At 55.6% G+C, this 230,686-nt stretch carries 209 protein-coding genes, 3 tRNA genes, 1 pseudogene and 1 riboswitch (1 of these 214 cut by a window edge); of the genes and pseudogenes, 84 read left to right on the top strand and 129 right to left on the bottom strand.

Annotation, left to right across the window (positions count from 1 at the left end; translation table 11 throughout):
• Positions 1 to 62: 62 nt before the first annotated feature.
• From ACXAF0_RS00005 to uraH, 9 genes are all read right to left on the bottom strand, one after another.
• Complete coding sequence (locus ACXAF0_RS00005; protein WP_475342641.1) at positions 63 to 1,145, bottom strand: BMP family ABC transporter substrate-binding protein; 1,083 nt, start codon at positions 1,143 to 1,145, stop codon at positions 63 to 65.
• A 209-nt stretch (positions 1,146 to 1,354) separates the two neighbouring features.
• Positions 1,355 to 2,275, bottom strand: coding sequence for an ABC transporter permease (locus tag ACXAF0_RS00010; RefSeq protein ID WP_475342644.1), 921 nt, complete (start codon positions 2,273 to 2,275; stop codon positions 1,355 to 1,357).
• Positions 2,275 to 3,354, bottom strand: a complete 1,080-nt coding sequence (locus tag ACXAF0_RS00015; protein ID WP_475342647.1) for an ABC transporter permease — start codon at positions 3,352 to 3,354, stop codon at positions 2,275 to 2,277. Before ACXAF0_RS00015 ends, ACXAF0_RS00010 begins: the two co-directional genes overlap by 1 nt.
• On the bottom strand, positions 3,341 to 4,972 hold the full coding sequence (locus ACXAF0_RS00020) for an ABC transporter ATP-binding protein (RefSeq protein WP_475342651.1): 1,632 nt from the start codon (positions 4,970 to 4,972) through the stop codon (positions 3,341 to 3,343). Before ACXAF0_RS00020 ends, ACXAF0_RS00015 begins: the two co-directional genes overlap by 14 nt.
• A 63-nt stretch (positions 4,973 to 5,035) precedes the next feature.
• A complete protein-coding gene (locus ACXAF0_RS00025; RefSeq protein WP_475342655.1) occupies positions 5,036 to 5,509 on the bottom strand; it encodes a nucleoside deaminase in 474 nt (157 codons plus the stop codon).
• 374 nt (positions 5,510 to 5,883) lie between these two features.
• Positions 5,884 to 6,918: a xanthine dehydrogenase accessory protein XdhC gene (gene xdhC / locus ACXAF0_RS00030; protein WP_475342658.1), complete on the bottom strand. Its 1,035-nt coding sequence runs from the start codon at positions 6,916 to 6,918 to the stop codon at positions 5,884 to 5,886.
• A gap of 3 nt (positions 6,919 to 6,921) precedes the next feature.
• A complete protein-coding gene (xdhB, locus tag ACXAF0_RS00035; protein ID WP_475342663.1) occupies positions 6,922 to 9,318 on the bottom strand; it encodes a xanthine dehydrogenase molybdopterin binding subunit in 2,397 nt (798 codons plus the stop codon).
• The gene (gene xdhA, locus ACXAF0_RS00040) at positions 9,311 to 10,807 is read right to left on the bottom strand and encodes a xanthine dehydrogenase small subunit (protein WP_475342667.1); all 1,497 of its coding nucleotides are present in this window, start codon (positions 10,805 to 10,807) and stop codon (positions 9,311 to 9,313) included. Before xdhA ends, xdhB begins: the two co-directional genes overlap by 8 nt.
• An 8-nt stretch (positions 10,808 to 10,815) precedes the next feature.
• Positions 10,816 to 11,169, bottom strand: a complete 354-nt coding sequence (uraH, locus tag ACXAF0_RS00045) for a hydroxyisourate hydrolase (RefSeq protein WP_287444072.1) — start codon at positions 11,167 to 11,169, stop codon at positions 10,816 to 10,818.
• A gap of 433 nt (positions 11,170 to 11,602) precedes the next feature.
• Here uraH and puuE point away from each other — a divergent pair, with 433 nt between their 5' ends.
• From puuE to ACXAF0_RS00065, 4 genes are all read left to right on the top strand, one after another.
• On the top strand, positions 11,603 to 12,517 hold the full coding sequence (gene puuE, locus ACXAF0_RS00050; RefSeq protein ID WP_475342672.1) for an allantoinase PuuE: 915 nt from the start codon (positions 11,603 to 11,605) through the stop codon (positions 12,515 to 12,517).
• A gap of 21 nt (positions 12,518 to 12,538) precedes the next feature.
• On the top strand, positions 12,539 to 13,066 hold the full coding sequence (gene uraD / locus ACXAF0_RS00055) for a 2-oxo-4-hydroxy-4-carboxy-5-ureidoimidazoline decarboxylase (RefSeq protein WP_475342675.1): 528 nt from the start codon (positions 12,539 to 12,541) through the stop codon (positions 13,064 to 13,066).
• A 76-nt stretch (positions 13,067 to 13,142) separates the two neighbouring features.
• Positions 13,143 to 14,159, top strand: coding sequence for an allantoicase (gene alc / locus ACXAF0_RS00060; RefSeq protein ID WP_475342678.1), 1,017 nt, complete (start codon positions 13,143 to 13,145; stop codon positions 14,157 to 14,159).
• A 12-nt stretch (positions 14,160 to 14,171) separates the two neighbouring features.
• On the top strand, positions 14,172 to 14,678 hold the full coding sequence (locus ACXAF0_RS00065) for an ureidoglycolate lyase (protein WP_475342680.1): 507 nt from the start codon (positions 14,172 to 14,174) through the stop codon (positions 14,676 to 14,678).
• A 6-nt stretch (positions 14,679 to 14,684) separates the two neighbouring features.
• Here the strand turns inward: ACXAF0_RS00065 and ACXAF0_RS00070 are convergent, their stop codons facing one another.
• Positions 14,685 to 15,359: an HAD family hydrolase gene (locus ACXAF0_RS00070; protein ID WP_475342683.1), complete on the bottom strand. Its 675-nt coding sequence runs from the start codon at positions 15,357 to 15,359 to the stop codon at positions 14,685 to 14,687.
• A 6-nt stretch (positions 15,360 to 15,365) separates the two neighbouring features.
• Complete coding sequence (locus ACXAF0_RS00075) at positions 15,366 to 16,160, bottom strand: tetratricopeptide repeat protein (protein ID WP_475342685.1); 795 nt, start codon at positions 16,158 to 16,160, stop codon at positions 15,366 to 15,368.
• A gap of 146 nt (positions 16,161 to 16,306) precedes the next feature.
• On the opposite strand from ACXAF0_RS00075, the gene ACXAF0_RS00080 reads away from it, so the two are divergent.
• Positions 16,307 to 16,576 (top strand): ribbon-helix-helix domain-containing protein, encoded by a 270-nt coding sequence (locus tag ACXAF0_RS00080; protein WP_475342687.1) that lies wholly within the window; start codon positions 16,307 to 16,309, stop codon positions 16,574 to 16,576.
• On the top strand, positions 16,566 to 16,910 hold the full coding sequence (locus tag ACXAF0_RS00085) for a type II toxin-antitoxin system RelE/ParE family toxin (protein ID WP_475342689.1): 345 nt from the start codon (positions 16,566 to 16,568) through the stop codon (positions 16,908 to 16,910). Before ACXAF0_RS00080 ends, ACXAF0_RS00085 begins: the two co-directional genes overlap by 11 nt.
• A 111-nt stretch (positions 16,911 to 17,021) precedes the next feature.
• On the opposite strand, the gene ACXAF0_RS00090 is transcribed toward ACXAF0_RS00085, so the two are convergent.
• The 6 genes from ACXAF0_RS00090 to ACXAF0_RS00115 all read right to left on the bottom strand — a co-directional run bounded on the left by ACXAF0_RS00090 (position 17,022) and on the right by ACXAF0_RS00115 (position 22,874).
• Entirely contained in the window at positions 17,022 to 17,804 is a 783-nt protein-coding gene (locus ACXAF0_RS00090) for a succinate dehydrogenase iron-sulfur subunit (protein WP_008888450.1), read from the bottom strand.
• Between the two features lie 25 nt (positions 17,805 to 17,829).
• Complete coding sequence (gene sdhA / locus ACXAF0_RS00095) at positions 17,830 to 19,626, bottom strand: succinate dehydrogenase flavoprotein subunit (protein ID WP_475342692.1); 1,797 nt, start codon at positions 19,624 to 19,626, stop codon at positions 17,830 to 17,832.
• A 4-nt stretch (positions 19,627 to 19,630) separates the two neighbouring features.
• Positions 19,631 to 20,014, bottom strand: a complete 384-nt coding sequence (gene sdhD, locus ACXAF0_RS00100) for a succinate dehydrogenase, hydrophobic membrane anchor protein (protein ID WP_475342694.1) — start codon at positions 20,012 to 20,014, stop codon at positions 19,631 to 19,633.
• Positions 20,015 to 20,040: 26 nt separating this feature from the next.
• Positions 20,041 to 20,421 carry a succinate dehydrogenase, cytochrome b556 subunit gene (sdhC, locus tag ACXAF0_RS00105; RefSeq protein WP_475342696.1) on the bottom strand — a complete coding sequence of 127 codons (381 nt, stop codon included), beginning with the start codon at positions 20,419 to 20,421 and terminating at the stop codon, positions 20,041 to 20,043.
• 404 nt (positions 20,422 to 20,825) lie between these two features.
• Positions 20,826 to 21,875 (bottom strand): MaoC family dehydratase, encoded by a 1,050-nt coding sequence (locus ACXAF0_RS00110; protein ID WP_475342698.1) that lies wholly within the window; start codon positions 21,873 to 21,875, stop codon positions 20,826 to 20,828.
• 120 nt (positions 21,876 to 21,995) lie between these two features.
• Positions 21,996 to 22,874: an HpcH/HpaI aldolase/citrate lyase family protein gene (locus ACXAF0_RS00115; protein ID WP_475342699.1), complete on the bottom strand. Its 879-nt coding sequence runs from the start codon at positions 22,872 to 22,874 to the stop codon at positions 21,996 to 21,998.
• 219 nt (positions 22,875 to 23,093) lie between these two features.
• Between ACXAF0_RS00115 and ACXAF0_RS00120 the strand changes: the two genes are divergently transcribed.
• The 3 genes from ACXAF0_RS00120 to ACXAF0_RS00130 all read left to right on the top strand — a co-directional run bounded on the left by ACXAF0_RS00120 (position 23,094) and on the right by ACXAF0_RS00130 (position 27,061).
• The gene (locus ACXAF0_RS00120; protein WP_475342701.1) at positions 23,094 to 24,644 is read left to right on the top strand and encodes an OmpA family protein; all 1,551 of its coding nucleotides are present in this window, start codon (positions 23,094 to 23,096) and stop codon (positions 24,642 to 24,644) included.
• 340 nt (positions 24,645 to 24,984) lie between these two features.
• On the top strand, positions 24,985 to 26,190 hold the full coding sequence (locus ACXAF0_RS00125; protein ID WP_475342704.1) for a hypothetical protein: 1,206 nt from the start codon (positions 24,985 to 24,987) through the stop codon (positions 26,188 to 26,190).
• A complete protein-coding gene (locus ACXAF0_RS00130) occupies positions 26,183 to 27,061 on the top strand; it encodes a hypothetical protein (protein WP_475342708.1) in 879 nt (292 codons plus the stop codon). Before ACXAF0_RS00125 ends, ACXAF0_RS00130 begins: the two co-directional genes overlap by 8 nt.
• A 5-nt stretch (positions 27,062 to 27,066) precedes the next feature.
• Here ACXAF0_RS00130 and ACXAF0_RS00135 read toward each other — a convergent pair whose 3' ends face one another.
• The 5 genes from ACXAF0_RS00135 to ACXAF0_RS00155 all read right to left on the bottom strand — a co-directional run bounded on the left by ACXAF0_RS00135 (position 27,067) and on the right by ACXAF0_RS00155 (position 31,720).
• Entirely contained in the window at positions 27,067 to 28,167 is a 1,101-nt protein-coding gene (locus ACXAF0_RS00135) for a serine hydrolase domain-containing protein (protein WP_475342711.1), read from the bottom strand.
• Between the two features lie 104 nt (positions 28,168 to 28,271).
• The gene (locus ACXAF0_RS00140; protein ID WP_475342714.1) at positions 28,272 to 28,604 is read right to left on the bottom strand and encodes a hypothetical protein; all 333 of its coding nucleotides are present in this window, start codon (positions 28,602 to 28,604) and stop codon (positions 28,272 to 28,274) included.
• Positions 28,605 to 28,643: 39 nt separating this feature from the next.
• Positions 28,644 to 29,216: an EndoU domain-containing protein gene (locus tag ACXAF0_RS00145; RefSeq protein ID WP_475342718.1), complete on the bottom strand. Its 573-nt coding sequence runs from the start codon at positions 29,214 to 29,216 to the stop codon at positions 28,644 to 28,646.
• A 72-nt stretch (positions 29,217 to 29,288) separates the two neighbouring features.
• Positions 29,289 to 30,665, bottom strand: a complete 1,377-nt coding sequence (locus ACXAF0_RS00150) for an ATP-binding protein (RefSeq protein ID WP_475342722.1) — start codon at positions 30,663 to 30,665, stop codon at positions 29,289 to 29,291.
• Positions 30,666 to 30,865: 200 nt separating this feature from the next.
• Positions 30,866 to 31,720 (bottom strand): alpha/beta fold hydrolase, encoded by an 855-nt coding sequence (locus tag ACXAF0_RS00155; protein WP_475342726.1) that lies wholly within the window; start codon positions 31,718 to 31,720, stop codon positions 30,866 to 30,868.
• Positions 31,721 to 31,853: 133 nt separating this feature from the next.
• Here ACXAF0_RS00155 and ACXAF0_RS00160 point away from each other — a divergent pair, with 133 nt between their 5' ends.
• Positions 31,854 to 32,735: a LysR family transcriptional regulator gene (locus tag ACXAF0_RS00160; RefSeq protein WP_475342729.1), complete on the top strand. Its 882-nt coding sequence runs from the start codon at positions 31,854 to 31,856 to the stop codon at positions 32,733 to 32,735.
• A 150-nt stretch (positions 32,736 to 32,885) separates the two neighbouring features.
• Here ACXAF0_RS00160 and ACXAF0_RS00165 read toward each other — a convergent pair whose 3' ends face one another.
• The 3 genes from ACXAF0_RS00165 to pspA are packed head-to-tail and all read right to left on the bottom strand — an operon-like array spanning position 32,886 to position 34,438.
• On the bottom strand, positions 32,886 to 33,458 hold the full coding sequence (locus ACXAF0_RS00165; RefSeq protein ID WP_475342731.1) for a hypothetical protein: 573 nt from the start codon (positions 33,456 to 33,458) through the stop codon (positions 32,886 to 32,888).
• Positions 33,455 to 33,712, bottom strand: coding sequence for an envelope stress response membrane protein PspB (gene pspB, locus ACXAF0_RS00170; protein WP_475342733.1), 258 nt, complete (start codon positions 33,710 to 33,712; stop codon positions 33,455 to 33,457). The genes ACXAF0_RS00165 and pspB overlap by 4 nt, the downstream gene beginning before the upstream one ends.
• Before the next feature lie 48 nt (positions 33,713 to 33,760).
• On the bottom strand, positions 33,761 to 34,438 hold the full coding sequence (gene pspA / locus ACXAF0_RS00175) for a phage shock protein PspA (protein WP_475342735.1): 678 nt from the start codon (positions 34,436 to 34,438) through the stop codon (positions 33,761 to 33,763).
• Between the two features lie 432 nt (positions 34,439 to 34,870).
• On the opposite strand from pspA, the gene pspF reads away from it, so the two are divergent.
• From pspF to ACXAF0_RS00190, 3 genes are all read left to right on the top strand, one after another.
• The gene (gene pspF, locus ACXAF0_RS00180; protein ID WP_475342737.1) at positions 34,871 to 35,872 is read left to right on the top strand and encodes a phage shock protein operon transcriptional activator; all 1,002 of its coding nucleotides are present in this window, start codon (positions 34,871 to 34,873) and stop codon (positions 35,870 to 35,872) included.
• A gap of 132 nt (positions 35,873 to 36,004) precedes the next feature.
• Positions 36,005 to 36,256: a helix-turn-helix domain-containing protein gene (locus tag ACXAF0_RS00185; protein ID WP_475342739.1), complete on the top strand. Its 252-nt coding sequence runs from the start codon at positions 36,005 to 36,007 to the stop codon at positions 36,254 to 36,256.
• Complete coding sequence (locus ACXAF0_RS00190; protein WP_475342741.1) at positions 36,256 to 37,575, top strand: type II toxin-antitoxin system HipA family toxin; 1,320 nt, start codon at positions 36,256 to 36,258, stop codon at positions 37,573 to 37,575. Before ACXAF0_RS00185 ends, ACXAF0_RS00190 begins: the two co-directional genes overlap by 1 nt.
• Position 37,576: 1 nt before the next feature.
• On the opposite strand, the pseudogene ACXAF0_RS00195 reads toward ACXAF0_RS00190, so the two are convergent.
• A pseudogene (locus tag ACXAF0_RS00195) lies at positions 37,577 to 37,813 on the bottom strand (acyl-CoA dehydrogenase family protein); the annotation flags it as partial.
• Between ACXAF0_RS00195 and ACXAF0_RS00200 the strand changes: the two are divergent.
• Both ACXAF0_RS00200 and ACXAF0_RS00205 read left to right on the top strand, forming a co-directional pair.
• Positions 37,703 to 38,032 carry an outer membrane protein gene (locus ACXAF0_RS00200; RefSeq protein WP_475342743.1) on the top strand — a complete coding sequence of 110 codons (330 nt, stop codon included), beginning with the start codon at positions 37,703 to 37,705 and terminating at the stop codon, positions 38,030 to 38,032. The pseudogene ACXAF0_RS00195 and the gene ACXAF0_RS00200 overlap by 111 nt on opposite strands.
• Positions 38,033 to 38,044: 12 nt before the next feature.
• Positions 38,045 to 38,974, top strand: a complete 930-nt coding sequence (locus ACXAF0_RS00205) for an outer membrane protein (protein WP_475342746.1) — start codon at positions 38,045 to 38,047, stop codon at positions 38,972 to 38,974.
• 64 nt (positions 38,975 to 39,038) lie between these two features.
• On the opposite strand, the gene ACXAF0_RS00210 is transcribed toward ACXAF0_RS00205, so the two are convergent.
• The 9 genes from ACXAF0_RS00210 to ACXAF0_RS00250 form a co-directional block, all read right to left on the bottom strand.
• Positions 39,039 to 40,172 carry an acyl-CoA dehydrogenase gene (locus ACXAF0_RS00210; protein WP_475342750.1) on the bottom strand — a complete coding sequence of 378 codons (1,134 nt, stop codon included), beginning with the start codon at positions 40,170 to 40,172 and terminating at the stop codon, positions 39,039 to 39,041.
• 70 nt (positions 40,173 to 40,242) lie between these two features.
• A complete protein-coding gene (locus ACXAF0_RS00215) occupies positions 40,243 to 40,863 on the bottom strand; it encodes a carbonic anhydrase (protein WP_475342752.1) in 621 nt (206 codons plus the stop codon).
• A gap of 141 nt (positions 40,864 to 41,004) precedes the next feature.
• Positions 41,005 to 41,316: a P-II family nitrogen regulator gene (locus tag ACXAF0_RS00220; protein WP_475342755.1), complete on the bottom strand. Its 312-nt coding sequence runs from the start codon at positions 41,314 to 41,316 to the stop codon at positions 41,005 to 41,007.
• A gap of 4 nt (positions 41,317 to 41,320) precedes the next feature.
• Positions 41,321 to 42,295 (bottom strand): sodium-dependent bicarbonate transport family permease, encoded by a 975-nt coding sequence (locus ACXAF0_RS00225; RefSeq protein ID WP_475342757.1) that lies wholly within the window; start codon positions 42,293 to 42,295, stop codon positions 41,321 to 41,323.
• A 157-nt stretch (positions 42,296 to 42,452) separates the two neighbouring features.
• On the bottom strand, positions 42,453 to 43,640 hold the full coding sequence (locus ACXAF0_RS00230; RefSeq protein ID WP_475342759.1) for an acetyl-CoA C-acyltransferase: 1,188 nt from the start codon (positions 43,638 to 43,640) through the stop codon (positions 42,453 to 42,455).
• 54 nt (positions 43,641 to 43,694) lie between these two features.
• The gene (locus tag ACXAF0_RS00235; RefSeq protein ID WP_475342762.1) at positions 43,695 to 44,867 is read right to left on the bottom strand and encodes an isovaleryl-CoA dehydrogenase; all 1,173 of its coding nucleotides are present in this window, start codon (positions 44,865 to 44,867) and stop codon (positions 43,695 to 43,697) included.
• A gap of 104 nt (positions 44,868 to 44,971) precedes the next feature.
• Positions 44,972 to 45,436 carry a PaaI family thioesterase gene (locus ACXAF0_RS00240; protein WP_475342764.1) on the bottom strand — a complete coding sequence of 155 codons (465 nt, stop codon included), beginning with the start codon at positions 45,434 to 45,436 and terminating at the stop codon, positions 44,972 to 44,974.
• Between the two features lie 679 nt (positions 45,437 to 46,115).
• Positions 46,116 to 46,949: a substrate-binding periplasmic protein gene (locus tag ACXAF0_RS00245; protein ID WP_475342766.1), complete on the bottom strand. Its 834-nt coding sequence runs from the start codon at positions 46,947 to 46,949 to the stop codon at positions 46,116 to 46,118.
• Between the two features lie 288 nt (positions 46,950 to 47,237).
• A complete protein-coding gene (locus ACXAF0_RS00250; protein WP_475342768.1) occupies positions 47,238 to 48,974 on the bottom strand; it encodes a DEAD/DEAH box helicase in 1,737 nt (578 codons plus the stop codon).
• Between the two features lie 408 nt (positions 48,975 to 49,382).
• Between ACXAF0_RS00250 and ACXAF0_RS00255 the strand changes: the two genes are divergently transcribed.
• The gene (locus tag ACXAF0_RS00255; RefSeq protein ID WP_475342770.1) at positions 49,383 to 51,053 is read left to right on the top strand and encodes a methyl-accepting chemotaxis protein; all 1,671 of its coding nucleotides are present in this window, start codon (positions 49,383 to 49,385) and stop codon (positions 51,051 to 51,053) included.
• Between the two features lie 74 nt (positions 51,054 to 51,127).
• Here ACXAF0_RS00255 and ACXAF0_RS00260 read toward each other — a convergent pair whose 3' ends face one another.
• From ACXAF0_RS00260 to ACXAF0_RS00270, 3 genes are all read right to left on the bottom strand, one after another.
• Positions 51,128 to 51,697: a hypothetical protein gene (locus ACXAF0_RS00260; protein ID WP_475342771.1), complete on the bottom strand. Its 570-nt coding sequence runs from the start codon at positions 51,695 to 51,697 to the stop codon at positions 51,128 to 51,130.
• Positions 51,694 to 52,554 (bottom strand): prephenate dehydratase, encoded by an 861-nt coding sequence (locus ACXAF0_RS00265; RefSeq protein ID WP_475342773.1) that lies wholly within the window; start codon positions 52,552 to 52,554, stop codon positions 51,694 to 51,696. The genes ACXAF0_RS00260 and ACXAF0_RS00265 overlap by 4 nt, the downstream gene beginning before the upstream one ends.
• Positions 52,555 to 52,632: 78 nt before the next feature.
• On the bottom strand, positions 52,633 to 53,373 hold the full coding sequence (locus ACXAF0_RS00270; RefSeq protein WP_475342775.1) for a 3-deoxy-manno-octulosonate cytidylyltransferase: 741 nt from the start codon (positions 53,371 to 53,373) through the stop codon (positions 52,633 to 52,635).
• A 364-nt stretch (positions 53,374 to 53,737) separates the two neighbouring features.
• Between ACXAF0_RS00270 and ACXAF0_RS00275 the strand changes: the two genes are divergently transcribed.
• The 4 genes from ACXAF0_RS00275 to ACXAF0_RS00290 all read left to right on the top strand — a co-directional run bounded on the left by ACXAF0_RS00275 (position 53,738) and on the right by ACXAF0_RS00290 (position 57,523).
• On the top strand, positions 53,738 to 54,421 hold the full coding sequence (locus ACXAF0_RS00275) for a c-type cytochrome (protein ID WP_475342777.1): 684 nt from the start codon (positions 53,738 to 53,740) through the stop codon (positions 54,419 to 54,421).
• 171 nt (positions 54,422 to 54,592) lie between these two features.
• Positions 54,593 to 55,375, top strand: coding sequence for a histidinol-phosphatase (gene hisN, locus ACXAF0_RS00280; RefSeq protein ID WP_475342780.1), 783 nt, complete (start codon positions 54,593 to 54,595; stop codon positions 55,373 to 55,375).
• 60 nt (positions 55,376 to 55,435) lie between these two features.
• Positions 55,436 to 56,221 carry an inositol monophosphatase family protein gene (locus tag ACXAF0_RS00285; protein ID WP_475342782.1) on the top strand — a complete coding sequence of 262 codons (786 nt, stop codon included), beginning with the start codon at positions 55,436 to 55,438 and terminating at the stop codon, positions 56,219 to 56,221.
• Between the two features lie 84 nt (positions 56,222 to 56,305).
• A complete protein-coding gene (locus tag ACXAF0_RS00290) occupies positions 56,306 to 57,523 on the top strand; it encodes a cation:proton antiporter (RefSeq protein ID WP_475342785.1) in 1,218 nt (405 codons plus the stop codon).
• A gap of 61 nt (positions 57,524 to 57,584) precedes the next feature.
• Here the strand turns inward: ACXAF0_RS00290 and ACXAF0_RS00295 are convergent, their stop codons facing one another.
• The 4 genes from ACXAF0_RS00295 to ACXAF0_RS00310 form a co-directional block, all read right to left on the bottom strand.
• Positions 57,585 to 58,244: a LysE family translocator gene (locus ACXAF0_RS00295; RefSeq protein ID WP_475342788.1), complete on the bottom strand. Its 660-nt coding sequence runs from the start codon at positions 58,242 to 58,244 to the stop codon at positions 57,585 to 57,587.
• On the bottom strand, positions 58,241 to 58,741 hold the full coding sequence (locus tag ACXAF0_RS00300) for a DinB family protein (RefSeq protein WP_475342790.1): 501 nt from the start codon (positions 58,739 to 58,741) through the stop codon (positions 58,241 to 58,243). The genes ACXAF0_RS00295 and ACXAF0_RS00300 overlap by 4 nt, the downstream gene beginning before the upstream one ends.
• A 134-nt stretch (positions 58,742 to 58,875) precedes the next feature.
• Positions 58,876 to 60,840, bottom strand: coding sequence for a potassium/proton antiporter (locus ACXAF0_RS00305; RefSeq protein ID WP_475342792.1), 1,965 nt, complete (start codon positions 60,838 to 60,840; stop codon positions 58,876 to 58,878).
• 153 nt (positions 60,841 to 60,993) lie between these two features.
• Positions 60,994 to 61,455, bottom strand: a complete 462-nt coding sequence (locus tag ACXAF0_RS00310) for an Lrp/AsnC family transcriptional regulator (RefSeq protein ID WP_475342794.1) — start codon at positions 61,453 to 61,455, stop codon at positions 60,994 to 60,996.
• Between the two features lie 465 nt (positions 61,456 to 61,920).
• Between ACXAF0_RS00310 and ACXAF0_RS00315 the strand changes: the two genes are divergently transcribed.
• The 4 genes from ACXAF0_RS00315 to ACXAF0_RS00330 all read left to right on the top strand — a co-directional run bounded on the left by ACXAF0_RS00315 (position 61,921) and on the right by ACXAF0_RS00330 (position 65,829).
• Entirely contained in the window at positions 61,921 to 62,868 is a 948-nt protein-coding gene (locus ACXAF0_RS00315; RefSeq protein WP_475342795.1) for a DMT family transporter, read from the top strand.
• On the top strand, positions 62,861 to 63,805 hold the full coding sequence (locus ACXAF0_RS00320) for a DMT family transporter (RefSeq protein ID WP_475342796.1): 945 nt from the start codon (positions 62,861 to 62,863) through the stop codon (positions 63,803 to 63,805). The genes ACXAF0_RS00315 and ACXAF0_RS00320 overlap by 8 nt, the downstream gene beginning before the upstream one ends.
• A 100-nt stretch (positions 63,806 to 63,905) precedes the next feature.
• Positions 63,906 to 64,667: an SDR family NAD(P)-dependent oxidoreductase gene (locus ACXAF0_RS00325; RefSeq protein WP_475342797.1), complete on the top strand. Its 762-nt coding sequence runs from the start codon at positions 63,906 to 63,908 to the stop codon at positions 64,665 to 64,667.
• A 235-nt stretch (positions 64,668 to 64,902) separates the two neighbouring features.
• Positions 64,903 to 65,829: a hypothetical protein gene (locus tag ACXAF0_RS00330; protein WP_475342798.1), complete on the top strand. Its 927-nt coding sequence runs from the start codon at positions 64,903 to 64,905 to the stop codon at positions 65,827 to 65,829.
• Positions 65,830 to 65,864: 35 nt separating this feature from the next.
• Here the strand turns inward: ACXAF0_RS00330 and ACXAF0_RS00335 are convergent, their stop codons facing one another.
• The 3 genes from ACXAF0_RS00335 to ACXAF0_RS00345 form a co-directional block, all read right to left on the bottom strand.
• Positions 65,865 to 66,152 (bottom strand): 4a-hydroxytetrahydrobiopterin dehydratase, encoded by a 288-nt coding sequence (locus tag ACXAF0_RS00335; RefSeq protein ID WP_475342799.1) that lies wholly within the window; start codon positions 66,150 to 66,152, stop codon positions 65,865 to 65,867.
• 68 nt (positions 66,153 to 66,220) lie between these two features.
• Entirely contained in the window at positions 66,221 to 66,856 is a 636-nt protein-coding gene (locus tag ACXAF0_RS00340; RefSeq protein ID WP_475342800.1) for a uracil-DNA glycosylase family protein, read from the bottom strand.
• Positions 66,857 to 66,859: 3 nt separating this feature from the next.
• Entirely contained in the window at positions 66,860 to 67,519 is a 660-nt protein-coding gene (locus ACXAF0_RS00345) for a glutathione S-transferase family protein (protein WP_475342801.1), read from the bottom strand.
• A gap of 248 nt (positions 67,520 to 67,767) precedes the next feature.
• Here ACXAF0_RS00345 and ACXAF0_RS00350 point away from each other — a divergent pair, with 248 nt between their 5' ends.
• Positions 67,768 to 69,168 carry a leucyl aminopeptidase family protein gene (locus tag ACXAF0_RS00350; RefSeq protein WP_475342802.1) on the top strand — a complete coding sequence of 467 codons (1,401 nt, stop codon included), beginning with the start codon at positions 67,768 to 67,770 and terminating at the stop codon, positions 69,166 to 69,168.
• A 367-nt stretch (positions 69,169 to 69,535) separates the two neighbouring features.
• A complete protein-coding gene (locus ACXAF0_RS00355; RefSeq protein ID WP_475342803.1) occupies positions 69,536 to 69,883 on the top strand; it encodes a MarR family transcriptional regulator in 348 nt (115 codons plus the stop codon).
• A 272-nt stretch (positions 69,884 to 70,155) separates the two neighbouring features.
• Here ACXAF0_RS00355 and ACXAF0_RS00360 read toward each other — a convergent pair whose 3' ends face one another.
• The 7 genes from ACXAF0_RS00360 to gcvA (ACXAF0_RS00390) all read right to left on the bottom strand — a co-directional run bounded on the left by ACXAF0_RS00360 (position 70,156) and on the right by gcvA (ACXAF0_RS00390) (position 78,912).
• Positions 70,156 to 70,863, bottom strand: coding sequence for a LysE family translocator (locus ACXAF0_RS00360; protein WP_475342804.1), 708 nt, complete (start codon positions 70,861 to 70,863; stop codon positions 70,156 to 70,158).
• Positions 70,864 to 71,276: 413 nt separating this feature from the next.
• Positions 71,277 to 71,951 (bottom strand): hypothetical protein, encoded by a 675-nt coding sequence (locus tag ACXAF0_RS00365; RefSeq protein WP_475342805.1) that lies wholly within the window; start codon positions 71,949 to 71,951, stop codon positions 71,277 to 71,279.
• Between the two features lie 99 nt (positions 71,952 to 72,050).
• Complete coding sequence (locus tag ACXAF0_RS00370; protein WP_475342806.1) at positions 72,051 to 73,685, bottom strand: ABC transporter ATP-binding protein; 1,635 nt, start codon at positions 73,683 to 73,685, stop codon at positions 72,051 to 72,053.
• A 9-nt stretch (positions 73,686 to 73,694) separates the two neighbouring features.
• Positions 73,695 to 74,717: an ABC transporter permease gene (locus tag ACXAF0_RS00375; RefSeq protein WP_475342807.1), complete on the bottom strand. Its 1,023-nt coding sequence runs from the start codon at positions 74,715 to 74,717 to the stop codon at positions 73,695 to 73,697.
• Between the two features lie 2 nt (positions 74,718 to 74,719).
• On the bottom strand, positions 74,720 to 75,847 hold the full coding sequence (locus ACXAF0_RS00380; RefSeq protein WP_475342808.1) for a microcin C ABC transporter permease YejB: 1,128 nt from the start codon (positions 75,845 to 75,847) through the stop codon (positions 74,720 to 74,722).
• 3 nt (positions 75,848 to 75,850) lie between these two features.
• Positions 75,851 to 77,803, bottom strand: a complete 1,953-nt coding sequence (locus tag ACXAF0_RS00385; protein ID WP_475342809.1) for an extracellular solute-binding protein — start codon at positions 77,801 to 77,803, stop codon at positions 75,851 to 75,853.
• A 173-nt stretch (positions 77,804 to 77,976) separates the two neighbouring features.
• Entirely contained in the window at positions 77,977 to 78,912 is a 936-nt protein-coding gene (gene gcvA / locus ACXAF0_RS00390) for a transcriptional regulator GcvA (protein ID WP_475342810.1), read from the bottom strand.
• A 168-nt stretch (positions 78,913 to 79,080) separates the two neighbouring features.
• On the opposite strand from gcvA (ACXAF0_RS00390), the gene ACXAF0_RS00395 reads away from it, so the two are divergent.
• Entirely contained in the window at positions 79,081 to 79,290 is a 210-nt protein-coding gene (locus ACXAF0_RS00395) for a DUF1127 domain-containing protein (protein WP_475342811.1), read from the top strand.
• Between the two features lie 247 nt (positions 79,291 to 79,537).
• Here the strand turns inward: ACXAF0_RS00395 and ACXAF0_RS00400 are convergent, their stop codons facing one another.
• From ACXAF0_RS00400 to ACXAF0_RS00410, 3 genes are all read right to left on the bottom strand, one after another.
• Positions 79,538 to 80,815 carry a class I SAM-dependent methyltransferase gene (locus ACXAF0_RS00400; RefSeq protein ID WP_475342812.1) on the bottom strand — a complete coding sequence of 426 codons (1,278 nt, stop codon included), beginning with the start codon at positions 80,813 to 80,815 and terminating at the stop codon, positions 79,538 to 79,540.
• 77 nt (positions 80,816 to 80,892) lie between these two features.
• On the bottom strand, positions 80,893 to 81,885 hold the full coding sequence (locus tag ACXAF0_RS00405; RefSeq protein WP_475342813.1) for an NADPH:quinone oxidoreductase family protein: 993 nt from the start codon (positions 81,883 to 81,885) through the stop codon (positions 80,893 to 80,895).
• A 129-nt stretch (positions 81,886 to 82,014) separates the two neighbouring features.
• A complete protein-coding gene (locus ACXAF0_RS00410; RefSeq protein WP_475342814.1) occupies positions 82,015 to 82,320 on the bottom strand; it encodes a hypothetical protein in 306 nt (101 codons plus the stop codon).
• A gap of 350 nt (positions 82,321 to 82,670) precedes the next feature.
• On the opposite strand from ACXAF0_RS00410, the gene ACXAF0_RS00415 reads away from it, so the two are divergent.
• From ACXAF0_RS00415 to ACXAF0_RS00425, 3 genes are all read left to right on the top strand, one after another.
• A tRNA-Ser gene (locus ACXAF0_RS00415) sits at positions 82,671 to 82,760 on the top strand.
• 211 nt (positions 82,761 to 82,971) lie between these two features.
• Positions 82,972 to 83,337 carry a hypothetical protein gene (locus ACXAF0_RS00420; RefSeq protein WP_475342815.1) on the top strand — a complete coding sequence of 122 codons (366 nt, stop codon included), beginning with the start codon at positions 82,972 to 82,974 and terminating at the stop codon, positions 83,335 to 83,337.
• An 863-nt stretch (positions 83,338 to 84,200) separates the two neighbouring features.
• The gene (locus tag ACXAF0_RS00425) at positions 84,201 to 84,770 is read left to right on the top strand and encodes a recombinase family protein (protein ID WP_475342816.1); all 570 of its coding nucleotides are present in this window, start codon (positions 84,201 to 84,203) and stop codon (positions 84,768 to 84,770) included.
• A gap of 86 nt (positions 84,771 to 84,856) precedes the next feature.
• On the opposite strand, the gene ACXAF0_RS00430 is transcribed toward ACXAF0_RS00425, so the two are convergent.
• Positions 84,857 to 85,474, bottom strand: a complete 618-nt coding sequence (locus ACXAF0_RS00430) for a hypothetical protein (RefSeq protein WP_475342817.1) — start codon at positions 85,472 to 85,474, stop codon at positions 84,857 to 84,859.
• 362 nt (positions 85,475 to 85,836) lie between these two features.
• Between ACXAF0_RS00430 and ACXAF0_RS00435 the strand changes: the two genes are divergently transcribed.
• Positions 85,837 to 86,883, top strand: coding sequence for a hypothetical protein (locus ACXAF0_RS00435; protein WP_475342818.1), 1,047 nt, complete (start codon positions 85,837 to 85,839; stop codon positions 86,881 to 86,883).
• On the opposite strand, the gene ACXAF0_RS00440 is transcribed toward ACXAF0_RS00435, so the two are convergent.
• The 6 genes from ACXAF0_RS00440 to ACXAF0_RS00465 all read right to left on the bottom strand — a co-directional run bounded on the left by ACXAF0_RS00440 (position 86,856) and on the right by ACXAF0_RS00465 (position 94,277).
• Positions 86,856 to 88,175 carry a DUF6538 domain-containing protein gene (locus ACXAF0_RS00440; protein ID WP_475342819.1) on the bottom strand — a complete coding sequence of 440 codons (1,320 nt, stop codon included), beginning with the start codon at positions 88,173 to 88,175 and terminating at the stop codon, positions 86,856 to 86,858. The two genes, ACXAF0_RS00435 and ACXAF0_RS00440, sit on opposite strands and share 28 nt — an antisense overlap.
• A gap of 271 nt (positions 88,176 to 88,446) precedes the next feature.
• Positions 88,447 to 89,268 carry an HvfC/BufC family peptide modification chaperone gene (locus tag ACXAF0_RS00445; RefSeq protein ID WP_475342820.1) on the bottom strand — a complete coding sequence of 274 codons (822 nt, stop codon included), beginning with the start codon at positions 89,266 to 89,268 and terminating at the stop codon, positions 88,447 to 88,449.
• Complete coding sequence (bufB, locus tag ACXAF0_RS00450; protein WP_475342821.1) at positions 89,265 to 90,236, bottom strand: MNIO family bufferin maturase; 972 nt, start codon at positions 90,234 to 90,236, stop codon at positions 89,265 to 89,267. Before bufB ends, ACXAF0_RS00445 begins: the two co-directional genes overlap by 4 nt.
• Positions 90,236 to 92,260: a ferritin-like domain-containing protein gene (locus ACXAF0_RS00455; protein WP_475342822.1), complete on the bottom strand. Its 2,025-nt coding sequence runs from the start codon at positions 92,258 to 92,260 to the stop codon at positions 90,236 to 90,238. Before ACXAF0_RS00455 ends, bufB begins: the two co-directional genes overlap by 1 nt.
• A gap of 101 nt (positions 92,261 to 92,361) precedes the next feature.
• On the bottom strand, positions 92,362 to 93,366 hold the full coding sequence (locus tag ACXAF0_RS00460) for a heme-binding protein (RefSeq protein ID WP_475342823.1): 1,005 nt from the start codon (positions 93,364 to 93,366) through the stop codon (positions 92,362 to 92,364).
• A gap of 407 nt (positions 93,367 to 93,773) precedes the next feature.
• Positions 93,774 to 94,277: a MarR family winged helix-turn-helix transcriptional regulator gene (locus ACXAF0_RS00465; RefSeq protein WP_475342824.1), complete on the bottom strand. Its 504-nt coding sequence runs from the start codon at positions 94,275 to 94,277 to the stop codon at positions 93,774 to 93,776.
• Positions 94,278 to 94,358: 81 nt separating this feature from the next.
• On the opposite strand from ACXAF0_RS00465, the gene ACXAF0_RS00470 reads away from it, so the two are divergent.
• Together ACXAF0_RS00470 and ACXAF0_RS00475 are read left to right on the top strand one after the other, a co-directional pair.
• The gene (locus tag ACXAF0_RS00470) at positions 94,359 to 95,258 is read left to right on the top strand and encodes an EamA family transporter (protein WP_475342825.1); all 900 of its coding nucleotides are present in this window, start codon (positions 94,359 to 94,361) and stop codon (positions 95,256 to 95,258) included.
• Positions 95,259 to 95,292: 34 nt separating this feature from the next.
• Positions 95,293 to 95,955, top strand: coding sequence for an NAD(P)-dependent oxidoreductase (locus tag ACXAF0_RS00475; RefSeq protein WP_475342826.1), 663 nt, complete (start codon positions 95,293 to 95,295; stop codon positions 95,953 to 95,955).
• 84 nt (positions 95,956 to 96,039) lie between these two features.
• On the opposite strand, the gene ACXAF0_RS00480 is transcribed toward ACXAF0_RS00475, so the two are convergent.
• From ACXAF0_RS00480 to ACXAF0_RS00510, 7 genes are all read right to left on the bottom strand, one after another.
• Positions 96,040 to 96,813: a pyrroline-5-carboxylate reductase gene (locus ACXAF0_RS00480; RefSeq protein ID WP_475342827.1), complete on the bottom strand. Its 774-nt coding sequence runs from the start codon at positions 96,811 to 96,813 to the stop codon at positions 96,040 to 96,042.
• On the bottom strand, positions 96,810 to 97,406 hold the full coding sequence (thpR, locus tag ACXAF0_RS00485) for an RNA 2',3'-cyclic phosphodiesterase (RefSeq protein WP_475342828.1): 597 nt from the start codon (positions 97,404 to 97,406) through the stop codon (positions 96,810 to 96,812). The genes ACXAF0_RS00480 and thpR overlap by 4 nt, the downstream gene beginning before the upstream one ends.
• Positions 97,407 to 97,467: 61 nt before the next feature.
• Positions 97,468 to 98,334 carry a pirin family protein gene (locus ACXAF0_RS00490; RefSeq protein WP_475342829.1) on the bottom strand — a complete coding sequence of 289 codons (867 nt, stop codon included), beginning with the start codon at positions 98,332 to 98,334 and terminating at the stop codon, positions 97,468 to 97,470.
• Positions 98,335 to 98,437: 103 nt separating this feature from the next.
• The gene (locus ACXAF0_RS00495) at positions 98,438 to 99,478 is read right to left on the bottom strand and encodes an NADP(H)-dependent aldo-keto reductase (protein ID WP_475342830.1); all 1,041 of its coding nucleotides are present in this window, start codon (positions 99,476 to 99,478) and stop codon (positions 98,438 to 98,440) included.
• A gap of 150 nt (positions 99,479 to 99,628) precedes the next feature.
• Positions 99,629 to 100,747 carry an FIST signal transduction protein gene (locus ACXAF0_RS00500; RefSeq protein WP_475342831.1) on the bottom strand — a complete coding sequence of 373 codons (1,119 nt, stop codon included), beginning with the start codon at positions 100,745 to 100,747 and terminating at the stop codon, positions 99,629 to 99,631.
• A 145-nt stretch (positions 100,748 to 100,892) separates the two neighbouring features.
• Complete coding sequence (locus tag ACXAF0_RS00505; RefSeq protein WP_475342832.1) at positions 100,893 to 101,597, bottom strand: J domain-containing protein; 705 nt, start codon at positions 101,595 to 101,597, stop codon at positions 100,893 to 100,895.
• A 999-nt stretch (positions 101,598 to 102,596) separates the two neighbouring features.
• Positions 102,597 to 103,322, bottom strand: coding sequence for an arylesterase (locus ACXAF0_RS00510; protein WP_475342833.1), 726 nt, complete (start codon positions 103,320 to 103,322; stop codon positions 102,597 to 102,599).
• A gap of 179 nt (positions 103,323 to 103,501) precedes the next feature.
• Between ACXAF0_RS00510 and ACXAF0_RS00515 the strand changes: the two genes are divergently transcribed.
• Positions 103,502 to 104,248, top strand: a complete 747-nt coding sequence (locus ACXAF0_RS00515) for an ABC transporter ATP-binding protein (protein WP_475342834.1) — start codon at positions 103,502 to 103,504, stop codon at positions 104,246 to 104,248.
• Positions 104,245 to 106,803, top strand: a complete 2,559-nt coding sequence (locus tag ACXAF0_RS00520; RefSeq protein WP_475342835.1) for an ABC transporter permease — start codon at positions 104,245 to 104,247, stop codon at positions 106,801 to 106,803. Before ACXAF0_RS00515 ends, ACXAF0_RS00520 begins: the two co-directional genes overlap by 4 nt.
• 108 nt (positions 106,804 to 106,911) lie before the next feature.
• On the opposite strand, the gene ACXAF0_RS00525 is transcribed toward ACXAF0_RS00520, so the two are convergent.
• Both ACXAF0_RS00525 and ACXAF0_RS00530 read right to left on the bottom strand, forming a co-directional pair.
• On the bottom strand, positions 106,912 to 108,528 hold the full coding sequence (locus tag ACXAF0_RS00525) for an acyl-CoA synthetase (protein WP_475342836.1): 1,617 nt from the start codon (positions 108,526 to 108,528) through the stop codon (positions 106,912 to 106,914).
• A 109-nt stretch (positions 108,529 to 108,637) separates the two neighbouring features.
• The gene (locus tag ACXAF0_RS00530; RefSeq protein ID WP_475342837.1) at positions 108,638 to 110,143 is read right to left on the bottom strand and encodes a hypothetical protein; all 1,506 of its coding nucleotides are present in this window, start codon (positions 110,141 to 110,143) and stop codon (positions 108,638 to 108,640) included.
• A gap of 257 nt (positions 110,144 to 110,400) precedes the next feature.
• Here ACXAF0_RS00530 and ACXAF0_RS00535 point away from each other — a divergent pair, with 257 nt between their 5' ends.
• Complete coding sequence (locus ACXAF0_RS00535; protein WP_064787759.1) at positions 110,401 to 111,120, top strand: Bax inhibitor-1/YccA family protein; 720 nt, start codon at positions 110,401 to 110,403, stop codon at positions 111,118 to 111,120.
• A gap of 87 nt (positions 111,121 to 111,207) precedes the next feature.
• Here ACXAF0_RS00535 and ACXAF0_RS00540 read toward each other — a convergent pair whose 3' ends face one another.
• From ACXAF0_RS00540 to ACXAF0_RS00550, 3 genes are all read right to left on the bottom strand, one after another.
• The gene (locus tag ACXAF0_RS00540; RefSeq protein WP_475342838.1) at positions 111,208 to 112,821 is read right to left on the bottom strand and encodes a hypothetical protein; all 1,614 of its coding nucleotides are present in this window, start codon (positions 112,819 to 112,821) and stop codon (positions 111,208 to 111,210) included.
• 195 nt (positions 112,822 to 113,016) lie between these two features.
• The gene (htpX, locus tag ACXAF0_RS00545; protein ID WP_475342839.1) at positions 113,017 to 114,030 is read right to left on the bottom strand and encodes a zinc metalloprotease HtpX; all 1,014 of its coding nucleotides are present in this window, start codon (positions 114,028 to 114,030) and stop codon (positions 113,017 to 113,019) included.
• Positions 114,031 to 114,275: 245 nt separating this feature from the next.
• Complete coding sequence (locus ACXAF0_RS00550; RefSeq protein WP_475342840.1) at positions 114,276 to 119,111, bottom strand: NAD-glutamate dehydrogenase; 4,836 nt, start codon at positions 119,109 to 119,111, stop codon at positions 114,276 to 114,278.
• A gap of 366 nt (positions 119,112 to 119,477) precedes the next feature.
• On the opposite strand from ACXAF0_RS00550, the gene fabI reads away from it, so the two are divergent.
• Positions 119,478 to 120,236, top strand: a complete 759-nt coding sequence (gene fabI / locus ACXAF0_RS00555; RefSeq protein WP_475342841.1) for an enoyl-ACP reductase FabI — start codon at positions 119,478 to 119,480, stop codon at positions 120,234 to 120,236.
• 12 nt (positions 120,237 to 120,248) lie between these two features.
• On the opposite strand, the gene ACXAF0_RS00560 is transcribed toward fabI, so the two are convergent.
• The 3 genes from ACXAF0_RS00560 to ACXAF0_RS00570 all read right to left on the bottom strand — a co-directional run bounded on the left by ACXAF0_RS00560 (position 120,249) and on the right by ACXAF0_RS00570 (position 121,187).
• On the bottom strand, positions 120,249 to 120,848 hold the full coding sequence (locus ACXAF0_RS00560; RefSeq protein WP_475342842.1) for a DUF488 domain-containing protein: 600 nt from the start codon (positions 120,846 to 120,848) through the stop codon (positions 120,249 to 120,251).
• Positions 120,849 to 121,000: 152 nt separating this feature from the next.
• Positions 121,001 to 121,075: transfer RNA gene (locus ACXAF0_RS00565), tRNA-Gly, on the bottom strand.
• A 37-nt stretch (positions 121,076 to 121,112) separates the two neighbouring features.
• Positions 121,113 to 121,187, bottom strand: a tRNA-Gly gene (locus tag ACXAF0_RS00570).
• Positions 121,188 to 121,405: 218 nt separating this feature from the next.
• Between ACXAF0_RS00570 and ACXAF0_RS00575 the strand changes: the two genes are divergently transcribed.
• From ACXAF0_RS00575 to ACXAF0_RS00595, 5 genes are all read left to right on the top strand, one after another.
• Entirely contained in the window at positions 121,406 to 121,924 is a 519-nt protein-coding gene (locus ACXAF0_RS00575; protein WP_475342843.1) for a prolyl-tRNA synthetase associated domain-containing protein, read from the top strand.
• Positions 121,925 to 122,057: 133 nt separating this feature from the next.
• Positions 122,058 to 122,990, top strand: a complete 933-nt coding sequence (gene trxA / locus ACXAF0_RS00580) for a thioredoxin (protein ID WP_475342844.1) — start codon at positions 122,058 to 122,060, stop codon at positions 122,988 to 122,990.
• Complete coding sequence (locus ACXAF0_RS00585) at positions 122,987 to 123,676, top strand: LON peptidase substrate-binding domain-containing protein (RefSeq protein WP_475342845.1); 690 nt, start codon at positions 122,987 to 122,989, stop codon at positions 123,674 to 123,676. Before trxA (ACXAF0_RS00580) ends, ACXAF0_RS00585 begins: the two co-directional genes overlap by 4 nt.
• Before the next feature lie 47 nt (positions 123,677 to 123,723).
• On the top strand, positions 123,724 to 123,912 hold the full coding sequence (locus ACXAF0_RS00590; RefSeq protein WP_062956884.1) for a Trm112 family protein: 189 nt from the start codon (positions 123,724 to 123,726) through the stop codon (positions 123,910 to 123,912).
• A gap of 18 nt (positions 123,913 to 123,930) precedes the next feature.
• Complete coding sequence (locus ACXAF0_RS00595) at positions 123,931 to 124,317, top strand: gamma-butyrobetaine hydroxylase family protein (protein ID WP_475342846.1); 387 nt, start codon at positions 123,931 to 123,933, stop codon at positions 124,315 to 124,317.
• Positions 124,318 to 124,434: 117 nt separating this feature from the next.
• Here the strand turns inward: ACXAF0_RS00595 and ACXAF0_RS00600 are convergent, their stop codons facing one another.
• On the bottom strand, positions 124,435 to 125,091 hold the full coding sequence (locus ACXAF0_RS00600) for an OmpW/AlkL family protein (RefSeq protein WP_475342847.1): 657 nt from the start codon (positions 125,089 to 125,091) through the stop codon (positions 124,435 to 124,437).
• A 200-nt stretch (positions 125,092 to 125,291) separates the two neighbouring features.
• Positions 125,292 to 126,515, bottom strand: coding sequence for a 2-octaprenyl-6-methoxyphenyl hydroxylase (gene ubiH, locus ACXAF0_RS00605; RefSeq protein ID WP_475342848.1), 1,224 nt, complete (start codon positions 126,513 to 126,515; stop codon positions 125,292 to 125,294).
• 563 nt (positions 126,516 to 127,078) lie between these two features.
• Here ubiH and ACXAF0_RS00610 point away from each other — a divergent pair.
• From ACXAF0_RS00610 to ACXAF0_RS00630, 5 genes are all read left to right on the top strand, one after another.
• Positions 127,079 to 127,417 (top strand): P-II family nitrogen regulator, encoded by a 339-nt coding sequence (locus ACXAF0_RS00610; protein ID WP_007088725.1) that lies wholly within the window; start codon positions 127,079 to 127,081, stop codon positions 127,415 to 127,417.
• Positions 127,418 to 127,440: 23 nt separating this feature from the next.
• Positions 127,441 to 128,769 carry an ammonium transporter gene (amt, locus tag ACXAF0_RS00615; RefSeq protein WP_475342849.1) on the top strand — a complete coding sequence of 443 codons (1,329 nt, stop codon included), beginning with the start codon at positions 127,441 to 127,443 and terminating at the stop codon, positions 128,767 to 128,769.
• 297 nt (positions 128,770 to 129,066) lie between these two features.
• A complete protein-coding gene (locus ACXAF0_RS00620; RefSeq protein WP_475342850.1) occupies positions 129,067 to 130,008 on the top strand; it encodes an IS110 family RNA-guided transposase in 942 nt (313 codons plus the stop codon).
• 194 nt (positions 130,009 to 130,202) lie between these two features.
• The gene (locus tag ACXAF0_RS00625; RefSeq protein WP_475342851.1) at positions 130,203 to 131,405 is read left to right on the top strand and encodes an aminotransferase class I/II-fold pyridoxal phosphate-dependent enzyme; all 1,203 of its coding nucleotides are present in this window, start codon (positions 130,203 to 130,205) and stop codon (positions 131,403 to 131,405) included.
• A gap of 54 nt (positions 131,406 to 131,459) precedes the next feature.
• Positions 131,460 to 133,910, top strand: coding sequence for a DNA translocase FtsK (locus ACXAF0_RS00630; RefSeq protein ID WP_475342852.1), 2,451 nt, complete (start codon positions 131,460 to 131,462; stop codon positions 133,908 to 133,910).
• An 82-nt stretch (positions 133,911 to 133,992) separates the two neighbouring features.
• On the opposite strand, the gene trxA (ACXAF0_RS00635) is transcribed toward ACXAF0_RS00630, so the two are convergent.
• The 6 genes from trxA (ACXAF0_RS00635) to tsaE form a co-directional block, all read right to left on the bottom strand.
• Positions 133,993 to 134,313 (bottom strand): thioredoxin TrxA, encoded by a 321-nt coding sequence (gene trxA / locus ACXAF0_RS00635; RefSeq protein ID WP_008888557.1) that lies wholly within the window; start codon positions 134,311 to 134,313, stop codon positions 133,993 to 133,995.
• Between the two features lie 163 nt (positions 134,314 to 134,476).
• On the bottom strand, positions 134,477 to 137,941 hold the full coding sequence (addA, locus tag ACXAF0_RS00640) for a double-strand break repair helicase AddA (protein ID WP_475342853.1): 3,465 nt from the start codon (positions 137,939 to 137,941) through the stop codon (positions 134,477 to 134,479).
• A complete protein-coding gene (gene addB / locus ACXAF0_RS00645) occupies positions 137,938 to 141,090 on the bottom strand; it encodes a double-strand break repair protein AddB (protein ID WP_475342854.1) in 3,153 nt (1,050 codons plus the stop codon). Before addB ends, addA begins: the two co-directional genes overlap by 4 nt.
• Entirely contained in the window at positions 141,090 to 141,851 is a 762-nt protein-coding gene (locus ACXAF0_RS00650) for a nucleotidyltransferase family protein (protein ID WP_475342855.1), read from the bottom strand. The genes addB and ACXAF0_RS00650 overlap by 1 nt, the downstream gene beginning before the upstream one ends.
• The gene (locus ACXAF0_RS00655; RefSeq protein ID WP_475342856.1) at positions 141,848 to 142,972 is read right to left on the bottom strand and encodes an aminoglycoside phosphotransferase family protein; all 1,125 of its coding nucleotides are present in this window, start codon (positions 142,970 to 142,972) and stop codon (positions 141,848 to 141,850) included. The genes ACXAF0_RS00650 and ACXAF0_RS00655 overlap by 4 nt, the downstream gene beginning before the upstream one ends.
• Complete coding sequence (gene tsaE, locus ACXAF0_RS00660; protein ID WP_475342857.1) at positions 142,969 to 143,445, bottom strand: tRNA (adenosine(37)-N6)-threonylcarbamoyltransferase complex ATPase subunit type 1 TsaE; 477 nt, start codon at positions 143,443 to 143,445, stop codon at positions 142,969 to 142,971. Before tsaE ends, ACXAF0_RS00655 begins: the two co-directional genes overlap by 4 nt.
• Before the next feature lie 230 nt (positions 143,446 to 143,675).
• On the opposite strand from tsaE, the gene ACXAF0_RS00665 reads away from it, so the two are divergent.
• Positions 143,676 to 144,698: an NAD(P)/FAD-dependent oxidoreductase gene (locus ACXAF0_RS00665; protein WP_475342858.1), complete on the top strand. Its 1,023-nt coding sequence runs from the start codon at positions 143,676 to 143,678 to the stop codon at positions 144,696 to 144,698.
• Between the two features lie 17 nt (positions 144,699 to 144,715).
• Positions 144,716 to 145,114 carry a GFA family protein gene (locus ACXAF0_RS00670; protein WP_475342859.1) on the top strand — a complete coding sequence of 133 codons (399 nt, stop codon included), beginning with the start codon at positions 144,716 to 144,718 and terminating at the stop codon, positions 145,112 to 145,114.
• Here ACXAF0_RS00670 and ACXAF0_RS00675 read toward each other — a convergent pair whose 3' ends face one another.
• The 3 genes from ACXAF0_RS00675 to lepA all read right to left on the bottom strand — a co-directional run bounded on the left by ACXAF0_RS00675 (position 145,115) and on the right by lepA (position 148,004).
• Entirely contained in the window at positions 145,115 to 145,588 is a 474-nt protein-coding gene (locus tag ACXAF0_RS00675) for a GNAT family N-acetyltransferase (protein ID WP_475342860.1), read from the bottom strand. It abuts the gene before it with no gap.
• A 19-nt stretch (positions 145,589 to 145,607) separates the two neighbouring features.
• Positions 145,608 to 146,066 carry a heme-degrading domain-containing protein gene (locus tag ACXAF0_RS00680; RefSeq protein WP_475342861.1) on the bottom strand — a complete coding sequence of 153 codons (459 nt, stop codon included), beginning with the start codon at positions 146,064 to 146,066 and terminating at the stop codon, positions 145,608 to 145,610.
• 132 nt (positions 146,067 to 146,198) lie between these two features.
• Positions 146,199 to 148,004, bottom strand: coding sequence for a translation elongation factor 4 (gene lepA, locus ACXAF0_RS00685; RefSeq protein WP_475342862.1), 1,806 nt, complete (start codon positions 148,002 to 148,004; stop codon positions 146,199 to 146,201).
• 541 nt (positions 148,005 to 148,545) lie between these two features.
• Between lepA and ACXAF0_RS00690 the strand changes: the two genes are divergently transcribed.
• Together ACXAF0_RS00690 and ACXAF0_RS00695 are read left to right on the top strand one after the other, a co-directional pair.
• Positions 148,546 to 150,609, top strand: a complete 2,064-nt coding sequence (locus tag ACXAF0_RS00690) for a sensor histidine kinase (protein ID WP_475342863.1) — start codon at positions 148,546 to 148,548, stop codon at positions 150,607 to 150,609.
• Between the two features lie 110 nt (positions 150,610 to 150,719).
• The gene (locus ACXAF0_RS00695; protein ID WP_475342864.1) at positions 150,720 to 151,193 is read left to right on the top strand and encodes a hypothetical protein; all 474 of its coding nucleotides are present in this window, start codon (positions 150,720 to 150,722) and stop codon (positions 151,191 to 151,193) included.
• A gap of 78 nt (positions 151,194 to 151,271) precedes the next feature.
• On the opposite strand, the gene pheT is transcribed toward ACXAF0_RS00695, so the two are convergent.
• From pheT to rpmI, 4 genes are all read right to left on the bottom strand, one after another.
• Positions 151,272 to 153,680 (bottom strand): phenylalanine--tRNA ligase subunit beta, encoded by a 2,409-nt coding sequence (pheT, locus tag ACXAF0_RS00700; RefSeq protein WP_475342865.1) that lies wholly within the window; start codon positions 153,678 to 153,680, stop codon positions 151,272 to 151,274.
• 4 nt (positions 153,681 to 153,684) lie between these two features.
• Entirely contained in the window at positions 153,685 to 154,755 is a 1,071-nt protein-coding gene (gene pheS / locus ACXAF0_RS00705) for a phenylalanine--tRNA ligase subunit alpha (protein WP_475342866.1), read from the bottom strand.
• 114 nt (positions 154,756 to 154,869) lie between these two features.
• Complete coding sequence (gene rplT, locus ACXAF0_RS00710; protein ID WP_008888574.1) at positions 154,870 to 155,226, bottom strand: 50S ribosomal protein L20; 357 nt, start codon at positions 155,224 to 155,226, stop codon at positions 154,870 to 154,872.
• A 17-nt stretch (positions 155,227 to 155,243) separates the two neighbouring features.
• Entirely contained in the window at positions 155,244 to 155,441 is a 198-nt protein-coding gene (rpmI, locus tag ACXAF0_RS00715) for a 50S ribosomal protein L35 (protein WP_008888575.1), read from the bottom strand.
• Between the two features lie 253 nt (positions 155,442 to 155,694).
• Here rpmI and ACXAF0_RS00720 point away from each other — a divergent pair, with 253 nt between their 5' ends.
• Both ACXAF0_RS00720 and ACXAF0_RS00725 read left to right on the top strand, forming a co-directional pair.
• Positions 155,695 to 156,159 (top strand): AEC family transporter, encoded by a 465-nt coding sequence (locus ACXAF0_RS00720; RefSeq protein ID WP_475342867.1) that lies wholly within the window; start codon positions 155,695 to 155,697, stop codon positions 156,157 to 156,159.
• 283 nt (positions 156,160 to 156,442) lie between these two features.
• Complete coding sequence (locus tag ACXAF0_RS00725) at positions 156,443 to 156,910, top strand: AEC family transporter (RefSeq protein ID WP_475346208.1); 468 nt, start codon at positions 156,443 to 156,445, stop codon at positions 156,908 to 156,910.
• 63 nt (positions 156,911 to 156,973) lie between these two features.
• On the opposite strand, the gene ACXAF0_RS00730 is transcribed toward ACXAF0_RS00725, so the two are convergent.
• The 4 genes from ACXAF0_RS00730 to ACXAF0_RS00745 form a co-directional block, all read right to left on the bottom strand.
• Positions 156,974 to 157,378 carry a response regulator gene (locus ACXAF0_RS00730; protein WP_475342868.1) on the bottom strand — a complete coding sequence of 135 codons (405 nt, stop codon included), beginning with the start codon at positions 157,376 to 157,378 and terminating at the stop codon, positions 156,974 to 156,976.
• Positions 157,379 to 157,430: 52 nt separating this feature from the next.
• Positions 157,431 to 157,946 carry a translation initiation factor IF-3 gene (gene infC, locus ACXAF0_RS00735; protein ID WP_062956905.1) on the bottom strand — a complete coding sequence of 172 codons (516 nt, stop codon included), beginning with the start codon at positions 157,944 to 157,946 and terminating at the stop codon, positions 157,431 to 157,433.
• Positions 157,947 to 158,175: 229 nt separating this feature from the next.
• On the bottom strand, positions 158,176 to 159,174 hold the full coding sequence (locus tag ACXAF0_RS00740) for a glycosyltransferase family 9 protein (protein WP_475342869.1): 999 nt from the start codon (positions 159,172 to 159,174) through the stop codon (positions 158,176 to 158,178).
• Complete coding sequence (locus ACXAF0_RS00745) at positions 159,171 to 160,385, bottom strand: glycosyltransferase family 4 protein (protein WP_475342870.1); 1,215 nt, start codon at positions 160,383 to 160,385, stop codon at positions 159,171 to 159,173. Before ACXAF0_RS00745 ends, ACXAF0_RS00740 begins: the two co-directional genes overlap by 4 nt.
• Before the next feature lie 71 nt (positions 160,386 to 160,456).
• Between ACXAF0_RS00745 and ACXAF0_RS00750 the strand changes: the two genes are divergently transcribed.
• Positions 160,457 to 161,266, top strand: coding sequence for an alpha/beta hydrolase (locus ACXAF0_RS00750; protein ID WP_475342871.1), 810 nt, complete (start codon positions 160,457 to 160,459; stop codon positions 161,264 to 161,266).
• 38 nt (positions 161,267 to 161,304) lie between these two features.
• On the opposite strand, the gene ACXAF0_RS00755 is transcribed toward ACXAF0_RS00750, so the two are convergent.
• The 5 genes from ACXAF0_RS00755 to tsaD all read right to left on the bottom strand — a co-directional run bounded on the left by ACXAF0_RS00755 (position 161,305) and on the right by tsaD (position 164,549).
• A complete protein-coding gene (locus ACXAF0_RS00755; protein WP_475342872.1) occupies positions 161,305 to 161,640 on the bottom strand; it encodes a Rieske (2Fe-2S) protein in 336 nt (111 codons plus the stop codon).
• Positions 161,637 to 162,050 (bottom strand): EVE domain-containing protein, encoded by a 414-nt coding sequence (locus ACXAF0_RS00760; protein ID WP_475342873.1) that lies wholly within the window; start codon positions 162,048 to 162,050, stop codon positions 161,637 to 161,639. Before ACXAF0_RS00760 ends, ACXAF0_RS00755 begins: the two co-directional genes overlap by 4 nt.
• Positions 162,051 to 162,053: 3 nt before the next feature.
• Positions 162,054 to 162,332, bottom strand: coding sequence for a YciI family protein (locus ACXAF0_RS00765; protein WP_008888584.1), 279 nt, complete (start codon positions 162,330 to 162,332; stop codon positions 162,054 to 162,056).
• 102 nt (positions 162,333 to 162,434) lie between these two features.
• Complete coding sequence (locus tag ACXAF0_RS00770) at positions 162,435 to 163,439, bottom strand: NAD(P)H-dependent glycerol-3-phosphate dehydrogenase (protein ID WP_475342874.1); 1,005 nt, start codon at positions 163,437 to 163,439, stop codon at positions 162,435 to 162,437.
• A 51-nt stretch (positions 163,440 to 163,490) separates the two neighbouring features.
• Entirely contained in the window at positions 163,491 to 164,549 is a 1,059-nt protein-coding gene (gene tsaD / locus ACXAF0_RS00775; protein WP_475342875.1) for a tRNA (adenosine(37)-N6)-threonylcarbamoyltransferase complex transferase subunit TsaD, read from the bottom strand.
• A gap of 289 nt (positions 164,550 to 164,838) precedes the next feature.
• Here tsaD and hemC point away from each other — a divergent pair, with 289 nt between their 5' ends.
• From hemC to ACXAF0_RS00795, 4 genes are read left to right on the top strand one after another with little or no spacing between them, the layout of a single operon-like run.
• The gene (gene hemC / locus ACXAF0_RS00780) at positions 164,839 to 165,783 is read left to right on the top strand and encodes a hydroxymethylbilane synthase (RefSeq protein ID WP_475342876.1); all 945 of its coding nucleotides are present in this window, start codon (positions 164,839 to 164,841) and stop codon (positions 165,781 to 165,783) included.
• 36 nt (positions 165,784 to 165,819) lie between these two features.
• Positions 165,820 to 166,539, top strand: a complete 720-nt coding sequence (locus ACXAF0_RS00785) for a uroporphyrinogen-III synthase (protein ID WP_475342877.1) — start codon at positions 165,820 to 165,822, stop codon at positions 166,537 to 166,539.
• Positions 166,540 to 166,596: 57 nt separating this feature from the next.
• The gene (locus ACXAF0_RS00790; protein ID WP_475342878.1) at positions 166,597 to 168,120 is read left to right on the top strand and encodes a COG4223 family protein; all 1,524 of its coding nucleotides are present in this window, start codon (positions 166,597 to 166,599) and stop codon (positions 168,118 to 168,120) included.
• A complete protein-coding gene (locus ACXAF0_RS00795) occupies positions 168,117 to 169,568 on the top strand; it encodes a heme biosynthesis HemY N-terminal domain-containing protein (protein WP_475342879.1) in 1,452 nt (483 codons plus the stop codon). The genes ACXAF0_RS00790 and ACXAF0_RS00795 overlap by 4 nt, the downstream gene beginning before the upstream one ends.
• Before the next feature lie 77 nt (positions 169,569 to 169,645).
• On the opposite strand, the gene purH is transcribed toward ACXAF0_RS00795, so the two are convergent.
• The 4 genes from purH to ACXAF0_RS00815 form a co-directional block, all read right to left on the bottom strand.
• Positions 169,646 to 171,223 (bottom strand): bifunctional phosphoribosylaminoimidazolecarboxamide formyltransferase/IMP cyclohydrolase, encoded by a 1,578-nt coding sequence (purH, locus tag ACXAF0_RS00800; protein ID WP_475342880.1) that lies wholly within the window; start codon positions 171,221 to 171,223, stop codon positions 169,646 to 169,648.
• Between the two features lie 342 nt (positions 171,224 to 171,565).
• Entirely contained in the window at positions 171,566 to 172,978 is a 1,413-nt protein-coding gene (gene hglS / locus ACXAF0_RS00805) for a 2-oxoadipate dioxygenase/decarboxylase HglS (protein ID WP_475342881.1), read from the bottom strand.
• Positions 172,979 to 173,201: 223 nt separating this feature from the next.
• Positions 173,202 to 175,151: a polysaccharide biosynthesis protein gene (locus ACXAF0_RS00810; protein ID WP_475342882.1), complete on the bottom strand. Its 1,950-nt coding sequence runs from the start codon at positions 175,149 to 175,151 to the stop codon at positions 173,202 to 173,204.
• Positions 175,152 to 175,278: 127 nt separating this feature from the next.
• Positions 175,279 to 176,289 (bottom strand): MraY family glycosyltransferase, encoded by a 1,011-nt coding sequence (locus ACXAF0_RS00815; protein WP_475342883.1) that lies wholly within the window; start codon positions 176,287 to 176,289, stop codon positions 175,279 to 175,281.
• A gap of 205 nt (positions 176,290 to 176,494) precedes the next feature.
• Here ACXAF0_RS00815 and ACXAF0_RS00820 point away from each other — a divergent pair, with 205 nt between their 5' ends.
• The 4 genes from ACXAF0_RS00820 to ACXAF0_RS00835 all read left to right on the top strand — a co-directional run bounded on the left by ACXAF0_RS00820 (position 176,495) and on the right by ACXAF0_RS00835 (position 181,422).
• Entirely contained in the window at positions 176,495 to 177,841 is a 1,347-nt protein-coding gene (locus tag ACXAF0_RS00820; protein WP_475342884.1) for an RsmB/NOP family class I SAM-dependent RNA methyltransferase, read from the top strand.
• Positions 177,842 to 177,973: 132 nt separating this feature from the next.
• Positions 177,974 to 178,639, top strand: a complete 666-nt coding sequence (gene rpe, locus ACXAF0_RS00825; RefSeq protein WP_475342885.1) for a ribulose-phosphate 3-epimerase — start codon at positions 177,974 to 177,976, stop codon at positions 178,637 to 178,639.
• 177 nt (positions 178,640 to 178,816) lie between these two features.
• Positions 178,817 to 181,129: an FdhF/YdeP family oxidoreductase gene (locus ACXAF0_RS00830; protein ID WP_475342886.1), complete on the top strand. Its 2,313-nt coding sequence runs from the start codon at positions 178,817 to 178,819 to the stop codon at positions 181,127 to 181,129.
• Positions 181,126 to 181,422 carry a hypothetical protein gene (locus ACXAF0_RS00835; protein WP_475342887.1) on the top strand — a complete coding sequence of 99 codons (297 nt, stop codon included), beginning with the start codon at positions 181,126 to 181,128 and terminating at the stop codon, positions 181,420 to 181,422. The genes ACXAF0_RS00830 and ACXAF0_RS00835 overlap by 4 nt, the downstream gene beginning before the upstream one ends.
• A 57-nt stretch (positions 181,423 to 181,479) precedes the next feature.
• Here the strand turns inward: ACXAF0_RS00835 and ACXAF0_RS00840 are convergent, their stop codons facing one another.
• Positions 181,480 to 181,743 (bottom strand): DUF1674 domain-containing protein, encoded by a 264-nt coding sequence (locus tag ACXAF0_RS00840; RefSeq protein ID WP_475342888.1) that lies wholly within the window; start codon positions 181,741 to 181,743, stop codon positions 181,480 to 181,482.
• A 246-nt stretch (positions 181,744 to 181,989) separates the two neighbouring features.
• Between ACXAF0_RS00840 and ACXAF0_RS00845 the strand changes: the two genes are divergently transcribed.
• From ACXAF0_RS00845 to ACXAF0_RS00865, 5 genes are all read left to right on the top strand, one after another.
• Positions 181,990 to 184,359: a Tex family protein gene (locus tag ACXAF0_RS00845; protein WP_475342889.1), complete on the top strand. Its 2,370-nt coding sequence runs from the start codon at positions 181,990 to 181,992 to the stop codon at positions 184,357 to 184,359.
• A 123-nt stretch (positions 184,360 to 184,482) separates the two neighbouring features.
• Positions 184,483 to 184,588: riboswitch (TPP riboswitch) on the top strand.
• A gap of 70 nt (positions 184,589 to 184,658) precedes the next feature.
• Positions 184,659 to 185,468 carry a hydroxyethylthiazole kinase gene (gene thiM / locus ACXAF0_RS00850; RefSeq protein WP_475342890.1) on the top strand — a complete coding sequence of 270 codons (810 nt, stop codon included), beginning with the start codon at positions 184,659 to 184,661 and terminating at the stop codon, positions 185,466 to 185,468.
• The gene (thiE, locus tag ACXAF0_RS00855; protein WP_475342891.1) at positions 185,465 to 186,109 is read left to right on the top strand and encodes a thiamine phosphate synthase; all 645 of its coding nucleotides are present in this window, start codon (positions 185,465 to 185,467) and stop codon (positions 186,107 to 186,109) included. Before thiM ends, thiE begins: the two co-directional genes overlap by 4 nt.
• 118 nt (positions 186,110 to 186,227) lie before the next feature.
• Complete coding sequence (locus tag ACXAF0_RS00860; protein WP_235285123.1) at positions 186,228 to 186,566, top strand: hypothetical protein; 339 nt, start codon at positions 186,228 to 186,230, stop codon at positions 186,564 to 186,566.
• Between the two features lie 296 nt (positions 186,567 to 186,862).
• Positions 186,863 to 187,468: a superoxide dismutase gene (locus ACXAF0_RS00865; protein ID WP_297018639.1), complete on the top strand. Its 606-nt coding sequence runs from the start codon at positions 186,863 to 186,865 to the stop codon at positions 187,466 to 187,468.
• A 63-nt stretch (positions 187,469 to 187,531) separates the two neighbouring features.
• Here ACXAF0_RS00865 and ACXAF0_RS00870 read toward each other — a convergent pair whose 3' ends face one another.
• The 5 genes from ACXAF0_RS00870 to ACXAF0_RS00890 form a co-directional block, all read right to left on the bottom strand.
• Entirely contained in the window at positions 187,532 to 187,816 is a 285-nt protein-coding gene (locus ACXAF0_RS00870; RefSeq protein ID WP_475342892.1) for a type II toxin-antitoxin system RelE/ParE family toxin, read from the bottom strand.
• On the bottom strand, positions 187,813 to 188,070 hold the full coding sequence (locus ACXAF0_RS00875; RefSeq protein WP_475342893.1) for a CopG family ribbon-helix-helix protein: 258 nt from the start codon (positions 188,068 to 188,070) through the stop codon (positions 187,813 to 187,815). Before ACXAF0_RS00875 ends, ACXAF0_RS00870 begins: the two co-directional genes overlap by 4 nt.
• Positions 188,071 to 188,193: 123 nt before the next feature.
• Positions 188,194 to 189,693 (bottom strand): L-piperidine-6-carboxylate dehydrogenase, encoded by a 1,500-nt coding sequence (gene amaB / locus ACXAF0_RS00880; RefSeq protein ID WP_475342894.1) that lies wholly within the window; start codon positions 189,691 to 189,693, stop codon positions 188,194 to 188,196.
• A 60-nt stretch (positions 189,694 to 189,753) separates the two neighbouring features.
• Positions 189,754 to 191,070 (bottom strand): aspartate aminotransferase family protein, encoded by a 1,317-nt coding sequence (locus ACXAF0_RS00885; RefSeq protein WP_475342895.1) that lies wholly within the window; start codon positions 191,068 to 191,070, stop codon positions 189,754 to 189,756.
• Positions 191,071 to 191,107: 37 nt separating this feature from the next.
• Positions 191,108 to 192,295: an NAD(P)/FAD-dependent oxidoreductase gene (locus tag ACXAF0_RS00890; RefSeq protein ID WP_475342896.1), complete on the bottom strand. Its 1,188-nt coding sequence runs from the start codon at positions 192,293 to 192,295 to the stop codon at positions 191,108 to 191,110.
• 278 nt (positions 192,296 to 192,573) lie between these two features.
• Here ACXAF0_RS00890 and gcvA (ACXAF0_RS00895) point away from each other — a divergent pair, with 278 nt between their 5' ends.
• On the top strand, positions 192,574 to 193,506 hold the full coding sequence (gene gcvA / locus ACXAF0_RS00895) for a transcriptional regulator GcvA (RefSeq protein ID WP_475342897.1): 933 nt from the start codon (positions 192,574 to 192,576) through the stop codon (positions 193,504 to 193,506).
• A gap of 13 nt (positions 193,507 to 193,519) precedes the next feature.
• Here the strand turns inward: gcvA (ACXAF0_RS00895) and ACXAF0_RS00900 are convergent, their stop codons facing one another.
• The 8 genes from ACXAF0_RS00900 to ACXAF0_RS00935 form a co-directional block, all read right to left on the bottom strand.
• Positions 193,520 to 194,347 (bottom strand): heme ABC transporter ATP-binding protein, encoded by an 828-nt coding sequence (locus ACXAF0_RS00900; RefSeq protein ID WP_475342898.1) that lies wholly within the window; start codon positions 194,345 to 194,347, stop codon positions 193,520 to 193,522.
• Positions 194,344 to 195,420, bottom strand: a complete 1,077-nt coding sequence (locus tag ACXAF0_RS00905) for a FecCD family ABC transporter permease (protein WP_475342899.1) — start codon at positions 195,418 to 195,420, stop codon at positions 194,344 to 194,346. Before ACXAF0_RS00905 ends, ACXAF0_RS00900 begins: the two co-directional genes overlap by 4 nt.
• Positions 195,421 to 195,425: 5 nt before the next feature.
• Entirely contained in the window at positions 195,426 to 196,283 is an 858-nt protein-coding gene (locus ACXAF0_RS00910) for a heme/hemin ABC transporter substrate-binding protein (protein WP_475342900.1), read from the bottom strand.
• Positions 196,284 to 196,290: 7 nt separating this feature from the next.
• The gene (locus tag ACXAF0_RS00915; RefSeq protein ID WP_475342901.1) at positions 196,291 to 197,364 is read right to left on the bottom strand and encodes a hemin-degrading factor; all 1,074 of its coding nucleotides are present in this window, start codon (positions 197,362 to 197,364) and stop codon (positions 196,291 to 196,293) included.
• Between the two features lie 60 nt (positions 197,365 to 197,424).
• Positions 197,425 to 199,485 (bottom strand): TonB-dependent hemoglobin/transferrin/lactoferrin family receptor, encoded by a 2,061-nt coding sequence (locus ACXAF0_RS00920; RefSeq protein WP_475342902.1) that lies wholly within the window; start codon positions 199,483 to 199,485, stop codon positions 197,425 to 197,427.
• Positions 199,486 to 199,606: 121 nt separating this feature from the next.
• A complete protein-coding gene (gene hemP / locus ACXAF0_RS00925) occupies positions 199,607 to 199,774 on the bottom strand; it encodes a hemin uptake protein HemP (RefSeq protein ID WP_475342903.1) in 168 nt (55 codons plus the stop codon).
• 194 nt (positions 199,775 to 199,968) lie between these two features.
• Complete coding sequence (locus ACXAF0_RS00930) at positions 199,969 to 201,225, bottom strand: CynX/NimT family MFS transporter (RefSeq protein ID WP_475342904.1); 1,257 nt, start codon at positions 201,223 to 201,225, stop codon at positions 199,969 to 199,971.
• Between the two features lie 79 nt (positions 201,226 to 201,304).
• Complete coding sequence (locus tag ACXAF0_RS00935) at positions 201,305 to 201,940, bottom strand: LysE family translocator (RefSeq protein ID WP_475342905.1); 636 nt, start codon at positions 201,938 to 201,940, stop codon at positions 201,305 to 201,307.
• A gap of 160 nt (positions 201,941 to 202,100) precedes the next feature.
• Between ACXAF0_RS00935 and iadA the strand changes: the two genes are divergently transcribed.
• The 13 genes from iadA (at position 202,101) to ACXAF0_RS01000 (ending at position 216,444) form a co-directional block, all read left to right on the top strand.
• Entirely contained in the window at positions 202,101 to 203,270 is a 1,170-nt protein-coding gene (iadA, locus tag ACXAF0_RS00940) for a beta-aspartyl-peptidase (protein WP_475342906.1), read from the top strand.
• A 204-nt stretch (positions 203,271 to 203,474) separates the two neighbouring features.
• Positions 203,475 to 203,708, top strand: coding sequence for a hypothetical protein (locus tag ACXAF0_RS00945; protein ID WP_475342907.1), 234 nt, complete (start codon positions 203,475 to 203,477; stop codon positions 203,706 to 203,708).
• A 380-nt stretch (positions 203,709 to 204,088) separates the two neighbouring features.
• Entirely contained in the window at positions 204,089 to 204,385 is a 297-nt protein-coding gene (locus tag ACXAF0_RS00950) for an SCP2 sterol-binding domain-containing protein (RefSeq protein WP_475342908.1), read from the top strand.
• A 33-nt stretch (positions 204,386 to 204,418) separates the two neighbouring features.
• Positions 204,419 to 205,087, top strand: a complete 669-nt coding sequence (locus tag ACXAF0_RS00955; RefSeq protein ID WP_475342909.1) for a DUF6134 family protein — start codon at positions 204,419 to 204,421, stop codon at positions 205,085 to 205,087.
• A gap of 55 nt (positions 205,088 to 205,142) precedes the next feature.
• Positions 205,143 to 206,453: an OmpP1/FadL family transporter gene (locus ACXAF0_RS00960; RefSeq protein ID WP_475342910.1), complete on the top strand. Its 1,311-nt coding sequence runs from the start codon at positions 205,143 to 205,145 to the stop codon at positions 206,451 to 206,453.
• Positions 206,454 to 206,549: 96 nt separating this feature from the next.
• On the top strand, positions 206,550 to 208,241 hold the full coding sequence (locus ACXAF0_RS00965; RefSeq protein ID WP_475342911.1) for a long-chain-fatty-acid--CoA ligase: 1,692 nt from the start codon (positions 206,550 to 206,552) through the stop codon (positions 208,239 to 208,241).
• Positions 208,242 to 208,345: 104 nt separating this feature from the next.
• Positions 208,346 to 208,750, top strand: coding sequence for a MerR family transcriptional regulator (locus tag ACXAF0_RS00970; protein ID WP_475342912.1), 405 nt, complete (start codon positions 208,346 to 208,348; stop codon positions 208,748 to 208,750).
• A 45-nt stretch (positions 208,751 to 208,795) separates the two neighbouring features.
• The gene (locus ACXAF0_RS00975) at positions 208,796 to 209,932 is read left to right on the top strand and encodes a thiolase family protein (RefSeq protein WP_475342913.1); all 1,137 of its coding nucleotides are present in this window, start codon (positions 208,796 to 208,798) and stop codon (positions 209,930 to 209,932) included.
• Positions 209,932 to 212,268, top strand: a complete 2,337-nt coding sequence (locus ACXAF0_RS00980; RefSeq protein ID WP_475342914.1) for a 3-hydroxyacyl-CoA dehydrogenase/enoyl-CoA hydratase family protein — start codon at positions 209,932 to 209,934, stop codon at positions 212,266 to 212,268. Before ACXAF0_RS00975 ends, ACXAF0_RS00980 begins: the two co-directional genes overlap by 1 nt.
• 22 nt (positions 212,269 to 212,290) lie before the next feature.
• The gene (locus tag ACXAF0_RS00985; protein ID WP_475342915.1) at positions 212,291 to 214,075 is read left to right on the top strand and encodes an acyl-CoA dehydrogenase C-terminal domain-containing protein; all 1,785 of its coding nucleotides are present in this window, start codon (positions 212,291 to 212,293) and stop codon (positions 214,073 to 214,075) included.
• A 55-nt stretch (positions 214,076 to 214,130) separates the two neighbouring features.
• Positions 214,131 to 214,661 (top strand): thioesterase family protein, encoded by a 531-nt coding sequence (locus tag ACXAF0_RS00990; RefSeq protein WP_475342916.1) that lies wholly within the window; start codon positions 214,131 to 214,133, stop codon positions 214,659 to 214,661.
• A 60-nt stretch (positions 214,662 to 214,721) separates the two neighbouring features.
• Positions 214,722 to 215,528 (top strand): enoyl-CoA hydratase/isomerase family protein, encoded by an 807-nt coding sequence (locus ACXAF0_RS00995; RefSeq protein ID WP_475342917.1) that lies wholly within the window; start codon positions 214,722 to 214,724, stop codon positions 215,526 to 215,528.
• Positions 215,529 to 215,550: 22 nt separating this feature from the next.
• Positions 215,551 to 216,444, top strand: coding sequence for an SDR family oxidoreductase (locus ACXAF0_RS01000; protein ID WP_475342918.1), 894 nt, complete (start codon positions 215,551 to 215,553; stop codon positions 216,442 to 216,444).
• Between the two features lie 286 nt (positions 216,445 to 216,730).
• Here the strand turns inward: ACXAF0_RS01000 and ACXAF0_RS01005 are convergent, their stop codons facing one another.
• From ACXAF0_RS01005 to ACXAF0_RS01020, 4 genes are all read right to left on the bottom strand, one after another.
• The gene (locus tag ACXAF0_RS01005) at positions 216,731 to 217,210 is read right to left on the bottom strand and encodes a hypothetical protein (RefSeq protein WP_475342919.1); all 480 of its coding nucleotides are present in this window, start codon (positions 217,208 to 217,210) and stop codon (positions 216,731 to 216,733) included.
• A 137-nt stretch (positions 217,211 to 217,347) separates the two neighbouring features.
• A complete protein-coding gene (mdoH, locus tag ACXAF0_RS01010; protein ID WP_475342920.1) occupies positions 217,348 to 219,465 on the bottom strand; it encodes a glucans biosynthesis glucosyltransferase MdoH in 2,118 nt (705 codons plus the stop codon).
• Between the two features lie 56 nt (positions 219,466 to 219,521).
• Positions 219,522 to 221,282 (bottom strand): OpgD/OpgG family glucan biosynthesis protein, encoded by a 1,761-nt coding sequence (locus ACXAF0_RS01015; protein ID WP_475342921.1) that lies wholly within the window; start codon positions 221,280 to 221,282, stop codon positions 219,522 to 219,524.
• 236 nt (positions 221,283 to 221,518) lie between these two features.
• On the bottom strand, positions 221,519 to 222,412 hold the full coding sequence (locus ACXAF0_RS01020) for a cupin domain-containing protein (RefSeq protein WP_475342922.1): 894 nt from the start codon (positions 222,410 to 222,412) through the stop codon (positions 221,519 to 221,521).
• Between the two features lie 118 nt (positions 222,413 to 222,530).
• Here ACXAF0_RS01020 and ACXAF0_RS01025 point away from each other — a divergent pair, with 118 nt between their 5' ends.
• Entirely contained in the window at positions 222,531 to 223,070 is a 540-nt protein-coding gene (locus tag ACXAF0_RS01025; protein ID WP_475342923.1) for a YHS domain-containing (seleno)protein, read from the top strand.
• A 135-nt stretch (positions 223,071 to 223,205) separates the two neighbouring features.
• Here the strand turns inward: ACXAF0_RS01025 and ACXAF0_RS01030 are convergent, their stop codons facing one another.
• The 4 genes from ACXAF0_RS01030 to ACXAF0_RS01045 are packed head-to-tail and all read right to left on the bottom strand — an operon-like array spanning position 223,206 to position 227,851.
• The gene (locus tag ACXAF0_RS01030; protein WP_475342924.1) at positions 223,206 to 224,804 is read right to left on the bottom strand and encodes a gamma-glutamyltransferase family protein; all 1,599 of its coding nucleotides are present in this window, start codon (positions 224,802 to 224,804) and stop codon (positions 223,206 to 223,208) included.
• 15 nt (positions 224,805 to 224,819) lie between these two features.
• Positions 224,820 to 226,343, bottom strand: coding sequence for a tripartite tricarboxylate transporter permease (locus ACXAF0_RS01035; RefSeq protein ID WP_475342925.1), 1,524 nt, complete (start codon positions 226,341 to 226,343; stop codon positions 224,820 to 224,822).
• A gap of 15 nt (positions 226,344 to 226,358) precedes the next feature.
• Positions 226,359 to 226,910, bottom strand: coding sequence for a tripartite tricarboxylate transporter TctB family protein (locus ACXAF0_RS01040; RefSeq protein WP_475342926.1), 552 nt, complete (start codon positions 226,908 to 226,910; stop codon positions 226,359 to 226,361).
• The gene (locus ACXAF0_RS01045; RefSeq protein ID WP_475342927.1) at positions 226,907 to 227,851 is read right to left on the bottom strand and encodes a tripartite tricarboxylate transporter substrate binding protein; all 945 of its coding nucleotides are present in this window, start codon (positions 227,849 to 227,851) and stop codon (positions 226,907 to 226,909) included. Before ACXAF0_RS01045 ends, ACXAF0_RS01040 begins: the two co-directional genes overlap by 4 nt.
• 231 nt (positions 227,852 to 228,082) lie before the next feature.
• Between ACXAF0_RS01045 and ACXAF0_RS01050 the strand changes: the two genes are divergently transcribed.
• Positions 228,083 to 228,895, top strand: a complete 813-nt coding sequence (locus ACXAF0_RS01050) for a sulfite exporter TauE/SafE family protein (protein WP_475342928.1) — start codon at positions 228,083 to 228,085, stop codon at positions 228,893 to 228,895.
• 147 nt (positions 228,896 to 229,042) lie between these two features.
• Positions 229,043 to 229,714, top strand: a complete 672-nt coding sequence (locus ACXAF0_RS01055; protein WP_475342929.1) for a FadR/GntR family transcriptional regulator — start codon at positions 229,043 to 229,045, stop codon at positions 229,712 to 229,714.
• 43 nt (positions 229,715 to 229,757) lie between these two features.
• On the opposite strand, the gene ACXAF0_RS01060 is transcribed toward ACXAF0_RS01055, so the two are convergent.
• Together ACXAF0_RS01060 and ACXAF0_RS01065 are read right to left on the bottom strand one after the other, a co-directional pair.
• A complete protein-coding gene (locus ACXAF0_RS01060; protein ID WP_475342930.1) occupies positions 229,758 to 230,516 on the bottom strand; it encodes an aspartate/glutamate racemase family protein in 759 nt (252 codons plus the stop codon).
• Positions 230,513 to 230,686, bottom strand: partial view of an ABC transporter permease gene (locus tag ACXAF0_RS01065; RefSeq protein ID WP_475342931.1) — the 3' portion only. It continues 663 nt past the right edge of the window; the window shows 174 of its 837 coding nt (coding positions 664–837); the start codon falls outside the window, past its right edge — the gene reads right to left on this strand; it ends in the stop codon at positions 230,513 to 230,515. Before ACXAF0_RS01065 ends, ACXAF0_RS01060 begins: the two co-directional genes overlap by 4 nt.

Consider the following 230,686-nt stretch of genomic DNA (forward strand, 5'->3'; position numbering starts at 1 on the left):
CGCGCACCTTAAATGCACGGGGCTTCGTCATTTCACCGATCCGGATGGACCGGAAACCTGACTTATTTCGGCAGTTCTGCGTCGATGCCCTGGATGTACCAGTCCATGCCCAGCAGCATGCCGTCATCAGCAACTTCGCCTTCTGCGATGCGCAGTTCGCCAGCCTGGTCATAGATCGGGCCGGTGAACGGGTGGAATTCACCCGAAGCAATCTTGGCAGCGGTTTCTTCTGCCAGTGCTTTCACGTCGTCAGGCATGTTGGTGTACGGTGCCATTTCGACCATACCGGTGTTGATGCCACCCCAGGTGTCTTGGGATTCCCAGGTACCATCTGCAACCGCCTTGGCACGGGCAACATAGTAGCTGTCCCAGTTATCAACGATCGCGGTCAGCTGTGCTTTCGGTGCGAACTTGATCATGTCAGATGCCTGACCGAAACCAAGAACTCCACGGTTTTCAGCAACCTGAAGCGGTGCCGGGCTGTCGGTGTGCTGAACCATGATGTCTGCACCCTGGTCAATCAGCGCCTTGGCCGCATCGCCTTCCTTGCCCGGATCGTACCAGGTGTTGGCCCAAACGACTTTGACTTCAACGTCCGGGTTCACCGACCATGCGCCCATCATGAAGGAGTTGATGCCACGGACAACTTCCGGGATCGGGAACGAACCGACATAGCCAACAACGTTCGACTTGGTCATTTTACCGGCGATCACACCAGCAACATAACGGCCTTCATAGAAACGTGCGGCATAGGTCGACAGGTTGTCGGCACGCTTGTAACCGGTTGCATGTTCGAATTTCACATCCGGGAACTGCTTGGCGACTTTTTCGGTCGGGTTCATGTAACCGAACGAGGTGGTGAAGATCAGGTTGTGGCCGGTTTGGGCCATCTGACGGATCACACGCTCGGCATCGGCACCTTCCGGCACGCTTTCGACATAGCTGGTGGTCGCAGCATCGCCGAGTTCGGCTTCAATCGCCTGACGGCCGATGTCATGACGATAGGACCAACCATGGTCACCAATCGGGCCGACATAGACAAAACCGACTTTAACGTCTTCGGCCTGGGCTGCACCCATGCCGGTTGCGAGGGCACCAACAGCCGCAACGGCGGCAAGTGTGCGCTTCACGAGGCTTGCATTCATAATTTCAGTCTCCCTGTTAGACACTCAATCAGGATTTATACGTAATTCCTGATCGCAATCAATGACGCGTTCCTGCACAAACCAAAACTCAGACAAACCGAACAAGCCGTGGCCCGGCTTGTGTGAGGTTTGGCAAGTACAGTCTTCCTCCCGTCGGGCCGAAACATCATTTGACGTGTTTCGGTCCCGCACACAAAGCCGCCGAAACCCTATTGGGCGGCTCTGAACGCCTGCCCGATACAGGCCGGCGCATTCAGTCTGATTTTCGCACGGTCGCTTGAAATAATCACCAGCACGATCACGGTCGCCAGATACGGCAGCATCGACATGAACTGGCTGGGCACGTGAATGCCAGCCCCCTGTGCATGAAGCTGCATCACCGAAATCAGGCCAAACATATAGGCCCCGGCAACCAGACGCCCCGGACGCCAAGTGGCAAACACCACCAGCGCCAACGCAATCCAGCCACGACCGGCGGTCATGTTTTCTGCCCACATCGGGGTATAGGACAGCGACAGATACGCACCACCAAGGCCCGCCATCGCGCCGCCAAACATGGTCGCCAGATAGCGGATCTTGATCACGGAATAGCCAATCGCATGGGCCGAATGATGGGAATCCCCAACCGCCTTAAGCACAAGACCCGCCCGCGATTTCGCAAGGAACAACGCCACCCCGATCACAACCGCAATCGACAGGTAAACGAGGAAATCCTGCCCAAACAGGATCGGACCGATAATCGGAATGGCGCTGATGCCCGGGATGGCAAGGGCTGGCAGCGGCTCAATCGCAAAGCCGACAAAGCCCGATCCGACCAGGGCCGAGAAACCAACGCCGAAAATCGTCAGTGCCAAGCCCGTCGCCACCTGATTGGCCATCAGCGTCAGGGTCAAAAACGCAAAGATCAACGAGATCAAGGTCCCCGCCGCAACCGCGGCCAGAATACCAAGGATCGCTGACCCGGTTGAGGCCGTCACCGCAAAACCGGCAATCGCGCCGACCAGCATCATGCCTTCAACACCAAGGTTGAGAACGCCGGACTTCTCGGTAACCAGCTCACCGGTTGCCGCCAGCAAAAGCGGGGTGGATGCGGTAATCACCGTCAGGATAAAGGGAACAATCCATTCCATTATGCGGTTCTCCCTTTTGCCGCGATGGAGCCGAAACGAATGCGGTATTTGGTCAAAACATCACAGGCCAGCAGGAAGAACAGCAAGATCCCCTGGAACAGCCCGGTCACGGCATTGGGCAGACCCAATGTAATCTGCGCCAGTTCGCCCCCCAAATAGGTCAGCGCCATGATCAGACCGCCAAACAGAATGCCCACCGGATGCAACCGGCCAAGGAACGCCACGATAATCGCAGTAAAGCCATAACCCGGCGAGATGGATGGTTGAAGCTGCCCGATCGGACCGGCAACTTCAAACAAACCGGCCAAGCCTGCCAGTGCCCCGCCCAGAAGCAGGGTAAACCACACCATGCGTTTCTGACGGAACCCGACATGGCGGGCGGCCTGTGGGGCCTTGCCGACAACACGCAACTGGAAACCGATGACGGATTTTGACAGCAACAGCCAACCGGCAATCACCACCAGCACCGCAACCGCAGTCCCAAGATGCACGCGCGATCCTTCAAAGATGATCGGCAGCAACCCCGCATCCGGGAACGGACGGGATTCCGGGAAGTTGAACCCTTCGGGGTTCCGCCACGGCCCATGTACGAGGAAGCTCAGGAAAAGCGTCGCGACATAGGTCAGCATCAGGCTGGTCAGAATTTCGTTGGCGTTAAATTTTGTCCGCAACAACGCCGGGATCGCCCCCCAAAGGGCACCGCCCAGCGCGCCCAGCACAAACATGGCCGGCATCAGAAGGACGCTTTCGCTGTCATGGAAATACAGCGCCAAGCCACCGCCGAAAATCGCCCCCATGGTCAGCTGGCCTTCGGCCCCGATGTTCCAGACATTGGCCCGAAAGCCCATGGCAAGACCAACCGCAATGATGACAAGCGGGGTTGCCTTCACGAACAGCTCGGAGATGCCATAGCTGTTATTGATCGGCAAAATGAAGAACGTATAAAGCGCATCAAACGGGTTCTTGCCCAGAAAGGCAAAGATGATCCCGCCGACGACAAGCGTCATAAGGATTGCCAGAACCGGCGACAGATAAACCATCGCCTGGGAATGCTGGCGACGGGGTTCAAGCCTGACCAACGCGACCTCCCTCTACTTGCGTGTTGTTCGCCGGGGTCACGTCGCCTTCAAGATCATGAAGCCCCCCCATCAACAGACCAATTTCCTCGATGCTGACATCGGCCATCGGACGCGGTTTGGACATCTTGCCCTCCGCCATCACGACCACTGAGTCACAAATGGCATAAATCTCATCCAGGTCCTGCGAAATCACCAGAACCGCCGTGCCCTTGGCAGCCAGATCCAGCAACGCCTGATGAATGGCACTCGCCGCCCCGGCATCCACACCCCAGGTCGGCTGGGAAATCACCAGAACCCCCGGGTCCTGCAAAATCTCGCGCCCGACAATAAATTTCTGAAGGTTGCCGCCTGAAAGCGACCCGGCCTCTGCCCCCGAACCGGTGGTGCGGACATCAAATGTCTTGATGATGTTATCGGCAAATGACTTGGTCGGCACTTCGCGGATCAGACCTTTTGCGGCCAGCGCCATGCGGCGAAACGCGGTCAAAAACCCGTTTTCCGACAGGCTCATATCGGGCACCGCCCCATGGCCGTTACGTTCTTCGGGAACGAATGTCGCCCCCAGACGACGACGACGGCGCGGGCCGAAATGGGCGACTGACGTGCCATCAATCTTGATGCTGTCAGGGGCCGCTTCCTGTTCGGTTTCACCGGCAAGGGCGCGGAACAATTCGTTCTGACCATTACCGGCAACCCCGGCAACGCCCATGATTTCCCCACCGCGCACCTCAAGATTAATGCCCTTAAGGTCGGTACCGAACTGCTCATCGCTTTCAAGCGACAGGTTGGAAACCGCAAGGCGCACATCCCCAAACTGGCGGGCTTCGCCGCGATCCGGTGCGGTCAGTTTCTGGCCGATCATCATTTCGGCCATGGATTTTGCGGTTTCTTCACGCGGATCACAGCCACCGACAACCTTGCCACCGCGCAGCACGGTCGCCTTCTGGCACAGCGCCTTTACCTCGTGCAGCTTGTGGCTGATATACAGGATCGCGCAGCCTTCATCGGCCAGACGACGCAGCGTCTCAAACAGCTTTTCGACTTCCTGCGGGGTCAGGACCGAGGTCGGCTCATCAAGGATCAGAAGTTTCGGGTTCTGCAGCAAACAACGCACGATCTCGATGCGCTGACGTTCGCCGACCGAAAGCGTGTAAACATGACGGTCGGGATCAAGCGGCAGACCATAGGTCTTTTCAACTTCCTCGACCTGCTTGCGCAGCGCATCCATATCGCGCACGTCATTCATCGCCAGTGCAATGTTTTCAAGCACCGTCATGGTTTCAAACAGCGAGAAATGCTGGAACACCAGACCGATCCCCATTTCGCGCGCATCATGCGGGCTTGCGATCGTGACCGGCTTGCCTTCCCAGATCAGCTCGCCCTCATCGGCCTGCAAGACGCCATAGATGATTTTGACAAGCGTACTTTTGCCTGCACCGTTTTCGCCCAACAGCGCATGGATTTCACCAGGCTCGATACGGAAACTGATATCGTCATTGGCCAGACAGCCCGGAAAGGCTTTGGTCACGCCGCGCACTTCAAGCTGCGCAGGCCCTGCCCCCTTCACGGTATTTGTCCCGGCTTCACCGGTCGTTGACGTCACTGTTGCCACCCCCATTTAGCGATATGTCTTGCACCCAACACGCGGTTTTACCCCATAACGCACTGCAATCAAACGGTCTCAATAAGCAATCTTGTCGGTTTTGAGATCCCAGGCGGTAAACACTTCGCGCGCCTCGGGCAAATCGACATGAATAGTCGGCAAGGAACGATCTTCGATCGGCTTTGCCACCTCATCATAAAGGAACTGATCATCAAAACCGATGGCAGCGGCATCTTCGCGGCCATTGGCATAATAAATCTTGTCCAGACGGGCCCAATAGATCGCCGCAAGGCACATCGGGCAAGGTTCGCAACTGGTATAGATTTCACACCCGGACAGATCGAACGTGCCCAACTTTGCGCAGGCCGCGCGAATGGCGCTGACCTCGGCATGGGCGGTCGGGTCGTTCTGGGATGTGACGTTGTTCCATCCTTCAGCAATCACCTCGCCTTTGCGCACAATGATTGCCCCGAACGGACCACCGCATCCCTCATCCATCTTTTGCCGCGACAAATCCACGGCATGGCGCATATGGCCCTTGGCGTCACACACAGCCAAACTCTCCTCTACGAAACCTCCGGCCCGGTTTCCCGAACCGCCTGATCAGGCCGTCATTGCGCGGCCCTTTATCATTAATGTCGCCCTCAAAGAAGGCTTTAGGGTCAGGACCTACTAATTTGGTTCGAATGGTCGCTCAGATTTGTGCGGATACGCGAAGCAAGACCGCCGGAAGATATTTATCTTTCAAGGTTTTGCGACAAAGTAGGCCGTGCAAATCTGAGTGATCCGAAGGACAGAGCTTATATTTGCGAACTCCTGCGTCAAATCCCTTAAGCGGGATACCAACCCGCTTGGCGGTATCTTCCTTGTATTTCACAAGTATAAGCTCTGCCATTCCAATCAAATTAGTAGGTCCTGACCCTAGCTCAGCCCACCCCGTCTGATGCGGATTTGGGGGTTTGCTTATTCGCCATCTGTGCTTCGCGCACGGACAACAGCTGTGCAGCAACCGATGCTGCAATCACCACCGGCTGTTTGCCGCTAATACCTTGAATTCCAATCGGAGTTGTCAGACGACCGATTTCAACCGCACTCAACCCCCGATCAGAAAGACGTCGGATGAAGCGTGCACGCTTGGTTTGGCTGCCGATCATGCCAACAAAACCAAGGTCACTGCGCACCAAAGCCGCCCGGCAGATCTCGAAATCAAGCGCATGGTTATGCGTTAAGATCAAAACATGCGCCCCGGCCGGGATATCAGCGACCTCGGCTTCGGGCTTATCACTTTGACAAACACGAACATTTTCGCCCTCAACACCCGCCAGAAAGTCATCGCGCGAATCGATCAGATGAATATCAAACGGCAGTGGCACCAAGGCCTGCACGACTGCCTTGCCAACATGACCGGCGCCAAAAATCCAGATCGGCGTGCGGGCATCATCAAGGCGCAAACAAAGCGTTTCCACCCCGTTCAGCGATACAATCCCGCCGCGCACCGCCGCGAAACTGCCCGACAACATCTTGGCATGCGTACCACTGACCCGCATGATCTCGCTGCAATCGGTCGGCAGGGTCACCCAGTGGCCATCGCCACAAATCGGTGCCGTCTCGATTTCTTGCAACACGGTGCGCAGCGTTTCTTTCGCCACCCCGCGCAACAGGTGAAAGCCAACCTCGACCGATCCGCCGCAACATTGCCCAAGTCCCGGGCCCAGTGGGAAACGCACGATTTCGGCAAGGGGAAGGTTATCGGCCCCCGCATCCAGTCCGTCGCGCACCCGGCGTGTGACCTGATGTTCAAGATTGCCACCGCCAATCGTGCCCGAAATTGCATCCGGCGTAATCAGCATGAAGGCCCCCACTTCGCGCGGTGTCGATCCGCGAATGGCCGCAACACTGACCAGCATCACTGGCCCCGGTTGGGACAAAAGCCTGATATGATCGCGGCGCGACAGGGTCATGACCTATTCCCCCGCCATTGATTGCGTGGATTGAACCCGTTCAATCATGCGCTTGGCACAATCGGCGACCGCATGCAAAACCGCCTCGGGCGTTGCCGGGGTATCCAAAGCCGGGACGATCTTGTGATCGGTCACCGAGGCCACCGCATCGGCAATCGCGCGATGCACCGAAATCGCCAGCATCAACGGCGGCTCACCAACCGCCTTTGAACGATGAACGGTTTTTTCCACGTTTCGTCCGGATGACCAAAGCTCAAGCCTGAAATCTTCCGGCCGATCCGAACATGCCGGGATTTTATAGGTCGACGGCGCATGGGTGCGCAGGCTGCCTTTGTCATCCCACCACAGTTCTTCGGACGTCAGCCACCCCATGCCCTGAATGAAGCCGCCTTCAATCTGACCAAGGTCAATCGCCGGGTTCAACGACCGTCCGACATCATGAATGATATCAACGCGTGTGACCTTGTACTCCCCGGTCAGGGTATCAATCAGAACCTCGGAACACGCCATGCCATAGGCAAAGTAATAGAACGGTCGGCCTGATGCGCTTTCGCGGTCATAATGGATTTTCGGCGTCGCGTAATAGCCGGTCGCCGACAATGACACGCGCGCCAGATAGGCCTGCTTGATCAGATCGGCAAAGGCCAACTCTTCCTTGTCACCGACAATGACCTTGCCCGGCACAAAGCGAACAACACTTTCGGCAACACCGTATTTTTCGGCAGCAAAGGCAACCAGGCGGTTCTTGATCGTCATCGCCGCATCGCGCGCGGCCATGCCGTTCATATCCGCCCCGCTTGAGGCCGCGGTTGCCGATGTATTTGGTACCTTGCCGGTATTGGTCGGCGTGATCTTGATTTGATCAAGATCGATCTGGAATTCCTCGGCCACGACCTGGGCGACCTTGATAAACAGGCCCTGACCCATTTCCGTCCCGCCATGGTTCAGATGCACCGACCCGTCCTGATACACATGGATCAGCGCACCCGCCTGGTTCAGGAACGTCGTGGTGAAGGAAATCCCGAACTTCACCGGCGTCAGGGACAGGCCCTTTTTCAAGACCGGGCTTTCGGCATTGAACGCGGTAATCTCTTCGCGGCGCTTGCGATAATCGCTGGCTTTCAGGATATCGTCGGTCAGCTCCGAAAGAACATTATCCTCAACCACCATATGGTACGGCGTCGTATCGCGCCCCTTGCCGCCGTAATAATTGGCAATGCGCACATCCATCGGATCGCGCCCAACCGTCATCGCGATTTCATCAATGATGCGCTCAATCGCGACCATCCCCTGTGGCCCGCCAAAGCCCCGGAAGGCCGTATTGGACACAAGGTTGGTCTTGCAGCGATAGGACCGGATTTCAACATCGCCAAGGTAATAGGCATTATCCGTATGGAACATCGCACGATCGGCAATCGCGGCAGACAAATCGGCCGAGAACCCGCAATTGGCCGCATACTGGATATCGAGCCCGCAAATCCGCCCGTCATCATCAAAGCCGACATCATAATCAACAATGAAGTCATGGCGCTTGCCGGTCATGACCATGTCGTCATCACGATCCAGTCGGAACTTGGCCGGACGCCCGGTTTTGGTTGCAACGATGGCCGCCAGGGCCGCCCATTGCATCGCCTGGGTTTCCTTGCCGCCAAAGCCGCCCCCCATGCGGCGCACCTCGACCGTGACCGCATTGGCCGGACGGCCCAGCACATTGGCAATATTGTGCTGCACTTCCGATGGATGCTGGGTGGAGCAATGCAGCAACACATCGCCATCCTCGCCCGGCATGGCAAAGCTGATATGGCCTTCCAGGTAAAAATGATCCTGCCCGCCAATATCCATCCGACCAGTTTGGCGATGCTTGGCGCGCGCCAGGGCCGATTTGGCATCGCCCTGCTTCATGACATGTGGCGGCGCGACAAAAAGCTGCTTTTCCAGTGCCTCGGCAACATCAAGAACCGCGGGCAGTTCTTCATATTCGATCTCGGCCGACTGGGCGGCCGCACGGGCCTGCGCGCGGGTTTCGGCTGCCACGCAAAAGACCGGCTGACCATAAAACTGCACGATGCCATCGGGCAGGACCGGCTCATCATCGGTATGCGCGGGCGAAACATCATTCACGCCGGGAATGTCATCGGCAGTCAGAACACACACCACACCCGGGGCAGAACGGACCTTCGAAAGGTCCATCTTGGTAATTTTGCCATGCGCAATGTTCGACGCCCCCGGTGCCAGATGCAGCGTTCCAAACGGCTCATTGATGTCATCAATATAGACCGCTTCCCCCGCAACATGTTTCGGGCCACTGTCATGTTTGGAGCTTGATCTGACACCACCGCTTAACCCGGCGGTCGGTGCAATCACCTCGTCCTTATCGGCTTTCATGGCTTGATTAGACATGCGCCGCCTCCTTGCCAACAAGGCGGGTGGCAATGTCAGGCGCACTGGTTTCGATAAACAGTTTGGTCAAAAGGTTTTGCGCCACCAGCATGCGATATTCCTTCGATGCCCGCATATCACTCATCGGCGCGAACTCGGTCGCCAGCGCCATCTGCGCGGCATTCAGGTTCACCTCATCCCAATCCTTGCCGATCAGGGCCGCTTCGCATTTCTTGGCGCGCATCGGCGTTCCGGCCATACCGCCAAAGGCCGCCCGGAATTCCGAAACCTTGCCGTTATCATCCACCTTGATGGCAAAGGCCCCAAGAACGGCGGTAATATCCTGATCAAAACGTTTGGAGATTTTGTAGGCCTTGAACACCAATCCAGTTTTTGGTTTGGGCACAATCACGCTTTCGACAAACTCGCCCGGATGGCGGTCCTGCTTGCCATAGGTGATAAAGAATTCTTCCAACGGTACTTCACGCCGGACATCGCCCATGCGGAGCACGACCTTCGCCCCGAGTGCAATCAAGGCCGGCGGCGTATCGCCAATCGGTGATCCGTTGGCAATATTGCCACCCACCGTGCCGGCATTGCGGATTTGCCGCGATCCGATCCGGCGCACCAGCTCACCGACATCACTTGCCACCCGGCCCAGCGCATCATGCGCCCGGCTATAGGTCACACCCGCCCCGATCACCAAGGCATCATCGGTCTCGGTAACCGACTTCAGATCGGCAACATCTCCGATGTAGATGATCGGATCCAGACGCTTTAGCATCTTGGTCACCCAAAGCCCGACATCCGTACCCCCGGCCAGAACCGTGGCATCCGGGTGCGCCACCAAAAGCGCTGCCAATTCATCAGACGTGCGCGGTGCAAAATACTGCCCGGCAGGGTGTTCAAGCGCAAGCGTGCCCTCGCCCTCAACCATCGCGCTCAATCTGGCGGCAATATCGGCCCGGCGTTTTTGTTCGCTACTGTCATTGGCGGCAACACCACCTGCCTTGCGTGCGGCTTCGATAATCGGGCCATAGCCGGTGCAACGGCACAGGTTACCGGCCAGCGCATCATTGATCGCGCCCCGGTCCTCCTCGCCGCCATCCAGCCACAGCTGATACAGGCTCATGACAAAGCCCGGCGTGCAGAAACCGCATTGCGATCCGTGGGTATCGACCATCGCCTGCTGCACCGGATGCAGGCTGCCATCGGTGGATTTAAGATGCTCGACGGTCAGGAGCTGCTTGCCATCAAGGGCCGGGACAAACTGGATGCAGGCATTGACCGTGCGATAGGCCATGCCACCTTTGCCGTCGGGTTCGCCCAGCACCACCGTGCAGGCGCCACAATCGCCCTCGGCACAGCCTTCCTTCGTTCCCGCCTTGCGCTCAGTCAGGCGCAGATACTCAAGAACCGTCATCTGCGGATCGACATCGCGCAGGCTGCGTTCCTCGTCGCCAAGCAGAAAACGGATATCAGAACGGAAGGATCCGGTCGCACTTGCCATGTCTGACCTCAGCTGCCGCGATAGGTGGAATAGCCGAACGGCGACAGCAACAGCGGCACATGATAATGCGCCTGCCCGTCGGAAATGCCGAAGCGGATCACGACCTGATCCAGGAACTTCGGATCCGGGAGTTCGGTACCGCTGGCATCAAAATAATCGCCAGCATGGAAAACAAGCTGATACTGACCCGGTTTGAAAGAGGCACCTTCCAGCATCGGCCCGTCGGTGCGGCCATCGGCATTGGTCACGGCTTCGGCAACCATGTCATCATGGCCATTGCCAAAGCGATGCAGCTCAATGCGGATTCCGGCAGCCGGGCAGCCTTTCGCCGTATCCAGTACATGGGTGGTCAGTCGTCCCATGCCGGGCCTCCTCTCTCGTTCTATTATTTTATGAGCGGTCGCTTCTCCCCGTGGTCGGCATTCTGTTTGTGTTTTTGTGCCGAACCAATTTTTAAGCGATTTAAAATCGTCGCATTACACCCCGTCCGGGGGAAAGAGGCGATAAAGTGAAACTATATCAACAATTCTTTGAAAAACGAAAACAACAGTTTCAGGCACTATGAACGCAAACACAGGCGAAACGCCCTGAAAGACCGCGAAAAACGTGGCCCTTGTTTGATCCCGTCCAGGAACATTATCAAAACAGCCTTGATAGTGCGACACGTCGTTGGCCCGCCATGCACAGGTTTCTTTCTTGCTGCGTTGCGGCCAATGGTTAATGCTACACCAAACAGGCCCGACAACAAAGCCGGGCGTACGGGATCAATCCCACAGAATTCAGGAGAAGGTTCGCATGAACGACCAGACATATGCGCGTGATTTGATTGGTTACGGTGAAAACCCGCCCAAGGCCAACTGGCCGAACAAGGCGCGCGTCGCTGTTCAGTTCGTGTTGAATTACGAAGAAGGCGGCGAAAACTGCATCCTGCATGGTGACCGCGCGTCTGAAGCCTTCCTCTCGGAAATGATCGGTGCCGACATGCGCGAAGGCGTCCGCCATATGAGCATGGAGTCGATCTATGAATATGGCTCGCGTGTTGGTGTCTGGCGGATCCTGAACCTGTTTCGCGAACGTCAGATCCCCATCACCATTTTTGCCGTCGCCATGGCGCTGGCCCGCCATCCGCGCGTCGGTGAAGTCGCCATAAAGGACGGTCACGAGATCTGCTCGCACGGTTATCGCTGGATTGATTACCAATACATGCCAGAAGATCAGGAACGCGAACATCTTCACAAGGCGATCGAGATCATCAAGGACGTCACCGGCGAACGCCCGCTGGGCTGGTATACCGGGCGCACCAGCCCCAATACCCGCCGTCTGGTGGCGGAGGAAGGCGGATTCTTGTATGACGCGGATGATTACAGTGACGAACTGCCGTTCTGGAGCACCCAGACCGACACCCCGCACCTGATCGTGCCCTATACCCTTGATGCCAATGACATGCGCTTTGCCGCCATGCAGGGCTTCAATTCCGGTGAACAGTATTTCCAGTATCTCAAGGACAGCTTCGACACGCTTTATGAAGAAGGCAGCGAAACCCCACGCATGATGTCGATTGGTTTGCATTGCCGTCTCGTCGGACGTCCGGGCCGTTTTGCCGCACTCAAACGCTTTGTCGATTATGTCCAAAGCCACGACAATGTCTGGTTTGCCCGCCGGATTGATATTGCGCGCCACTGGCGCGAACATCACCCCTTTGGCGGCTAATTAAAACAACCCAAGGTCCCAATGACAGAAACCACCCAATCCCTGTTTGAAACCCGCCCGCCAAGCACCTTGGCCGAAAGCGCCTTTGTCTCGCTTTATGGCTGGGTTTATGAACATTCGCCGTGGGTTGCCCATCAGCTCTATGAGCGCGGCATCACCACCGAGCTTGATAACCCTGCATCCCTTGCCGATGCCATGGCGGCCATCGTCAATGGTGCGGTTGATGATGACAAACTCTCGCTTCTGCGCGCCCATCCCGATCTTGCAGGCAAGCTTGCGCTGGCGGATTTGACCAAATCATCTCAAAGCGAGCAAAAGGGTGCCGGGCTTGATCAATGCACACCCGATGAACTTGCCCGCTTTACCGAGCTCAATGACCTCTATAAACAGAAGTTCGGTTTTCCGTTCATCTTTGCGGTCAAGGGGTTCCATCGCACCGATATTCTCGATGCGTTTGAACGCCGCGTGAAGAATGATACCGAAACCGAATTCAACGAGGCGATCGCACAGGTTCACCGCATTGCCAAATTGCGGCTCGAAGCGCTGTAGGATGACCCGCAGCACCCGATCCGGTGACCAATAACGACTGCCAAATAATAAACGACTATTTCAGGATAATACGACCATGAGCCATCAGGAAAACACCGACGCTCCGGAATTTGCACGGCGCTTTGTCAATCTGGCCGACGAACGTCTGGGCGCAGAAGCAATCTTTGCGACCGACGATTTCTTCGCCGACAAGCAGCGCATGCTGCAAACTGCTGATGCGGTGTTTTATCCCGATCGCTATGACGATCACGGCAAATGGATGGATGGCTGGGAAAGCCGCCGCAAACGTGTCGAAGGCCATGATTACTGTGTGGTGCGTTTGGCGACCTCGGGCCGTATTTACGGGGTCGATATCGATACCAGCCACTTCACCGGCAACTTCCCGCCGGCCGCATCCCTTGAAGGCTGCTACTGCCCCGATGGCGACCCGGCCGATGATGCGACTTGGGATGAAATCGTTACCCCCATGGGTCTTGGCGCCAGTGCGCATCACTACGCCGATGTGAGCTCAGATGCGATCTATACCCATGTTCGCCTGCACATTTATCCCGATGGTGGGGTGGCGCGTCTGCGCGTTTATGGTCGCCCGAACCGCGACTGGACAGAAATGGCCGCCAAGGGCGAGCAGGTCGATCTCGCTGCCATGATCAATGGCGGTGTGGTTGTCGACTGGTCCGATGCCCATTACGGCAACCCGAACGCCATTCTGGCACCCGGACGCGGGGTCAATATGGGCGATGGTTGGGAAACTCGCCGTCGTCGTGAACCGGGCAATGAATGGCTGATTGTCGAACTGGGCAATCCCGGCGAGATCGCAAAAATCATCGTCGATACCTGCCACTTCAAGGGCAACTACCCGGACCGCGTTTCCATTCAAGGAGCCTTTGTCGATGGTGAAAAGGACAAATCACTGCGCGCACGTTCGATGTTCTGGTCAACCATCCTGCCGGAAAGCAAGATGCAGGCAGATCACATTCATGAATTTGATGCCTCCGCGCTTAACGTCAATGGCCCGGTCACCCATCTGCGCGTCAATTCGATCCCCGACGGCGGCATCAGCCGTTTGCGCATCCTTGGCAAACCAACCAAGTAACGGGGCCAAGTCATGCAGCTTCCCATCGAACATCTGACGCCAGAGGCCTTCGCGCCCTTTGGCGAGGTCATCTCGACCGCGACCGCGCGCGATAGCTACAAGATCAATCAGGGCACCACGACCCGGTTCCATGATATCTCGCGCGTTGATGTCGCGGACGAAGGCGGTACCCCGATCATTAGCATCTTTCGCGGCACGCCCCGGCCCAAGCCGATTGAAATCAAAATGATGGAACGCCACCCGTTGGGCTCACAGGCCTTCATCCCGCTCGCGGGACAGAAGTTCCTGATTGTGGTGGCCACGGGCACCGATACACCCAAGCCCGAAGACCTGCGCGCGTTTCTTTCGGACGGCACCCAGGGCGTGACCTACGCCAAAAACGTCTGGCACCACCCGTTGCTCGTCCTTGAAGAAGACAGCGACTTTCTGATCGTCGATCGCTCTGGCCCGGGCAATAACCTCAATGAGGTCGACCTGCCATTGGTCGATGGCGAAGTCATCACCCTTGATTGGGCGTGACCCGATCTAGCCCGAAATCAGTCCAAGCTCTTGCAGGTAACCGTGCAGCTCTGCGCTGTTACCTGCAACATACCCTGCCCCGGCATCACGCAGGATCGCTGCATCCGCCTTACTACGATGCGCCCCACCCAGAAAACCAACTGATTGCATGCCGGCTGCCTTGGCAGCATGAATGCCTGATGGGCTGTCTTCGATTACCAGACAATGTTCTGGCATCCAGCCGCATGACGATGCCGCCAACAGAAATACATCCGGTGCAGGCTTGCCACGCGAGACTTGTTCGGCGGAAAACACCCGGCCTTCGAAAAAGCCTGCAAGATCGGTCAGACGCAAACATTGATCGAGCCTGGCCAGATCACTGCCCGATGCCAAGGCGACCGGACCGGGGATATTACGCAAAAGATCAGGAATACCGGCAATCGACCGCAATTCACTTTCAAAGGTCCGGGCCAGTTCAGCCTCGCAGCGCGCCTGATAGGAAACGGCTTCAATCTCCGCTCCGAACCGGGCATTGAGTGCTGCGATCATTTCACCGTATGTCACACCACCAAAATCGCGCGCCAGCTCGCCCGCCGTAATCGTGACGCCATAGTCGGGCAGCAGCTTCTCATCAACAGCGAAAGACAAAATCTCGCTATCAATCAGAACCCCATCACAATCAAAGATGATGTGTTCGATCATAAATGCTTATTGCGCCGGGGCCGCCGCCCCGCCATTAAGGTCCAACGCCAGCAACCGTTTCTGAATGGTCTGCGAAAGCACCGGACCGGCACCGGCCTGAAGGGCACGCTGATAAGCCGCCCGTGCCATTTCGGTTTTCCCCATCGCCAACGCATTGTCGGCGAAATGCGCGATATGCTCGGCCGTTGGCATCGCCTTGTTCACCCGAATGAATACGTCCTCGGCTTCCGGGTAGCGACCCTGCCGATACAGGATCAAGCCATAGGTATCAAGCGCACCGGGGTCATCGGGGACAACCTGCAGGGCCTGCTTTGACAGACGCTCGGCTTCCTGCAAATTCTCGCCGCGCACGGCATAATGGTACGCCAGCCAATTAGCCGCCCCCATATTGCCCTGACCTGCCGCCTGATAGGCTTCGGCCGTCATGGTATCGCGGTAAGACGAAATCACGCTTTCAATCGATGGCTGATCAAGGCCATCAACCCAGGTTAACCCGACTCTTACGGCCTTGCAGCCTTGCGCATTGGCCTGCTGGCACATGGCAACCGCTTCCTCAACAGCACCCATCACCGTCGCATTTGGTCCGGCGGCATATTCCTTGCCCGCCGCGTCGCGTGCCAAGGCCTTGAAATCAATCATCGCCCGATAGCGATCATCGACCTTTTGCTCGGTGGGTGCCGCAAACATATCCTGCGCTTCCCACTTCGAACCGGTTTCCCCGCAGGCAGCCAGGCCCAACAGCAAACCCAGACCAACAAACGGGGCAAAAGCACGAACAGATGAAATACGGCGATGGGGCAAGATGAACGTTCCCTGCTTGATGAAAACCCGACCAGCACTTTAGCGGTTTTACGTAAGACAGATATTAACAAAGCGCGACAAAATCACAGCCCGAACTTGACTTTGGTGCTACTGGGTCACACCATTAAAAAACGAAGGAGGTCGCCATGACTGTAAAATCCTCTATCTCTTTAACAGATGACCAGAACGCGTATGCACGGGAGCTTGTTGCACAAGGCAAATATCCCAGTGTCAGCGCCGTGCTTCAGCAAGGTCTTGAGTTGCTGCGCCATAAATCCGAAACCGAGTCTTTAGAAACCGAAGCACTGCGCCAAATCATCACGGCGCGGCGCGAGGGTGAGTTTATCGCCAGCACTGCGATGAAAGATCGGCTTTCAGTCATCGCCACAAAGAAGCGCGCATCGCATGACCTATGAGGTCATCTATTCGGCAGATGCCGAACGTGACTTTGAACTGATTTTCAACTTTCTATTCGAAAGCTATGTCGGGTTTGGGGAAGCCGCCGACAGTGCGATCTCGCACGCACATCAACGCTTGATGGATATTCACGGCGATATCGAAAAACTGGGCACTGCGCCTTATTGCGGCACCTTGCATGACGCCATCGCACCCGGACTTCGTCACGTGACACTTGGCCGCGCCATCGTTTGGTTTGACATCCTTGAGGACGCCAAAAACGTCCGCATCCTCGCCATCTTCTTTGGCGGTCAGGATCATGTCCGCCACATGCTGGCCAGGCTGCTTCAATAGGTATCCACGATCCGTTCGGCAAAGAAAAAGCCGCCGGGATCATTGGATCCTCGGCGGCTTTAACATGCTGGCGTTAAACGCCAATATCAGGGCAACACTGCCTAGCCTTCATCAGGCGCGGCGTTCTGCGATCATTTTTTTGATTTCGGTGATCGCAAGGGCCGGGTTCAGACCTTTCGGGCAGGTGTTGGTGCAGTTCATGATCGTGTGGCAACGATACAGGCGGAACGGATCTTCGAGTGCATCGAGACGCTCACCGGTATATTCGTCACGCGAGTCAGCCAACCAACGATACGCCTGCAGCAGAACCGCCGGGCCGAGGTAACGGTCGGAGTTCCACCAGTAGGACGGGCACGCGGTCGAGCAGGAGAAGCACAGAATGCATTCCCACAGACCATCAAGCTTGGCGCGCTCTTCACGCGACTGCAGACGTTCGCCGTCCGGCGGGGTCGGGCTGTCAGCCTTGAGCCACGGCTCGATCGATGCAAGCTGAGCGTAAGGCTGGGACAGATCCGGCACCAGATCCTTGACCACCGGCATATGCGGCAGCGGATAGATCTTCACCTCGCCCTTGATGTCTTCGATCGGCTTCAGACACGCAAGCGTGTTACGGCCATCAATGTTCATCGCACACGAACCGCAAATGCCTTCACGGCAGGAACGGCGGAAGGTGAGCGTCGCGTCGATCTCGTTCTTGATCTTGATCAGCGCGTCGAGAACCATCGGCCCGCACTTGTCGAGGTCGATGTCATAGGTGTCGGTACGCGGGTTGTCGCCACTGTCCGGATCAAAACGGTAAATCTTGAACGCACGGACATTCTTCGCGTCAGCCGGCGCAGAGAACGTTTTGCCCTCTTTGACGACCGAATTGGCGGGAAGATTGAATTCTACCATCTCTCAAATCCTCTCTTGCCGCGCCTTAATAGACGCGCTCTTTCGGCTCGATATACGACACTTCATCGGTGAGGGTGAAGGTATTGACCGGACGATAGGTCAGATCAACGCCATAGCCCTTGTCGGTGTCGACAGTCGCAATCGTGTGCTTCATCCAGGTTTCGTCATCACGCTTCGGGAAATCTTCGTGGGCATGTGCACCACGCGATTCATGACGCGCTTCTGCCGAATTCATGGTTGCTGCGGCACAGGTCATCAGGTTCTCAAGCTCGAGAGTCTCGACCAGGTCCGAGTTCCAGATGAGGGAGCGATCCGAAACACCGACGTCGGGAAGCGTCTTGGCGGTTTCAGAAAGCTTGTCCTTGCCCTCTTTAAGGATTTCCGAGGTCCGGAACACACCGCAGTTGCCCTGCATGACACGCTGCATTTCAAGACGGATGTCGGCCGTCGGACGCGAACCCTTAGCCCAGCGCAGACGATCAAAGCGTGCGATCGCCTCGTCGCCATCGGTGGTTTTGAGTTCCTTGAAGGATGCCTTGCCATCAACGACTTCGGCTGCATGTAGACCGCATGCACGACCAAACACAACAAGATCGAGCAGCGAGTTCGTACCCAGACGGTTTGCACCATGGACCGAAACGCAGGCTGCTTCACCCGCTGCCATCAGGCCCGGAACGATTGCGTTCGGGTCTTTGGCAGTCGGACGCAGAACTTCGCCCTTATAGTTGGTCGGGATACCGCCCATGTTGTAATGGACCGTCGGCAGGACCGGGATCGGTTCCTTGGTCGCATCAACACCGGCAAAGATTTTCGCGGTTTCGGTAATGCCCGGCAGACGTTCCCACAGCACTTCCGAACCAAGATGTTCGAGGTGCAAGTGGATGTATTCGCCGTGCTCGCCAACACCACGACCATCACGGATTTCCTGTGCCATACCACGCGACACAACGTCACGCGATGCAAGGTCCTTAACGGTCGGCGCATAACGTTCCATGAAACGTTCGCCTTCGGAGTTGGTCAGGTAGCCACCTTCACCACGGGCACCCTCGGTGATCAGGCAGCCTGAACCGTAAATGCCGGTCGGGTGGAACTGAACAAATTCCATATCCTGCAGGCCAAGACCTGCACGGGCCACCATGCCATGACCGTCACCGGTACAGGTATGGGCCGAGGTGCAGCTGAAGAACGCACGGCCATAACCACCAGATGCCAGAATGACCATTTTGGCGTTAAAGCGGTGCAGTTCACCGGAATCAAGATCCCAGGCCACCAGACCTTTGCACGAACCGTCTTCGTCCATGATCAGATCAAGGGCGATATATTCGACAAAGAACTCGGCTTTGTTTTTCAGGCACTGCTGATAAAGGGTATGCAGCATGGCGTGACCGGTACGGTCAGCCGCAGCACAAGCACGTTCAACCGGCGCCTTGCCGTGATCACGGGTGTGACCACCGAACGGACGCTGATAGATTTTGCCATCTTCAGTACGCGAGAACGGCATGCCGTAATGTTCAAGTTCATGAACCGCCGGAACGGCGTTACGGCACATATATTCGATCGCGTCCTGGTCACCGAGCCAGTCGGAACCCTTGACGGTGTCATACATATGCCACTGCCAGTGATCCTCGGACATGTTGCCAAGCGATGCACCGATACCGCCCTGGGCAGCAACGGTGTGCGAACGGGTCGGGAAGACCTTGGTGATACATGCGGTTTTGAGCCCGGCTTCAACCGTACCCAGTGTCGCGCGCAGACCCGCGCCCCCCGCACCCATAACAACGACGTCGTAGTTATGGTCGATAATTTTATAAGATTCACTCATTGGCTCAGGCTCCGGCAAAAACGATACGCAGGACTGAAATGATCGCGGCGACAGACAGGAAGGCTGCCACAGCCTTGATCAGCATCAGCGAGATCATTTCTGCTTTACGGTTGTGCACATAATCTTCGATCACGACCTGCAGACCGTGCGTGAAATGCACGGCAACACTGATGATCATCAGGATCATCATGGTCGAATGGAAGTACGAGCCCAGCCAAGCCTGGACGGCGTCGTAATCTGCCGTATGCCCGGCAAGAATCGAAACAATGAACCAGATGCCGAGCGGAAGGTTGGCCGCAGCCGTTACGCGCTGGGTCCACCAGTGCGAAGAGCCGCTTTTGGCAGAACCGAGACCGCGGACACGGCCCAGATCGGATTGCATCTTCATGACAAGTTGTCCCCTCTTGCCCGGCCTTAGGCCAGACCGATGATCCAGGTGAGAATGGTCAGCACGATTGCCGCGCCAAAGACGATCGGGTTGCCTTTTGCAGCACCCTCATTCGTCAGGCCGCGACCAGTATCCCAGATAAGGTGACGGATACCGTTGCAAGCGTGGTAATAAAACGCCGCCGTCCATCCGAACAGCAGCAGCAGACCAAACCACGAGGTGAAAAATCCGTGATAGCCGTCAAAGGCATCACGACCAGCGCCGGCACCAATCAGCCAGGACGCCAAAAATACGAAACCAATGGCAAGGCCGACACCCATCGCACGGAAGGAGATGGACATCTTTGCCGTCATCGGAAGCCGGTACACCTGCAAATGCGGAGACAGCGGCCGATTGGCTTTGCTCATAACGGAATTGCCTCTTCTCAAAGTAGCTGGCGGGAAAGCAGGGTTTATTTACCCATGCAGCGGGTTTGAGTCAATCTGAACCCCTTTTTAAACCAAAGATTTCAGTGACAAAAACGCCTCAACTGCCTCCGTTGAACTACGTAGGTTGACCTCTCAGACACCGTAAACACCCTGCGGGATGGGCGCTGCAAAAGACACGGGTCTTTCACATACGGCGTAACGTGCTTTTAGCAATCGCACAATTAGACCTTCTTACGCAAGGAAACTGCCTTCGGATCGGGTCTAATTTGTTGCTAACACTTATGAACGCGCGGCCTTTCGATCAAGATCAGGCCACCGCGCGCACTTAAAATAGCGCGCTCTAGCCAAACGAACCATTAAGCAGCCCACCGTTTTCCGGCGAGTCAGCGCGGAATCAACACCGTATAATCAAAATCAAGCAACACGTCAGACGCATATTTGCCATCCGCACCTTTAAGCGGGAAGTCACTGGACTGACGATCACGCACCGCAACAAGGCGCAGGCGCAAAGCACCAAGGTCACGCCGACCGGGCACTTCAAATTTACCCAGAACCTCCGACCAGGCAAAGATCGTATCCCCGGCAAAGGCCGGATTGGCGTGTGTCCCGGCATTGATCGCGGCAATCCGGAAAGCATTGCCAAGCCCGTTAAATGACAGCGCCCGGCACAGCGATATGATGTGCCCGCCATAAATAAGCCGCTTGCCAAACCGCCCGCCATTGGCCGCGACCTGATCGAAATGGACCTTGGCGGTGTTTTGATACAGCCGGGTTGCAATCTGATGTTCGGCTTCTTCAAGGGTCATGCCATCGACATGATCGATCTTCTCGCCGACATAGTAATCATCCCAGCAATGCGGTGATCCCGCCAGTTGAGTTGAATAGGCCGATGCATCGAGCCCGACCGGGATCTGGAACGCTTCGGGTGCGACCACACCTGGCAATTCCGGCAGGACCGTTTTCGGGGCCGGCGCATTTTCATCGCGTTTGCGCACCATGACCCAGCGATTGTAATCCAGCACCATCTCGCCGCGCTGATTGCGCCCGACGGAATTGACGTAAACCACACCGGTCTTGCCGTTGGAGTTTTCCTTGATCCCGGTCACGGTCGAAACCGAACTGACCGTATCGCCCGGATAAACCGGCACCCCAAACACCCCCCCGGCATAGCCGAGATTGGCCACCGCATTCAGCGACACATCAGGCACCGTCTTGCCAAACACCATGTGAAAGGCCAGCAAATCATCCACGGGAGCCGCCTTAAAGCCGATGCTTTGGGCAAACTCATCCGATGACTGCACGGCAAAGCGCGGGCCATACAACCCGGTATAAAGCGCCACATCACCGCTGGTGATTGTGCGTGGGGTCGCATGGCGGATTTCCTGTCCGATCTGGAAATCCTCAAAATAATTGCCCGGATTGGTCTTTGACATTCAATTGCCTCCCTGAAAGGCCGGATTTTCTATGAGATCCCGATGCGCGCGGCTTTGGCTGTCTTGAATGCAGCCATTCTTTATTCGGCGCGCACCGTTTGCATGCTGGTGAGTTGGCGCTTATGCCCCGTCCATTTCCGCGATCAAATCTGCCATCGCGACCAGCTTCTTGGCCGACACCACATGCAGATTTTCAATCAGCTTGCCATCCACCACGACAACGCCCTTGCCTGCAGCACTGGCCTCTTCATGGGCAGCAATGATTTTGCGTGCCCAGTCGATCTCGGCCTCTGCCGGGGCAAAGGCCGCATTGGCAGCCGCAATGGTTTTGGGATGAATAAGCGTCTTGCCATCAAAGCCGAACTCGCGCCCCTGCTTGCAGGACGCCTCAAACCCGGCATCATCCGACAGATCAAGATGCACACCATCAAGGATCGCCAGCCCATAGGCCCGTGCCGCCAGCAGGCACAGACCAAGGCTGGTCACCATCGGCAAACGGTCCGGGGTATGGGCACAGTTCAGATCCTTGGCAAGGTCCGACGTTCCCATGACAAACCCGCCCAAACGCGGATGGGCGCCTGCAATTTCCTTGGCATTAAGCATCGCAAGCGGGGTTTCCATCATGCACCAGATGGTCATGCCTTCATGCGCGCCTTCGGCCTCCATGATCGTGGCGACCTGACGGACGGTATCGGCACTTTCGACCTTGGGCAGCAGGATGGCATCCGCCGATGTTTTGGACGCCGCCACGATATCGGCATAGCCCCATGGGGTATTCAGTCCATTGGTGCGGATCTGGATTTCACGTTTGCCATAACCGCCCTCAGCCAAAGCGCTGACAATCTGATCACGTGCGGTATCCTTGGCATCAGGGGCCACCGCATCCTCAACATCCAGAATAAGCCCATCGGCGGGAAGGGTGCGGCCCTTTTCAAGGGCACGCGCATTCGAGCCCGGCATATACAGAACAGAACGGCGCGGACGTGGGGCAGCAGCCATCAGGAATCTCCCGCTTGATAATATTCGTACAATATTTGAATTTAATTTTTACGAAAATTACCCAAACTTGTTTTCCCCTGCAACCCAATTTTTGCGGTGCGGCATTCGGTTCCGCTACCAGTTAATCGGTATTGAAACAATGCTTGCTGATCTTGTCAGTATAGCATTAAGAGTATTAGTGGGAACAGATGCATATACTGATTGAATTTGGGGATTCACATGAAAATCAAGCCTGCAAAGGCCCTGATCGCAACCTTGTGTGCCACCAGCCTATTAAGTGGTTGTGTAACCAATGGTTCCGGCACGAATTTCCTTAGCACCACACCGGGTGCAAACGGAGAATGTGAATACAACGAAGCAGCCTATGTCATTGGTGGCGCCATTATCGGCATCGGCATCGGATTGCTTGCTGGCGGAGACAACCGCGGCCTTGCAACTGTGGCAGGCGGCGCAGCAGGTGGCCTCGCAGGCAAGGGACTTCAGTCTTACTTGCAAAGCAGGTGCAAAGAAATCGCTGCCGCTCAAAAACGCATGAAAGAGAGTGAGCTGAACGTTCAGGCAGTCTCCGCCCCTGCACCCAGTAGCTGGGTGAACCCCGATAAAAAACCTGACGAAGCAGAACAAGGTGTCGTTGTGACTGTCTCGAATGCGGCAATGTTCCCAACGGGCTCGCATATTCCTACGAAGTCCGCTGCCGAAGACCTAAAGCAGCTTGCGATAACTTATGCCGGCAAAAATCGTAAAGTTCTGATCGTCGGACACACCGACTCAACCGGCCCGGACCAACTCAACAGAGATCTTTCGGAAAAACGCGCCAGAGAAGTCGCCAAAATCTTTGAAAGTAGCGGTGTGGACATTGCCGACCTTTATTATAAGGGAGCAGGCGCGGACCGACCGATTGCAAGTAATCTCTTACCAGACGGTCGCGCAGCTAACCGTCGCGTAGAAGTTGTTGAACTCGGCTCTGAGCAAGGCATCATTGCTTACGATAACTTTGTCGAGAGCAGCCCAACACTTCCAGCGCGGGTTGCACAATCATTGGAAGTACCTGACGCACCACAACCCCCACAAAAATCGAAATCAACCAGCCAGAGTCAAACAAAGTCAGAGCAGGCTCCGACAGCTAAAAGTATGATCGCCGCACTAAAAACAGGCAGATCCATCGACTTTGGCGGATTGCCTATTAACGAGTTTGACCAAAATCTGGCCACCAACATCGAAAAAGCCGAGGAAGAAAAGTCTCTTCTCTCCTCCTTGTGGCCGGTATCCGAGGCGCAAGCATCCGATGGCGACGACATCATGCTTGGCACCACGTGTATAAATGACAGCTATCGCCCGGTCGGAAACATCATCTCCCTTGATGGTGACAAACCGGTTCATCGAACATCAGATTATATTTCAGGGCTTTACTCAACCACATGGCACGACAGCGTCAACGACCATCTGGTTGGCCTTACCAAAGTTGCCGTTCTGGAAGACAGCGGGCTTGTTGACAAATCACCGGGCTTGTTTGTCTTCGAAAACTACAAGCCCGGTGATCAGGATGCGACGCTCAGCGCGGAAGGATTTGCGCGATCCTATGTCGGTGAAAATGGTGTTGTGTATCGCGTTTTCTTTGAAGAGGACGCTTGGCCTGTCAGATGCGTTGATGCCGTATTCCCGCTTGATGCCGCGAAGCAAAAATCGGCAAAAGCGCGGATTTATTACGACAAAGACAACAAAGTATTTGCAAACGATATGACGCTTGAAATCGCCAAAGGTACGGAATAATAAAATGGATGAACTTTACGCATTTCTGCTCGCCTATCGCGCCATAATCGGCGCAGCCGTCCTGACAGCGATCTTCGTTATTCTCGTCATTGCGTGGTGGGATGAAGTAAAACTGTTTTTCAAAAGTGTTCTTTATAGCTTGCCATTGATCGGCAAAACACGGCGCTTGGCCAAGGACATCTCGGTCCGCAAAGATGGATGGTTTGCTTCCGAACGTACCCTTTGCGATGACTTTGCAGGCGACATCCGTCGTATCGCTGCAGACCCTGAAATGTATGACCGATCCAAAAGCTATTTGGGCAAAGTTCAGGAACTGGGTCGTAATGAACTTGGCATCCTGATGCGCATTCTTTTGATTGCGATGGTGTTCGTCGAAGCGCTCGGCTTTGCATACGTTCTTGCAGGCTACACCCTGCCTGGCGCAAGCGAACAATTACAGGTTCAAGGCTCTTTCTTTATCGCGTTTCTGATTTCTTGCGTGTTGGTATTTTTGACCCACCAGTCCGGCCAGGAACTTCACAAGCGCGGTTTGATCACCAAAATCCGCACCTGGTGGATGCATGATACATCCGAAAACCGTGAAGATCTGGTAGGACGTAGCAACAAGGTTACCCTCGAAAACGATCAGGTTGACGATGGTCATCCGGCATATCTGCAAATTCTTCACCGCGTCGATACCAATGCCCATGTGAAGCCTGGCGCACCGATATGGACGATCATTGCGACGATTGCCATCATTGGAGTCGCAATTGGTGCAACCTATGTCCGCTACGAGACATATCAACAGGAAAAAACCGCAGAGACCATTGGTACAACACCACCATCCAGCAATTCGCTGTTTTCGCTTGAAGGTCTGCAGTCAGACAGCCTCCCTGATGTGCTTATTCAACCACAAGCGGACGCCGAGAATCAGGCGAAAAACGAACAGGAAGGCGCACGTGACGCCGCCAACCTCACGACATATGCCATTCTTGCAACCTTGTTCATCCTGATCCAGATCATGGGTATTGGCATTGGTTACAAAACCGGATTTGCGGGCAAGGAAAGCTCTACGGCGCGGCGCATTATCCGCAACTTCCCGAGCAGAACATCTTACGAAGCGTGGTACGAACGTAAACGCGATGCCATCGCCCGGGTTGCGCAAAAGCACCTATCGAACCTGCAAGCCCGCCTCACGGAAAACGCTGCAAGCAATGGTGTAGACAAAACCCATCGCGAAGTTTTGCAACATTCGGCGGATCGCACATTTTTTGACCATTACGAGCAAAGCGAACTCAAGGCAGAACAGTCTCGTCAGAATAGCGAAGCACGCAAACGTTCCCGCGACGCTGAAAACGGTCAAACTGCGCCAGCTTCCTTAGAACACGCAACCGAACCCACTTCGCAAAAGCCGGAACAAGCACCAACCCAGGCTGAAACCCCTGAAGAAATGGAAGCGCGTATTCGCCAAGAGCTTCTGGCTGAGAAAGAAGCCAAGGCAAAACCTGTCGAGACCGAGGAAGAAATGCGCGAACGCATGCGTAAGGAGCTCGGACTCAATGATTAGGCACCGATTTGAAAAGACGGATAAAAAACTAACTCATTTCGGTGCGGCAGTGCTCTTTGCAGCTGGGATATTTCTGGCGCACGGCCACCAAACCGCGAAGGCCGCGACCGCCACAATCGGAAGCTGCTATGATCTGGTCAAGCTGGGGGATATTGATACTCCGGTCCCGACACGCGACCTCTATATCCTGATTGATCAAACCATGGAGCTTTCCAAAAAGCTTCAGGAAGAGACCTACCAAAACATCATCACCTTCCTGCACCCCGGTGATACGGTGCACGTCATCGGATTTTCAGCCAATGCTGCTGGCTATTACACAGAGGTCATCCTCAAAGGCGTGATTGACATGCGCCTGTCAGAAGATGATCGGTACGCCATATCCAAGAAGGTCCTGCGCCAGCTTGATCAATGCTATCAGGCGCAGGATAGCCAAGTCCGCCAATATGCAGGACGCGCCCTGATACATGCATTTTCCAACGCGACGACGGGTCTTCCTAAAACAGAAATTGTCTCAAACCTTTCTGTTGTCGCAAAAGACATCATGGGTAAATCAGAAACCCCTGAAAAATATGTGCTGATTGTTTCAGACATGATGGAAAATTCTGATCTTCTTTCCCTCTATGGCAGCGGAAAACTCGAAAAACTTGATGCCGATCTGGAAGTAAAAAAACTTGGCAACAAGATCGCGTTTGAAGACATGGATGAGGCCCAAATATATGTCATCGGCGGCGGATATATTACCGATGGCAAATACAGATCATCACTGGCGCTAAAAGGGCTTGAGAAATTTTGGGCAAGATACTTCGAACATTCCAATGCTGTACTCAAACAGTTTGGGACGCCCTCGCTGCTCGGTGGCATTGGAAACTAGTTCAGTTATTCCGGCGTGCCGAACAAACCGGTCATCAGCATGCTGGTGACACTTGGCACCTCATTCAGCGCCCGGCCATTGGCAAGAAATACCACCACCGTGTCCTGCTCCGGGAACCATGAAAACTCGGCCGAATAACCAAAATAGATCCCGTCATGCCCCCAGACCGGGCCCCAGTCACTCGCCCCGATCATCAGCCCATAACCGTATGATCCATCCCCGGCAAAGGCAGTATCGGTCGTTGCGCGCTCAAGCGCATTCGGGCCCAGCAAAACCCCGTTCACAAACAGCGCACGGGCAAATTTGACCATATCCTCGGCGGTCGAAATCACCCCGCCATCGGCCAGTTGATCACCGACATCATATTCGGTGACGTCTTCAAGCTGCCCGTCGCCATTGGCATCATCAAAACCGCGCGCAAGCGATGCTGGCCTTGGAAAACTGCCAAAGGATGTGTCGGTCATCTCGGCCGGGGTAAAGATCCGGCGGCTGAACACGGCACTGATATGCGCGCCCTCGACCGCCTCGATCATCACGCCGAGCAGGATGAAATTGCTATTGGACGGCGCATAATTCGTGCCCGGGGTAAAATAGGCTTCGCGATCGGCAATAAGTGACAGCAGTTCAACATTGCGCCAGCCATGTTGCGGGTCGCGCCCGACCAGCTCGAAAAAGAACTCGCCATCCAGATAATCGGGAATGCCCGAACTGTTGCGCAGCAAATCGCGAATGCTGGCGCGATCAGAATTGGCAATGCGGTCACGAAATTCCTCGGGCAGGTATTTGCCAATCGGATCGGCCAGATCAATCCGCTGTTCGGAGGCCAGCTGCAAGGTGACCACAGCCGTCATCATCTTGGTCAGCGATCCGATATAAAACTGCCGATCGCGTGTCATGCCGGTATCGGGCCGAACACTGGCATAGCCCGTGGCGGCATAGCGCACATTGCCTTCGCCATAGCCAATCGCCACCACGCCACCCGGCAGACCGGCATGCTCGACATATTGATGCAGGAATTTTTCCAGCGGATCAGACGGCGCATCCTTGGAACTCTCATCTTGCGCAAATGCAGGAGCGCCCGGCGACATGACAAATGCCACCGCCATGATCACTATCGCACATGCGGGAATACGCCAGAATGCTGCGTTCAAATCGCTCTACTCATGTTGCCCAACCATGCCCACCTTCGGGCAAATTGCTTTCCGCCCGGTTAATCCGGGCTTTCTGACAGCTTTGATATCCAGGTGCGCAACGCCACCTCAAGATCGGCGGTCCGCACCGTCACCGGGCTTTCACCCGCCTCATCAAAAACCGGCGATATATCCGTTGTTTCCGGCCCAATATTCAAGATGTAGGCATTCATCGACATTTCCCAAGAGGCATTAAGACTTTGACGCACCCGATCTACATGCGACAGCACCTCACCCGCCCATTGGTTTGCACGCCCGATATCCATCGCAAGGACGGCCGCAATGCGATCATGCCCGGCGTCACCTGCTACCTTTCCCGGCCAATCGGGAACCGGAAAATTACTGCCTGCCATCACATCACTCTCTGATCACGCACAGCTCGCATCACCCCATCAATAAAGCGGAAAGGCGGTATTGATATTGCCCGCATTCGCCCCGTGGCTCAGCGTTGCAAAGGCGATGTAAAACCGCACCTCTTCTGATGGGCCAACGCAATATCCTGCCGCCGATCCGCCCTCGGGCCGGTTAAAGCCGCAAGATGCCCAATGCGGCGCACCGCTTGGGCAGGCCTGCTGGTTGTCGTAGGCATGCAGAATGGACTTTTCGACTTCCGCCCGACTGCAATGATCGGGATAGATGGTCGAGAATTTTGACGGGTTGGTGCCATCGGGGTTCACCAGCGTGATGGTCGCGCCATAGACGCCACTGGCATTGGGTTCTTGCGTGATTTTCACATCCGCAACGCTTGCCGGATTGATGCCATGCGGGCGGGAATGAAATCCCTTGGCCCGATTGCCATCGACCTCACCGCAAAAGACGTGCTCGATATTGATCGGCGGTGTGGTGTCGCTCCAATGCGGCTGGGCCGGGCACGCGACCTGCGCCTGTGCACTCCCCAACACACCAGCCCAAAGCATCACTGCCCCGGCCACAAACATAAAGCAAACCCGAGAAAGCCTGGTCATGACGGACCTCCCTTGCCCTGCGCCGCCCCATCAAAACGCAACCCGGCGCGATGGCCAGTTTAGCACAACCGATCAAAGCTGCGAAAATTCAAGCCCGATCCGAAGGGCCAGCACACTGGCCGGTTCAAAGCGCATCGGCACCCCACCAAGCTTGCCGCCATGCCACTGGGCCTTGGTCAGGACAAAGGCGCCAAGCGGCAAGGCGTGACTGCCCCGGAAATTGACAAGCGCACGGATTTCCTTGGGCTTGCGGATCGCTTCATCGCGCCACAGGCAATGATAGGCAAACAAGGGCGTGCCGGACCGACGATCAAGGAAAACAAACGGCACTTCATATTGCCCCCAGCGGGCGTAATAGAGGCTTTCCATGCCCACGCTTGATGTCAGAAACTGCGTCTGGATCGCGGTTTCGGCCAATCGCGTGATGGTGGCACTGTCCGATGCCCGCCCGCCAATCAAACCGGTGCGAAGTCCCGGGTGGATCAGATGTACCTTGAACGCCACGGCGCGCTGAAACGGTTTGGCATCCTGATCAACACGCTCAAGCCGGCGCACCAGCCAGGCACTTTCAAGATATTCCAGATACCGCCTAAGCGTGTTCTTGGCGATATCAAGCTCACGCGCCAGCGTTTCAATCGAAAACTCCGACCCGGTATTATAGGCCAAAAGCGCAAACAACCGATGCAGGTCCGACGGGCTTGAAATGCCATGCAGACCCGGCAAATCGGAATGAAGCGATCGGTGAATGGCGCCTGCCTCACCATTGGCGGCGTGAAAACCGCCTTCGTTGATGTAATCCTCAAACAGGTCGTTGAGTTCAATCAACCCGTCTGGCACATCGGCGGTATAGCGCCCGACATTGGGCGTTTCGGGCAAAACGTCACTCGGCGCGATGCCCTTTTGCTCCAGATACTCGGCAAAGCTGAACGGTGGTAAAAACAGGCTTTGAATATATTCAACATTATCGCCCGCAGGGGCCAGCGCACTGACCGCCACCACGCGCAACATCGGATCGGACGCCAGCAATTTGACCAGGCTCGCCTCCCAGTCGCGCTGATAGGACACCTCGTCAATAAACAGCCAAAGCGGATGATCGGCCGAGATCCCGCGCATGGAGCGCAACAGCTTCGGCAAGCGCGGCAGATCTATTTCCAGAAACAGCGGATGTTCCAGCGACACATAACAAACATGACGCCTGGGCGTGTCATTATTCAAAAGCTCCGCCACGGCCTGGCGCATCATCACGGTCTTGCCGACACCCCGCGGCCCGGTCAGGACCAGCGCCTTCTGGCCGTCATTCTTTTCAATCGCGCCCCAGAACCGCTTGAAAAAGGCACGCTGCGGCAGGCCCTGTACCTGATCATCGGTAACACCATCCCACCACGGGTTATCAAGCATCAAACGATGCAGAAAATCCTGTTCCCCGGGATGTTCGATCATGGTCGCCATATGATGTTCCCCAAAACGCTGTCTGCCCTATAGCTGGATATATGGGCAATTTTCCCGACTTTGCCGGGAAAACCTTTAAATTAGGTATAGTGATAAACGCTATTTGGGGATTTTGCCGCAAATAATTGCAAACAAAAAGAAAAACCGGACTTCACCCCGTTGGCGAAGTCCGGCTCTGTAGTTGTCTCACCGCTATCGGCTCAGGCATCGCGATGCCTGTCGAGGAAATCAAGGATCAGTGCGTTGATCTCATCTGGTTTGTCTTCAAGCGCGAAATGCGCGGCTCCCTCCACAAGGCTCAGCTCCGATCCCGGAATATCGCCATGCAAGCGTTTCGCCCAATCGGGCGTCTGCCAGACATCCTGCGCGCCCCAGATCAGCTTGACCGGCTTGGCACCAAGCTCGCCCAGACGATCAGCCACCTTCATGGTATGGATCGGATCATATTGGCGGATTTGGTGTTGAAACAGGCTGGCCTGCCCAATCGGGCCGGAGATGTAATCGACATAGGTTTCAAGGACGGTGTCCTCAAACCGCGCCTGATCAACCACGGCTGATTTTACCCAGTCGCGGAAATGCTCCCGGTGTTCCGCGTCCGGCGCCTTGGCCAGAACATCAAGCCCGGCCTCCATCTGCTGGCGTGTGCGTTTGGAGGGATAACTGTCATAACTGACCGCATCAATAAGCGTGATGGTGCGTGCCAGATCCGGGCGAAACACCCCAACCTGCTGGGCAATAGCGCCGCCAAAATCATGGCCGACGATGTGGGCCGATGTCAGCCCCCAGTGATCCATCAACCCTTCAAGGATCGGTAGCTGCCCACTGATGGATGTATCGATTTCCGGGTCCCACGGCCGTTCCGACAGCCCGTATCCCAGCAAATCAAACACATGCACCTTGTATCCCGCAGTCACCAGCGGCTCGATGCTATAGCGCCAGATCAGCGATGATGACGGCGTGCCATGCAGTAAAATGACAGGCACCCCATCGCCATACACCCCGTGGGCAATGCGCGTGTTGTTTATCAGGACATGATCATTTGCGACCGGCTTCATCGGGTTCTCCTTACATCGGGAAATCTGTTGATGCCCCGATGATGGGCCGCAGCTTGCCATGACACAAATGAATATATATCATTATACCATCGTAAATTGTCATGCAGCACACGCCGTCAGGAAAGAACCCACCATGCCCCGTCTCGATATCGCAAGCCTGGAAGCGCTATGCGCCATTGCCGATCACGGTGGCATTACCCGCGCGGCCGATCACCTGGCCCTGTCGCAATCAGCAATCTCGCACAAAATCAAACGGCTTGAGGACGGGCTGGGCTATGCCATTCTCGATCGTCGCGCCGGCGGGGCGAAATTCACCCGCGAAGGTCAGCAATTACTCGCCTATGGCCGGCGTATTCTTGCCATCCATGAAGAAGCCCTGATCAGCCTCGCACGCAAACCGCTGAAAGGACGTCTGCGCCTTGGCATGACCGAGGACATGGCCAATAACGGCCTGCCCGGCATTCTTGGTCATTTCAAAAAGCTCTATCCCGACGTCGCGGTCAGCACCACCACCGCCCAAAGCCTGCATATCGCGCAGCAGCTTGAAGACCGCGAGATTGATCTTGGCGTCTTTGATCTGTTTGAGCATCTCAAGCGCCCAACCGATATCACCCTGCGCCAGACCCCGCTGCACTGGGTCAAGGCCCCTGATTTCGAACTCGACGGGTCAAAACCGATCCCGTTTCTGGCTTTTGATCCGGATTGTTTTTATCAGAAATGGGCCATGGAAACCGGCCTGACACACGCGTCAGGATTTGAAACCATCCTGACCTGTGCCAGCAGCAACGCCATTGTCTCCGCCGTCGCATCGGGGCTTGGCGTCGCGCTGATCGGGGATCACTGCCTGACAGCTGAGCTTGAGGTCATTCGTGATGTCTTCCCCGCCCCGCCCTCGGTCACGACCGTGATCCGGACATCCCGTCAGGCCCACGGCGAACCCACAACCGCGCTTAAAAACGTCATCCACGATGCCTTTGCCCCGGTCACCAATACGGCACAAAAACGCACCGCCTGACCCCGAGCCCAAGTTCCAGACAAAAGAAAACCGGACCTTCGAAAAGGTCCGGTTCATATGTTTGACGACGATCCCACATTGCTAACGCGAGGGGGGATTGGGGAAAGCTGAAACCGTCGTCAATCTCGTAAAAATCTGTATGGCAAAGGCTTATGCCTTCGGTGCGTCCGGCTTGTCATCCGCATCATCGGCACTGTTGGCCGCGTCTTCGTCCTTCATCTTTTTGAATTCGGATGCCGTGCGATAATCGCCCGATGCCACGAACCCTTCCATTGAGCCGGTGCGCCGTTCCAGATCGTCAAACTGCTCGCGCAGGTCTTCCATCCAGCTTTCTTCATAATCGACGCCCACCGTCGAACGCTCGTCTGCGGCTTCTGCTTCTGCGGCACTTTGGTTCTGGCGTGCCGCACGTCCGGCCGATGTGCTTTGCCCCGCACCACGCACCTTGCCGCGCAGGCCATCGAACCAGTCCGGGTGATGGACATAGGCCCAAGCCAGACCAAACAGCATCACACCAACCGGGAAGCTGAAGATCAGAACCAGAATAAAGGCAATCAGCACCCCTTTGCGCGGAATGCCAAAGGCTTCTGAAATGCCGCGCGTGGTCCGTCCGATCACACCATGACATTGCTTTCCGTCACGGTTGGCGTGCGATGAACGGCATCCGCGCCTTTTGTGACCGCGCTGAAAACCATTTCCTGCAGCAGCTTGCTGGGCCGTCATATCCTGTTCCTCCATTCGGCAACCTCGGCATCTAACAGGCGTTCAAGTGTTTCGACACGGGTTTCGAGTCGCTTCGCCCGCTGTTTCAGATCAGCCACGATTTCCTTTTCGCGCGCTGTCTGTTCCGGGCTTTGCGGGCGTTGCTCTGCCTTCATGCGCTTCCAGACCGTGATGTAATGAAACACCACCCAAACCGGGCCAACCACGGCGATTAAAACGATCAAGGGTACGGCAATCGCCCACATATTCGACATCTCGTTCTTTCAAACAGACCTGTGCTTCAAAACACATGAGCCCGTTACTTACTTGTCTTTCTTCGTGTCTTTTTTCACACGCGCTTTGAGTTCCTTGAGATCATCCTCGATACCGAGCTCCGCCTCAAGGTCTTCAAACTGCTCTTCAAGGCTCTGACCCCGGCCAAGCTCCCAGGAGTCCGCATCGGCTTCAAGCTCATCGATCCGGCGCTCCATCTGCTCATAACGCAGAAGCGCATCATCAATCTGCCCCGAATGCAGCTTTTCTTTCATTTTGACACGCTTTTCAGCGGTCTGCATGCGGATTTCGACCGCGCGCTGCTTGCCCTTGGCTTCATTGAGCTTGTTCTGAAGCTTGTTGAGGTCCTCGTCATACTTGCCAAGGGTTTCCTCAATCACTTCAAGTTCGCGTTCCAGCACAAGGCTCTGATCGGCCAGACGGCGGCGCGCCATCAGCGCCCCCTTGGCCAGATCATCGCGGCCCTTGGAAACGGCAAACTCCGCCTTGGTATCCCATTCGACCTGACCGTCATGAAGTTTTTTAAGCTTGCGCTCGACTTCCTTCTTGTCGGCAATCGCCTTGACGGCAGCGGACCGGACCTCAACCAGGGTGTCTTCCATTTCCTGGATCATCAACCGCACCATTTTTTCCGGATCTTCGGCACGATCCAGCAGCGAGTTGATGTTGGCATTTACGATATCGGACAAACGCGAAAACACGCCCATTGTCTGATCTCCTTGTTCATTCGGGGGACGTAAAAATTCTGATCTAGGGTCTGAACTCACTAAGATGTTTGTAATGGTTGCTCTGATTTGTGCGGATACGCGGAGCAAGGCAGCAAGAAGATCTATATCTTTCAATGCCTTTCGACAAAGTAGCCCGTGCAAATCAGAGCAATCCGAAGGACAACGACCAGATAAGCGAACTCCTACGTCAAACCCCTTGACCGGGATGCCGACCCGCTCTGCGGGCCTTTCCTTGTATTTCGCTTATCTGGTTGTTGCCATTGCAGACATCTTAGTGAGTTCAGACCCTACATTTCAAATTCCGTGCCAGTTTTGAAATTCATTAAAATCAATGACTTAATAAATCATCAGACTTTTTAAATAACTTTTATCGCGACAATATTGTCGTTTTACGATAACGTTTTTCGCGAAATGGACAGTTTGCAACCGATATTGGGCGAAGACCCCGTATTTCTCGCCGCCCTTGAACATGTTTCACGTCTGGCGCCAATTGAACGCCCCTGTCTGGTGATTGGCGAACGCGGCTCGGGCAAGGAACTGATTGCCGCCCGCCTGCATTATCTTTCGCGCCGCTGGGGCGGCCCACTGGTCAAGGTCAATTGCGCCGCCCTGACGGAAAGCCTGCTTGATACCGAACTATTTGGCCACGAAGCCGGCGCCTTCACAGGCGCCACCAAACGCCATATCGGGCGGTTTGAACGCGCTCATGGCGGCACCATCATCCTCGATGAAATCGCCACCGCCAGCCCGGTCGTGCAGGAAAAGCTTCTGCGTGTGGTTGAATATGGCGAGATCGAGCGTGTTGGTGGCTCGGAGGTCATCGAAGTCGACACGCGGGTCATTGGTGTGACAAATGAAAATCTCCGCGAACTGGCCAAAACCGACAAGTTCCGCGCCGATCTGCTTGATCGCCTTGCCTTTGACGTGATTGCCGTGCCACCGCTCCGCCAACGGTCTGATGATATCCTTTTACTCGCCGAACAATTCGCGCTCGATATGACCAAACGTCTGGGCCGCAGTGTTTTTCCGGGCTTCTCCAGCTGCGCCGCCGAACAATTGCTCCGCCACAGCTGGCCGGGCAATATCCGCGAGTTGCGCAACGCGGTTGAACGCAGCATCTACCTTGCTGAGGACGACGAAACCCCGCTGGCCCACATCACCCTTGATCCGTTCGAGGGTATCTGGTCCGAGACAGACCGTAACAAGCCGACACCTGCGCCAGAGGTCGACACTGCGGAACCAGACACAAATATCGACTTCAAATCACAGGTCGCCAATTTCGAAATCAAGTTGCTTGAACAGGCCCTGCGCCAAAACGCCAACAACCAGACCGAAACTGCCAAGGCGCTTAACCTGAACTATCACCAGTTTCGCAGGTTACTGGAAAAGCACAAACTGCTTCCAAGCAAATAACAGCCATCATAGCTGATCTGATAATTATGCGGCAAATCCGATAATTAAAAATTATTGCTCAGTTCCGATAAACATAAATTATGCTCTAAACACGATATTGCTTAATTATGAGAAATGGCGCATAATTTTGGTATGAACGACTTAGCACGTACACCAAAACAGATCGGCAACACCATCCGTCGTGCGCGTAAAACCCGCGGCTGGAGCCAAACTGTACTTGGCCAGAAATCGAACCTAAGGCAGGAAACGATTTCTCTCATTGAGACTGGCAATCCCTCAGCACGCATGGATACTATTATGACCGTCCTTGCAGCACTTGAACTCGAACTTAGAATTCATGCCCGATCTCAGAGCTCCTCATCGGATATCGAGGACATATTCTAGTGCCACGGAAAGCAAAACATGCTCCACTAAACGTCTATCTAAATAACCGCTTGGTCGGGGCGCTAAGCAAACAGCCAAGTGGGGCTATCAAATTCGTATATGATGAAACCTGGCTGAACTGGGAACATACTTTTCCTATATCGCTGTCCCTGCCACTTCGGGAGGATGCCTATCGCGGTGAAGCCGTCGTCGCCGTATTCGACAACCTGCTGCCTGATTCAGACCTTCTACGCAAACGCGTTGCTGAGAAAGTTGGGGCACGCGGTATTGATGCTTACAGCCTACTTAAAACCATTGGGCGCGATTGCGTCGGTGCACTTCAATTTATGCCCGATGAAGCCCCACCAAGCACAGACAGCACCACAATTGATGGAGAACCCGTTTCCGAACAGGAAATTGAAAGAATTCTCAACAATCTGACTCAAGCCCCACTAGGACTTCAACCCGACGATGATTTCCGAATTTCCGTAGCTGGAGCGCAGGAAAAGACCGCTTTGCTTCACCACGAGGGAAGATGGTTAAAACCAAAGGGCACAACCCCAACAACACATCTTTTCAAAACTCAAATCGGACATCTACCAGAACGCATTGACCTAACGAACAGCGTTGAAAACGAGTTTTATTGTCTCCAGCTTTTCAAAGCATTTGGCCTTCCGGTTAACAATGCAGAAATCAAGATCTTTGGCAAAACCAAAGCCCTTGTAATCGAAAGGTTTGATAGACGCTGGACAAAAGACGGGCGTCTAATTCGCTTGCCCCAAGAAGACTGCTGCCAAAGCCTCTCAATTCCGCCCTCAATGAAATATCAAAATCAGGGCGGCCCCGGGATCGTTGACATTCTTGTTTTCCTTAAAGGAAGCGACAAACCAATCAGCGATCAAATACACTTCCTTAAGGCGCAGATCCTTTTCTGGCTAATCGGCGCAACCGATGGTCACGCCAAAAATTTCAGTGTTTTCTTGGGGCCCGGTGGCGGTTATTCACTTACACCGTTCTATGACATACTCACGACACAACCATGCCTGGACGCAAACCAAATAACGCGACGCCAGATGAAACCGGCGATGTCTGTTGGCAATAGTCGCCATAACCGAATTGACCAAATTTACGCGCGTCACTTTATTCAAACATCAGACTTGGCAGGATTGCCGCGACACATCATTCAAGAAATAATTGAACAACTCATAGAAACCGCACCCAAAGCCATTTCAGAACTTGAAAATACGCTGCCTGACGACTTCCCGGACGAAATTCACACTTCTATTCACAGGGCAATGAGTCGGCGATTAGACAGCCTCAAACTACCAACCGGGATGTAACTCAATCCGCCAGCGCCCGCGCAATCACCATCCGCTGGATATCCGACGTGCCTTCGTAAATCTGGCACACCCGGACATCGCGATAGATCCGCTCGACCGGGAAGTCTTTGAGATAGCCGTACCCGCCATGGATTTGAATGGCGGCGGAGCAAACCTCCTCGGCAATTTCAGACGCGTACATTTTCGCCATGCAGGCTTCGGTCAGACAGGGTTTGTGATCATCGCGCAGTTCTGCGGCGCAACCCACAATGACGTTGCTTGGCAGATCGGGGCTGGCTTGAATTATGCGCTTAGCGATCAGTGGAAAATTGATTTCTCTTATCGCTTCCTTGATATGGGTCAGGCACGCAGCAGCAAAAACGCCATAAGCGGCGTTACCCCAACCAAGCTCCGGCACGAAACACGTTTTGATCTACAAGCCCATGAAGTCTTGCTCGGCCTGCAATATCAATTCTGATTTCGGCAAGATTTGATTCCGACAAAGAGCACGACTTACAGTGACCAGCCATACAACAAAGCAACCCTGACCAATCCTGACATTCCGGACATTGTTGTTGCATTGCCCCTGCCTGATGGATATCTAGGACGCGCAGATTTTCTTGGGTTTAAGGTCTACACAATGCATTTACATTTTTCTCTACCAGCAAAATCATCCCGTCTCTGCCAAGCAGCGATTAAAGGCTCCATTGCGCTTTTAAGCATTGCCGGGGTAAGCCCCCCCGCACATGCAGATGACGGGTGGCTTTTTGCGCCGTATCTGCGTACAGATCTGGGATATTCCAGCACTGTTGACGATAATGCAGACCTGCTTGACGCTACCCCGGAACGCGATGTTATTGCGAACTCATCGCAAAATAGTGCCCGCTATCAGATCGGCGCAGGCCTGAAACTCAACAGCTTTTTGCGAACGGATTTGACACTGTCCTATCGCGATGGCCTGACCGAGGCAGAAAGCTACACCGACGCAGACGGCATTGCCAACAAAGCGGCAAACCGTTTGAGCGCAAACACTTTCGAAACATCGAACTGGTCGACAATGCTGAACGTTTATGTCGACCCGATGGCAGCAGCCGGGATCAAGACGGGGGCATTTTCCCCGTATTTGCAGGGCGGCATCGGCTGGGCACGCAACAAAACCAAAGATCTTGAATTCGCAAATGGTGAAACGCATTTTGGCGCAACCCATAATGATCTCGCATGGCAAGTCGGGGCAGGCCTGAACTACGCCATCACAGATCGCTGGAAAATCGACCTTTCCTACCGCTTTATCGACATGGGCGAAGCACGTGCGAGCAAAAACTTTGTGACCGGTGCCGGTACAGCAAATACCTTCGAGCGAGAAGCACGTTTTGACTTGCAGGCCCATGAAATCTTGCTCGGCCTGCAATATCAATTCTGATTGCGATACTGTTTGAAGATGAAGAGGGGCACGTTTTGCGTGCCCCTTTATTATTGGTTTACCATCAATCAGCAAGCGACCTTGCAATCACCATGCGCTGAATATCAGATGTGCCTTCGTAAATCTGGCAGACCCGCACATCACGGTAAATGCGCTCCACCGGGAAGTCCTTAAGATAGCCATAGCCGCCATGAATCTGGATCGCGGCCGAGCAGACTTCTTCGGCAATTTCAGACGCGAACATTTTCGCCATGCAAGCCTCTGTCAGGCAGGGCTTGTGATCATCGCGCAAGGTGGCGGCGCGCTGTACCAGCAACCGGGCGGCATCAATCTTGGTGGCCATATCCGCCAAACGAAACGCCACCGCCTGATGATCAATGATCTTCTTACCAAACGTTTCGCGTTCATTGGCATAGTCCTTGGCGGCCTCGAACGCCGCACGCGCCATGCCGACCGACTGGGCGGCAATGCCGATGCGCCCGCCTTCAAGATTGGCCAGCGCGATCTTGTAGCCCTGGCCTTCCTCGCCCAGCATATTTTCCGCCGGAACGCGGCATTCAACAAAGGTGATCTGGCAGGTGTCCGAGGCATTCTGACCAAGCTTTTCCTCAACCCGGGAAACGACATAGCCTGGCGTATCGGTCGGCACGATAAAGGCGGAAATGCCGCGCTTGCCCGCGTCCGGATCGGTCACGGCAAAGACGATGGCAACATCGCCTTCGGACCCCGATGTGATGAATTGCTTCGCACCATTCAGGATCCAGTGATCGCCATCGCGGACCGCGCGGGTGCGGAGTGCACTGGCATCCGATCCAGCCTGCGGTTCGGTCAGGCAAAAGGCCCCGATCTTTTCCCCGCGCGCCATCGGCACGAGAAATTCCTGTTTCTGTGCCTCTGTCCCGAATTTCAGGATCGGCATGCAGCCGACAGAGTTATGCACCGACATGATGGTCGAGGTTGCGCCGTCACCAGCGGCAATTTCTTCAAGCGCCAAGGCATAGGCGACATGATCCATGCCCGCCCCGCCATATTCCTCAGGCACCAGCATGCCCAAAAAGCCGAGCTCGCCCAGCCCGGCGATGGCTTCCGCCGGGAAGGTATGGTGGGTGTCCCATTTTGCGGCATTGGGTTTGAGTTCGTTTTCGGCAAACTCACGCGCGGTATCGCGCACCATGATCTGATGTTCTTCCAACCGCATGACGGCCATCCTCCCACTTAAAGGCGATGTCCGGCCCTGCGATCAGAAAACTGGTTTGATCAGACCGGGCTTATTCTTCGCCCTGAACAAATTTGTCCTGCGCGTCATCAAAGCGCCACAGGATCCCTTCTTTCATGCCGTACCACCAGCCATGCAGCTTGAGGTCACCGGCCTCGACCCGTTCCTTGATGAACGGGAATGTCATCAGGTTTTGCAGCGAGTTGCGCACCGAATGGCGCGATACCTTGTCGGCATCCGGGCCATGTTCGAGGCAGCATTTCGCAATGCTGACCCACTCGCCGATAAAGTCACGATCCGGCACCTTGCCGGTTTCGCCATGCTCGACCAGGGCCTGCATGCCCCCGCATGCCGAATGGCCGAGAATGACGATGTCCTTGACCTTGAGATCGCGCACCGCAAATTCGATTGCCGAAGACGTCCCGTGATAGTTTTCATCGGGCTCATAGGGCGGAACAAGGTTGGCCACGTTACGAATGACAAACATCTCGCCCGGTTCGGCATTGGTCAGAATGGCGGGATCAACGCGGGAATCAGAACAGGCAATCAGAAGTACTTCCGGTCGCTGGCCCATATTGACCAGGTCTTCGACGCGCTCCGGGCGCTGATCATAATACATCGCCTTGAAGCTCTTGAACCCGGCAAGCATCCGATCAACGGTTGGCTTTGGCATCTCGCGAAGTCCCCTATTCTGTATGACGCTGTCGCCAAAATAGGACCAATTCGCCCAAGTTGATAGCCCTCATTCACACCTTTTGAATCGTTTTAAACGTGCGATCTCCTTTGTTTTGATCCCAACAAAACCCTGACGTTTCTAGAAACGATCGGCGCGCAGCACCTGACAATCACTGATTGTGACAACGCCGATATGGCGGTCGACCACCTCGAATGCCGCCTCCAGCATCCGATCGAGTTTCTCAGGCCGGATGATGCAGATCACCTGAACCATGCCGCCGCCGCGCGACACGGTATCATCGCGGCTCCAATTGCCCGACCGCCCCGACCCGCCAAGCACGGGCAGAACGGAAAAGCCGGTCACACCCGCCCCCTCAAGCGCCTGGCGCAGGCGGCTTTCCATGATGGCTTCGATAATGATCGCCACGCGTTTGGCATCATGCTTTTCCATGGGATTAACCTCCGTGAACGGCGCTGGCGATGGCAAGATACAGCGGAATGCCAAGCGTCAGATTGAAGGGGAACGTCACACCAAGTGACAGCGTAAGATAGACCGACGGATTGGCTTCGGGCAGGGCAACACGCATCGCGGCGGGCACCGCGATATAACTTGCCGAGGCGCCCAGCACCATCAGCAGCACCGCCCCACCAAGCGACAAACCAATAATCAGCGCAAAGACCAGACCCAGGCACGATCCAATGATCGGCATCAACACCCCGAAGGCCAGCGGCCCCGGGCGCAACACCGCGCGCCCCTGTTTAAGACCACGTCCGGCAACCAGCCCCATATCAAGCAGGAACAGGCACAGAACCCCCTGGAAGGGCGAGACAATCAGCGCCTCGATCTTGGCCATGCCATCCGCACCGGTGATCCAGCCGATAAAGAAACTGCCGACCAGCAAAACGATTGAGCCATTCAGCAGGATTTCACGGATAAGCGCGCCATCCAAACGACCCTTGCCCCCAGATGAAACCAACAACAGGGCCGAGAATATGGCCGGTGCTTCCATCGCGGCGGCAACGGCGACCATATAACCCTCTGCCGCGATGCCCGAGCTTTGCAGGACCGAGGTTGCCGCGACAAAGGTAACAATCGAGATGGAACCATAATGCCCGGCGACTGCGGCCGCATCCGTGCGGCTCAGTTGTGATATCCAGCGCAGCAGGGCAAAGGCAATGAAGGGCAGAACAAAGGACAGGATCAAACCCGCCGCCAAGCTCATGCCCAATGTCAGGTCTATGCCGTTATTGGAAACGGCAACCCCGCCTTTGAAACCGATGGCAAACAGCAGATACAACGAGATCCCCTTGGCCACGGCTTCAGGGATCGTCAGATCCGATCGCGCTAGGGCGGCACCCACCCCCAGAACAAAGAATAGAACGATGGGCGACAGAAGATTTTGCGCCGCCAGGCTCAACACATCTTGCATGGCTGTCCCTTGACTGTGATTCCGCTGTGTCGCGCAGATAGCCTCGCCCCTGCGCCAAAAACGTCAATCCGATAGCAGGATCACGGTTTTCTGTCACCAGAAAGCCATCGGCTCTCGTCGCTGGGGCGTAACTTGGTTCACATAATTCTGGCGGGAGTTACAGGAGTTCGATTGCAACCGCAGTTGCTTCGCCACCCCCAATGCAAAGCGAGGCCACACCCTTTTTCCCGCCACGGGTCTTAAGCGCATGGATCAGGGTGACCAGCAAACGCGCACCGGTCGCACCAATCGGATGGCCGAGCGCACAGGCGCCGCCATGGACATTGACCTTGTCGTGGTCAAGTTCCAGATCCCGCATGGCCGCCATCGCCACCACCGCAAAGGCTTCGTTGATTTCCCAAAGATCGACATCGTCCTTGCTCCAACCAGCCTTACCCAGAACCTTCTTGATCGAGTCAATCGGGGCCGTCGTGAACCAGCACGGCTCCTGCGCATGGGTGGCCTGACCGGTGATTCTCGCCAGCGGCTTAAGCCCGCGCTTTTCGGCCTCGGACGCGCGCATCATGACAAGCGCAGCGGCCCCGTCGGAAATCGATGCAGAATGGGCGGCTGTCACCGTGCCATCCTTGGCAAAGGCCGGGCGCAGGGTCGGGATTTTCTCAGGTTTGGCTTTTGGCGGCTGTTCGTCGGCATCAATGGTGACCTCGCCCTTGCGGGTGGCGTAACTCACCGGGGCGATTTCATCACTGAAATGACCGGATTGCGCAGCCTCCTGCGCACGCTTGAGCGAGGTGATGGCATAGTCATCCTGTGCCTCGCGGCTAAAGCCGTATTTCTCGGCTGTTGCCTCGGCAAAGGTACCCATGGAGCGGCCCTTGTCATAGGCATCCTCCAGACCATCCAGCGCCATATGGTCATAAACCATGTCATGACCGTATTTATGACCCGACCGCATTTTTGGCAGCAGGAACGGCGCATTGGTCATGCTTTCCATGCCACCTACCACCATGACATCGGCACCACCGGCAACCAGCGTATCATGGGCAAACATCACGGCCTTCATGCCCGATCCGCACATCTTGTTGATCGTCGTCGCCCCCGCAGCCCGCGGGATACCGGCGCTCCAGGCGGCTTGACGGGCAGGTGCCTGCCCCTGACCGGCGGGCAGGACATTGCCCATGATGACTTCATCAATATCATCGGCTGACACACCACCGCGCGCGAGTGCGGCCTTGATGGCAACACCGCCCAGTTCGGATGCGGTCACAGTGGCAAAATCACCCTGCAGGCCACCCATCGGGGTACGTGCGCAGGAAACAATGACGATCGGGTCAGAAGTGCTCATGGTCAGGGTCCGTTTTGTGTTCGTGGGACGAGGGTTTTGGATAAAGCTCAGAACTCAGGCGGTTTCGCCAAACAGTTCACGGCCAATCAGCATACGGCGGATTTCGCTGGTGCCGGCACCGATTTCATAGAGCTTGGCATCGCGCAGCAAACGGCCTGTCGGATATTCATTGATATAGCCATTGCCGCCCAGCGTCTGAATGGCTTCCAGCGCCATCCAGGTCGCCTTTTCTGCGGCATAAAGGATCACACCCGCCGCATCCTTGCGCGAGGTTTCATCACGGTCGCACGCCTTGGCGACCTCATAGACATAGGCGCGGCACGCATTCATCGTAGTGTACATATCGGCAATCTTGCCCTGCATCAGCTGGAACTCACCAATCGCCTTACCGAACTGCTTGCGCTCATGGATATAGGGGACAACAACATCCATACAGGCGCGCATGATGCCCGTGGGGCCTGCGGCCAGAACCGCACGTTCATAATCAAGGCCGCTCATCAGAACGCGCACCCCGCCATTGAGCTGGCCGAGAATGTTTTCTTCGGGCACTTCGCAATCCTGGAACACCAATTCGCAAGTGTTTGACCCACGCATCCCCAGCTTGTCGAGCTTTTGCGCCGTCGAGAAGCCTTTGAACGTCTTTTCAATGATAAAGGCGGTAATGCCCTTGGCCCCGGCATCCGGGTCAGTTTTGGCGTAAACCACCAGGGTATCGGCATCCGGGCCGTTGGTGATCCACATCTTGTTGCCATTGAGGATATAGCGATCCCCCTTTTTCTCGGCCTTGAGCTTCATCGACACAACGTCCGATCCAGCACCCGGCTCGCTCATGGCAAGGGCGCCGATATGCTCGCCGCTCATCAGTTTGGGCAGGTATTTCGCCTTCTGTTCGGCTGTGGCGTTTCGTTTGAGCTGATTGACGCACAGGTTGGAATGCGCGCCATAAGAAAGGGCAACCGAGGCCGAAGCACGGCTGATTTCTTCCATTGCAATGACATGCTCAAGGTAACCAAGACCAGTCCCACCGTCTTCTTCGGACACCGTCATGCCGAGCAAGCCAAGATCACCGAACTTGCGCCACAGATCATTGGGGAACTGGTTGGTTTCATCAATCTCGGCCGCGCGCGGGGCGATTTCGGCCTCGGCAAAGGACGAGACGGTTTCGCGGATCGCTTCTGCGGTTTCGCCAAGATCGAACTTCAATCCGGGAAAGTCGAAAAATGCCATGATGGTGTTCCTGCCCTAGATGTTTTCTCGGTATTTTCTAACTGTTTCACGCGTGTTTCACGCTGGCGGTCTTATTTTTCGATAAAAGTGAATAATCGCTGCGATTATGCAACGTCATCCAATAATTCCGGCGGCAGCTTCATCACCTTGAGCGTCTGAAGCGATGTCGCACACAGAACCGGTTCATCATTCCTCATACCAAAGACATCGATGCGGGTGACAATGATTGAACGACCGCGTGAAACAACCTCGCCGACCGCACGGAGCTGATCGCCCAGACCGGGGGCAACGATGTTGAGTTTATATTCAATCGTCAGCATCCCTTGATCGGCCTCAACCAGGCTCCAGCCGGCAAACCCACCGGCGATGTCGGCCAAACCGGCGATCAGACCGCCATGGAAATAGCCGTTATGCTGAATAAGATCGGCGCGCGTTGGCACAATCACCTCAACCCGGCCCGGCTGCACATCAGCAACCTCCGCCCCGATCGACAGATTGTAGGGCTGCTGGGCAAAACGCTTGCGCACTTCGGCAGCGTAATCGGGGTTTTGCGGTTCAAACGAAGCCATGTCGCGATCCTGTGGTGAAGCCGACACGGTTATTAGGGACCGTACCGGGATATGACGCGACTCTGTTGTAGTTAACGTTAACGTTAACGTCAAATCAAATCGGCATAGCTATACCAATTTATGTCGAAAACCCGATTGAGGCACGGTATCCGGCGGCTTTTCCACGGGTTGGCGGGGTGTCCTGAGGCGAGAGGCTCTGGGCGGTTGGGGGCTCTGTGGCTAAAGGTTTTGGTCGATTGAGGGTTTCGGTCGATTGGGGACATTGGGCGGCTGGAGGCTTTGTGCCGCTGGGGGTTTCGGGTGGCCGGGGCTTTACTCGCACTGGGGCTTAGGGAGGTCCTCCGGCTGGCCGACTGGGGCAGCCGGCTGATTGGAGCGGTCAGGCGGCTTGAGCCAGAGCATCACGGCGGGCCGTGGGCAACGCAGGCGTGCTCCCTTAGGGAGTCGATGAAACGGGCGGCAGGGATGTTTGGGGCAGCATAACGCCCCGTCGCGTGTTCAGGCGCGTTGCATTGGCGGCGCGTTGCCTCGGTGGTGCGATGGATGCGTGTACAGTCCGGGAGGTGTCTGGCGCCCGCCGGGTGCAAAGACCGGGCGGGTTCGTCAGTCGGGTGCCTCAGGCGGGGTGGCCGCTGGGGTTCCGGCCGCACCGTTTCGGGCGCTCAGGCTGGCTGATGCCCTAGTTGGTGTGTTCGCCCCATTCCTGAATGCTGGCTTCGAGCAGTTCGGACATGACGCCGCGCGAGACGAGGTCGAAGACGGCGCGTGACAGGCGTCCGCGCAGTTCGCCGGTATTGCATTCGGATTTGTGCGACATGGTCAGATAGAGGTTTTCGGCACTGACCGGGGTCTCGTAGCTGCGGATATTGGTGATGTTTTCGTGTGCTGCGACCGCCTTGCCGGGGAATTCTTCATAGATCAGATATTCAGCCCGGTTGAGCGAGAGCATCTGAAGGCCCTGCTCGAGGCTGGGGACTTCGCGGATGGTCAGGTTGTGACGGGCATAAGCGTCAAATTCCTGTCCGAAACTGTTATTGATGACGGTCAGGCCTTCGATGCCGAGCAGATCGGACCACTGGCTATAGCCCAGATCAAGATTGTCGCGCGTCCAGATCAGGGTGCGGGTGCCCTGAAAAGCCGGATAGAAATAGTCCATGTAATCAAGGCGCGGCAGAGTCAGAAAAGCCCCGGCAATCATATCAAGGGTCCCGTCGCGCATGCGTTGCTGCACGCGGCCCCAATTGCCGGCATAGACCACATCAATCTCGATACCGGCGAACTCGCCGACCCGCTTGATGAATTCGGCCGCCGCCCCGTTAAGGGTTTCACCATCCTTGGCGACCCAGAGATAGGGCGGATAATCCGGATTGCCCGAGGCAACCAGACGGGTGCAGTCGCGCTGCCCGTCGGCATCGCGCACACCGCCGTTTTCATCGGATTGCGCGCGAAGCGGCGCCGAACCTATCACTGTGGCCAAAAACACGGCCAAAGATGCAAGCCAGATCTTCATCATTACCACTCTTTCCCTGCCTGCCGCCCAATCCAGGGCTACATGCAGATCAGAAAAATTAATCTTAGGTGTAGCAAATTTAGTTCAATTCCACACTAAGGGATAGGTCTAAATGCGTATTAATCGAAATTCGAGATCGGGGAACACACGCCAAAATGGCGAAGGACCAGCTGTTGCCAGCCGGTCCCCCGTATGTGTTTTTTATGAAGTTCTGTGCTCCGACATGACGCCTGGGCGATGTCGGTCCCCTGCACAGCCTTCAATCCGTGCCTGCAAACAAGCGGGGCAGACTTACGCCGAACGGCGTTTCATGCCCTGGTTGCCACCACGGTTGTCGCGACGCGGACGATCATTGAAGTCACGACGTCCACCATCACGATTGTCACCACGGGCGCCATCGCGGCCGCGGAAGTTACCACCGCGATCACCACGCGGCTTGTCGCCGAAACGACGTTCGTCACGGTTGCCACCTTCGCCACGGCCTTCACCACGGGGACGGAAGTTGCCACCACGACCGCCACCATTGCGATCTTCACGATCGCCGCGCGGCGGACGGTCATCATTGTCAAAGCGCGGTTTGCGGAAATCACGATCTTCGCGGCGCGGGCGATCATTGAAGTCACGACGACCGCCACCATCACGGGCAGCGCGTTCACCTTCGCCCCGGCCACCGGCACGGCCGCCATCACGACCGCCGCCAAAGCCACGACCGCGACCACCGTCACGATTGTCACCACGGGCACCATCACGTCCGCCGCCGAAGCCACCACGGCCACGGCCACCATCGCGACCACCGCCAAAGCCGCCGCGACCGCCGCCGAAGCCACGACCACCGTCACGGCCACCACGACCGCGACCACCGCCACCAGCACCGAACGAACGGGGCGGCGGAGCAGCATGGAATTCGTGATCTTCGTCGATCTCGACTTCCTGTTTGATCAGGCGTTCGATGTTGCGCAGCAGGCGGATGTCACGCGGTTCGCAGAACGAAATCGCGATGCCTTCGGCACTGCCACGACCGGTACGACCGATACGGTGAACATAGCTGTCGGTATCCTGGGGCAGATCATAGTTGATCACGTGCGTAATGCCCGGAACGTCGATACCACGTGCCGCAACATCGGTTGCGATCAGCACAGGGAAACGGCCATTGCGGAAGTTGCGCAGGATTTTCTGACGGATGCGCTGCTGCTTGTCGCCATGGATGGCGTCGCTGTCGACCCCTTCATCGCGCAGCTGGAACGACAGTTCGTCGGCATCTGCCTTGGTTTTGGTGAAGACCAGAACACGTTCGGCTTCATCACGCTTGAGCAGCTGAACCAGAAGCTTGGTCTTGTCGTGACGTTTCACGAACATGCCACGCTGGGTTACGCGCTCGGTGACACTGGCCTGCGGTGCGGTTTCGACCTTGACCGGGTTTTTGAGCAGACGATCGGTCAGATGTTTGACTTCGGCCGGCATGGTTGCCGAGAACATCACGGTCTGATGATCGTTCGGCAGAAGTTCGGCAACGGTCAGAACGTCTTCGGAGAAGCCCATGTCGAGCATGCGGTCGGCTTCATCAAGAATGAAGACTTCGACATCGTCAAAACGCACGGTGTTGCGCGACATGTGATCCAGCAAACGGCCCGGGGTCGCAACCAGGATATCCACGCCACGGCGCAGTTCTTGAATCTGCGGGCCCATCGGAGAGCCGCCAAAGACAACAGAGGAAAACAGGCGGATGCCTTTTTTGAAATCACGCAGGCACTGGCCGATCTGGGTCGCCAGTTCGCGGGTCGGCGCCAGAATAACGGCACGCGGCTGACCCGGTTTCGGGCGCTTGGGATTTTCAGCAAGGCGCTGCAGCAATGGCAGGCAGAAAGCGGCCGTTTTGCCGCCACCTGTATGGGAAATACCCATCAGGTCATTGCCTTCTAGAAGGGCCGGGATGGTGGCTGCCTGAATTTCGGTCGGCGCCGTAAACCCGGTCGCTTCAACATTGCGCAGCAGGGGCTCGATCAGTTTGAGCCCGTTAAAATCAGTCATAAAGGAAAGTCCTTCGTTTATCCGGTCGGCGACATGTTAACGCCTAAAGTGCCTGCCCAAACGCAGTCATGACCGGTGCTTGGCAAAGAGCCAGCGTCGGACCCGCATGAGAGGCAAATGATGTGAGGCCATACCGTCATCACGATACAGCCGCCCTCGCCTTTTCATACAGTTCCTGACAGCTCATTCTGTCTTTGCAAGCGAAGGAATGAGCGGGGTGATACAGGGCATTTGACCAGAAGTCAAACAATCCCCGCGCCGATCAGCCATGCAAAAACGCATTTCTATCCTGTTGGCGGCGATGAATGTCACAACCATGTAATACAGCGTGCGCCTATTCTTAATTATCTAGTTGCACAAACGAGCGTATATTCTGGAGACGCTACAAACGCCTAGAAGGGGATAATCATGCGATTCCGGGTCGTCTCGGGGATCTTCTCGATTCCCGCCATTTGTCTTGTAGTGCTGCTGGCAATTATCGCCACAGTTGCTCTGAACTATCAAACCAGTCTTCGAAATGCGAAATTTGAACAGATTTCGCATCTGACCGAAGGCGCCGTCACCATCGTCAATAATTATATCGCCAAGGCCAAAAGCGGCGAGATGACCGAAGACGAAGCCAAGGCTGCGGCCCTGGATGTGCTCAATGCATACCGGTTTGACGGGCAGAACTATGTCTATGCGACAGACTACAATTACTGCATGCAGCTCGATCCGCTGAGCCCTGAAGACGTTGGCAAGTGCAATCCCGACAGCAGGGTGCGCAACATGATCGTTGCCGCAGCCAAAGCCGGTGGCGATGTCATCCTTTATGAAACCAAAAAGCCCGGCGAAGGTGACAAACTGATCGAGAAAGCCGCCTATGTCCGCCCAATCCCGGAATGGAACTGGGCCATTGGTGCTGGCGTCTATATGGATGATGTTAAGGCAGAATTTATTTCTGTCATGCAGCACATCGCGATCATTTCCGTCATTGCGATCATTATCGCCGGTGTCTTGTCATGGCTTGTCGGTACGCGGATTGCCCAAAGCATTGTTGGCATGAACAGCAGCATTCGCACGATTGCCGACGGTGATTATCAGGCACCGGTCGAAACCGAATCGCGTTTTGTTGAAATTGGCGACATGGCAGCCGGTGTTCTGGCGCTGCGTGACAAGTCGGCACAGGCGCAGCAGCTTGAAGCCGATGCGGCCGTGCAGAAACAAAAGGCTGAGGAAGAACGTCGCAGCAATATTCGCGGAATTGCCGAAAAGCTTGAAAGCGAAGTCGGTGGCATTGCCAGTGCGGTGGACCGTTCGGTTCAGCGCAGCGCCGATCTTGCTGTGAGCATGTCGCAAAGTGCGGATGGCATTTTGGGCCAGAGCCAGCAGGTTGCATCCGCCGCCGGCGAAGTTTCGCAGAATGTGGATGCGGTTGCCGCCGCGACCGAGCAACTTTCATCGTCGATTACCGAAATCAACATGCAGATTTCGCAAATGTCAAACACGGTGGAACGGGCAACTGATGAAAGCCAGAGCGCATCAAACGACGTCGCAGGCCTGTCGGAGACGGTCGACAAGATCAAGGAAATCATTGGCCTGATCAACGACATTGCTGCTCAAACCAACCTTCTGGCCCTGAACGCGACCATCGAGGCGGCGCGTGCGGGTGAAGCTGGCAAAGGGTTTGCGGTTGTCGCCAACGAGGTCAAAAACCTTGCGACCCAGACGGCAAAGGCGACCGACGAAATTGCAGCACAGATCAACGATATTGTTGATGGCACCGAACGTGCCGTAACCGGCATTTCGCGGGTGTCGGAAACCATCGAACAGGTCCGGGGCGCATCAACTGCCATTGCGGCCGCCATTGAAGAACAGGGTGCGGCAACACAGGAAATCTCGGGCAATGCCAATCGCAGTGCGGATGGCGTCAAACAGATTTCCCAAAGCGTTGATGAAACCATGAAGAATGCGCAAGGCACCACCAACGACGCAGACGAACTGAAATCGGCATCGGCAGAGCTTTCAGACCGCTCAGCCGAACTGAGCCAGATCATCAAACGGTTCTCGTCCGACTTGCTCAAGCAATCTGAAGGCTGAACGACAAGCTTCCCAACAAAGAAGGCCGCCCCGATTGGGCGGCCTTTTTTCTCGAAACCAGTTCTAGAAATAATCTAACCGACTTTCACCACAGCACACTTAAGCTTTCCACTTACGTCCCGCCAATCAACGACGTAGTTTCCTTGGATATCAATCGATATCGGTTCCTTGCCCGTTGGCTTCGCTATCGTACCTGTTAAAGGCCTTCCCGCGCGAAAGTACCCATATATCCCTTCATTCCGCCCTGTATAAAACAAGTCGCTATCGGCAAATATAACCGCATAACTCTCAGAAAAACCCGCCCGAACCAGCTGTTCAGCAAAAACAATATCTTTGCAGAAACTGAACATTTGCTCCGGAACTTGACCATTGCGAGGAAATTTCAACTCTACGGCAGCTCTGTAGCTATGGTCAGCTCCGTCAAACACAGAAATATCGATTTCTTTTTTTATGAATTCAGCTTTTCTGAGGCCGAAGAAACTGACGTTCCGTTCGAACTGAATCTTGAATCCCGAAAGATGCTGACGCAAGAAAACGCCCAGCTCGTGTTGAAGACTGAACTCGTTATAAATCTCAAAATGCCCGTCCTTAACTCCAGCACAAAACAGATCAAATAATCTGAGTATTTCTCCGTTCACCATCATTCCGCCGGAAGGTTGTTTTCCTTGCGGAAGGAATGGGCCGGATAGACGCCGAGAATGCGGACTTCGTGGGAAAAGAATTGCAATTCTTCGAGCGCGTGGCGCAGACCAAGCTGTTCGGGATGGGCTTCGACTTCGGCGAAGAACTGGGTCGCGGTGAAGTGGCCTTCGACCATGTAGCTTTCAAGCTTGGTCATGTTGATGCCGTTGGTGGCAAAACCGCCCAACGCCTTGTAAAGGGCGGCGGCGACGTTGCGCACGCGGAAGACGAAGCTTGTCACGACCGGGGTGCCGTCATTGGCGATATCAAGAGGTTCGCGCGCCAGAATGATGAAGCGCGTGGTGTTGTGGGCAGCGTCTTCGACCTCGGTACGCAGCACATCAAGACCATAAATCTCGGCCGCGAGTGCCGGGGCAATGGCAGCGATGGATTTATCGCCACGATCAGCGACTTCTTTGGCACAGCCGGCGGTATCGGGGCCGACCACAGCATTCACACCCAGCTCCTTGCGCAGTTTGCGGCATTGGCCGAGCGCGTGAACGTGGCTATGGATTTCCTTGATGTCTTCGATCTTGGTACCGGGCACGGCGACCAGCGCGTGGTTAATGCGCAGGAAGGTTTCGCCGATAATATGAACACCGGATTCCGGCAGGATGTGATGCACATCGGCGACGCGACCGGCCAGCGTGTTATCAATCGGGATCACCGCCAGATCGACATCGCCTTCTTCGAGTGCGCCAAATGCGCCTTCAAAGGTCCTGTACGGTACTGTCGTTGCACCCGGAAAGGTGCCGCGGGCTGCCTGATCCGAATAGGCACCGTGCATTCCCTGAAAAGCGATCCTTTGTTGCGCAGTCATCTGGCTGTTTCCTGAAGTGGTCATAAAGTCTTGTTATAGAGCTGCTTCATTGCGAAGCGGCTGCATAGAAAACCCCAATTACGCGCCCAAGACAAGTCGTGCGCGTTCAAGGTCTTCGGGTGTATCGACACCAAGCGGCACACCATCGACCAGGGCAACCGCGATCACCATGCCGTTTTCAAGCGCACGCAGCTGTTCGAGCTTTTCGCGTTGTTCAAGTTCGGCGGGCGGCAGTTCGACAAAGCGGTTAAGCGCCGCGCGGCGATAGGTATAAAGACCGATGTGATGATAAAGCGGCCCGTCGCCATGCGGGGCGGTTGCGCGGGTGAAATAAAGGGCACGCGCGACCCGGCCCGTGCCAAAGGCCGCGACCGCCTTGACCACATTGGGGTTGGTGCGTTCTTCTTCGCGTTTGATTTCGGCCGCCAGGGTGGCGATATCCACATCGGGATCCGCAAGCGGTTCAAACACCGCGCGGATGTCGACGGCATCAATGGTCGGCAGATCGCCCTGCACATTGACCACGGCATCAAACTTGCCGGCGGGATCAAACGTCTCGAGCGCCTGATGGACGCGGTCCGATCCGCTGGGCAGATCCGGATCGGTCAGAACGGCGATGCCCCCGGCAGCGGTCACCGCATCGGCGATTTCCTGTTCGGCGCAAGCGACCAGAACCGGGCCGATTCCCGCCTCGGTCGCGCGCTTCCAAACCTGAACGATCATTGGTTCGCCACAGATATCGGCCAGCGGTTTATTGGGCAAACGCGTGGACGCCATTCGGGCGGGAATTACAACGACAGGATTGCGCGGGGTCGACATTTCTTCACTCCGTTCAGGCACAAAACACCCGTTTTTTGATCTTGCGCAAAGCGTGATGTGAACAAGCGATGGCAGAACACAGGTATGAATCGGCGCGACATTAGCCGGTTTTGGTGGGCAGGCGAAAGGCGGAATCGTTTTTCAAGGGCACCAAGGGCAGGACTTAGACGAAAGTTCTAAAGCATGGATATTCGCCTTGGTGTTTAAGAAAGGTTGATGCAAATCGCTGAAACGTATAGTTTCCCACCGACCAGTTTTGCCTGCGGTTACACGTGTGTTTCTCTTCAACGAGGATTGCCGGGGACGCATGGTTAGAACATAAAGATAAAACCTGAGAGTGATTAGGCTGTAACGGGGTCCCGTCATGAACACGATGGAAATCAACAAGATCGTCGCCGGCGTTATTTGTGCTGTGCTTCTGGTAGTGGTTGTCGGCAAGGTCGGCAGCGCACTGGTCAGTCCCGATGAACTGGAAGCACCGGTATATCCGTTCTCCGAAGATGTGATGGCGGGTGCCAGTGCCCCGGCCGCCGCACCGGCCGCACCGGCTGGCCCGGAACCGATTCTTGCCATGCTGGCATCTGCCGACATGGGTGACGGCGAGAAAGTCTTCAAAAAATGCGCATCCTGCCATGATGTCGAAAAAGGCGGCCCGAACAAAACCGGCCCGAACCTTTATGGCATCGTTGGTGCGGCCTTTGCCCACAAGGATGACTTCTCCTATTCCGACGGTATGGCCAACCATGGCGGTACCTGGGGCTTTGAAGAGCTGAACGCGTTCCTGTACAAGCCGCGCGATTACATCGATGGCACCAAGATGAGCTTTGGCGGTCTGAAAAAGGCATCTGACCGTGCAGCGGTTATTGCCTGGTTGAACAGCAAATCCGACAACCCGGTTGCCCTGCCCGACCCGGCCGCAATTGAAGCCGCCGAGGCGGTCGATGAAGCAGCCGAAGCGGTTGAGGAAGTCGTTGACGAAGCAGCAGAAGCCGTTGAAGGCGCTGTTGAAGAAGCAGGCGACGCGGTTGAAGAAGTCACCGCACAGTAGAAATTACGCCTGACCAGAGATTTCAGGTCAGCACCGAATTCGCAGGGGACAGGAAACTGTCCCCTGTTTGCGTTCGGGGATTCTTGCAGGGCGTTCTTGCGTTATCAGCCCAAAGCGGAAATAGTACCGGCCATATCCCGCCCGAACGCAACCGCCTGCAGGAATGCCTTTATGGAAAATCTCGATCCGTTTTTGGAAATCGCTCACAAGCTGGCCGATGCCGCGCGCCCGGTCGTGCGCAAATATTACCGCACCCCGGTCGCGGTTGATGTGAAGGCCGATGACAGCCCGGTGACGATTGCCGATCGCGAAGTCGAACGCACCATGCGCGATATCCTGAATACCGAACTGCCCGATCATGGCATTCTGGGCGAGGAACATGGCCGGGAAAATGTCGACGCGGAATATGTCTGGGTGCTGGACCCGATTGACGGCACCAAATCGTTTATTTCCGGCAAGCCGAGCTTTGCTACCCTGATCGCACTTTGCCACAACGGCAAGCCGGTTCTGGGCATTATCGATCAGGCGATTACCGATGAACGCTGGGTCGGTGTCATGGGCAAACCCAGCACGATGAATGGTACGGAAATCAGCACGCGCGAATGCGACGACCTGAAATGCGCGACCTTCTTTACCACCGCGCCCGAGCTTTTTGCCGGTGATGCCATGGCGGCCTATCACGCGGTGTCAAAAGGCTGCCGGGTGCCGATGTATGGTGTGGATGCCTATGCCTATGGCCTGACCGCGCTTGGTCTGGCCGACACGGTGGTCGAGATCGGGCTGCAGGCTTATGATTTCTGCGCGCTTGTCCCGGTGGTTGAAGGGGCCGGGGGTGTGATGACCGATTGGGCGGGAAAGGCATTGACCATGGACAGTGCCGGTGATGTCATCGCCAGTGGTGACGCGCGTTGCCATCAGGATGTTCTGGCGACCATCAAGGCGGCGATGGCGTGATTTTCGCGCCTTTACTTGCCAACTAACCCCTGCCCCATACTGCCCGACACAGGACATCTGATGACCAACGACCACCCGTTTCTTACCATGGCCCACAAGCTTGCCGATGCGGCGCGCCCTGTGCTGCAAAGCTATTACCGCAAGCCGCTTGAGATTGATGAAAAGGGCGATGCCAGCCTTGTCACCGATGCCGACCGGGCGATCGAGCGCACCATGCGCGATCTGATCAATGCGGAACTGCCCGACCATGGCATTCTGGGCGAGGAATACGGGCCGGAAAACCTTGAGGCGGAATATGTCTGGATCCTTGATCCGATTGACGGCACCAAGTCGTTCATTACCGGCAAGCCCAGCTTCAACGCCCTGATTGCACTGTGCCGCAATGGCAAGCCGGTGCTGGGCGTGATTGATCAGGCGATTTTGGATGAACGCTGGATCGGGGTTGAAGGACAACCAACGACGTTAAATGGCAAGCCGGTTACCGCTCGTGAATGCGCACACCTGAAAGATGCCACCATATTCACCACCGGACCGGATCTTTTCGTCGAAGAAAAGGCAATCGCCGGATACGAGGCGATATTTGGTGCGGCTAAGCAGCCGATTTACGGCATTGATTCATATGGCTACGGCCTGATTGCTATGGGGTTTGGCGATGTCCTGGTTGAGTCCAACCTGCAGCCCTATGATTTCTGTGCCGCCGTGCCGGTGATTGAGGGGGCCGGCGGCGTGATCACCGACTGGGAAGGCAACAGCCTGACCATCAATAGCGGTGATCTGGTGATTGCCAGTGGCGACAAACGCGCCCAAGCTGAGGGGTTGGCAGTTCTGCAAAAGGCCATCGCGTAAGGCCGCAAGACCGCTTAACCATTTGGCGATCTGGCACCTTTCGGGCACACTGCACGGGATCAGGGCAACAGGTTGGGCAGTGCCATGTTTGAATGGGTGATCATTCTTTTTCTCGGCTCCGGGCTGGTCTATGGGTTGCAATCGCGCCGCCTGCAACGGCGCAATATTTCATCACCGATGATGATGGTGCTGACCGGGATGCTCGTTGCCCTGCCGCTGGGCATCTGGCACGGCGCGCCGATGGATGCGCTTTCGGGCAGTATTCATTTTGCCACCGGCTTTGCCGAAATGACGCTGGCGATCATTTTGTTCCTTGATGCCGCGGTGCTCGATTACCGCAAGGAAAGCGCGGCGCGCAATGTGGCGATCCGGCTTTTGCTGGTGGGATTGCCGCTGACCATCGGGGTGACGTGGGCGTTTATCGTCGGGCTTGATCCCGCGATCGGCCTCGTGCCCGCCCTGATCCTGGCCCTTATTGTCAGCCCGACCGATGCTGCGCTTGGCCGGCCGGTTCTGGAGAACAAGGGCGTGCCCGATCCGGTGCGCCAGGGCATCAATATTGAAAGCGGGCTCAATGACGGCCTGGTTCTGCCGGTCTTCACCACGGCGGTGTTGCTTGAAGCCAATTTACTCAGTGACGGGCGTCAGGGCTGGGTCGCGGAGGCGGTACTTGAGATTTCGATTGGTGCCGTGATCGGGGTTGTCTGTGGCTATGTCATCGGTCAGGTGGTTAATCACGCGGTCAAGCACCGCACCATCGTGGCCCGGTTTGAGAGGTTGCTGGGTGTTCTGGCAGCGCTTTTCATTTTCTTGCTTGCCGAGGAACTGGGTGGCAATGGCTTTGTTGCTGCCTTTGCCGGTGGGCTTGCGCTTAATATCTCAAGCGATGCGGTCAAGGATGCGATTGAAAGCTTTGGCGAGGCGGAGTCAGAGCTTCTGACCATGCTGACCTTTTTTGTCTTTGGCCTGATTGTCGTGCCAGCGCTTTATGATGCCTGGACCTGGTCGATGCTGGTGTTTTCCATTGCAAGCCTTGCCATTCTGCGCCCGCTTTGTGTGTGGATCTGCATGATTGGCAGCCCCTATAGCCTGGGCGAAAAGCTTTATATCGGCTGGTTCGGGCCGCGCGGCATTACCTCGGTGATTTACATGCTGATCATGGCGACCATGATTGACCCGGGCGAGTTCAGACCCCTGTTTGCCGCCGGCACAATGATCATTTGCATCAGCATCCTCGCACACGGTATTTCCGCCGCCCCGGCATCCCGGGCACTGGTGCGTTATCTGGGGCGGAAATCCTGAGGGACAGGTTTTGAGCGGGGCGACATAAACGCGTCCCTGCCCCACACTCGACCGAGTTTGCTTATTGCTGGGTGATGGCAAGGCGCACGCCAAGGGCGATGAACATGGTGCCAAGCGCACGATGCAGCCACGTGCCGAGTTTACGACTGCCCTTGATCCGGCCTGCGGCCGAGGCGACGGCCAAAACCAGCATGCCTTCGACCACAAAGGCGATCAGAAGCACCATCAGACCCAGCAGCAAAAACTGAAACGCGCCATTGCCGCGTGCCGGATCAATGAATTGCGGCAGGAAGGCCATGAAGAAAATCGCGACCTTGGGGTTCAGCACATCGATCATCACCCCCTGGCGCCAGGCGGCAAAGGCCGTCATCGGTTTGGTTGAAATCGGTGCGGCGGGGGCATCAGATGCTTCATCTGCCTCAGATTTGGCAAAGCTGCTGCGCAACGCGCCAATGCCAAGCCACACCAGATAAGCCACCCCGATCCATTTGACGATGGCAAAGGCAAGCGCCGAAGTTGCCAGGATCGCCGACAGCCCGAAGGTTGCAGCCAAGACATGAACAAAGGCGCCGGAAATCACGCCAATCGATGAGAACAGACCGATCTTGCGGCCATGCACGGCGGTTTGCCCGACAATATAGGCCATGTCCGGCCCGGGCGAGATATTGAGCAACAGGGCCGCAATCAGAAACGGCGTATAGGCAATGAGAAGCTCGATCATGCCAACAGCTCCCGCCCGAAATAGATCAGATCGATTTCAAGCGGGCCACTACCTGCTTCGATCAGCATGTTGGACAGCTGCCCGCGATGATGGGTCTGATGGTTAAACATGTGCCCCAAAATCAGATCGCGCGGCATGGTATAGGCGCCAGCCGTGACCGACTGATAGGTCAGATCGGATGAGACTTCGGCGTCGGTCAGATTGCGGGTGAATTCCAGAATGGCCTGATCTTCGGCTTCGCGTGCGGTGCGCAGCGCATCGAAATCTTCATAAAGCACCGTATCAAGCGCCATGGTCACCGGACTGCCAAGCAAGCGACCCATCCACAGACGATCGGCCACCACCAGATGATTAAGCGTGCGCATGATCGAGGGAAAGAAGGCGCGGCGGGGTGCGTCCAATTCGACCTTTGGCAATTTCGCGCAGGCATCATAGGCATGCTTGTTGGCCCAGATATTGTAATGCGCCATGCGTTCGAAATAGGCCGCACCGTTCATCTTCATTCTCCGTCAAATTGGGGCATCATGCCCATATGCTGGGGCAGAATTTATAGCCGTTTTTGCCCGGGCCCAAACCAGTATTCTTGATGCGGGCATTAGGCAGGCTAATCAATTAGCAGGGTAAATCGAGCTTATTTGGGGTCGGTCTTCTTGCTGTCGTCGTCGTCATCTGCGGGTGCCGGATCCGGATCGGCGTCGTTGGTTTCCGAAACGACAGCCTTTGGCGCGCCTGTCGCATCGACAATGACGGCTTCAGTTGACGTGGTGGTTCCCGCCTGCAGGACAGCGTTCTTTTCAGCGCGCTTGCGTTTTTGCCAGTCCTTCCAGATTGCCAATAGTTCACTGCGTGACTGGAAGATCGGGATGCGGCGTTTGGGTTTGGTTTTTTGCTGCTCAACCGCCAGGCCGACTTCGATCACGCCATGTTCGTCATCGGTGCGACGCACGATCAGCTCGACCGTGCCATAGGGCAGGCGATCGCCCAGTTCGAGGTCGCCGGCAAGTTCGCGTTCCATGATGGTCGCCACGGTCAGCTCGGCATCATCATCTTCGACCGCAAAGCCATACAGACGGGCGATATCGGCAATTTTGGTATCCGCCGGGAAGCTGAAATCACCAAACAGTTCGATGTCATTGGCACCTTCGGCCGGACCGGCAAACAGTTGGTCGAGCAGTTCAACATGGCGCGGCGGGGTGATGATATAGACCTGATCACCTGCCTGAATGGGTCCGGCGGAATGGGGCCGCAGCGATGCACCATCGCGCAAGATCAGGCTTGGGCGTGCCCAGCGCGGAATGCGCTGACCGGTTGCCACCGCACTGGCTTCGTGCACGCGATAGACAACGATTTCCTGATTGGCATTGCCGGGCAATTCCAGATCAATACGGTCGACCGGACCATGGCGCGGCGGCACGATGATGCCCAGCCAATTGGCGACCTTGCGGATTGTCCAGCCCTGCAACAGAAGGGATGTGATGACGACGATAAAGGCGGTGTTAAACAAAAGCTGCCCTTCGGGCACGCCTTCGACCATGGGCACGATGGCAAGCAGGATCGACACGGCACCGCGCAAACCAACCCATGAAATAAAGGCCGTGTCATTGCGCGAGAAGTTAAAGAACATCAGGCACAGCCAGACCGCAACCGGACGGGCAACAAACACCAAAACCAGCGCCAGAATCACGCCCGGAATAATCACCGCGCCGAATTCGGACGGGGTCGCCAGAAGGCCCAGCGTGACAAACATCGCGATCTGGGCCAGCCAGGTGGTGACATGCTGGAAGCGTCGGACCCCGACGCTCATCTGCATCTTGCTGTTGCCGGCATAAAGCCCCGCAACATAGACGGCCATAAAGCCACTGCCGCCCAGGATACTGGTCGCGCCAAACAGGCTGAGTGCGAGTGCCATGGTGATGATCGGCACCAGACCGGGTTCAAGTTTGACCCGGTTGATCATCCAGACCAGGGCATAGCCGCCGGCAAGCCCGAAGACGCCGCCCAGCCCGATCTGCAGAACAAAACGCTGGAGGAGCTCAAGCGCGATGTTGTCGCCACCGCCTAGAATGATCAGCTCGACCAGCGAGATGGTCAGAAACACCGCCATCGGGTCGTTCGAACCCGATTCAACTTCAAGCGTGCTGCGCGTACGATCACGCAGATTGATGCCGCCCACGCGCAACAGGAAAAACACCGCCGCCGCATCGGTGGAGCTGACAATCGCGCCAAACAGCAGCGCCACCAGCCAGGGTACATCCAGCACCAGCCACGTCACGCCGCCAATCACACCGGTGGTGATCAACACCCCGAATGTCGCCAGAACAAGCGATGGCCCGGCCGCAATTTTCAGCGTTCGAAACTGGGTTTCAAAACCACTGTCAAACAGAATCAGGGCAAGTGCGATGGAGCCGATGAAATAGGCCAGCGGCGCATTGTCGAACATGATGCCGCCAATGCCATCTTCGCCCGCCCCAAGACCAACAAACAGAAACACCAGCAGCAAGGGTGCGCCGACCCGGAAGCTGACCAGACTGGTGAAAACAGCAACCACCACCAGAATCGATGCAATCAGGATCACCAGATTCATCGATTCAATCATTTCGGGGGCTCCTGTTTTCGGATCTCACAATGGGCGGATCAAGCTGTTCGTTGGCAACTCACAAAGCAATAACACTCAGATACTTAGGAAATGATGACCGGCAATGCCATCACCCAGCTTTTAACCAAAATATTTCCGGGTGACGTAAATCGATCAGTCGTGTTCGGCTTCTGCTGGAACAAACAGCGTTTCCTTTGATGTCGACAAGGCAATTTCCGGAAGAACTTCGACCACGCCGGGCATTTCCTTGATCGTGTCGGAAATAAACGATTCCAGATGGGCGGTATCGCGCAGACGCAGCTTGACGAGAAAATCAAAGCGCCCGGTCATGTGATGACATTCGAGCACTTCATCGGCCTTGATCAGGGATTTCACCAGTTTCTTGTTACCTTTGGCCGGGTCGGTGCGCAGCCAGACCAGCGCGGTCAGGGCACGTCCAATCGCCTTGGGATCCACCGAAATACGATAGGCCTGAATAACCCCCTGTTCGCGCAGTTTGCGCACACGATCATTCACTGCAGAGACCGACAGGCCGACCTTGGTTCCCAAAACCGAATAGGACAGCGACGCGTCTTCCTGCAGGATGTCGATCAGTTTGCGATCAATTGCATCCATTAATCTTCCCCGTAAATGGATTTGATGGCGTTGATCTTACACGAAAAACGGCTTCACGCGAACTGTTCGCCAAATTTGCCGGGGCTGCCATGCGCAATCACCATGGCATATCAACGTGTGGGTGCTGGATTTTTTCCGGGCAGGTGCGTAGGGTCAAAACTCATGTCCATGACCGACCCGGCAACTGATATGAGAGAAAAAGCTAGGAAAAGTCCGCAGAGCGGGGTGATCCCCGGTCGAGGGGTTTGACGCAGAGGCTTTCTCTCATGTCAGTTGTCCTTCGGATCACCCGGATTTGCACGGGCAATTTTGTCGCAAAATCTTGAAAGATGCAGATCTTCCTAAGGTTTCGCTCCGCATATCCGCACAAATCCGGGAGACCGGGACGATTATGGTCATGGGTTTTGACCCTAACCTATAAATGTAATGATTTTACCTCGCGCTACTTCTGACAATGCAGCCCTGATGGGCGCCCTGTTGATGATCAGTGCTGCAATGTGTTTTGCGGTAATGGCCGTTTTCATCCGCTATGTCACAGCCGACCTTCACCCGTTCGAAGCATCGTTTTTCCGTAACCTGTTCGGTTTGTTGCCGATGGTGCCCTGGATGGTGCGTCACGGGCGGAGCGGACTAAAGACCGAGCGGTTCAAGCTGCATTTCCTGCGCGGTTTGCTTGGTTTCGGGGCGATGTCCTGCATCTTTACCGCCCTTTCGCTGTCGCCAGCCGCACAGGTGATTGCGATCAACTTTACCCTGCCGATCCTGACCACGGTGTTGGCCGCGGTCATTGTGCGCGAGACCGTGCGTGCGCGGCGCTGGAGCGCGATTGCCATCGGCTTTGTCGGGGCGATGATCATCATTCGCCCGTTTGGCCAAAGCCTTGAAACCGGGGCAATATTGGCGCTGGTGGCCACACTTTTCATGGCGTGTGCGATGACCACGGTGAAAATGCTGTCACGGACCGAAAGTGCGAATGCGATTGTGACATGGATGGGGCTGACCATGACGCCGCTGTCATTGCTCCCGGCCTTGATGTATTGGCAGGAGCCGACATTCTGGCAGCTGTTCATCCTGCTTTTGATTGCGGTGACCGGAACCGGCGGGCAGCAATTGCTGGTCCGGGCCTATCGCACGGCCGATCAGTCCTATGTCATGATCTTTGACTTCCTGCGCCTGCCGTTTGTGGCAGCGCTTGCCTATATCATGTTTGGCGAGGTGGTGGATTTCTGGACCTGGGCGGGGGCGGCATTGATCATTGGATCGGCGCTTTATATCGCGCGGCGCGAGGCAGTGTTGGCCAAACGGGCCAAGACACAAACACGCCTGCCGACCACGGCCCCGGCCGACCCGCAAGCCATTCCGGTCACCAAGATCGATCGCAACGGCCCAGCGAAAGATCGACCCGATGCGTAACTGGTTCAATTCCCTGCCGCCTTATTTGCAGGCAACCGCGTTCGGGTTGATGGCATCGTTCAGTGCGGCGGTGTTTTCGGTGTTTGTCCGTCTTGCGACCGAGCATATTCACCCGCTTCAGGCGGTGTTTTTCCGCAATTTCTTTGGGCTTCTGTTCATTGCACCGCTTGCGCTTCGCGCCGGTCTGGTGCCGCTCAAGACCAAGCGCTTCCCGATGTTTTGTTTGCGCGCGGTGCTGTCGATGGGGGCGATGAGTTTCTGGTTTTCCGCCATTGCCTATATGCCGCTTGCCGAGGCGACCGCGCTTAACTTTACCGTGCCGTTGTTTGGCACCATTCTGGCGGCGATCTTTTTGGGCGAGACAATCCGCAAATACCGGATCGCTGCCCTTCTGGTCGGGTTTTGCGGGGTGTTGGTCATTATCCGGCCAGGTGACGAGACCGTGCAACTGGCAAGCCTGTTTCCGATTGCAGCGGCCATCTGCATGGCATCGGCTGGTATGACGATCAAATCCCTGTCGCGGACGGAAAACCCGACGACCATCATTCTTTACATGATGGTGCTGACCACCCCGATGACCCTGATCCCCGCACTTTTTGTCTGGCAGACGCCAAGCCTTGAGGCGATCTTGTTGATGGTGGCGGGCGCGTTCATGGCCAACCTGACCCAGATCGGCAATACAAATGCGTTTCGGGTCTATGATTACGGCTTTGTCGTCGGGTTCAATTACCTGCGCCTGCCATTTGTGTCGGTGATTGCGTTGGTGATCTTTGGTGAAATTCCCGAAATCTGGCTTCTGCCCGGGGCGGTTCTGATTGTCGGATCCGCGCTTTATATCGCCCGGCGCGAAGCAAAGCTTAACCGCGAAGCCAACCGCATCAAGCGCGGACCATCGGCCACGGCAAGCGATCTTGATCCGCCGTCCTCGACGAAGTAGCCGTTTGACACCATCAGAATAGCCCTTGCCGTCAAAAGATATAATTTGGTATACAAATACCAAATTAAGCAGAATAACGCGCGTCTGGAGGCTTCACGTCATGCAAATCAAGGGTTCGATTGCCATTGTTACCGGGGCTGCGTCCGGCTTGGGTGCGGCAACGGCAGAGACACTGGCAAATGCCGGGGCAAAGATTGCGGCCTTTGATCTGAATGAAGAGGGCGCCAAGGCGACGGCAGCCAAACTTGGCGGTGTGGGTTATGGCGTGGATGTTTCCAATGCCGAAAGTGTCGAGCACGCGATTTCCGAAGTGGTCAAGGACCTTGGCATTCCGTCGATCCTTGTGAACTGTGCCGGAATTGTGCATGGCGAACGCATTGTCGGGCGCGAAGGCCCGGCCGATCTTGAAGCCTTTTCCAAGGTGATCACGGTCAATCTGATCGGCACATTTAACATGATGCGGGTTGCCGCTAATGCGATGAGCCAGAACACCCCATCAGAATCCGGCGAGCGCGGGGTGATTATCAACACCGCATCGATTGCGGCATTTGAAGGCCAGATCGGACAGGCGGCCTATGCCGCGTCCAAGGGCGGGGTGGCGTCGCTTACCCTGCCGGCCGCGCGTGAATTGTCACGCCACGGGGTTCGGGTGGTGTCCATCGCACCGGGCCTGTTTGGCACGCCGATGTTGATGGGCCTGCCGGATGAAGTTCAGGAAAGCCTGGCGGCCAATACGCCGTTCCCGAAACGCCTGGGCGATCCGTATGAATATGGCCGTCTGGCAATGCATATCTGTGAAAATGAAATGATCAATGGCGAGACCATTCGCATTGATGGCGCGGTCCGGCTGGAACCGAAATAGTCCCACACGATTTCGCTTCTTTATCACCGCAGCCAACGCGCCCTGCCGACCCCCAGCGGCAGGGCGTATTTTATTGCGCCCGTTTCAGGCTAACAGTGTCAGTTGCTTCTCAATGTTCCTTGAAACCATCAATGGCCATCCAATATACCCAAAAGGGCATTATAAACCTTCTTAAGTAATAATATAAAATGCTGCTCATTCCTGCGTGACCAACGACGTGACAGGATGACGATCAATGAATTGTTTTCTCAGGCGCTCGGCGCTTGCAACGTTTGTGTTTTTGTTGTTGTGCAATGTGCAAAGCGCGCATGGGAGTGAAACTCTTAACGTCGTTTATCCCTTGCGCGTTGCACAAGAAAAAGGTCCGCACGATTTCGTAAAAGAAACACTCAAACTCGTGCTTCAAAAGTCAGGCGTGCCATTTCACATGCGTCCGTCGGCCACACCAATGCAACAGACTAGGGCCGTAAAGGAACTGCAGGAACATGAAGAGCTGACTATTCTCTGGGCTGGAACAAGCCCAGAACTCGAAAGAAAATTTCTTCCGATCCGTGTGCCGATTATGCGAGGACTTCTTGGGTATCGGCTATTTATCATCCATCGCGACCAACAACCTGTTTTTGACAAAATCAGGACAATTGAACAGCTTTGGTCGATGCATGCGGGTCAGGGACTGGGATGGTCAGACATCAGGATTCTGGAGAATGCCAACCTGACGGTGACCGAAGCACCTTATGAACTTATCTTTAAGCTCATAGACATCGGGAGACTGGATTATTTTCCACGCGGGCTATTGGAAATAGGACCAGAATTAAGAGAGTTCGGTCGCGACAATCCCAATATTGCAATCGAAAAACGCCTGCTACTTGTATATCCGTTCTCAATGTTCTTTTTTGTTAATCGTGAAAATACAGCACTAGCTGATGCGATCTCGCGCGGATTTGAAGTTGCATATGCCGACGGCTCATTTGAGCGATTATTCAATCAGCATCCAAATATTCGGTCCGCTTTACAAATGGCGGACATATCAAACCGAAATAGAATTGATATCCCAAATCCATTCACGACACCTGAAACCAGTCAAATCCCGGATCGGTACTGGTACAAAAACGACCTGCATTCCTATCACGAAGGTGCATTTACGAACGACATGACGGATTAGGGGGTCGAGGTTGAGCCTATGAGCGCGTTTTCATTCTAACTTTTTATAGAATCGATGAAGCGGGCGAGATCAATGTCCTTTTGCGTGACACCACCGTCGCTATGCGTGGTCAGGGTGACATCGACCTTGTTATAGACATTGAACCATTCGGGATGGTGATCCATTTTTTCGGCCATCAACGCGACCCGGCTCATGAAGCCAAAGGCGGCATTGAAATCACCGAACTTGTAGCTGCGTGTGATGGATAGGCCATCCTCGGCAAGCGTCCAGCCGGGCAGATTCGTCAGGGCGGTTTCGATGGTGGATGTGTCGAGTTTGGCCATGGGGTGTGCCTCCTTCTTTCAAAGTCCTGGCGCATTGAAACATATGATCGGCCACAGCCCAAATCGGCTTAGTCAAGCAAGCCCTGCACGCGGTCTTGCAGCACGGGCAACAGGTCGCTTTCAAACCACGGGTTCTTTTTCATCCAGGCGGTATTGCGCCAGCTTGGATGGGGCATGGGCAAAATATCTTCGCCTAGGAACGCGTCAAAGCGATGGACCGTTTCGGTCATGGTTTTGGCGCGCCGCTTGCCGAGATTGCGGGCTTGGGCATATTGCCCGATCAGAAGGGTCAGGCCGATATTGGGCAGATGTTGGCGAAGTGCGTCGTGCCAGGTCGGCGCGCATTCCGGGCGGGGTGGCAGATCCCCACCGCGCTCAAAGCGGCCGGGATAGCAAAAGCCCATCGGCATGATGGCGAGCTTGGCCGGATCGTAAAAATCATCAACAGAAAGCCCCAACCAATCGCGCAACCGATCCCCCGATGCGTCATTCCACGGCAAACCGGTTTCATGCACGCGCGTACCGGGCGCCTGCCCGATCACCAGAATCCGCGCGGTCTTTGCCATGCGGACAACCGGACGCGGACCAAGCGGCAACTCCCCCGCGCAGAGGCGGCACGCGCGGACGTCTGCCAACACGCGATCCAGATCGGCATCGCCGCCCATCGGATCAATTTCGGGCAGTTTTCCGGTTAGCCCGGGCATGGGTTATTCGACCTCTTCTTCCGCGATCACCCATTCTTCTGCGGCGGCGGATTTGTACCATTCCTGCATGTCGGGCAGGGCAAGCATGGTTTCCATATAGGCATTGCCAATCGGGTCAAGCGTCACGCCATAGGTTTTGAACCTTGAGACGACCGGGGCATACATGGCATCGGCAATCGAGAAATGGCCAAACAGGAAATCACCGCCCTGCCCGTACCCCGTGCGGCACATCTTGAAGATTTCGCCGATGCGGTTGATGTCCTTATCGACACCCGGATTGCGGCCCAGACCCGGCAGGCTTTTGCGGCAATTCATCGGCATGGAACTTCGCAAAGATCCAAAACCGCCATGCATTTCAAGCGCGACCGAACGGGCAATCGCACGCACATCGATATCAAGCGGCCAAAGCATGGTGTCGGGCTGGTGATCTGCGATGTATTCGAGAATGCCAAGGGCCTCCCAGATGGTTTTGCTGCCGTCAAAGAAGGCCGGGACCTTGGCACTGGGCGAGAAGACCGGGGCCTTGGCCGCCCATTCCTCTGTGCGGAGCGGAACGAGCTTTTCCTCAAACGCGACCCCGGCAAGGCGCAAGCCAAGCCAGGCGCGCAGTGACCAGGAGGAATAGTTTTTATTGCCGATATAAAGAACGGGAAGATTTTGCATGGCGAGCCCTTTGGAGCGATTTGCGGGTGGCGCAGATAATGACCGGGACGAATACTATCTGGTCTTTGGCCAGCGGGTTCAAGCAGACAAACGCCCTTACCAAACGCGATTGTTTCGCCGATTGCCCTTAGGGGGTGGCAGCCGTAAGATCAGGCAACATAACTTGTAAACGCATCCTGATGGGGTCGCCAACTTTGGCCGCTGCCCTTTCAGTCGCGTACCACCCGTCACCAGCAGGAAGTCACAAATTGTACGACCACATTATTGCTCACGATCCGTCTGCCAACCCGACCCCGATCACCCCGATCCTTGAAAGCGGTTTTGAAAGCTGGCTTGCCACGCAGTCCGATGCCGCCAAGTCATGGATCACTGCGAACGGTTTTGAAGGCAAGCGTGGAACACAGCTTTCCCTTCCCGGTGCGGATGGCTCGGTCGGGTCGGTTCTGATCGGCTACGTCGATGATGCCAAGGCGATCTGGGATTTCGCCGGTTTGGCGAAATCGCTTCCGGCCGGGACCTATGCGCTTTCAGATGATCTGGCCAAGCAAGATGATCTTTATGAGAGGGCAGCGCTTGGTCTTTATCTTGGCGGGTATCGGTTTGATCGGTATCGCAAGGATGATGGCAAAAAGGACAAGCGCGCCAAATTTGCCCTGCACGATATTGATGCGGCCAAACGGGCGGAAAACGTTGCGCGTGGCATCGGCCTTGCGCGTGATCTGATCAATGTGCCGGCCAACGACATGGGCCCGGCCGAGCTTGAAGCTGCGGCAACGGCGCTGGGTCAGGAATTTGGTGCGAGGGTCAGTGCGATTGTTGGCGAGGACCTGCTTAAGCAAAACTACCCGGCCATTCACACGGTCGGCCATGGCAGTGATCGCGCGCCGCGCCTGATTGATCTTAAATGGGGTGATGAAAAGTCACCAAAAATCACGCTGGTCGGTAAGGGTGTGTGTTTTGACACCGGGGGCTATGACCTTAAACCATCCAGCAACATGATCCTGATGAAAAAGGATATGGGCGGTTCGGCACAGGTTTTGGGCCTGGCGCACATGATCATGGCGGCAAACCTTCCGGTGCGGTTGCGCGTTCTGATCCCGGCGGTTGAAAACATGGTCTCGGGTCGTGCCTATCGCCCGAGTGACATTTTGCAAACCCGCAAGGGCATCACGGTCGAAGTTGGCAATACCGATGCCGAGGGACGCATTGTGCTTTCCGATGCCCTGACCGAGGCCGCATCCGAAGACCCCGACATGCTGCTTGATTTCGCAACCCTGACCGGGGCGGCACGTGTCGCGCTTGGTCTTGGTTTGCCGGCGCTCTTTTCCAATGATGATGATCTGGCCAATGGATTGATGGAAACGGGCCTCGCTGAAAATGATCCGCTGTGGCGCTTGCCGCTGTGGGAGGATTATCGCAGCCAGCTTGATAGCAAGGCTGCTGACATGAACAACATTTCCGGCAGTCCGTTTGGTGGCGCGATCATTGCTGCCCTGTTCCTCGATCGTTTTGCCGAGGGGGCAAAAAGCTGGGCGCATATCGATCTGATGGCGTGGAACCCGTCTGACCGTCCGGGCCGCCCGACAGGTGGTGAAGCACAAGGCATCCGGGCCGCCTTCAAGCTGATCAAGGATCGTTACGGTAAGTAAACCAAACCAAGAGCCTTATTCATCCAGCTTGGATCGGTTGTGTTCTCGTTCGTCGAACGGTTTGGCAAGGCACAGGACGCAGGGCGATGCGGCACATCGTTCAAGCGGTGTAACCATGCGAAACCTCGACAAACGAGACCCCTGCGGGCCGGGACGTTCATTCGCCCCGCTGCGTCAACGACCTTGCCCGTAGCGCCGCTACGCGCTGCGATCGTTTCCTTGCCGGACACAAGAACGCCTCCGGCACAACCGGTTCAACCAGGAAGGAAAAGGCTCCAATTGAAATTTCGCAATTACACCTTTGACATCACGGCAGGGGTCAGGTAGAGATTACGTATTCGTAACAAATAAATTGTTGGGCACAAACATGTCGATCGAGATCAAACCGTCTCAGGCGCTTGACCTTTGGCGTATCGCGATTGTTGAAAGTGTGCGTCGGGATTCCCCCGACCTGTCGGCCCGACAAATGGCCTTGTTGCTAAGCGTTTACCTGACCCCTGCCCCGCATACGGTACGCGGCCTTTCCGAAGCGCTGAATATTTCCAAACCCGCCATTACCCGTGCCCTTGATCGTCTGAGCTCGCTTGGCATGGTCAAACGCAAGGTCGATGAAGATGATCGCCGTTCGGTTCTGGTGCAGCGTACGGTCAAGGGATCGGTCTTCCTGCGGGAGTTCGGCGATATCATCGTTGGCGCCGGTCTTGAGACCGAATGATCCGGTTGTAAAACAAATCCGCCAACACTTGGGCGCGGATCGCAACAACGCAAAACGCCCGCATCCAAGGCCCCGCCTTGCGAAAGCGCCCATTTAGGGCAGCAAATCTTCCCCATTTTAAATGCGTGACATCTGATATGGCGAAAAATCGCTATATACAGACTGGTTGGTCCGTAACCTGTGGATTCACGCCCGCCAAAGGCGCGCTCTTTCTTCGTTCTCTATCAACGCCTTAGTAACCATATGAGGGACCCTCGCCGCGTCTGCGGGTATTATTCGACCGACGGCAGACTGACAGGCGCTTGTGGGGTCGGATGGGGCCCGGCCATGGTTTCTGGCATCTCAATCAGGGCCAAAAGGCCGGCTGCGACGATCAAAACGCCCCCGGACAGCCGGGCAATGACGTTTACGCCACCGCGCTTGACCAGCCAGTGCATGACCCGGGCGGCGCCAACGGCGTAAATCATTACGAAACTGTAATCAAGAAACACGAAGGTCGCGCCAAGGATCAGCAGTTGGGATGTGAGCGGTTGGGTCGGATCGACGAATTGCGGAAACAGCGCGCCGAAGAAAGCAATTGCCTTGGGGTTACCGGCCGCGACCAGAAAGCCTTCGCGAAAAAGACGCAGGGTATTTGCCGGCTCAAAGCGGGTATGGTTATTCGTTTCGAACCCGGTTTTAATATTGATTTCCTTGGGCTTGCGAAAGAACGACAGCAAGCCGATCACCAGAAGAAACCCAACCCCGCACCATTTCACAATCGCAAAGGCGGTTGCCGAGGTTGCCAGAATCGCCCCGACACCAAGCGCTGCAATCAGCATCTGGATCATGTTGGCGGTGACATCGCCCAAGGCGGTCATCAGGGTCGGGCGCGCGCCGTAGCGCAAAGCATGCGACATCCCGATCAGGATGCTGGGTCCCGGGGTCAGGACGAGCAAAAAGACAAGCAGGGTAAAACTGAGCCAGATTTCAAAGGACATGATCGGGGCAACTCCGGTGACGAATGCCTACCGGATATCACAACTCCGATCACAGACAAGTGCCGTATCGGCAATGGGCCATGCGTGAACCACGCAGGGTGAGGCAGCGCGGCCATGTCTAGGGTCAGGACCTATTAATTTGGTTTGAATGGTTAAACAGATTTGTGCGGATACGCGGAGTAAAACTGCAGGAAGATATTTATCTTTCAAAGTTTTACGACAAAGTAGCCCGTGCAAATCCGATTAATCCGGAGGACAGACGTTATTTTTGCAAACTCCAGCGTCAAATCCCTTGTCCGGGATGCCGACCCGACCGGCGGGCTTTTCCTTGGATTTCGCAAATATAACGTCTGCCATTCAAATCAAATTAATAGGTCCTGACCCTAAGTGGATTTGCGCTGTGCGAGCAGCCCTTAGGGCCGCTTGTTGTCGCCCGGCCAAAAGTCGTAGAACATCCGGATCTGGACCGAGCGCAGGGTATCGGGCGGCAGGATATTCTGGCCCGTGCGCAGAAGCTTGTTCTGAAGGGCAGCGAAATAACGGTTGCTTGCCGGCTGGAACGGGTTGAAGGGCGGTTCCTTGACGATTTCCTCGCCATTTTCTTCAGCCGCTTCGGCAGCCTCGGCTTCGGCGGCGAGCTCTTCCTCGGTCTTGGGCGGCGGGGGCGGCAGCAGATCAGGTGCTGTATATTTAAAGCCGCGCTTGCCCGGCTCGCGGGTTTCAAAGCGCTGCTGGGTATCGCGATACATCAGGCGCTGCAGATCAACCAGAAAGGCGTTGATCACCTTGGGCAGGCGTTGTTCGATGACATCGACCGCCTGGCGCGAGGTCGCTTCGAGCCATATGGTAAACACGACCTGGCGGATGGTACCGCTTTTGCGCAAAACCACGGTCAGGGATACCGGATCGGGCACCACAACGGTGTCGGGAATTTCAGGAACAGCGGGTTCTTCGGGCTCTTCGGTTTCTGCTTCATCCGTCGGGGTATCGGCAGCCTTGGCCGATGGCATATCGATTGAAAACAACATAAAGGCCATCACGATGATCAGTGCGTGGCCCCAAAGACGATGTCCGGTTCGATTTTTCATCGCACGTGACAACATATCTACCCTTAAACCTGCCTTCGCAGTCCTTCTATTCCAGCCTTTTCATGTGGGTTGTAACCGATCACACACCAGATGACAGCCCTAGTTGCTGACAAATTCTGTCCCGGCGGCCTTGAGATCAAGGGCTGCTGCCAGCAGGGCCTTGGTGTAGGGCTCGCGCGGGTTGTCAAACACATCGGCGGCCGCACCGCTTTCGACCAGTTTACCCCCCTGCATGACCATGACGCGGTGTGACAATGCACGCACAACGCGCAAATCATGACTGATGAACAAGTATGCCATTTTATGGCGCGCCTGCAAATCTCGAAGTAATTCAACGATTTGTGCCTGCACCGACATATCAAGTGCAGAGGTCGGTTCATCCAGTACGATGAAACGCGGTTTCAGGACCAATGCGCGGGCAATTGAAATGCGTTGACGCTGCCCGCCGGAAAATTCGTGCGGATAACGGTCCATGGCATTTTGTGGCAGATCAACCTCTGACAATGCCTCGGCAATGCGGGCTTCGCATTCGGCTTTGGAAAGGGTTGGCTCATGGATTTCAAGCCCCTCGCCAACGATCTGGGCGATCGACATGCGCGGGCTGAGCGAGCCGAACGGATCCTGAAACACGACCTGCATATCCCGGCGGAGTTTGCGCAAATCCGCCCCGGCAAAGCCGCGAATGTCTTCCCCGCCAAAGCGAATATCGCCGCTTGATTTCAAAAGCCGCAGGATCGCCATCGCAAGCGTGGTCTTGCCCGAACCACTTTCCCCAACAATACCAAGCGTTTCCCCCTGCTTGAGCGTCAGCGAAATCTGATCAACCGCATTGAGGTAGTGATCCGGACGGCCGAGGATACCCTTGCGCCCAATCGGGAACTGCACATGGATGTTGCTGGTTTCAAGCAACTCGGTGGCGTTTTCCGGCAGTGCGGGCGCCTGGCCGCTTGGTACGGCCGAGAGCAGCTTTTTGGTATAGGCGTGTTTGGGATCGTCAAACAGGGCACGGGCTTCGCCGGCTTCGACAATTTCGCCGTCCTTCATGACACAGACGGTTTGCGCCATTTTCTGAACGATCTGCAGATCATGGGTAATCAACAGAAGCGCCATGCCGAGCTTGCTTTGCAGATCGTTGAGCAGTTCGAGAATCTGGGCCTGAATGGTGACATCAAGGGCCGTGGTCGGTTCATCGGCGATCAGCAATTCCGGCTCGTTGGCAAGGGCCATGGCAATCATGACGCGCTGACGCTGGCCGCCGGAAAGTTCATGCGGCAGGGCTTTTAGTCGGGATGCCGGATCGGGAATGCCGACCAGCTCCAACAGTTCAAGAATGCGTGCACGCGCCTTGGATCCGCGCAGGCCCTTGTGGAGCATCAAGACTTCGCCGATCTGCTTTTCGATATTGTGCAGCGGGTTCAGCGAGGTCATCGGTTCCTGAAAGATCATGGAAATCCGGTTGCCGCGAATCTGGCGCAGGGGGCGTTCCTTGGCCCCGACCATTTCCTGCCCGTCAAAGACGATGGAGCCCGACGGGTGGCTGGCGCGCGGATAGGGCAGCAATTGCAGGATCGAAAGGGCGGTGACCGATTTGCCCGAGCCACTTTCCCCGACAAGCGCCATGGTCTGCCCACGCTCGAGGCTAAAGGACACGTCCTTTACCGCCGTGGTATCGGCGAACTTGACCGAGAGGTCCTTGATGGTCAGGAGCGGTTGATTGTCTGTCGTTGAGGTCATTTCCGTCTCCTAAAACGTCTTGCGCGGATCGAACGCATCGCGCACCGCTTCGCCGATAAAGATCAGAAGGCTCAGCATAACCGCAATGGCAAAAAAGGCCGTCAGACCAAGCCAGGGGGCCTGCAGGTTGTTCTTGCCCTGGAACAGCAATTCGCCAAGTGATGGCGAGCCCGGCGGCATGCCGAGCGACAGGAAGTCAAGCGAGGTGAGTGCAACGATCGAGCCATTCAAAACGAACGGCAGGAAGGTTATGGTTGCGACCATCGCATTGGGCAGAACATGGCGATACATGATCCGGGTGTCGGTCATGCCAAGTGCACGCGCGGCACGGACATATTCGAAGTTACGCGCACGCAGAAATTCGGCCCGGACAAGACCGGTCAAACTCATCCAGCTAAACAGCACAAGGATGAACAGAAGCGTCCAGAAACCCGGGGCAAACAGGCTTGCGAGAATGATCAGGATGAAGAGCTGTGGCAGGCCCGACCAGATTTCGATCACGCGCTGGAAGCCAAGATCAACCCAGCCCCCGAAATAGCCCTGCACAGCACCCGCTGCGATGCCGATCACGGAACTGACAGCCGTCAGTGCCAGACCAAACAGGATAGAAATCCTGAAGCCGTAAATCAGGCGCGCAAGAACGTCGCGACCCAGTTCATCGGTGCCCAGCCAATGGCGCATGGAGGGCGGGGCCGGTTGTGGTTCGCGCATTTCAAAATCGATGGTGTCATAGGAAAACGGAATGACCGGCCAGATGGCAAAGCCGTTTTCAGAAATCTTGTTCTGGATATAGGGATCATAGAAATCGGTCTCGACATCAAAGTCGCCGCCATAGACCGTTTCGGGATGGTCGGAGAGGATCGGCACATACCAGTCATCGCCGTATTTGACGAAGATCGGTTTGTCATTGGCGACCAGTTCAGCCACGAGGCAAATAACAAAGAGGATGGCAAAGATCACAAGCGACCAGTAGCCACGTTTGTTGGCCTTGAAGTTCGACAGACGACGCAGGTTTAGCGGTGAAAGAATCATGATCAATTCCCCCGCGCTTCGAAGTCGATCCGCGGATCAACGAAGTGATAACTGAGGTCACTGATCAGGTTCATGATCAGGCCAAACAACGTGAAGAAATAAAGGGTGGCAAACATCACCGGATAATCACGCGTCATCACCGCGTTAAAGCCAAGCAGCCCCAGACCATCAAGCGAGAAGATCACCTCGATCAGAACCGACCCGGTAAAGAGCATACCGACCAGAGCACTCGGGAAACCGGCAATGATCAGAAGCATCGCGTTGCGGAAGACATGACCATAAAGCACACGCTTTTCGGTCAAGCCCTTGGCGCGCGCGGTGACGACATACTGCTTGTTGATTTCATCGAGAAACGAGTTCTTGGTCAGCATGGTGAGTGTGGCAAAACCCGAAATCGTCAGTGCGATGATCGGCAGGGTCAGATGCCAGAAATAATCAACGATCTTGCCCCACAGCGAAAGCTGTTCCCAGTTTGATGATGTCAGCCCGCGTAACGGGAACCAGTCAAGATAAGCCCCACCGGCAAAGACCACGATCAGCATGACGGCAAACAGGAAGCCCGGAATGGCAAAACCGACAATGATCGCAGCAGACGACCAGATATCGAAGTTCGAGCCATCACGCACCGCCTTGGTAATGCCAAGCGGGATCGAAACAATGTAGATAATGAGCGTCGACCAGATGCCCAGCGAGATCGACACCGGCATTTTATCAAGCACCAGATCGACCACGTCGCGGTCCTGAAAATAGCTTTGGCCGAAATCGAACGTCAGATAGTTCTTCATCATCATCCAGAAGCGTTCATGGGCCGGCTTGTCAAAGCCGAATTGCACTTCGAGCTGTTTGATGACTTCGGGATCAAGGCCCTGCGCCCCGCGATAATTCGATGTCGATGAGAAATTGTTGCCCGAGGCGGAGGACGCAGCAGAACCGCCACCGCCGCCCGATCCGCTTTCAGCCCCCTGATTGGTCACGCGTGCGGTCGCAGAGACATCTGTGCCCTGAAGCTGAGCGATGACTTGCTCAACCGGGCCGCCGGGGGCGAACTGAATGATCACGAAGTTCAGCAACATGATGCCAAACAGGGTCACCGGGATCAGAAGCAAACGCCGAAGGATATAATTCAGCATGGCCTAGTTGCCCCCCATCTGCAGTTTGGCGGCCTTGTCCGGGTCCATCCACCAGCGCATGATCGACATGCCCTTGAGCGGAACCGTGTCCGGGCGGCCAAAGATGTTCCACCAAACCATGCGATCCCCACCGAGATACCATTGCGGAATAACGTAATCGCCCCACAGAAGCACACGATCAAGCGCGCGGGTGGACGCGACCAGTTCTTCCCAGCTATCGGCCGAGGCGACATTTTCGATCATGGCATCGACCACCGGATCCTTGATACCGGCAAAATTGCGTGAACCGGGTTGATCGGCGGCTTCCGAGCTCCAGAAGACGCGCTGTTCATTGCCCGGTGTCAGCGATTGTTGCCACCAGAAGGTCGTGACTTCGAAATCGAAGGCCTGAATACGGTTGACCCACTGACCGGTATCGATCAGGCGAATGTCCATATCGATGCCAAGCTGCTTGAGCCTGGATTTGACCACCAGCGCAATCTTTTCCAGACCGGGCTGGCGAATGATCAGCTCAAATCTGAATGGCTGACCGGTTTCCTTATTAACCAGAACCTTGTCGCGCACTTCCCAGCCCGCCTCGTTCAGAAGCGTCATGGATTCGCGCAAGGCATCACGCCACCCGTTGGGTGCATCGAAGTCCGGCAATTTATAGGGTTCGGTAAACAGCCGTTCGGGCAACTGATCGCGATAAGGTTCCAAAAGCGCCAGTTCAGCGCCGGTCGGCACACCGGTTGCGGCCAGTTCAGAGTTGGCAAAGTAACTGTTGGTGCGGCTATAGGCGCCATAGAACATCGCGCGGTTCAGCCACTGGAAATCAAGCCCGTATTGCAGGGCGCGACGCACGCGTTGATCGGCAAACAACGGATTGCGCACATTAAGGACATAGGCCTGCATCCCGCTTGGCAGGTGATCAGGCATGAATTCCTTTTGAATATCGCCACGCTGGACCGCCGGGGTGTCATAGGCCGTATTCCAGTCACGCGAGGAATGCTCGGAACGCAGCATATATTCACCCGCCAGAAACGCCTGACGCTGGACCTCCATATCCAGATAGGTGTCGTAGCGAATGGTGTCGAAATTGTTCTGCCCGCGATTGACCGGGAAATCAGCGGCCCAGTAATCCTTGACCCGTTCATAGATGATATTGCGGCCTGCCTCGATACTGGCAACGCGATAGGCGCCGCTGCCCACCGGAATCTCAAACGTGGTCTTGGCGAAGTCTTTTCCTTCCCAGAACTTCTTGGGCATGATCGAGATGCCCGCCACGGTCATTGGCGTTTCGCGGTTGTTGCCCGGCTTGAAGGTGAATTTGACGGTGAGCTCGTCAATCACCTCCGCACCTTCGATCTGCGAGAAGATCTGGCGATAGACCGGGCTGCCCTTTTCAAGCAGGATTTCATAGGAAAACTTCACGTCTTCGGCGGTGATTTCGCTGCCATCCTGAAAACGTGCACGCGGGTCGAGATGGAAAATCGCAAAGGACCGGTCTTCGGGGACTTCGATCTCGCGCGCGATCAGACCATACATCGCATAGGGTTCATCGGCACTGGCGACCATCAGGCTATCATAGATCAGACCGATACCGGCTGCCGCATTGCCCTTGAGCGTAAAGGGATTGAGCGTATCAAAGGCAACGATTGAAGATTGCACCAGGGTGCCGCCCTTGGGCGCATCGGGATTCACATAATCAAAGTGGCGGAAATCCGGCCCGTATTTGAGATCACCATAAAGCGAAATGCCGTGTGATCGGGTGGTCAGCGGTGCGAGATCGGCCTCGTCCACGGCCACGGTCGGCGCCGGATTGATGGTCGGCGTGTCGCTTTCCTGTGCATGTGCGCCCGGCGTTACGAGGACGGCGCCAAACAGGGTGAGTGCACTGGCAAAAAGGATGGATGTCATGGCCATGCCCAGCCGCCCCCTGCCCGGCATTTTCATGCTGGCTGCATACGAAATCATGTGATTGTCGTCTTCCCCTGATGCAAGCTGATCACTGCTTCATTATGTGGACTTAACAAGTGTGACGCAATCGATGGTCGGCAAACGCCAGCCCAGAGATGATGCGTATGTGAATATCACCACACTAGAAGTATCTGATAGTCACTACTAAATCGTTCAATTTCAAGGCACCATCACGTGACCTTGTTGTTTTCCATCTCTTTTTTCGACAGTTTTTGCCTTGCGGTTTCAAGCTTGATCTCGGCCATCAACCAATCGCGAAACGCCTTGACCTTGCGCCGTTCCAGACGCCCGCGCGGATAGACCAGTGAATAGGCATAGGGACTGTCGACCGGCAGATCAAAGGGCACGGTCAAACGGTTGGTCACGACATATTCGCCGATCATCGCCGGATCGGAAATCACCACGCCAAAGCCACTTGCCGCAGCCTCCATGGCCATATCAAGGGTGGCAAATACCGGCCCCTTGGTGCCATCCACCCCCTGAATACCAGTGCCTTCAAGCCAGATGCGCCAATCTTCGCGCTGCGCGGAGCAATGCAGAAGCGTCACCCCGGCGAGGTCTTCGGGGGTATTGAGTTGCTTGGCGAGGTTGGGGTGACAGACCGGCAACAAACGTTCGCCGGTCAGGAATTCATGCACAAGCTGTTCATTTGCGTGATCGGCAAAACGGATGGCGATATCGACCTCGTTGAAATCGACAGAGGCCAGATCATCACTATAAGTGCCCAATTGCACCTGAAGATCGGGATATTCCATCTGAAACCGGCCCAGACGCGGCACGATCCAGCGCATGGAAAATGTCAGCGGTGCAGAGACGGAAAGCAACGTGTCATCGGCGCGATCTTCGACCTTGGCCACCGCTTCTTCGATGGCATCAAAGGCCGGGGTCAGGGATTCCAACAGGTTCTGACCGGCCCGGGTCAACCGCAGGCTTCTGTGATGGCGTTCAAACAGCTTGCGACCCAGCACGTCTTCAAGATGCTGCACCTGCCGACTGACCGCACCTTGGGTCACGTTAAGCTCATGTGACGCTTTGGTGAAGTTTTCGAGTCTTCCGGCCACTTCGAAGGCCCGAAGCGCATTTAACGGCAATGGACGGCGTTTCATGAGGGCTGCTTTGCATGACTAAATCTCATGCAATGATGACAAATGGTGGTTTGAGCGCAAGCGTTTTTTTCGGTAACCCTGAGTTTAAGAGATAACCGACACACGCATCATGGATGCCCGGGCCGCTGAATTGTTGAGAGCAGGCCTAGTTTTAAAAGGATTAGAACAATGGTTGCTATCACCAAAGAAGCAGGCGCATTTGTCGCCACCCGCCGTCATCACAACGCCGCCAGCCTGCTGGATCTGCCGCGTACCTGGGTCAAACGCCACGACCTGCGTCAGAAACTGGCAGACATGGATGCCCACATGCTGCGTGATATCGGCTGGACCGTCTACGACGCAAAACGCGAAGCGGCCAAGCCGTTCTGGAAAGCTTAACCCGCGCACACGCGCATAACCGAGTATTTTGTCATGCAGAACAATGTATCCCCGCTGCACAGCGCAATTACTTTCCCGCTTCAGGTTCTGATCGAAGCCCTGATGGATGCGTGGAAAGGCCTGAGCCTGAAATAAGGTTCAAATCCGAGATCCCTGAACGCAATTCCAGCCTCCCCCCGTTGGAAAGTGCGTATATAAATGCCGGTTGCACCCCCTGCGACCGGCATTTTTTTGCCTTCGCGGAGAATTACTTTTTCGCAGGGTAGCGCAGATACATCAGGTTTGCCGCGTTCAGCACCGAATACATCACCGCGAACTGGGCGTTGAATTCGAACTTTTCGGGTTTGGGGTCAAACATGTCATAGATCTCCCCGATCGAGCGTTTGCCATCAATGCGTGACAGGATCGCCGGCGAGGCCGAGGGCATGGTGCGCGTCACCGCAAGGCCGGTAAAGGTGATCTTGATATTGCCGGTCTTGGCAACCGAACGCGCAAGCGACGGGCCATCAACACGGGTGAAAGTCGGGATCAATTCTGGCGACGGGACCGGCGGTTTGACCTTGTTCTTGGCCTTGACGACATAAAAGGTGTGCTTGGTGATGTTGCCTGCCATCAGTTCGGCAAGAGCGACACGCTCGCGAAACGGCACATGAACCGCCTTATCGAGCACATCATGACGCGAACAATAGGTGGTCGGGTCATAGCGCATTGGTTCGATGAAGTTCTGCAGGCGCAGACCGGCACCGTCGACAAAATCAAACACCTCATCGACGCGATAGGCGCGGTCTTGTTGATGCAGCAGAAGATCATAGAACCCGGCATCGCCGCCATGGATATGATCGCCGACAAACGGATTGCGTTTGAGCCAGTTGGTGCCGGGAAGCGAATTAAACAGCGCCTTGCCGAAATGAAGGCGTTTCGCCCCGCCAGCCTCGGCATTGAGGCGCTCCATCATTTCCTGCATGTGATAGACGCCCTGGCGACCAATCTCGCCGTAAACCATCAACCCCATGCCGCCATTGGGTTTGAGCGCATCGCTCAGTGCCTTGAGCCCGGCATCAGGATCGGGCAAATGGTGCAGCACCCCGCAGCAATCAATATAGTCAAACGGGCCGTATTCTGCGGCCAGATCAACAAAGGATCCGGTGACAAAGGTGACGTTCTTTTCAAGATTGCGGCGCTTGATCCGCGCCTCGGCAATGGCGCGGGAGCTCTCGGACAGATCGATATAGACGATATCGGCCTTGGCTTTGCGATCACGAGCCTGCTGGGCCAGCATGACCAGCGCATCCCCGGTGCCGCCGCCGGCGACAAGGATTTTGATTTTGCCACTTTTGGTCTGTGCCGATGGATCGCGCCCGCCAAAGACGAAATGAACAACCTCGTCCCAGTTGCCCGGCGATCCGGTAATCAGGCGTTTGTCCTCATCCTCCGGATTGCGGTCCGGATAGGGATAGGTTTCATACTGATCGCGCGTCTTTTCAGAAGACTGGCCGTGATCGGGCCTGTTTTTATCGTCGGGCATTACGGCGAAATCCGGCAGAGAAGTGGTTGGGACGGCAACATCCTATACCAGTAGATTAATTATGGAAATCCGGCAGTTTAGCGGTTTTTGCGACAATCTATGATCAGCTTGCCGGTTGCGGTGCGATCCCGGATGGAGGTCAGAGCCTCCATCGCGTCTTCAAGGCGATAAACGTGCGATATCATCGGGCAGACCGCCCCGGATTTCAGCCGTTCGAGCAGCTCTGCCATGCCCGTTTGCGCGATATCGGGATTCTGTTCGAGATAGGCGCCAAAATAAAAGCCAATGGCGGTGACATTCTTGACCAGCAGGATGTTGGCCGGGATCTGCGGCACCGCGCCACTGGCAAAGCCGATCAGAAGCATGCGCGCGCCGGGCGCAACGCAGCGCAGGCTTTGATCAAAGACATCCCCGCCGACCGGATCATAGACAATATCGACCCCTTTGGGTTTTCCAAGCAGGGCGGTGATTTCAAGCACCCGGTCGCGGATGTTTTCGGATTTATAATCAATAACGTGATCCGCGCCATGATCGCGCGCGATCTGGCATTTTTCCTCTCCACCCGCCGTGGCGATCACGGTGGCACCAAGAAGTTTGGCGCATTCGACCGCCGTCAAGCCGACCCCGCCAGCCGCACCATGGACCAGAACAACCTCGCCCGGTTGGACATCAGCGCGATATTTCAAGGCAAACCAGCTTGTGCCATAGGCGATCTGAAAGGCTGCGGCACTGTTAAAGTCAACACCACCCGGCAGCGGGATCACAAGGCTGCCATCAGCCACAACCTGTTCGGCGTATCCGCCCCAGTCAGGCAGAGCCATGACCGCATCACCGGGTTTGACATGGGTAACACCCGCGCCAACCGCACGGACCGTGCCACTGACCTCAAAACCAGGGGAAAACGGACCGTCGGGACGTTTTTGATATTTGCCCTTCAGAATCAGGGTATCGGCGAAATTGACCCCGCAGGCGGCGACATCAATCAGGACCTGACCCGGCCCAACGACCGGGTCCGGGGCATCCATCCATTGCGGTTCTTCGCCAAATGCGGTGCAGATCCACGCCTTCATCCCGGTTTTCCTGCCTGTTGTGACCTTTATGGTCGGCAGTGTGCCGCGCACGACCGGGCGAGACAAGCCGACAAAGGACTAAACCCGCCAATGACACGGCGGGCTTGGACGGCAAAAAGTTGGGCCGGATCAGAAGATGCGCTGACGCTTGCGCTTGCGGGTCAGCAGAAGAAGGATGGCAGAGGGCACAAACAGCACAACAAGCGCCGGGGCCAGCAGAACCGGCACAAAGATGGTGTCCCACGCCCAGACAGAAATATAGCGCTGAATGACCGATTGCAGCAGGTTCAGGCTGCCGGTATCAAGGCGATACCAGAGCTCGCCGGCAGCGACCAATCGAAAACTGCCTGTTTGAAGCGCGGTGATGGAATCATCGACCAGCACCGCAATGCTGGCGAACAGCAGGATCCATCCCAACGCCCGGAAAAACCACATTATCCTCTCCAAACTACCTGTCAGGGTCGGTATATTAGTAAATATTGCCGATACCCTAACGGGTCATTGCCGCTGTCGTAAAGGGGCGTTTGACGCACGGCCAGACAACACAGCGGTTGGAAACCCTGACACGAAACCTTACGCATCAGACCTCAACAAGAAGTAAAGATTATGGCAACCCCTTCAATACCAAGGGTTTCAGACCGTTACGGTGCGGAACTGTATCGCGCGGCAAACGGGCCATACGGGCGATTTTGCCAAAGTGAAAAAAGAGGCTGATTGGGCCTTGTCAAGCGCGGGCGTCTCGGCTAATGTCCGCCCGCTTTCGCGATATATCAAAGATCGCATGTGGAGAGGTGGCCGAGTGGTTTAAGGCGCACGCCTGGAAAGCGTGTTGGGGTGTAAGCCCCTCAGGGGTTCGAATCCCCTCCTCTCTGCCACTTAGCTCAAAACCCCCGAAAATCCTTGAAAAACCTACCCATACGCAAACATTGTAATGTTACTTGTGTACCCGGTTTGTGTACCCGGTCTATGTACCTAATTTGAGGGTTTTCCACGCCCCAAGAATGGGTATTTTCCTTTACACGCATTCCCCGTCTTCCGTATTTGTTTCCCCCTAAGTCACTGAAAAACAAGCTTACAGGAAACCCGATGAGAAGCGTGTTCAAAGCTGCACTACCATTTGCCGCAATAGCCCTTTCAGGCTGTAGCAGCTCTCAAATCAAGAGCACCGACTTTGGCCTGATCGTCGCAAACAGCAGTGATGTGAAAAACTGCCTGTTGATGAGCGACGTCCACGGCGTATCAGGTTTGTACGGGGTTTTCGCAGATACAGGCCTCCAGAAGGCCCGCTTACAAGCAATGGCTCAAGCATCCGAGCTTGGAGCTAGTCACATTGTCTGGACAGATTTCGAAGTTGTGTATGGCTCAACAACAGCCCACGCAGACGCTTATCTGTGCCCGACAACCGAACCCGCCTCGGAGCCCGAAAAAAGCCCACAAACACACTCCGCGTAAGGCGCTGATATATATGATGTTTCATAAAAATGCCCCTCATGAAGATAAGCAAAAAAGAAACATTCAGATATACATTAAGAGTATCATTATGAGTTACCCAAGGTGACACCTTAAGAGACTCATCAGGTGTTACCTTATTGGTGTGTTCGTTAGGTGCGGGGGATCATCACAGATACCCCCACAAGCAAAGAGCCAACCAAGGCTGACCCTCATAACCGGATCAATGTCTGTTCATTCTCTACTTTGAATTTGGTCCGTCACCGCACTTCTATAAGACCTGACCGTCATTGACCTGAACACCACTGTTAAAGACAACGAGAACCAGACGACCGACCGGCTTTTCTTTGTGGTTCGCCCCTCTCCCTACGATACGATCACACATATACCCTAAGACGCGCTTAAAGCCGCCCAGAGGCATCTTAGCTCTTAGAACCTGGGGAGTTTACGAGGCACGTACTAACGACTCCTGAGGGACGGAAAAACAGGCTCAAAATAGATGCCGAATTTACGCACCTATATATTCCGGGCCACAAAAACAATTTCCCCCATACCCCCCGGTCTCGCTAACAGAAGAGCTTGAGAAAAAGGGGGCGGGGGATGGGGGCACTTAGAGTACGGTCTGCGCGATCATCCCGCAGCGGCCACTGATTAAGTGATGGTGATGAAGGCACAAGTGCCAACGCACCAGCCCCTCCCTGATTATGGGCAAGATACTCCACCGCCACAGCGAGTGTCCGAACACGGTATACCCTGACAGATCACTCCAATGAGACATGCAATGCGTCCTATCAGGGTTGACTTTGCCCAATGAGACACTTTATCAAGGGAGACTCTAGACCCTGATAAGACAGTCGAGGCAATCAATGCAGATCATTGGCTACAAACGCGTATCGTCATTTGAACAGAACACAGACCGTCAGTTGGACGGGATCGAATTGGACAAGGTCTTTGAGGACAAAGCCAGCGGTGGCAGCACGGAACGTCCAGAACTAACCCGTATGCTTGATCATGCCCGAGAGGGCGATGTGATCATGGTTCACAGCATTGATCGCCTTGCACGTAACCTTTCCGACCTTCTGGAACTCCTTCAGGGCTTCAAGAAGAACGGCATCGCAATCAAGTTCGTCAAGGAAGGCTTGGAGTTCTCCAACGATGACAACCCGTTTCAACAGCTTCAGATGCAGATCATCGGAGCAGTGTCGGAGTTTGAGCGATCCATGATCAAAGCGCGACAACGCGAAGGCATTGAGAAAGCCAAAGCAGACGGTCGCTACACAGGTGGCAAGAAGTCACTAGACCGGGAAAAAGTTCTGAGGCTGATCGCTGAAGGCGTTGGCCCTGCCAAGATCGCAAAGCAACTGAATGTCGCCCGTTCATCCGTGTACAGGATTATCAAGGAAGATCAGGAAACCCATAAGACGGTGTCTGCATAAGAACTCAACGACCGCAAGGCGCAATCTTGTGACGGACTCTCTGATGCAGCCCCCTGTCAGACTGTTTTTTTTTGATTTCGTATCAACTACAGCACATCCTCGACATCTCCCTTCAAGCTGCTCAGATCAGCTCTCCAGTATGTAGAATTGAACCGTATAATATGATCCAGCTCTTCTAGGTGCCCACTATAACGCTGCAACAGAAGCATCATACCATCACTGTATTTTTCCAAATTCGGGTGAATATAATGAAAACCCGGATGTCGAGACTTCGCGAACTGGAATGCATAAGATGTATTCAGATTTTTCAGAATGAACTCGTATGTTTGGTGATACCACTTCTCCATCGCATCAAGCCAAATCTGCTTTTCATTGTCGCTCTCGAATTCATCAAACCTGTTCTTAAATCCAGATTGATACACATCCATTCCCTGAAAGTATAACCGCGACATCTCTTCCATCAGTCGCTCTTTGTTCATTATCTTCTCAAGTATTTTCTCAACATCTCCCTTTTCAATTTGAATTTCAGTGTACTGTAAGTATCCAGCCCGCATCCAGTTTATAGCCAACACAGTTACCGCCAGAACTCCAACCGCCACAACGCCAGCAAGTCCAACTGAAATCTCGTCCTCAAACAATTGCTGATCATACAGCTTCAAAACGCCCATTGTTGCAAAAGCAACTACTACTGAGCGAAACGCCATGAAGCCATTCCCCCAGCCAAGACCATGCAGCGTTTTAGATGTAGCTCTATGCAGCAATGATAGTTGATATTCTCCCCACCCCTTCACAGACACCTCATCAAATAAACCCTCTATGGTCGCATAATACTCGTAAGATAGCTCTCTTGATGCAACCTTTCGGTTAGACCTGCTTGACTTCCAAAAGTTATTCTTGCCAACCAGACATCAATCCGACCCAACAAACGCAATGTGTCTAAAAATAGAGAATAGCGCCTCTACTTTCGAGGACAGAAACTCAACGCATTGACCGTCATTAATTGAAAACTCAAAATGCATATGCGCATTATAGTTGCACAACCATCCGCAGTTTGATTGGGATCATAATGGCGTTCGGAAGATTATGGGCAGGGGTCGCAAGAGGAACCAATACCGGCAAGCTCTTTCTAGAGCTTTCGGGTCCAGATGAAGAGCTCACTGGCACTCTGCGCTTCAATGAAGATGACCGAGACGGCATCTGGACTTATTCGATTGCTGGCAAATTTGATGGTGAAGTACTTGAAGTAACTGGGCAACACCAGATTGAGGGAGATGGCGCCAGAGCAAATGACCTTAAGGCTGTTGGACGTTTATCATCGAGGGGCGCTGTTGATGGGAGGTGGGAAGCCGACCAAGGCACCGGAGGCACCTTCACCTTATTCGTTCAAGATGCCCCGAGAGATCATCAACCACCTGACCTATCGGTGATGCAGCTCCATACAGCGAGGTGGCGGTTTGGTGCAATATCCATAGACAGAGAACAAATAATTAGATTTGCGCAGAGTCTTCAGCACGAGTTCAAAAACGGACACGTTGTTGTAACCGTTGTTCCTATAGGAGGATCAGAACAAGCGCGCTTCCTCGCCGCCTTTGAGAACCTAGAGTTTGATAAAGGCGAAAGAGCTGAAATTCTAAAAATCTCTGTCAGCGAAGCAGAGCCAGAAGGCACAAAAAGACTTATAGAAATTGAATTGGGCCCCCAAGTTAACTCGGCAGTCACACAAAGCTATAGTGAAGCGTGGGCGCTAGGCAGGTTGGAGAAGGTAAAGAACGAATTCAAAAAATTCGAGCGCTCCTATGCAACGCATGTGAAAAAGCTCAATTTCGGCGTGAACCAAGTCATTATCGGCGCAGCTCTAATCTACCTTCCCAGCATGACAGGGCTTGAGCGCCGAGCAGCGTTCTTCGTTTCTATATTGTTGCTAACACGCCTAATTACCTTCTTACACCGTAAGTATCTTCCATTTACGGCAATATATCTATCTGATCGCAAAGAGGGCTTACTTTGGCGCGTCGGACCTTCGGTTGTTTCATGGATTATTGCTCTAACCGCTGGTGTCGCAGCCGCTTTGATTGGTGCGTTTCTTCAAGGTGCACTTGGGTTAACGCCCTGAGACCCCAGCCGGAACCACCTCATAACGCTTTCCGGGTATTTCACCTTTTCCATCGCTTCCGCCTGGACGGCAATATCGAGGATACCCGCATAGGTCATATAGGTCAGGGAATGCACCTTGTGACCACAGGTCTCTTGGGCAATGTGCTCGGGCACACCGGCAGCTTTAAACTCACGCAATAGAACAGCCCTGAACGTATGAGCTTTCTTCATTCGGCTTTTAAAGCCTAGATCGTCGAGTACACGATTGATACGCTTACCGATGGAATACGAGCGGCTGCTGTATTTGTTTTTGGTAGACAGTCCCGCAATCAAATACTCGCCCTTACTGCTCTCCATCAAATGCTGAACGATTGGCTTTAACTCGCTGTGGATTGGGACCAAGCGAACGCCTGATGAGGTTTTACTATCTGGAATCTCAATATATTCCGACTTCACATGTTCTTTCTTGATGTTGCATATCTCGTCACGCCGCATCCCAGTCATCAAGCCAATGCGGCAAACATTAAGCATGTCCGTGCGCTTCCTGCCTTGAAACTCTCTGAAAATACTTTCGAGGTCCTCGTATGAGAAGTGCTGGCGTGGTGCTGTCTCTTTCTTTGGCAAAGGTTGGTTGTCCCAAGGGTTTGCCAATTCCTGATCCACAAACCCTTTACCGATAAGCCACTTCCAAAATCCACTGATCGTGCCAACAATGAAGCGTACCCTCGCAGCGCCCACCGCACCATTCAGCTCTGAAATATAAACGCCAGCATCCCTGCGCTTTATTCCCTCAATGGTTTTGTACCTCTTGGCCAACGCTGTGATGATAGTCAGGTAGTCGCCCTTGGTTTTCTGCTTGATTTTCTTTTCGGATAACCAACGATCTACATATTCCATAATCGGTGTTCGCGCACCGACAACCGTTAAATATGCTTCCCGCGCCTGATCCTCATCATCCGTCATATCCTCTATCAGATCAGCCACAACACCGTCATAGAGGTCTGCATCAAAGTCATCTCTCTGACGTAACCTGTTGTACTCTTTCCGCAGATCTGAGAGCGTTTGAGCCTGTTTGCCGCCGTCAAGGCCATCGATAACCTTTAACGCCTCTGTGGCCTTTCCAGCTCTGGCAAGAACAATAGCCCTTTTCCATTCACCAATAATTGGATGGACTAATCGCTCAGCCTCAGTTCGACTTTCAGTGCCTAGAGACTTCTTAAATTCAAACTTGCCAAAGACTCTTCGAATGTCTTTGGGGATGCGCAAACGCGCTAAATATGTCCGATGAGGCTTGGAAAGATAATTTGCCATACTGCTGCTTGTGATTTTTTTGTGTACCTGATGTGTGTACCTGACTTAGCATCACAAGCTATTGAATATCAAGGTTTATGCGGATGACAGAGAGCCTTTCACAGAGTCCCCTCCTCTCTGCCATTGACTTCAAAAAGCATTTTCCCGATCGATATAGACAAGACCAACCGGTACATATGCGTGTGCAGAATGTTGGTGTTTCGAGCGTTTGGCAGGTTTCCTGACAGCAGGGTATCAAGCTGCTCAAATCGTAGCTTCCAAAGCGCTTTGTTTATTCCTGATCTTGTCGGCGAATGAAGAACCCCGAATTAATCCAGCCTTGTCTGACATCTGCAACCCAAGAGTTCTGGACATCCCCAAGGGGACGACCACACCAGAGCGCAATCTCTTCAAGTGATCGCTCTATACTACCTGATCGTTGTATCGACTTCAGAAACCGAAAGTGAAACGGGCTGAGGGGAAAAGTCGTCGTCTGGAAATCCTTGCGCACAATGGCAACCAGTTGCTGTAATGGCGCAGGATAGGCGGGAGATTTTCCTGCGCGCACTTCGTGATAATACCAGGCAACCGGAAAACGGTACTGCGCCAGAACGAGACCGGGTAGCAGGATCAGTTCATTGTCTGGCGTTTCTATTGATGGCCATGGCTTACCCTCGTGCCCAGGGGCATCAAAAAGATGGAACAGCGTTCGTTCGTAGGTTGCCAGATCAATCATGAAATCGATCCAGGGCTCGCGCTCCTCTGAGGGCAAGTCGCGATCGGGGCGGTTATCTTCCATCCATCCAGTAAAACGTCGACCCAGTTCATAAAGCGTATAACTGTCGGACGGGCAGGTGCGCAGATACTCATCTGCAAAGTCACAAAACAGCTCTTCGCCAAGAGCGTGGACGGTGGCCGGGAACTGCTCCATCAAACATATTCTAAGCCTGATGATATAGCTGCGCTGATAGACAGCCAGACATGACGCAGCATCGAGTTGCGCACCGGGCAGGAATGTCTCAGCCACACTCGACTGATCGACCTTTCCCGGTGCAACCAGGGCTTCCATCATCCAGCGCTGCATCTTGGACAAAGACTGCGCATCCGCTGTCATGGCATCTGGATCCTGCTGTCATTCATCACGTTTGGCACCAAAAAGTCTATTGGCGTGGATGTGGTTTTTTTTGACTGTTTCGGTGCGTTTGCATCAGAAACCGGTGCAATATCTGCGATATATGCCCGGGCGCGCAAAACTTCCGCATGCACACGCTCAAACTCTGGCACATCACCATCCCATTCCAAAAGGGCAGACGCACCGCCGGTGTTTTGCCAGGCCATGCAGAACAGTTGCCATACATCCTCGCATACGGGGCTGTCATGGGTATCAACAATATGGGTGCCACAATGCTGATGTCCGGCGAGATGCATTTGCACCACCCGGTCAAACGGAAATGCCTTCATATAGTCTGCGGTGCTGGTCCCGGCATTAAAGCACGTGACGTAAACATTGTTGACGTCAAGCAGCAGTCGACAACCTGTTTCATCACACAGTGCACGCAGGAAATCCGGTTCACTGATGGTTGATTTCTGGAACTGCACATAGCTGCTGGGGTTTTCAAGCACCAGTGGGCGCTCCAAGATATCTTGCGCCTGCCTGACCCTTTGCACCACGTGATCAAGCGCCTCTTCGGTCAGCATCATGGGCAGAAGATCATGACTATTGAGACCCAATATGCCCGTCCAGCAGAGATGATCGCTTACCCATCTTGCGGAAACATCGTCTGCAAGCTTTTTGAGTTTGGCGAGATAATCCAGATCAAGGGGATCGGTGCTTCCGATTGACATGGAAACACCATGCAGTACAATCGGATAGCGTTCCGCGATCTGATCAAGAACCCAGCGTGGCCGCCCACCTGAATCCATGAAGTTTTCTGAGATGGCTTCGAACCAGTCGACTTTCGGCCATTCCTTCAGGATATGGTCAAAGTGACTGTTGCGCAAACCGACCCCCAGATCCAGCCGATCAACGGCGGGGTGCGGGTTTGCCGGTTTGGCAAGACTTTTATCGTTTCCACTGCTCATCAGGCGCAACTGCCCGCGCCGCTCATGCCACTGGCACCACACGCCGTCATGCCCTGACCGCTATAGTCCTGAATCCACTCGATGGTCGGACCATATTTAAACAATTCAGGATGTGGGACTGATGGCGGCGTTTCTGGCAGATTTGGATTTTTCTTACGCAGTTGTGGATAAGTTTCTTTCTCGAATATTTCGCGCGCGCGCGACCAGACGCCCTTACCCTGGTTTGGACCCATCGTGCTGAAGCGTTCAGCATTGATTGGCGTCGCACACGAGCCAAGGGTTGCACAGTCATTGCCACCAGGATTGTTTTGTTCCTCTGCCGTGCCATACAGGCCACAGCCCCCCTGACCGGCACAATTGTTTTTCACATGGCAAGTATGGTCCGCGACAAGTGGCTGGGACGGATTGGCATAATTGTAAGCCAGTGCTGTGGAACAATAACCCTGCCCTGCACAATCGTTCTGACGAGTCCGGCCCTGATTGGCACAGGAATTCAACCCCATACAGGCGTGTCGAACTTCATTTGCACCAATTTCTGCAGGCGGCTTCGCCGGAAATTGTGGTAGCCCCCCCCAATAAGGGCTGACATCAAATAATGTCGGGATCATATCAACATAAGACTTGATATAACTATCCGTGTACCACTTGGCGGTGCCATACTTATTATCGAGCTCGGCACACATTTTTTTCAAGTTTGAAAATGCCTGATCGCGTGTGCCCAAGTCGATATTTTCAAATGACGGTGCGAAAGCAACCTCCCTTACCAAAGATCCACACGTTACCGTCGCCTGCTGCGTACGCATGGCTTGGAGAACCTTATCCAGTATCCAGATCATCGAACGATGCAGGGCCTGATTGAAATAAACCTTCTGAAATTTAGGCCCAACCTTAAAGATGGTCTCGGTCATGATCAGCATATATTGGTAAAGACCATTCACCACATCTGCACATTCCTTGAAACCTTGTCCATACTGTGCTGCCTCAGGATTGGTTGGAACGTTATAGACAAAACACTCCAAATTTTTGTTAGTGATAGGGTCCTGTGCAGGCTTCGGCGGCTTAGGATTGGCCGGGATTTTTTCATGCTTCGGGTCATAGCCCTCAAGTTTCGATTGCAACGTTAGAAACTTGTAATAATGGGAAAGTTCTTGGTCTGACGGGTCGTCAAACTTGCTTGGACCATAACCTTCACCCTGCGCATCGATGGTTTGAATTGCCAGAAGCGCACTCTCGCAGCTGTTAACCGTCAGCAATGCCTCACTACCGGCATGGCTGTCATCATGGCTGGTAAAATCTGCAACGCGGGCTGCTGAACCCACGACCGGTGTTGGAACAGGACGGTTTTTATTAAAGTTGCCGGTCGGATAAACCGTATCGATATTGTTCGGGGAATAGTTGGCATCCTGAATCTGCCAAGCACGCGTACCGACCTGGAAATCCTCATCAAGGATGTATTTCGACAGGATAATGCAGCGGACATAGGAATAAACTTGGCCGATTGTGTCCCAGTTATCGCTTTGCGGCGGCGCGTCGGATGTGGCGGGATACTCGATCTCCAGAAACTTCCACATCTGTTCGAGCGAAAACGGTGCAAGCGGAATTTGCATTGGCTTGCAATCAGGTCCCAGCTTCTCATGGTGCGGCAAATTGGCCGGATAAGGCCACGGGGACTTTCCATAGAGTTGCGGATCCCCCCCCAATGAAAAGAGGATGTTGCATGCCAGCGACATATGTAGCATTTCTTCCACCGCAACGCTCATGATCAGTGCACCGGCCTCGTCAGCAAAACGGGAAACAGGTGTTGCCGGAAAGTCATCCGGCGTCCGATCAATGGAATAATAAGTGTAAAGATAGATTGGCAAGGTCGCGAGTTCGATCTCCACAGCGATTTGAAGGTGCTCTTTTAGTTCGTTGAGAGCCCGATCACGGTTCCATTTTGCAGAATTGTTAATCTTGTTAATCAATCTCTTTTCTGCCTTGGTCGGCGGCAGAAGCTTATCGCTGCTGGCTGTGGGTATTGTCATGGGAATATCCTCTAGCTTGAACAGAGTATGTCAGGTGATATGCGCAGACAATCATGGCGACTTGCCCAAGCGCACATAATCAACAAGCAACCTCAGGAAATCTAAACCTTGGTCATCGTGTTCGCCGTCACATGCGGGAAAGTAAGCAACCTGCCGCCCACCGGAAGCTGCATCCAGATGGTCTGGCTATATTGCAGCTGGGTGAAATTGTCCGTGCCATCAAAAGCTTCAAGCCAGTATGTGAAATCGTAGCCTTGCACATTCGCATGTTGCTGCTCGAACCCGATATTGGTTACCGCACCCTTACCGTTGAATGTACTCATCGCTAAAGTAAGAAAACTAGAACACGGTCGAACGGCAAGAGCTTCGTTCAGAACCAAGTTCGGGTTGGCCGTATAGTCCGGCTGGGGATTCATGACAGGATCAAGGTTGGTGTATTGCGGTGGTAGACTGGAAAAACCCTCTGGCAATACGCTTACGGGTGGAATTTCTGGCACCCCATTGATGGGCCCGGCATTTAGATCGTAGTTTCCCAGCGCAAGGATCGAGTTGCCATGTGGCACAGATACCTGTTTCACCAGATTGAAAGCCTGAGTTGGTGGCATGCTGTTGGTGACATTTTTATTGCCGATTCCCGGGCTGTCGCCATTTCCGTAAGGTCCGAGTTGCTGGAGCCCGTCGCGGAGGAACAACAAAGACCCGTTTTCCGCATGAACAAGTGCATCAGTATTCGGGCCTTCGGCGAAATACACGCGCTGTTCATAGAAAAGCGTATAGGCAGTCTGGGCACCAATTCCGCCGCGATTTTCGGCGTTACCGTGAATGGCCGAAAAGGTTAATTCTTCATAGTATGAGAAGTTCTTGAGGATGAAACCCGATGGACTGGTCGGGTCCACCTGCGGCAATGGCATCACATTATAGGAATATGGAGATTTAGAATTTCCCTTTTCCGTGCCTGGCAAGTTCTGGTTTGTCCATGTACCTATCAGATAATGCAGAGGTCCAAGATCGGTTATTGGCACACCGGGTGAGGTTTGAGCTGGCTCTGTGATCAGCGGCTTAGACAAGTCTGGCTGGGTATTGGGCGAAGTATCCTGCATATTCATAACCTTTCCGGTCTATGAATACCCCCCAAACAAACAGATCTGACATTCTCGCAACGGCCAATACGCTTCTCTTAACTCCTCGCAAAGTAGCTATCTTTCGAGGAAAATCAGTCGGTACGAGAGTTTGTTTGTCCATTAAGAAGTGCGGGAAGCATTTCATTTGAAAGCGACAATAGCGCGTCATTGATCGCTGTTTTTTCTACTTATAGGTTTATATAATTTTTCTAATAAAAAAACAACGAAAAAACAACCATTGCGATACTATACGCGTTAAATTTCTCTGCAATATTCTGTAAATTATCGTTAGGTGTTGGCCTCAGACAGATCAGGATCGTAAATTCTTGATCTGTGCATCGATGCTGGAAAGCGAGAAAACGACGCAAGTTTGGGCCGTACATATATGCGAGCTATCTCGCATCGGGATTCCCAGTCGCGAACGCGGAGAGCCATTTGCGCAAAAGCCCATCAAGCTGTTCGAGTTCGTCTGCGCTTAGGGCTTCCATCATTTGATGCTGGTTGGCGACGTGGTCGGTGACGGCGGCGTCGATCAGTTTGAACCCGTGATCGGTCAGGGCAATGACGAAGCCGCGACCGTCTTCCGGGTTGCGTTGGCGTTTGACAAGCCCCGCCTTTTCAAGCTTATCAAGGCGATTGGTCATGGTGCCCGACGTCACCATCGTCCAGTCGATGAGCTCCGAGGGGCTCAGAGCATAAGGCGGGCCGGAGCGGCGCAGGGTGGCCAGAACATCAAAACTTGCTGGCGACAGATCGTATTTTTTGAAAACACGTTCGTGAGTAGCGCTTATTTGATTGCGCAGGCGCGCCACCCTGCCGATGACGCCCATTTGGGCAACATCAAGGTCGGGTCTTTCACGGCGCCACTGCGCGAGAATGCGATCAACTTTATCCATGGCTTGTGGTTCTCCCAAATATTTATCTTGACGTCAAGATTTCTGAATATATCTTGACGTCAAGATAAATGGAGATACCCCATGAATAGAACAACTGATTTATGCCTTACCGCACTTGCCCCGATCATTTGGGGGAGTAGCTATATCGTCACCACGGAAATGCTGCCGGGTGGCTTTCCCCTGACCGTCGCCCTTTTGCGTGCCCTGCCCGCCGGCTTGATCCTGTTACTTGTTGTGCGGCAATTGCCACCCGCCGGATGGCGGGCCCGAGTGTTTGTTTTGGGCGCGCTGAACTTTGCCGTGTTCTGGTCGATGCTGTTTGTTGCGGCCTATCGCCTGCCCGGCGGGGTGGCAGCCACACTTGGCGCAATCCAGCCGTTGCTTGTGCTGTTCCTCGCCCGCGTCGCCCTTGGATCGGGCATCACGATGCTGGGAATTGTTGCTGCTGTTTCCGGCTTGATCGGGGTGGCGATGCTTGTGCTTGCTCCGACCAGCAGCCTTGATCCGATTGGCATTGCCGCCGCCCTTTTGGGGGCCGCATCGATGGCGGCTGGCACCGTGATGACGCGTAAATGGCAGCCGCCAGTCTCGCCGCTGACCTTTACCGCCTGGCAATTGACCGCAGGCGGGCTGCTTCTGATCCCGCTCGCCCTGATAGTTGAGCCCGGTTTTCCGGTCCCGAACCTGACCAACCTTGCCGGTCTGGTGTGGCTGGGTCTGATCGGGGCGGCGCTGACCTATTACCTGTGGTTCCGGGGGATTGCTCGGCTGGGTCCGACGACGGTGACAAGTTTTGGCTTTTTAAGCCCGACCAGTGCGGTTTTGCTGGGCTGGATCGTTCTGGGCGAAGCGCTCAGTCCGCTGCAAATGCTTGGTGTCATCGTCGTACTCACCAGCATCTGGCTTGGTCAACGTGCAGCCCGCCCCAAAGCAGTACCAGCACCAGCACCAATTGCCGAACCTGCCCCTCGCACCACCTGAAAATTTACGCCCCACATATATAAGGAAACGTCTGATGAAAATTATCCTGTTTGGCGCCACTGGCGATGTTGGCACCGCCACCCTGCGTGAAGCGATCAAGCGCGGCCACCGCGTGACGGCGATTGCGCGTAATATCGATAAACTGGCCGATGTGCCCGGTGATGTGACCCGTGAAAGCCTTGATGTCCTAGCCGACCCGGCGCGGGTGGCCGAGCTGATGGCAGATCATGACGTCGCAGTCAGTGCGCTGCGCCCGGTCACGGGATCGGAAAGTCTGCTGGTCGATATGAGCAAGGTTCTGCTGGATGCCGCGCGTACAACCAACACCCCAATCTTTCTGACCGGTGGCGCCGCGACCCTGAAGCTGGCCGATGGCAGTGGCCATACGGTGCTAAGTGCGCCGGACTTCCTGCCCGATGCCGTGCGCCCGATTGCCGAAGCCTGTGCCAAGCAGGATGCGCTGTTTGATCAGTATGACGATGTGCAATGGACCTGCCTGCGCCCACCCGCGATGCTGTTTGACGGTGCGCTGACCGGCCAGTATGTGCGCGGCACCGATACGCTGGTGCCCGATCATGACGGGATGGCACGGATCAGCTTTGCCGATTTCGGCTATGCGATGATCGATCTGATTGAAACCGGCAATGGCGGGCAGCAGCGCCTGACGGTCGGGTATCAAAACAAGGCGGCGGCCTGAACATCCGAAGACCGACGCACATTATATATCGAACAGCAAAACGGGCGGCAATGAGGCCGCCCGTTTTGCGTTGCATGAGGATGCTCAGGAAGAGGCCTTGATGCGGGCAAAGACTTCATCAAGGGCGGTGTGGATGGCATCCGTGCCCTTTTCTCGGATGAAGGTTTGCGCGACCTGTTCGTTCAGCCCGCCAGCGGTGACGTGGCCGTCATAGAGATCGGCGAAGCTTTGATCCGGCGCCTTGTCGGTATTTTGGGAAAGGCCGGAAAACAGGGCGGCAAGGTAACGACGTGCGTCGGCATAGTCAGATCCCTGTTTGACGATCCACTGTGCGGCACTTTCAAGCACGGTGAAATAGGTCGCCATCAGGGCACTGCCCGCCGCATAGCCATCAAAGGCATCAATGGTTTCAGCCGCCACCGCGCCGCCGAGCTTTTCAAACAGGGCCATGACATCGGGCGAGCCGGGATAGACCGCCGTCACACAGGCATGATGTTGGACTGGTGGCAGGGGAATGGCGCGATCGCATTGTGCGTTGGTGCCAAGCCAAGCCTTAAGATCTGCAACCGGAATGGTGGCGATCAGACTGACAATCTGTTTGTCGTCCGGAACGCGGAGCGCTGAGAGAACGTCACCGGCAATTTGCGGCAGGACCGCCAGAAAGATCATGTCGGACTGATCAATGATCGCCTGATTGTCGTCCTCAACCCGCACCCGGTCAAAGTCGGCGGCGAGCTTTTGCGAGATATGCGCGCTTCGGCGTGAAACGATGATTTCACTTGCCGGATAGTCACTGGTCAAAAGACCGCGAATGACCGCATCGCTGATTGCGCCGGTTCCGATAAAGCCAAGTTTCATTGAAAATCCTCTGTGACAAAGGCGTCGGACAGGTCCGGCTCCTGGATCGGGCCATCCTTACCGTCATAGGCGGCAATCACGCGAAATTCCGGACCATCGACTGTAGAATGGCTTTCATACAAGCAGAAACGATCAACGGAGAACACCTTTGATCCGACATCGCCATGATCGACAATCGCCTGTTCGATGGAGGCACGCGCCGCATCGCGGTTGCGCCCCAGCGTGATGTGCGGGGTGAATTTGCGCATATCCATATCCGGACATTCTTCGAGTGCGAGCAACGCATTTTCCACCCGGTTGGCGAGCTGGCGGAGTGCCGGTTGATCCTTTACCCCCGCCCAGAAAATGCGGACCTTGCGGTTCGATGCAAACATATCAAGGCCCGACACCTGCAGATCAAACGGCTCAAACGCGACCTGCGACAGTGCCTGATCAATCTCGCCCGCCAGGCCGGGATCGACATTGCCGATGAATTTGAGCGTGATGTGCATGTTTTCCGGGGTCTGGGGATCAAGCCCCTTGATCGCGCGCCCCAGCGGGTAAAGTTCAACCGCAATATCGTGGGGGATTTCCACACCAACAAACAAACGCATGTCTTAAGTCCAATTCAGGTTCGGGGTGGAGGTGAGCGGTGTTTCGATACAGAGAGATCGTTTATCCGGTCGAGCGTTCGGGCAATGGCAAGGCATCGTCTTCGCCCTCGATCTGCGGGAACTTGCCCGCCGCCCAGTCGGATTTGGCGGCCTCGATCCGGTCCTTGCTGCTGGAAACAAAGTTCCACCAGATGTGACGTTTGCCAAGCGGCAAACCGCCGAGCAGCATCACCCGGCAATCGGTTTTGGCAACGATATCGGGGATTTCCTCTGGCGCGACATAGATCAGAGTCTCCGGCTCGTAACTTTCGCCATCAACCAGGAGCGAGCCGGACACGACATAAATCGCCCCTTCCTGATTTTCGCCGGGCAGCAACAACTGCGCGCCTTCGTCCATGGCAACATCCAGGTAATAGAGCTTGGATTTGACCGGCACCGGCGCGGTTTTACCAAAGGCCTCACCCGCGATCAGGCGCATATGGAGACCGGCATCCTCGATGATGGGCAGGTCATCCTTGGGCACGTGATAAAAGGCGGGATCAGATTCCTCGTCCTTCTCGGGGAGGGCGACCCACAGCTGCAAGCCATGCAGGGCGTGAACGGAATTGCGCACGATCTCGGTTTCGCGTTCGGAATGGGTGATGCCCCGTCCGGCATGCATCCAGTTGAGATCGCCCGGGGTGATTTCAATATTGCTGCCAAGACTGTCGCGATGAAGGATCGCGCCATTAAACAGATAGGTGACGGTGGCAAGGCCGATATGAGGGTGCGGGGGTACATCAACGCCATGGCCGGTTTCGAATTTTACCGGGCCCATGTGATCAAAGAACACAAACGGGCCGACCGCGCGCGCCTCGCGATGGGGCAGGATGCGGCGAACCGTCATATCCCCAAGATTAGCTTCCTTGCCAGTAATGCGGGTCACCATGGGGCGCCTCCGTCTTGGAAAAAGGGATACGGCAGGTTTCCCCGCCGTATCTCTGAAGTCTGGGATCAAAATCTGACGATCCTGTGACCGAAGGCCGAACGCCTTACGGGCAGGGATAGGTATAGATTTTGTGGATGTTTTCGATTTCCTCGAGAACATTGTCGGGCAGCGTGATGTGGGCCGAGCCGATATTGGATTTAAGCTGTTCCATGCTGGTCGCGCCAATGATGTTCGAGGTCAGGAACGGGCGCGAATTGACATAGGCCAGCGCCATCTGGGCCGGATCAAGACCGTTATCCTTGGCGAGTTTCACATAAGCCTCGGTCGATTTGATGCCGTTTTCCTTAAGGTAACGACCGAAATATTCCGGCCATTTGGAAACACGTGCGCCATCCGGACGCGCCCCACCGAGATACTTACCCGAAAGCGCCCCGCCACCAAGCGGCGAATAGGCCAGAAGACCGGCATCTTCACGGATCGAGCATTCGGCCAGACCGACTTCATACTGACGGGTCAGAAGGCTGTAGGGGTTCTGAACCGAAACAACGCGCGGCCAGCCATTCTTTTCGGCCAGCTCAAGGAACTTCATCAGGCCCCACGGGCTTTCATTCGACAAACCGATATGGCGGACCTTGCCGGCCTTGACCAGTTCATCAAGGGCCTCAAGGGTTTCCTCGATCGGGGTGAATTCCTCTTCCGGATCGTGGGTGTAGCCCAGTTTGGAGAAGAAATTGGAATTCCGATCTGGCCAGTGCAGCTGATAAAGATCGACATAATCGGTTTTCAGACGGTTGAGCGAACCATCAATCGCCTCATGAATTTGGCCGCGGGTCAGACGCGGCCCACCGCGCACATACGGGAAGCGATCCGCCGGACCGACAACCTTGGTGGCAATCACCAGATCATCGCGACGTCCGCGTTTTTCAAGCCAGTTACCGATGATGGTTTCGGTGGCGGTAAAGGTCTCTTCCATCGCCGGGACCGGATACATTTCGGCGGTGTCGATGAAATTGACTTCGTTGGCCGTGGCGTAATCAAGCTGTTCGAATGCTTCTTCCTGTGTGTTCTGCTGGCCCCAGGTCATGGTGCCAAGGCAGATCACGCTGACATCAATGTCAGTACGCCCCAATCGACGATATTCCATATGAAATTCCCCTGTTTTGCACCGCGCGACCGACTGGATCGGCGCGGCACATGATTTTGCAATGGTATGAATATATCCGCTTGATCGCGCGATGAAACCGCCTCGGGGGAAATTTCTTGTGATCGGGGACGGAGCGACCAGGCCGCGAACCTAGATAAACAAGGTCAGAACGCCGGTATAGCCATAGAAACGGTCATTGCAGATTTCGCCATTGCCGTAAAAACCGGTCAGCGGCAAATCGCCGAGCTCATCGCGGATGATCATCATTTCGCGGCTTTCGGTGCCAAACAGATGCGGGCCACGGGCGACACAGCTGCAATAAAGCGCGCCGCGCGGTTTGCCCGGCAGGCGTTTTTGCAAGTCAGCCAGCATGCGACGCAGATCCTGTTCGGCTGCGGCCCCATCGCGGCGGACAAAACGGATGGCATCACCCGCCTGCACATCGCCACTGATCGCGATCATGTTGTTTTGCGGATCAATGCCCATCAGATTGCGCACGACAAAATCACCGGTATCCGATCCCGGCACCATCAGGGCGGCGTGATAACGCCCCGATGCCATGGATTGTTCACCGCCATCAGAATCAAGTTCTTCCTTGAGCACCTCAAGCGCCGGGCGATCATCAAGGGTGGAGACAATGCCTTCGCGGCCCTCGGTCACGCGATGGACCGGGCCGACCGGGGTGCAGGCCTGACTGATGCCGACCTGAACACTGGTCTTGCCATCAAACAGAACACCCGAAAGACCACCATCCACCACCCGATCGGCAATCTGCGGCGCGCCGCGTTCGCCCGAGGCAATACCACCCACAAGATAGGTCGAGCCCAATCGCGCCAGTTCGGCCAATTGACCAAGACTGTCGGGTGCACCGGGATCGCCGTGCACCAGACCAAAGATCGGCTGCAGGCGGTCAATCGCGCTTTGCAGATCGGGCGCATCAAGGTCGGCTTCGGATTTAAGCGGTTCGAAGATATGGAATTCGTCGCGGCCAAAGGGAGCCACCATGACAGAGGCCGCCGGAACCCCGAAATAGGCCCGGCCTGATCCGCAGACGCCAACACCGGATGTTCCGATCCAGTGTTCGATCGACAGGCGGGAGCGCAGAAATGTAAGGATACTGCCGAGATCCTCAGCCAGCGGTTCGGAGACATAGAGAAAAGCCAGCGCCTGTTTGGGCAGCGGTTCCTTTTCGAGAAGTTCTGCAAGCTCGGATGCGACCGAGGCCCAGTTTTCACCGCTGGCATGTGCCGCCCGAAATTCCGCCGTCATGCTGTCTCCCGTTACTGACTGGTTTGGGGGTCCGGGTCTTGTGCCCGGTCGCGAACCAGAAATCCACTTTCCTACATCTAAGCATCGCGCCAACCCTTCCACAAGGGTCCGCAACGCGGTTTGTCACCACGTGCGACGCCGGCCATCAGGCGACATGCTTGCGCAAAATCTCCATGGCGGCATTTAGCTGCGTCATGCGCTGGTGAGAGCCATAATTACTGTCAGGGTGATGGATGGACGCCAAAACGCGGTATTTGGCGCGGATCGCGCGCAGGTCCGGGCGGGCACTGGGCGGAAAGCCCATGACGTGAAGCGCTTCGTTAAAGGTGGTGACACCGCGATCAAGCGGATCAAAGGCCAGGTTATCAACGATCTGGCGCAGACGTTCGAGTTCTTCGCGCGATTGCAAAAGTTCGACAGGTGGCTCTGCCTGACGTTTCTTGAGCGCACGCGCTTCTTCAAGGGCGGCGCGTTCGGCGGCAAGAACATCGGATTTCTCAACGCGCATATTCACATCGCCAGCATCAAAATCGATGGCCATTTGCAGGGCCTTGCGCACCGTAGTCACCGAAAAGCCCGGCGGCAGGCGCAATTGCAGGCGGGGTTTGCGCCGCCATGGGCGCCCTTCGGCCGGGCCGGATTTCAAAACGATGGTTTCGCGATCACCCTTGGGCGGATCGCCCGGGTCCTGATATTCCTCAATCGCCTTTTCCGGGACGATCAGCATGACCGAACGCGCCAGATCGGCAGCATTCACCCCGCGGCGTTCTGCCAGTTGCAGCACCGCATCACGAAAGATCGAGGAACAGGGAATGGTGTAGGACTGCTTGACGGTGGGAGAAGACGACACAGAACAATCCCTTTAAGGCATTGAAGTATTTGACTTAAACAGACGAAACCGAACGTTGAAGACGCAGAGAGCCCATACCGTTCAGCTTGATATTTGAGAAGTGTATCGACGGATTCCGGCCCCTGCAACTGCATTTGCAGTCAAAATTGAATCGCTTCCGATTCATTCACAGGCCAATTGGCGACTCGTTGGGAATCAATGGAGTCCCCTATCCTCATTCAACGTATTGATATTGCTCGCGATTTACTTGGTGCCGTGTGTTTCCCACCTTCAATACGCCTATTTTGCCCACGCTGGAGTTATCCACAGGCCATAACAGCCACAGATGGGCTCAAATTCACCATAACATATAGAATTAAAATGATTTTCCCCACATCTGGCTCAAACCAACGCGGCGCTTGCCAGCGCAGCGAAAACCATCAAAACCCGGATTTATGGCCTGCGCCCCACCGATGAATTTTTCAGAAAACAACATATGCAGTTAACGCAAAGGCAGTTCGAAACATAACCGAAAGTAAATGAGGTGTTAATTTTACACCAAACCCCCTGTTTTGGTCCCCAAATGGGGATTTTCAGGCGAGATTCATGGCGTGGACACCACCTGATAAATCCGATTAAACTATTGATATTATTAATTTATGTGACCACACATCCGAGGACCTGAACCGCTTGGCGACTCAATGACGCAATCGTTTCGGGTTGTTGACGGTTTCTGTCTACATATGTAGTTTTTCGGGACTTCAAAGCGGCAAAATTGCGCTGAATTTCGAATTTGCGAAATTTTATAACCTGCCGGAAGCCGCATAAACCCTTGGAAATCCGACGGTTTTACGAACTGCCCTGAAACACAGCGCAAGAAATGGTTCGCACCGACATTTGCCATCCAGATGGTAACGACCTGATACCGCGCAACAGGGATGTCTTAACAGACTGAGGGTTTGCTAAGCTTGCGGTCCGCCGATTTTGGCCTGAACGCCGCAAACGCAGGGTTTTCGCGGGTTAGCTGGCATCGGTGTCCTGCAGCAAGTCAATCACATCGGGCAGGATCCGCTTGACGATGACGTCGACACCGTCGGCATTGGGATGCATGCCGTCATCCTGGTTAAGGTCGGGCTCTGCGGCAACGCCTTCAAGGAAAAACGGATAGAGATCAACCTGATAGCGGCTGGCGAGGTCGGGATAGATGCTGTTGAATTCATCACCATAGGCCGCCCCCATATTGGGCGGGGCCATCATACCCGCCAGCAAAACATCGACATCCATGCCACGCAGTTTTTCAAGGATTTCTGCAAGGTTTTCGCGGGTCTGGGACGGCTCCATACCGCGCAGCGCGTCATTGGCGCCAAGTTCAAGCAGAACGGCATCAGGCTTTTCAACCAATGCCCAGTCAAGGCGGGCAAGCCCTGCGGCCGTTGTATCGCCCGAAACCGAACTGTTCACGACGTCCACGTCATGACCGGCTTCCTTCAGGGCGGTCTGAAGCTTGGGCGCGAAGCCGTTATCATGGGCAAGGCCGTAACCCGCCATCAGGCTATCGCCAAATAAAACAAGGGTTTTTGGCGTTTGATCGGCATCCTGCGCACGGCTTTCAGTGGCAAAACCGCCCACCCCAAGCGATGCAACGGCAAGGGTCGCAAGCGCCAAGCGCACGGATTTGCGTACCCGTGATGCCAGCTTGTGCGTGAACTTGATTACAGTGCGACCTTGCCCAAACGCCAAATTCATTACAAATCTCACCTTGATATGCTGCGATCTTGCGAGAACGGTTTGCAACCGTTTACCCTTATAGAACGTAGACAGAAGTCATTCAGATCAAAAGAAGTCTGAACCAGAAACGTCCTGATCCGTAAGCTTATGTAACCTGCTTTGTTGATCTTGCAACGGACAACCCGATAGGACCTGAAATGAGTGTGACCGAAACCACCACGATACCGGAACAAAATATCGCGGCATCTGGTGAAGCGCCAAAACAGACAATTGATGTGCAAAACCTGAAGCTGCGGCTGCAGGGTCCGGCCGGGATTGTCGAGATCCTTAAAGGGGTCGATCTTTCGATTGGCGCAGGCGAGCGCGTCTCACTTGTCGGTCCGTCGGGCTCGGGCAAGACATCGCTTTTGATGGTTATTGCCGGACTGGAACAAGCTCAGGAAGGTGTGGTGAAAGTCTGCGGCGAGGATTTGCGCGCCCTTGATGAAGACGGGCTGGCGCTGTATCGCCGCCATCATGTCGGCATCGTGTTTCAGGACTTCCATCTGATCCCGACCATGAGCGCATTGGAAAACGTTGCGCTTCCGATGGAATTCGCCGGACGCAAGGATGCCTTTGAAAAGGCGCGTGCGGAACTTGAACATGTCGGGCTCGGCCATCGTACCGATCACTATCCCGGACAGCTGTCAGGCGGGGAGCAGCAGCGCGTGGCACTTGCCCGTGCGCTTGCCACCGATCCGGAGCTTTTGCTGGCCGATGAGCCGACCGGCAACCTTGATGGCACGACCGGTGAAACGATTATTGAATTGCTGTTTGATCTGACCAAACGGCGCGGGTCGACCTTGCTTTTGATTACCCATGATCCGGGGCTTGCCGAGCGGTGCGACCGCACAGTGATGCTACGGGACGGCGAAATCGTTTCGCATCTGGAATCGCAATCATGAGCACAGCTTCTTCCCCCTCAGAAGGTGCTAACCGCCTTTGGTCCATTGCCTCGCGGGTCTGCCGGCGCGAATTGCGCGGCGGGCTGTCGGGTTTTCGTATTTTTCTGGCCTGCCTTGCGCTTGGCGTCGGCTCAATCGCGGCGGTCGGAAACGTTTCGGAATCCGTTCTATCGGCGCTCGAGCGTGACGGGCGCAAGCTTTTGGGCGGTGACGTTGAACTGCGCCTGACCCATCAGGAAGCCACCGGCGATCAGATCGAATGGCTGACCGCCAACACCGAACGGGTTGCCGAACTGGCGACCATGCGCACCACCGCCTATGGCCCGGACCAGCGCCGACTGGTGGAGCTCAAGGCGGTTGATGACGCCTATCCGCTGTTTGGCGAGATGGAGCTTGTTGATGGTGTGCCCTTTGACGGGATCCTTGATCAGAAGGATGGCGTCTGGGGGGCCGTGACCGAGGCCGGCTTGCTAGAACGGCTTCGGATCAATGTCGGTGATACGGTTGCCCTTGGTGATATCGATGTTCAGATCCGTGGCGTGATTGCGACGGAGCCCGATAAGGCGGTTGGCTTTTTCAACTTTGGCCCGCGCCTGATGGTGTCGATGGACGGGTTGATGGAGACCGGGCTGGTCCAGCCGGGCAGCCTGATCCGCTATTATTACGCTTTGGATATCAATGATAATGAAACCCCGACCGCCTTTCGCGAACGGCTTGAAGAGCGGTTCGAAGAGGCGGGCTGGCGTATTCGCGATACGGCCAATGCCAACCCGGGTCTGAAACGCTTTATCGAACGGCTGACCCTGTTCCTGACCCTTGTCGGTCTTTCGGCGCTGCTGGTTGGCGGTATTGGAGTGGCCAATGCGGTGCGCAGCCATATCGAAAGCAAAACATCCGTCATTGCCACGCTGAAATCCATCGGCGCATCGCATGCGCTGGTGCTTCGGATTTACTTCCTGCAGATCCTTGTGCTGGCCCTGATCGGGATTGGTATCGGGCTTCTGATCGGTGCAGTGACACCGGCTTTGATTGCGCCGCTCCTGTCCGGGCGGCTGCCGATTGATGTGACATTGGGGCCGGCATTGCCGTCGCTGATCATTGCGACCAGCTTTGGCGTTTTGACCACTTTGGTCTTTGCCCTGCCGTCCTTGTTAAGGGCACGTGAGATCCCGGCAGCACGATTGTTCCGGGCCAGTGCAGGACTGTTCAGCGGCAGTCCGGTGCGCAAGCGTGACCTGCCCTATATCGGCGTGCCGCTGGTTCTGTTGCTGATCCTTACCGTCCTGACCGCGACCGACAAGGCGATTGCCCTTGGCTTTATTGGCGGGTCGGCGGCGGCCGTGGTGATTTTCACCTATGCCGGGCAAAGTATCGTATCCCTTTCGAAACGGTTGATCACAGGACGCAGTGCCTTTTCCAGACTGGCACTGGCCAACCTGCACCGTCCGGGGGCGAGCACCGTGCCGGTTGCTCTGTCGCTTGGATTGGGGCTGACGTTACTCGTGACGATTTCGGGGATCGAGGGCAACCTCGATAACGAGATCAACGAGAACCTGCCGGATTCTGCCCCGGCCTTCTTCTTCCTTGATATTCGCCCGGATCAGATCGATCAGTTCCGGGGTCAGCTTCTGGCGCAAAACAACGTTTCGGATATCGAACAAACACCGATGCTGCGGGGTCGGGTGACGGCGGTCGATGGCGTTGATTCCAACGATGTCGGACCGGGCGATGATCGCTGGTTCCTGCGCGGTGACCGCGGGTTGACCTTTGCGGCCAGCCCACCGCCCGAAACCAAACTGGTGCGGGGCGAATGGTGGCCGGCTGATTACAATGATGCCGCCAAGCCGCTGGTCTCGATCAGTGCGGATATCGGCAATGCCTTTGACCTTGAGCCGGGCGATACCCTGACCATCAATGTGCTGGGCCGCGACATCACAGCCGAAATCGCCAACTGGCGCGAGATCGAATGGCAGAGCCTTCGCATGAACTTCGCCATGGTGTTTTCACCCGGCCTGATCGACAAAGCGCCCTATAGCCTGATCGCGACTGCCCATATGCCGCGCGAAATGGAGGAACCGGTTGATCGCATGATCGGCATGGACTTCCCGAACGTGTCGGCCATCCGGGTGCGTGAGGCACTTGAAGCCGCCAATGCCATTCTGGCCGGGATCGGTACGGCGCTTAATGCGACCAGCATGATTGCGATTGTCGCCGGCGTGCTGGTGCTGGGCGGGGCGGTTGCGGCCGGGCGCCGCAAACGCATCTATGACGCCGTGGTGCTCAAGACATTGGGCGCGACACGATCCAACATTCTGTATGCCTATGCGCTGGAATACGGAATCCTTGGCCTTGCGACCGGCGTGATCGCGGCCTTTGTCGGATCGGTGGCCGCCTGGTCGGTGCTGGTTTTGATCATGGAGGCCAACTGGGTGCTGTTGCCAATGACCATCATCGGACCAATTGCGATCGGCCTGTTTGCCACACTGGCCGCGGGCTTCGTCGGCACCTGGCAGGCACTGCGCAGTCCGGCAGCGCCGATGCTGCGCAACGAATAAGCCAACCGGCACAAACGAGCTTAAACAAACAAGGCCGGATCCAGAGGGGCCCGGCCTTGTTTTTTGCAAAAACCGTTTTGATATCGATTTGAAATCACGGCTTGAGGGTCAGGCGATGTCGCGCAAGGCACGCCGCACGACCTTGCCGGTCGTTGTCATCGGCAATTGATCGAGGAAGGCGATCTCGCGCGGGTATTCGTGCGCGGCCAACCGGGTTTTAACGAAGTCCTTGATTTCGTTTTCAAGCTCCGGGTTTTGGACAAAGCCATCAGCCAGCACGACAAAGGCCTTTACGATCTGGCCACGCTGATCATCGGGTTTACCGATGACACCGGCCATGCGGATGGCGGGATGGGCAATCAGGCAATCTTCGATCTCGCCCGGACCGATGCGATAACCGGCCGAGCTGATGACATCATCATCACGCCCGACAAAGCGGATATAGCCATCAGAATCGACACAGCCCATATCGCCGGTCAGAAGCCATTCGCCGACAAACTTGTCACGGGTGGCTTCGGGATTGCGCCAATATTCAAGGAACATCACCGGATCGGGCGCACGCACGGCAATGCGGCCCATTTCGCCGGGTTCCAGAACCTTGCCCCCCAGATCAATCACCGCAACATCATGCCCCGGCACCGGACGGCCCATAACACCGGGTTTTGAGTCCATGATCGACTGACAGGAACTGACCACCATGTTGCATTCGGTCTGGCCATAAAACTCGTTGATGGTGACGCCAAACACCCGACGCCCCCAATCAAGAAGTTCGGACCCCAATGTTTCTCCACCGCTTGCGATCGAGCGCAGTGTGAAATTGAACCTTTGCGCCATTTCATCACCAGCAGCGCGCATCATCTTAAGGGCCGTTGGCGGCAGGAAGGTATTGCGCACGCCATATTCCGCCATCAGGCGAAAGGCATCTTCGGGCGTGAATTTTTCAAACCGGTGCGCCACGACCGGCACGCCATGATGCCAGGCGGGCAGCAGAACATCCAAAAGCCCGCCAATCCACGCCCAGTCGGCCGGGGTCCACATGACATCGCCGTCTTCGGGGAAGAAATCATGTGACATCTCGACACCGGGCAAATGTCCCAGCAATACCCGATGGGCATGCAGCGCCCCTTTCGGCTGCCCGGTGGTGCCCGATGTGTAAATGATCAGGGCCGGTTCATCGGCCCGGGTGTTGACCGGTTCGAATTCGTCACTGGCTTCTGATGACAGGGCCTTAAAATCAAAACAATGATCCGGCGCGCCATCGATGACATAGACATATTCAAGGGCAGGCAACAGATCGCGGATTTCAGCGATTTTGGCCGCGCCCTCCTTGTCGGTCACCAAAGCCTTGGCCGCACAGTTGCCCAGACGGTATTCCAGCGCATCCACCCCAAACAGGGTAAAGAGCGGCACGGCAATACCACCCATTTTATAGGTCGCGACATGGGCAATTGCCGTTTCCGGGCTTTGCGGCAACAAGATCCCCACCCGGTCGCCGCGCCGTATGCCATGACGGCGCATGACATTGGCAAAGCGGTTCGACAAGCGCTTGATCTGTGAAAAGGTGTAGTCACGGCGCGTGCCATCGCGTCTGCGATGCATCAATGCCAGACGATCCGGATCGTCTGCCCATTTGTCGCAAACATCGACGCCAATATTAAAGTGGGTTGGCACGTTCCATGAGAATTGCGAACGCACCGAAGCATAGTCAGAACGACTGCCCAACATATTTCCTCCCTGAATTCGCCGCTGTTCTTTGTTTTTGGGTGCGGCAAATGTTGCGAAGCATGCTAGTGGCAATCGGGGGAAATTGGAAGGTCTCTCTGTTCGGGGTTTGTCAGTTGCCCGGATCAAGCAGGAAGGTGAAGTTCGATATCTGCCCGGCATCGCTGGTAGCCCGTGCGTGACAGCCAAGACAGGTGGCATCCGCCTGATCCTGCATGAAGCTTTCAAGCGTGCTGTTGGTCAGAAAACGTGGCACCTCGCCAACGCCAAACGGTGCGCCGCCCGGATTGCCGATCCATTGGGTGCCGAGCAGCATGTAGTTTGCCCAAACCGTGCCAGACAGCTTGTTCTGCCAGACAAAGTTGCTTTCGGCCGTGCCGGAAAACAGGCGCCAGCAGCGGACGATATCGGGTGATGTCGGCCTGTCGCCCGATGTCAGACGAGCAAAGGGCGCATGATCGGCCCATTTCAGTATCTCGGAGATCGGCTGATTGGCCGGGCTGCCACTGGCCGTCTTTCCGCCATAGAAAGCGTAGGCCTGATCGACAGAACCTGGCGCAAGACAACCGTCTTCAAACGGCTCCTTGGTGATGATGCTGTTTGGGCGCCGCGCATTGGCGGCCAACGGGACATTGTCGACATGCTCGAAACTCGACCAGATCCAGCGATCCCCGTTGCCACTGGCCACCCGTTGCACCAGATGCATGCCAACGAGCCCGACCATGACATCAAGACATTTGGCCTGCCCATCAAGCGTCTGATCCCCGCCAAGCGAAATCCGTGCGGTACGGGTGAGATAGCGATCGTTCTGCAACGCTTCATCGTTGGGCAGAATGCGCCATGCGAATTTCAGTAGTTGCGCGCCCATCTGACCGGGCGCTGCCGCGGGAATGGCCGGCTCATTGCTGGAGGCAGCTTTGACTGATGCCAACTTCACCGCATCGGCCATTTCGGGGTCCGGATCGCCGGTCGGGAAGTCGATGGCCTGCCCGGATTTGGCGAAGGCCGCCCGACCGGAACGGGTTTGCAGGGCCTTGGCGGTGATATAATCGGCCGCAACCGGATTGATGCGGGTTTCAAACAAAACAAAATTGCCCGCCTGATCAATCAGGACATCACCCGTCGATTGCAGATAGCTTGCCAGCAACAAATGCCCATCGGGCAAATCATCCGCGCAGGCCGGATTGGGATAGGTGATCTCGGCAAACAGATCGCGCCGTGTCGGGAAGCTTTCCCAATGGGCTTTCTGATCCGCCTGATCAAGCGGGCTCATCAGCGCCGTGAAAGCCTGCCAGGAAAAACGATCAAACGGGCGCTGCGCGTGATAGGCGAGAAATCGGTAGACAAAACTGGCATCAAATTCCGGCACATCGACCGGGGCAATGGCGCATGGTGCATCACCGCTGCCATCGGCACAGAATTCCGATGCGTTATAGCTATTGGTAAAGACCGGAATATCACCATCGCCGGGGGTACGTTGAAGGTTGGCATTTTGCGCCTGCCCGTTTGCTGCGGTTGCACACACAAACCCCGCAATCAGGGCGCCCGAGACCAGTACGCGCACGAAAGCGCGGACCGGGTTTGGTGGCGATATATGGCGTTTGATCGGGCTTAACATTTGGCCGGGTCTGTACGCGTTGATGGAATGCTTTGCGAGTCCCGCAGCCCTCATTATAGACCGGTTTGAAAAGCCTGTCGTTATCGGGGGATTTCACGATAGCGTCATATCAAGAGTGAACAATTTCACATCTGAGGACAACCCAAGCGCACCCATTCTGGCAAAACGTTGCTTTTCACAAAAATCCTGCCATATTTTGATCATCGCAGAGGTATATCAGTGCCTTCTGCTCATTATTGGATCAAAGAGGGATTTCAATGGCTTTTGAAACGCGTCAACGCGGCTATGACGTCTCGGTTGGCCGGTCGGCGGCCGAGATCGATGAAGGTCTCCGCGCCTATATGCTGCGTGTCTACAACTACATGGCATCTGCACTTGCCCTGACCGGTATCGTGGCAATGGCTGTGTCGACCAGCCCGACCCTGATGCAGGCTATTTTCGGCACTGGACTGCACTGGATTGTCATGCTGGCCCCGATCGGGCTTGTCTTCTTCCTGAGCGCACGCATCCACAAGATGAGCTTTGGTGCCGCACAGGCGACATTCTGGATCTATGCCGGTTTGATGGGTCTGTCCCTGGCATCGATCTTCCTGGTTTATACCGGTGAGTCGATTGCTCGTACGTTCTTCATCACCGCGGGTACCTTTGGTGCGATGAGCCTGTTTGGCTACACCACCAAGAAAGACCTGTCGGGCTGGGGCAGCTTCCTGTTCATGGGTCTGATCGGTATCATCATCGCGATGGTGGTGAACATCTTCCTTGCCAGCACGATGCTGCAGTTCGTCATTTCGGCGGCTGGTGTTCTGATCTTCACGGGCCTTACCGCCTATGACACCCAGAAAATCAAGGAAGAGTATCACGAGCATGATGATGCAACGACCGCAGGCAAAAAAGCCCTGTTCGGTGCGCTGCGTCTGTATCTCGACTTCGTGAACCTGTTCATCATGCTGCTGCACTTCTTCGGTAACCGCGAATAGAAGTAAGCTGGCATATGCAGTCAAAAACCCCCGCAGCACCCGCTGCGGGGGTTTCTTTTTGTCGGAGCAAAAGCGCACTGCAAAAGATCAGGAGGCGTCGGCGGTGTCCTTGTCTGTCTGCGCATCACCATTCCCACTGCCACCGGTCGCATCGATCACGGCGTTACGATGACCAAGCTGGGAAAGGAAGTTTTCCGAACGGGTATAACCGCCTGATGCTGCACGTGCCGCCCCCTTTGCACCGGCTTCGTTGAATGCCTCATAAGCCTGGGAGTAGCTCATCCGCGCGTGGGTGAGCATTTCGACATCCTCGTGCAGGTTGCCGTTGGTCAGATAGACGGTCGCGAGCGCAAACATGATCCGGCCCCAGATATAGGGATGATCACGGCGTGCGCAGACCTTGAGCGCTGCCTGAAAGACCGGGACAACCTGGGTATCGGGAATGGTGACATCCCGAATGGTTGCCGAAGATACAATCGCCTCGGCCAGACCATAGGCAATTGATGCATATAACGGTCCATGCACTCGGGCATTGATCATGCCAAGTGCGCGACGGTAATGACCGGCCCCCTTATCGACAAGCTTGGCGTCTTCCTTGTCCTTGCCGGTGAGCACCATGGCCTCACCCAGTTTGCAGATCGACAGCGCCCGATCGACCGGCGAGCCCATGGAAAGTTCGATCCGGCGTTCCAGCATGCTCCAGATCGCAATCGACAATGCTCCGGACCGCACCATGAGATTGGCCACCAGCGACCAGTTCACAAGCGCCCCATAAAGTGCAAGTGCGGCCGTCGTGCGCGGATTGACCTTGGAAAAATCAGTGACCCGGTCAAGAAGGTCTGACAGTTGGTTTTCCTGCCCGCCCTGATCTGCACCATCAAGTGCTTCGCCCTTAAGCCCGGTGGGAGCTGCGGTACCGATCGCCGATGTTTTGTCGGCGATATCGCTGACCATTTGGCGGATATAGGGTTCCATGACGCGCAGCGCACTGGCGCAATAGGACCGATCCCCGGTTTCGGACAGCACGAACGCGCCAAACCCGTAAGCCAGTGCCACGCCAGCCCCCGCCTGCGAAAAGACATCACCACCCAGAATGCGATCCTGAAGGTCTTCCATAATCGCCGATAACCGGGCGATTTGAAGGGCACGCTGTTCGCCGCCACGGGATTTCAACACCAGTTGTGCTGTCAGAAGGACACGCAGGGCTTCTGACACATCGGCGTGGGCTGGTTGGCGGAAACTGTAGGTCTGGGGCAGCATCAGGTCATAGAGCGACGATGTCAGCGCATCACTGACCATATGCAGATCAAGGTGGCCGTTGCTGGCATCCTGACGACCCCAGAAGACCGTATCGGCATCCTTGCGATGTGCCATATTAAGCACGCCAAGCTGGGCTTCGCGGCTCGCCTGAAACGGGTCGGCGGCATCGGGATTGGGTGAAAAGAACTGATCGACCGTTACTCGGGCACTATCCGGGACGGCCTTCAAGGCAGCGGCCACAAGTTCAGAAACTTCATCGGCAGAGTCTGCCCCGATATGGGCATTGAGCTCGGAGGGGGAAAAACGGGCAATGCCATATCGGCACAACACATCATCTGCCGCCAGATCATCTCCGGCACCATCCCCCATGTCATCGACAGTTTCAGAGCCCGTGATCAAGGATTTGAACACGAGGCCTACGATTGACCAGAAACCAGCCATTATTGTCCTTATCCGTCCCCTGCATTTCGGAACCTCGGTCGCAGGGGGTGCAAGACTTTTGTCAGAACATTTTCGTCCTGTATTTCCGGTTGGTCAATGCCGTGCATTGCCAATTTCATCATACCGAAGAATAGGATAAACGACCCCTAGTTAGGGGACACAACCATCCGAGGAAACAGGGTTTTACCCTGTTTATCATTCCCAGGGCCGTTTGCGCTGACGCGACGAGGTACGTTTGGACGTGGCAGGTTTCGCAGCCTTGCGACCCCAAGGGCCACGGGTAGATGCGGGCTTGGCAGTCCGGGGTGTTTTTGCGGGTTGACGGCCTTGCGCCGGGCTGTGCGCGGAGCTTTGCGAAGCACCCGCCATGGCCTGCAGGCGGGCAATGCGGTTGGCCATATTGGGGTGGGTTGAAAACAGGTTATCACCCCCCTTCCCTGACAGTGGATTGGCAATATACATGTGGGCGGTTGCAGGATTGCGTTCGGCATCCATGTTGGGCACCGCATGTACGCCCTTATCAAGCTTGTTCAATGCAGAGGCCAGCCACATCGGATGACCACAGATTTCCGCCCCGATCTTGTCCGCCTCATATTCGCGGGTGCGCGAGATTGCCATTTGCACGATCATCGCGCCCATCGGGGCCAGAATGGCAATCAGGATCATGCCGATCCCGCCCAGCGGATTGTTATTGTCACTCCGCCCGCCACCAAAAATCCCGGCAAACATTGCAAAGTTGGCAAGCGCTGAAATGGCACCGGCGATGGTCGCTGTGATGGTCATGGTCAGGGTGTCACGGTTTTTAACGTGTGCCAGTTCATGGGCCATGACGCCCGCAATTTCGTTACGATCGAGGAGCTTGAGCAGCCCCGTGGTTGCCGCCACGGCGGCATTTTCCGGGTTGCGACCGGTGGCAAAGGCGTTGGGTTGCGGGTTTTCGATCACATAAACCTTGGGCATCGGCAGATCGGCATTGCGAGCAAGGTCACGCACCATCGCCACCAGTTCGGGTGCGATTTTGTCATCCACCTGCCGTGCACTGCGCATGCGCAGCAACATCGCATCGGAATTCCAATAGGCGAACACGTTCATGGCCGCTGCAAACAGCAGCGCAATAATCATGCCCTGTTGCCCGCCAATCATCATGCCGACCGCACCAAACAACGCGGTCAACCCGGCGAGTAACAAACCTGTACGCACGTAATTCATGCTGAGCCCATCTTTCCAAACACTCTGTTGTCACAGATAGCGGACCGGCTCGTTTTCGCAAGGCGCAAATCCAATCAAGCGGAGATGCTGTTCACAGCACCATCCCTAAGCGGTTCCAAAAGGCTCGGACAGCACCCGCTGGTGCAGGATTTCCGACAATCTGCTAATGCAGCACAGGCTTGAAAAAGGCAACGGGGAGCCGACCGACTCCCCGTTGCTTGGAAATTGTTGCCAATCGACCAAACCTACGCCCCGGTGAGGGCCCGGATCTGGCGGTTGGCAACCGTGATCATGGCAAGATCGATCTGACCGGCCGAGCGCAGTTCGTTGATCAGATCATCACAGCGCGCGCAGCCACGTTGACGATCCTGCACCCAGATATCAAGCAGATCAGAACCCGATGTGCCTTTCTTTCCCGCGGCCAGAACCGAACGGGTCAGTTCGCGCTGATGGCCGAACAGATCATCGATCACGGCTGCACGGGCCAGTTTCTGCCAGTAGGTATCAGCCTCAATAGACTCGGCGGCAGACCGCATCAGACCAAGCTGGAAGCGTGCACCGACCGCAAAGTAGGTGGACGAGACTTCGATGACATCCCGTCCGGTTGCCTCAGCAATACGAACAACGTCACAGATCGCCACCAGCTGGGTTGCGGATGCCACCCGCCATGCGATGTCTTCGGGGACGCCTTGCGCCACGAGTGATTTGGCCTTTTCTGCCACTGCCTTGCGGGCGGCGGCATCCTCGGGCACGATTTCCTCGAAGCTTTCGATCACCTTGGACACTGCCGGGCGGAACATTTCGATCTTTTCGCCGACATTGAGGTCCTCGCAATTGCGCAGGAACCACAGGGTTACATCGTTCACCATGCGGTTGATTTCACGGAACATGCCGGTCTGGAGTTTGGCCAGCACGACGTTATCAAGCGCTTCGATCCCGTCCCACAAATCCCTGAGCGAGAAGACAGACCGCGTGATCAGATAGCCGCGCGACACATCAACCGCCGACATGCCGGTGGCTTCCATCATGTCGTGGACAAAGGTGCCACCAACGCGGTTGACCAGACTGTTGGTCGCAACAGTCGCAATGATTTCACGTTTCAAACGGTGGTTTGAAATCGCATCAGCGTATTTCTTGCGGAGTGCCGTCGGGAAATAGCGCACCAGTTCTTCGACCAGAACCGGATCATCTGGCAAATCGGACTCAAGGATCTCGTCATAGAGCCACAATTTCGCATAGGGCATCAGAACCGAAACTTCCGGACGAGTCAGACCTTCATGCGCGTTGGCACGACGGGTGAGTTCCTCGTCATCGGGAAGATATTCGATTTCGCGATTAAGCCGCCCTTCGCGTTCGAGCATGCGGATCAAGCGGACCTGCGCATCCAGAATATCGGCACTTTCCGCATCGGCATTCGAGATTGCCTGGCTTTGCAGATAGTTATCACGCAGCACCAGATCGCCGACCTCGTCGGTCATGTCGACCAGAAGCTTGTTACGCTGCTTTTCGGTCATGTCGCCGGCGGCAACCACTTCGCCAACAAGGATCTTGATATTGACCTCGTGGTCCGAGCAGTTCACACCCGCTGCGTTATCAATGGCATCGGTATTGAGACGCCCCCCGGCATGAGCGTATTCGATGCGCCCGCGCTGGGTTGCGCCAAGGTTAGCACCCTCGCCGACCACCTTTGCGCGGACTTCGCGACCATTGATGCGGATGGCATCGTTGGCACGGTCGCCGGCATCGGCATTGGTTTCGAGGTTCGATTTGATATAGGTCCCGATCCCGCCAAACCACAGAAGTTCGACGTCGGATTTCAGGATCGCCTTCATCATCTCAGCCGGGGTGACCTTGCCACTGCCAAGCCCCAACACCTTGCGGACTTCGGGAGAGGGATCAAGGGTCTTGGCCTTGCGATCAAAGATGTCACCGCCCTTGGACAGGGTTTTCTTGTCATAGTCGGTCCAGCTTGACCGCGGCATATCAAACAGACGTTTGCGTTCGGCAAAGCTTTTGGCCGGGTCCGGGTCCGGATCGACAAAGATATGCATGTGGTTGAACGCCGCGACCAGCTTGATCTGTTCGGACAGCAACATGCCATTGCCAAACACATCGCCCGACATGTCACCAACACCCGCGACGGTAAACGGCGTGGTCTGGATGTTCTTGCCCATTTCGCGGAAGTGGCGTTTGACCGACTCCCACGCACCACGGGCGGTGATGCCCATTTTCTTGTGGTCATAGCCCTGCGACCCGCCAGAGGCAAAGGCATCATCGAGCCAGAAGCCGTAATCGCGCGCTACACCATTGGCAATATCGGAGAAGGTCGCCGTGCCCTTATCGGCCGCAACAACCAGATACGGATCATCGTCATCAATACGACGTACCCGTTCTGGCGGAATGATATCACCGGCAACGATGTTGTCGGTGATATCGAGCATCCCGCTCATGAGCGTTTTGTAGCAGGCAATGCCTTCTTCGAGGAACGCTTCACGCGTGCCATCGACCGGCGGGCGTTTGACGACAAAGCCACCCTTGGAACCGACCGGAACGATGACCGCGTTCTTGACCATCTGGGCTTTGACCAGACCAAGGATTTCGGTGCGGAAATCTTCCTGACGATCTGACCAGCGAATTCCGCCACGGGCAACCGGACCACCGCGCAGATGAACGGCTTCGACCCGCGGGGAATAGACAAAAATCTCACGCCACGGACGGGGCAGTGGTAAATCTTCGATGATGGAGGAATTGAATTTGACCGACAGATAGGATTTCGGATTTCCATCCGCATCATGCTGGAAGAAGTTGGTGCGCAAGGTCGCCTGCACCAGATTGAGGAAGGCGCGCAAAATGCGGTCCTCATCCGGGTTCATCACATCTTCAAGGCGGGTGATGATATCGGCTTCAATCGCTTCAACCTCGGCCGCCAGGCCCGGATCGCGGTCCGGGTCAAAGCGCGCGACAAACAGCGATACCAGGGCGGACGCCAGTGCCGGATTGTTGGCAAGGGTTTTGGCCATATAGGCTTGCGAGAAAGCAGAACCGGTCTGGCGGGTATAACGCGCATAGGCACGCAAAATAACGACTTCGCGCCAATGCAGGTTGCCCAACAGGACAAGACGGTTGAAGGCATCGTTTTCAACTTCGCCATGCCACATGCGGACAAACAGTTCCTGGAACTTGTTGCGCACGTCATGCAGGCTGAATTCGCCGTCGACCTCAACCCCGAAATCATGAATGCGGACATCGGTATCGACATCGCGCGGGCTGACCGTAAAGGGATTCTCGGTGATGACCTTAAGCCCCATGTTTTCAAGCATGGGCAGGACATCAGACAGCGGCACCGGTGCACCGGGGTTATAGATCTTGAAGCGCAGCTCGTTCTCGGCAGCTTCGATCGGGCGATAAAGGTTTACCCGAAGGTCATTGGCCTGGATGACCTCTTCGATGCGTTCGATATCAAGCTCGGCACTTTCGACCGTGAAACGTTCGCGGTAATCTGTCGAGAAGCTTTCGCCGTAGCGACGATGCAGGGCCAAACCGCGTTCTTCGCCCAGTTCACGCACAAGCACCTGACGCAGGGTATCGGACCAGTCACGGGCCGCTTCGACCAGTTGGCGTTCGATATCGGCGACACTGTATTCTGGCAATTCGCCCGGATTGGTTTTCACCAGCAAATGCAGACGTGCCAGCGGGCTATCGCCAATCAGGGTGTAGTGGGCGGTCACCTTGCCATCAAAGGCATTTTCAATCACCGTCTGGAATTTCAGTCGCAGCTTGGTCGTGAAGCGATCACGCGGGCAGAACAGCTGACAGGAGACAAAGCGTTCAAAGGCATCACGGCGCACAAACAACGCAATACGCTGGCGTTCCTGAAGATGCAGGATGCCCATGCAGGTATGATAAAGGTCATCGAGATCAACTTGGAACAGCTCATCACGCGGATAGGTTTCGAGGATATTGACCAGCGCCTTGCCATCGTGACTTGCTGGCGGGAAACCGGCACGCTTTACCGTCTCGGCCAGTTTCATGCGCAGAAGCGGGATCAGACGCGGGCTCAGGTTATAGGCGACCGAGGTGAACAGGCCGACAAACAGGTGCTGACCAACGACCTTGCCCTTGGCGTCGAACTGTTTGACGACAATGGTATCGAGATGCACGGAACGGTGCACGGTGGACTGCTTGTTGGCCTTGGTGACCATCAAAAGGTTCGGCTTGGTTACAAAATCCTGCACCTCGGCCGACAGGTTGCCGATCTGGCGCAACTCGTCAAAGACGTGGGTGCCTTCACGCGACAAAATGCCGAGCTGGTTTTTGACTTCGACATCGACGGCGGCCTTTTTGCCACCGGTCTTGAAGCTGTATTCCCGGTAGCCGAGGAAGGTGAAGTGATCGTTGTGCAGCCAACCGAGGAAATCCTGCACTTCACGGCGGTCCTCATCGGTGGCACCCGCCTTGAACTCGCCGATTTCATCGAGAACTTCGGTGACCTTTTTAAGCATCGGCTGCCAGTCGCGTACGGCAAGCGCGACATCGGTCAGGCTGTTTTCAAGCCGGTCATGAACCTTGGCAAGCACGTCCTTGTCGGTCTGTTCGTCAATTTCGACATGCATGACCGATTCACGCGGATCATCGGTTTCCTCGACACCGGCGACACGCTGCAGGTCGCCCTTGTCATTACGTTCGATGCGCATGATCGGGTGAATGACAAGATGCACCGTCAGATCAAGTTCATGCAGGGCGGCTGTGACCGAGTCCACCAGGAACGGCATGTCGGTATTGTTGATTTCGATCACCGTGTGATCGGACGTCCAGCCATGCTCTTCGAGATCGGGGTTATAGACCCGGATTTTCGCCGTATCGGCCGCAGGGCGCTTTTGCGCGAATTTGTAAAGTGTAAGTGCCGCGCCATAAAGCGAGTCGACAGATCGACCCGCCATGTCGTCAGGCGGAACATCCTTATAAAAAAGGCGAACGAATGCTTCTGCATCCTTCGCCGTTTCGCCAGACATTCGCTGATGGATTTTCTCGACAACCTTGTCGATGACTTCCCGCTTTGGGTCGCCGTTTCGGGCTTTCATGACCAATTTCCCTTTTTCCCGGTTCTGTTTGCCAGAACCGAAACACCGATCTTTGCGACCGGTGCAACACACCACTGATTTTGCTTTATTTGGGACGTAGAGCGGGATTTTCCATCATGCAGGCACCTGAAGACCCCGCGCGCCCGTAAGCCTACACATAACGGATCATCTGCCTAAAAACTATGCTTCTGCACAAAAAAAATTCATTTAACCAACAGACTAGCCTGTAGGCGCAAAATCATCGGCAAGGCGTGATTGTCACAGAATTTTGCACTTTTTTGCAGCGCAAAACCCGGTACACTTTGAAAGACGCCCCATTTTACCGATCACTTCGCACTCGCACATGATCCGAAAAGGAACCATCGCATGCTTGAAGGCAAAAAAGGGCTGATCGTCGGAATTGCCAATGAATTGTCCATCGCCTGGGGCTGTGCCCGCGTTTTCAAACGCGAAGATGCAGACATCGCGGTGACCTATTTGAATGAAAAGGCCAAGCGCTTTGTCAAACCGCTGGCCGAAGAGATCGAAACGCCGATCTTTGCCCCGTTTGATGTCCGTAACACTGCGGACGAAGATGCGCTTTTTGCCGAAATCGAACAGAAATGGGGAAAGCTTGATTTTGTCCTGCATTCCATCGCCTTTGCCCCGGCAGATGACCTGCATGGACGGGTGGTCGATTGCTCACGCGACGGGTTTTTGGCGGCAATGGATATTTCGTGTCATTCCTTTGCCCGACTTGCCAAACGCGCCGAGCCACTGATGCGCGATGGCGGCGCCCTTCTGACCGTGACCTATATGGGATCGGAACGGGTTATTGATCATTATGGCGTCATGGGGCCGGTCAAGGCAGCGCTTGAAAGTACGACTCGCTATATGGCGGCCGAGCTTGGACCCAAGGGCATTCGTTGCCATGCGATTTCACCGGGGCCGCTTTTAACCCGCGCGGCATCGGGCATTGCGGAATTTCAGCACCTTATGGATGAAGCGACCGAACGCGCCCCGTCGCATCGCCTGGTGACGATTGACGAGATTGGCGAACTGGCGGCGTTTCTCGCCAGTGACCGGGCCAAATCGCTGACAGGCGACGTGGTGCATATTGATGGTGGCTATAACATCATGGGCTGATCGCCCAGTCGGTTACCGACGCTTGATGGCATCCTCAGCCTTGGGGGCGACGCGCTTGATCTGACGCGCAAGGGCCAGCTTAGCCTCGGCATCCGGATCGGGTTCGGTAGCTGCAAACAGATCGGGCGCATCCCCGCCATTGATCGCAATCATGCGCGCATCGGTTTCAGATTGGCTTTCAACCCGCCCATCGACCAGATGGCAAAGATCAAAACCGGCATCTTTGAGGGCCGGGGCAATCAGCAGCGTGCGATGGCAATCCAGCGGATCCTTCTCGGCACACATCAGGCAGATGCGATACTTTTCCGCCCCCGAAACCAGTCTTTCGATCCCGGTTTTGAAATCAGGCCGTGCTGCCATCAGGCCATAATCAAGCTGCCCGTAAGGGTAAAGTTCGGGGTTTTGCGGCTTGCCGCCCATGACGTCGCCCATAAAGACATAGGCAATACCATTTTCACGTAAATATGGTCCGAAACTGTCAGAGTCGAACGCCGTCCAATAGCTTGATCGCTTGAAAGTCCGGATATCGGCCACCGCCGTAATGCCATGCGCCTGAAACAGCGAAAGCAAACTTTTCCGGTCATGGCCAGCATAGCCAACGGTGTAGATCATGCGCCCCGAGGACGGGAATTGGGGAGAATTTGACCGAGTCATTTCACAAGCACACGATAAATCGCCTTTGCGTGCAAGCAGGAACGATCAAGAAACCTGGCCCGAAAGCAAAAAGACCGCCCCGAAGGACGGCCTTTTGGAAACTTTCATCATGGAGCGGGCGAAGAGATTCGAACTCTCGACCCTAACCTTGGCAAGGTTATGCTCTACCCCTGAGCTACGCCCGCATCATCATGAAAGCGATGCATTGTGAAACCGGTCTGATGGAGCGGGCGAAGAGATTCGAACTCTCGACCCTAACCTTGGCAAGGTTATGCTCTACCCCTGAGCTACGCCCGCGTTCATCAGGTTGTTTCTGCCCCTGTGGAGCGGCGCGGATAATAGCCCAACAAAGAGCGATTGCAACCCTTTTTTCCATGAAAACGTAACAATGGGAATTCTGGCGGTTTTCCTTGACTTTACGGGCTTCAATTGTCGAAATCCGACCCGGTTTACGCAAATTTGCGTCCGGTTTTGAACTTGGTTATCTTTTGGCGCACAGCCGCAAGGGAAAGAGCATGAGCGATCCATCAACCCCGCTTTTCGATCACCTCGCCAAATTGGGCATCGAAACGACCACACATGAGCACGAACCGCTGTTTACGGTTGAGGATTCGCAGAAGCTGCGCGGGGACCTGCCGGGCCTGCATTCCAAGAACCTGTTTGTCAAAGACAAAAAGGGTGAGCTGTGGCTGGTTGTGGCCGAGGAAGAGACAGAAATCCGCATGAATCACCTGCACAAACGGTTGGGATGTGCGCGCCTGTCATTCGGGAAACCGGAACTTCTGATCGAAACGCTGGGTATCAAGCCGGGATCGGTGACACCGTTTGCGCTGCTTAATGATGCGGATCACAAGGTCAAACTGGCGCTTGATGCCAAGCTTGCCAGCGGGGACATGTTGAACTTTCACCCCTTGCGAAATGATCGAACCACGACGATTTCTTCGGCAGATCTGTTAACCTTTATCGACTCTCTCGGCTATGAGGCGATGATCATTGATTTTGATGCCCAAGACGCTGCGACAGAAGATAAATGAACCATGGACACCTGAGTAAGCCCTTAAATTCGCTTATATTTAAGTATAGATGACACACAATATCACATGAATACCTCTTGTCGTCCGGGCAAGGCGGTATCATCTAGAATTCAGAATTAGCGAGTACACAATAATGTCGATCATTCTTGACGCGAATGCGCCGGATGGCGCCACCAGCCAAAATCAGGATTCCGACCTGATCAAGGACAGCAGTGTTGAAACTTTCGTCCAGGACGTCATCGAACCGTCCATGGAAGTGCCGGTGGTTGTCGACTTCTGGGCGCCGTGGTGCGGCCCGTGCAAGAACCTGACCCCGATCATTGAAAAGGTCACCCGCGAGGCCGGTGGCCGGGTCAAGCTGGTCAAGGTCAATATTGATGAAAACCAGGAACTGGCGATGCAGCTACGCATCCAGTCGGTGCCGACGGTTTATGCCTTCAAGGGTGGCCGCCCGGTCGATGGTTTTCAGGGCGGACAGCCGGAAAGCGAAGTGCGCGCCTTTTATGAAAAGCTTGCCGGTGGCCCGATTGAAAGCCCGGTTGAACAGCTTCTGGAACAAGCGGCAGAAGCGCTTGGCAATGACGATGTCGCGACTGCCTACGGGCTCTATGGTGCGGTGCTTGAGCGCGATGGTGAAGGCGAAAATGAGCAGGCCACAGGCGGTGTGATCCGTTGCCTTGTCGCGATGGAGGAACTTGAAGCGGCGCGCCAGTACATCGAAGACATGCCTGATGCCCTGCGCCTGAAAGCGTCTGTCAGCGAGGCGATCAGTGCGCTTGAGCTTGCTGAATCCGGTGCATCAAGCGATGACCTTGATGCTGCCCGTGCTGCGGCAGAAGCCAATCCGGATGACCCGCAGGCACAGTTTGATTACGGCATGGCATGCTTTGCTGCGAACAAACGCGATGAAGCGGTCAATGCGATGATCACGATCATTCGCAACAATCGCGACTGGAACGAAGATGCAGGACGCACGCAGCTCCTGAAATTTTTTGAAGCCTGGGGCCCGATGGACCCTGCCAGCGTCGCCGGACGCCGTGCCTTATCAACGGTATTGTTTTCATGAGCATATGCGGCCCTTTCGATCCTGAACTTTCGGATCTTCCGGAAACCATGCCGGTATTCCCGTTAAGCGGTGCGTTATTGCTGCCGCGCGGGCATTTGCCGCTCAATATCTTTGAGCCGCGATACATGAATATGGTGAGTGATGCCCTTGGACAGGACCGGATGATCGGCATGATCCAGCCGCGTCCGGACCAGCATAACGCCTATTTCATGGACCCGGACAATCCGGAGATCTTTTCAACAGGATGTGCGGGCCGCATTACCGCCTTTAGCGAAACCGATGATGGTCGTTTCCTGATTACCCTGACCGGGGTATGTCGCTTTAACGTCATCGAAGAACTCCCTGAAAATAGCGGTGGTTACCGCCGGGTGCGAGGGGACTTTGGACCGTGGAAGAATGACTTGTCTCTTCCCGAAGATGACATGACGATCAATCGTGACCGGCTGCGGCTGGCACTTGAGGCCTATTTTGCGCAACATTCACTGCGATCCTGCTGGGATACGCTGGCTGACAGCGATGATGAAATGCTGATCACCACCATTTCCATGGGCTGTCGCCTTAGCCCGCTTGAAAAACAGGCTTTGCTCGAATGCACAACCCTGTATGATCGCGGCGATATGTTGACCACATTGCTTGAGATGGCTGTTCATGCCGACCCCAAGCAATCCTATAGCAACACCAATTAGATGTTCTTGCCGCATCAAACGGCAGACCCAACCCGAAGGCTGAATTCATGACCGCGACCCCAAGCCCGGTAGACCCGAAACTTCTTGAAATCCTTGTCTGTCCGGTCACCAAGCAGGCGCTGGAATATGACCGTGACAATAACGAGCTGATCAGCCCGAAGGCCGGCCTTGCATACCCGATCCGCGACGGCATTCCGATCATGCTGCCCGACGAAGCCCGCGCCATCGAAGATTAAGGCAAGGACAGCCCTTTCATGTCCAGTGACGGCTTTACCCCGGCTTTCAGCCCGGTTGAAATCAACTATCTGCGTGATGAGCGCATTCTGGAAGTTATCTGGGATGACGGGGTTCAGACACGCCTGAGCGCCGAACTGCTAAGGGTCGAAAGCCCGTCGGCCAAAGTTCAGGGCCATCATCCTTCCGAGAAGAAAATCATCGCCGGGCGCCGCCATGTCGGCATCATTGATATCGCCCCCGTCGGAAACTATGCCGTGCGCATCAGTTTCGATGATTTGCATGATAGCGGCCTGTTTAGCTGGCAATATCTGCGCGAGATGCACGACAACCAGGACAAGCTGTGGAACGACTATCTCGCAGCACTTGAAGCGCGCGGACTGTCGCGTGATCCGGCCAAGCGTTAACTGCGCTCTGCGCATTTTGCGCACTTTTCGGAAGTCCCAAAAAGCAAAAGCGGCCCCATCAAAGACAGAGCCGCTTTTTACTTTGTCGTCCGGGGCTTACCTCATCACGAAAGCCTCTTAGAAGCGATAGCCTACACCGAGACCGAAGACCCACGGATCGAGGTGAGCTTTGGAGGTGTTTGCACCGTTATTGATGCTGATGTCAGTATCAAGGAAGACTTTTTTGACGTCGAGGTTAAGCGACCACGGACCGGAGATCGCATAGTCAAAACCAGCCTGGAAGGCATAGCCAAAGCCGTCATCATATTTAACGGAATTGAACTGACCCGGTTTGGAGTCATAGAAGAAGGTGTAGTTGATACCTGCACCAACATACGGGCTCCAGCGGCTTTCCGGCATGAAGTGATACTGCAGGGTCAGAGTCGGCGGCAGAAGACGTACGGAACCGGCATCAAGATCTGGGTTCGACCAATCAAGATTATGTTTCGTGGTAGCTGCAATCAGTTCCAGCGCAATGTTGTCGGTCAGGAAGTAGGAGAAATCGACTTCCGGAACAACGTCGTTGTCCAACTTGCCTTCGCCGGTGTTCAGCGTATCGTCGTAGGTGTCTTCGTCCGGAACCATCGCAATGCCGCGCGCGCGGATGACGAAGTCGCCAGCCTGTTTGGTTTTGAATTCGGCGGTCTGTGCGGAAGCCGGATTGGCAGCAACGAGCGATGCGGCCATCATGCCACCCAACAACGCGGTGCCAAGAAGTTTGGATTTGAATGACATTATCTGTCCCCTGTTAGTTTGATTAACTGGGAGGGACATTGCGCTTTTCTGTTTACTGACTTGTTGACACAAATCAACAACCAGTCAGAAAAAACGACACAGTTTTGAACGATTATAAGTGACCAATAATCATTTATACTGAAAATTGCAGCCTGAGATCGGGCAGCAACCCGCAATTTTTGGCCCGCAAATGCTTGCAGTTACAGCGACTTGCCCTGCATCAGCTTGGGCAACGTTCCGGCATAGCCCATGGCATGTGACATGAACGTCTTTTTAAGTGGCGGGATTTTTTCGACAACGGCCAAACCGATATCGCGCGCCCAGCGGATCGGGGCGATATCATTGGAGAATAGTCGGGTGGTCAGATCGGTGACCGCCAGCATCACCGTGTTATCGAAGCGACGCCACTGCTCATATTCGGCCAATACATCGGCACTGCCAATATCGCGGCCAAGACGGCGGGCGTTAACCAGAATTTCGGCCAGAACCGCGACGTCACGGATCCCCATATTGAGTCCCTGACCGGCAATCGGATGCATGCCGTGTGCGGCGTCACCAATCAGTGCCAAGCGATCCTGCGTGTAGTGATAGGCATGCTGCAAACCAAGCGGGTAGCAGAAGCGTGGCCCAATCACCTCAAGATCACCAAGATAACCATCAAACCGACGATGGAGTTCATCAAGGAAGGTCTGGTCGTCGAGGTTGACCAGATAATTCGCCTGCTCGGTGCCCTCGGTCCAGACAATCGAACAACGATTGTCGGTCATTGGCAGAATGGCAAACGGCCCGGCAGGCAGGAAGTGTTCGACCGCCAGACCGTTATGGGGCTCCTTGTGCTTGACCGTGCAAACGACAGCACTTTGTTTATAGCTCCAATTATAAGTCTTGATCCCGGCCCATTCGCGCAACATGGATTTGCGCCCTTCTGCCCCGATGGCAAGCGGCGCGCGCACAGACTGCCCATCTGCAAGCGTAATGGTCATCCCACCCTGATCACGATCAATCTTGTCGACGCTTGCCGGTGCAATCAATTTGACCAGATCGGTTTTTTCGATCGCACGATACAGTGCACTACGGGTCACAAGATTTTCGACGATATAGCCAAGCGGCGCGTCACCCACTTCATGATGATCATAATGCAGGAAAAGCGGGCTTTGTCCGTCAGCAATCCGGATATCAAGGATCGGCTCTGCGCCATCGGCCATGTCTTCCCAGGCCCCGATAACTTCAAGCACCGATTTGGACGCTGCAGCAATCGCACAGGTGCGACCATCGTAATTTGCGCTCAGAATGGTTTTCGGGTCTGCATAATCAATCACCACAGACTTGATACCACCATGTGCGAGCGCCAAGGCCATGGACGCACCATTCAATCCGCCCCCGAGAATGATGACATCGGTATGAAGTGCCTGCTGATCATGCATGTCGCAATTTCCTGTGTCGTTTGGCCACCGCCGTTAAGCACGGTTTACCTTGCGGACCGGCATACTGCGTTGACCTGACGCAATAGGGCGTCGTGAAAGCGTTGTTTGCACATCTTTACCCTGCCAGATACGTCGCCACAACCCGCGCCGATCATCATCGCGCTGTTATCGTGACCTGAAGCGCCTGCACCCAAAATAATGGCTCTCCAGCTGGCCATCAGCAAGGAAAGCGACATATGCCCTGCGGTTGAAGGCCAAGTAAAGCAAACCATGAAACGACCCTCCACAGAGCATTGAGCTGTAAGCGCTTTTTATTTTCGCGCTTGGTTGATTAAAAAATATGCACATTTTTTGGACAACAACAGATTTTGTGCAGATTTTAATCCGGATATGACAGAAGGAAGTCATCATTCCAACGACGCGATTCACAATTTTATCTTTTATATTCAGCCAGTTAGAAAATTAATTTTGAGTCTGGCACGATTCTTGGTTTGGAACGTGGGACTGCGAAATCGTGATTACCACGTTGGTACTCAACGGATATGCCGGGAGGTCGCAATATTATGAAACTTGTTACTGCTGTCATTAAGCCGTTCAAACTGGACGAAGTCCGCGAAGCGCTCAGCGCTTTGGGCGTTCAGGGTTTGACGGTCACTGAAGTTAAAGGTTTTGGCCGTCAAAAAGGTCAGACCGAAATTTATCGTGGTGCTGAATACATGGTCAGCTTCCTGCCGAAGGTGAAGCTGGAAGTCGCCATCACGGATAATCTGGTTGATCAGGTTGTCGAAGCTATCACCAAAACTGCTCAAACCGGGAAAATCGGGGACGGTAAGATTTTCGTTCTTGATGTAAGCCAGGCGGTCCGTATCCGTACTGGTGAAACCGGCGACGACGCCCTGTAAGTCCAGAGACAAGGGGAGACATTATGACTATTTCCATGAAGAAAACCGGCCTTGCTGCAGCTGCAGCTACCGCCCTTCTGGCAATCGCTTCTCCGGCTTTTGCACAGGACGCAGGCGTTCCGGCTGAAACCCAGTTCATTCTTAACAGCTTCAGCTTCCTGTTCAGTGGCGCTGTCGTCATGTTCATGGCCGCTGGCTTTGCAATGCTGGAAAGCGGTCTTGTACGGACCAAAAACGTAACCACCATCCTGCTGAAGAACATCGGTCTCTTCTCCATCGCAGGCATCATGTACTACCTCATCGGTTACAACCTGATGTACATGGATGTATCTGGCTGGATCGGCTCGCTGAGCCTTTGGAGCGCAGATGACTCGGCTGCCCTTGGTGGCGATTTCTCTGGGGGTTATTCCGCAACGTCTGACTGGTTCTTCCAGATGGTCTTCGTTGCTACCGCAGCTTCGATCGTTTCGGGTACTGTTGCCGAGCGCATCAAACTGTGGCCGTTCCTGATCTTCGTCGTTGTCCTGACGGGTGTTCTGTATCCGATCACCGGTGCATGGACCTGGGGCGGCGGCTGGCTCGCAGAAATGGGCTTCTCTGACTTTGCCGGTTCCACCATTGTTCACTCCGTCGGCGGCTGGGCTGCTCTGACCGGTGCGATCATCCTTGGTGCACGTAAAGGCAAATACGGCGAAGACGGTTCCGTTCACCCGATGCCGGGTTCGAACCTTCCGCTTGCAACGCTTGGTACCTTCATCCTGTGGCTCGGCTGGTTCGGCTTCAACGGTGGTTCCCAGCTTGCTATGGGCACCGGTGCTGACGTCATCGCGATTGCCAACATCTATGGCAACACCACCATGGCTGCTGCCGGCGGTGTGGTTGCAGCGATCATCCTGACCCAGATCCTTTACAAAAAGGTCGACCTCACCATGGCGCTTAACGGTGCACTGGCTGGTCTGGTCTCGATCACTGCGGCTCCGGACACCCCGACCATTGGCTCGGCGATCATCATCGGTGCAATCGGTGGTATCCTTGTTGTCATCGCGGTTCCGCTGCTCGACAAACTGAAAATCGACGACGTTGTCGGTGCTGTTTCGGTTCACCTTGTTGCTGGTATCTGGGGCACGCTTGCTGTTCCGTTCACCAATGACGGTGCTTCCTTCGGTACGCAGATCACCGGTATCGTTGCAATGGGTGCCTTCACCATCGTTGCTTCGTCGATCGTATGGCTGGCTCTGAAATTCACTGTTGGTATCCGCCTCTCCGAGGAAGACGAAGCCAACGGTTCGGACGCTACCGAGCTTGGCCTGGAAGCATATCCGGAATTCGGTAAGGGTTCCCAGCGCTTCTAAGCGAGACTTTCTGACGGGTACCGTGTTTGCACGGTACCCGATCGATCTGATCAAAAGCCCGTCCGGGGAAACCCGGGCGGGCTTATACATTGAGAGGCAGAAGGATTTGTTATGATCCTTCTGCCTCTTTTGTTTGAACGGGTGGTGGCCACCACCCGTTCACGGTGCACAGAGCGGTTGAGCCCTTGCGGGCAGGACCCTTGACGGTCGTAAAAAAGCAGAACCCTCTGAGCACCCTGAGGCTTCGTCGAACCGCTGAGAGAGCTTTTACGCTCGTGTATAAGAGGGACAAAGCCAATGACTTATACTACGCGTTTTGTGGGGATCGATATATCGAAATCCACCTTTGATATTTGCCTGTTACCTGAAAACCGGACAAAAACTTTTGCCAATACGCCCTCGGGCATTGCCAGCTTTCTTGGTTGGCTTGCCGGGTATGAGGATGTTGAACGTATCCTTGTTGAGCCGACAGGAGGCTATGAACGTTCAATTGTTGAAGCCTTGCTGGCTGCACGCCGGCCCGTTGCAAAGGTGAATGCGAAATATATCCGCCAGTTCGCCCGCGCCAGCGGCCAACTGTCCAAAACCGACCGGATTGACGCCTTCGTTATCGCAGATTACGGCAGGCGCATGGAAACCCGCTTGCTCGAGCCCCCTTCAGCACGGCAATCAGAACTGTCCGACCTCGTACAGCGCTACCGCCAGCTTTCTCACATGATTGTTCAGGAGAAAAATCGCAGGGAAAAGCAGGTCGATAAAACGCTGGGATGGATTGAGGAAACGCTCGACTTTCTTGTTGAGCAGCGCTGCAAGGTGATCATGGCAATGGAAACCTGCCTGGCCGAAGATGAGGACTTGCAGGCTCAGGCAAATGTTCTGATGTCGCTGAAAGGTATCGGGATGAGAACCGCTTGCTTCCTGCTGGCTGGATTGCCTGAACTCGGACGGTTGGACAAAGGCCAGATTGCCAAACTGGTTGGTGTGGCACCGCTCAATCGTGATAGCGGCCTCATGCGGGGCAAAAGAACGATTGCCGGCGGCAGACAACAGGTGCGCGACGTTCTCTATGTCGCCGCACTACCTGCTATTCGCTTCGATCCGGAGATGAAAGCCTTCTACCAACGCCTCAAACAAAAGGGAAAACCCGGAAAGGTCGCGCTTGTCGCCGTCATGCGCAAAATCATTGTAAGGGCAAACGCAAGGATGCGCATATATCATGCAGCGGTCCTTGACACTTAACACCGCTGCTTTTCTTTTGGCTGACCGAGGGAATTTCGTTGATGGACAGCATGCTTGCTCACCGCCGTATGAAGCCGATTATCACGCCGCTCTTAAATGTTTCTTTGCACTTTTGGCATAGGGGTAAAGTCAGGGGATTTTACCCATCTTCTGAACACCGGCACCGCCCATGGCGGGCCGCAGACCATGCTGGAATGACGACGAACATGTTTAACGTGCGCCTGGATCAATTGCCTGCCTATCCGTTCCCGCGATTGGCAACCCTGCTTGACGGTCTTGAACCCGGTCAGCCGCCGCTTGTCATGTCGATCGGCGAACCGCAGCATGAACCGCCTGCCATGATCACCGAGGCCATGGTCAAGCACGCCAGCCTCTGGCACAAATATCCGCCCGGTGCCGGCACACCGGAACTCCGCACGGCCATCAAGAACTGGCTTGATCGGCGCTATGATCTGCCCAAAGACATGATTTCCCCCGACGATCACGTTCTGCCGGTCGCAGGGACGCGCGAAGCGCTTTACCTGATCGCCACCACCGTCATTCCGCAAGATCAACCAGGCCCCAAACCCAAGGTGTTACTGCCCAACCCGTTCTATCAGGTCTATTGCGGGGCGGCGGTTCTCAATGATGCCGAAATGGTGCCGCTGGCCGCTGGCCCTGAAAACGGCTTCATGCCCTACCTTGATCAGATTGATCCCAAGGATCTGGATGCCTGTGCATTGTTCTTCCTGTGCTCGCCGGCCAATCCGCAAGGGGCGATTGCATCGCGCGAATATCTTGAGCAAATCATCGCACTGGCGCGCAAACATGACTTTGCGCTGGCCATGGATGAATGCTACGCCGATATCTATGACCGTACAGCCCCGACCGGGGCACTGGAAATCTGTGCGGCGCAAGGCGGGAACATGAACAACATCCTTGTCTTCCACAGCCTGTCAAAACGTTCCAGCGCGCCGGGCCTGAGATCAGGCTTTGTTGCCGGTGATGAAAAAATCATCAAACGCTTTATTGCGCTGCGCAGCTATTGCTCCGCAACCATTCCGATGCCCATCATGGCCGCGTCCACGTTGCTTTGGAACGATGATGCCCATGCCGAAGCCAATCGCGATCTGTACCGGGCAAAAATCGACATTGCCGAGGAAGTCTTTGGCAACCGGTTTGGCTTCCATCGCCCGCCGGGAGGATTTTTCCTGTGGCTTGATGTTGGCGATGACGAAGCCGCGACCCAGAAAATCTGGAAGGAAACCGGGGTCAAGGTCATTCCGGGCAGCTATCTGTCGATGACCGATGCCAAGGGCAACAATCCGGGCAAACGGTTCATCCGCATTGCCCTTGTCCATGATCTTGAAACCACGCGGGAAGGACTGACCCGCATCGCGAAGGCGCTGGAAAGCTAGCGCCAGCACTTCGCCCCAGCAGAACAGCAGGACTTAACCAGAACGGATACCCAGATGAGCAGCCAGTCAAACACTCTTGGAACCGCTTTCATGCCCGGCAGTCTCGTGACACTGCTCAAGCGCAGTGGCTCGCGGTTTTGCGGCCTTGGGCTGGTATTGCTGGCCATGGCGCTGTTCATCATGCTGATCGGTTTTCATCCGGGTGATCCATCCTTTAACCACGCCACCGACCGCACGACAGTCTTCAACCCGCTGGGCATGATCGGGGCCTATGGCGCAGATCTGATGCTGCGCACGCTTGGTCTGGCGTCTGCCCTGATTACGGTTTTGCTGGTTGGTTGGGGCTTGCGCCTGATTGCTGTCAAACCGTTCCGCTGGATGTGGGCGCGTTTCCTTGTTTTGCCCCTCGCATTGCTTTTGGTGGCAACCTCAGCCGCTGCCATTCAGCCGGGCATGCACTGGCCACTGACTGTTGGCTTGGGTGGTTTTGCCGGTGATTTGCTGCTGGGCAAGCTTCAGGCTGGCTTTGCGATGATTGGCGTGCCCGGTGCACGTGCATTGATTGCACTGGCATCCATGGTGCTTGGCCTGGCGCTGACGATCTTTTGCATGGCCTATTCCCTGTCAGAATGGGAACGGCTCGGTACCGCCCTGTCCTTTGCCGGGGGCAAGGTGATTTCGGGCATTCGCGCCATTATCCCGACTGGCAGCAACGACGAACCGGTCGCCAAACGCGCACCGGGTTCGCGTCAGGAACCGTCGATGGATAAAGGCAAGTCCAAGCTGGGCTCTGCCATCTCGACCCGCAAATCCGAACCGACGACCAGCGCGGATGCCGAAGACGGGTTTGACGAGGATGGCGGCGATCACGAACCGCCGGTTCACATCGTTGCCGCCCCGGCGGCCAAACTGCAACCCAGCCAGAAGGCCGCAGCCCAGCGTCAGGCATCGCTTGATCTTGGAACTGAGGAATATCGCTTCCCGCCGCTTGATCTGCTGGGCGAGCCGGATCCGGCCGATGCCAACCCGATTGATCAGGAAGCACTGGCCCAAAATGCGCGCCTGCTCGAAACCGTTCTTCAGGACTTCGGCGTCAAGGGCGAGATCGTGCAGGTACGACCGGGCCCGGTCGTCACGCTTTACGAACTTGAACCGGCCGCAGGTGTCAAATCTTCGCGTGTCATTGGTCTTGCAGATGATATTGCACGCTCCATGAGTGCGATTGCGGCTCGTGTTGCCGTGGTGCCGGGCCGCAACGTGATCGGTATCGAGCTTCCGAATGTGCGCCGCGAAACGGTGCATCTGCATGAAATTCTGGCATCGAGTGATTTTGAAAAGAACAGTGGCAAGCTCAATATGAGCCTAGGCAAGGATATTGGCGGCACTCCGGTGATTGCCGACCTTGCCAAAATGCCGCACTTGCTGATTGCCGGGACCACCGGTTCGGGTAAGTCGGTGGGTGTGAATGCGATGATCCTGTCGCTGCTCTATCGGATGAAGCCCGAAGAATGCCGCTTTATCATGATCGACCCCAAGATGTTGGAGCTGTCGATTTATGATGGCATCCCGCACCTTCTGACCCCGGTTGTGACCGATCCGCACAAGGCGGTTGTCGCCCTTAAATGGGCCGTGCGCGAGATGGAAGACCGGTATCGCGCCATGAGCCAGGTCGGTGTGCGTAATATCGCGGGCTATAACAAGCGCATCAAGGAAGCTGCTGCCAAGGGTGAACAGCTAACCCGTCGTGTTCAGACCGGCTTTGATCCGGAAACCGGCAAACCGATCTTTGAAGATCAGGAACTGCCGATGGAGCCGCTGCCCTTTATCGTCATCATCGTTGACGAGATGGCCGACCTGATGCTGGTGGCGGGTAAGGATGTGGAAGCCTCGATCCAGCGTCTGGCACAGATGGCACGAGCTGCTGGCCTGCACCTGATCATGGCGACCCAGCGTCCGTCGGTCGACGTGATTACCGGTACGATCAAGGCCAACTTCCCGACACGTATTTCCTATTCCGTGACGTCCAAGATCGACTCGCGCACCATTCTGGGCGAGATGGGGGCGGAGCAACTTCTCGGGCAGGGGGATATGCTTTACATGGGTCAGGGTGGCCGTTTGCAGCGTGTCCATGGCCCGTTTGTTTCGGACGAGGAAGTCGAAAGCATCGTCAAACATCTGCGAGATCAGGGCGATCCGGCCTATCTCGATACTGTCACCGAAGAGCCCGAAGAAGATCCGGTCGCGGCCTATATGGCGGGTGGCAATGCCGGTGCGTCCGGTGGTGCGGGATCGGACGATGATCTTTACAATCAGGCGGTCGGCATTGTGCTGCGCGAAAAGAAGGCATCGACCAGCTTTATCCAGCGCAAACTTTCTATCGGCTATAACCGTGCTGCGCGCATCATCGAACAGATGGAAGAGAACGGCGTCGTTTCGGCAGCCAACCATGTCGGCAAACGCGAAGTGTTGATGGAAAACATGGACGGTACGCCCTACGAATACTGAGTCAGAGCTGAAAAAAGCGCTCAAAGAAAAAAGGCGGGCTGAAATTCAGCCCGCCTTTTTTAATTCAATGATCCGACGAAGATCAGATCGACTGGTTGATCCAGTCAACAAGAGCGCTTTTCGGAAGCGCGCCAACTTTCATCGCCGCGACTTCACCGCCCTTGAAGATCATCAGGGTCGGAATGCCACGAACACCGTATTTCGCCGGGGTGTTCGGGTTTTCGTCGATATTTACCTTGGCGATCTTGAGCTTGCCGCCCAGTTCACCAGCGATTTCATCGAGATACGGGGCAATCTGTTTGCACGGACCGCACCACTCAGCCCAGAAATCGACCAAAACCGGGTCGTTGGAACCCAGAACGTCGGTATCGAACGAACCGTCGGAAACTTTAATCGTGGTCATACTTTCAGATCCTAGTTGTTACGAGGCAAGGCGGGCGAGCCCGCGGACCTCGATCCGCTTTATGAGGCCAAGGTAGGCAGCACCGACGCAAACGTCAAGCGCATTGGGCCGACCCAGCGAAACTGCACGGCGCGAAGCCTTGCTGGGCCCGGAGTCGGTTCCGTCAGCCAAATGTCAAAATATGGTCTGGCAACTCCACCATCCACGGCCCGTTGGTCCAGAGGATGAAACACCTGACCTTCTTGCCCGGATACATCTGTGCAAGCGCCGCGCGATAGATCGACATCTGGCGACGATAGGCGCGCGGTGTGTCTTCGACATCGCGCGGCGGCGGGCGATTGGTTTTGTAATCAACAATCATCACGTCATCCCCCTGCACCACAAGCCGGTCAATCTGGGCCGAAACCACATCCCCGCCAACGATCCCGACCAAGGGCACCTCGGCACGCGACCCAGGCGCAAAGACCTGGGCGAAATCCGGATTATCGAAAATGCCCAGGGTTTCATTGGCGATTTCCACCTGCAGATCGGCATCAAGCGCATGAACCGGCTGGGCAAGGAAACGTTCGGCTGCCTTGCGCCGGGCCTGTTCCGGAAGATCGGGCAAGAGTTCAAGCAGTTTGTGGATCAGAAGGCCACGCTTGAAGCTTTGTCCCTGATCGCCGCCAAGCGGGGACTGAACCGCCGGTTCGTCTTCGAGCGGGCGACTGGGGGCCAGCGGTTTGGGCGGGAAGGATTCTTCGGGGGCAACCGTGCGGATCAAATGAAGTTTGGGTGATTGTTTTGAATCCGTAACGTCATCTGTGCGATCGGGTTTTGGCGCCTGGCTTTGGTCGGTTTCCCACACCCAGCCTTCGCCGTCCCAGCCCGACCCGGAATAGGTCGAAAGATCGATCTGGGTCGGTTTGGCGTAGCCTTCCATCGCCTGGCTACACAGATTGTACCAGCAATGCTCGGGCGCCTTGCGCCGTCCCTGCCAGCCGCAAATGTAAAGCCGGTCTTCAGCACGTGTGAGTGCGACATAAAGCAGGCGGTTATATTCCTGATCGCGTTTGAGCGCGATGTCATCACGCAGACGCCCCACAATGTCGGTTTCAAGCGCCACACGCGGCAACCAGAACATCAGGTTGCGGTCTTCTTGCCAGAACAGATTGGGGGCCTGGGTTGGCACCTGCATGGTGTCGGGCAGGAAGACGATGGGGGCCTGAAGCCCCTTGGCACCATGCACGGTCATGATACGGACTTCATCACGTCCACTTTGTTCAAGGTCACGCTTGATTTCCGCATCCCCTGCCATCAGCCAGTGCAAGAAGCCCTGCAAGGTCGGCGCATGATCGGCTTCATAGCCCATGGCAAGGTTGAGGAATTCGTCAATCGGGTCATTGGCCTCAATACCCAGACGACCGACCAGACGGGCACGAACCCCACGGGCCTCTTCGCCCCGCCCGCCCAGAAGTTCGGCATAAAGCTCAAACGGGCGTTCGTAATCCACCCGGCCCAGCCACTTGAACAAAAAGGCATAAGCACGTGCAAACGGTGATCCGTCTTCGACCGTGGCCGCCTTTTCACGCAACGCATGCCACAGGGTTCTGGGACGGTTATGGGCGATTTCAAACAGCTGATCATCATCAAGCCCGATCAGCGGGCTTTTAAGCACCTCGGCCAAAGTCAGGTCATCTTCGGGCATCAGCAGGAACCGGCCGAACGCCACAAGGTCCATCACGGCAAGCTGATCGGTGATCTGCATACGGTCAACACCGGCAACCGGCACGTTGCGTTCTTTCAGTGCCTTGACGACCTCATCGACAAAGGCGGTACGACGGCGCACCAGAATCATGAAATCGCCAGCACGCACCGGACGGCCACGTGATGTCAGGATTTCCTTTTCATCAATCGCATGGCGGATGCGCCCGGCAATGACCCGCGCAAGCCGGATTTCCGGATCTTCAAGGCGGACAATGCGGGTTGGCGGGGTCCATGGGTCTTCTGCTTCGCGTTCTTCGGGTTCGACAGCGGGCCACAATTCAATCCGCCCGGCCTGCCCAACACGGAACGGACTGTGCAAGACATCCGCGCCATCATCGCCGACGCCCTGCTTGGCGACCGGGCCGGCAAAGACACGATCCACCGTGCCCAACACCGCATCGGTGGAGCGAAACGAGATGTTCATGGGCACTTCGCGCCAGTCAGCGGCAATTTCACGTGCCCGTTCGCGGAAGTAGCGGCGCATTTCGGCAAACTTTTCCGGATCAGCACGCTGGAAGCTATAGATCGACTGTTTGGCATCGCCGACGGCGAAGATGGTACGCGGCGTGTCGGCATGGCGCCCGGCATCGATAAAGAATTCCTCGGCCAGAATACGCACCACTTCCCACTGTTCGGGGTTGGTATCCTGCGCCTCATCAATCAGGATGTGATCAAGGCCTTCGTCCAGCTTGAACAAAACCCATCCGGCAATTCCAGCCTGACGTTGTAAAAGCTGCAAACTCGTCAGGATCAAGTCATCGTAATCAAGGCGCGCATGCAGGGCTTTTTTGGTGGCATAGCGGTCCAGCATCGCATTGCCGATGGTAATCAGGGCCGATGTCGCCCCGGCCATGGCGGCGGCCTTGCGCTTGCGATCGACCTCAACCAGACGCGCACATTCCTGCTCGAGCGCGTCGGCCCCCATCGGATGGTTTTCCGCCGCCCCCTTGGTGATCAGCTTTGCGCGTGGTTCACCAGCCGTGGTGAAAAAGACGCTGCGATATTCATTAAACACCGCAAGGCGGTCTTCGACGGTCGTCTTTTCCAGAAACTGCGCCAAGGCCGGAACGCGTGCCTTATCGGTTTTGGTGCCGGCTTCAAGTGCTGCCAACCCGCGCAGCAATCCGTCGCGATCAAAAGCATCATCAGAAAGGGCCTTGCGCAAGATGGTTTCATCATCAAGCCCAACGGGCACGCCAAGCGCCTTATAGACCGCATCGCGCATACGGTTGGCCCCGCCAAGATTGGTCAGCATGCGTTTCAGGCGGCCACGTTCACGGGCCAGTTCGCTCATGACCTCGCCAAAGGCGCCTTCACGGACCTGTGCGGTCACGACCGACAGGGCATGTGCCAGATCGTCATCACGACCGGTCCGGGCAAATGCCAGTACCTCTTCCTGAACATCGGCCATGGTTTCAGCCGCTGTGCGGTCATCCATGATTTCAAAATGCGGCGCCAGACCGGCTTCGAGCGGGAAGCGACGCAACAGCGACTGACAAAAGGCGTGAATGGTCTGGATCTTCATCCCGCCCGGCGCATCGAGCACCCGGGCAAACAGCTGGCGGGCGCGGATGGTTTCATCGGCACTGGGCGCCGTGCCCGCCAGATTGGCAAGATCGGCCTGAAGATCGCGGTCTTCCATCGTCGCCCAGCGGCCCAGTCGTTCATTGACACGGTTGGCCATTTCGGCAGCAGCCGCCTTGGTAAAGGTCAGACACAGGATACGATGGGGTTCGGTGCCCAACAGCATCAAACGCAACACACGATCAGACAGCACCTTGGTCTTGCCAGCGCCTGCCGAGGCCGACACCCAGACCGATGCATTGGGATCAGACGCATTGCGTTGCAGGACGTTGGGATCGGTTCCGCGCATTTCAGTCATGACGCATCGCCCTCCCCACCATTATCAACGTCATCAAGCTCCTCAATATCCTCGCTGCCCATCCATTCGCGCAGGCGCGCAAGATGGATATAGTCGGAATATTTCGGCGCGTGATCGGGATGCGGTACACTAAGGTACGGCGTATCAGGATCGGCGAAGGCCTCGGCCAGCCCATTAACCCCCTCCACCGCCGCGTGGGCCAGTTCGGCTGGTGTGGTTTTCATCCGGCCCGTGTTGATTTCAACAATCTCGCCCGCCGGATCCCCGCCTGAGAGTTTCCAGAATGCCATACTGGCCGGTGGGCCTGCGGGCACATCACCAAAACCACCCTTTTCGGCAATCGCGGCTTCAAGTGGCAATTGCGGGGCAAAACCGTTGGCAACATCCCCCTGACTGGGCGGGGCGCCAGTTTTATAATCAATGATCGCAATACCGCCATCGCGCAAAGCATCAATGCGGTCAGCCCTTGCATAGACCTGAAAACCGCTGCTGGTATCAAGGGTTCCGGCCTGTTCGGTATAGGATTTGGCGATGGCATCGCGCCGTGCTGCTTCGGTCTGGATGAACCATTTTGCGATGCGCTCGAACCGTGGGCACCAGAAGGCCCAAAGACCGGGGCGTGCGGCAAGCGGTTTGAAAACCTCGCGACCAATGATCAGCAATTCCTGTTCGCCATCGGGCGGCAAATGTTCGGGATGGCGGGCGATGAACTGATCAAGGGCCTCGTGAATCAGGTTGCCGTAATCGGCTGCTCCGGGGTCTTCATCAACCCCGTCAAGCTTGCGCAAACCCAGAATATGACGGGCATAAATCGCATAGGGGTCGCGCATCCATGTTTCGATCTGGGTGACCGACAGGCGATCCGGGCGGGCCGATACTGGTGGTTTTGGTGCCGGGCGCCCGATCTTGATACGCATATCAGGTGCGGGTTCATCAATCAGATCAGCCATCGCACGCCATTCGACTGCCTCGGGCTTTTCCATCGAAACCCCGGATTTGCGTAGAATGTTTTCGATCCGCAACAACCAGCGCGACGGCACGGTCGGTGTGCCTTCGATACGCAAGGCACGGGTCATCACCACATCGGGCGAACAAAACAGTTGTTGGAAGTCATGGGCCGATTGCCCAACCCGGTGTTCGGGCGCGGGCAGGCCAAAATTGCGGCGCATCGGGCGGCTCATCCACGGATCGGCGCCGGCTTCGGGTGGCCAGACACCTTCATTGAGCCCGCCCAGAATGGTCAGATCGGCTTGCTGCATCTGGGCTTCGACTGTTCCCCAGATAAACAGACGCGGATGCTTGCCATAGCGCGGGCGCACCGCACGGTCCGCCATCAACGCATCCAAGAACGCGCCATAGCGATTGCCCGGCATCGAGGCGAAATCGCCAAGCGCATTAAGCAATTCATGGACGAAATCCGCCAGCGCCTCGCCCGCTTCACCGCGCCACAGGCGATCGGCACCGGTTTGGGTGTCGCTTGCTGCCAATGCCTCCGCCGCCGTCACATGACAGCGCAGCAGATGAACCGGCGCATGGGTTTTATCGCCACTCAGACCATCGAGGGCATCAAGACAAGTTTTAAAGCGTGCGACCAGATCGCTCAGCTGGGCATGATCATCGCGAATGCGTTCAATGCGCCCGATGGCGCTGTCTGATCCGGAATGACCCAGGCGAGCAACCGTATCTTCGCACCAGCCATCAAGGGCGGCCTGCAACCCCTCCAATCCCGGCCCCGGTCGCGCACCGCGCAGAACTTCCTTTTCGAGCAATCGGGTCAGAACGCGGAAGGTCTCCGGTGACAGCCCTGCGGCCGATAATGGGTGCTTCAGCAGCTCCAAAAGCGGAACCGGTGCGAATTCTTCCTGAACGGCGCGCACGACCAAGCGCAAATAGATCGCCGGTGCCGTGTCATGCAGCGGGATACCAGCCGAATCGTCAATTTCAACCTGCCACCGGCGAAGCTCGGTTGCGACACGCCGGGCAAGACCACGATCGGGTGTCACCAGTGCACAGGTCTTTTCAGGATGTTCGAGCGCCTCACGCATCATAAGCGCAATCGTGGTGGCCTCTTCACGCGCGCCAGAACAATCAACACGCAAAACGCCATCCATCACATCCGGCGCAAAGCCGGTGATATGGCGCCAGTGATGGGTGGTTTTGGCAGGACGTAGTGCTTCGCGGGCCAGACGGCGGCGTTCGATCGTGGCATCGCTTTCGGGGTCAAGAGCTGGCCATGGCAGGAAGCTATCGGCGTGGCGGCCAATATGCCCAAGCGTCTTGCCCAGTAGATGTTGCGGATGGGCCGCATCATCGGCAATCGCCGCCCAGTCTTCGTGGCTCAGACCCGCCATCAGACCGGGCAAAACCACGCGGCCCTGTGGCATTCCAAGCACCGCCTTCATCAAATCACGCAAAGCCGGAAATGGCCCGGTAGAGCCGACAATCAGAACGGGGGTTTCGGGCGGGTTTTCGGCCCAAAGATCGATTTGTGCCGCAATCAGGGCATTGCGCCGCATGGCCCGGTCACTGACATCCTGGGCGTCGAGAATACCCGGCCAGTGGATGGTGAGAATCTGCAGGAACTCGAGGGTGAGCTGCCAGTGCTCGGCAAATTCTTCGGGCACCAGTCCCTTAAGATCGTCAAAGGCGCAGTTTTCGGTTTGCACCTGATCAAGAAAGCGCGCCAGTTCCCCGGCAAGACGGGCGGCCTGATCCGCAGTTGGTTTTTCACCGCGATGATCAGGCCGCCCCATGATCAGTTGGGTGAGCAACAATTTGCGCTGCAGATCGGGAATGGCTGGCGGCAGATCAAGGGCGGCCTGTTCCCCGCCCGCGCCATAAATCGCCAATTCATCCTCATCCGCCTCACCCAGCGGACGAATGGTCGGAAGCAGGGTGACGGCACCCTGCGATTGCCGCAGGAAGGCATCGCGCATCACCTTGGCGGAACGCCGGTTGGGCACCATCAGCACATAGTCAGGCAGCGCATCTGGCTGATCAGCGGTTTCAGCCATCAATTGCTTGGCGATCAGATCGGCAAAGGCAACACCGGGCGGGATGAAAAACAGGTTTGAAGGTGGCGAAACTTCCCCGGCGAAGGAGGCTTCGTCATAGTCGGGCGCGTCCATGTAATCAAACCGGTCGGCCATCAAACTCCCCCGAATGCGGCTTTCTTGGCGCGCTCAACCTCAAGCGCCTTGGCAATGACAGGCTCGGAATCCTCAAGCGCCTCTGGCGTGCCGATATGGAAATATCCACCATCATGGACCAGACCATAACACCGACCCGCCGCAAGCGCCTTGTCATAAACAACATTGAGCGACCAGGCGCCATCGGGCGTGCCTTCAAACAGATGCGGTGACAGAACCTGCACACCAGTAAAGAAATAAGGGGCTGACGGCGCATCACCACGCCGTTTTAGCCGCCCATCCACCTGCCAGAAGAAATCGCCCGCCCCGTCATAGCCATAGCCATCTGCCACCGGATAAAGGGCCAGAAGCGCGTCCATATGGTCCGGTTCAAAGGCATTGATCAAGCGATCAAACAGTGGCTCCGTCCCCTCGGTCCAGAAGACATCGGCATTGGCGATCAGCACCGCATCATCATTAAGTTTCGAGAGCGCATTTTTCACCCCACCGCCGGTTTCAAGCAGATCAATCTCGGGCGAGGTGACAATGCCGGGTGTATTCCGTTTGGCGACATGATCAATGATCTGCTGACCAAGATAGTGCGAATTGACCACCGCCTGATTGACACCGGCTTGGGCAAGCTTATCGAGCACATGATCAAGCATCGGCTTGCCCGCGACCGATATCAGCGGCTTTGGCATGGTATCGGTGATCGGACGCATGCGCTTGCCAAGGCCCGCTGCCAGAACCATGGCCTGTGCCTTTGTTTCTGGTGCGCTCATGGTTTTGCCTCTTTGCCGGATGGGGTTTGGGGTTGTGCCAGTGCCGGGGCGGTGCGGGCATCCGTCGGGATATGGGCATCCACCCAATCCTGAAGAGCTGGCAAGTGATCAGAAGCTCCGTGCAGGATCATGTCCCAGCAGCGCGGGATAAAGTCGAAATAGCGTGTTTTTCCGGCCTTGATCGCAAGCCAGCCAAACCGGCCAAGAATACGGAAATTGCGCACCATCGAGGTCGCGATATAAGCCGTTTCGAAATCAGAACGATCAATGTCCTGGAACGCCGCGAGATAGAATTCCTTCATCCGCGCTTCAAGATCCGGGCCGATATCATGGCGCACATCGCGCAACAGCGATGCCAGATCATAGGGCCTTGGTGCAATGGCGGCGTCCTGAAAATCAATGATACCGCAATCATCACCGCCCTCGCCATTTTCGACCAGCATTAGGTTATCGACATGATAATCGCGGTGAATGATGACGTCCCCCACCTGCCAGCAAAGCGGCAGAACGGTTTCAAGCAACTGGTCAAAGGCGGTGCTGGCCGCGTCGCGCTTGGCGACATCCGGGATGACCAGTGGCAGATAATCGGTCTTGAAGCTCGCGAGCATGCGAAGCAGGTTTTTCGGACCATAGCGCACCAGATCGCAGTCCTTCATGCCGCCGCCATCGCAGAAACGGTGCAACGTGATGAGCTGTTCGACGGCACGCAGATAAAGCGCATCCTGCGTCGTGCCATCAAGCATCGCGCCGCTTTGAAGGGCCTCGGTAAAGGTGATGTCACCGAAATCCTCGATCAGGACCAGACCGCGCTTTTCATCCGCCGCGTAGATTTCCGGCACCCGCCAGCCGGCCTGTTGGAACAGTTTGGTTGTATGCAAAACCGGCCTGACCGAGGCTTTACGTTCGGGGTCATCAAAAATGCCATGCGGATCAACGTGAATGGCCGAGGGCGGGAAATCCATCAGAAGGGCCGTGTCATGACGCCGTTCAAGGCGGAAATATTTCCGGGCCGAGGCATCATCAACCAGCGGCATGACCTGCGCGGTCTGCCAGCCACAGGTGACCAGAAAATCCTGGCGTTCGGCGTTGCGGCGTTCCTGATCGGGGTTTGCGCGGGTCATGACGGGCTTACCACCAGATCATTGATGCGGCTCACCCAGTCTTGCCCATGCGGCTCAAGCTTGAACACGCGGCCATCCGGGTTCGATCCGGGTTCGATATGAATATCAAGACGGTTTTCCGGGGTGAGGTATTCCAGCCGGTCAGGCCATTCGATCAGGCTGACGGCATCGGAAAAGGCATCCTCGATATCCAATTCATGAACTTCTTCGGGATCAGACAATCGATACAGGTCAAAATGCCAGACCGGCACGCGATCCAGCTCATAGATCTGAACCAGCGTGAAGGTCGGACTGGGGACTTCTTCGTGCGGGTTTTCGGCCACCGCCCGGATAAAAGCGCGGCAAAAGGCGCTTTTACCCATGCCAAGCGTGCCGTGCATCAAAATTACATCCCCTGCCCTGGCAACAGCGGCAAGCTTGGCGGCAAGGGCTTCGGTCCCGTTCTGATCGCTGACAGTAACTGTCCTGGTCATGATGTCCGTCTTTTGAATGGCTCTTGCATTCTGTTTTAGGGGGTTGATGCGGCCTTTCGCAATGAGTTTTGACCCGCGCGCTGCAGTTCACGCGACAAAGCCGGAAAAAGGCCGGTTTACATTGCGATATCGTGCCCCAGATGCTATCTGGCTGCATAAGAAATCCCGCACACCGCCGGGCTTGGGGTCAGCACCCTACCCAAATTCGATTTTATTTGGATGGAAGAAGTATGTCAGACGCATCGCACAGCACAGATATTGCCATTATTGGCGCAGGCCCGGTCGGGCTTTTTGCGGTTTTCGAAGCCGGTATGCTGGGGCTTAAATCCCATGTGATCGACGCGCTTGATATGGTCGGCGGCCAGTGCAGCGCGCTTTATCCGGAAAAACCGATTTTCGATATTCCGGCCCATCCGCAGATTGCCGGTCAGGATCTTATTCACGAACTGGCCAAACAGGCCGATCCGTTCGAGCCGACCTATCACCTTGGTCAGCAGGTCACCAAGCTTGAGAAACGCGATGATGGCCGTTTCACGCTGGAAACCACCAAGGGCACTGTGATTGATGCCGGTGCGGTCGTGATTGCGGCGGGTTGTGGTGCCTTTGGCCCGAACAAGCCGCCGATGGATGGCCTTGAAGATTACGAAGGATCGGGTGGCGTTCAATATTACGTCAAACGCCGGGCTGATTTCGCTGGCAAGAAAGTCGTGATTGCCGGTGGTGGTGACTCGGCTGTCGACTGGGCGCTGTCGCTACATGACATTGCAGCCAAGGTCATGGTTGTCCATCGCCGCCCGAAATTCCGTGCCGCCCCGGACAGCAGTGCGAAACTGCAAGCCCTTGCCGAAGCCGGCAAGATCGAGATGGTCATCCCCTATCAGCTGAAAGGCCTTAAGGGTGAAAACGGCATCCTGTCACATGTGGTTGTCGCGACGCTCAAAGGCGAAGAGCGCGAGCTTGAAGCCGATCATCTCCTGCCGTTCTTTGGTCTTGCGATGGAGCTCGGCCCGATTGCCGACTGGGGCCTAAATCTTGAGAAAAACCATATCGGCGTCAAACAGGCGACCATGGAAACATCGGTCCCGGGCATCTTTGCCATCGGCGATATTGCGACCTATGAGCACAAGCTTAAGCTGATCCTGTCAGGCTTTGCCGAGGGTGCAAGTGCGATCCATGCGGCCCGCGCCTACATGTTCCCAGACAAGGAATTCCACTTCGAATATTCGACGACAACGGGCGTTCCGAACGAATAAACCGACATTTGCGCACCATGACCACAACACATCTCGAATATCATGGGAGTTGTCTTTGTGGCGCGGTGCGCTTTGTTGCTTCCGGGGAGCCGATTGGCGGCAATCATTGCCATTGTGGCATGTGTCGCAAGGACAGTGGTTCGGGGGTCTCGACCTTTGTCAGCTTCCCGGCCGGTGCCGTTTCGTGGAATGGCAAGCCAACCGATTATGAAAGCTCGCCACGCAAGTATCGCGGCTATTGCCCGAAATGCGGGTCAAGCATCACCTGGCGCAAGGATGATGATGACAGCTTCATCGATCTGCGGCTTGGCAGCTTTGGTAACCCGAGCCCGTTCAAAGCCCAAAAGCATCTTTGGATGCGCACCGCCCTGGCAAGATTTGCCGGCATGGATCCCGACATCGCGCATTTCGATTGATCAAGCCGAGAGGAAACGTGCCATATCGACAAGAAATTCGCCCTCGCGGCCGGGATGTGGCCGGGTTCCCGTTTCGTCAAAGCCGCAGCGAGCATAAAGCCTGCGATTGGCTTGCATCTTTGTGTTGGTGTAGAGCGATATACTAGCATAGCCGCGCGATTTGGATTGCTCACATGCCAGCTCAATCAAACCAGCGGCCACTCCCCTACCTTGAAATTCTGGTAGCACCGCAACACTGTAAATCTCGGCGTGATGTTCCGGGAATGCCATCACAATTAGACCAATCGACCGCTGGCTAGTCTCAGCGAGCCATACTAAATCAGCTTCAATCCGATCAGCATAATCTTCGAATGCGGGCTTTGGCACTGCACCGATAATCGTTTGATATGCCGGTGTGTAAGCAGCTGCACTAATTGTGCGAACCATTTCGTTGTCTTTAGGTTCCGCTAAACGGTAGGTCGGACGATCAGGCATGCATAATTACTCCGAACGGTTAGTGTACCACACCAAGGTGTTCAGACAGAACATCAACAATCATGCCGTGATCTTCGTGCGATGCCAGACCCGAAACCGTAATCGCGCCAATTATACCCACACCGGCAACGCGGATCGGGAAGCTGCCGCCGTGATCGGCATAGTCGGCGAAATCAATTCCATGATCGGCCAGTGTCTTGCCCTTGGCTTTCAGCTCCGCGCCAAAACGCATCGAGCTTTGATGTTCACGCAGCACCAGATTGCTTTTGCGGCGTGCCCACGCATCGTTGGCCGGTTTGGCCCCGGCAAGGGATGCATGAAACAGCGTGCGGTCCGGGGTACGGATATTAATCGCAACCGGGGCATTTTGTGCCTGCGCCACGCCCACCAGTTTGGAGCCGATTGACCAGGCGGTGTCTTCGTCAAAGCGATCAAACACCAGAATTTCTTCCTGTTTGGCAAGCTGGTCCAAATCCATTGCGGGCTCCTTGGGCAAATAACGGGTTGGTCTGGCCATCCATACCGCAGCGCAGGGTTACGCGAAACCCCAAAGAAAAAAGGCTGCATCCGCAAGGGACTACAGACTTTGTTTCGATATCGTAATTTCGGCTTACTTGTCGTCGCCCATCTTGAGCGCGTTGATAAAGGCCGATTGCGGAATTTCGACCTTGCCGAACTGACGCATCTTTTTCTTACCGGCCTTCTGTTTTTCAAGAAGCTTACGTTTACGCGAAACGTCACCGCCATAACATTTTGCCGTCACGTCCTTACGGAGCGCTGAGACGGTTTCACGGGCAATCACCTTGCCACCGATGGCGGCCTGAATGGCGATGCGGAACATCTGGCGCGGGATCAGGTCCTTAAGACGTTTACAAATCTCACGACCACGATATTCAGCGGCCGAGCGGTGCACCATCAGCGCCAGCGCATCGACCGGCTCTTCGTTAACCAGGATGGATACCTTGACCAGATCGCTTTCATCATAACCGGCAATCTCGTAATCGAAGCTGGCATAACCACGCGAAATCGATTTCAAACGGTCATAAAAATCAAAGACCACTTCGTTGAGCGGCAGTTTGTAAACCGCCATTGCGCGGTTGCCGACATAGGTCAGGTCCTGCTGAATGCCACGGCGTTCGGTGCAAAGGGTCAGGATCCCGCCAAGATATTCATCCGGCACCATGATCGATGCCTTGATCCACGGTTCTTCAATCGCCTGGATCTTGGTGACATCGGGGAAATCAGCCGGGTTGTGCAGCATGATTTCTTCGCCCTTGCTCATGGTGATCTTGTAAGACACCGACGGGGCGGTCGTGATCAGCTCAAGCTCGAACTCGCGTTCCAGACGTTCCTGAATGATTTCAAGATGAAGCAGGCCGAGGAAGCCACATCGGAAGCCAAGGCCAAGGGCGGTCGAGTTTTCCGGCTCGAACTGGAAGGACGCGTCATTGAGATGCAGCTTTTCAAGCGCATCACGCAGCACTTCATATTCGCTGGTATCGACCGGGAAAATGCCACAGAACACCACCGGAATGGACGGCTTGAAGCCCGAAAGCGGTTTGGCACAGGGCCGTTTTTCTTCGGTAATCGTGTCACCGACTTCGCATTCGGCAACGGTTTTCATACCGCAGTTGATAAAGCCGACTTCGCCCGGGCCAAGTTCATCAAGCGCAAGCGGTTTTGGCGTAAAGACACCGACCCGTTCGATCTGATGGGTGACCTTGGCGTTCATGAAGCGGACTTTCTGACCCTTTTTCAAGGTGCCTTCCTTCACGCGCACCAGAATCATCACACCCAGATAGGTGTCATACCAGCTATCGACCAGAAGAACTTCAAGCGGCGCATCCGCATCCCCGGTCGGCGCCGGCAGACGCTCAACCAGCGCATCGAGAACATCGGGCACCCCCATACCGGTCTTGGCCGAAATCATCACCGCGTCAGAGGCATCAATGCCAATGACTTCCTCGATCTGTTCCTTGACCCGGTCGGGTTCCGCCGCAGGCAGATCAACCTTGTTCAGGACCGGGACGATTTCATGATCGTTTTCAATCGCCTGATAGACGTTGGCAAGGGTCTGAGCTTCGACGCCCTGCGCCGCATCAACCACCAGAAGGGATCCTTCGCAGGCGGCAAGCGAGCGCGAGACTTCATATGCGAAGTCGACGTGGCCCGGCGTGTCCATCAGGTTCAGGGTATATTCCTGCCCATCCTTGGCGGTGTATTTCAACCGAACAGCCTGTGATTTGATGGTGATGCCACGTTCGCGTTCGATATCCATCGAATCGAGAACCTGCTCAGCCATTTCACGTTCGGTCAGGCCGCCGGTCAACTGGATCAGGCGGTCGGCCAGGGTCGATTTGCCGTGGTCGATATGGGCGATGATCGAAAAGTTACGAATATTCTTAAGGTCAGTCATTTTTGGCTGCTTCTGGCACTAAAATTGGCTGGCATTTCGCCGCGTGGCACATTTGTTTAAACGCTGTGATCATCCATTCCCCGCAAGATCAATACCGCGCACGCCGCAAGTTTTGACTTTCCGCCTTCTGCGTCCGCCAGCCATCTACGGCGGCGACATCAGGGCAACTCGCATCACTTATGCGAACAGGGACAATCAGAAAACCTGCATTGCGCGGTCATTGCATCCTTCGGGAATTTGGTTTGGTCATTTCCCGGATCAATCACCAGCGGGTTTATAGGGGTTTTTGCACGGAATTAGAAGCGTTGTGTTATGTTCAAGCCATGCACAAATTGACTGTGGCCCGGCGCAGACACCATAGCAGCATCAAAGATGTTCCGACCGATTGCCTTTCCGCACCCCAAAAGCAGGCCCAATCATCGAAAACGATGCCGTCAAACGCATGAATTCATTTGTTTGTATCCTTTTCAACCGTGTGAAAAGGACTTAGATTTCTAGTTGAAGAAACGATAATCTTGTCTGGCAGGACTCCGCCAAAAACATGTTCATAACGTCAATCGAGCCATCCCTGTCCCGGCGCAGCCTTGTGAAGCTGCGTAAACGGCTTGCGGCCTTGACGCTGACCGGTGTGTTCGTCCTGCTGTTTTCGTTCTTCTTCATTCAAAAGACGCTGTATGACAGCGCGGTCGAAAACGCCAGTGCCCAGCTCGAAGCGACAGCTTTTCGACTGGGGTCCATGCTGTTGCTCCATAGTGATGTCGATCTGCAAAAGATCGTCGCTGACAATTCCGACATCACGGTTGGCCTGCTTGATAATCAGCTTAATCAGGTAAAGGGCTTCATCCCGCCGCATCTGATTGGTGACCTTGGCGACTATATCAGCACCCAGCAGACAGAACGTGATTCGCTGCTATGTGTTCATAGCAGCGAGGTCATAGTGCTGGCCTATAGCAAGCTGCCCGAAATCAACCGCATTGTGGTGACCTATACACCGCGCAGTACGCTTTTGACGAACTGGCGCGACGCGTTCATTCTGCACGCGCTGATGTTCGTCATGGCCATGACCATTCTGTGCGGTCTGGCCGTCTGGTTGTGGCACCGTCTGAAACGCCAGCACATGCGCGCCGCCCACCTTGCCGAACATTTCAGCGACACTGAAAACACCCTGTCGGAATGCGGCTGTGCCGTGGTCAGCTGGCCGGTCGATACGCCGGATGGCAAATTGACCACCCAGCTGAACTGGCCGGAAATCCTTGGCCCGACGGCCGATAATATCGGCACAAGCATGACCGATCTGCTGGACCGGTTGTCACCGGCATCACGGACAAAGCTGCGCGGGCCGTTGATTGACAATGTCTGGCCGGATGCGCGGGTTGGCACCATGGTCGATATCCGCACGGCCAAAAACCATATGCAGCGCTTTTACCTGATGGCGCATCGATATACCGAGGATGACCGGGAATTCATCTCTGTCTTGCTGTTGGAAACCGCCACGCAACAGGAATTGTGCCATCCGTTCGAGACCTATCTGCGCCATACTCCGGAGCCGGCCATTGCGGTTGACCTTGAGGGTGTTCTACGCGGATTTAGCCCGACACTTGAAGACCTGATGGGGTTGCCGGTGCATGACATCGTCAACAAACCGTTCTTCAAGCTGTTTGTGCCCGAAGATCAGCAAACCGCCATGACGGCCATGCGCCAGAAAAGCGGCACGACGATGCTTGGGGATGGTAAATCGATCCTGCGCGTTCTCGATCGCAAGGGCAATACCCGCTGGCTGGCGTGGCATTGCGTCGGACCGTTTGACGATATGATCTTTTGCAGCGCGCGCGACGTGACCGAGTTCGTCGAAAACGCCAACAAGCTGCGCGACACGCTCGATCAGCTCAAACGCAGTAACGAAGACCTTGAACAGTTTGCCTATGTTGCGTCCCACGATTTGCAGCAACCATTGCGCATGGTGGCAAGTTATACCCAGCTTCTCAAACAGCGTTATGGCGGCACCCTTGATCAGGAAGCCGACGAATATATCGACTTTGCGGTTGATGGTGCCAAACGCATGCACAAACTGATCAGCCATCTGCTTGAATATGCCAAGACCGGCGCGGGCGAGGATTTCAGTCCGATTGACTGTAATCAGGTCTTAAACGAGGCCCAGGCAGACCTTAAGGATATTATTGGCCGCGAACACGCCACCATCACCCATGATGATCTTCCGACCATCAAGGGTGACCGGATTGCGCTTTCGCGATTGTTCCAGAACCTGTTGTCCAATGCGATAAAATATCGCCGCCCGGGTGTGCCACCGCATATCTCGATCACGGTCGAACCGGACCCGGTGATGCGCGACTATTGGCGTTTTTCGGTGCGTGATAACGGCATTGGTATTCACCCTGAACATGCACAGCGGATTTTCCGCCTGTTCCAGCGCCTGCATAAGGACGAGTTTTCCGGTACGGGGCTTGGCCTGTCGCTTTGTCGCAAGATCGTTGAACAGCATGGCGGGCGCATTTGGCTTGATACCAGTCGCCCGGTCAGTGACCCGGGGACGACGATTATCTTTACCTTGCGGGTACATCACGCCAGCCAATTACCAAAAAGATAAGACCACCTTTCCCGATCTTGCCGGGACTGAATGGCAAGTATCTTGCTTCGTCTTTGGCATGAAGCGGGCAGACAGGTAAAAGCTGCCCTGTGCCTGTTATGGAGCGTTCAATGTTCAAGACCATCCTTCTGTCTCGCCCGGCCCTTAAACCCGTTCTGGGGATGATTGGCCTTTTGGCCCTGAGCGCTTGTGGCTCGGACATGCGCACCATGAATGACAGCCACATGCAGACACTGGCCTATTATTTTGCCGAACATGAACCGGGTGAGCCCCTGCCGCGTGGCTGGCGGCGTCTGGATGGCGCAGAAATCAATTACCGTTTTGCAAACGAAACGTATGGCATCTACTCGATTGATGAGGACGAAGAGTTTCTCGTCATGCATCTCTATGACAATGGTACGGGTCGGCTTGAAGCCGATGATGATCGCGAACGCTGTGAATGGAACAGCACGGTCGATCAGCTGACCATCGAATGCGATGACACCGATATGGAATGGCACATCTTTACCAATGGCCCGGACCTGATCGCGCTTGATCTGGACGAGGACGAATATGCCATCCTGCGTAAACGCCCCGGTCGGTAATTTTAACCGACATCGGGAAAGCAAAACGGGCGGCCCATATGGAGCCGCCCGTTTTTTCATTCATATTTCGACGCAGCCTTAGGCGCGCAATGAACCGCCCGTGGCCTTTTCGACAGCCTCAACAACCTTTTTGCTGACCGCTTCGATTTCTTCTTCGGTCAGGGTTGCCTTGGTCGGCTGCAGGGTGATCGAGAAGGCGAGTGATTTCTTGCCATCCTCAATGCCCTTGCCGGCATAAAGGTCAAAGATCGTCACATCCGTGATCAGATTGCGATCTGCCCCTTTGGCAGCCTTGATGATTGCGTCTGCCTTCACGCCATCATCTAGCAGGAAGGCAAAGTCACGCTCGACCGACTGGAAGCTGGATGCATTGAGCGCCGGACGGGCCGTGCCCTTTTTCTTGGGCATCGGCACGTTTTCGACAAACAGCTCAAACGCCACAACGCGCCCTTTGACACCAAGCGCCTTAAGCACCTTGGGATGCAGTTCACCGAAATAACCGAGAACGTTTTTCGGCCCCAACTGCAACGCAGCCGAACGGCCCGGGTGATACCATTCCGGCGCGCCGTCGGTATTGACCTGAACATTGGCAGCATTGGTGCCAAGCGCATCGATCAGGGCTTCGGCATCGGCCTTGACGTCAAAGACATCAACATCACGGCGCGAACCGGTCCAGCTGCGCTCGGTGGTTGCCCCGGCACGCAGGCCGGCAGCCACCAGACGCTGATCGCCTGGCTGATCGCCAAAGAATTCCGGACCGACTTCAAACAGAGCCAAGTCGGAGAAACCACGTGCCTGGTTACGACCGGCAGCCGCGATCATGTTGATCAGGGCATTGGGGCGCATGATATCAAGATCGGAACTGATCGGATTGGCCAGATACAGACCGTCTTTCAACTCACCAAACAGTTTAGCCCAGCGCGAATCGGTAAAGGACCAGGTCACGGTTTCGTATAGTCCACGCGACGCCAGAACACGGCGGGTCAGACCCACGCGCTTTTGCATCGGGGACAAGGCCGGAACCGGCAGGCTGCTTTCACGTTCGAGCGGCACGGTCGGGATTTTGTCATAGCCGACAATGCGCAGGACTTCCTCAACCAGATCGGCTTCACCGATGATGTCGGGACGCCAGGTCGGTGCGATGGCGGTAATGACCGGTGCCGAACCACTGACCTCAAACCCAAGCGATTTAAGAATGTCGATGGCACGGTCCGCCTCGACGGCAACCCCGCCGAGTTCAAGAATACGGTCGATGCGCAGATCAAAGGAATTGCGCGGGTTGGGGACTTCGCCCGCCTTAACGACGTGCGAAACTTCGCCGCCACAGATTTCCGTGATCAGGTGGGTGGCAACTTCCATGCCCCATGCAATCGATTGCGGATCAACGCCGCGCTCGAACCGGTAACGGGCATCGGAATTGACCTGAAGCTTGCGGCCGGTCTTGGCGATGCTGATCGGATCAAACAGCGCGCATTCGACAAACACATTGGTGGTTTCTTCAAGACAGCCGGTTTCTTCGCCGCCAATGATCCCACCAATGCCAAGCGCCTTGGCCTGATCGGCGATGACCACCATGGAATCGGAAAGTTCGTATTCCTTGTTATCAAGGGCTGCGATCTTTTCGCCATTGGTCGCATAGCGCACATTGATGTCGCCCGACAGTTTGTCGGCGTCAAACACATGTAGCGGACGGCCCAGATCGTGGGTCACAAGGTTGGTGATATCCACCAGTGCCGAAATCGGGCGCAGACCGATGGCTTCCAGACGGGCTTTCAGCCAATCCGGGCTTTCGGCGTTTTTCACACCACGGATATAACGGCCATAGAAGGTCGGAACCACATTATTGCTGGCGATATCGCTGCTGATGGTGACGCCAATCGGGCTGTCAAACGACCCAGCAACTGCTTGCTCGCGCGGATCGGCCTTGAGCGTGCCGATACCAGCTGCCGCCAGATCGCGGGCAATCCCGCGCACACCGGTGCAATCCGGGCGGTTCGGGGTCAGGCCAATTTCAATGATCGGATCATCAGCACCAAGGACACCTGCGACCGGTGCGCCGATTTCGGCATCTTCGGGCAGTTCGATGATACCGTCATGGTCTTCACCAAGGCACAGCTCACGGGTGGAGCACATCATGCCCTGGCTTTCGACGCCGCGGATTTTGCCCGGTTTCAGCTTGGAGCCATCAATCGGAATGATCGCGCCCGGCTGTGCCAGTGCGACTTTGATGCCGGTGCGGGCGTTCGGGGCCCCACAAACGACCTGAATAACCTTATCGCCGGTATTAACGCGGCACAATTTCAGACGGTCGGCATCGGGATGCTGACCGGCTTCTTCGATGTGGGCGACGCGGATATCGGCCAGGGCTGCCGCACGGTCGGTGACATCTTCGATTTCAAGACCGATATCGGTCAGTTTTTCGGCGACCACCTCAATCGATGCATCGGTATCAAGGTGCTGTTTCAGCCAATTCAGTGTGAATTTCATATCCTCAGCCCCTTACCATGTTCGGTACATCCAGCGGCACGAAACCATAATGTTTCAGCCAGCGCAGATCGGTATCGAAGAAGGTGCGAAGATCGGGAATACCGTATTTCAGCATCGCGATACGTTCGATCCCCATGCCAAAGGCAAAGCCCTGATATTCTTCCGGATCAAGACCACAGGCAGACAGAACACGCGGATGAACCATGCCGCAGCCAAGAATTTCCAGCCAATCGTCGCCTTCGCCAATCTTGAGCTCCCCACCCTTGCGCGAGCAACCGATATCCATTTCGGCACTCGGTTCGGTGAAGGGGAAGAAGCTCGGACGATAGCGGACAGGCACATCATCAAGTTCGAAATAGGTTTTGACGAACTCAAGCAGGCAACCCTTGAGATGACCCATGTGGGTTTTCTTGTCGATGACCAGACCTTCGACCTGATGGAACATCGGCGTATGGGTCATATCGCTGTCGGAGCGATAGGTGCGACCCGGCGCAATGATGCGGATCGGCGGGGTTTTGGACTGCATGGTCCGGATCTGCACCGGCGAGGTGTGGGTGCGCAGCACGAGGCGCGAACCGTCTTCCTGTTCGGGCAGATAGAAGGTGTCCTGCATTTCACGCGCGGGATGTTCCGGCGGAATGTTCAGTGCGGTGAAGTTATGGAAGTCGTCTTCAACATCCGGACCTTCGGCGAGCGCAAAGCCCATCTCGCCAAAGATCGAGACGATTTCGTCAATCGTCTGGCTGATCGGGTGAACGCGACCCGCGGTTTCATCCGGACGCGAAGACAGGGTTACGTCGATCCGCTCGCCCGACAGACGTGCCTCAAGAGCGGCATCTTCAAGGGCTGTTTTGCGGGTTTCGATTGCGCCAGCGACCTGGTCCTTGACGGCATTGAGTGTCTGACCAAATTCACGACGCTGGTCCGGGTCCATCTTGCCAAGGTTCTTCATCAGGCCGGTAATGCGGCCTTTCTTGCCAAGGGCGCTGATGCGGACGTCTTCAAGCGCGGTCAGATCCGCAGCCTTTTCGACTTCCGCCAGAACCTCTTCGCGCAATGCTTCGATGTTTTCCATAACTTCCGACGCTTTGGCTTGGGTTTAAAAATCACAAAAAGAAAAGGGACGGCCAATATGGCCGCCCCTGATCAAATCAGGCAAGTGCCGATGAAACCTTTTTACAAAGGTTTATCAGTCCAGTGCAGCCTGCGCCTGGGTGACCAGAGCTTTGAAAGCTTCCGGCTCACGCACTGCGATGTCGGCAAGAACTTTACGGTCCAGCTCAACACCAGCCTTTTTGAGGCCGTTCATGAACTGGGAGTAGCTCAGACCGTTCTCACGTGCGCCAGCGTTGATACGCTGGATCCAGAGCGAGCGGAACTGGCGTTTCTTAACGCGACGATCGCGGTATGCATACTGCAGACCTTTTTCCACAGCCTGAACGGCGGTGCGGAAAGTGTTGTTGCGGCGACCGCGGTAACCCTTGGCAGCCTTAATAACCTTGCGGTGACGAGCGTGTGAAGACACGCCCCCTTTTACACGAGCCATTTAACTCTCCTTCAACCTTAACCGTACGGCAGGAATTTTTTGACGATGCGGGCATCTGCGTCACAGAGGATCTCCGTGCCACGAGCCTGGCGCTTCATCTTGGTCGGTTTCGCAGTCAGAAGGTGGCGTTTGTTAGCCACGTTGTGACGGACTTTTCCGCTGGCGGTCAGGCGAAAGCGTTTTTTCGCGCTCGCTTTGGTCTTCATCTTGGGCATTTTTCTATCCTTGCAAAAGCAATGAAAACGAAATCCCCTACGGCGGCTGGGCATGCCCTGAAGAACCAATACAGTCCTTCCAGCCTCACCACCTGTTTTGGGGACGGGTGGTTATAGACTCCGACTTTACCTTTTTCAAGGGCCAATTCAGCCCTTTCCCCTTGCTTTTTGCGGCATTGCGCCGCCATTGTGCCAATGCACTGCATTTTGCACGCCCATCCGCCATCGCACATTTCGCCATCTGACTGATTACATGTCGCAAATCACATCAATCATTTTGCCGTTCTTTGCCCTGATCGGCCTTGGCTGGATCGGCGGCAAATTCAAAATCGTGTCGGTCGATGGCATGCGCGGTATCAATGGGTTCGTGTTCTATTTTGCCTTGCCCGCCCTTTTGTTCAAGGCACTGGCGACCCGCAGCCCTTCTGAAATCTGGCAACCTGACATCATGCTGGCTTATGGGGCTGCGACCCTTGTGGTTTATGGCACCACACACCTGATCGCCGCAAAATTCTTTAATCTCGATCCGACCAGTCAAACCTTGTTCTCGTTTGCCGGAAGCATGGGCAATGTCGGCTTCATGGGGCTGCCACTGATCATCGGGTTGCTTGGCCCTGAGGCCACCGTGCCCATGATTGTTGCGTTGGCTATCGATCTGATTGTGATGTTGCCACTCTCACTGTTGCTCCTAGGGTCAGGACCTATTAATTTGGTTTGAATGGTTAAACAGATTTGTGCGGATACGCGGAGTAAAACTGCAGGAAGATATTTATCTTTCAAAGTTTTACGACAAAGTAGCCCGTGCAAATCCGTTTAATCCGGAGGACAGACGTTATATTTGCAAACTCCAGCGTCAAACCCCTTGTCCGGGATGCCGACCCGACCGGCGGGCTTTTCCTTGGATTTCGTAAATATAACGTCTGCCATTCAAATCAAATTAATAGGTCCTGACCCTAGAAAGCGCAAAGCATGCCAAGGGCAGCAATCCAGCAGGCAAGATCATCCGCGGGACCGTTACAAACCCGGTGGTATTGGCCATTATCGTTGGTGTGGCTGCAAGCCTGCTTGATCTCAATTGGCCCGATGGCGTTGATTATCTGCTTGATCTTTTGGGCCAAAGTGCGGGACCTGCAGCGCTGTTTGCAATCGGTGTGGCCCTTGTCGGCCGTCCAATCGCCGAAAAGCGCGCTGAACTTTCCACCATGTCTATTGCCAAGCTGATTGCGCACCCGATTGCTGTGTTTATCGGCTTCTGGCTTTTCGGTTCGGCAAGCGGGCTTGAGGCCAAAGCCATTCTGTTGCTCGCAGCCTTGCCGACTGCGGGGAACGTCTTTGTGATCGCGACGACCTATGACCGCTATATCGTACGCAGTTCCTCGATCGTACTGGTGACAACAGCCCTTGGCGTAATCAGCTTTTCCGCATTCTCAGTCTATATCGATACGATTGTGGGTTGGCTTGCACCCTAAATCTCGGGCGAACGTATTCACGCATCAATGATAATTGAGTTGGCGGGCGCTAAAGACCGCAGATCAGATGGCGGTCTTGATGGTGTGTGCGCGGCCGATCCACTTTTCGATTCGGCTCATCAACTTTTCGCGGTTGATCGGCTTGAGGACAAAATCATTCCCGCCGGCAGCCACACCGCCGCGCAAGTCTTCTTCACCTTGCCGCGCGGTGACATAAATGATGGCACAGGCCAGATCGGGGAAATGCGTCCGGACATTGATCGCGGTTTCAAACCCGTTCATGTCGGGCATCATGATATCCATCAGGATGATGCGCGGGCGCTTGGTCTTGAGAAGTTTGAGAAGTTCGTTGCCAGAGGAAACGCCCTGAAACGTGAACCCGCCGCTTTCGACGATTCGTTTCAGAAGAACCAGGCTCTTGGGGTCGTCGTCGACACCAACGATCAGCAGATCATTTCCAGCTGGCATGGCATTCCCTCTTTGGCTTGAACCTTGGGGTAGAAAGGCAAAACGCCGCGTCTTAACGCGGCGCCAGCACCATAATCATAACACGGCCTTCCATCTTTGGCATCATTTCCGGCTTTGCGAGTTCTTCAAGATCCCCCGAAAAGCGCTGGAGCATGCCAAGACCAAGGTCCTGGTGAGCCATCTCACGTCCACGGAACCGCAACGTGACTTTCACCTTGTCACCACCGCCAAGAAACTTCTGCGCGGCACGCAGTTTGACGTTGTAGTCGTGGATATCGATGTTCGGACGGAGTTTGATCTCCTTGACCTCGATAACCTTCTGTTTCTTTTTGGCCTCGTTCTGCTTCTTGCTTTGTTCGTATTTGAACTTGCCGTAATCAATCAGCTTGCACACTGGCGGCTCGGCATTCGGAGCGACTTCGACAAGGTCGAGTCCAACTTCCGCTGCCATTTCAATGCCTTCACGCACCGTTATCGGGTCGGACATATTGCCTTCAGCGTCAACAACACAGATGGAACGGGCTTTGATATCCTCATTGACGCGCGGACCTTCCTTGGTCGGCTGCATCGGTTTGCGTGGTCGTGCTATGGATAATCTCCTATGGTCATCAAACAAATCGGTCAGAAACAGAAACAGGAAAACACATGGACACGTTCACATGTGTTTTCTGCAAGACCTCACCTAGCATATCCACGTGCGTTCAGAAAGCAATGATTTTAGGCACCTATAGCGGCCTCAAAGCGCCATTTTCCGCGCTTTTGTTTTACAGCTTCAGATCTGGTAAATGCGGCAAATCCTAGTCGACCAGATCAAGGCGCTGGCGAATGACATCCATCACCCGATTGACAGTCAGTTCACGCAGATCGCTTTCGCGCACAATACTGACCGCATTCGGGCCATGGCCACGCGGAGCGCAACGTTTCGGATCAGAATCACGTGAGAACAGAACGACCGATGGTGCGCCGGCCGCCGCAGCAATGTGCATTGGCCCGGTATCATTACCAATCGCCAAAACCGAGCGCGCAGCAAGCGATGCAATCTCAAGGAAGCTCGTGCGCCCCATCAGGTTGCGGGCCTTGGGACACATCTGATCAATCTTGTTCAGAACATCGGCTTCGCTATCCGTCCCGATCAGAACCGGAGTCAACCGGTAGTCCGCGAGCTTCTTCGCCAGCAATCCAAACCTTTCGGCTGGCCACCGCTTTACCGGGCGATGTGCCGCCCCCCCGGGACAAATCAGAACAAACGGGCTTCGGATGCCAAAACGATCCAGATCAATATCCGGCCCTGCAATAAAGGGGGCTGGGACATCTTTGATACCAGCATCAGCGAGCTGTTCGGCCAAACGATCAATCGTGTGCATATTTGCCCTGGCCGAGTTGGCATGCGGATGTGAACATCCTTTGGCAATACCAGACCATTCCGGCTTGGGCCCCGGCCAAAACAGCTTGAAATAAAAGCCGGTCCGATCCGATGCCATAAGGTCATAGACACGATCAAAGTTGCCATTCCGCAGAAACCTGCGCAGTGCCAAAACTTCGCGCAGGTTGCTCAGTTTCGGGCGGCGGTCGATGGCGATAGAGTCAAAAAACCCGGTCGCCTTCATCAGGTCGACATAAGGCCGTGTGGTCAGAACTGTAATGTGCGCATCAGGATGGGCTGCCCGAATGGCCGCAAACGGCCCCATGGCCAGAACAACATCACCCAGAGCCGAGAGTTTGATCACAAGGATGCGCTCTCGCGCAGCATCCCCATGGGATTCCGCTGCCGCGTTTTCGCTTTTCTGATCAATCATGCAGCGTTCCTAACGACACGGCGCAGCGCCTTGGCATAGACATTCAAGGTCCGTTCGGCCATTTGCTCCAAGGAATACTCGGCAATTACATGGGTGCGGCCCTTGGTCGCCAGCTTGGCACGTTTCTCAGGCGTCAAGTTCAAGACTTGTACAAGCGCACGCGACAGCTGATCAACTTCACCCGGGCTTACCAGCCAACCGGTTTCGCCAGGCAAGACCGTTTCCATAGCCCCGCCATGTGCCGTCGATACAACGGGACGCCCCATAGCCTGTGCCTCGGACGGAATACGGCCAAAAGCCTCTGGCTCCACAGACGGACAGGCGACAACATCTGCCAGCATGTAGGCGGCCGGCATATCGTTGCAGTGATCAACGATATGGACGATATCTTCCAGCCCCAGCTTGCGCGTCATCTGCAAGACTTCCTCGCGATATCCGGTGCGGCCCTGATCTGACCCGACGATAAGACAACGCACTTTGCGATGGCCGAGCTCTTCAAGAACTGCCGGAAGCGCGCGGATCAGGAAGCCGTGCCCCTTCCAACGTGTGATTCGGCCCGGCAGCATGATGACATATTCCTCGCCATCCAACCGCCACTGGCTTGAAAGCGCGATCAGGCGTTCCTGACTGACATTTTCCGGGTTGAACAGATCAACATTCGTGCCGCGTGGCACGATGTTCAAGCGCTCCGGTTCAACCTTGTAATATTTGTTGATGTGATTGGCGATGTGCTTGGAGATCGCGATTACCTGATCACCCATGGTCATGATCGCGTTATAGCGACGCTTGAATGGGTTGTTATAGCCGGAATAGGTGCCGTGGAAGGTCGTCACAAACGGAATGCCGGTCTTGCGCGCAGCAAAATAGGCACTCCAGGCCGGCGCGCGCGAGCGGGCATGAATGATATCGACACCCTCTTCACGGATCAGCTTGACGAGCGCATCGATATTCTTGCGCATGGTCAGGATATTTTTTGATTTGAGCGGCAGGGTGATGTGCTTGGCGCCAAAGCGATCAAGTTCGCGTTCCAGCCGACCACCCTGGGATGCAACAAGCGCCTTGCCGCCGCCATCAACGATGGCACGCGCGATATCAACAGTGCCGCGTTCGACACCACCAGCATCGAGTTCCGGCAGGATCTGTAAAATAACGGCAGGTCGATAGTCCCCGCCTTGCGCTTGGGGCTCTGATCGATAGACTGTCTCTGTCATTACTTCTGACGCGCTCATGCAACTCCAACCACCAACACCCAAGGACCAAGGACCAAGGACCAAGCCCCCGGATGACACATGACTTGCCGACGCAACAGCCTGCAAAGCCCGAATATCTCAACCGGCCAGATGGTTTAAAAATCGCATACCATCACGTACCGGGCAAGCCATCTGACGTACAGGTGCCCAATACGCCCGGTGTGATGTTTCTTGGCGGTTTCATGTCAGACATGACCGGCACCAAGGCCACCCACCTTGAGGCGCACTGCATTCGGCAGGGGGTGGCTTATACCCGCTTTGACTATTCCGGTCACGGACAATCGTCGGGTAAATTTGCCGATGGCACCATCGGGCGATGGGCCCGTGATGCCATTGCTGTGCTTGATGAAATAACCACTGGTCCGCAGATTCTTGTCGGTTCCTCGATGGGCGGCTGGATCATGCTTCTGGCAGCTCTTGCCCGCAAGGAACGTGTCTCCGGTCTGGTCGGCATCGCGGCCGCCCCCGACTTTACCGAAGACCTGATGTGGGCCCAGTTCAGCGAAGACCAGAAAAAGACCATCATGGATGAAGGTGCGTTGATCGAGCCGACAGAATATGGCGATGACCCCTATACCATCACCCGTGATTTGATCGAGGACGGCCGCACCCAGCTTTTGCTGCGCCAACCGATTGATCTGAAATGCCCGGTCCGACTGGTTCAGGGTATGCAGGACCCGGACGTGCCCTGGCAAACGGCGATCCGCCTGACAGAGGCACTGGTTACCGATGATGTTCGGGTGGACCTGATCAAGACCGGCGATCATCGCCTGTCAGAGCCCGATCAGTTGGACGTGATCACCAACCATATTGATGAAGTGATCGCGAAGACGGCGGGGTAACGCACCGTCTTTGTATTCTGCATGGATATGACTGACGATCAGGCCAGAACGACCTGATCGTCTTTTATTTTCACTGCAACCGGTTCAAGCATATCGCCTGTGCATGGGCCGGATACGCATTCGCCATCTTCGATACGAAAACGTGCGCCATGGGTCGAACAGATGATTTCATCGCCAAAATCGCTGATGAATTCGTCCGGTTCCATATCCAGTGGCACGCCGATATGCGGGCAGCTGTTGATATAGCCAAAGACATCATCGCCACTGCGCACAACAAAAATGCCGGTGTCACCAAGATTAAGGCCCTTGGCACCCGTCGCATCAAGATCGCTAAGTGCGCAAAGTACTGTGCCGGCCGACGGCAAATCACTCATGGATCGACCCCGCCCATTTCACAGATGGCAGCCCATGATGCGTCATCAATCGGCATCACCGACAAGCGCGATTGTTTGAGCAAGGCAAGATCGGCAAAGCGTGGGTCGGCCTTGATATCGGCAAGGGTCACGGGGTTTTTCAACGGCTTGACCGTTTCGAAATCCACTTGGACAAACTTGCCCTTTTCATCGGTCGGGTCCGGGTAATATTCGCGCACCACTTCGACAATCCCGACAATGCGTTTTTCATTCACCGAATGATAAAAGAACGCCTTGTCGCCAATCTTCATCGCCCGCAGGTTCTTAGCGGCCTGATGGTTACGCACACCATCCCAGCCTTCGACACCCTTCTTGACCTGGTCGTCCCACGACCAGCTTCCCGGTTCGGTTTTGACCAGCCAGTATGCCATGGATCAGAAGACCTTTTTGAACGGACGAATGACAACAGATTCGAACAGTCCTGCCTTGGCATAGGGGTCGTTGGCGGCAAATTCGCGGGCATCCTCAATAGCATCAAACTCGATGATAAACACCGAGCCATTCATGCCTTCCATATCGGGATCAAGAGTCGGACCCGCAGCAACGATACGATCGGCAAAACCGCCTTTGATATAGGCCAGATGGTCTTCGCGATTGGCCTTGCGCACGTCAAGGTGGCCCGGCTTGTCAACGCAACGAATATAGAAATGCATGGACTGTTTCCTGCTTCTTTATGGGATCAATGTCGGTAAAGTGCCAGAAGCCCAATGTATTCTCAAGCCGAACCGCGTCGCACAAAACCGTGATGACGGGATTTAGTCGGCGTTTTCAAGCTCGTCACGGAAGGGGCGCTGTAACAGGGCATTGATCGTATTGCGCAGATCCGCATCATGATTGACCACCTGATCAACCGCTGCACAGATTGGCATTTCCACACCATATTTGCTGGCAACCGCAGTGATGGATGCTGCGGTATGAACACCTTCCGTCACGGATCGACGCTCAGCCAGAATGTCTTGCGCCTTGCGGCCTTCGCCCAAGGCAACGCCAAAGGTGTAGTTACGTGAAAGCGTCCCGGTACAGGTCAGGGTCAAATCACCAAGGCCGGCCAAGCCCAGCATGGTTTCAACCCGACCACCCATGGCCGCTGCGAGCCTTGACATTTCGGCAATCCCGCGGGTAATCAGGGCCGCGCGCGCATTATCACCCAGCTTCAAGCCGGCCACTACGCCACTGGCAATCGCCAGAACGTTCTTGATGGCGCCTGCCACTTCAACACCAGCCACATCGGTACTGAAATAGGGCCGGAATTCCGGGGTTCCGATCAACTCGACCAAGCGTTTGCCAAGCGTGCGATCTTCGCAGGCGAGCGTAATCGCCGCCGGCAGGCCAACCGCAACTTCCTGCGCAAAGGTCGGGCCGGACAAAACCGCAACCGGCACATCGCCAAGCGTTTCGGAAACCACCTGTGCCATTAGCGCACCGGTTTCCTTTTCAATGCCCTTGCAGCAAATCACCGCCGGGAGCTGATCTGGCCAATGGGTCGACAATTTGGTCAGGGTTTCGCGCAAATGCTGTGCGGGGGTAACAAGCAAGACCGCCTCGGAGTCGCGTAAGCCCTCAACATGGGTGGTGGCACGAAGTGCGCCCGGCAATTCGATACCGGGCAGGTATAGATCGTTTTCAACCGTGCTATTGATCCGGTCTGCAAGTTCTTCATTGCGCAGGATCAGTTCGACATCTTCGCCGGCCCGTACAGCCTGCACGGCCAGGGCCGTTCCCCAGGCACCGCCACCCACAACTGTGATGCGCTTTTTCATGATCAAAATTCCGGCAAAAGATGAAGTCGTGCAGTAATTCGGATGGAAGCTTTACGCCTTAACCCCGGCCCCCGGACGTTTGGGCGCTTCGGGATCAAGTGGCCAGCGCGGACGCGGCTTGAAATCAAGATCATCGCATTCCCCCAGACGGAAACGTTCAAGCCCGGCCCAGGCAATCATTGCGGCATTATCGGTACACAGATTAAGCGGCGGCGCGACCAGCTCCATACCCGCCTGATCGGTCAGTTCCACCAGACGTCCGCGCAGATATTTGTTTGCTGCAACACCGCCCGCAAGCACCAGCGTCTTGCCACTAGGATAATCGCGCATGAATTCAAACACGGCATTACGCGCCCGATCAATCAGGGTATCGCCCACTGCCCGCTGGAAAGATGCGGCAAGATCGGCTTTAACTTCCCCGGTCTGTTGTTCGACCGGGAAACTGTCGAGATAGGTCCGAACAGCAGTCTTAAGGCCCGAAAAGGAAAAATCACAGCCCGGTCGCCCATGCAGCGGGCGCGGCAGCCCGAAGCGGTTCGGATCACCCTTGGCGGCAATCTTTTCAAGTGCCGGACCACCGGGATAACCAAGCCCCATCATCTTGGCGGTTTTATCAAACGCCTCGCCAACCGCGTCATCAATGGTGGTACCAATACGCTTGTATTTGCCAACACCTTCGACAATCAGGACCTGACAATGGCCACCAGATACCAGTAATAGCAAATAGGGAAAGGCCACATCATCGGTCAGACGGACGGTCAATGCGTGGCCTTCAAGGTGATTAACCGCAAGGAATGGCTTTTGCGCCGCAAAGGCAATCGCCTTGGCCGTCATGGTGCCGACCATGACACCCCCGATCAGGCCTGGGCCACCGGTGCAGGCCACAGCATCAAGGTCATCAAAATCGACACCGGCATCATCCATGGCCTCGGCCACAAGACGATCAAGATGTTCAAGATGGGCGCGCGCCGCGATTTCGGGCACAACCCCGCCATAGGGGCGATGATCATCAAGCTGGGACAAAACACGGTTTGCCAGAATTTCGCGCTTGTCGTTCACAACAGCAGCGGCCGTTTCATCACAGCTTGTTTCGATACCCAGAACGATCATGATCCTGATCCGTTTACCAACTCTGCCGACATGCGCGGCAATCGGAATCCTATTACAGGCGTGCCGATGATGTAGCGGAAAGTTTCTGCGCTTTCCACCCCCGTGCTGTGCAACGGCCATATGCAGTTATCGCGTTTCGCAAGCGTTGCAAAGTTTTTGACCCGCGACCTAAATCAATGCAGCCGAAATTCGAGCAATTAAAATCAGCCAAAATTCACATCATTTGTCGGGGTCACCCGACGTCCCGCAGACCTTGTTTTTAAACATTTTTAAGACTAAGACTTCACCCATGACAGATACAGCAAAACTTCGCATTGGCACCCGTGGTTCGCCCCTCGCTCTGGCGCAGGCACATGAGGTCCGTGACAAACTGGCAAATGCCCATCCGGAACTTGCCGAAGAAGGCGCGATTGCCATCACCGTGATCACCACTACCGGCGACAAGATCCTTGATCGTGCCCTGTCGGAAATTGGCGGCAAGGGCCTGTTTACCAAGGAAATCGATGACGCGCTTTTAGGTGGCGAGATTGATCTTGCTGTTCACAGCATGAAGGATGTGCCAACGGTTCTGCCCGATGGCATGATCCTGCCGACCATTTTGCCGCGCGAAGATGTCCGCGATGCGTTTATTTCGCTGAAATATAAAAGCTTTGCCGAAATGCCGGCGGGCTCCGTGATCGGATCGGCATCCCTGCGTCGTCAGGCGATGATCTTGAACAAGTTCCCCGACCTCAAAGTAGTCACCTTCCGCGGCAACGTTCAGACCCGCCTGCGCAAACTGGGCGAAGAACAGGTTGATGCAACGCTTCTGGCCATGGCTGGTCTGAACCGATTGGGACAGCCCGACATCGCCACCGCCCCGATTTCCGAAGACGAAATGCTGCCCGCCGTTGCACAGGGTGCCATCGGCATCACCATCCGCGAAAGCGATACGCAAAGCAAAGATTGGATTTCCGTCCTTCATTGCGAAACATCTGCCGTTCGGGTGGCGGCAGAGCGTGCAGCCCTTAAGGCGCTTGACGGATCATGTCGCACGCCGATTGCGGCCCTTGCCGAATTTCAGGATGATGGCAGCCTGCGCCTGCGCGTATCGATTGTCCGCCCGGATGGCAGCGAACGCCTTGATACCGAATGCATGATTGCCAAGCCAGACATGGAAACGGCAAGTGCGGCGGGCACGGACGCAGGTGAAGAGCTTAAGCAACGCGGCGGACCGGATTTCATTTCCGCCTGAGTAAAAGCAGGACCTTGGCAACAGACAGGGACGCAGATGGGACCCTTGGTACTAAATACCCGGCCCGATACCGACTCTGCCGACCTTTTGGCCGCGCTTGACAGGCGCGGCTTCCGCCACCTGTCTGCGCCGATGCTCAATATTACTTTCCCGACACCGGTCGCCCCGCTTGATATCACAGTCTATCAGGCTGTGATTTTCACATCGGCCAACGGCGTACGGGCCTTTGCCAAACTGACCGATGACCGATCGCTTCCGGCCTATTGTGTTGGCGATGCCACAGCACGCGAAAGCCGTGCATATGGCTTTGACGATGTCCATTCGGCCAATGGCGATATCCATGATCTGGCCGCGCTGATTCGCAAAAAGGTTGATCCCACGCGCGGACCGCTTTTCCATCCGGCGGCCCGCAAAACGGCCGGTGATCTGGGTCAGATACTGTTGGCTGATGGATATGGCGTTGATCGGCAAACCGTCTATCAAGCTGGGGAAAGCAGGACGCTTCCAGAAGAGGTTATTGAGGCCCTTCGCGGGCATCATGTTGAAGCTGTTTTATTTTTCTCTCCCCGCACTGCGGAAACCTTTGTTAAGCTTGTGCACAGCTATAAGCTTGAGAGAGATTTGTCGGGAATGAGCGCGATTTGCCTGAGTCCGGCGGTGCAATCGAAGATATCCGATCTTACATGGCATAGAACGCGCGTTGCATCACAACCGACACAAGAATACCTTCTTTACGAGCTAGGGTCCCTGTCGTGATGGCTTCCTGCGCCTGACGCCGTTTTGGGAATAACCGCAAACTGCAATGGTCTGATCGTGAAAACACCAGAAACGCCAAAAACCAATGCTTCCGCAAAATCGGCCGATACCAAAAAATCGTCCGATACCATTTCCGTCGATAGCAAAGGCAATGCGGACTCGACCACGAAAAAGGCCGAGACCAGCACTGCGTCGAAGTCCAGTGTGCCAAACGCCGGAACGACCAAGTCTGGAGACAGCGACACGTCAAAGGGCAGCAGCGCTGCCAACAAAACAGGTCCGGCCAGTGCGGCAACCAGCAGCGCGGCAAAACCGGACACCAAGGATTCCAAATCCGCTGACAGTGCAAAGACCGATGCAGCCAAGCCGGCAGCTTCACCAAAACGCAAAAGCAGCGGTGGTGGCAAAGCCCTGTTCCTGTTTGTAATCATTATTGTTGGCGCCCTTGCAGCAGGTTGGCTGACACGCGCAATCTGGTGGCGCGACGCCCAGCCGGTCCTGGCGCAATATGTACCAAGCGAAATCCTTGCAGAAATCACGCCAGAGGGCTTTGGAACGGATACGGCATCCGGCAGCGAAATCACTGCCACCAATACGCCGACCGATAGCGGTTCTTCGGGTAGCGCAACCCTTCCCAGACCCAGCGAAGATGCCGGCATGGCCGAGGCGGATGACAGCGCACTCGCAACCGAAGAAATGCTGCCGAATGCTGGTGAAGACAGTGCATCCACCGCAAATGCCGAGCCGATCCCGGACGGGTCGGTTGTGATTGATCCCGACCTGACCGAACGCCTGTCACGCCTGGAAGGCACGATTGACGCCCTTCGCGAACGCCTGAACAGCGAACGTGGCGATACGCTGAAGAACACGGTTGCACGCCGCATGGCCGAGATCGAAACCCGCACCGCCCCGATCGAGGAACTGGCACGGGTTGAGAGCGAACTGGCCGGGGTCGCCAATGAAATGCGTGAATTGTCTGCCCGCCTGTCAACCATGGAAGAAGAAATCCGTGCGACCAGTGGCCTGCGCGTCGAAAGCCGTGGTCAGGCAATTGCGATGGCTGTGACGATTCTGCGTGATGCCCTTCAACGTGGTGGGCCGTTTGTCATTGCGCTGAACCAGCTCGAACGCAGTGCTGGCGACGACGAAGTAATCGCAGAACTGATCAAGATCCTGAAACCACTGGCTGAACAGGGCGCACCGACGCTTGAAAAATTGCGTCAGTCCTTCCCGATCATGGCACAGGAAGCTGTTGCGGCAGCCACCGATGATCATTCGGGCAGTGTGCTTGATGCGACCTGGGCAAATATCAAGAAACTGGTTCCGATCCGACGTGTTGATGCCGCCGGCGAGGAATCGCTTGAAGGTCGCCTGGTTCTGGCCGAAAACGCCCTTGCACAGGATGATCTTGATGCTGCGGTCACCGCCCTTCAGGGGGTTGAAGGCGATCATGCGGCCGCTGCCGTCAGTGACTGGCTGCGTGCTGCGGAAAATCGCCAAACCCTGAATGAATCGATTGCGACGCTGAGCGCGCATGCGATTGGCATTCTGACCAGTACGGGTCCGGAGGGCAGCCAATGATCCGCCTTCTGACCTTTATCCTGATCTCCGCCGCACTGGTTTTCTGCACCGTCTGGTTTGCCGACAATCCGGGTCGCATGACGATTGTCTGGCTGGGATATCGCTTTGACGGATCGATTGGCATGGTTGCGCTTGGATTGCTGGCGCTGACCGCTGTTCTGGTTCTGCTGTGGCGCGGCTGGACGATCATTGCCAATTCGCCGGGCTGGCTTGGCCGCCTTCTGGGCAGTCGTCGCCGCAAGAAAGGCCAGCAGGCCCTTACCATGGGCTTGCTGGAACTGGCATCGGGTGATGTGCGTCAGGCACTCCGTCATACAAGGGCTGTCGACCGTTATCTTGAAGATGACACCCTGACGCGACTTCTGACCGCGCAGGCGGCAGAGCTTGACGGCAACAATGACGCCGCCAAACGTCAGTTTGAAGCCATGCTGGAAAAACCCGACTCTGCCTTTTTCGGCCTGCGTGGTTTGTTACAGCTTTCCCTGAAAGCCGACGACCGGGAAGCTGCCCTTGATTACGCCGAACGGGCACATCGTCTGCGCCCGCGTAACCCGGCTGTGATCGTGACACTGTTTGACTTGCTGCTCACATCCAAACGCTGGGATCGGGCGCTTGGTCTGTTGGTCGATGCGCAAAAGGCATCGGTCTTTAGCGAAGATGAACTGACCCATCGTCGCGCCCTTTTGATTACGGCAAAGGCAGAAGACGCCATTGCGGCTGGCGAAAATGCCGAGGCCATCAAACTTCTGCGCAAGGCGCTTAACTCTGCTGGTGACTTCACCGGTGCCGCCGTGCTTCTGGCTGGCCTGTATCGTGATCTGAACCAGGATGGCAAGGCACGTGACGTGGTGATCCAAAGCTGGCGAACAGCACCTTCTGCCGCGTTGGGGGCGATTTTCCGCGAAACGCTGACCGGTGATCCGTTGGCAAAGGTCAAATCGGTTGAAAAGCTGGTTGCCAACAACCCCACCCATGTCGAAAGCCAGATCGTTTTGGCCGAAGCCGCCCTTGAAGCCGATTTGTGGGGTATTGCGCGCAGCAACATTGAAAAGGCCATGGCAACCAAGGCCGAAGCACGTCATTACCGTCTGCTGGCCGATCTTGAATTGCGTGAGAACCAGGACGGTGCGAAGGCCCGTGAATTGCTGATCAAGGCAAGCCATGCCAACCCGGATCCGGATTGGCGTTGCGGCGCTTGCGGGGCTGAAACCGACCGCTGGGTTGTTTCCTGCCCGTCCTGCCATTCCTTTGGCAGTGTTGAATGGCGTACACCGCTTCGTGTTCATCAGGAAGATGGCGCCAAGAGTGAGGCAAAACCGGAAACCACAAAGCCGTCTGCGATTGCACAAACCGGCACCGTGATTGATCAGGAAAGTGATGGGGATGATCCCAAAGACTCGTCACCAACGGGTGACAGCAAAGACGGCAAAGCAACCGTTCAGGCCTGATTTTCCGTTCTGATCCGACCAATAAAAAAACCCCGCAAGGCATCCTTGCGGGGTTTTTCTTTTAAGGTCCGAACCGCTTAGTGGCGGAAATGACGCATGCCGGTAAAGACCATGGCGATGTCATTTTCATCAGCCGCTGCGATGACTTCCTCGTCACGCATGGAACCGCCCGGCTGGATCACAGCCGTTGCACCCGCCTTGACCGCGGCCAGAAGGCCATCGGCAAACGGGAAGAACGCGTCAGACGATACCACCGAACCCTGGGTGCGCAGTTCGCCTTCACCGGCATTTTTGCCAGCTTCCTCGGCTTTCCATGCGGCAATGCGCGAGCTATCCACACGGCTCATCTGACCGGCGCCGATGCCAACGGTTTTGCCGTCTTTGACATAGACAATGGCATTCGATTTGACGTGCTTGCCAACGCGGAAGGCAAACAGAAGGTCATCAAGTTCGGCCTCGGACGGCTTGCGCTTGGTAACAATCTTCAGCTCTTCACGTTTGACACGACCCGCATCACGGTTCTGAAGCAGGTAACCACCCGCAAGCGAGCGCAAGGTCATGTCTTCACCTTCCGGATCGGCCATGCCGCCGGTGACCAGAAGACGCAGGTTTTTCTTCGCTGCCAAGACTTCCTTGGCGGCGTCATCTGCATCCGGGCAGATCACGACTTCGGCAAACAGCTTGGCGATTTCTTCGGCGGTTTGCTTATCAAGGGTGCGGTTGACCGCGATGATGCCGCCAAAGGCCGATACCGGGTCACAAGACAGCGCCTTGTGATAGGCATCAATCAGGCTTTCGCCCTCGGCAACGCCGCACGGGTTGGCGTGCTTGATGATCGCAACAGCCGGCTTTTCATCGAATTCAGAAACCAGTTCAAACGCAGCGTCGGTGTCATTGAGGTTATTGAATGACAGTTCCTTGCCCTGCAGCTGAGTCGCGGTGGAAACACCCGGGCGGTTTTTGCCATTGGTGTAGAACGCAGCCTGCTGATGCGGATTTTCGCCGTAACGCAGTGTCTGTTTCAGTTCAGCAGAAACGTTCAGGCGCTGCGGGAATGTTTCACCAAGCTCACCGGCAAACCAGCTTGAAATCGCAGAGTCATAGGCGCCGGTACGGGCGAACGCCTTGGCGGCAAGAACCCGGCGGGTCTCAGCAGTTGTGGCACCCGCATTGTCATTCATCTCGGCAACGACGCGGTCGTAATCGGACGGATCGACAATCACGGTAACCGATTCATGGTTCTTGGCCGCAGAGCGGATCATGCTCGGCCCGCCGATATCGATGTTTTCGATGCAGGTGTCGAAATCGGCACCCTTGGCAACGGTTTCTTCGAACGGATAGAGGTTCACACAAACCAGATCGATCGGGGAAATGTCGTTATCTTCCATCGCCTGCATATGGCTGGAAAGAGAACGGCGGCCCAGAAGGCCGCCGTGAATCTTCGGATGAAGAGTCTTGACACGACCGTCCATGATTTCAGGAAAACCGGTATGATCGGCAACTTCCTTTACCGGCACGCCAGCAGCTTCAATCGCCTTGGCAGAGCCGCCCGTCGACAGGATTTCAACACCCTGAGCGTGGAGGGATTTGGCAAATTCGACCAGACCGGTCTTGTCGGAAACAGAAATAAGCGCGCGCGCAATACGAGCAGTCATTGGGTTCGCTTTCATGCATCAATGTGATGAAGGTTGCGGACCCATTGATGATATATCGGCCGACAAAATCACGAATGCGCATGGCTGCTCGTGCATGCGAAATGACAGTGTTGCGGGCAAACCGGCCTTCAAACGGGATCGAAAAACAACGTCTCCAATCCGGGCCGACACATGATCAATGAGTCCGAACCATGTTTCGCGCGGAGCTTTAGCATGTGCGGCGCAAAATGTGGACCCCGAATTCTTGCATGGCGGCTTTCTCGGCGCGTTGAAGCAACTTCACATACAAAGCAAAACGGGGCGGCATCACGCCACCCCGCTGATATTTGACCCAGTTACAGATCAGGCTACGTTTTTGCGCATACCAAGTGCTTCAAGTGCTGCGTTTAGCGAGCCTTGCTCCAACCCCGCATACAGGGCGAGTTCATCACCAACCGTTGCCCCAAGGCATTCCTCGAACACATCCTGATTGGACTGTTCGACATAGTTTTTCTGTTCGTCACTGCCGAGGTTGGACTGGAAAATCCCGGCAGCACTAACTGGCAGGAAATCCTCATAAATGATCGGATCGGCGCGCAGATAGCCCTGATTCACCAATTCATTGACCGGGGTTGCCGGATCAAGATCACCCTTTTTGGCCGCATTCAAACCCGCCTTGGTCGGGCCATAGCGGAAGAAGGCCAGTTTCTCGACACGAAGCGTCTCGTAATCATCGGGGAAGGCCAGAAAACGCTCGGCCAGTTCGGTTTCGTAATCCCGTGCATTCGACCCACCGGCATTGATCTGCACGGCCTGGCGGGTCGTGGCCAAAAGCGTGTCATAAAGTTTGCGACCCTCGGCCGTCAGGGCAATGCCGCGCTGCTCAATCTCGCCAAAGCGTGCGGTGTGGGTGCCCACAGTTTCATCACGGTCATCGCCAATGAAATTGACCCGTTCTTCGAGTGCCTTGAAGCTGGTCTGGCGCAGCAGGATCGGGCAGGACCGCGCAGGCGGGCCTTCGACGATTGCCTTGGGCGTGATGCCGCGTTTTGGCATATCCAACTGCACAGCATCGATATCAAGGGTGCGCGGGGTCAAGTGGTTGATATGCGGCCCCTTGAAACAGACAACATCGGCGATCAGACGATGGGCGTCATGAAGCTTCTGATAGGTTTCCAGCGTTACGGTCGCGTCACTATGCCAGCGGAAGGTTTCCAATGCCTCGGCAACGAACTGCTCGGCCTGATTACGGGTCAAACCACCATTTTTCTCTGCCAGATAAATCAGTTTGATGGCATCCGGAGTAAAGATCTCGCGCTTGGCAAGGATGCTCTCAGCCTGCTTGCGCAGCTCTTCGTCTTCGATCAATTCAAGACGCAGGAGCGAAGTAAAGACACGAAACGGATTGCGTTTAAGCGCTTCCTCGTCAATCGGACGAAATGCGGTTGAATGCACCGGTACACCGGCAACAGACAGATCATAGTATCCCACCGGATGCATGCCCATGACGGCAAACAGGCGGCGCATATTGAAAAGCTCTTCGGGTTTGCCAAGCCGGATCGCGCCGTGGCGCTCCAGATCAATCCGCTCAAGCTCGCCATTATGTTCAAGGCTTTCGGCAAGCTCGGGATCGGCGTCGAGCTTGGTCTGATTGATCTCGGAGACCAGCTCCATCAAGGTGCCATATTGCGGCACTTCACTGCGATACATGTCAGACATCGCACTGGAAAACATCGAACGGATTTCATCAGGATGGACAAAGGCGTCTGTCGACATGGGGCCTCCAAAAGACGAGATCATATTGAACCAGTGGAATGACCTTGTCGGGCAAGATCATTCCCATTCATCATCAGGATGGCAAGATATTGCCCACTTTCGGGCATGACAAACGACAATTTGGCACGAATTCATTCCTTGAAAGAATGAACATGCAGATCATAGAAACAAAAGTCGGAAATGAGTTCAGACACACTTGAGAGCTGACCGCGTGGAAACAGTCTTAGGACGCCGTCTCGGTTTCGCTGCCCTTGTTATCGGCAAAGATCGACTTCACACCGATCTCGGGCGGCTGGAATTCCGGCACAAGCTGACTGATCAATTCCAGCGTTTTTGTTGTGTTGCGGTTGGTTGCACTGTGTTCGAGCGCATCAAACACCTGCTTGATCAGCTCATAATCCACCACACGCGGCGCTGCCAAAAGCACCCCGTCGGTTTCGGTCGGCACCGGGGGTTCGGAATCGTGGAAAAGCTCTTCATAAAGCTTTTCGCCGGGGCGCAAACCGGTGACCTTGATTTCCACATCCTTGTCGGGCTGCAGGCCCGATAGCAGGATCATCTGACGGGCCAGATCAACGATCTTGACCGGACGGCCCATATCAAGGACGAAAATTTTGCCACCTTCGGTTACCCCATGACGCCCGAGTTCGGCTGATTGCAGAACAAGTTCCACCGCCTCGGCGATGGTCATGAAGTAACGCGTGATGCCTTCGTGGGTAACCGTCAGTGGTCCACCAGCCTCAAGCTGGCGCTTGAAAAGCGGTACGACAGATCCGGTCGAGCCCAGAACATTGCCAAAGCGCACAGTAACAAAGCGGGTCGATCCACGCTGATCAAGCGGCAGGGTCTCCAGCGCCTGACAATAGCATTCCGCCAGTCGTTTTGACGCCCCCATGACATTGGCGGGGTTCACTGCCTTGTCGGTTGAAATCAGAACCATCGTGGCGACATTAGCAGCACGGCAGGCCTCGGCCACATTGCGCGTGCCAAGCGTGTTGGTCAGAATGCCTTCATTGGGGTTGTGTTCGACCAGCGGCACATGTTTGTAGGCCGCCGCATGGAACACAATTTCCGGTTTGTAGCGTTCAAATACCTGCCCGATCCGGGTTTGATCGCGAACATCGCCAAGAATGCTGTCACGTGGCAGATCAGGATATTTTTCCGCCATTTCCATATCGATGGCGTAAAGCTGGAACTCGCCGGCATCGAGCAAGGTCAGGCTGCTTGGGTCATAGGTTGCGATCTGACGCACCAGTTCCGAGCCGATTGATCCCCCGGCACCAGTCACCAGAACCCGTTTACCCGCAATCATTTCACGCACACGATCCCGATCCAGTCGCGCTTGCGGGCGGCCAAGCAAATCTTCAATTGCGACCGGGCGAATTTGCAGCGGATCAGCAAGTCCTTCGCGCAAATCACCGAGCTTCGGCAGGCGTGCCAAAGTCATGCCATAACGATCAGCAATCTCGACCCATTTGGCGTTGTCTTCATGGCGAAGCGCATCGCCGCTCAAAACCAATCGGCGTGGCAGGCCATGCCGGCCCTTTTGCAATTTCGCGATGACGTCTTCGAGCTGATCGACAGTCGCCAGAACATCAACCCCGTGCATGTTGCGCCCGACGCGGCCTTGCGTCAGGGAAACGATACCAACGACCTTAAAGGGCGTGTCCGCAGACCGTTCGGTTTCACGGATGAAAGCTTCGGCCTCATCCCCTGCCCCGATCAATAGAACCGGCAAACGTGACGTGCCCTGGCGCACCAGCGCACGTGCTGTCGATTTGTCCTTGGCAATCCGGTAGGTCAGGCGTGACCCACCCAGAAGCGCCATCAGTAGGAACCACTGAATGATCGGTGCCGAACGCGGCATCCAATCGAGACGTGTGGTCAGAAACAGCACCAGGAAAAGAACAGCCACGGCAACCGAAACCGCCCTGGCAATCCGGATCACGTCATTCAGCGACGCATATCGCCAGATGCCGCGATAAAGCCCGAAATACCAAAAGGACACCGCCGCAATCAGCGTAAAGATACCTGCCGAAAACAGGATGTTATGCGGCGCGTAGTAAACCACGCCGTCACCCACCCGCAGGTACAATGCCAACGGGAAGGAGATGGCCGCCATGAAGATGTCATGGGCAAAGGCGATGTGGCTTCGCTGAAACGATCGCAGCATGCGGTCCCTTATTCGCAAGGTTTCTGTTTTTATAAGGATATACCCGCTTTGCGACTGGCGGATAAGGCTTTCTTTTCGCGCCCTGCCCCGATCAAGTCAAGCAGTGCCCGCATCGGAAGATTGTATATTACCCTGCGTTCCCGCGCACCGGCATACGCACCATCATACCGACCAAACCAAGCACAACAATCAGTGCGGCAATCACCCGCATCCAGTCGGGTGTGTCGCTCTGGGCAAAACAAACACCAATCAGAACGAGGTTGCTGATCAGGATCATGACCGACACCCGGGCATGCGAAAAGCCGCGCTGGGTGGCTTTCTGATAAAAATGCTCGCGATGGGCCTGCCAGATTTTCTCGCGCCGCAAGGCCCGCTTGATCAGGGTAAATGTCGCATCAAACAGGTAATAGGATGGCAGGATTAGCGCGATGGCCCAGGCCCCCTCGGACGCCACCTTTAACAACAGCCAGCCCAGAACAAACCCAAGCGGGATTGATCCAACGTCACCAAGAAACAGCTTCGCCGGGCGCCAGTTCCAGATCAGGAAACCGATCATGATCGCAAGGATCCCCAACCCGATATAGCCAAGCCCGATGAATTGCGGCAGCGGCACAAAAAGGGCGAGGATAAAAATCCCAAGACCGATTGATCCGGCCTCGACCCCGGTAATGCCATCAATCCCGTCCATGAAATTGAACAGATTGATGAACCAGACCCAAGCCAACACCACCAACACATGATCAAGCCAGATCGGCACCAGCCCGCCCAGAACCGGTTTATCAAGCGCCAACATGCCAATGATGACGGCAAGAAATTGCAGGGCAAAACGCTTGGCGGCAGATAGATCATGGCGATCATCAAGCCAGCTGAGCAGTCCAAGCCCGGCACAGGCAGCCAGCATCAGCCATTCACCCAATCCCGTCACACCGGTCATGGCAAAAACACCGGCAACCAGCACAATCAGAAGCGGCGTTACGGCAAGCCCGCCGCCGCGCGGGGTGGGCACAGCGTGACTGGAACGGTGGTTGGGCATATCAAGGATGGCCTTGCGCCGCAGATAGTTCAGCACCCCCCATGTCAGCAACATCGAGCTGATCAGAAAGATACTTGCAAAGGTCGCAAGTCCTGCAAAAGTCATCGTTGGGTTGCCCTTGTCCCTGTCCCCGTCAGATTGATCCGTCTGGATTAGCCGGACCGATTGCCCATCGCAAGGCTTTTCACCCGATGAATGCCTTCGACCCAAGCTCACAACGCAGCCATGTCGCGCAAAACCAAGCTTGATGCTTTACAGTTTGCCATGCTGGGCTTAACTACAGCACATAAACCGAAACCGGAGATATCCTTTGGCAGAACGTCGTTCCCGTCCATCCCAGCGCAATGCCCCCCGCAAACAAACGGTCGAGGCCCCGGATCCGCGCATGCTTGCGCTCAAGACCCTGCAGGAATTGCGCGGCGGTGAAGTGACGCTGGATGAACTTCTGTCAAAGCACGGCTATGGCCTGCCGTCGCTTGATCGCAATTTCCTGCGTCAGTTGCTTGGCACAACTCTGCGCCATCTGGGTGAAATTGATGCGGTGCTTGCCCCGCGCTATCAACCGCCACAGGACCGGGTTGCAGCACGCCTGACCAACATCCTGCGTCTGGGTGTCGCGCAGCTGTTCTTTATGGATACGTCCGATTACGGCGCAGTCGATAGTACGGTCAATCTCGCGCGTGATGCGGGTTTGCATAAATACACCAAACTGATCAATGCCGTTCTGCGCGGATTGCAGCGCGATGGCTTTGAATGGCCCGAAGGTGTCGAAGACTGGCAGCTCAACATTCCGGCTTGGCTGCGCGGATCCTGGAAGAAGGCCTATGGTGCGGAAACCGCCCAGGGCATCGCCGAATCCTGCCTTGGTCATGCGATGCTCGATCTGTCGATCAAGGATCGCACACAATCGGCCGCGTGGGCCGAAAAGATGGATGGTCTTGTCCTGCCAACCGGATCGGTAAGGCTTGAGCCGGGTCGACGCATTCGCGATCTGCCCGGATACAAGGATGGCGATTGGTGGGTACAGGATGCAGCCGCAGCCATCCCAGCAACCCTGTTTTCGGCGTACAAAGACAAAACCATCTATGACCTTTGCGCCGCGCCGGGTGGCAAGACCATGCAGTTGGTTTCCCTTGGTGCCAGTGCAATTGCGGTCGATAAATCCGAAGGTCGTCTGAAACGCGTTTTTGAGAACCTTGAGCGTGTCTCGCTGGGTGCCGCCATCGTTACCGGCGATGCCACCGATCTGGCGCCTGATACGCCGCGTGCGGATGCCGTCCTGCTGGATGCGCCATGTTCGGCCACCGGCACCATTCGCCGACATCCCGACATCCTGCTGCGTCAGAATGACAAGCTGATGCAATCGCTTCTGCCGATCCAAAGCAAACTTCTGCGTCAGGCCGACAAGCTTTTGAATGTTGGGGGTGAGCTCATCTATTGCACCTGTTCGCTGCAACCCGAAGAGGGCGAGCATCAGGTCAAATCCTTCCTTGCCGATCATCCGAACTATGAACGCAAACCCGTCACCGCTGATGAACTTGGCGGTTGGGATGAGGCAATCAATGATGCCGGTGAATTGCGCATTCTGCCGATCCACATGGCCGATTTTGGCGGCATGGACGGCTTTTTCTGCGCCCGACTTGTCAAAAAGTCCTGATTTTTCGCCAGAAGATCAGAGTTTGACGCACACAAGGCAGCCATGAGTCCCATTCGGGTGACATGGGGGGCAATCTGGGGTATGAAGGCCGCGAATTTCCCGTATCCCATATCGCTTCAGGACCTGTGACGCATGACCACGTCAAACATTAAAATCGCACCTTCGATCCTTTCGGCCGATTTCGCCCAGCTTGGCGTTGATGTCCGCGCTGTTGATGAAGCCGGTGCCGACTATATCCACATTGATGTGATGGATGGTCACTATGTACCGAACATCACCATTGGCCCGGATGTGGTCAAGGCACTGCGCCCGCACAGCGACAAAGTGTTTGACGTGCATCTGATGATTGCGCCCGTCGATCCGTATATCGAGGCATTTGCCAATGCCGGTTCCGATATCATCACCATCCACGCCGAAGCCGGCCCGCACTTGCATCGCTCGCTGCAGCTGATCAAGTCGCTGGGCAAAAAAGCCGGTGTGTCCCTGAACCCGTCGACACCGGAAAGTGTGATTGAATATGTTATGGACATGGTTGATCTGGTTCTGGTCATGACCGTGAACCCGGGCTTTGGTGGTCAGAAATTCATTCCGAGCCAGCTTGAAAAGATCAAGCGCATCCGCAAGATGATCGATGCGACCGGCCGCGATATCGACCTTGAAGTCGATGGCGGCGTAAATCCGGAAATCGCCCCGCAGGTCATCGCAGCCGGTGCCAATGTTCTGGTCGCAGGTTCCGCCACCTTCAAAGGCGGTCCGGGCGAATATGCCAACAACATCAAGGCAATCCGCGGTGCATAATCTGCTTTGACAGCAGTGTCAAAAATTTATCAGGGTCGGAACCATCAAACGGTTCTGACCCTGATTGTGTTTTGAACACATTCAAATCATTGCTGGAACTGTTTGATAAATTTTTTCTATCGCCCGATTAGGTATGCATACTTGACCTAATTTCTGTTCTGGCAAATAGATGCCTGCATGAACAAACATTTCATCGGAAAAAAATCGTCGGCAGCCGGTGGCTGGGCCGCACTGAAAAGTTGCGGCAAACAGTTGCTGCAAAGCGGCAGCCCCCTGAGCGGCGCACGTACGATGCTTAAGGCAAACCAGCCTGACGGCTTTGATTGCCCGGGTTGTGCATGGGGTGACCCCGAGCACGGATCGTCATTCGAATTCTGTGAAAACGGCGTCAAAGCCGTTTCCTGGGAAGCGACAGACAGGCGTGCAACCCCCGCCTTTTTCGCCAACCATACCGTGACCGAACTTGCCAAGCTTAGCGATTACGAGCTGGAATTAAACGGCCGCATCACCCATCCGATGCGCTATGACCGGCAAAGCGACACCTATCAACCGGTTGCCTGGGAAGATGCTTTTGCCGAAATCGGTGACATCCTTAAGGGATTGAGCACCCCCGATGAGGCCGAGTTTTATACATCCGGCCGCGCCAGCAACGAAGCCGCCTATCTTTATCAATTGTTTGTCCGTATTTTTGGCACGAACAATTTCCCGGATTGCTCGAACATGTGCCACGAAGCCAGTGGCGTAGGCCTGCGCCAGGCTATCGGGGTTGGCAAAGGTACGGTTCTGCTGGAAGATTTCGAAAAGGCAGATGCCATTTTCGTGCTGGGGCAAAACCCGGGCACCAACCACCCCCGGATGCTGGGTGATTTGCGCCGCGCTGCAATTCGTGGTTCAAAAATCGTTGTCTTCAACCCGATCAAGGAACGCGGGCTTGAACGTTTTTCCGACCCCCAGGAAAAACTCGAAATGCTGCAGGGCAAATCAACAGAAATAGCCAGCCATTATTTCCAGCCCTGCCTGGGTGGCGACATGGCGGCCGTCCGCGGCATGAGCAAAGCGGTATTTGCTGCTGATGACGCGGCACTGGCCAATGGGGAGCCATCTGTTCTTGATCACGATTTCCTCAACGAACATTGTCACGGTTTGGCCGAATACCGGGCTGTGGTTGATGCGACAAGTTGGTCTGAAATCGAAGGCCAGTCGGGCCTGACCCGACAGGAAATCGAACAGGCGGCAAATGTGTATTTGTCTGCTGAAAATGTGATCTGCACTTGGGCCATGGGTATTACCCAACATCTTCATTCCGTACCAACCATTCGTGAAATCGCCAATTTCATGTTCCTGCGTGGCAATATCGGCCGACCCGGTGCAGGTTTGTGCCCGGTACGCGGCCATTCCAACGTTCAGGGTGATCGCACGGTTGGCATTAATGAAAAGCCACCGGCGGCTTTCCTTGATGCGCTGGAAAAGGAATTCGGTTTCACGGCACCACGCAAGCACGGGCATAACGTTCTTGCTGCAATCGGAGCGATGCTAGATGGCAGTGCAAAAACCTTTATTGGATTGGGTGGCAACTTCGCACGGGCAACACCCGATAGTGCACTTGTCGCCAAGGCGATGAAGAGCCTGCGACTTACGGTGCATATCGCAACCAAGCCCAATCATTCTCATCTGATGCCCGGTGAAACAGCGTTTCTGCTGCCTTGCTTGGGCCGAACCGAGATCGACCTGAATTCCCATGGTCAGTCTCAGGTCGTGAGCGTGGAAGACTCAATGAGCATGGTGCACGGATCGGCTGGCATCAACCGCCCGGCATCGCCGCACCTTCTTTCCGAAGTCGCAATCATCGCCGGCGTTGCCGAAGACACTGTTGGTAGCGAAATTGTGTCTTGGGCCCAGCTTGCCGATGATTATGAGCGTATTCGCAGCCATATCGAGGCCACTGTTCCGGGCTTTGCCGATTACAATACCCGCCTTCGCAAACCGCGCGGCTTCCATCTTCGTAATGACGCCGCACATCGGGAATGGAAGACACCTGCTGGCAAAGCGACTTTTTCGAATATCGCGCTGCCAAAGCAAACGGTGCATCAACAAGCCCGCCAAAACCAGAAAGCAAGCAGCAAAAAATCCCATTTTGCCCTGCAAACTTTCCGGTCGCACGATCAGTACAACACCACCGTTTATGGACTGGATGATCGCTATCGTGGAGTTTACGGCGAACGCAAAGTCATTTTCATTCATCCGGAAGACTTGGCAGCCCTTGGAGCCAAGTCAGGCGATCGGGTCAACGTCGTCAGCGAATATGATGACGGGGTCGAACGAATTGCCGATGATTTCCGCTTTGTCTCTTATGACATTCCGCGTGGCAGTGTAGCTGGATACTATCCTGAACTAAACGTCTTGGTGCCACTTGGCAGTGCAGGTGATCAAAGCGATACACCAACATCGAAATCAGTGATGGTGTCCTTTAGTTCGGTAAATCGGGTGTGACCAATAACACCCGAAATCAAAAGAACGCTGACAAAGAACCAGATGCAGAGTTTTTTCTGCATCTGGTTGAGCGCACGATAACCAAACATTCACAGCTAACCCCCGTTCAAGGGGCCATTTTAGTGGCCGCACAACAAGAAATTGCGCGCGACAGCCGCACATTTGCAAGGTTATTCGGGATGGCGCATGCGATTGTCTTGCGCGAACTTAATGCCTTGGTGCAATCAACCGATCTACTTACAATCACCAGACGCGATGCGCGTACAATGCGCACGCACTATCAGCCAAATTAGCACTACACACGAAGCCCGCAGCGCAGTAATCTCGCAGCTACCTCGGGGCTTTTTACATTAAAAATCGATGCAGCGGCCCTTGTTTTCCCAATCCCCAAAACGGGTCGGCTCCGGACCTTTGGGTCCGCCGATTTCGCGGGCCTTGGCGGCGGCTTCCTTGGCAGCCTTGGCCTCATTTAACGCATTGATCGCACCCTGAGATAGCTTGGGTGCTTCCTCTGCCCCGGCGATCTCGTCAGATGCCGGACTGGTATCGGCCTGCGGTTCTGCCTTTTCCTTGGGGACTTCGTGAATGACGGTTTCGCGGAACTTTCCGGCCATTCGTCTTCTCCTGCTTTGGGCTTCGCCCGATAAATCACATTTGCCAAAGAAATAACCTGCACGACCCTGATCGGCAAGTCCGTCGGGCCATGGGCAAAAGCACGCACAAACCCATGTGATTTCAGGCCTTTGGAATCAAACAGGGAATCCTGATGCAGGCACACGCGAAATTTTGAGCAAAACAGACTCTTTTCGAGCAGGCGCAAAGCCGCTATTCCAAGCGTACGAGCAAAACAAGGAGAAACCATGCGTCCAATTCCCCAGCGTATCGCCGAAGAACTTTCGGTTCGTCCGGAACAGGTCATTGCCACCATCGAGATGCTCAATGAAGGCTCCACCGTTCCGTTCATCGCCCGTTACCGCAAAGAGAGAACCGGCGGGCTTGATGACACCCAACTTCGTACGCTGGAAGACCGCCTGCGCTATCTGACCGAGCTGGAAGAACGTCGCGCATCGGTACTCGAAAGTATCCGCGAACAGGAAAAGCTCACCCCGGAACTGGGAGCCCAGATCAACGAGGCCGATACCAAGACGCGCCTGGAAGATTTGTATCTGCCCTACAAGAAAAAGCGCCGCACCAAGGCCCAGATCGCCCGTGAAGCCGGGCTGGAGCCACTTGCAGATAGCCTGTTTAACGACCCGTCCCTTGATCCGGAAACCGAGGCTGCCAAGTTTGTCGATGCCGAAAAAGGGATTGATGACACCAAGGCCGCCCTTGATGGCGCGCGTCAGATCCTTATGGAACGCTTTGCCGAGGATGCCGACCTTGTCGCCAAGCTGCGCGATCATTTGTGGAATGAGGGTGAAATCACCGCGTCTGTCATCGAAGGCAAACAGGCCGAAGGCGCCAAGTTCTCGGACTATTTTGAGCATTCCGAAAAAATCAAAACCTGCCCGTCACACCGTGCGCTGGCCCTTTTCCGTGGGCGCAACGAAGACATCCTGCAGCTGAAACTGACGCTTGGCAAAGAAGACGAAGACCGTCCGCGCAGCCAGCCGGGCCGGGCAGAGGTTATGATTGCCGCCCATGTTGGCATCACGGACAAGGGACGTGCGGCTGACAAGTGGCTGATGGACACGGTCCGCTGGACATGGCGCGTCAAACTGTCGCTGTCGATCGAGCTAGATCTGTTTGGCACGTTGCGTGATTCAGCCGAAGAAGGCGCGATCAAGGTATTTGCCGATAACCTCAAGGACCTGTTGCTGGCCGCACCCGCCGGGCAAAAGGCCACCATGGGGCTTGATCCGGGTGTGCGTACCGGCGTCAAGGTCGCAGTGGTGGATGCCACCGGCAAGCTGGTCGATACCGCGACGGTTTATCCCTTCCAGCCACGCAATGATGTTGAAGGGGCACTTAATACCCTTGCCGCCCTGGCATCACGCCATCAGATCGAACTGATCGCGATTGGCAACGGCACCTTTTCACGTGAAACCGACGAGCTTGCCGGTCAGCTGCTGAAACGCTTCCCGGCCCTTAAGGCCACCAAGGTCATCGTCAATGAGGCCGGGGCATCGGTTTATTCCGCATCCCAGTTCGCGGCCGAGGAATTCCCCGATCTTGATGTGTCACTACGTGGCGCGGCATCCATCGCCCGTCGTTTGCAGGATCCGTTGGCGGAATTGGTGAAGATCGAACCGAAATCAATCGGTGTCGGGCAGTATCAGCATGATGTTTCGGAAACCAAACTGGCCCGATCACTTGATGCGGTGGTTGAGGATTGCGTGAACGGTGTCGGTGTTGACCTTAACACCGCCTCCATCCCGCTTCTGACCCGTGTGGCCGGCCTGACAGAGACGCTGGCGCGCAATATTGTCGGCTATCGCGACTCCAATGGCGCGTTTCAGTCGCGTACTGACCTTAAAAAGGTCGAGCGACTTGGGCCAAAGGCATTTGAGCAGTGTGCGGGCTTCTTGCGTATTCGCGGGGCGACCAACCCGCTTGATGCATCGGCCGTCCACCCGGAAGCCTATCCGCTGGTTGAAAAGATCAGTGCCAAGGCCGCCAAGCCACTGGCCGATCTGATCGGGGATTCGGGCTTCATCAAAACGCTTCGGGCCGAAGATTTCGCTGATGAAACATTTGGCGTTCCAACCATCCGCGACATCATCGCCGAACTTGATAAGCCCGGCCGTGACCCGCGCCCGGAATTCAAGACCGCCAAGTTCACTGAAGGTGTGAACGAGATCAAGGATCTGCGCACCGGCATGAAGCTGGAAGGCACGGTCACCAACGTCACCAATTTTGGCGCGTTCGTTGATATCGGCGTGCATCAGGATGGGCTTGTCCACATCTCGCAGCTGGCCGACAAGTTCGTCGAAGACCCCCGCCAGGTGGTCAAGGCCGGTCAGATTGTCTCGGTCACGGTCATGGAAGTCGATGCGCCCCGTAAACGCATCGGGCTTTCGATGAAATCGGCCCCCGATTACGAAGGCACGCGGGAAAAGCGCGCGGATAATCGCGGTGCGCCCCCCCGCGGCGGCAACCGGCCGCAGCATTCATCCGGCAACCGCCCCCAAGGTGGTGGTCAGGGCCGCGGTAATGCCGGTGGCAATTCCGGCAGTGATGGCGGTGCGATGGCAGCGGCACTCAAGGCCGCTATGGAACGTCGCAAATAAGCCCGGCCCCAAAATTGAAATGATGAAAACGGCGGGATGGGCAGATGCCATTCCGCCGTTTTTGATTGGCGCGATCCAGCCCATCGGATGAATTGACAGAATGCGCAATAAAACCCATGTTGAGCACTCACCAAGGGGAGCCCCGACAGGGGGCTGAGAAACTGCCGCGCAGTGACCCTTTGAACCTGATCCAGTTCATACTGGCGTAGGGACGGTGCGAACGCGGATCACGACGTTCTCCATCTTTCCGACTTCGAACTGGGTCTCCAACCGCAAAAGTTCTGCATTGGAGCCTCGACATGACGACCGAAATTTCCCAGACCGCGAATGACCTTTTTGAGCGCATGCGCGCGACCAATCCCCTGGTTCAGTGCATCACCAACTATGTCGCGATGAATTATGCCGCCAATGTCCTGTTGGCAGCCGGCGCCTCGCCCGCCATGGTCCACACACCTGAAGAATCCGGCGAATTCGCCGCCATCGCAGGTGCATTGACGGTCAATATCGGCACCCTGTCGCCCAACTGGGTTGAGGGCATGATTGCCGCTGCCAAGTCGGCCAATCAGGTTGGCAAACCATGGGTGCTTGATCCGGTGGCCCATTTTGCCACCGGTTACCGCCGCGGCACTGTGGCAGAACTTTTGAAACTCAAACCCACCGTTATTCGTGGCAATGCATCGGAAATCATTGCCCTTGGCGGTGGTCAAAGTGCTGGTCAAGGCGTTGATAGTGGCGATCCGGTCGAACAGGCCGAAGAAGCCGCACGAAGCCTTGCAAGCAGCCAAGGTTGCGTTGTTGCGGTTACCGGTGAGGTCGATTTCGTCACCGATGGCACACATTCGGTGCGCATTGCCGGTGGTTCGGACCTGATGCCGAAAATCACCGCCACCGGGTGCTCGCTGACCGCCCTTGTTGGTGCCTATATCGCCATTGCCCCCGATCAGGCGTTTGAGACCACCATTGCGGCCCTTGGCAACTTTGCCGTTGCGGGCGGGATCGCGGCGAAGACGGCAAACGGCCCGGCATCCTTCATGACTGCCTTCATTGATGGTCTGCACAATCTTGATGGTGAAACCTACGCCAAGAACCTTCGGATTGATCCGCAATGACGTCCTTTGATCTGTCGCTTTATCTTGTGCTTGATCCCGATCTGTGTCGTGACCATTCGATGGTCGAAACCACCATGGCCGCGATTGCAGGCGGAGCCACCATCATTCAGCTGCGTGATAAGGAGGCCGGAACTGAAAGCCTCATTCGCGTTGGCCGGGAATTGATGCAGGCCATGGAAGGCACAAACGTGCCGCTGATCGTCAATGACGATATCGACGCCGCCATCGCGATTGGCGCGCATGGTTTGCATGTCGGGCAGGATGACACGCCATCGCAAATTGCGCGCGAACGCCTTGGCCCGGACAAGATCATCGGCCTGTCGATCGAAAGCGAAGAGGTCGCGCAAAAGGTTGACCGCACCATTGTCGATTATGTCGGCATCGGCCCGGTATTTGCCACACCAACCAAGCCGGATCACAAACCGGCCATCGGGTTTGACGGTCTGGAAAGGCTGGCACGGATGGTTGGCCTGCCCTCCGTCGCGATTGGCGGACTTAAGGGGGAGCATGTCTTGTCCGTCCTTGAAAGCGGTGCGGATGGGCTGGCAGTCGTGTCCGCCATCTGTGGGCAGGCTGATCCGCAAAAGGCCACCGCAGACATCGCAGAAAAGCTTAGATCAGCGCGGGGTCATCTGGCCTAGCGGACGGAAACTTGCGCGCGCCAGACGCATGGCTGCCACGACCCAAGTGATGCGATCGGCACGGAAATGCCCTATTTGCGCCGTTAATTTTTCGGCTTCGCAGCTCAGATTACCAGGCATGAACCAAGCACAACCGCGCGAGGAAGACATGCTTAGATCTCTGCGCAGCAAGCCGGTTGCCATTGCCTTGATTGGTCTTATGACGATCACGACAGCCGCGCTGGCTGCAATCAAATCTGCACCGAAACCAACGACGGACAGCGTCACCATTCATTCCGAAATGGCCAAGGGTGAAGTCACACTCAGCCATCAGGAAGACGGCACTGTTGCGATCAAACGCGATTGCGTCCGTTTCCCGTGCAAGATCGATATCTCCTCGCTCAAGCGCGGGGAATATGACGTCACCCTGACAAATGGTGATGAAAGCCAGAAAATGGTTGGACTCTATAAGGAATAGGCAGACTGCCTGTTTCCATGTCCGACGCCATCAAAAATTTCCAGGATTTCCGGGAACGTTTTTGGCACAGGAATGTTCATCATATATCGATCTATCGAACGGTAACGCCGCCCTGCATTGCATATACGCCAATGCGCGCTAGATAAAAGATCACAGGTAACGCGCCTGATGCACCGATCACGGCTGCAACAAAGGTTTCCAACATGTTGCACGGGATTTTCACTTTTATCGAAGGCGCAAAAAGGGATATGTTGCGTTACCGCACAGATTAATAATGAAAGTCGAGGAACTGTATCATGGCATTTGAACTCCCAGCACTTCCGTATGCATATGACGCGCTTGCACCGGTCATGTCGTCTGAAACTCTCGAGTTTCACCATGACAAACACCACAACGCCTATGTTGTGAACGGCAACAAGCTGCTCGAAGGTTCGGGCCTTGAAGGCAAGTCGCTTGAGGAAATCGTTGTTGCTTCTTACGGCGACGCTTCCAAAGCAGGCCTGTTCAACAACGCTGCCCAGCACTGGAACCACATCGAGTTCTGGCAGATGATGAAGGGCAATGGCGGCGGCGCCATCCCGGGTGAACTCGAAAAGAAAATCGTTGAAGATTTCGGCTCTGTCGATGCCTTCAAGGAAGCCTTCATTCAGGCTGGCGTTACCCAGTTCGGTTCCGGCTGGTGCTGGCTGGCAATGGACAAATCCGGCAAGCTGGTCGTCACGAAGACCCCGAACGCGGAAAACCCGCTCGTTCACGGTCAGACCCCGCTACTGGGTTGCGATGTTTGGGAACACTCCTACTACATCGACTACCGCAACGCGCGCCCGGACTATGTCAAAGCCTTTCTCGACAGCCTGGTAAACTGGGAATATGTCGCAGAGCGCTTCTCCAAAGCTGGCTAATCCGCCCAGGCTTTGTGACGAGATTAAAGAAAGCGGTCCCTTCGGGGGCCGCTTTTTTTACGTTCAAAACTCTTCAGGCCAGCGGCGCGAAGCGTGCAACACCGCGATGACCGTGATCGCCCCGTCACCAATGGCATAAGCAACCAGATAAGGTGTCCCATTCACAATCATTTCGCGTGTCTCGGCAACCCGGCCAACCCGACCAATAAAAGGGTGGGTTGCCAGCTGTGAAACCGATCCCGAGATCAACTGATAGGTCTTGAGTGCTGCAGTCGGATTGCGGTCAGCGATATAATCAAGAATGGCTTTTAGGTCTTCGACAGCCCTGCTGTCCCAGACAATTCTCATCCTGCCTTCTTGCCGGCAAACCGTTCGTCAAATTCGGCGAGCACATCCTCATGACTAACAAGCGTCGCATCACCAGAAGCGATACTTTGGGCACGTTCGGCAATCAGTTCCACTTGCCATTCCTGATGATCGGCAAACTGTCGTAGCGCATCATTGATGATACTGGACCGTGTTTGACCAAAGGCATCGGCCAACTTGTCGAGACGTTCGCGCAACGCAGGATCAACCCGGACTGCCAAGGTATCCTTGCTCATGATCGTTCCTTCCGACAGGAAAATGTTTGCGATGTAATACAACGTATTCTACTGCAAAATAGCGCAAAGAAAAACCCCGCCAGCGAACCGGCGGGGTTTGGATCAAACCAGATTGATGGTCGATCAGATATCGAACTTGATGCCCTGAGCCAGCGGCAGCTCGCGGGAGTAGTTGATGGTGTTGGTTGCGCGGCGCATGTAACCTTTCCATGCGTCCGAACCGGACTCACGACCGCCACCGGTTTCTTTTTCACCACCGAAGGCACCACCGATTTCAGCACCGGACGGGCCGATATTGACGTTGGCGATACCGCAATCGGAACCAACCGACGACAGGAACAGTTCGGTTTCGCGCAGATCGGTCGAGAAGATGCACGACGACAGACCCTGCGGGACATCATTCTGAAGCGCGATGGCTTCTTCAAGGGTCTCGTAGGTCATGACATAGAGGATCGGTGCGAAGGTCTCGTGCTTCACGGTGTCAGTCTGACCCGGCATTTCAACCACCGACGGGGTCACATAGAACGCGTTCGGATATTCCGATTCCAGGGTACGTTCGCCGCCATGTACGGTGCCACCGTCCTTCTTGGCATTGCCAAGCGCGATCTGCATGTTGGTATAGGCTTCTTCGTCGATCAGCGGACCAACAAGGGTACCATCAGCCAGCGGATCGCCAATCGAAACCGACTTGTACGCGGCAATGATTTTCGGCAGCAGCTGATCCTTGACGTCCTTGTGGACAATCAGACGACGAAGCGACGTGCAACGCTGACCACAGGTCCCAACAGCAGAGAACACAACCGCACGCACGGTCATGTCGAGATCGGCCGACGGGGTCACGATCATGGCATTGTTGCCGCCAAGTTCAAGAATGGTACGGCCAAAGCGTTCGGCAACGCGCGGGGCAACTTCGCGGCCCATGCGGGTCGAACCGGTTGCCGAAATCAGCGCGACGTCGCGGCTGTCGGTCATGATTTCACCGATTTCGCGATCACCGACAACGACCTGATGCAGGTTGGCCGGCGCATCACCGAACTTGGCAATCGCCTTTTCGAGGATCTTCTGGCACGCCATGGCGGTGACCGGGGTCTTTTCCGACGGCTTCCAGATCACCGCATTGCCACATGCCAGTGCAAGGGCGGTGTTCCAGGCCCACGGTGCAACCGGGAAGTTGAACGCGGTGATCAGGCCAACAACACCCAGCGGATGCCAGTTTTCCATCATTTTGTGGCCCGGACGTTCGGACGCGATGGTCAGGCCATAAAGCTGACGCGACAGGCCAAGGGCGAAGTCGCAAATGTCGATCATTTCCTGAACTTCGCCAAGACCTTCCTGATAGATCTTGCCGCATTCAAGCGACACGAGACGGCCAAGCGGTTCCTTGGCTGCACGCAGTTCATCACCCAGAAGACGCACCAGCTCACCGCGACGCGGGCCCGGCATCTGACGCCATGCGCCGAACGCCTTTTTGGCATTGCCGATCACATCGGTCATCTCGGCCGGGGTGGTTTCGGTTACGCTTGCGAATTCCGAACCGTCGACCGGGGTCTGAACACTAAGCGTGCCATTGGCAATCTCGGCTTCGGACAGACCAAGCTCGGTCAGAATGGATTTGTAGCTCACAGTAAAACTCCCTTCGTTTTAAACTTTCCGGCGCGGATCACCGGCAAATTCGATCTCTGTTCAATCCTTGATACCTGCCACCGTGGGCAGCAGCTTGGCGATGATGGCAAAGGCCTCATCAACCTGATCAAACGGAATGGTCAAAGGTGCCAGCAGGCGCACCACATTGGCGTGCTCACCACTTGGCATTAACAATAGCCCGTTGTCCCGGGCCAGTTGCAACAAGGTTTGCAGACGTTTGGGTGACGGTTTGCCGTCATCTGCAATCAACTCAAAAGCACGCATCGCGCCGATCCCGCGCATATTGCCAATCACATGCCCACCGGGCAGATCGCGCAACCATGCAATGTGGGTGGCGTATTTTTCACCAAGCTGTTTGGCACGTGCCGGAAGCTTGTCGGCCTCGAGAACCTCAAACACGCCGGTTGCGGCAGCACAGGCCACCGGGTTGCCCGAATAAGTGCCGCCAAGCCCGCCCGGGGCCAGCGCATTCATCACGTCCTCGGCACCGGTAATGGCCGCCAGCGGGAAGCCCCCGCCAATCCCCTTGCCCATGACAAGGATATCGGGCGAGACACCGGCATGCTCAATGGCGAACAGTTTTCCGGTCCGTGCAAAGCCCGACTGGATTTCATCGGCAATCAGAACCATGCCGTTCTCATCACACAGACGGCGCAGGGCTACCAGGAATTCACCATCGGCGGCCCGAAAACCACCTTCACCCTGGACCGGTTCAATCACCACCGCGCCCACCGATGCCGGATCTGCGGAAACGGCAAACAGCTTGGCGATGGCGGCCATCGCATCATCAACCGATACACCGGTTTCCGGGCAAGGATATGGCAGATGCCAAACCGGTCCCGGCAACGGCCCGAGCCCGGTCTTATAGGGTTTGGTTTTGCCGGTCAGTGCCAAGGTGGCAAGGGTTCGACCATGAAAGCCGCCCTCAAAGGCAATCACCCCGGTACGACCGGTAAAGGCACGCGCAAGCTTCAGCGCGTTTTCCATCGCCTCTGCCCCGGAATTGGTCAGCATGGATTTTGCCGGACCTTCAATCGGGCAGTTTGCCGCCAGCCATTCGGTCACCGCGACATAGGGTTCGTGGGGCAAAGCATTATAGCAGCTGTGGGTAAAGCGTTCGCATTGGGCGGCAACGCGATCCATCACCACCGGGTTACGATGCCCGACATTCAAAACACCGATCCCGCCAATGAAATCGATATAGCGTGTGCCCTCAACATCCCATGCTTCGGCATTGAGCGCGCGATCGAGATAAACCGGATGCACATTGCGAACACCAGCAGATATCGAGCCCGTGGCACGATCCCGGATCAAGGTGCTGTCATCAGCAGATTTAGTGTTGTCGTCACGGGGCATGTGGGGCTGCTCCGACCTTTTTGATGATACAAACGAATTAGATAACATTCAGCTCAAGAACCGGAGCATTGTCGCGAATGCGTTCATAGCCAAACACCGACAGGTCCAATGTTTCATAGCCGCCTGTCGTGATCAGCTCGGCAATGCCACGACCGACAGCCGGACTTTGTTGCAGGCCATGGCCCGAGAACCCGTTGGCGAAGATGAAGTTTTTAACATCCGTGTGACGGCCCAGAATCGCGTTCTGATCAAGCAGGTTATAGGAATAATGACCCGCCCAAGCATTAACGACCTTGATGGCTTCGAACCGCTCACAACGTTCATAGAGGCCGGGCCAGATGATTTCGTCAAACAGGCTATGATCGACATCGAAATCCCAGCATTCCGGATCGCGATCCTTGGGCGGGGCAATGCCGGTGATGAAAAACTCACCTTCCGGGCGGACATAAAGACCACTTGGGTCAATCAGCATCGGGCAGGACGCGTTGATGTCTTCGGCGTCCCGACAATTAAAGACAAAGATGCAGCGTTTGCGCGGCTCAACCGGGATTTCAAGGCCCGCCATCCGGGCGACCTTTGATCCACCGGTGCCCGCGGCATTCACAAGCTGGCCACAGCCGAAACGACGACCGTCTTTCAGAACCACGCCCGTGACCTGATCACCATCACGCAGGACTTCGATGACTTCGCCGTCAATGTAATCGGCACCGCGACGACGCGCCTGTTTGCGAAATGACTGCATCAGGGAATAGGCGTCAAACCAGCCCTCCCCACTGCGACCCCAGCAACCGGCCGACAGATCGGATGTGTTCATCCACGGGTATTTCGCGGCCAAATCATCGGGCTCCATCCAGACGATGTCACCGCCAAACTCGGTCTGCGTTGCATGGTTCTGACGCAGGATATCGCGGCCCTGATCGGTTGCGAGAATGAGATAGCCCTTTTCATGCAGGGCAATGTCGACGTCCGGATCAAGATCACGTTTCAGGTTGTGCAGGAACTGAATGCCATAGGCCGACATTTCGATATTGATCGGGGTCGAAAATTGCTGGCGGATCGACGCGGCTGAAAGGGCGGTCGAACAGAACTCATAGGTCGAGTCCTTTTCAATCACCAGAACCCGGCCCTTGAAATCATCACGCCCGGTCAGATGCCATGCGATGGAACTACCAACAACCGCACCACCGACGATGATCACATCATAATTTTCGTCAACAGAACCCATTCTTGCCTTCTACCCGATGCAATTTGTTGTCGTCCGGCCCTTGATGGTCCGGTGTTTTGCACGATTGCGCCAGATACCGTTCCTGAATGAAAGGGAAGCTATCCTTCCAAAACATTCCAAAGTAACAGTATTCCAGCGCGACTGGCTTTCGGCCCAAACGCTTCACGGGGTGGCGCGAGGGGGCGTAGAACCAGTTAAAATCCTATGTCTTGGATGAAAAGCAAACAAACGATATATTCGCACCATATCATTCCGTTTTGTTATGAACTGGTTTCGCCATGCGCCGCGTCCTGCCATCCCTTACCGCCCTGCAATTCTTTGAAAGCTCGGCCCGGCATCTGTCCTTTACCCGGGCGGCCGAAGAACTCAATGTCACGCAAAGCGCGATCAGCCGGCAGATCCGTGCGCTTGAGGAGTATCTCGGACGTGATCTTTTTCGCCGAGTCAAAAAGCGCCTGAAACTGACCGCCGCCGGTGAAGCTTATGCCGCCCAGGTGCGTGATCTTCTCGATCGGGCAGAAGCCGCCACCTTGCAGGTCATGGCCTATTCCGATGCGGGCGGGATGCTCAATGTCGGAACGCTGCCGACCTTTGGCGCGCGCTGGCTGGTCCCGCGCCTTGGTGATTTCAAGGCAACCTGGCCTGACATTCAGCTCAATCTCATTACCCAGACGCGGGAATTCAATTTCGATCGCGAGGGAATTGATATCGCCATTCATTTTGGCGAAGACAACCTGCCCGGCTGTGTGACCCATCGTTTGATGGGGGAAACCCTGATTGCGGTTTGCGCGCCCAAGCTGCTTAAGGAAAATGACGACCTGCCGATTGCCCGCGAACGGGTGCGCAACTGTACACTGTTGCAGCATTCCACCCGCCCGCGCGCCTGGCAGGACTGGCTGGCGGCGACGGGCGTTGGTGTTGTCGATGAGCTGGCCGGCCCGCGGTTTGAGCATTTTCACATGGTCATTCAGGCGGCAGTAGCGGGGCTTGGGCTGGCGCTTTTGCCGGAATTTCTGGTGCGGGAAGAACTTGAAAGCGGGCGTCTGGTCGCACCGTTTGATGTGGCGATCCCCAATCAGCACGCCTATTACGTTGTGTATCCCAAGGAAAAGGAAAACAACTTTGCGGTCCGCGCCTTTCGCGACTGGCTGATTGCGACGTGCCGGACCGAACAGGATGGTCGCACCATCCCGTCCGGCACAGCCGCCTGATATCGGGGGGATATCAGGCTGACTGACTGACCAACACCACGCCGCCCGCCGGGTCATTGATCACCCGGATCGGGCTTTTGAACACCGATGACAACAAGTCCGGTGTCATGACATCTGATACCGATCCCTGGGCAACTACTTCGCCCGAACTCAGAACGGCAACCTGATCGGCATAGGTCAGGACCTGATTGAAATCATGCAGGATCATCAAAACCCCGACACCGCATTCCTCTGCCTCCCGCCGGGCAAGCTCCAAAACCGCATGTTGATGGGACACATCCAGGCCGGCTGTCGGTTCATCAAGCAGAAGGAAGCGCGCCCCAGATTCGGAGCCCTCGCTGCTTATCGTGCTGTTCTGAGTGGCATCCGTCATGCCCCAAAGCTGCACCAGCGCACGCGCCAGATGCACACGTTGTTTCTCGCCACCTGACAGGGCCGGATAGGTCCGATCTGCCAGATGGGTGATATCGGCAAGCTCTATCGCACGGCGCACCTGTTTTTGATCAAACTGGCGGGTGGAAACCTTGCGATAGGGCGCACGACCCAGTGCGACAACATCAAACACGGTGAATGGAAATGTCATCGAAGCGGCCTGCGGCATCACCGCGCGTTCCTGCGCCAAATCAAGCGCCGAAATGCTCGAAAGGGGACGGCCATTCTGGAAAACCTTGCCGCCACTTGGCGCAAGCTCCCCTGCCAGAACCTTCAGCAAGGTGGACTTCCCTGCCCCGTTCGGACCAAGGATGGCCAGAACCTCGCCCGGCTCAACGGTGATTGACACATCACGCAGCAGGTAGCGCCCGCGCGCCTTGAAATCAGCCTTGTGCGCCATCAGGGTCATAGACGACGCCTTTTCTTTTCAACGATCAACAACCCCAGGAAAAACGGCCCGCCAACAATGCCGGTGACAAGCCCGATGGGCAGTTCGGCCGGAAGCACAATGATACGTGCGACCGCGTCTGCCGCAGTCAGTATGATCGCCCCGCCCATGGCCGATGCCGGCAGGACGTACCGGTTATCAGGACCCGTCGCCAGCCGCACCAGATGCGGGGCCACCAGTCCGACAAACCCGATAATGCCCGAAACCGCGACGGCTGCGCCAACGACGAGTGCGGTGATCACCGTGGCGCGACGTTTAAGATGTTCGACCTCAACCCCCAGATGGCGTGCTTCGGCCTCGCCCAGCAAAAATAGATTAAGCGGCGTACCCAGCCGGATCAGATAGGCAACGCCCAAACCCATCACGATCAGGGCCGGCATATCCGTCGGGCCATTGCCCGAAAGTGCGCCCATCTGCCAGAAGGTCAGGCTGCGCAACTGGGCATCATCGGCCATATAGGTAAAGACACCCACCCCGGCAAAGGCGATCGCATTGATCGCGACACCGATCAGCAACATGATCGCCGCATCGGTCCGCCCATCCTGACGCGACAGAATACTGATCACCACCGTTGCCAGAACGGCCCCGCCAAAGGCCGCAATCGGTACGCCGTAAGGCCCAATGATCGCATAATAGCTGCCCAGGATCAGATGCCCTGCGACAATCATGCTCACCGCGCCAAAGGCGGCACTGGCCGAAACGCCGATGATTCCCGGATCGGCAATCGGATTTCGAAACAGGCTTTGCATCACCGCCCCGGCAAGACCCAGACCGCCGCCGATGATGATTGCGCGAAGGATCCTTGGCAGGCGCAGGCTATCGAGAATGCGGGCATCAAATGCATCAATGCCGACATCAGAAATGCCGGTGCGCTGTGCCAGATGGACAAACACATCACCCACCGAAATCTCCACCCCACCCATGCCAAGTGACATCACGGTGGCGACACATAGACCGATCATTAAAAGCACCAGAAACAGCGCCGATCGATTGACCGGCAGCTGCATCTGCAATGCTGCGACCCTTTGTTTCACAGCGATCACGACCCCTGTTCGATGCTGTGAAGATGGGCCGCAAGATCGCGAATTTCTGTGGCTGATGCCGGACCAAAACCAAGAATGGTTGATGCCGAAATAGCAAGAATCCGGCCATTCGCCACTGCCTTGTTCAGGCCAAGGATCGGATGGGCCTGAAGCCCCTCAAGCCCGTCCAACTGATCAAGGGTCGACTGGGTCACCAGCACATAATCGGACTCATCCGATGCAATCACCTCGGGCGAGACGGGTTTGAACCCATCAAAGCCCGCCATACTGTTGGCACCGCCGATCATGGTGATGATTTCATCTGCCGTGGTTTCTTGCCCAGCCGACATCGGCTTTCCATGACCAACCGCCATCAGGAACACGATGCTTGGCCGACCCGTGCCATCATCGCCCTTTAGTTCGGCAAGATCGGCTTCTACCCGATCAGAAAGCTCCTGCGCTGCATCCGTGCGCCCCAAAGCATCGCCCACCTGCGCAATGGCACCAGGAAGGTTTTCCATCTTTGCCAAGGACGGCAGGATGACAATCGGAATGCCAAGATCAGTCAATTCGCCAAGCACGACATCCGGCCCGGATTTCTCGACCGCGACAATCAGGTCCGGTTTCAGGCCAATGATGCCCTCGGCTGCCAGATGGCGCATATAGCCAACCTTTGGTAGGCTTGGCACCGGCTCGGGGCGCGTACTTGTGGTATCGGTCGCAATCACGCGATCGCCAGCGCCAAGGGCAAAGACGATCTCGGTCGCGGGCGCCCCGACAGTGATCACACGTTGGGGCGACCCATCGGCAAGGGCGGGCAGGCACAGCCCGACAAAGCCGATGATCGCCAGGATAAATCCAGTGAAATGACGCATCGATTGGTTACTCCGCAACGGCTGCCACATTGTTTTCCAGACGCGGCAGGCTTTCGGCCAGTTTCTGCCAGTCGGGATTTTCCGGGTCCTTACGTTTGCGCTCCCCACAGAAGATCGCGAAATTGTTCAGATCCGCATCATAAAGCTCGACCGTGGTAACAACGCCTTCGCGGATCGGTTTTCGCACAATCCATGCTTCGAAAATCTGATCCATGCGCAAATGCAGGGTGAATGTCGGATCCATGATGTTGATCCAGTCACCCATCTCGCGAATGGTCTTGATCGGGCCGGTATGGATCTGAATGGCACCGCTGTTGCCAACAAAGACCATGATCGAAATGCCGCTTTCTGATGCCTTTTCAAGCAGGGTTTTCAGCGCATCGCGACTTAACCGTTCGGCAAATTCCGGCCCGGCCAGACGCATGCCCTGCTGTCGGCCGACATTAAAGTCCTTGAGCATCCCGTGATACTGATGGACGTCCGTCATACGACGCCAATGCGCCCGCAGGTTTTCGACATCGACATCCTGATCCGGAAGCGTCACAGCCTTTGGCAGGGGCGGCAGGACCTCGATGCCGGGTAACTGGTTGTCGGCCTTGAAATCAGTGATCAACTGGTCATAGGCAGCTTCATCGGACTGCTCGGTCAGGAAAATCTTGTGAACGGCGCGCCCGTCATGATCGAAGATCTGGAAACTGCGGCGGCGTCCAGCACGCGGATTGTTGGTTTCAACCGCAAACGCATGCCCCCAATGACCAAGGAACAAGCGCAAATCAACATCGTGATTAAGCACAAGCCCCATCTCACCATTGATGCTGACCTTGCCGAATGTTCCGATCTTTTCATGCACGACACTTGGATTACGAGTCAGGATCTTGACCTGCCCCAGCTCTTCGAGGCGGGGAATGAAATCACCCCAATCGGCATCAAGGCGCACGACATTACTGCCAATGCCTGCTGCAACCAGCTCACCCTCGCTTAAGCCAAGCTCGGCTGCGATATCGACGGCATATCCCTTGGCCTCACCTGCGGCAAAGGCCGCCCAGGCTTCGGCAGCATTCTTGAAATTATTTTCACTCATGGCGTTTATACCTCCTGCAAGATCAGACGAAGCAGCTTCTGCTTCGTCTGATCCGTTGGCTTAGAATTTCATGCTTGCGGAAATTTTGAAGTTGCGACCGGGCTCATACAGCCCGTTGTCGGCAGTCTGGTAATTGCGATCCAGAAGGTTATCGATACCGGCGTTGAGGCTCAGACCTGGCAGAGTTTCATCTGCATCCCAACGAACAAACAGGTCGAAGGTTGCGTAACCCGGCACTTCGTCCCCGGAGGAAATATGGGTCAGACGATCGACGATATTTGCCCTGCCGCCTACTTCGACTGACTGGTCCACAAACCGATAGCCGCCGGAAAGGGCAACCTTGTCAGCCGGAATATTGGAAAGGTTCTCACCGGTCCGGGTGTTCTCACCGCGAATACGCGACGCGGCCAGCCCGGCAAACATCAGCCCGGTGTCATATGAAATCTCGGCTTCGAAGCCTTTGATTTCCGCTTCCGGCACGTTGACGCTTTTGGTTTCAGAACTGCCAAAAGTCGCACCCTGCTGCTCGATATAGTCTTCGATATCGTTCTGGAAATACGCGACCTTGGCGCGAAGCGCATCACCGCTCGTAAACAGATTATCGGACTTGAAGTTGGTGCCGAGCTCCCAGGTTTTCGCTTTTTCCGCTTCCAGATCCGGGTTGGCGACAAAGTTGTTACCGGGGAAATGATAGCCGCTTGCGTACATTTCAGTCATTGCAGGTGCACGAAAAGCTTCGGCATAACTGACATAGGGCTGCATCCATTCGGTCACACGGTAACTTGCCGAAAAGCGTGGTGAAACCGCACTGTCTTCGCGTGAACGCTGCCCCGATGCCGACAGGTCATAGGAGTCGAACCGTACACCGGCCATCACATCAAGCGCATCGGTTACGGCAAAGGCGTTGTCAACATAAACGCCATAAATGGTCATATCTGCATCCGGGAACAGGTTGGAAACAGCAACCCCGTCACGGCGACCTTCTTGCGAGTCCTGATAGATCTCGCCCCCAACCGTGACCGCCAGTTCGCGACCGGAAAGGTCAAAGCGCGAGGTATTACTACCATCAAGACCAATGGTATCGAGAGTACGTTCATCATGGCGACCGTCGCTGACGCGTTTTTCGTCAAGATCGGTGCGCATGCCATATGCATTCAGGTTGGCATCAATCAGATCATTGCCGATGTCGCGATAGCTGTAGCCAAGCACCATCGAGGTTTCTTCACTCTCGCGATTTACAAGATAGTTGCTGGTGGAATTCACAGCCGCGCCGCTATCGGGGGCTGCGGGCAATTGATGATCATCGCTGTAGCGCTGAACCGTCAGCGTCAAACGGCTTGCATCATTGATATCGATACCGCCTTTGACGAGACCATTGATGTAGTCATCATCGGTGTAAGGTTGCTTATCGCCGTCACCGGCTTCAAAGTTGCCAGTGCTTTCACGCGTCAGACTTACAAGGAAGTCCATATTTTCGGTCGGACGGCCGTAAACCATACCATTCGTCGTCAAACCATGATCGACCGATGCGTATCCGACTTTGACACGCGCACCAAGATTTGCACCCGGCTCAAGCAAGTCATTGGCATCCTTGGTTGTCAGTGCAATCACACCACCCAACGCGCCGGTACCCTGCATCGTCGAGGCAGCACCACGATAAACTTCTACCGACTTCAGGACTTCGGGATCGAAGAAAAACCGCCCCTTGTGACCGACGCTCATGTTTGCGCGTGCACCGTCGACACGCAGGACAACCCTGTCTCCAGTCAAACCACGAATGATTGGCTCCTGAACGGTGCTTCGAGGGCCACCATAAATCTCGACACCAGGCATGCCACGAAGAATGTCGCTCAAATCTGATGCTTGTCGGCGTTCAAGTTCTTCTTCATCAACAACCGAGATAGAAGCAGGTGCATCAATCACCTTCGTCTCATGCTTGTTTGCCGTGACGGTAATGGTATCAAGAACGACTGCGGTTTCAGCAGCCGGTGCATTCTGGCTTTCGGCAGTCTGGGTTTCGATTGCAGGCGTGGATGCCGGTTCCTCGGCATGGGCGGCAACGTTAAGTGCGAGTGTGGAAACTGTCGCCAGAAGAAGGCGCACAGAAGTGGTTCGAGCCATGATGATTCCCCTGTAAGGCAGCTTTAGCTTTGTACCGATTTCGGCTGGCTGGCTGGCTTGTGCAGGGCACTGGCGCGCTGGCTGGCAAACGGATTGTTTGATTGGACAGGCGTTTAAACGCCTATTTGGTCAGGATCAGTTTGTTATTCGATGTCAGGCGCAATCTGTATTCTTCTCCCTGATGGACAATGATGATTTCGCGATCATCACCCATCAGATCTTGCACTTGCATCTGCTTCACTGTTTCGGACTTTCCTGCATGCCCCTTGTCTTCTGCGATGTCGGGCATCGCAAACTCCTTGCTGAATGAAATGTTATTAATAATGATTTGCGGCTCTATAGGGTTGTTGCGAATGCAAGTCAAGTTCATTTCGGAACTTGCGCAGGTTATGGTGATCAAGTTCACCCAACGAAAAAGGCACCCTGTGGTTATCGGGGTGCCTTTAGAAGTGTTTCAAGATATTGAATTCTCGACGATTTTTCCTAATCTGCGCCAATCTTTTTGGAGGATCCGGCGCGCATTGCCGCACAAAGCTGCACCGCGACCACGACAAACAGGAAGTAAAGTGCAACCTGCCAGTCGCCCAGAAGGTCATGTAACGCCCCGAACAAAACCGGGCCGATGGCGGCAAACAGATAACCTACCGATTGCGCCATGCCCGACAACCGGGCGGAGGTTTGCGGATCGGCCCCGCGCATGCCGACCAGGGTCAGGGCAATGCTGATCATGCTGCCTTGTCCAAGCCCCATGCACACTGCCCAGACATAGGGAAGCTCCGTGGTGGCAAAGACAAAGCCGGGAATGGCGATAATCAGCGGGATATGCAGCACCAACATCGCCAATTTCTTGTTGGCGATTTTTGAATAGATCAGCGGCGCGCCAAAGGCAGCCGGAATGCCAAACACGTTAAACAGGGTCAGAAGCGTGGCGGCTTCGGCCTCGGAAATGCCGTGGTCGATGAAGACTTTGGCGACCCAGGCGGTGCCGGTATAGAACATCAGTGACTGGCAACCAAAGAACAGTGCCAGCCACCAGGCTTCAACATTTTTCCAAAGCGAATTACGCGCAACCGGGGTGGGCGCCGCCCCGACATGGCGATAGCGCAGCATCGGCAGCCAACAGACAAAGGCGATGGCGGCAAACATCGCCCAAACACCCAACGACCAGCGCCAATCCCCGTTCGCGGCATTTCGGATCGGAATCGAAATAAATGCGGCAATTGTCGCACCGCTCGACATGGTAAAGGTATAAAGGGCGGTCACCAGCGCCACATGGGTCGGGAAACTGCGCCGCACCAGCGACGGGGTCAGCACGTTCAAAACCGCAATCGCCGCACCCAGAATGATGGTTCCGACCACCATGATGTCATAGGCGCCGCTGGCGCGAAGCCCCTGACCGATAGCAATGAACAACAGCATGGTCAAAAGTGTGGCTTCAAGGCCGAATTTCTGCCCCAGACGCGGGGCAAACATCGACAGGACACCAAAGCTCAGCACCGGGAGCGTCGTCAGCAGGCCAAGCTGCGTGCCCGAAAGTGCCAAGTCCGAGCCAATGATTTCCGCCAGCGGTCCCAGCCCGACAATGCTGCCGCGCATATTGGCAGCCAGAAGCAGGATCGCGAGGAGAAAGCCGATATGCGCCCCCAGATGATGGAAGCCACGCCCGGCATCCGTCGCCGTACTTTTTTCCGCTGATGCTTCCTCGGAGGTGGTCGTTTTCGGGGCGGTCTTGTCAGTCATGCGAGTGATCCGTGTTATGTCGCGATGGTGGTGGCGCGATCAGAATTTCGGGGCTGCTTAAATTCAAAAATCGCGCGGGCTAAAGCGTAACAACAACACCCCACAAGACGCGAAGCGCAATCACCACAAACAGAACCGCAATAATGCGTTCAATCCAGGCTGCATGATCACGCAACCACGGCAAAATGGCCCCGTGCGAGAGCCCGACAGCCACAAGGCAATACCATGCCCCGTCAATCGCCGCTGCGGTAAAGGCCAACAGGAACTTACTAGCCCATTCGAATTCGGGCGACACAAACTGGCTGAACAGGGCGAGGAAAAACAGGGCAATCTTGGGATTGAGAAACGAGATCATGAACCCGTCGCGTGCGGCCTGCAGGATTGATCCCGATACCTTTCCGGTCCCATCAACATCAAATTTCGCACCTGCCTTGGCACCGCGCCAAGCCTTGATCGCAAGCCAGATCAGATAAAGCGCACCAAGAATACTGACCGCATTGTGAAAGACCGGCACGGTTTGAAACAGGATGCCAAGCCCGGTCATGGTGATGACGGCATAAAAGCCGATCCCAAGTGCATGCGCCCAGGCACAGGCAAAGCCTGCCTGACGCGAATGACCGACGGAGTAGCGCAACACAACAGCCAGACTGGGGCCCGGTGTCATTGCGCCAAGAACACAGATGGTTGCAACCGACAACCAGGCGGCGAAGCTCATGACGTTTCCTTTGGGTGACGCAGGTTTATTTCCCGCTTGTTGTGAAGGAAAGCTATATCCTTGTCTGGACCGTTTCAACGGAAATGAACTGTCGCTATGATGCGCATCCGCACCATCCCCCCACCTGAAGGCTGCTTTTCGTAAAATGCGGTTTTAAAACATGTTTCTGCTTCTCAAGAATGCCAACGTCTTCGCCCCGACCCCGCTTGGCATCAATGACATCCTGATCTGCGGCGAAAAGATCGTCGCCCTTGCCCCGGATCTGGTTGTTTCGGTTCCCGCTGATATCAAAACCATCGACCTTGGCGGCAATATCACCGTACCGGGCTTTATCGACGGGCATGTGCATCTGATTGGCGGTGGGGGCGAAGGCGGCTTTGCCACCCGCACACCCGAAGTCGCGGTTGGCAAACTGATTGAGGCTGGCATTACATCCGTTTGCGGCTTGCTCGGCACCGATGCCGCCACCCGCCACATCGCATCACTTTATGCCAAGACCAAAGCCCTTCGAACCGAAGGCATTTCGGCCTGGTTTTTCACCGGCGGCTATCGCGTGCCGTCCCCGACCCTGACGGGCAATATCGGCGATGACGTGACGTTTCTGGATGCCTGTATTGGCCTGAAAACCGCAATTTCCGATCATCGCAGCAGTCAAAGCACGGTCGATGAACTGGCCCGCATCGCATCCCAATCGCGCATTGGCGGCATGACATCGGGCAAGGCCGGGTCTGTCGTCGTGCATCTGGGGGACGGTGACGGGCATTTTGATCCGTTGCTTGCGGTGATTGACCAGACCGAGATCCCGATAAGCCAGTTCATCCCGACCCATGTAAACCGCAAGCGCGCCTTGCTTGATGCGGCAAAACTCTGGGCCAATCGTGGTGGCAATATCGATTTCACCACCGGAATTGACGCCGAACCCGATCCCAAGGGGGCCGTCAAAACATCAACCAGCATTGCCGAATGCCTGGCGGATGGCGTCCCGCTTGATCGCATTTCCATGACATCGGATGGCAATGGGTCACTTCCGGACTTTGATGGCGATGGCAATATGATTGGGCTTTCGGTGGCCTGTTTTGAAACGGTGCCACGCGAATTTGCCAATATGATTGCCGTCGAAAAGCTTGATATTCCAACGGCACTGGCCCCGATCACGACGAACCCGGCCCGGATGCTGGGCCTTTCGGCACACAAAGGGCAGATCAAGGTCGGATATGACGCCGATATCCTTGTTCTGGATGATGCTTTGGCCCCCGATAGCGTTATTGCCCGCGGAAAACCGGCCATGATTGCCAAGGAACGTCTCCTTCGCGGCACTTTTGAAGACTAAACCGGCTTGAAACACCCAAATACCACTCGAAAACACGGCTTTTCGCGCTGGATAGCCGTGCGAGTTGCCTTTTTATCGACATAACTGCCCCAAACAGCCCCTATTATGGTCAAACTGCTTCCCGTTTTCTTGTCCATGCTCGTTTGCCTCAAAGAGGTCCTTGAATGACCAAGCAATGAGAGCAACCACGAAGGGATCCAAGAGATGCGAAAGACAGCCACAATTCTTGCCGTTGCCGGTGCGTTGGGACTGTCCGCCTGCAGTGGATTGAATGACCGAGACCAGAAAATGCTGAGCGGCGGCGCCATTGGTGCCGGTGTTGGCGCGGTTGGCACCGTGATCACCGGTGGCTGTGTAACCTGCGGTGCTGTCATCGGTGGTGCGGTTGGTACGGGAGCTGGTTACATCATGCATGAAAACGAGGAAGCCCGGAAATAAACCCGGATTCGGCACTGATTTTGAACGCGCTTCCACGTTCAAGGTGGTTTTGATCAGAGCTCAATGACCCTGAACACCCTCAAATGGCGGATTTCCCGAGGTTTCGACGTGATCGCCAAAGCACGTACCAACCTGATGCCACCACTTGAGATTGTTCTGTCTTCGGTATTTCAGACAGACCATAACACGTCAAATGCCCGGCTCACCCGGGCATTTTTTGTGCTTATTTGGCACTGTTCAAGACATTGAACCTTTTAAAATTCAATGCCTTATTGGTCGTATGATTTTCGCATTCGTTATTTGTTTTACGTTAACGTCACTTTGTATTATAGTCCTGACATAATCAAAACAAGAATACCAGCTGACTGAGGGAGGCGTTCGTGGATGACATCCTCGAAACCGTAAAAGAAAAACTGCCGCAACTCCGCGGCTTGAATGCTGTCGTCGCCTTTGATTGCGGCGATGACGGACAAATCGTTGTTGATGCCACCGGCGATGAACCGGAAATCAGCGATGATGACCTGTCCGATGCCGATTGCATTCTCAAGATCAAGAAAGCCAACCTCGAAAAACTGATCGCCGGAAAGCTTGATCCGATGCTTGCCTTCACCATGGGCAAACTGAAGATCAAGGGTTCGATGGGTGTGGCAGCCAAGCTGTCATCCATGCTCGACTAACTCTGTCGGGAAGATCCGTTTTATGGGGGAAACATGCGCAGTCGTATCACAATTGGCAGCATATCGGCCCTGATTGCCGGATTTACGATCCAGTTTGCCGCACCGTCCTTGGCGTTTGGATCGGAGATACTGAACTTTCGCGTTCTTAAGGACGGGGAACCCATCGGCTATGAAAAGGTCGAAATCATACCGACCACCACTGGCCAGACCGTCAAGGTGGAGACCCTGACGGATGTTCGGGTGCTGTTTTTAAAGTTCCACTACGACCATCAGCGCACCGAACAATGGCAGAACGGCGAGCTGATCTCGGTCGAAACCACCACCAATGATGACGGCACATACTACACCTGGCAGGCAAGCTATGACGCAGATTGTTATGCGCTTTCTGGCAAAGGTGTCGGGAAACGTGATGCCTGTGACGGGGCCTGGCCACTGAGTTTGTGGCACGAGGACGTTACCGGCAAAGCCAACCTTTTAAGCGTCATCAATGCCGAACCCTATAACGTCGACACACACAGGGTCGGTGAAGAAACCGTGATGGTCGAAAGCCGGGAAACACCGGCAGTCCATTACGAAATGTCTGGCGATGTCGACCGTGATCTCTGGTACGGCACCGACGGAAAATTGCTCAAAACGAGCTTTAAAAGAAAAGGCTACGACATCGATTTTATCAGGGTCGATGCGATAGACCTTCAACAATAAAAGCGGGCGTTTTAAATCATAGATTTGAAACGTTATAAGATTAAGGGAGAAACAGATGTCCTACTTCAAAAAGGGCTGCCTCTGGGGGGCAGCTTCAGGTACTGCACTTCTGTGCGCACTTGCCAGCGTTGGCACCGCACACGCATCGGGCTTTCAGGTCCGCGAAACCAGCGGCACCCTGCAGGGCTCAAGCTTTGCCGGCATGACCACCCTGTCCACCGATGCATCCACCATGTCCTACAATCCGGGTACCGTTGGTCAATACAAGGAAACCAGCTATAGTGCGGGTATCACTGTCATTCGACCGGTTGCGAACGCAACCAATACAGTTGCAACCAACGGCTCACGAACGGTGATTGCTCAGACCGGTGGCGGCTACAAGGACATGGCTCAGGATGCTGCAGTGCCTAACGCACATGCCGTCTGGAAATTGAACGACCAGATCAATCTTGGTGTTTCGATTACAGCACCTTGGGGCCTTGTTACCGATAACGATTCCGATTTCGCAGGGCGTTTCTTTGGCACAACATCCAAAATCAAAACCGTAAATATCAAGCCCGTGGTCGCTTATCGCTTTGACAATGGCCTCAGCATCGGCGCTGGTCCGCAAGTTCAGCGGTTTGAAGCCGCCCTGAGCAAAGCAGTTCCGTCACTCGGCGGCGCAGTGGCAGAGGGTAACTCAACGGTCGAAGGCGACGATATCGGCTATGGCTGGACCGCCGGGATGAATTGGGAGATCACGAACACCACCCGTGTTGGTCTTTCCTACAATTCCGAGGTTGAACACAAACTCAAAGGCGACATCACCTTCGATAGTGCCGCGAAGAGTTTGGCCACCCCATGGACGGATCGCAAGACAACGGCCAAGATCACCACGCCCGAATCCATTGCGTTTGGTCTTTCGCACGATCTTTCGGATCAATGGACCGTCATGGGTGACATGCAATGGACCAACTGGAACTCGGTTAGCGATCTTGTCTTTAATTATAGTGGGCTGATCAACAGCGCATCAGCGACTACTGGCAGCACAACCGAGAATTATCAGTGGGGAACCTCGTGGTTTGGCGCCCTTGGTGCACGTTACCAACACGACGATAACTGGTTCTTCACCGGTGGTGTTGCCTACGACGAAACCCCGATCAAAACCCGTAACCGCAATGTGCGTCTGCCGGATTCTGATCGCTATTGGGTATCGCTTGGTGCGACATACAAAGCAGCTGACTGGGCGGATGTAACATTGGGCTACACCCACATTTTTGCAGATGAAGCACGGGTCGATCACGCCTCTTCGCTCGTTGGCAATTACTCTGCCTATTACGAAGCCAAGGTCGACATCATCGCGCTGCAGGCGAAATTCAAGTTCTGATCTGCTATACTGTGCGGTGCGGGGTGCTTTGGCGCGCCGCATCGGGCTCCCTTTTTTTACCCGAAAAGTGACGTTAACGTAATGGAGTTAACGCAAGTGAACCAAGTAAACGTTCAAGAAGCCCCGATCCTGCGCGATGGTGTTGACATCAGCTCACCGGTTAAAACGCGCCCCGTGCATGAAATCTTTGATAATGCGGCCGCCCGGTTCCCGCTGCGCCCGTGTCTGGATTTCCTCGGTCGGATTTATGACTACAAGACCATCGCTGAACAGATTGACCGTGCCGCAGAAGGCTTCAAACAGCTTGGCGTGCGCAAGGGTGACAAGGTCGGGCTGTGCCTGCCCAATACGCCCTACTATGTCGTCTGCTATTACGCGATCCTGAAATGCGGCGGTGTGGTGGTGAATTTCAATCCGCTCTATGCCAAGCGCGAGATTGCCTATCAGATCGAGGATTCAGGTTGTCGGCTGATGGTGACGCTGAACCTGAAACAGATTTATCCCAAGGTCGCGGCCTGCCTCGATGAAACCTGCCTGAAGCGGATTGTTGTTTGCGAAATGAGCGGCATCCTGCCGCCGGTCAAAAGCGTTCTGTTTTCGCTGTTCAAGCGTAGCGAACTGGCCGAGGTGCCAATTGATCTGCGCCACATCCCCTATTCGCGGGTGATCGGATGCAAGCCGATTGATCGCGTCGTCGATATCGATGTCCATGATCTGGCGGTGCTGCAATATACCGGCGGCACGACCGGACGCCCCAAGGGGGCAATGCTGACGCATGCCAATCTGAGTGCCAATGTCGATCAGTTGACCCGCTGGATGCCGGACGCCAAGCCGGGGCAGGAAGTCACCTTGTGTGTTTTGCCGTTCTTCCATGTCTTTGCCATGACGGTAGCACTGAACACATCGGTCAATCTGGGTGCGGAAATGGTGTTACAACCACGTTTTGAGCTCAGTTCCTTGATCAAGGCGCTAGACAAGAAAAAGGCCACCATTTTCCCGGGTGTTCCGACGATCTATACGGCGATCAACAATTCGCCGGAAACGCTCAAATACGATCTGTCACACATCCGGTGCTGCATTTCCGGGGGCGCACCGCTGCCGGTCGAGGTCAAACACCGGTTTGAGGAAATCACCGGCTCCAAGGTCGTCGAAGGATATGGTCTGTCGGAAGCAAGCCCGGTTTGCACATGCAACCCGCTTAAGGGTGAGAACAAGGAAGGCTCCATCGGCCGTCCCTTGCCGGGTACCGAGATCGAAGTTCGATCCCTGGATCGTCCCGAAAACCCAATGCCGCTTGGCGAGAAGGGCGAGGTTTGCATTCGCGGCCCGCAAGTCATGCCGGGTTACTGGCAAAATGAAGCCGCCACCCAGGAGACCTTTGTCGATGGTTGGCTGCGCACCGGCGATGTCGGCTATCAGGACGAGGATGGCTATACATTTCTGGTCGATCGCCTCAAGGACGTGATCCTGTGCAGCGGTTACAACGTCTATCCGCGCGCGATTGAGGAGGCACTTTATCTCCATGATCAGATCGCCGAAGTCACCTGCATCGGCGTGCCTGATCAATATCGCGGCCAGGCACCCAAGGCATTTGTCCGCCTGAAAGATGGCGTGACCAATGTCACGGCCGAAGACCTGCGGGCATTTCTTGATGACAAGATCTCGAGAATCGAGATGCCGCGTGAAATCGAAATACGTGAAGAACTTCCCAAAACCATGGTCGGCAAACTGTCGAAAAAGGAACTGATCGAGGAAGAACGCCAAAAGAGAGAGGAAAATACGGTTTAGTTGCAACGCGTTGGCGTCACGATACACACACTGAAAAAATCTAAGTGACGTTAACGTAAACTAATTGACGTATAGTGAAAAATAGATACCATAAAGGGCGAATAATGACCAAAATTGACGAACGGTTTTATACCGTTCCCGAACTGGCCGACGATCTTGGCATCACGCCGCGCACCATCCGGTTTTATGAGCAAAAGGGGCTCCTGAACCCGCAGCGTGCCGGCACCACCCGGGTCTATACCCGACAGGATCGCGCCAAACTGCTCCTCATTTTGCGGGGCAAGCGACTGGGTTTCAGCCTGAAAGAGATCGCGGATTATCTCGATCTTTATGGCGCGGACCCCACCCAGGCAGAGCAGATCAAGATGCTTCTGGAACGCGTTCGGGAACGGATTTCTGACCTGGAAGAACAGCGTCAGGCACTGGACGTCACACTGGATGAACTGCGCGAAATCGAACAGCAATCGGTTGATGCGCTTGAAGAAAAAGGAATCGATCCGGCCCCGTAATAAAAACACCGGATCCGAGGAAAGCTCAGGAAGGAAGACAAAGCCATGACCAACGCCGTAATTGCCGGATATGTCCGGTCCCCCTTTACCCCGGCCCGCAAAGGGGCCCTTGCCAAGGTCCGTCCTGACGACCTTGCGGCACAGGTCGTCAAAGGTCTGGTCGAAAAGACCGGCATTGATCCCAACGCGATCGAGGATTTGATCCTTGGCTGCGCCTTCCCGGAGGGTGAGCAGGGCTTCAATGTCGCCCGTCTGATCACGTTCCTTGCCGATCTGCCGCGTTCTGTCGCGGGTGTAACGGTCAACCGGTTCTGCGGTTCATCCATGCAGTCGATCCATCAGGCGGCTGGCGCGATTGCAATCGGGGCTGGTGATGTCTTTATCTGTGCCGGTGTTGAAAGCATGACCCGGGTTCCGATGATGGGCTTTAACCCGCTGCCCAACCCGGAACTTTATAAAGCCATGCCCGAAGCCTATATGGGCATGGGCGATACAGCCGAAAATGTTGCCGCCAAATACAGCCTGACCCGTGCCGATCAGGAAGCCTTTGCGGTCGAAAGCCACAAACGTGCCGCAGCGGCACAGGCCGCTGGCAAGTTCGTCGATGAAATCATCCCGATTCAGACCAAGGACGGCGTCGTGTCCGAGGATGGCTGCATTCGCGGCGAAACCACCGCCGAAGGCCTGGCCGATCTCAAACCCGCCTTCAAGGCAGATGGCGTTGTTACTGCAGGCACCTCATCACCGCTGACCGATGGGGCCTCGGCGGTTCTGGTGTGTTCCGAAGAATATGCCGCCAAAAACGGCCTGACCCCGATTGCACGCGTCAAATCGGTTGCGGTTGATGGCTGCCTGCCGGAAATCATGGGCATCGGCCCGATTGGCGCCTCGAAAAAGGCGCTGTCACGTGCAGGCCTGAGTGCGGGCGATATTGATGTGACCGAACTTAACGAAGCGTTTTCGTCGCAGGCCATGGCAAGCATTTCCGATCTGGGACTGGACGCGGCCAAGGTCAATATCGATGGCGGTGCGCTGGCAATTGGCCACCCGCTAGGTGCGACCGGGGCGCGCATCGTTGGTAAGGCTGCTGCAATACTCAAACGTGATGGTGGCAAGTATGCGCTGGCGTCCCAGTGCATTGGCGGGGGTCAGGGGATCGCGACCATTCTGGAGGCGATGTAATGCCCAAGGTAGCCAAAGACATCAAACAGGTCGCCGTTATTGGCGCCGGTGTTATGGGGGCGGGGATCGCTGCCCATATCGCCAACTCCGGGACGCCTGTCCTGCTGCTTGATATCGTGCCCGAAGGCGCCAAAAACCGTAATGCGGTTGCCGAGGGCGCGGTCGCCAAGATGCTGAAAACCGACCCGGCACCGTTCATGTCCAAACGGGTCGCCAAACTGATCACGTGCGGCAATATCGAGGATGACCTTGATAAGATCGCCAAATGTGACTGGGTGATCGAGGCTGTCATTGAACGCCTTGATATCAAGCAGGATCTCTATCGCAAGATTGATGCGGTGCGTGCCAAGGGATCGGTGGTCTCATCGAACACATCGACCATTCCGCTTGCCACCCTGATTGACGGGATGGAGGAAAGCTTCGCACAGGACTTCATCATTACCCACTTCTTTAACCCGCCGCGCTATATGCGCCTGCTGGAGCTGGTTGGATCAGGTGTTACCCGCGATGGTGTGATTGATACCGTTGCCGATTTTGCCGATCGCAAACTGGGCAAGACCTGTGTGACCTGCCATGACGAACCGGGCTTTATCGCCAACCGTCTGGGTGTCTACTGGATTCAGGCCGCCATGGTCGAGGCCATGGACTGCAACCTGACCGTCGAAGAAGCCGACAGTGTCATTGGCCGGCCATTCGGCATCCCCAAAACCGGGGTATTCGGCCTGATGGATCTGGTGGGTCTTGATCTGATGCCGCATGTGCAATCAAGCATGGCGGGCCTTCTTGATAAATCCGATCCGTTCCACGCGATTTACCGCGAAAGCGAGTTGGTCAGCAAACTGATTGCTGATGGCTATACCGGGCGCAAGGGCAAGGGTGGCTTTTACCGCCTGAACCGTGATGGTGGTCAGAAGGTCAAAGAGTCGATTGATCTGCAAACCGGTGAATTTGCCAAATCCGAAAAAGCGCGCCTTGGCAGTGTCCGGGCCGCTGGCAAAGACCCGCGCAAAATGATGGAAGCATCTGACAAGGGTGGTCAGTATGGCCGCGCTGTCATGGGCAAAACCCTTGCCTATGCCGCCTTCATTGCCGAGGCCGCGGCCAATTCCATCGTCGATGTCGATGATGCGATGAAGCTGGGCTATGCATGGAAAACCGGGCCTTTTGAGCTGATGGATGCCATTGGCGTTGATGCCCTGATTTCGATGCTCGAAGAAGACGGTGTTGAAGTCCCGGCCTTGCTGAAAAAGGCGGCAGGCAAGTCGTTCTACAAGGTCGAGGATGGTGAACTTTACTATCTCGGCTTTGATGGCACCTACGCCAAGGTCACCCGCCCGGATGGCGTCATCCTGCTTGAAGACATCAAACGCAAATCCGAACGCGTCGCCGGCAACCGCGCCGCATCGCTTTGGGATATTGGCGATGGCGTTGCCTGCCTTGAATTCCATACCAAGATGAACGCCCTTGATTCCGATGTGCTTGGCGCGATCAAGACATCGATCCGGACTGTGAAAAAGCAGTTCAAGGCTATGGTCATCTATAACGAAGGCAGCAATTTCTCGGCAGGCGCCAACCTTGGTCTGGCTCTGTTTGCCGCCAATATCGCCGCCTGGCCAGAGATCGAAAACCTCGTTGAGACCGGTCAGGAGACTTACAAGGCGCTGAAATATTCGCCCTTCCCGGTCGTCGGTGCGCCGAGCGGCCTGGCCCTGGGTGGCGGGTGTGAAGTTCTGCTTCATTGTGATGCTGTTCAGGCGCACGGCGAAACCTATATCGGGCTGGTTGAGCCCGGTGTGGGCCTGATCCCGGCCTGGGGCGGGTGTAAGGAAATGATCCGTCGCTGGGCGGAAAATCCGAAGTTCGTCAAAGGTCCGATGGCCCCAAGTGCCAAGGCATTCGAGATCATCTCGGTCGCGACCGTTGCCAAATCGGCGATGGAGGCCAAGGAAAACCTGTTCTTCCGCGAAGGTGACGGCATCACCATGAACCGCAACCGTTTGCTGGCCGATGCCAAGGAACGCGCGTTATCCATGGTCGATGGTTACGAAGCGCCCGAAGGATTCACCTATCGTCTGCCGGGCGAAGCGGCCCGGGTTGCGTTTGAAATGGCGGTCGATGGCTTCCACCGTTTGGGCAAGGCCACCGATTATGACCGCGTGGTCGCCGGTGAACTGGCCAAGGTTCTGGCCGGTGGTGACACCGACGTGACCGAGGAACTTTCCGAAGACGATATTCTTGAACTGGAACGCGAAGGCTTCATGCGTCTGGTCCGCAACGAAGGCACCATGGCCCGGGTCGAGCATATGCTGCTGACCGGCAAGCCATTGCGCAACTGACCGGTCCGGGAGGAAACATAAAATGGCTGAATATAAAGCACCCCTGCGCGATATGCGCTTCGTCCTGACCGAGCTGTTTGATTACAACGATATCAATCAGATGCCCGGTTGCGAGGATTTCACCCCCGATGTGGTCGATGCGGTCCTCGAAGAAGCCGCCAAGGTCTGCGAAGAAGTCCTGTATCCGATCAACCGGTCGGGTGATGAGGAAGGCTGCACTTGGGATGACGGGGTTGTCACAACCCCCAAGGGTTTCAAGGAAGCCTATCAGACCTTTGCCGAAGGCGGCTGGACGGGCATTGCCTGCGATCCGAAATATGGGGGGCAAGGCGCGCCGAAATCACTCAATGCCCTGGTCGAGGAAATGATTTGTTCGACCAACCTGTCCTTTGGCATGTATCCGGGCCTGTCTTTTGGCGCCTATGCCGCCATGCATGCCCATGCATCGGACGAGCTTAAGGACAAGTTCCTGCCCAAGATGGTCGAAGGCACCTGGTCGGGCACCATGTGCCTGACCGAACCGCATTGCGGTACCGATCTTGGCATCATCAAGACCAAGGCAGAACCACTTGGTGACGGGTCCTATGCGCTTTCGGGCACCAAAATCTTCATCTCCGCCGGGGAGCACGACCTGACGGAAAACATCATCCATCTGGTGCTGGCCAAATTGCCTGACGCTCCAAGCGGCACCAAGGGCATTTCGCTTTTCCTTGTGCCGAAATTCATGGTCGGCGATGACGGATCACTTGGCGATCGCAATGCGGTGAAATGCGGATCCATCGAACACAAGATGGGCATCAAGGCATCATCGACCTGTGTGATGAACTTTGACGGTGCGGTCGGCTATCTGGTCGGCGAACCCCATCAGGGCATGCCCGCCATGTTCACCATGATGAACCAGGAACGTCTGTCGGTCGGGATTCAGGGTCTTGGCCTTGGTGAAGCGGCCTATCAGGGTGCGCGTGCCTATGCCAAGGACCGCCTACAAGGCCGCGCCCTGACCGGTGCGAATTCCCCCAATCAGCCAGCCGACTCCATTATCGTCCATCCCGATGTACGGCGCATGCTGCTGACCGCCAAGGCAACCAACGAAGGTTGCCGAGCGATGGGCATGTGGGTCGCGCGCGCACTTGATACCGCCAAGCATCACGCAGACCCGGTCAAACGCGAAGAAGCCGACGAGCTCGTTCAGCTGATGACCCCGATCGTCAAGGCACTGTTCACCGACTGGGGCTTTGATAACACCAACCTGGGTGTGCAGGTCTTTGGCGGACATGGCTATATCCGCGAATGGGGCATGGAACAGTATGTCCGTGATGCCCGTATCGCCCAGATTTATGAAGGCACCAACGGCATTCAGGCACTTGACCTTGTCGGCCGTAAAATGCCGACCAAGGCCGGGCGTTATTTGCGCCGTTTCTTCCATCCTGTGCAGGAATATATCGAAGCCAATGTTTCAAACGGCGAGCTTGGCGAATATGTCCAGCCACTGGCGAAGGCCTTCATGCGCCTGCAACAGGCGACCGGCGAACTGGCCCAGCGCGGCATGAAAAACCCCGATGAAGCCGGGGCAGCCGCAACCGAATTCCTGCGTCTGTTTGGTCTGGTGGCCGTTGGTTTCATGTGGGCCCGGATGGCGGAAATCGCGCTTGCCAAACAGGGTGATGACGAAGACGGTTTCTACAAGGGCAAGCTGGTAACAGCCAAGTTCTATATGGAACGGGTTCTGCCGCAATCAGGTGCCCTGTTCAGTCAGATCATGTCGGGCTCTTCGACCATGATGGCGCTTGACGAGGAGCTGTTCTGATCATGGCTGTGGGCCGCATCTATCAAGACCGGACACCCGTGAACGGAGCGTTGTCGTGAACCTGATTTTCCGACTGATCCGTGTGGTGATCCTGTCCTTGTTGCGGCCCCGCCTGCACCCGCTTGATCCATCGACTCTGCATTTCCGGGCATGGCCGCTGGATCTTGATATCAATGTGCATATGACCAATTCGCGCTATTTCGCGCTGATGGACCTGGGTCGGACGGAACTGATCGTGCGCAACGGTATCGCCAAGCAAATGTTCAAACGCAAATGGCAGCCGGTGGTGTCGGGATCGACCATGCGGTTCAAGCGCGCCATCAAACCGTTTCAGAAATTCGCGCTCGAAACCCAGGCGCTCTATTGGGACGACAAGGGGTTCTATCTTGAACAACGCTTTGTCTCGAACGGCAAGACACTGGCCCTTGGCGTGGTCAAGGCCGTCTTTGTCGGCCCGGATGGCATTGTGGCCCCCGAAGATGTCTGTCGGATGGTCGGTGCGGATGAAACCTCGCCCTCCATGCCCGACTGGCTTTCAGGATGGCCTGATATGGAAACCGCGATTGAAGCACGGCTGGCGATTTAACACACACCAACAACCGGCAAACCGGGACACATGCGGAAAATCCGCGCAGGAGGAAACACCATGGCATCTAATGACGCCGTATTGCTCAACATCACCGACGGGGTCGCGACCATTACGCTGAACCGCGCGGACCGCATGAACGCCCTTGATCAGGCGATGGTCAGCGGTCTGTCCGCTGCCATGGACAAGATCGAAGCCGGCATTTCCGATATCGGAGCCGTCATCATCGAAGGATCGGGCGGCACATTCATGGCCGGTGGCGATGTGAAGTTCTTCCATCAGGTGTCAAAAGGCCCGGTCGAAGACGCGCGCTCCTTGATCGAGGCCTTGATTGATCGGGTTCATGACATCGTTTTGCGCATCAACGCCCTGCCCCGTCCGGTGATTGCCAAGCTCGAAGGGGCGGTTGCCGGATTTGGTGTCAGCCTGATGAATGCCTGCGACCTTGCCATTGCCGCTGAGGAAACCGTTTTCACCCTGGCCTACATCCATATCGGCACCTCGCCCGATGGCGGGGCGACCCATTCGCTGACCCGGTTGGTCGGCATGAAAAAGGCCAAGGAAATTGCCCTGCTGGGCGACCGATTTGGCGCCGATGAAGCCCATGATTGCGGCCTGATCAACAAGGTTGTCCCGGCCGATCTGTTGCCATCCGTCACCGCGAAATACGCCACCCGTCTGGCGACCGGCCCGCGCGATGCGATTGCACGTACCAAGGCGTTGCTCAATGCCGCCCCCAATGCCGATCTGCAAACCCAGTTGAAGGCCGAGGCCAAATCATTTAGCGACTGCGCGACAAGTGCCGATTTCCGCGAAGGTGTAACCGCCTTTGTAGAAAAGCGCACTGCGCGTTTTGGCAAATCATAAAAAGAATTCAGGGAAGAATTTGATGACGAGTCTTAAAGGCAAAACACTGTTCATCACTGGCGCATCGCGTGGCATCGGCAAGGAAATCGCGCTGCGTGCCGCCCGCGATGGCGCCAATGTCGCGATCATTGCCAAAACCGATGAACCCCATCCGAAACTGCCCGGCACCATCCATAGTGCCGCGGCCGAAATCGGGGAGGTCGGTGGCAAGGCACTCGCCCTTAAAACGGATATCCGCGATGAAGATCAGATTGCCGAAGCTGTCGCCAAGACTGTCGAGACGTTCGGCGGGATCGATATCCTGATCAACAATGCCAGCGCGATCAACCTGACCCCGACGCTGGACACCCCGATGAAGCGGTTTGATCTGATGCATCAGGTCAATACACGTGCAAGCTTTGCCTGTGCCCAGGCCTGCCTGCCGCACCTTTTGAAATCGGATAATCCGCACATCCTGACCATGTCGCCACCGCCAAACCTGTCGCCACAATGGTTTGCCAATCATACGGCCTATACGATTTCAAAATACGGCATGAGCCTGATCACCCTGGGTCTGGCGGCCGAATTTGCCGACGAAGGGGTTGCTGTCAATTCGCTTTGGCCAGTCACCGTGATTGAAACAGCAGCACTGAATATGATCCCCGGTCTTGAACAAGGTCGGGCACGCACACCGCAAATCATTGCCGATGCCACGCATGCGATCCTGACCGCACCCGCGCGCGAGGTTACAGGTGGCTTCTTTACCGATGAAAGCGTGTTGGAGGCCATCGGCGTCACCGACTTCGAACACTACAACCTGACACCGGGCAAACCGCCCTATCCGGACTTCTTCCTTGAGCTTGATCGCAACGGCAAGAACGATCCCGAAGTGGCAAAACTGCTTACGAAACTGGGCCGCTTTCACAAAGCAGCCTGACCGTCATGGCGCCGGGGAAGTGTGTGCCTCGGCGTCTGGTAGGGGCCTGATTTTACGGCTGTGGATGATCTGCACTGGAAATCGGGCTCACTCGCCCGCTGAACTCAACCCGCCCTTTGTGGCGGGTTCTTTTTTTGCCCAGACATCATGGATGCCGCACACATAAAGGCACCGCCACAGGGGAGAATGGCGGTGCCGCCTTCGCTATAAAACGCCAAACGTCGAGGGAAACGTTGAGGGATATGATGAAAAAGCGTGAAGCGAAGGAATAGGTATTTAACGGGAGTCAGGAAGCGCGGCGTTCCAGAGTCTGACGCGGCATTTCACAGGCGACAAGGCTTGGTGTCGGCAACATCATCTGCACCGAAAGCGCCATGCCAAGATCGCGATGATCGCGTTTGGTATCAAGGAAATGTTCCGACCAGATGCCATCACGGTTGGCTGAGAGAAACGCACAGCGCAGCATCGAAAAACGCCCAGAACCATGACAATCATGCTCACCGGTTACCTGTGCGAGCCATCCAGCAATCGCATCATGGGCGGCCTGATCAAGAATGTCCTGCATGCTGGCCCGGTCATTGGCGGCAATGCTGTCTTCGGCGAGCGCATCACGAAGTGCGTTAATCATGCGCTGACTGGCCTGCGGGGCACTGACACCAAACGAACGCAGCCATGCATGGGCCGCATCTTCGATCAGGCGCGTCATCGCGGCCGATTCAAATGCAGCATAGGTGAAACCCTGTTTTGCAACGCTCATGTCAGTCATTCGTTTGGCCCTCCGGGCGGTGAACAATCAGCAATATTTAACGTGTTGTTAAGGATGAGGATCGCTGAAAAAACGCGGCATAATTTGCTCGAATCAGGGCGTTTTTGTGGCGCGCAAAATCTTTGTAAAACAAACCACTAGCTGGCCGGTTTCGGGCTATCAACCGCCACATGATCACGGCCCGCCATGATCTGATCAAGCGGTTTGACCGGCCATGACAGGATCAGAAGTTTTTCATCGCGCGTCAGGCTTTCGACACCCAACCGGGCAAGCTTTTCATAAATGATCCCGATCTCGATCGCGGTCCGGGCATCAGGTTTGCGCACCGGCAACAAGGCAGAATGAAGCGCATTGGCATACGGATCTTCGATCAGGCGCAACAAGCCGTCTTTGACATCCTCACCCCCACTTTCGGCCGTAATCCGCGAAAGTGCACGAAGCTCACCGGGGCTGTCATATTCTTCGGGCGTGACAAAAAGCTTCATCCGGCGTGCGGCCTTTCCGATGGCGAGGCTACTGGAATAATGGGTGAGCCACGGCGACAGAATAAGCCCCGCCAGAATGGGCGACAGCCACCAGAAGAACGCCGTATCGACAAACACGGCAATCGCCCCCCAGACCAGACCCAGCACGATAATGGCGCGATGAGTTTTAAGTGCGGCCTTGAACGGCACGCCGGCATCATCGCGTTCCTGCGCATCCCAGCCAACCTGATTACCGGTCAGAACCGACAATACGAATTGCGAATGCAGCATCATCATGATCGGGGCCTGCAGCGCAGAATACAGGGTTTCAAGCAGGCCACTGGCCAATACTATCACCCCGCCATACTGCTTGCGATCGCGGCCCAGACAGACCATCAGGATCGAGATGATCTTGGGCAGAACCAGCATGCCGATGGTAAAGACCAGCAACACCAGCATTTCAAACGACCGGTCGACCGGCCATTGCGGGAACATGGTGAACTGACCGGGGAAGAAGCTATAGGTCAGTTGGGTGTTTTGAAGGGTCGCAATCGTCGAGCTCAGCAAAAGCAAAAGCCACAGCGGCGATGACACAAAGCTCATCACCCCCATAAAGAAATGCAGACGGCTCAGCGGTTTGAAACCTGGCGCGACCATCAGACGCGCGTGCTGCATATTGCCCTGACACCAGCGACGATCCCGGATGGCAAAATCAATCAGGTTGGGTGGCAATTCTTCCCAGCTGCCTTCAAGCTGCGGGATCAGCCAGCACCGCCAACCGGCCTTGCGCATAAAGGCGGCCTCGACGAAATCGTGGCTCAGGATATGACCACCCATCGGCGGCTTGCCCGACAGAACCGGCAGGCCACAGCATTCGATAAACGCCTTGGTGCGAATGATCGCGTTATGGCCCCAATAGTTCGAGCTGCCCATACACCAGAATGACAGACCCGCTGACATGGTTGGGCCATGCACGCGCGAAATGAACTGCAGGATGCGGGCAAACAGGGTCTGACGGCCGGTGGGCTGTGGCGGGCTTTGAATGATGCCGGCATCCGGGTTGTTTTCCATCAGATAGGCCATATTGACCATGGCCTCGCCCGACATGACGCTATCGGCATCAAAGACGATCATGTGATCGTAATTTGCCGCATAGGTCTCGCAGAATTCCTTGAGGTTGCCCGACTTGCGTTCGGTGTTTTCTGCCCGGCGGCGGAAGAATATCTTGCCGCGCGCATTCAGATCCGCGCACGCCTTGGCCCATGCCATTTCCTCGGCAATCCAGATGTCGGGATCGCGGGTATCAGACAACACAAAGAAATGAAACGCATCAAGCTCACCGGTCGCCGCCAGACTTTCATAGCTTGCCCGCAAACCGGCAAAGACCCGGTTGGGATCTTCGTTATAGACCGGGATCACCACAACGTTTTTGGACCGCAGGCGCCCCTTGCGCGCAATCGGTTTCAGGCGTTTGAGCGTGATCGCATCAAGCTTCAAGCCACGCAAAACCAGCCCGACAATGCCCGTAAAGAAGGACAGCGAAATCCAGGCGAAATTAATCGTAAAGAACGCCACCACCACCATTTCCATGATGGTCAGCTGATCCGCACCCAAAACGTCCGTCATCAGCCACGCCGCATAAGCGGTTGCCGCAATCGACGCCCCGAACAGGAAAAACCGACGTGACCCGACGCCGGGTCCGCGCAACTTGACCGTCGGATCACACAAGGTGTCATCAAACCCGTCTGCGGGGGCGGTCCCATTGGCTTCGGTGTTGGTGGCTTCTGTCATCTGGCTTGTCCGGGGTTATCTGTTTCTGGCAATCGCTGGCACTTGATCCCAAGGGATCAGAACGCCCACGGCATGGTCCAGGTCTCGCTCAGGACCTTGTCCTGATAGAGGATGAAGGCGCGAAGATTGCTTGAGGTGGCGTCACTGGTATTGACCAGATCAAAGATCACACGAACGCCACCATTTTCCGGATCCGGCAGAATGCGAATGTTGCGGACCTCGCCCTCAGACGCGCTGATATCCGCCCGCAGGTTCTTGGCATCCTTGGTGAAATAATCCAGATCACCACCGGCAAAGTTAAGAACAAACCGGGTCCCGGCCTGATCTTCATCGCCCTGGGGGGCCAGTCGCTGAATACGGGTATCGGCGGCCTGTGCCATACCGTGCAATCCGGTGCCATCGCGGGTTGCGGTCACACTATAGGCGACCTGCATTTCCCCACCGGCGGCCGGTTTGGTTTCTGGCACCCAATAAGCCACGATATTGTCATTGGTTTCCGACGGGCTCGGGATTTCGACCAGTTCGATATGGCCCTTGCCCCATTTGCCCTTCGGCGTCACCCAATAGCCCGGCTGCTGATCAAAGCGTTTTTCCAGATCCTGGTAATGATCAAAATTTCGATCACGCTGCAAAAGACCGAACCCGATAGGGTTTTCATCCAAGAACGAGCTCATCTGCAGGTTTTCAGGATTATCGAGCGGACGCCACAGCCATTCGCCGCGCCCGTTATTGATCAAAAGCCCGTCGCTGGAATGGACTTCACCGCGATAATCATCAAAGAACCGGCGGCGCTGTTCACCAAACAGGAACATGCCATTGAGCGGTGCGATACCAATCTTTTCCACGCGATCTCGGAAGAACAGATGCGCCTTGATATCGGCCTTACTGCGCCTGCCTGGCGTAATGTCAAACTGATAAGCACCAGTAACCCGCGTACTATCAAGCAGGGCATAAACCGTGATGGTCTCGGCCCCGTCCGTTGGTTCAACAATCCAGAACTCACGGAAAACCGGGATTTCCTCACCCGTCGGCCCGGCAAGATCAACGGCAAGGCCGCGCGCCATCTGGCCAATCGACTGGCCCTGCCCCTGCAGGCGGAAATAGGACGCGCCAAGGAACCGGGTCAGTTCATCATGGTTGGTCACGTCTGACAGCGGATACCGCAAACGGAACCCGGCATAGTTCTGGGTGGAGAAATCATTGCCCGACAAGCCGGTCTTGCCGAAATCAAACAGCCCGGCAGAAAACGGAATGATCTGCACTTCGCCGTCACGTACCAGATTGATGGTCACCGGCACGTCATACATGGTGCCCGGGTGAAACAGTTCCAGACTGAAATCGGTCTTAGCCGGATTAAAGAAGGCGCGCTGCGACTTGAAGCGGATCTGTGCGTATTCTTCCGCGCTCAGCCCCGAAAGCGCTTCGGGCAGTTCACGATGTGGATTTTCAAATGGCTGGGTCGCCAGATTGCGCGCAAGGTCGGTCACCATCGCCGGATCAAACATCACGGGCTTGGAAACGACAGGCTGTTTGGGCGTATCGGTCTGATCAGCGGGTGCCGCATCCACGGCCACACCTTCTGACGGAGCGTGGTTATCTTCTGCCTGTCCGCTTGGCGTCGTTTCCTCAGCCGGTGTCACAGTTGCAGGCACAGAGTCTGGCGCAGCCGTCTCGGCACTCTCAGTTGCCGGGGTGGGATCATTTTCCTGTGCATGGGGGCGCACCGCCCCGCCAATCATGATCAGCGAGGATGCCACAGCACCCAAAAGAACACGCCTGAGGGGCAGCTTCATATGCTGCTGAAAATGTTGCGTCATGCTCGTATATGCTACCAACCGTTGGATTTTTCGAATTTATTGGTTGCTTTTGTGCACAGGAAACAGGGCAGGAATGTGTCGTGATCAGGGTAAGAATCCGCAAAACGCGCATGTGCCATGCTGCCCGAAAGGATTGCTTTAATCCCGGACATGTCATTGGCAAAGCGTCATTTTTGCATGGGCAGCAGCCCAAAAACGCCGCAAGGAACCGCTTGACGGAAACGCCAAACCGGTTGTCAAACTGCTGATTGAAACGCGCCGCTTTCCGCGCTGGAATCGGCATGCAGTTCACGCGGGGTCATATTGTGGCGCTGCTGAATGGCGCGCGCCAGTGCGGTTGTGCTGCGATAACCGACCTGACTTGCCACCGCCTGCAATCTCTTGCCATCGCGCAGCAACCCAAACGCCAGATCAAGTCGAATGGTTTGCAGGAAATCACCAGGGGATGTGCCCAGCAAATCACGAAACCGGGCGGCAAAGCTCGCCCGTGACATGCCTGCAGTTTCGGCCTGTCGTTCGACAGACCAGTTTTCGCCGGGCTTCTGATGAAGCTCACCCACCACACGCGCAATTCGCGGATCACGCAGCGCGGCAAGAATACCCGGCCGCACAAGGTTCTTGGCCTGACAATGGCGCAACACCATCAGCAACATCAGATCGACCAGAAGATTGATCGCGGTACGTTGTCCGGGCTGGGCGCCTTGTGATTCGGAAAAGAGCTGACCAGTGATGGCTTCAAGGCCCGGGATCTCGTCAAACGGCAAAACCAGATATTCCGGCAGGCCAAGCTTTGCCGGGCTCAACCCCGTATCGGGGAAATCGAGATTGGCACAGACAACCTCCGAACCACGTTCTGGTGTGTCGATGTCGTGCGGTACAGGACTGCCGAACAAAACAACACCGGGTCGATCCAGAAGAACCTGTTCACGCCCGTCAAACAGAACGCGCATACTGCCGTGCTGCAAGACATGCAGCATGCCCTGCTGTTGCGATGGCAGATCAGATCGCGCCTGATGATGGCTGCTGCCGCAATGGGTTCCGGCAAAGATCACATCGCCGCGCGGGTGGTTTCCGGCGAACAGATCAGACAGAACATCCTTCTCAGACGAATTGCGTGCTTCCTCAGACAACAAGTCACTTCTCCGACGATAGGCTGTTTTCAGATTTCAAGACGCCCTCTTGATGAACCAGTTCCGTGATCGCCTGCCAGTAAACACCAAGTGATCACCCCGTGAAGGAGATGAAAAGATGACCAAACGTTCTAGCTTCTTGCGTTCCGCTGCCCTGGCTGCTGTGCTGGGTATTTCCGCAGTCGGCAGCATTGTCGCCACCACCGCACCGGCAAATGCCGCACAGGAAGTCAACATTGTCGATGGCTACGCCCTGCAGGGTTTTGACCCGGTTGCCTACTTCACCGTTGGTGCCCCGACCCCGGGCAACTCCGAATTCAAGGCCGAACATGGTGGCGCGACCTATCGCTTTGCCAGCGCTGAAAACCGCGACCTGTTTAACGCCAACCCGGAAAAATATGCGCCGCAATATGGCGGATTCTGTGCCTTTGGTGCGGCCATGGGTCGTAAATTCGGTGCCGATCCGCAGGCATGGCGCATCGTTGACGACAAGCTTTATCTGAACCTGAACAAGGAAATCCAGAAACGCTGGGTTGCTGATATCCCGGGCTTCATCCGCGGTGCGGACCACAACTGGGACATCATCGAGACGATCGAAGACGCCAAACTGGCCGACGAAAAAATGGCGCCCGAAGGCCTCACCATCGGCGCACAATAACCTGGCTCCAAGGTTGTTCTATCCGGGTTCCTCTCTGGCTCCCTGTTACCCGGTAAGAAAATGGCCGGTCCACAAAAGTGGACCGGCCATATTTTGTTTCAGATGACTGCGAATGCCGATCTGAAAGCAAACCCATCAATATCCGACCGCACAGCCATCCTTGCGTGGGTCCGAACCGGCAACATAGCCGGCATTGGTCTTGGCAATCAGCTGCGCGCCGCCAAATCCGAAATTGGTGCTGTCAGGCGTTTCAACCTTGATGACATGGCCCTTGGCCTTGAGCGCCTCAATCACATCCGCCCCGACCGAGGTTTCCACCGCAACATTCAGCCCCGAAAGCGCCTGCCAGCGCGGTGCATCGGCCGCAGTTTGCGGATCCTGCCACCAAAGCTGGGTGCGCAGTGTCATTTGCAAATGGCCCTGCGCCTGCATCGGCCCGCCCATGACGCCAAAGCTCATGACCGGATTGCCATCAAGGCCCATCAGGAAAGCCGGAATGATCGTCTGGAACGGACGTTTGCCGCCCTTGACCAGGTTGGGATGTCCGTCTTTCAGGCTAAAGCCGTGACCCCGGTTCTGCAGGCTGATCGAGGTGCCCGGCACCACAACGCCGGAGCCAAAGCCCATATAATTCGACTGAATGAACGACACCATCATGCCGTTTTCATCAGCCGCACTGACATAGACAGTGCCACCATGTTTGGGGGCACCGGCCTTGAAATCCTGTGCCTTGTTGGCATCAATCAGGGCCGCACGTGATTTCAGATAATCATCGGACAGCAGGTGCTCGACCGTGACGTCGGTCATGTAATCCAGATCGGCGACATATTCGCGCATATCGGCAAAGGCCAGTTTCATCGCTTCAATCTCAAGATGAAGTGCCTCGACCGAATCCGGCTCATAATCGGTAATGTTGGTATGACGCAGAATCCCAAGTGCGATCAGGGCGGAAATACCCTGCCCGTTTGGCGGAATTTCATGCAGTTTTACATCACCAAAGCTTTGCGAAATCGTACCCACCCAATCGGCCTTGTGATTGCCAAGATCCTCTTCGGAAAGTGCTGCACCATGTTCCTTGGCAAAGGCGGCAATCTTGCTGGCCAGTTTGCCGCGATAAAAACTCTCGCCCTTGGTTTCGGCAATGTCGATCAGGCTTTCGGCTGCGGCCTTGTTGATAAACAACTCGCCCGCCTTCGGGGCCTTGCCACCGGGCAGGAACGCCTCGGCAAAGCCCGGCTGTTTGCCCAGCAAATCACCGCCCTTTTCCCAAAGGGTGGCAATGATCGGCGATACCGCGAAGCCACGGGTGGCATATTCAATCGCCGGCTCGAACAGTTTTTCAAACGGCAATTTGCCAAATTTGTCGGAAATTTCACGCCATGCGGAAACTGCACCCGGTGTGGTAACGGCTTCCCAGCCACGCTGTGGCATGGTGTCCGCCCCGGCAAAGCGTTCCGGGGTCCAGTCGGCCGGCGCACGGCCAGATGCATTCAGACCATGCAGTTCCTTGCCATCCCAGATGATGGCATAGGCGTCTGAGCCAAGCCCATTACCGGTCGGCTCAACCACGGTCAGCGCAATGGCAGATGCAAGCGCCGCATCGGCGGCATTACCACCCGCCAGCAACATGCGCAAACCGACCTGGGCGGCAAGCGGCTGGGATGTTGAAACCATATTGCGCGCCAGAACCGGCGACCGGCGTGAGGCATAAAGCGCGTCGTGACGAAGTTTCATGGAAGTCTCCTAATCCTAATCGCCGTCTTGTTCATCGGTGGCAGGACGGTCTTTTTTGCGCATCTTCAGGACCGAGCGGACGCTGAAGACGACCGAAAGAAGGGCAGCCGCCAGCAGAACGGCGGAAATCGGCCGGGTAAAGAAGACCGTCCAGTCGCCATCACTCATCAGCGCGCGGCGCAGGTTGGTCTCGGCAATCGGGCCCAGAATGACACCCAGCACCAACGGCGCCAGCGGATAATCAAGCGACTTCAATCCATACCCGACAAGGCCAATCGCGCCGAGCAGATAAAGATCGGTTACCCGGTTATTGAGCGCAAACGCCCCGATCACGCAACAGATCATCACGGTCGGCACAATGAACTGTTTGGGAATGTCGGTCACGCGCAGGAACAGGCGCATCGACAATACACAAACGACCAGCATCATGAGCGACGCGACAACCATCGCGACAAACATGCCATAAGCCAGATCGGCATTGTCCATGATCAGGCGCGGACCCACCGAAATGCCATGCACCATCAGGGCCGCCATCAGGATGGCATCGACCGCCGATCCCGGAATACCCAGTGCAATCATCGGAATAAGACCGCCCCCCGCCGTGGCAGAGTTCCCGGCCTCCGACGCGATCACGCCATCCGGGTTGCCTTTCCCGAATTCCTCGGGCTTTTTGGAGCTGCGCTTGGCTTGATCATACGCCAGAAGGTTGGCGATTGATCCCCCCGCACCCGGAAGGGCACCGATAAACACACCAATCAGCGAAGAACGCACAAGATTGACCGGACGCATCAGGACTTCGCGCATGACAGCCCATGTCTTGAATTCGATGACATCGGGAATAAGCGCATCACTGCCCTTGCCTTTGCCGTGGTCCTCAACCTCGCTCATCAACTGGCTAATGGCAAAAATACCGATCAGGACAACAAGAAACGGCAAACCCGGCATCAAAAGATCACTGTCAAAGGTCAGACGCGGGCGTCCCATCATCGGATCCGGGCCGATGGTAGCAAGGCCCAAACCAATCACCCCGGCAATCAAACCGCGCATCAGCGAATTGCCCACAAGGCTTGCGACAATGGTCAGCGCAAACACGATCAAAGAGAAATATTCCCAGGGCCCCAGTTTAACCGCCAAAAGCGCCAGCGGTGGAGCAGCGACAATCAGAACAATGGTGGAAATGACCGTCCCGAAGAACGATGACCACACACCAAGCGAAAGCGCACGTCCTGGTTCTCCACCGCGCGCCATCGGATAGGCATCAAACGTGGTTGCGACTGAACTTGGTGTACCGGGAATCCCCAGAAGGGCTGCACTGATCAGCCCGCCGGTATAACCGCCGACATAAACCGACAACATCACCGAAACACCTTGCAATGGATCCATCGCAAAGGTCAGCGGCAATGTCAGGATAATCGCCATTGTTACGGTAAAGCCCGGAATGGCAGCTGCCACGATCCCGGCAATTGAACCGATCAGCATGTAGATCAAGGTGTCAAAGACGAACACCTGATGGGCACCGGAAATAAATGCGTCCAACATGATCGTAAACTTTACTTAAGCCGCGAACAGTACACCGCGCGGAAGAAACACGTTAAAGACCTCGGCAAACAGGATGTTCAAACCAACCGAGAAAATCAGGGCGGCGATGATCGACTGTACGAGGGTCTTTTTCGAAATACCGGCAATCAGAAGCTGGGTAACCAACAGGAAGACAAAAGTTGCCAACGAGAACCCGGCAACCGGCAGCACAAGCAGATAGACAACCAGCAAGCCAAACATCGCAAATGAAATGCGTCGTGCTTTGACCCACTGACCGAATGCATTTGGAAGGCCATCAAGATGACCAGCCTTCCGGATATCAAGAACCGCACGCACAGATGCAATCAGGCACAAGACAGCCAGAACCGCAAACACCAGCTTCGGGAACGATCCTGCGCCCAGCGGCTCCCACCGTGACGTCGGCAATTCACCCGCCCGGATCGACAGATAAACTGATCCAAGTCCGAAAACGATATATGAAATCAGCCGCGCGACTTCGGTTTTTGCACGCAAAGCAGCGGATGCCAATGCATCCGCTGCTGCTGATTTCCCGTTCGGGGCCGTCATCCTTCGAGCTTACCAACCAGACGGTTGACCGTGTCGGACAACTTGCCGAGATAGGTCTTGTATTCTTCCTGGCCAAGGAACATCGGCGCAGAACCGACATTGGTGACCTTGCTACGTACGTCTTCTCGCTGCATGACCTTTTCGAGATGCGCTTCAAGGACATCTGCAATTTTCTGCGGCGTTCCCTTCGGCAGAACAACACCACGGGTTACCGCCAGATCAAGATCGTGACCCAGCTCGCCAAAGGTCGGAACGTCCGGGGCTTCGTCGGTGCGCTCGGGCATACCAACCGCGGCAAAGACCAAATCACCATTCTCAACAAACTGACCAGCCGAGGAAACGTCACCGATGGCAACGTCGATATTGCCGCCAACCAGCGCACGGATACGCTGACCGGTACCTTCATACCCAACATAGGAGAACTCAATATCAAAGGCGTCTTCAATCATCGCCATATGAAGATGCGGCACGCCTGCAAGGGTCACACCGGCACGCACGGCACCCGGGTTCTCCTTGGCATAGGCAACCATTTCCTCAAAGTTCGAGAAATTATCGTTTTTCGAAAGCGTAAGATACTGAGGTGACGAGGTCACCAGCGCGATCGGCATGAAGCTGTCCCAGTTCAGGTCGGTAATACCCGTCCCGTTGGAAATCAGAAGACCTTCGTGAATCTGCGAAACGGTATAGCCATCGGCCGAACGCTTGGCGAATTCAGCCAGACCCAAATTACCACCAACGCCGGGCATGTTGATGACCGGGACGGCTTTGCCGGTTTCATCAGCCAACCCCTGGGCAACGATACGCATCAGCGTGTCACTGCCACCACCCGGGCCCCATGGCACGATGAATTCGATCGGTTTTTCTGGATAGTCCTGCGCCTGTGCCGGACCTGCGATGGCCGCGGCCAGCAAACCGGCAGCAACTGCAATCTTGCGGAACATGTGTCTTGCCTCCTGATATGTCGCCTGCAATAAATGAACCATTAATACTTTGGTTCAATCTCTTTGTCGACGCATTGTTGGCAGCAACAAACCAATTTCGCAAGCGCAAAATAATATATGCCTATAAATAAGGATTATGTTGCACATTTCCGCTAAAGATGGATAGTACCACTTATAAATTGATATCATAATTGGTACGGATTGGTTCGAATGTTTGAAATGGATAGCGCCATGAGCCTCTATCTCGTGTGGGGTGCCGCCATGCTGTTTGCGGGCGTCCTTGGCGGGATCATGGCCGGGCTTCTTGGTGTTGGCGGCGGGATTGTGATTGTCCCGGTGCTGTATCATTTTCTGACCACCATGGGCGTGGATGAAAGCTTGCGCATGCAGGTCGCTGTTGCCACCTCGCTGACCACAATCATTGCCACGGCGATTTCATCGACCCGCAGCCATTATAAAAAGGGATCGGTTGACACCTCCCTTCTCAAACATTGGGGTCCGGCCATCATTGTTGGCGTGATCCTTGGCACCACCATTGGCGGCCTGGCCGATGGTCGGGTTCTGACCATTGTCTTTGCGGTTGTCGCCCTTCTTGTTGCCGGCAACATGATCCTGGTGAAAGACCGCGAAACCGACGCGACCAAGAACCCGCCAAAATCCATTTGGGCGTTGCTTGGCGTGATTGCCGGCAGCCTGTCGGCGATGATGGGGATTGGCGGCGGCACGATCTGTGTGCCGGTTTTGAGTTTCCTCGGTTACGACATCCGTCGTGCGGTGGGCACCTCGGCGGCAATCGGCTTGATCATCGCCCTTCCCGGCACCATCGGCTATGGCCTGTCCGGTGTCGGCGTAGATGGCCGTCCGCCCTTTTCGCTGGGATATGTAAACGTTTTGGCCGCGGCCCTTCTGATCCCGATGACCGTGCTCTGCGCCCCGATCGGCGCACGGATTGCGCACACCATTCCGCGCCGTGCACTGCGCATGTGCTTTGGCCTGTTTCTGGCAATCACGTCAGCGCGCATGTTCTATAACCTGCTAAGCTGAACACCGCCCACGCACCTGATTGCAAACAGAAATAGTGCGGGCTTGTTCTTTGATAAACCAATGGCTTACAATAATAGGTGCGCATTGGTTCGCGCGAGGGAACGTCGGAAACGTCAACAGAAACGTCATTAAAAATGAACAACAACCATGACTGAATTTGCCACTCAGACGCTGGCGGAAAAGCTCAAGATCGGTTTCGCACAAGGGGACTTTGTCAAGGACGGGCGGGTCATTGCCGAACGCACCCTTGCCGAGCAGCTTGATGTCGGCCGCCGCGCGCTCCGCAAGGCCCTTGATCAGCTTGAATCCGAAGGTCTGATCTGGCGCCGTCAGGGTCAAGGCACCTTTGTTGGCACCCCGCCAACCCCGCGTCTGCGCAAGCTCGAAGGGTTGGCCACCAAAACCAGCCCGTTTGAAATCATGGAAGTCCGTCAGGAAATCGAACCGTCCATGGCCCGGTTCGCAGCCCTTCGCGCCTCACAGGGCGATATCGATGCCATGCGCGGCATGATCGAAAAGGCCGCCAGCGCGACCACGCAGGCCGAGTACGAAAAATGGGATGCGGCCTTTCATCAACGCTTGGCCGAATCCGTTAAAAACACACTGTTTCTGGCGGTGTTCGAGGCCGTCAATGCCGTTCGCCGCGAGGCCGCCTGGGCCCGCCTGCGCGAAAGCAGCCATTCAGATACCTTGATCGAAGAATTAAGCAATCAGCATCGCGATATCATCAACGCGATAGAGCAGCGCGATCCCAAACGCGCCGAAAATGCCATGCGCCGCCACCTGTCCGAGGTGGAACACGCGCTAAAACAAACCTGATCTGGAAAAGCTCACCTGTGCGGGTAGACAGCAACAGCCCCGATCACCCTTGCGGTGCAAATTCCGCAAACATCCCGTGATAGGCCTTAAGCGGCGGATTGGCATAAGCCCCGGCCTTGCTGGTGCGAAGCCCGAGAAACGCCATCGCCTCGATCATCTTGACTGCCGCACTGACCCCGTCAATCACCGGCACGCACAGTTCTTCCTGCAAGCGATCGGCAATATCAGTCATGCCGGCACAGCCCAGCACAATCGCCTCGGCATAATCATCAGCAAGGCAAATCTCGGCCTGCTTTTTAAGCGCTGCATAGGCCGCCTTGGCGTTACTGCCTTCGAAGTCCAGTGTCCTTACACCAGCCGCCCGGACAACACATTGCGAAGACGCGCCGTATTTCGACACCAGATGTTCAAGTGGGCGGACCGACACCGGCATCGGGGTGACAATCGCGAAGCGCGATGACACGGCAGCCGCCATTCGCATCGCGGCCTCGCAAAGCCCGAGAACCGGCGCACCGGTCAGACAGCGCGCGGCATCGACCCCGGTGTCATCAAAGCACGCCACCACATAACCACCGATGGGATCGGCTTCCTGTTCCGGGGCGGCTTCAAGTTTGCGAATGACCGACAGCAATCCCACACTGGCAAAGGCCTCGTCGTAATACCCCTCGATGCTATCGGGACCAAAACTCGGGTTAAGCGCCAGAACCTTGGTTGTCGGCGCCACGATCTTTTGCGCCTGTGCACCGACCTTTTTGGTAAAGCCGCTAGACAGGTTGGGATTTATAACGGCGATGCGGCTCATGCTTTTTGCCCCTTGCGGCGGCGCATGATCGCAACCATACCCAATGCCAGGGCAATCACCAAAAAGGAGAACCCGGTGGTCACTGTACCCAGCGCATACAGCACCGGTGTGGTGACATTGGTCGTCATGCCATAGATCTCAAGCGGCAGGGTGTTAAGCGCGCCGGCCGT

It is taken from the genome of Thalassospira sp. ABD4_177, from assembly GCF_056160125.1.

Excerpts from the sequence above, each read along its gene's own strand:
- xdhA (WP_475342667.1), bottom strand. The coding sequence starts at position 10,807 with ATGGCAAGTGCGACCGGATCCTTCCGTTCTGATATCCGTTTTCTGCTT.
- ACXAF0_RS00385 (WP_475342809.1), bottom strand. The coding sequence starts at position 77,803 with ATGATTTCGTATGCAGCCAGCATGAAAATGCCGGGCAGGGGGCGGCTG.
- ACXAF0_RS00065 (WP_475342680.1), top strand. The coding sequence starts at position 14,172 with ATGCAGCTTCCCATCGAACATCTGACGCCAGAGGCCTTCGCGCCCTTT.
- sdhC (WP_475342696.1), bottom strand. The coding sequence starts at position 20,421 with ATGAGCAAAGCCAATCGGCCGCTGTCTCCGCATTTGCAGGTGTACCGG.
- ACXAF0_RS00550 (WP_475342840.1), bottom strand. The coding sequence starts at position 119,111 with ATGAAAGCCCGAAACGGCGACCCAAAGCGGGAAGTCATCGACAAGGTT.
- rpmI (WP_008888575.1), bottom strand. The coding sequence starts at position 155,441 with ATGCCCAAGATGAAGACCAAAGCGAGCGCGAAAAAACGCTTTCGCCTG.
- ACXAF0_RS00370 (WP_475342806.1), bottom strand. The coding sequence starts at position 73,685 with ATGACCTCAACGACAGACAATCAACCGCTCCTGACCATCAAGGACCTC.
- ACXAF0_RS00340 (WP_475342800.1), bottom strand. The coding sequence starts at position 66,856 with ATGCCCGGGCTAACCGGAAAACTGCCCGAAATTGATCCGATGGGCGGC.
- ACXAF0_RS00530 (WP_475342837.1), bottom strand. The coding sequence starts at position 110,143 with ATGTTAAGCCCGATCAAACGCCATATATCGCCACCAAACCCGGTCCGC.
- ACXAF0_RS00745 (WP_475342870.1), bottom strand. The coding sequence starts at position 160,385 with ATGACAGAGACAGTCTATCGATCAGAGCCCCAAGCGCAAGGCGGGGAC.
- ACXAF0_RS00110 (WP_475342698.1), bottom strand. The coding sequence starts at position 21,875 with ATGTCAAAGACCAATCCGGGCAATTATTTTGAGGATTTCCAGATCGGA.
- pspA (WP_475342735.1), bottom strand. The coding sequence starts at position 34,438 with ATGGGCGTGTTTTCGCGTTTGTCCGATATCGTAAATGCCAACATCAAC.
- ACXAF0_RS00930 (WP_475342904.1), bottom strand. The coding sequence starts at position 201,225 with ATGACTGACAAGACCGCCCCGAAAACGACCACCTCCGAGGAAGCATCA.
- ACXAF0_RS00975 (WP_475342913.1), top strand. The coding sequence starts at position 208,796 with ATGACCAACGCCGTAATTGCCGGATATGTCCGGTCCCCCTTTACCCCG.
- ACXAF0_RS00560 (WP_475342842.1), bottom strand. The coding sequence starts at position 120,848 with ATGATCTACACCGTTGGCTATGCTGGCCATGACCGGAAAAGTTTGCTT.
- ACXAF0_RS00440 (WP_475342819.1), bottom strand. The coding sequence starts at position 88,175 with ATGGCAAATTATCTTTCCAAGCCTCATCGGACATATTTAGCGCGTTTG.
- ACXAF0_RS00355 (WP_475342803.1), top strand. The coding sequence starts at position 69,536 with ATGTCGATCGAGATCAAACCGTCTCAGGCGCTTGACCTTTGGCGTATC.
- ACXAF0_RS01015 (WP_475342921.1), bottom strand. The coding sequence starts at position 221,282 with ATGACGCAACATTTTCAGCAGCATATGAAGCTGCCCCTCAGGCGTGTT.
- ACXAF0_RS00765 (WP_008888584.1), bottom strand. The coding sequence starts at position 162,332 with ATGCATTTCTATATTCGTTGCGTTGACAAGCCGGGCCACCTTGACGTG.
- ACXAF0_RS00630 (WP_475342852.1), top strand. The coding sequence starts at position 131,460 with ATGAGCAGCCAGTCAAACACTCTTGGAACCGCTTTCATGCCCGGCAGT.
- hglS (WP_475342881.1), bottom strand. The coding sequence starts at position 172,978 with ATGTCGACAGACGCCTTTGTCCATCCTGATGAAATCCGTTCGATGTTT.
- ACXAF0_RS01025 (WP_475342923.1), top strand. The coding sequence starts at position 222,531 with ATGACCAAACGTTCTAGCTTCTTGCGTTCCGCTGCCCTGGCTGCTGTG.
- purH (WP_475342880.1), bottom strand. The coding sequence starts at position 171,223 with ATGACTGCTCGTATTGCGCGCGCGCTTATTTCTGTTTCCGACAAGACC.
- ACXAF0_RS00090 (WP_008888450.1), bottom strand. The coding sequence starts at position 17,804 with ATGGTAGAATTCAATCTTCCCGCCAATTCGGTCGTCAAAGAGGGCAAA.
- ACXAF0_RS00490 (WP_475342829.1), bottom strand. The coding sequence starts at position 98,334 with ATGGTGACCCGCATTACTGGCAAGGAAGCTAATCTTGGGGATATGACG.
- infC (WP_062956905.1), bottom strand. The coding sequence starts at position 157,946 with ATGCAGCCGACCAAGGAAGGTCCGCGCGTCAATGAGGATATCAAAGCC.
- ACXAF0_RS00475 (WP_475342826.1), top strand. The coding sequence starts at position 95,293 with ATGAAAATTATCCTGTTTGGCGCCACTGGCGATGTTGGCACCGCCACC.
- ACXAF0_RS00085 (WP_475342689.1), top strand. The coding sequence starts at position 16,566 with ATGACCTATGAGGTCATCTATTCGGCAGATGCCGAACGTGACTTTGAA.
- ACXAF0_RS00265 (WP_475342773.1), bottom strand. The coding sequence starts at position 52,554 with ATGACTGCGCAACAAAGGATCGCTTTTCAGGGAATGCACGGTGCCTAT.
- ACXAF0_RS00285 (WP_475342782.1), top strand. The coding sequence starts at position 55,436 with ATGACCAACGACCACCCGTTTCTTACCATGGCCCACAAGCTTGCCGAT.
- ACXAF0_RS00785 (WP_475342877.1), top strand. The coding sequence starts at position 165,820 with ATGGGACCCTTGGTACTAAATACCCGGCCCGATACCGACTCTGCCGAC.
- ACXAF0_RS00225 (WP_475342757.1), bottom strand. The coding sequence starts at position 42,295 with ATGCAAGATGTGTTGAGCCTGGCGGCGCAAAATCTTCTGTCGCCCATC.
- ACXAF0_RS00465 (WP_475342824.1), bottom strand. The coding sequence starts at position 94,277 with ATGGATAAAGTTGATCGCATTCTCGCGCAGTGGCGCCGTGAAAGACCC.
- ACXAF0_RS00900 (WP_475342898.1), bottom strand. The coding sequence starts at position 194,347 with ATGACCCTGATGGCGCACAAGGCTGATTTCAAGGCGCGCGGGCGCTAC.
- ACXAF0_RS00690 (WP_475342863.1), top strand. The coding sequence starts at position 148,546 with ATGTTCATAACGTCAATCGAGCCATCCCTGTCCCGGCGCAGCCTTGTG.
- amt (WP_475342849.1), top strand. The coding sequence starts at position 127,441 with ATGACTATTTCCATGAAGAAAACCGGCCTTGCTGCAGCTGCAGCTACC.
- gcvA (WP_475342810.1), bottom strand. The coding sequence starts at position 78,912 with ATGAAACGCCGTCCATTGCCGTTAAATGCGCTTCGGGCCTTCGAAGTG.
- ACXAF0_RS00405 (WP_475342813.1), bottom strand. The coding sequence starts at position 81,885 with ATGAAGGCGTGGATCTGCACCGCATTTGGCGAAGAACCGCAATGGATG.
- ACXAF0_RS00860 (WP_235285123.1), top strand. The coding sequence starts at position 186,228 with ATGAACCAAGCACAACCGCGCGAGGAAGACATGCTTAGATCTCTGCGC.
- uraH (WP_287444072.1), bottom strand. The coding sequence starts at position 11,169 with ATGGGACGACTGACCACCCATGTACTGGATACGGCGAAAGGCTGCCCG.
- ACXAF0_RS00755 (WP_475342872.1), bottom strand. The coding sequence starts at position 161,640 with ATGAGTGATTTGCCGTCGGCCGGCACAGTACTTTGCGCACTTAGCGAT.
- ACXAF0_RS00470 (WP_475342825.1), top strand. The coding sequence starts at position 94,359 with ATGAATAGAACAACTGATTTATGCCTTACCGCACTTGCCCCGATCATT.
- ACXAF0_RS00430 (WP_475342817.1), bottom strand. The coding sequence starts at position 85,474 with ATGGCGTTTCGCTCAGTAGTAGTTGCTTTTGCAACAATGGGCGTTTTG.
- ACXAF0_RS00325 (WP_475342797.1), top strand. The coding sequence starts at position 63,906 with ATGCAAATCAAGGGTTCGATTGCCATTGTTACCGGGGCTGCGTCCGGC.
- ACXAF0_RS00670 (WP_475342859.1), top strand. The coding sequence starts at position 144,716 with ATGACCACAACACATCTCGAATATCATGGGAGTTGTCTTTGTGGCGCG.
- ACXAF0_RS00290 (WP_475342785.1), top strand. The coding sequence starts at position 56,306 with ATGTTTGAATGGGTGATCATTCTTTTTCTCGGCTCCGGGCTGGTCTAT.
- ACXAF0_RS00235 (WP_475342762.1), bottom strand. The coding sequence starts at position 44,867 with ATGGCATTTTTCGACTTTCCCGGATTGAAGTTCGATCTTGGCGAAACC.
- ACXAF0_RS00330 (WP_475342798.1), top strand. The coding sequence starts at position 64,903 with ATGAATTGTTTTCTCAGGCGCTCGGCGCTTGCAACGTTTGTGTTTTTG.
- ACXAF0_RS00230 (WP_475342759.1), bottom strand. The coding sequence starts at position 43,640 with ATGAGCACTTCTGACCCGATCGTCATTGTTTCCTGCGCACGTACCCCG.
- pspF (WP_475342737.1), top strand. The coding sequence starts at position 34,871 with ATGGACAGTTTGCAACCGATATTGGGCGAAGACCCCGTATTTCTCGCC.
- ACXAF0_RS00890 (WP_475342896.1), bottom strand. The coding sequence starts at position 192,295 with ATGGGTTCTGTTGACGAAAATTATGATGTGATCATCGTCGGTGGTGCG.
- ACXAF0_RS00255 (WP_475342770.1), top strand. The coding sequence starts at position 49,383 with ATGCGATTCCGGGTCGTCTCGGGGATCTTCTCGATTCCCGCCATTTGT.
- xdhC (WP_475342658.1), bottom strand. The coding sequence starts at position 6,918 with ATGACCCTGTCGCGCCGCGATCATATCAGGCTTTTGTCCCAACCGGGG.
- ACXAF0_RS01000 (WP_475342918.1), top strand. The coding sequence starts at position 215,551 with ATGACGAGTCTTAAAGGCAAAACACTGTTCATCACTGGCGCATCGCGT.
- ACXAF0_RS00005 (WP_475342641.1), bottom strand. The coding sequence starts at position 1,145 with ATGAATGCAAGCCTCGTGAAGCGCACACTTGCCGCCGTTGCGGCTGTT.
- ACXAF0_RS00960 (WP_475342910.1), top strand. The coding sequence starts at position 205,143 with ATGTCCTACTTCAAAAAGGGCTGCCTCTGGGGGGCAGCTTCAGGTACT.
- ACXAF0_RS00125 (WP_475342704.1), top strand. The coding sequence starts at position 24,985 with ATGCGCATTCTTTTGATTGCGATGGTGTTCGTCGAAGCGCTCGGCTTT.
- ACXAF0_RS00500 (WP_475342831.1), bottom strand. The coding sequence starts at position 100,747 with ATGACGGCGGAATTTCGGGCGGCACATGCCAGCGGTGAAAACTGGGCC.
- pheT (WP_475342865.1), bottom strand. The coding sequence starts at position 153,680 with ATGAAATTCACACTGAATTGGCTGAAACAGCACCTTGATACCGATGCA.
- ACXAF0_RS00400 (WP_475342812.1), bottom strand. The coding sequence starts at position 80,815 with ATGCCCGACGATAAAAACAGGCCCGATCACGGCCAGTCTTCTGAAAAG.
- hemC (WP_475342876.1), top strand. The coding sequence starts at position 164,839 with ATGACAGATACAGCAAAACTTCGCATTGGCACCCGTGGTTCGCCCCTC.
- ACXAF0_RS00070 (WP_475342683.1), bottom strand. The coding sequence starts at position 15,359 with ATGATCGAACACATCATCTTTGATTGTGATGGGGTTCTGATTGATAGC.
- fabI (WP_475342841.1), top strand. The coding sequence starts at position 119,478 with ATGCTTGAAGGCAAAAAAGGGCTGATCGTCGGAATTGCCAATGAATTG.
- iadA (WP_475342906.1), top strand. The coding sequence starts at position 202,101 with ATGTTTCTGCTTCTCAAGAATGCCAACGTCTTCGCCCCGACCCCGCTT.
- ACXAF0_RS00165 (WP_475342731.1), bottom strand. The coding sequence starts at position 33,458 with ATGACGGCCCAGCAAGCTGCTGCAGGAAATGGTTTTCAGCGCGGTCAC.
- ACXAF0_RS00380 (WP_475342808.1), bottom strand. The coding sequence starts at position 75,847 with ATGCTGAATTATATCCTTCGGCGTTTGCTTCTGATCCCGGTGACCCTG.
- ACXAF0_RS00260 (WP_475342771.1), bottom strand. The coding sequence starts at position 51,697 with ATGATGGTGAACGGAGAAATACTCAGATTATTTGATCTGTTTTGTGCT.
- ACXAF0_RS00995 (WP_475342917.1), top strand. The coding sequence starts at position 214,722 with ATGGCATCTAATGACGCCGTATTGCTCAACATCACCGACGGGGTCGCG.
- ACXAF0_RS00920 (WP_475342902.1), bottom strand. The coding sequence starts at position 199,485 with ATGGCTCGAACCACTTCTGTGCGCCTTCTTCTGGCGACAGTTTCCACA.
- ACXAF0_RS01050 (WP_475342928.1), top strand. The coding sequence starts at position 228,083 with ATGAGCCTCTATCTCGTGTGGGGTGCCGCCATGCTGTTTGCGGGCGTC.
- ACXAF0_RS00525 (WP_475342836.1), bottom strand. The coding sequence starts at position 108,528 with ATGTTGGGCAGTCGTTCTGACTATGCTTCGGTGCGTTCGCAATTCTCA.
- ACXAF0_RS00985 (WP_475342915.1), top strand. The coding sequence starts at position 212,291 with ATGGCTGAATATAAAGCACCCCTGCGCGATATGCGCTTCGTCCTGACC.
- ACXAF0_RS00240 (WP_475342764.1), bottom strand. The coding sequence starts at position 45,436 with ATGGCTTCGTTTGAACCGCAAAACCCCGATTACGCTGCCGAAGTGCGC.
- trxA (WP_008888557.1), bottom strand. The coding sequence starts at position 134,313 with ATGACCACGATTAAAGTTTCCGACGGTTCGTTCGATACCGACGTTCTG.
- ACXAF0_RS01030 (WP_475342924.1), bottom strand. The coding sequence starts at position 224,804 with ATGAAACTTCGTCACGACGCGCTTTATGCCTCACGCCGGTCGCCGGTT.
- ACXAF0_RS00310 (WP_475342794.1), bottom strand. The coding sequence starts at position 61,455 with ATGGATGCAATTGATCGCAAACTGATCGACATCCTGCAGGAAGACGCG.
- mdoH (WP_475342920.1), bottom strand. The coding sequence starts at position 219,465 with ATGACAGAAGCCACCAACACCGAAGCCAATGGGACCGCCCCCGCAGAC.
- hisN (WP_475342780.1), top strand. The coding sequence starts at position 54,593 with ATGGAAAATCTCGATCCGTTTTTGGAAATCGCTCACAAGCTGGCCGAT.
- alc (WP_475342678.1), top strand. The coding sequence starts at position 13,143 with ATGAGCCATCAGGAAAACACCGACGCTCCGGAATTTGCACGGCGCTTT.
- ACXAF0_RS00295 (WP_475342788.1), bottom strand. The coding sequence starts at position 58,244 with ATGATCGAGCTTCTCATTGCCTATACGCCGTTTCTGATTGCGGCCCTG.
- ACXAF0_RS00410 (WP_475342814.1), bottom strand. The coding sequence starts at position 82,320 with ATGTGGTTTTTCCGGGCGTTGGGATGGATCCTGCTGTTCGCCAGCATT.
- ACXAF0_RS00345 (WP_475342801.1), bottom strand. The coding sequence starts at position 67,519 with ATGCAAAATCTTCCCGTTCTTTATATCGGCAATAAAAACTATTCCTCC.
- ACXAF0_RS00935 (WP_475342905.1), bottom strand. The coding sequence starts at position 201,940 with ATGAGCTTCGCCGCCTGGTTGTCGGTTGCAACCATCTGTGTTCTTGGC.
- ACXAF0_RS00020 (WP_475342651.1), bottom strand. The coding sequence starts at position 4,972 with ATGGGGGTGGCAACAGTGACGTCAACGACCGGTGAAGCCGGGACAAAT.
- ACXAF0_RS00245 (WP_475342766.1), bottom strand. The coding sequence starts at position 46,949 with ATGATGAAGATCTGGCTTGCATCTTTGGCCGTGTTTTTGGCCACAGTG.
- ACXAF0_RS00590 (WP_062956884.1), top strand. The coding sequence starts at position 123,724 with ATGACCGCGACCCCAAGCCCGGTAGACCCGAAACTTCTTGAAATCCTT.
- ACXAF0_RS00305 (WP_475342792.1), bottom strand. The coding sequence starts at position 60,840 with ATGATTGAATCGATGAATCTGGTGATCCTGATTGCATCGATTCTGGTG.
- ACXAF0_RS00540 (WP_475342838.1), bottom strand. The coding sequence starts at position 112,821 with ATGGCTGGTTTCTGGTCAATCGTAGGCCTCGTGTTCAAATCCTTGATC.
- ACXAF0_RS00200 (WP_475342743.1), top strand. The coding sequence starts at position 37,703 with ATGGATTTGAATGGCGGCGGAGCAAACCTCCTCGGCAATTTCAGACGC.
- ACXAF0_RS00970 (WP_475342912.1), top strand. The coding sequence starts at position 208,346 with ATGACCAAAATTGACGAACGGTTTTATACCGTTCCCGAACTGGCCGAC.
- ACXAF0_RS00080 (WP_475342687.1), top strand. The coding sequence starts at position 16,307 with ATGACTGTAAAATCCTCTATCTCTTTAACAGATGACCAGAACGCGTAT.
- ACXAF0_RS00665 (WP_475342858.1), top strand. The coding sequence starts at position 143,676 with ATGTCAGACGCATCGCACAGCACAGATATTGCCATTATTGGCGCAGGC.
- ACXAF0_RS00955 (WP_475342909.1), top strand. The coding sequence starts at position 204,419 with ATGCGCAGTCGTATCACAATTGGCAGCATATCGGCCCTGATTGCCGGA.
- ACXAF0_RS00875 (WP_475342893.1), bottom strand. The coding sequence starts at position 188,070 with ATGAGCAAGGATACCTTGGCAGTCCGGGTTGATCCTGCGTTGCGCGAA.
- ACXAF0_RS00575 (WP_475342843.1), top strand. The coding sequence starts at position 121,406 with ATGAGCGATCCATCAACCCCGCTTTTCGATCACCTCGCCAAATTGGGC.
- ACXAF0_RS00730 (WP_475342868.1), bottom strand. The coding sequence starts at position 157,378 with ATGCCAGCTGGAAATGATCTGCTGATCGTTGGTGTCGACGACGACCCC.
- ACXAF0_RS00650 (WP_475342855.1), bottom strand. The coding sequence starts at position 141,851 with ATGAGCGCACCAGAAACAAAGGCACAGGCCATGGTTCTGGCAGCGGGC.
- ACXAF0_RS00010 (WP_475342644.1), bottom strand. The coding sequence starts at position 2,275 with ATGGAATGGATTGTTCCCTTTATCCTGACGGTGATTACCGCATCCACC.
- addA (WP_475342853.1), bottom strand. The coding sequence starts at position 137,941 with ATGACTGAAATGCGCGGAACCGATCCCAACGTCCTGCAACGCAATGCG.
- ACXAF0_RS00455 (WP_475342822.1), bottom strand. The coding sequence starts at position 92,260 with ATGACAATACCCACAGCCAGCAGCGATAAGCTTCTGCCGCCGACCAAG.
- bufB (WP_475342821.1), bottom strand. The coding sequence starts at position 90,236 with ATGAGCAGTGGAAACGATAAAAGTCTTGCCAAACCGGCAAACCCGCAC.
- ACXAF0_RS00435 (WP_475342818.1), top strand. The coding sequence starts at position 85,837 with ATGGCGTTCGGAAGATTATGGGCAGGGGTCGCAAGAGGAACCAATACC.
- ACXAF0_RS00795 (WP_475342879.1), top strand. The coding sequence starts at position 168,117 with ATGATCCGCCTTCTGACCTTTATCCTGATCTCCGCCGCACTGGTTTTC.
- ACXAF0_RS00115 (WP_475342699.1), bottom strand. The coding sequence starts at position 22,874 with ATGGCTGCTGCCCCACGTCCGCGCCGTTCTGTTCTGTATATGCCGGGC.
- ACXAF0_RS00270 (WP_475342775.1), bottom strand. The coding sequence starts at position 53,373 with ATGTCGACCCCGCGCAATCCTGTCGTTGTAATTCCCGCCCGAATGGCG.
- ACXAF0_RS00275 (WP_475342777.1), top strand. The coding sequence starts at position 53,738 with ATGAACACGATGGAAATCAACAAGATCGTCGCCGGCGTTATTTGTGCT.
- ACXAF0_RS01060 (WP_475342930.1), bottom strand. The coding sequence starts at position 230,516 with ATGAGCCGCATCGCCGTTATAAATCCCAACCTGTCTAGCGGCTTTACC.
- rplT (WP_008888574.1), bottom strand. The coding sequence starts at position 155,226 with ATGGCTCGTGTAAAAGGGGGCGTGTCTTCACACGCTCGTCACCGCAAG.
- ACXAF0_RS00585 (WP_475342845.1), top strand. The coding sequence starts at position 122,987 with ATGAGCATATGCGGCCCTTTCGATCCTGAACTTTCGGATCTTCCGGAA.
- ACXAF0_RS00675 (WP_475342860.1), bottom strand. The coding sequence starts at position 145,588 with ATGCCTGATCGTCCGACCTACCGTTTAGCGGAACCTAAAGACAACGAA.
- ACXAF0_RS00315 (WP_475342795.1), top strand. The coding sequence starts at position 61,921 with ATGGGCGCCCTGTTGATGATCAGTGCTGCAATGTGTTTTGCGGTAATG.
- ACXAF0_RS00210 (WP_475342750.1), bottom strand. The coding sequence starts at position 40,172 with ATGCGGTTGGAAGAACATCAGATCATGGTGCGCGATACCGCGCGTGAG.
- ACXAF0_RS01035 (WP_475342925.1), bottom strand. The coding sequence starts at position 226,343 with ATGTTGGACGCATTTATTTCCGGTGCCCATCAGGTGTTCGTCTTTGAC.
- ACXAF0_RS00945 (WP_475342907.1), top strand. The coding sequence starts at position 203,475 with ATGCGAAAGACAGCCACAATTCTTGCCGTTGCCGGTGCGTTGGGACTG.
- ACXAF0_RS00910 (WP_475342900.1), bottom strand. The coding sequence starts at position 196,283 with ATGCGTCATTTCACTGGATTTATCCTGGCGATCATCGGCTTTGTCGGG.
- addB (WP_475342854.1), bottom strand. The coding sequence starts at position 141,090 with ATGGCCGACCGGTTTGATTACATGGACGCGCCCGACTATGACGAAGCC.
- lepA (WP_475342862.1), bottom strand. The coding sequence starts at position 148,004 with ATGACTGACCTTAAGAATATTCGTAACTTTTCGATCATCGCCCATATC.
- hemP (WP_475342903.1), bottom strand. The coding sequence starts at position 199,774 with ATGCCCGACATCGCAGAAGACAAGGGGCATGCAGGAAAGTCCGAAACA.
- ACXAF0_RS01045 (WP_475342927.1), bottom strand. The coding sequence starts at position 227,851 with ATGTTCCGCAAGATTGCAGTTGCTGCCGGTTTGCTGGCCGCGGCCATC.
- ACXAF0_RS00620 (WP_475342850.1), top strand. The coding sequence starts at position 129,067 with ATGACTTATACTACGCGTTTTGTGGGGATCGATATATCGAAATCCACC.
- ACXAF0_RS00815 (WP_475342883.1), bottom strand. The coding sequence starts at position 176,289 with ATGACTTTTGCAGGACTTGCGACCTTTGCAAGTATCTTTCTGATCAGC.
- ACXAF0_RS00830 (WP_475342886.1), top strand. The coding sequence starts at position 178,817 with ATGAACAAACATTTCATCGGAAAAAAATCGTCGGCAGCCGGTGGCTGG.
- ACXAF0_RS00140 (WP_475342714.1), bottom strand. The coding sequence starts at position 28,604 with ATGGCAGGCAGTAATTTTCCGGTTCCCGATTGGCCGGGAAAGGTAGCA.
- rpe (WP_475342885.1), top strand. The coding sequence starts at position 177,974 with ATGACCACGTCAAACATTAAAATCGCACCTTCGATCCTTTCGGCCGAT.
- thiE (WP_475342891.1), top strand. The coding sequence starts at position 185,465 with ATGACGTCCTTTGATCTGTCGCTTTATCTTGTGCTTGATCCCGATCTG.
- uraD (WP_475342675.1), top strand. The coding sequence starts at position 12,539 with ATGACAGAAACCACCCAATCCCTGTTTGAAACCCGCCCGCCAAGCACC.
- ACXAF0_RS00365 (WP_475342805.1), bottom strand. The coding sequence starts at position 71,951 with ATGAAAAATCGAACCGGACATCGTCTTTGGGGCCACGCACTGATCATC.
- ubiH (WP_475342848.1), bottom strand. The coding sequence starts at position 126,515 with ATGCATGATCAGCAGGCACTTCATACCGATGTCATCATTCTCGGGGGC.
- ACXAF0_RS00680 (WP_475342861.1), bottom strand. The coding sequence starts at position 146,066 with ATGGATTTGGACCAGCTTGCCAAACAGGAAGAAATTCTGGTGTTTGAT.
- ACXAF0_RS00375 (WP_475342807.1), bottom strand. The coding sequence starts at position 74,717 with ATGATTCTTTCACCGCTAAACCTGCGTCGTCTGTCGAACTTCAAGGCC.
- ACXAF0_RS01005 (WP_475342919.1), bottom strand. The coding sequence starts at position 217,210 with ATGACTGACATGAGCGTTGCAAAACAGGGTTTCACCTATGCTGCATTT.
- ACXAF0_RS00160 (WP_475342729.1), top strand. The coding sequence starts at position 31,854 with ATGCCCCGTCTCGATATCGCAAGCCTGGAAGCGCTATGCGCCATTGCC.
- ACXAF0_RS00750 (WP_475342871.1), top strand. The coding sequence starts at position 160,457 with ATGACACATGACTTGCCGACGCAACAGCCTGCAAAGCCCGAATATCTC.
- pheS (WP_475342866.1), bottom strand. The coding sequence starts at position 154,755 with ATGGAAAACATCGAAGCATTGCGCGAAGAGGTTCTGGCGGAAGTCGAA.
- htpX (WP_475342839.1), bottom strand. The coding sequence starts at position 114,030 with ATGAATTACGTGCGTACAGGTTTGTTACTCGCCGGGTTGACCGCGTTG.
- ACXAF0_RS00865 (WP_297018639.1), top strand. The coding sequence starts at position 186,863 with ATGGCATTTGAACTCCCAGCACTTCCGTATGCATATGACGCGCTTGCA.
- ACXAF0_RS00120 (WP_475342701.1), top strand. The coding sequence starts at position 23,094 with ATGAAAATCAAGCCTGCAAAGGCCCTGATCGCAACCTTGTGTGCCACC.
- puuE (WP_475342672.1), top strand. The coding sequence starts at position 11,603 with ATGAACGACCAGACATATGCGCGTGATTTGATTGGTTACGGTGAAAAC.
- ACXAF0_RS00770 (WP_475342874.1), bottom strand. The coding sequence starts at position 163,439 with ATGAAAAAGCGCATCACAGTTGTGGGTGGCGGTGCCTGGGGAACGGCC.
- ACXAF0_RS00810 (WP_475342882.1), bottom strand. The coding sequence starts at position 175,151 with ATGCTGCGATCGTTTCAGCGAAGCCACATCGCCTTTGCCCATGACATC.
- gcvA (WP_475342897.1), top strand. The coding sequence starts at position 192,574 with ATGCGCCGCGTCCTGCCATCCCTTACCGCCCTGCAATTCTTTGAAAGC.
- ACXAF0_RS00625 (WP_475342851.1), top strand. The coding sequence starts at position 130,203 with ATGACGACGAACATGTTTAACGTGCGCCTGGATCAATTGCCTGCCTAT.
- pspB (WP_475342733.1), bottom strand. The coding sequence starts at position 33,712 with ATGTCGAATATGTGGGCGATTGCCGTACCCTTGATCGTTTTAATCGCC.
- ACXAF0_RS00445 (WP_475342820.1), bottom strand. The coding sequence starts at position 89,268 with ATGACAGCGGATGCGCAGTCTTTGTCCAAGATGCAGCGCTGGATGATG.
- ACXAF0_RS00655 (WP_475342856.1), bottom strand. The coding sequence starts at position 142,972 with ATGACCCGCGCAAACCCCGATCAGGAACGCCGCAACGCCGAACGCCAG.
- ACXAF0_RS00215 (WP_475342752.1), bottom strand. The coding sequence starts at position 40,863 with ATGCCAAAGCCAACCGTTGATCGGATGCTTGCCGGGTTCAAGAGCTTC.
- ACXAF0_RS01040 (WP_475342926.1), bottom strand. The coding sequence starts at position 226,910 with ATGACGGCCCCGAACGGGAAATCAGCAGCAGCGGATGCATTGGCATCC.
- ACXAF0_RS00535 (WP_064787759.1), top strand. The coding sequence starts at position 110,401 with ATGGCTTTTGAAACGCGTCAACGCGGCTATGACGTCTCGGTTGGCCGG.
- ACXAF0_RS00845 (WP_475342889.1), top strand. The coding sequence starts at position 181,990 with ATGCGTCCAATTCCCCAGCGTATCGCCGAAGAACTTTCGGTTCGTCCG.
- tsaE (WP_475342857.1), bottom strand. The coding sequence starts at position 143,445 with ATGACCAGGACAGTTACTGTCAGCGATCAGAACGGGACCGAAGCCCTT.
- ACXAF0_RS00320 (WP_475342796.1), top strand. The coding sequence starts at position 62,861 with ATGCGTAACTGGTTCAATTCCCTGCCGCCTTATTTGCAGGCAACCGCG.
- ACXAF0_RS00460 (WP_475342823.1), bottom strand. The coding sequence starts at position 93,366 with ATGAATATGCAGGATACTTCGCCCAATACCCAGCCAGACTTGTCTAAG.
- ACXAF0_RS00720 (WP_475342867.1), top strand. The coding sequence starts at position 155,695 with ATGTCGCAAATCACATCAATCATTTTGCCGTTCTTTGCCCTGATCGGC.
- ACXAF0_RS00425 (WP_475342816.1), top strand. The coding sequence starts at position 84,201 with ATGCAGATCATTGGCTACAAACGCGTATCGTCATTTGAACAGAACACA.
- ACXAF0_RS00130 (WP_475342708.1), top strand. The coding sequence starts at position 26,183 with ATGATTAGGCACCGATTTGAAAAGACGGATAAAAAACTAACTCATTTC.
- ACXAF0_RS00595 (WP_475342846.1), top strand. The coding sequence starts at position 123,931 with ATGTCCAGTGACGGCTTTACCCCGGCTTTCAGCCCGGTTGAAATCAAC.
- ACXAF0_RS00155 (WP_475342726.1), bottom strand. The coding sequence starts at position 31,720 with ATGAAGCCGGTCGCAAATGATCATGTCCTGATAAACAACACGCGCATT.
- ACXAF0_RS00840 (WP_475342888.1), bottom strand. The coding sequence starts at position 181,743 with ATGGCCGGAAAGTTCCGCGAAACCGTCATTCACGAAGTCCCCAAGGAA.
- ACXAF0_RS00395 (WP_475342811.1), top strand. The coding sequence starts at position 79,081 with ATGGTTGCTATCACCAAAGAAGCAGGCGCATTTGTCGCCACCCGCCGT.
- ACXAF0_RS00915 (WP_475342901.1), bottom strand. The coding sequence starts at position 197,364 with ATGAGTGAAAATAATTTCAAGAATGCTGCCGAAGCCTGGGCGGCCTTT.
- xdhB (WP_475342663.1), bottom strand. The coding sequence starts at position 9,318 with ATGTCTAATCAAGCCATGAAAGCCGATAAGGACGAGGTGATTGCACCG.
- ACXAF0_RS00480 (WP_475342827.1), bottom strand. The coding sequence starts at position 96,813 with ATGAAACTTGGCTTTATCGGAACCGGCGCAATCAGCGATGCGGTCATT.
- ACXAF0_RS00420 (WP_475342815.1), top strand. The coding sequence starts at position 82,972 with ATGAGAAGCGTGTTCAAAGCTGCACTACCATTTGCCGCAATAGCCCTT.
- ACXAF0_RS00610 (WP_007088725.1), top strand. The coding sequence starts at position 127,079 with ATGAAACTTGTTACTGCTGTCATTAAGCCGTTCAAACTGGACGAAGTC.
- ACXAF0_RS00695 (WP_475342864.1), top strand. The coding sequence starts at position 150,720 with ATGTTCAAGACCATCCTTCTGTCTCGCCCGGCCCTTAAACCCGTTCTG.
- ACXAF0_RS00135 (WP_475342711.1), bottom strand. The coding sequence starts at position 28,167 with ATGGCGGTGGCATTTGTCATGTCGCCGGGCGCTCCTGCATTTGCGCAA.
- sdhA (WP_475342692.1), bottom strand. The coding sequence starts at position 19,626 with ATGAGTGAATCTTATAAAATTATCGACCATAACTACGACGTCGTTGTT.
- ACXAF0_RS01055 (WP_475342929.1), top strand. The coding sequence starts at position 229,043 with ATGACTGAATTTGCCACTCAGACGCTGGCGGAAAAGCTCAAGATCGGT.
- trxA (WP_475342844.1), top strand. The coding sequence starts at position 122,058 with ATGTCGATCATTCTTGACGCGAATGCGCCGGATGGCGCCACCAGCCAA.
- sdhD (WP_475342694.1), bottom strand. The coding sequence starts at position 20,014 with ATGAAGATGCAATCCGATCTGGGCCGTGTCCGCGGTCTCGGTTCTGCC.
- thiM (WP_475342890.1), top strand. The coding sequence starts at position 184,659 with ATGACGACCGAAATTTCCCAGACCGCGAATGACCTTTTTGAGCGCATG.
- ACXAF0_RS00885 (WP_475342895.1), bottom strand. The coding sequence starts at position 191,070 with ATGCCCCGTGACGACAACACTAAATCTGCTGATGACAGCACCTTGATC.
- ACXAF0_RS00360 (WP_475342804.1), bottom strand. The coding sequence starts at position 70,863 with ATGTCCTTTGAAATCTGGCTCAGTTTTACCCTGCTTGTCTTTTTGCTC.
- ACXAF0_RS00520 (WP_475342835.1), top strand. The coding sequence starts at position 104,245 with ATGAGCACAGCTTCTTCCCCCTCAGAAGGTGCTAACCGCCTTTGGTCC.
- ACXAF0_RS00600 (WP_475342847.1), bottom strand. The coding sequence starts at position 125,091 with ATGTCATTCAAATCCAAACTTCTTGGCACCGCGTTGTTGGGTGGCATG.
- ACXAF0_RS00760 (WP_475342873.1), bottom strand. The coding sequence starts at position 162,050 with ATGGCATACTGGCTGGTCAAAACCGAACCGGGAAGCTGGTCGTGGGAC.
- tsaD (WP_475342875.1), bottom strand. The coding sequence starts at position 164,549 with ATGATCGTTCTGGGTATCGAAACAAGCTGTGATGAAACGGCCGCTGCT.
- ACXAF0_RS00150 (WP_475342722.1), bottom strand. The coding sequence starts at position 30,665 with ATGGCGACCATGATCGAACATCCCGGGGAACAGGATTTTCTGCATCGT.
- ACXAF0_RS00495 (WP_475342830.1), bottom strand. The coding sequence starts at position 99,478 with ATGGAATATCGTCGATTGGGGCGTACTGACATTGATGTCAGCGTGATC.
- ACXAF0_RS00335 (WP_475342799.1), bottom strand. The coding sequence starts at position 66,152 with ATGGCCAAACTCGACACATCCACCATCGAAACCGCCCTGACGAATCTG.
- thpR (WP_475342828.1), bottom strand. The coding sequence starts at position 97,406 with ATGCGTTTGTTTGTTGGTGTGGAAATCCCCCACGATATTGCGGTTGAA.
- ACXAF0_RS00870 (WP_475342892.1), bottom strand. The coding sequence starts at position 187,816 with ATGAGAATTGTCTGGGACAGCAGGGCTGTCGAAGACCTAAAAGCCATT.
- ACXAF0_RS00740 (WP_475342869.1), bottom strand. The coding sequence starts at position 159,174 with ATGATTGATCAGAAAAGCGAAAACGCGGCAGCGGAATCCCATGGGGAT.
- ACXAF0_RS00515 (WP_475342834.1), top strand. The coding sequence starts at position 103,502 with ATGAGTGTGACCGAAACCACCACGATACCGGAACAAAATATCGCGGCA.
- ACXAF0_RS00300 (WP_475342790.1), bottom strand. The coding sequence starts at position 58,741 with ATGAACGGTGCGGCCTATTTCGAACGCATGGCGCATTACAATATCTGG.
- ACXAF0_RS00980 (WP_475342914.1), top strand. The coding sequence starts at position 209,932 with ATGCCCAAGGTAGCCAAAGACATCAAACAGGTCGCCGTTATTGGCGCC.
- ACXAF0_RS00220 (WP_475342755.1), bottom strand. The coding sequence starts at position 41,316 with ATGGAAAAGCATGATGCCAAACGCGTGGCGATCATTATCGAAGCCATC.
- ACXAF0_RS00250 (WP_475342768.1), bottom strand. The coding sequence starts at position 48,974 with ATGACTGATTTTAACGGGCTCAAACTGATCGAGCCCCTGCTGCGCAAT.
- ACXAF0_RS00145 (WP_475342718.1), bottom strand. The coding sequence starts at position 29,216 with ATGACCAGGCTTTCTCGGGTTTGCTTTATGTTTGTGGCCGGGGCAGTG.
- ACXAF0_RS00510 (WP_475342833.1), bottom strand. The coding sequence starts at position 103,322 with ATGAATTTGGCGTTTGGGCAAGGTCGCACTGTAATCAAGTTCACGCAC.
- ACXAF0_RS00185 (WP_475342739.1), top strand. The coding sequence starts at position 36,005 with ATGAACGACTTAGCACGTACACCAAAACAGATCGGCAACACCATCCGT.